Source organism: Arthrobacter sp. S41 (assembly GCF_004320535.1).
Taxonomy (GTDB): Bacteria; Actinomycetota; Actinomycetes; order Actinomycetales; family Micrococcaceae; genus Glutamicibacter.
In genome coordinates this window covers 1-230,686 of record NZ_SIHY01000002.1, presented here as the reverse complement: position 1 = coordinate 230,686, position 230,686 = coordinate 1, and the positions used below count along the sequence as shown (strand labels likewise).

At 56.1% G+C, this 230,686-nt stretch carries 213 protein-coding genes and 3 tRNA genes (1 of these 216 cut by a window edge); 151 read left to right on the top strand and 65 right to left on the bottom strand.

The genetic code is table 11. From position 1 onward, the window contains the following. Positions 1–72, top strand: the end of a protein-coding gene (locus tag EYR88_RS12395) for an alpha/beta fold hydrolase (RefSeq protein ID WP_131090070.1). It extends 576 nt beyond the left edge of the window; the window shows 72 of its 648 coding nt (coding positions 577–648); the start codon falls outside the window, past its left edge; its stop codon occupies positions 70–72. Positions 73–75: 3 nt separating this feature from the next. Here the strand turns inward: EYR88_RS12395 and EYR88_RS12390 are convergent, their stop codons facing one another. After that, entirely contained in the window at positions 76–309 is a 234-nt protein-coding gene (locus tag EYR88_RS12390) for an RNA-binding S4 domain-containing protein (RefSeq protein WP_131090069.1), read from the bottom strand. Positions 310–489: 180 nt separating this feature from the next. Here EYR88_RS12390 and EYR88_RS12385 point away from each other — a divergent pair, with 180 nt between their 5' ends. The 8 genes from EYR88_RS12385 to EYR88_RS12350 all read left to right on the top strand — a co-directional run bounded on the left by EYR88_RS12385 (position 490) and on the right by EYR88_RS12350 (position 9,515). Then, positions 490–1,875, top strand: a complete 1,386-nt coding sequence (locus EYR88_RS12385) for a glycine--tRNA ligase (protein WP_131090068.1) — start codon at positions 490–492, stop codon at positions 1,873–1,875. 6 nt (positions 1,876–1,881) lie between these two features. Next, the gene (locus tag EYR88_RS12380; RefSeq protein ID WP_131090067.1) at positions 1,882–2,805 is read left to right on the top strand and encodes a GNAT family N-acetyltransferase; all 924 of its coding nucleotides are present in this window, start codon (positions 1,882–1,884) and stop codon (positions 2,803–2,805) included. An 87-nt stretch (positions 2,806–2,892) separates the two neighbouring features. Next, positions 2,893–4,092: a chromate efflux transporter gene (chrA, locus tag EYR88_RS12375; RefSeq protein ID WP_131090066.1), complete on the top strand. Its 1,200-nt coding sequence runs from the start codon at positions 2,893–2,895 to the stop codon at positions 4,090–4,092. 46 nt (positions 4,093–4,138) lie between these two features. Next, complete coding sequence (gene dusB, locus EYR88_RS12370; RefSeq protein WP_131090065.1) at positions 4,139–5,323, top strand: tRNA dihydrouridine synthase DusB; 1,185 nt, start codon at positions 4,139–4,141, stop codon at positions 5,321–5,323. A gap of 55 nt (positions 5,324–5,378) precedes the next feature. Then, complete coding sequence (locus tag EYR88_RS12365) at positions 5,379–6,662, top strand: deoxyguanosinetriphosphate triphosphohydrolase (protein WP_131090064.1); 1,284 nt, start codon at positions 5,379–5,381, stop codon at positions 6,660–6,662. A gap of 9 nt (positions 6,663–6,671) precedes the next feature. Continuing rightward, a complete protein-coding gene (gene dnaG, locus EYR88_RS12360; RefSeq protein ID WP_131090063.1) occupies positions 6,672–8,549 on the top strand; it encodes a DNA primase in 1,878 nt (625 codons plus the stop codon). 54 nt (positions 8,550–8,603) lie between these two features. Continuing rightward, positions 8,604–8,676, top strand: a tRNA-Asn gene (locus EYR88_RS12355). Between the two features lie 557 nt (positions 8,677–9,233). After that, entirely contained in the window at positions 9,234–9,515 is a 282-nt protein-coding gene (locus EYR88_RS12350) for a hypothetical protein (RefSeq protein ID WP_131090062.1), read from the top strand. On the opposite strand, the gene EYR88_RS12345 is transcribed toward EYR88_RS12350, so the two are convergent. Next, positions 9,478–10,404, bottom strand: a complete 927-nt coding sequence (locus tag EYR88_RS12345; protein WP_131090061.1) for an AraC family transcriptional regulator — start codon at positions 10,402–10,404, stop codon at positions 9,478–9,480. The genes EYR88_RS12350 and EYR88_RS12345 overlap by 38 nt on opposite strands. A gap of 262 nt (positions 10,405–10,666) precedes the next feature. Here EYR88_RS12345 and EYR88_RS12340 point away from each other — a divergent pair, with 262 nt between their 5' ends. The 5 genes from EYR88_RS12340 (at position 10,667) to EYR88_RS12320 (ending at position 16,193) form a co-directional block, all read left to right on the top strand. Further along, the gene (locus EYR88_RS12340; protein ID WP_131090060.1) at positions 10,667–12,019 is read left to right on the top strand and encodes a sugar ABC transporter substrate-binding protein; all 1,353 of its coding nucleotides are present in this window, start codon (positions 10,667–10,669) and stop codon (positions 12,017–12,019) included. A 70-nt stretch (positions 12,020–12,089) separates the two neighbouring features. Next, entirely contained in the window at positions 12,090–13,055 is a 966-nt protein-coding gene (locus tag EYR88_RS12335) for a sugar ABC transporter permease (protein ID WP_131090059.1), read from the top strand. Further along, entirely contained in the window at positions 13,052–13,927 is an 876-nt protein-coding gene (locus tag EYR88_RS12330) for a carbohydrate ABC transporter permease (RefSeq protein WP_131090058.1), read from the top strand. The genes EYR88_RS12335 and EYR88_RS12330 overlap by 4 nt, the downstream gene beginning before the upstream one ends. Before the next feature lie 38 nt (positions 13,928–13,965). Next, a complete protein-coding gene (locus EYR88_RS12325; protein WP_131090057.1) occupies positions 13,966–15,027 on the top strand; it encodes an NAD(P)-dependent alcohol dehydrogenase in 1,062 nt (353 codons plus the stop codon). A 167-nt stretch (positions 15,028–15,194) separates the two neighbouring features. After that, positions 15,195–16,193, top strand: coding sequence for a carbohydrate kinase (locus EYR88_RS12320; RefSeq protein WP_131090056.1), 999 nt, complete (start codon positions 15,195–15,197; stop codon positions 16,191–16,193). 71 nt (positions 16,194–16,264) lie between these two features. Here EYR88_RS12320 and EYR88_RS12315 read toward each other — a convergent pair whose 3' ends face one another. Continuing rightward, the gene (locus EYR88_RS12315) at positions 16,265–17,092 is read right to left on the bottom strand and encodes a hypothetical protein (RefSeq protein ID WP_131090055.1); all 828 of its coding nucleotides are present in this window, start codon (positions 17,090–17,092) and stop codon (positions 16,265–16,267) included. A gap of 276 nt (positions 17,093–17,368) precedes the next feature. Between EYR88_RS12315 and EYR88_RS12310 the strand changes: the two genes are divergently transcribed. The 5 genes from EYR88_RS12310 (at position 17,369) to EYR88_RS12290 (ending at position 22,927) form a co-directional block, all read left to right on the top strand. Next, complete coding sequence (locus EYR88_RS12310) at positions 17,369–18,178, top strand: DUF4190 domain-containing protein (RefSeq protein WP_165477357.1); 810 nt, start codon at positions 17,369–17,371, stop codon at positions 18,176–18,178. 213 nt (positions 18,179–18,391) lie between these two features. Continuing rightward, positions 18,392–18,583 (top strand): hypothetical protein, encoded by a 192-nt coding sequence (locus EYR88_RS12305; RefSeq protein ID WP_131090053.1) that lies wholly within the window; start codon positions 18,392–18,394, stop codon positions 18,581–18,583. After that, positions 18,573–20,096, top strand: coding sequence for an ATP-binding protein (locus tag EYR88_RS12300; RefSeq protein ID WP_131090052.1), 1,524 nt, complete (start codon positions 18,573–18,575; stop codon positions 20,094–20,096). The genes EYR88_RS12305 and EYR88_RS12300 overlap by 11 nt, the downstream gene beginning before the upstream one ends. Next, complete coding sequence (locus tag EYR88_RS12295) at positions 20,093–21,652, top strand: SLC13 family permease (protein ID WP_131090051.1); 1,560 nt, start codon at positions 20,093–20,095, stop codon at positions 21,650–21,652. Before EYR88_RS12300 ends, EYR88_RS12295 begins: the two co-directional genes overlap by 4 nt. A gap of 48 nt (positions 21,653–21,700) precedes the next feature. Then, positions 21,701–22,927, top strand: coding sequence for a glycerate kinase (locus EYR88_RS12290; protein ID WP_131090050.1), 1,227 nt, complete (start codon positions 21,701–21,703; stop codon positions 22,925–22,927). A gap of 9 nt (positions 22,928–22,936) precedes the next feature. Here EYR88_RS12290 and EYR88_RS12285 read toward each other — a convergent pair whose 3' ends face one another. The 6 genes from EYR88_RS12285 to EYR88_RS12260 all read right to left on the bottom strand — a co-directional run bounded on the left by EYR88_RS12285 (position 22,937) and on the right by EYR88_RS12260 (position 26,502). Then, entirely contained in the window at positions 22,937–23,389 is a 453-nt protein-coding gene (locus tag EYR88_RS12285) for a PH domain-containing protein (protein ID WP_242632574.1), read from the bottom strand. Between the two features lie 30 nt (positions 23,390–23,419). Then, a complete protein-coding gene (locus EYR88_RS12280) occupies positions 23,420–23,857 on the bottom strand; it encodes a 6,7-dimethyl-8-ribityllumazine synthase (protein WP_131090049.1) in 438 nt (145 codons plus the stop codon). A 107-nt stretch (positions 23,858–23,964) separates the two neighbouring features. Continuing rightward, on the bottom strand, positions 23,965–24,987 hold the full coding sequence (locus EYR88_RS12275) for an LLM class flavin-dependent oxidoreductase (protein ID WP_131090048.1): 1,023 nt from the start codon (positions 24,985–24,987) through the stop codon (positions 23,965–23,967). A 55-nt stretch (positions 24,988–25,042) separates the two neighbouring features. Then, positions 25,043–25,756 (bottom strand): NAD(P)-binding domain-containing protein, encoded by a 714-nt coding sequence (locus tag EYR88_RS12270; protein WP_242632573.1) that lies wholly within the window; start codon positions 25,754–25,756, stop codon positions 25,043–25,045. After that, positions 25,746–26,057 (bottom strand): helix-turn-helix domain-containing protein, encoded by a 312-nt coding sequence (locus EYR88_RS12265; protein ID WP_207306522.1) that lies wholly within the window; start codon positions 26,055–26,057, stop codon positions 25,746–25,748. Before EYR88_RS12265 ends, EYR88_RS12270 begins: the two co-directional genes overlap by 11 nt. Before the next feature lie 151 nt (positions 26,058–26,208). Beyond that, positions 26,209–26,502, bottom strand: a complete 294-nt coding sequence (locus tag EYR88_RS12260; protein WP_131090046.1) for a helix-turn-helix transcriptional regulator — start codon at positions 26,500–26,502, stop codon at positions 26,209–26,211. A gap of 46 nt (positions 26,503–26,548) precedes the next feature. On the opposite strand from EYR88_RS12260, the gene map reads away from it, so the two are divergent. After that, on the top strand, positions 26,549–27,322 hold the full coding sequence (gene map / locus EYR88_RS12255; RefSeq protein WP_131090045.1) for a type I methionyl aminopeptidase: 774 nt from the start codon (positions 26,549–26,551) through the stop codon (positions 27,320–27,322). Between the two features lie 5 nt (positions 27,323–27,327). Here map and bioB read toward each other — a convergent pair whose 3' ends face one another. Further along, entirely contained in the window at positions 27,328–28,485 is a 1,158-nt protein-coding gene (bioB, locus tag EYR88_RS12250; RefSeq protein ID WP_131090044.1) for a biotin synthase BioB, read from the bottom strand. A gap of 213 nt (positions 28,486–28,698) precedes the next feature. On the opposite strand from bioB, the gene EYR88_RS12245 reads away from it, so the two are divergent. Beyond that, positions 28,699–29,304, top strand: a complete 606-nt coding sequence (locus EYR88_RS12245) for a maleylpyruvate isomerase family mycothiol-dependent enzyme (RefSeq protein WP_165477356.1) — start codon at positions 28,699–28,701, stop codon at positions 29,302–29,304. A 67-nt stretch (positions 29,305–29,371) separates the two neighbouring features. Here EYR88_RS12245 and EYR88_RS12240 read toward each other — a convergent pair whose 3' ends face one another. From EYR88_RS12240 to EYR88_RS12230, 3 genes are read right to left on the bottom strand one after another with little or no spacing between them, the layout of a single operon-like run. Beyond that, positions 29,372–31,720 carry a GNAT family N-acetyltransferase gene (locus EYR88_RS12240; protein ID WP_131090042.1) on the bottom strand — a complete coding sequence of 783 codons (2,349 nt, stop codon included), beginning with the start codon at positions 31,718–31,720 and terminating at the stop codon, positions 29,372–29,374. A 12-nt stretch (positions 31,721–31,732) separates the two neighbouring features. Continuing rightward, positions 31,733–33,079: a SidA/IucD/PvdA family monooxygenase gene (locus EYR88_RS12235; protein WP_131090041.1), complete on the bottom strand. Its 1,347-nt coding sequence runs from the start codon at positions 33,077–33,079 to the stop codon at positions 31,733–31,735. Continuing rightward, positions 33,076–34,596 (bottom strand): aspartate aminotransferase family protein, encoded by a 1,521-nt coding sequence (locus tag EYR88_RS12230; RefSeq protein WP_131090040.1) that lies wholly within the window; start codon positions 34,594–34,596, stop codon positions 33,076–33,078. The genes EYR88_RS12235 and EYR88_RS12230 overlap by 4 nt, the downstream gene beginning before the upstream one ends. A gap of 323 nt (positions 34,597–34,919) precedes the next feature. Here EYR88_RS12230 and EYR88_RS12225 point away from each other — a divergent pair, with 323 nt between their 5' ends. The 7 genes from EYR88_RS12225 (at position 34,920) to EYR88_RS12195 (ending at position 41,033) form a co-directional block, all read left to right on the top strand. After that, positions 34,920–36,173 (top strand): MFS transporter, encoded by a 1,254-nt coding sequence (locus tag EYR88_RS12225; protein ID WP_131090039.1) that lies wholly within the window; start codon positions 34,920–34,922, stop codon positions 36,171–36,173. Between the two features lie 44 nt (positions 36,174–36,217). Further along, complete coding sequence (locus EYR88_RS12220) at positions 36,218–37,294, top strand: glycosyltransferase family 1 protein (protein WP_131090038.1); 1,077 nt, start codon at positions 36,218–36,220, stop codon at positions 37,292–37,294. A gap of 136 nt (positions 37,295–37,430) precedes the next feature. Further along, positions 37,431–37,506: transfer RNA gene (locus EYR88_RS12215), tRNA-Asn, on the top strand. Between the two features lie 272 nt (positions 37,507–37,778). Next, positions 37,779–38,618 (top strand): phage holin family protein, encoded by an 840-nt coding sequence (locus EYR88_RS12210; RefSeq protein WP_131090037.1) that lies wholly within the window; start codon positions 37,779–37,781, stop codon positions 38,616–38,618. A gap of 89 nt (positions 38,619–38,707) precedes the next feature. Continuing rightward, on the top strand, positions 38,708–39,619 hold the full coding sequence (locus EYR88_RS12205; RefSeq protein ID WP_131090036.1) for a DMT family transporter: 912 nt from the start codon (positions 38,708–38,710) through the stop codon (positions 39,617–39,619). Between the two features lie 51 nt (positions 39,620–39,670). Beyond that, entirely contained in the window at positions 39,671–40,858 is a 1,188-nt protein-coding gene (locus EYR88_RS12200; RefSeq protein ID WP_131090035.1) for a glycosyltransferase, read from the top strand. Positions 40,859–40,956: 98 nt separating this feature from the next. Next, a tRNA-Ile gene (locus EYR88_RS12195) sits at positions 40,957–41,033 on the top strand. A gap of 68 nt (positions 41,034–41,101) precedes the next feature. Here the strand turns inward: EYR88_RS12195 and EYR88_RS12190 are convergent. Next, positions 41,102–41,635, bottom strand: coding sequence for a M23 family metallopeptidase (locus tag EYR88_RS12190; protein ID WP_131090034.1), 534 nt, complete (start codon positions 41,633–41,635; stop codon positions 41,102–41,104). 393 nt (positions 41,636–42,028) lie between these two features. Between EYR88_RS12190 and rpsB the strand changes: the two genes are divergently transcribed. The 6 genes from rpsB (at position 42,029) to EYR88_RS12160 (ending at position 47,283) form a co-directional block, all read left to right on the top strand. Further along, complete coding sequence (gene rpsB, locus EYR88_RS12185; protein ID WP_131090033.1) at positions 42,029–42,883, top strand: 30S ribosomal protein S2; 855 nt, start codon at positions 42,029–42,031, stop codon at positions 42,881–42,883. Between the two features lie 145 nt (positions 42,884–43,028). Further along, positions 43,029–43,865 carry a translation elongation factor Ts gene (gene tsf, locus EYR88_RS12180; RefSeq protein WP_131090032.1) on the top strand — a complete coding sequence of 279 codons (837 nt, stop codon included), beginning with the start codon at positions 43,029–43,031 and terminating at the stop codon, positions 43,863–43,865. 203 nt (positions 43,866–44,068) lie between these two features. Beyond that, complete coding sequence (gene pyrH / locus EYR88_RS12175) at positions 44,069–44,791, top strand: UMP kinase (RefSeq protein ID WP_131090031.1); 723 nt, start codon at positions 44,069–44,071, stop codon at positions 44,789–44,791. 78 nt (positions 44,792–44,869) lie between these two features. Continuing rightward, positions 44,870–45,427 carry a ribosome recycling factor gene (gene frr, locus EYR88_RS12170; protein ID WP_131090030.1) on the top strand — a complete coding sequence of 186 codons (558 nt, stop codon included), beginning with the start codon at positions 44,870–44,872 and terminating at the stop codon, positions 45,425–45,427. Continuing rightward, positions 45,427–46,554: a phosphatidate cytidylyltransferase gene (locus tag EYR88_RS12165; RefSeq protein ID WP_242632572.1), complete on the top strand. Its 1,128-nt coding sequence runs from the start codon at positions 45,427–45,429 to the stop codon at positions 46,552–46,554. The genes frr and EYR88_RS12165 overlap by 1 nt, the downstream gene beginning before the upstream one ends. Before the next feature lie 156 nt (positions 46,555–46,710). Beyond that, complete coding sequence (locus EYR88_RS12160) at positions 46,711–47,283, top strand: DivIVA domain-containing protein (RefSeq protein ID WP_131090029.1); 573 nt, start codon at positions 46,711–46,713, stop codon at positions 47,281–47,283. A 100-nt stretch (positions 47,284–47,383) separates the two neighbouring features. Here the strand turns inward: EYR88_RS12160 and EYR88_RS12155 are convergent, their stop codons facing one another. Then, complete coding sequence (locus tag EYR88_RS12155) at positions 47,384–47,887, bottom strand: MarR family transcriptional regulator (protein ID WP_131090028.1); 504 nt, start codon at positions 47,885–47,887, stop codon at positions 47,384–47,386. 40 nt (positions 47,888–47,927) lie between these two features. Between EYR88_RS12155 and EYR88_RS12150 the strand changes: the two genes are divergently transcribed. Continuing rightward, on the top strand, positions 47,928–48,911 hold the full coding sequence (locus EYR88_RS12150; RefSeq protein WP_131090027.1) for an EamA family transporter: 984 nt from the start codon (positions 47,928–47,930) through the stop codon (positions 48,909–48,911). Here the strand turns inward: EYR88_RS12150 and EYR88_RS12145 are convergent. From EYR88_RS12145 to EYR88_RS12130, 4 genes are read right to left on the bottom strand one after another with little or no spacing between them, the layout of a single operon-like run. Continuing rightward, positions 48,811–50,313 carry a cation acetate symporter gene (locus EYR88_RS12145; RefSeq protein WP_131090026.1) on the bottom strand — a complete coding sequence of 501 codons (1,503 nt, stop codon included), beginning with the start codon at positions 50,311–50,313 and terminating at the stop codon, positions 48,811–48,813. The two genes, EYR88_RS12150 and EYR88_RS12145, sit on opposite strands and share 101 nt — an antisense overlap. Continuing rightward, on the bottom strand, positions 50,279–50,701 hold the full coding sequence (locus EYR88_RS12140) for a hypothetical protein (protein ID WP_242632571.1): 423 nt from the start codon (positions 50,699–50,701) through the stop codon (positions 50,279–50,281). Before EYR88_RS12140 ends, EYR88_RS12145 begins: the two co-directional genes overlap by 35 nt. A 17-nt stretch (positions 50,702–50,718) precedes the next feature. Then, the gene (locus EYR88_RS12135) at positions 50,719–51,435 is read right to left on the bottom strand and encodes a LytTR family DNA-binding domain-containing protein (RefSeq protein ID WP_131090025.1); all 717 of its coding nucleotides are present in this window, start codon (positions 51,433–51,435) and stop codon (positions 50,719–50,721) included. 46 nt (positions 51,436–51,481) lie between these two features. Continuing rightward, a complete protein-coding gene (locus EYR88_RS12130; RefSeq protein WP_131090024.1) occupies positions 51,482–52,663 on the bottom strand; it encodes a sensor histidine kinase in 1,182 nt (393 codons plus the stop codon). A gap of 195 nt (positions 52,664–52,858) precedes the next feature. Between EYR88_RS12130 and EYR88_RS12125 the strand changes: the two genes are divergently transcribed. Then, on the top strand, positions 52,859–53,203 hold the full coding sequence (locus EYR88_RS12125) for a DUF485 domain-containing protein (protein WP_131090023.1): 345 nt from the start codon (positions 52,859–52,861) through the stop codon (positions 53,201–53,203). Beyond that, positions 53,204–54,829, top strand: coding sequence for a sodium/solute symporter (locus EYR88_RS12120; RefSeq protein ID WP_131090022.1), 1,626 nt, complete (start codon positions 53,204–53,206; stop codon positions 54,827–54,829). 76 nt (positions 54,830–54,905) lie between these two features. Here EYR88_RS12120 and EYR88_RS12115 read toward each other — a convergent pair whose 3' ends face one another. Continuing rightward, positions 54,906–55,262, bottom strand: a complete 357-nt coding sequence (locus EYR88_RS12115; protein WP_315973714.1) for an Lrp/AsnC ligand binding domain-containing protein — start codon at positions 55,260–55,262, stop codon at positions 54,906–54,908. A gap of 268 nt (positions 55,263–55,530) precedes the next feature. On the opposite strand from EYR88_RS12115, the gene pdhA reads away from it, so the two are divergent. From pdhA to EYR88_RS12060, 11 genes are all read left to right on the top strand, one after another. Continuing rightward, on the top strand, positions 55,531–56,646 hold the full coding sequence (gene pdhA / locus EYR88_RS12110; protein WP_131090021.1) for a pyruvate dehydrogenase (acetyl-transferring) E1 component subunit alpha: 1,116 nt from the start codon (positions 55,531–55,533) through the stop codon (positions 56,644–56,646). Positions 56,647–56,648: 2 nt separating this feature from the next. Beyond that, entirely contained in the window at positions 56,649–57,650 is a 1,002-nt protein-coding gene (locus EYR88_RS12105) for an alpha-ketoacid dehydrogenase subunit beta (protein WP_131090020.1), read from the top strand. Further along, positions 57,650–58,948, top strand: a complete 1,299-nt coding sequence (locus tag EYR88_RS12100) for a dihydrolipoamide acetyltransferase family protein (RefSeq protein ID WP_131090019.1) — start codon at positions 57,650–57,652, stop codon at positions 58,946–58,948. Before EYR88_RS12105 ends, EYR88_RS12100 begins: the two co-directional genes overlap by 1 nt. A gap of 196 nt (positions 58,949–59,144) precedes the next feature. Next, entirely contained in the window at positions 59,145–60,776 is a 1,632-nt protein-coding gene (locus EYR88_RS12095) for an ABC transporter substrate-binding protein (RefSeq protein WP_131090018.1), read from the top strand. A gap of 189 nt (positions 60,777–60,965) precedes the next feature. Next, the gene (locus EYR88_RS12090) at positions 60,966–61,892 is read left to right on the top strand and encodes an ABC transporter permease (RefSeq protein WP_131090017.1); all 927 of its coding nucleotides are present in this window, start codon (positions 60,966–60,968) and stop codon (positions 61,890–61,892) included. Beyond that, positions 61,885–62,907, top strand: a complete 1,023-nt coding sequence (locus EYR88_RS12085) for an ABC transporter permease (protein ID WP_131090016.1) — start codon at positions 61,885–61,887, stop codon at positions 62,905–62,907. The genes EYR88_RS12090 and EYR88_RS12085 overlap by 8 nt, the downstream gene beginning before the upstream one ends. A gap of 3 nt (positions 62,908–62,910) precedes the next feature. Further along, positions 62,911–64,554, top strand: a complete 1,644-nt coding sequence (locus tag EYR88_RS12080) for an ABC transporter ATP-binding protein (RefSeq protein ID WP_131090015.1) — start codon at positions 62,911–62,913, stop codon at positions 64,552–64,554. A 438-nt stretch (positions 64,555–64,992) separates the two neighbouring features. Beyond that, on the top strand, positions 64,993–66,792 hold the full coding sequence (locus EYR88_RS12075; RefSeq protein WP_131090014.1) for an ABC transporter family substrate-binding protein: 1,800 nt from the start codon (positions 64,993–64,995) through the stop codon (positions 66,790–66,792). 139 nt (positions 66,793–66,931) lie between these two features. After that, entirely contained in the window at positions 66,932–68,449 is a 1,518-nt protein-coding gene (locus EYR88_RS12070; protein ID WP_131090013.1) for an ABC transporter permease, read from the top strand. A 17-nt stretch (positions 68,450–68,466) separates the two neighbouring features. Further along, a complete protein-coding gene (locus tag EYR88_RS12065; protein WP_131090012.1) occupies positions 68,467–69,525 on the top strand; it encodes an ABC transporter permease in 1,059 nt (352 codons plus the stop codon). Further along, a complete protein-coding gene (locus EYR88_RS12060) occupies positions 69,522–71,219 on the top strand; it encodes an ABC transporter ATP-binding protein (RefSeq protein ID WP_131090011.1) in 1,698 nt (565 codons plus the stop codon). The genes EYR88_RS12065 and EYR88_RS12060 overlap by 4 nt, the downstream gene beginning before the upstream one ends. A gap of 321 nt (positions 71,220–71,540) precedes the next feature. Here EYR88_RS12060 and EYR88_RS12055 read toward each other — a convergent pair whose 3' ends face one another. Together EYR88_RS12055 and EYR88_RS12050 are read right to left on the bottom strand one after the other, a co-directional pair. Further along, positions 71,541–72,002 carry a GNAT family N-acetyltransferase gene (locus tag EYR88_RS12055; RefSeq protein WP_131090010.1) on the bottom strand — a complete coding sequence of 154 codons (462 nt, stop codon included), beginning with the start codon at positions 72,000–72,002 and terminating at the stop codon, positions 71,541–71,543. 69 nt (positions 72,003–72,071) lie between these two features. Next, the gene (locus EYR88_RS12050; protein ID WP_242632570.1) at positions 72,072–72,689 is read right to left on the bottom strand and encodes a TetR/AcrR family transcriptional regulator; all 618 of its coding nucleotides are present in this window, start codon (positions 72,687–72,689) and stop codon (positions 72,072–72,074) included. Between the two features lie 242 nt (positions 72,690–72,931). Between EYR88_RS12050 and EYR88_RS12045 the strand changes: the two genes are divergently transcribed. The 13 genes from EYR88_RS12045 (at position 72,932) to EYR88_RS11985 (ending at position 85,754) form a co-directional block, all read left to right on the top strand. After that, positions 72,932–74,086, top strand: a complete 1,155-nt coding sequence (locus EYR88_RS12045) for an acyl-CoA dehydrogenase family protein (protein ID WP_131090008.1) — start codon at positions 72,932–72,934, stop codon at positions 74,084–74,086. Positions 74,087–74,171: 85 nt separating this feature from the next. Next, complete coding sequence (gene dxr / locus EYR88_RS12040) at positions 74,172–75,386, top strand: 1-deoxy-D-xylulose-5-phosphate reductoisomerase (protein ID WP_131090007.1); 1,215 nt, start codon at positions 74,172–74,174, stop codon at positions 75,384–75,386. After that, positions 75,383–76,732, top strand: coding sequence for a site-2 protease family protein (locus EYR88_RS12035; RefSeq protein ID WP_131090006.1), 1,350 nt, complete (start codon positions 75,383–75,385; stop codon positions 76,730–76,732). The genes dxr and EYR88_RS12035 overlap by 4 nt, the downstream gene beginning before the upstream one ends. A 23-nt stretch (positions 76,733–76,755) precedes the next feature. Next, entirely contained in the window at positions 76,756–77,055 is a 300-nt protein-coding gene (locus EYR88_RS12030; RefSeq protein ID WP_131090005.1) for a YciI family protein, read from the top strand. Positions 77,056–77,163: 108 nt separating this feature from the next. Continuing rightward, complete coding sequence (arfB, locus tag EYR88_RS12025) at positions 77,164–77,586, top strand: alternative ribosome rescue aminoacyl-tRNA hydrolase ArfB (protein WP_131090004.1); 423 nt, start codon at positions 77,164–77,166, stop codon at positions 77,584–77,586. Positions 77,587–77,708: 122 nt separating this feature from the next. After that, on the top strand, positions 77,709–78,263 hold the full coding sequence (locus tag EYR88_RS12020; protein ID WP_131090003.1) for an NAD(P)H-dependent oxidoreductase: 555 nt from the start codon (positions 77,709–77,711) through the stop codon (positions 78,261–78,263). A gap of 142 nt (positions 78,264–78,405) precedes the next feature. After that, entirely contained in the window at positions 78,406–79,572 is a 1,167-nt protein-coding gene (gene ispG, locus EYR88_RS12015) for a flavodoxin-dependent (E)-4-hydroxy-3-methylbut-2-enyl-diphosphate synthase (RefSeq protein ID WP_131090002.1), read from the top strand. 121 nt (positions 79,573–79,693) lie between these two features. After that, the gene (locus tag EYR88_RS12010) at positions 79,694–80,422 is read left to right on the top strand and encodes a DUF4081 domain-containing GNAT family N-acetyltransferase (RefSeq protein ID WP_242632569.1); all 729 of its coding nucleotides are present in this window, start codon (positions 79,694–79,696) and stop codon (positions 80,420–80,422) included. Positions 80,423–80,444: 22 nt separating this feature from the next. Then, positions 80,445–81,143, top strand: a complete 699-nt coding sequence (locus EYR88_RS12005) for a hypothetical protein (RefSeq protein ID WP_131090001.1) — start codon at positions 80,445–80,447, stop codon at positions 81,141–81,143. Positions 81,144–81,194: 51 nt separating this feature from the next. Next, entirely contained in the window at positions 81,195–81,941 is a 747-nt protein-coding gene (locus EYR88_RS12000) for a hypothetical protein (protein WP_131090000.1), read from the top strand. A gap of 78 nt (positions 81,942–82,019) precedes the next feature. Continuing rightward, a complete protein-coding gene (locus tag EYR88_RS11995; RefSeq protein WP_131089999.1) occupies positions 82,020–82,763 on the top strand; it encodes a hypothetical protein in 744 nt (247 codons plus the stop codon). A 356-nt stretch (positions 82,764–83,119) separates the two neighbouring features. After that, positions 83,120–84,907: a proline--tRNA ligase gene (locus EYR88_RS11990; protein ID WP_131089998.1), complete on the top strand. Its 1,788-nt coding sequence runs from the start codon at positions 83,120–83,122 to the stop codon at positions 84,905–84,907. Positions 84,908–84,944: 37 nt separating this feature from the next. Next, complete coding sequence (locus EYR88_RS11985) at positions 84,945–85,754, top strand: TSUP family transporter (RefSeq protein ID WP_131089997.1); 810 nt, start codon at positions 84,945–84,947, stop codon at positions 85,752–85,754. A gap of 21 nt (positions 85,755–85,775) precedes the next feature. On the opposite strand, the gene EYR88_RS11980 is transcribed toward EYR88_RS11985, so the two are convergent. Together EYR88_RS11980 and EYR88_RS11975 are read right to left on the bottom strand one after the other, a co-directional pair. Next, on the bottom strand, positions 85,776–86,222 hold the full coding sequence (locus tag EYR88_RS11980) for a hypothetical protein (protein WP_131089996.1): 447 nt from the start codon (positions 86,220–86,222) through the stop codon (positions 85,776–85,778). 455 nt (positions 86,223–86,677) lie between these two features. After that, on the bottom strand, positions 86,678–87,745 hold the full coding sequence (locus EYR88_RS11975; RefSeq protein WP_131089995.1) for a hypothetical protein: 1,068 nt from the start codon (positions 87,743–87,745) through the stop codon (positions 86,678–86,680). Between the two features lie 174 nt (positions 87,746–87,919). Between EYR88_RS11975 and rimP the strand changes: the two genes are divergently transcribed. From rimP to EYR88_RS11945, 6 genes are all read left to right on the top strand, one after another. Further along, complete coding sequence (rimP, locus tag EYR88_RS11970; protein WP_131089994.1) at positions 87,920–88,486, top strand: ribosome maturation factor RimP; 567 nt, start codon at positions 87,920–87,922, stop codon at positions 88,484–88,486. Between the two features lie 2 nt (positions 88,487–88,488). Continuing rightward, positions 88,489–89,472 (top strand): transcription termination factor NusA, encoded by a 984-nt coding sequence (nusA, locus tag EYR88_RS11965; protein ID WP_131089993.1) that lies wholly within the window; start codon positions 88,489–88,491, stop codon positions 89,470–89,472. 100 nt (positions 89,473–89,572) lie between these two features. Further along, the gene (locus EYR88_RS11960) at positions 89,573–89,932 is read left to right on the top strand and encodes a YlxR family protein (RefSeq protein ID WP_131089992.1); all 360 of its coding nucleotides are present in this window, start codon (positions 89,573–89,575) and stop codon (positions 89,930–89,932) included. A 176-nt stretch (positions 89,933–90,108) separates the two neighbouring features. Further along, positions 90,109–93,081 carry a translation initiation factor IF-2 gene (infB, locus tag EYR88_RS11955; RefSeq protein WP_131089991.1) on the top strand — a complete coding sequence of 991 codons (2,973 nt, stop codon included), beginning with the start codon at positions 90,109–90,111 and terminating at the stop codon, positions 93,079–93,081. A gap of 101 nt (positions 93,082–93,182) precedes the next feature. After that, positions 93,183–93,617, top strand: coding sequence for a 30S ribosome-binding factor RbfA (rbfA, locus tag EYR88_RS11950; RefSeq protein WP_131089990.1), 435 nt, complete (start codon positions 93,183–93,185; stop codon positions 93,615–93,617). A 160-nt stretch (positions 93,618–93,777) separates the two neighbouring features. Continuing rightward, complete coding sequence (locus EYR88_RS11945; RefSeq protein WP_131089989.1) at positions 93,778–94,224, top strand: YdeI/OmpD-associated family protein; 447 nt, start codon at positions 93,778–93,780, stop codon at positions 94,222–94,224. Between the two features lie 14 nt (positions 94,225–94,238). Here the strand turns inward: EYR88_RS11945 and EYR88_RS11940 are convergent, their stop codons facing one another. The 4 genes from EYR88_RS11940 to EYR88_RS11925 all read right to left on the bottom strand — a co-directional run bounded on the left by EYR88_RS11940 (position 94,239) and on the right by EYR88_RS11925 (position 98,158). Further along, entirely contained in the window at positions 94,239–95,723 is a 1,485-nt protein-coding gene (locus EYR88_RS11940; protein WP_131090365.1) for a molybdopterin-dependent oxidoreductase, read from the bottom strand. A gap of 198 nt (positions 95,724–95,921) precedes the next feature. Beyond that, positions 95,922–96,746, bottom strand: a complete 825-nt coding sequence (locus EYR88_RS11935; RefSeq protein ID WP_131089988.1) for an anti-sigma factor — start codon at positions 96,744–96,746, stop codon at positions 95,922–95,924. After that, the gene (sigK, locus tag EYR88_RS11930) at positions 96,746–97,303 is read right to left on the bottom strand and encodes an ECF RNA polymerase sigma factor SigK (protein ID WP_022875941.1); all 558 of its coding nucleotides are present in this window, start codon (positions 97,301–97,303) and stop codon (positions 96,746–96,748) included. Before sigK ends, EYR88_RS11935 begins: the two co-directional genes overlap by 1 nt. Positions 97,304–97,495: 192 nt before the next feature. Then, a complete protein-coding gene (locus EYR88_RS11925; protein WP_131089987.1) occupies positions 97,496–98,158 on the bottom strand; it encodes a fasciclin domain-containing protein in 663 nt (220 codons plus the stop codon). A 259-nt stretch (positions 98,159–98,417) separates the two neighbouring features. Here EYR88_RS11925 and truB point away from each other — a divergent pair, with 259 nt between their 5' ends. The 10 genes from truB (at position 98,418) to EYR88_RS11875 (ending at position 106,918) form a co-directional block, all read left to right on the top strand. Further along, a complete protein-coding gene (gene truB, locus EYR88_RS11920; protein WP_131089986.1) occupies positions 98,418–99,341 on the top strand; it encodes a tRNA pseudouridine(55) synthase TruB in 924 nt (307 codons plus the stop codon). A gap of 11 nt (positions 99,342–99,352) precedes the next feature. Next, a complete protein-coding gene (locus tag EYR88_RS11915) occupies positions 99,353–99,715 on the top strand; it encodes a hypothetical protein (RefSeq protein WP_131089985.1) in 363 nt (120 codons plus the stop codon). A gap of 11 nt (positions 99,716–99,726) precedes the next feature. Further along, entirely contained in the window at positions 99,727–100,194 is a 468-nt protein-coding gene (locus EYR88_RS11910; RefSeq protein WP_242632568.1) for a hypothetical protein, read from the top strand. Between the two features lie 62 nt (positions 100,195–100,256). After that, entirely contained in the window at positions 100,257–101,210 is a 954-nt protein-coding gene (locus EYR88_RS11905; RefSeq protein ID WP_131089984.1) for a bifunctional riboflavin kinase/FAD synthetase, read from the top strand. Positions 101,211–101,215: 5 nt separating this feature from the next. Then, the gene (locus EYR88_RS11900) at positions 101,216–102,001 is read left to right on the top strand and encodes a class I SAM-dependent methyltransferase (RefSeq protein ID WP_131089983.1); all 786 of its coding nucleotides are present in this window, start codon (positions 101,216–101,218) and stop codon (positions 101,999–102,001) included. 107 nt (positions 102,002–102,108) lie between these two features. Continuing rightward, the gene (gene rpsO / locus EYR88_RS11895; protein ID WP_131089982.1) at positions 102,109–102,378 is read left to right on the top strand and encodes a 30S ribosomal protein S15; all 270 of its coding nucleotides are present in this window, start codon (positions 102,109–102,111) and stop codon (positions 102,376–102,378) included. Between the two features lie 451 nt (positions 102,379–102,829). Next, positions 102,830–103,864, top strand: a complete 1,035-nt coding sequence (locus tag EYR88_RS11890) for an ABC transporter substrate-binding protein (protein WP_131089981.1) — start codon at positions 102,830–102,832, stop codon at positions 103,862–103,864. 6 nt (positions 103,865–103,870) lie between these two features. After that, the gene (locus EYR88_RS11885; RefSeq protein WP_207306528.1) at positions 103,871–104,719 is read left to right on the top strand and encodes an ABC transporter ATP-binding protein; all 849 of its coding nucleotides are present in this window, start codon (positions 103,871–103,873) and stop codon (positions 104,717–104,719) included. Further along, positions 104,716–105,558 carry an ABC transporter permease gene (locus EYR88_RS11880; protein WP_131089979.1) on the top strand — a complete coding sequence of 281 codons (843 nt, stop codon included), beginning with the start codon at positions 104,716–104,718 and terminating at the stop codon, positions 105,556–105,558. Before EYR88_RS11885 ends, EYR88_RS11880 begins: the two co-directional genes overlap by 4 nt. A 31-nt stretch (positions 105,559–105,589) precedes the next feature. Further along, complete coding sequence (locus EYR88_RS11875) at positions 105,590–106,918, top strand: LLM class flavin-dependent oxidoreductase (RefSeq protein ID WP_131089978.1); 1,329 nt, start codon at positions 105,590–105,592, stop codon at positions 106,916–106,918. Between the two features lie 200 nt (positions 106,919–107,118). Here EYR88_RS11875 and EYR88_RS11870 read toward each other — a convergent pair whose 3' ends face one another. After that, positions 107,119–107,847: a type 1 glutamine amidotransferase domain-containing protein gene (locus tag EYR88_RS11870; RefSeq protein ID WP_131089977.1), complete on the bottom strand. Its 729-nt coding sequence runs from the start codon at positions 107,845–107,847 to the stop codon at positions 107,119–107,121. Positions 107,848–108,233: 386 nt separating this feature from the next. On the opposite strand from EYR88_RS11870, the gene EYR88_RS11865 reads away from it, so the two are divergent. After that, positions 108,234–109,331, top strand: coding sequence for an alanine--glyoxylate aminotransferase family protein (locus EYR88_RS11865; protein WP_131089976.1), 1,098 nt, complete (start codon positions 108,234–108,236; stop codon positions 109,329–109,331). Between the two features lie 128 nt (positions 109,332–109,459). Beyond that, a complete protein-coding gene (locus EYR88_RS11860) occupies positions 109,460–109,903 on the top strand; it encodes a DUF4282 domain-containing protein (RefSeq protein WP_131089975.1) in 444 nt (147 codons plus the stop codon). A 73-nt stretch (positions 109,904–109,976) separates the two neighbouring features. Here EYR88_RS11860 and EYR88_RS11855 read toward each other — a convergent pair whose 3' ends face one another. From EYR88_RS11855 to EYR88_RS11840, 4 genes are read right to left on the bottom strand one after another with little or no spacing between them, the layout of a single operon-like run. Then, entirely contained in the window at positions 109,977–110,378 is a 402-nt protein-coding gene (locus EYR88_RS11855; protein WP_131089974.1) for a universal stress protein, read from the bottom strand. Beyond that, on the bottom strand, positions 110,375–111,970 hold the full coding sequence (locus EYR88_RS11850; protein WP_242632567.1) for a tripartite tricarboxylate transporter permease: 1,596 nt from the start codon (positions 111,968–111,970) through the stop codon (positions 110,375–110,377). Before EYR88_RS11850 ends, EYR88_RS11855 begins: the two co-directional genes overlap by 4 nt. Further along, the gene (locus tag EYR88_RS11845) at positions 111,971–112,474 is read right to left on the bottom strand and encodes a tripartite tricarboxylate transporter TctB family protein (RefSeq protein WP_131089973.1); all 504 of its coding nucleotides are present in this window, start codon (positions 112,472–112,474) and stop codon (positions 111,971–111,973) included. After that, a complete protein-coding gene (locus EYR88_RS11840; protein ID WP_131089972.1) occupies positions 112,471–113,484 on the bottom strand; it encodes a tripartite tricarboxylate transporter substrate binding protein in 1,014 nt (337 codons plus the stop codon). The genes EYR88_RS11845 and EYR88_RS11840 overlap by 4 nt, the downstream gene beginning before the upstream one ends. 203 nt (positions 113,485–113,687) lie before the next feature. On the opposite strand from EYR88_RS11840, the gene EYR88_RS11835 reads away from it, so the two are divergent. Both EYR88_RS11835 and EYR88_RS11830 read left to right on the top strand, forming a co-directional pair. Continuing rightward, positions 113,688–115,295 carry an ATP-binding protein gene (locus EYR88_RS11835; protein WP_242632566.1) on the top strand — a complete coding sequence of 536 codons (1,608 nt, stop codon included), beginning with the start codon at positions 113,688–113,690 and terminating at the stop codon, positions 115,293–115,295. Positions 115,296–115,305: 10 nt separating this feature from the next. Next, positions 115,306–115,980: a response regulator gene (locus EYR88_RS11830; RefSeq protein ID WP_131089971.1), complete on the top strand. Its 675-nt coding sequence runs from the start codon at positions 115,306–115,308 to the stop codon at positions 115,978–115,980. Between the two features lie 74 nt (positions 115,981–116,054). Here the strand turns inward: EYR88_RS11830 and EYR88_RS11825 are convergent, their stop codons facing one another. Together EYR88_RS11825 and EYR88_RS11820 are read right to left on the bottom strand one after the other, a co-directional pair. Continuing rightward, positions 116,055–117,350: an Nramp family divalent metal transporter gene (locus EYR88_RS11825; RefSeq protein WP_131089970.1), complete on the bottom strand. Its 1,296-nt coding sequence runs from the start codon at positions 117,348–117,350 to the stop codon at positions 116,055–116,057. A gap of 114 nt (positions 117,351–117,464) precedes the next feature. Continuing rightward, a complete protein-coding gene (locus tag EYR88_RS11820; RefSeq protein ID WP_207306521.1) occupies positions 117,465–118,400 on the bottom strand; it encodes a dihydrodipicolinate synthase family protein in 936 nt (311 codons plus the stop codon). Between the two features lie 158 nt (positions 118,401–118,558). On the opposite strand from EYR88_RS11820, the gene EYR88_RS11815 reads away from it, so the two are divergent. Further along, positions 118,559–119,575 (top strand): LacI family DNA-binding transcriptional regulator, encoded by a 1,017-nt coding sequence (locus EYR88_RS11815; RefSeq protein ID WP_131089968.1) that lies wholly within the window; start codon positions 118,559–118,561, stop codon positions 119,573–119,575. A gap of 35 nt (positions 119,576–119,610) precedes the next feature. On the opposite strand, the gene EYR88_RS11810 is transcribed toward EYR88_RS11815, so the two are convergent. The 4 genes from EYR88_RS11810 to EYR88_RS11795 form a co-directional block, all read right to left on the bottom strand. Further along, positions 119,611–120,471, bottom strand: coding sequence for a prephenate dehydratase (locus tag EYR88_RS11810; protein WP_131090362.1), 861 nt, complete (start codon positions 120,469–120,471; stop codon positions 119,611–119,613). Positions 120,472–120,633: 162 nt separating this feature from the next. After that, positions 120,634–121,644, bottom strand: coding sequence for an NAD-dependent epimerase/dehydratase family protein (locus EYR88_RS11805; RefSeq protein ID WP_131089967.1), 1,011 nt, complete (start codon positions 121,642–121,644; stop codon positions 120,634–120,636). After that, positions 121,641–124,229: an alpha/beta fold hydrolase gene (locus tag EYR88_RS11800; RefSeq protein ID WP_131089966.1), complete on the bottom strand. Its 2,589-nt coding sequence runs from the start codon at positions 124,227–124,229 to the stop codon at positions 121,641–121,643. Before EYR88_RS11800 ends, EYR88_RS11805 begins: the two co-directional genes overlap by 4 nt. Further along, positions 124,226–125,251 carry a 3-oxoacyl-ACP synthase III gene (locus tag EYR88_RS11795; RefSeq protein WP_131089965.1) on the bottom strand — a complete coding sequence of 342 codons (1,026 nt, stop codon included), beginning with the start codon at positions 125,249–125,251 and terminating at the stop codon, positions 124,226–124,228. Before EYR88_RS11795 ends, EYR88_RS11800 begins: the two co-directional genes overlap by 4 nt. Positions 125,252–125,724: 473 nt before the next feature. On the opposite strand from EYR88_RS11795, the gene EYR88_RS11790 reads away from it, so the two are divergent. Together EYR88_RS11790 and EYR88_RS11785 are read left to right on the top strand one after the other, a co-directional pair. Next, positions 125,725–126,567 carry a PhzF family phenazine biosynthesis protein gene (locus tag EYR88_RS11790; protein ID WP_131089964.1) on the top strand — a complete coding sequence of 281 codons (843 nt, stop codon included), beginning with the start codon at positions 125,725–125,727 and terminating at the stop codon, positions 126,565–126,567. Between the two features lie 106 nt (positions 126,568–126,673). Continuing rightward, positions 126,674–127,708, top strand: coding sequence for a LacI family DNA-binding transcriptional regulator (locus tag EYR88_RS11785; protein ID WP_131089963.1), 1,035 nt, complete (start codon positions 126,674–126,676; stop codon positions 127,706–127,708). 114 nt (positions 127,709–127,822) lie between these two features. Here EYR88_RS11785 and EYR88_RS11780 read toward each other — a convergent pair whose 3' ends face one another. Beyond that, complete coding sequence (locus EYR88_RS11780; RefSeq protein WP_131089962.1) at positions 127,823–129,454, bottom strand: glycoside hydrolase family 32 protein; 1,632 nt, start codon at positions 129,452–129,454, stop codon at positions 127,823–127,825. A 307-nt stretch (positions 129,455–129,761) separates the two neighbouring features. Between EYR88_RS11780 and EYR88_RS11775 the strand changes: the two genes are divergently transcribed. Continuing rightward, positions 129,762–131,339, top strand: coding sequence for a glycoside hydrolase family 68 protein (locus EYR88_RS11775; protein ID WP_242632565.1), 1,578 nt, complete (start codon positions 129,762–129,764; stop codon positions 131,337–131,339). A 124-nt stretch (positions 131,340–131,463) separates the two neighbouring features. Here EYR88_RS11775 and EYR88_RS11770 read toward each other — a convergent pair whose 3' ends face one another. The 3 genes from EYR88_RS11770 to EYR88_RS11760 all read right to left on the bottom strand — a co-directional run bounded on the left by EYR88_RS11770 (position 131,464) and on the right by EYR88_RS11760 (position 134,405). Continuing rightward, on the bottom strand, positions 131,464–131,766 hold the full coding sequence (locus EYR88_RS11770; RefSeq protein ID WP_131089961.1) for a DUF1883 domain-containing protein: 303 nt from the start codon (positions 131,764–131,766) through the stop codon (positions 131,464–131,466). Between the two features lie 97 nt (positions 131,767–131,863). Next, the gene (locus EYR88_RS11765) at positions 131,864–132,910 is read right to left on the bottom strand and encodes an NAD(P)-dependent alcohol dehydrogenase (protein WP_131089960.1); all 1,047 of its coding nucleotides are present in this window, start codon (positions 132,908–132,910) and stop codon (positions 131,864–131,866) included. 244 nt (positions 132,911–133,154) lie between these two features. Next, positions 133,155–134,405, bottom strand: coding sequence for an MFS transporter (locus EYR88_RS11760; RefSeq protein WP_131089959.1), 1,251 nt, complete (start codon positions 134,403–134,405; stop codon positions 133,155–133,157). 133 nt (positions 134,406–134,538) lie between these two features. Between EYR88_RS11760 and EYR88_RS11755 the strand changes: the two genes are divergently transcribed. Both EYR88_RS11755 and EYR88_RS11750 read left to right on the top strand, forming a co-directional pair. After that, complete coding sequence (locus EYR88_RS11755) at positions 134,539–135,438, top strand: helix-turn-helix transcriptional regulator (protein WP_131089958.1); 900 nt, start codon at positions 134,539–134,541, stop codon at positions 135,436–135,438. Positions 135,439–135,733: 295 nt separating this feature from the next. After that, the gene (locus EYR88_RS11750) at positions 135,734–137,959 is read left to right on the top strand and encodes a polyribonucleotide nucleotidyltransferase (RefSeq protein ID WP_131089957.1); all 2,226 of its coding nucleotides are present in this window, start codon (positions 135,734–135,736) and stop codon (positions 137,957–137,959) included. A 177-nt stretch (positions 137,960–138,136) separates the two neighbouring features. Here the strand turns inward: EYR88_RS11750 and EYR88_RS11745 are convergent, their stop codons facing one another. Next, complete coding sequence (locus EYR88_RS11745) at positions 138,137–138,697, bottom strand: purine-nucleoside phosphorylase (RefSeq protein ID WP_131089956.1); 561 nt, start codon at positions 138,695–138,697, stop codon at positions 138,137–138,139. Between the two features lie 125 nt (positions 138,698–138,822). On the opposite strand from EYR88_RS11745, the gene EYR88_RS11740 reads away from it, so the two are divergent. The 5 genes from EYR88_RS11740 (at position 138,823) to EYR88_RS11720 (ending at position 144,992) form a co-directional block, all read left to right on the top strand. Continuing rightward, positions 138,823–139,314 carry an S-ribosylhomocysteine lyase gene (locus EYR88_RS11740; RefSeq protein ID WP_131089955.1) on the top strand — a complete coding sequence of 164 codons (492 nt, stop codon included), beginning with the start codon at positions 138,823–138,825 and terminating at the stop codon, positions 139,312–139,314. Positions 139,315–139,453: 139 nt separating this feature from the next. Next, the gene (locus EYR88_RS11735; protein WP_131089954.1) at positions 139,454–139,837 is read left to right on the top strand and encodes a hypothetical protein; all 384 of its coding nucleotides are present in this window, start codon (positions 139,454–139,456) and stop codon (positions 139,835–139,837) included. 460 nt (positions 139,838–140,297) lie between these two features. Continuing rightward, positions 140,298–141,806: an oligopeptide:H+ symporter gene (locus EYR88_RS11730; RefSeq protein ID WP_131089953.1), complete on the top strand. Its 1,509-nt coding sequence runs from the start codon at positions 140,298–140,300 to the stop codon at positions 141,804–141,806. A gap of 215 nt (positions 141,807–142,021) precedes the next feature. Further along, on the top strand, positions 142,022–143,482 hold the full coding sequence (locus EYR88_RS11725) for a PucR family transcriptional regulator (RefSeq protein ID WP_131089952.1): 1,461 nt from the start codon (positions 142,022–142,024) through the stop codon (positions 143,480–143,482). Between the two features lie 145 nt (positions 143,483–143,627). Further along, positions 143,628–144,992, top strand: a complete 1,365-nt coding sequence (locus EYR88_RS11720; protein WP_131090360.1) for a pitrilysin family protein — start codon at positions 143,628–143,630, stop codon at positions 144,990–144,992. Between the two features lie 75 nt (positions 144,993–145,067). On the opposite strand, the gene EYR88_RS11715 is transcribed toward EYR88_RS11720, so the two are convergent. After that, positions 145,068–145,802 carry an alpha/beta hydrolase gene (locus tag EYR88_RS11715; RefSeq protein ID WP_165477354.1) on the bottom strand — a complete coding sequence of 245 codons (735 nt, stop codon included), beginning with the start codon at positions 145,800–145,802 and terminating at the stop codon, positions 145,068–145,070. Positions 145,803–145,895: 93 nt separating this feature from the next. Then, positions 145,896–146,294, bottom strand: a complete 399-nt coding sequence (locus EYR88_RS11710) for a hypothetical protein (RefSeq protein ID WP_131089950.1) — start codon at positions 146,292–146,294, stop codon at positions 145,896–145,898. A gap of 207 nt (positions 146,295–146,501) precedes the next feature. Here EYR88_RS11710 and dapB point away from each other — a divergent pair, with 207 nt between their 5' ends. Both dapB and EYR88_RS11700 read left to right on the top strand, forming a co-directional pair. Beyond that, entirely contained in the window at positions 146,502–147,260 is a 759-nt protein-coding gene (dapB, locus tag EYR88_RS11705) for a 4-hydroxy-tetrahydrodipicolinate reductase (protein WP_131089949.1), read from the top strand. Next, positions 147,257–147,709, top strand: a complete 453-nt coding sequence (locus tag EYR88_RS11700) for a tetratricopeptide repeat protein (RefSeq protein WP_131089948.1) — start codon at positions 147,257–147,259, stop codon at positions 147,707–147,709. The genes dapB and EYR88_RS11700 overlap by 4 nt, the downstream gene beginning before the upstream one ends. 58 nt (positions 147,710–147,767) lie before the next feature. Here the strand turns inward: EYR88_RS11700 and EYR88_RS11695 are convergent, their stop codons facing one another. The 4 genes from EYR88_RS11695 to EYR88_RS11680 all read right to left on the bottom strand — a co-directional run bounded on the left by EYR88_RS11695 (position 147,768) and on the right by EYR88_RS11680 (position 153,158). Then, the gene (locus EYR88_RS11695) at positions 147,768–148,700 is read right to left on the bottom strand and encodes a sugar phosphate isomerase/epimerase (RefSeq protein ID WP_131089947.1); all 933 of its coding nucleotides are present in this window, start codon (positions 148,698–148,700) and stop codon (positions 147,768–147,770) included. Between the two features lie 139 nt (positions 148,701–148,839). Further along, positions 148,840–150,039: an ROK family transcriptional regulator gene (locus EYR88_RS11690; protein ID WP_131089946.1), complete on the bottom strand. Its 1,200-nt coding sequence runs from the start codon at positions 150,037–150,039 to the stop codon at positions 148,840–148,842. Between the two features lie 513 nt (positions 150,040–150,552). After that, positions 150,553–151,530: an ABC transporter permease gene (locus EYR88_RS11685; protein WP_131090359.1), complete on the bottom strand. Its 978-nt coding sequence runs from the start codon at positions 151,528–151,530 to the stop codon at positions 150,553–150,555. 107 nt (positions 151,531–151,637) lie between these two features. Next, a complete protein-coding gene (locus EYR88_RS11680; protein WP_131089945.1) occupies positions 151,638–153,158 on the bottom strand; it encodes a sugar ABC transporter ATP-binding protein in 1,521 nt (506 codons plus the stop codon). A 152-nt stretch (positions 153,159–153,310) separates the two neighbouring features. On the opposite strand from EYR88_RS11680, the gene EYR88_RS11675 reads away from it, so the two are divergent. From EYR88_RS11675 to EYR88_RS11665, 3 genes are all read left to right on the top strand, one after another. Next, on the top strand, positions 153,311–154,354 hold the full coding sequence (locus EYR88_RS11675; RefSeq protein WP_131089944.1) for a substrate-binding domain-containing protein: 1,044 nt from the start codon (positions 153,311–153,313) through the stop codon (positions 154,352–154,354). A gap of 90 nt (positions 154,355–154,444) precedes the next feature. After that, the gene (locus EYR88_RS11670; protein ID WP_207306520.1) at positions 154,445–155,593 is read left to right on the top strand and encodes a Gfo/Idh/MocA family oxidoreductase; all 1,149 of its coding nucleotides are present in this window, start codon (positions 154,445–154,447) and stop codon (positions 155,591–155,593) included. A 48-nt stretch (positions 155,594–155,641) separates the two neighbouring features. Continuing rightward, positions 155,642–156,643, top strand: coding sequence for a sugar phosphate isomerase/epimerase family protein (locus tag EYR88_RS11665; protein WP_131089943.1), 1,002 nt, complete (start codon positions 155,642–155,644; stop codon positions 156,641–156,643). A gap of 74 nt (positions 156,644–156,717) precedes the next feature. Here EYR88_RS11665 and EYR88_RS11660 read toward each other — a convergent pair whose 3' ends face one another. Next, the gene (locus tag EYR88_RS11660; protein ID WP_165477353.1) at positions 156,718–157,902 is read right to left on the bottom strand and encodes a heparan-alpha-glucosaminide N-acetyltransferase domain-containing protein; all 1,185 of its coding nucleotides are present in this window, start codon (positions 157,900–157,902) and stop codon (positions 156,718–156,720) included. 67 nt (positions 157,903–157,969) lie between these two features. On the opposite strand from EYR88_RS11660, the gene dapA reads away from it, so the two are divergent. Next, positions 157,970–158,881 (top strand): 4-hydroxy-tetrahydrodipicolinate synthase, encoded by a 912-nt coding sequence (dapA, locus tag EYR88_RS11655; protein WP_131089941.1) that lies wholly within the window; start codon positions 157,970–157,972, stop codon positions 158,879–158,881. Positions 158,882–158,900: 19 nt separating this feature from the next. Beyond that, positions 158,901–160,607: a ribonuclease J gene (locus EYR88_RS11650; protein WP_131089940.1), complete on the top strand. Its 1,707-nt coding sequence runs from the start codon at positions 158,901–158,903 to the stop codon at positions 160,605–160,607. Positions 160,608–160,684: 77 nt separating this feature from the next. Here the strand turns inward: EYR88_RS11650 and EYR88_RS11645 are convergent, their stop codons facing one another. Then, a complete protein-coding gene (locus EYR88_RS11645) occupies positions 160,685–161,056 on the bottom strand; it encodes a hypothetical protein (RefSeq protein ID WP_131089939.1) in 372 nt (123 codons plus the stop codon). A gap of 172 nt (positions 161,057–161,228) precedes the next feature. Between EYR88_RS11645 and EYR88_RS11640 the strand changes: the two genes are divergently transcribed. From EYR88_RS11640 to EYR88_RS11580, 13 genes are all read left to right on the top strand, one after another. After that, positions 161,229–162,053 carry an ATP-binding cassette domain-containing protein gene (locus tag EYR88_RS11640; RefSeq protein ID WP_131089938.1) on the top strand — a complete coding sequence of 275 codons (825 nt, stop codon included), beginning with the start codon at positions 161,229–161,231 and terminating at the stop codon, positions 162,051–162,053. After that, a complete protein-coding gene (locus tag EYR88_RS11635) occupies positions 162,053–162,739 on the top strand; it encodes an ABC transporter permease (protein WP_131089937.1) in 687 nt (228 codons plus the stop codon). Before EYR88_RS11640 ends, EYR88_RS11635 begins: the two co-directional genes overlap by 1 nt. Next, positions 162,736–163,467: an ABC transporter permease gene (locus EYR88_RS11630; protein WP_131089936.1), complete on the top strand. Its 732-nt coding sequence runs from the start codon at positions 162,736–162,738 to the stop codon at positions 163,465–163,467. The genes EYR88_RS11635 and EYR88_RS11630 overlap by 4 nt, the downstream gene beginning before the upstream one ends. Next, a complete protein-coding gene (locus tag EYR88_RS11625) occupies positions 163,464–164,366 on the top strand; it encodes an ABC transporter substrate-binding protein (RefSeq protein ID WP_131089935.1) in 903 nt (300 codons plus the stop codon). Before EYR88_RS11630 ends, EYR88_RS11625 begins: the two co-directional genes overlap by 4 nt. A 203-nt stretch (positions 164,367–164,569) precedes the next feature. Beyond that, positions 164,570–165,970, top strand: a complete 1,401-nt coding sequence (gene mtr, locus EYR88_RS11620; RefSeq protein ID WP_131089934.1) for a mycothione reductase — start codon at positions 164,570–164,572, stop codon at positions 165,968–165,970. Positions 165,971–166,060: 90 nt separating this feature from the next. After that, the gene (locus EYR88_RS11615) at positions 166,061–166,549 is read left to right on the top strand and encodes a hypothetical protein (protein WP_131089933.1); all 489 of its coding nucleotides are present in this window, start codon (positions 166,061–166,063) and stop codon (positions 166,547–166,549) included. Between the two features lie 107 nt (positions 166,550–166,656). Then, complete coding sequence (locus tag EYR88_RS11610; RefSeq protein WP_131089932.1) at positions 166,657–169,665, top strand: DNA translocase FtsK; 3,009 nt, start codon at positions 166,657–166,659, stop codon at positions 169,663–169,665. Between the two features lie 5 nt (positions 169,666–169,670). After that, the gene (pgsA, locus tag EYR88_RS11605) at positions 169,671–170,273 is read left to right on the top strand and encodes a CDP-diacylglycerol--glycerol-3-phosphate 3-phosphatidyltransferase (protein WP_131089931.1); all 603 of its coding nucleotides are present in this window, start codon (positions 169,671–169,673) and stop codon (positions 170,271–170,273) included. A gap of 11 nt (positions 170,274–170,284) precedes the next feature. Further along, positions 170,285–170,770, top strand: coding sequence for a CinA family protein (locus EYR88_RS11600; RefSeq protein WP_131089930.1), 486 nt, complete (start codon positions 170,285–170,287; stop codon positions 170,768–170,770). 193 nt (positions 170,771–170,963) lie between these two features. Beyond that, positions 170,964–171,377 carry a helix-turn-helix transcriptional regulator gene (locus tag EYR88_RS11595; protein WP_131089929.1) on the top strand — a complete coding sequence of 138 codons (414 nt, stop codon included), beginning with the start codon at positions 170,964–170,966 and terminating at the stop codon, positions 171,375–171,377. 111 nt (positions 171,378–171,488) lie between these two features. Further along, complete coding sequence (locus EYR88_RS11590) at positions 171,489–171,713, top strand: DUF3046 domain-containing protein (protein WP_131089928.1); 225 nt, start codon at positions 171,489–171,491, stop codon at positions 171,711–171,713. Positions 171,714–171,953: 240 nt separating this feature from the next. After that, on the top strand, positions 171,954–173,006 hold the full coding sequence (gene recA / locus EYR88_RS11585) for a recombinase RecA (RefSeq protein ID WP_131089927.1): 1,053 nt from the start codon (positions 171,954–171,956) through the stop codon (positions 173,004–173,006). Beyond that, entirely contained in the window at positions 173,006–173,875 is an 870-nt protein-coding gene (locus EYR88_RS11580) for a regulatory protein RecX (RefSeq protein WP_131089926.1), read from the top strand. The genes recA and EYR88_RS11580 overlap by 1 nt, the downstream gene beginning before the upstream one ends. Positions 173,876–173,878: 3 nt before the next feature. Here the strand turns inward: EYR88_RS11580 and EYR88_RS11575 are convergent, their stop codons facing one another. Beyond that, complete coding sequence (locus EYR88_RS11575) at positions 173,879–174,085, bottom strand: hypothetical protein (protein WP_131089925.1); 207 nt, start codon at positions 174,083–174,085, stop codon at positions 173,879–173,881. A gap of 257 nt (positions 174,086–174,342) precedes the next feature. Between EYR88_RS11575 and miaB the strand changes: the two genes are divergently transcribed. Genes miaB through dapF form a run of 3 tightly spaced genes read left to right on the top strand, consistent with a single transcriptional unit; the run spans position 174,343 to position 177,747 of the window. Further along, positions 174,343–175,872, top strand: coding sequence for a tRNA (N6-isopentenyl adenosine(37)-C2)-methylthiotransferase MiaB (gene miaB / locus EYR88_RS11570; RefSeq protein WP_131089924.1), 1,530 nt, complete (start codon positions 174,343–174,345; stop codon positions 175,870–175,872). A 4-nt stretch (positions 175,873–175,876) separates the two neighbouring features. Next, a complete protein-coding gene (gene miaA, locus EYR88_RS11565; protein ID WP_131089923.1) occupies positions 175,877–176,803 on the top strand; it encodes a tRNA (adenosine(37)-N6)-dimethylallyltransferase MiaA in 927 nt (308 codons plus the stop codon). A gap of 8 nt (positions 176,804–176,811) precedes the next feature. Further along, the gene (gene dapF / locus EYR88_RS11560) at positions 176,812–177,747 is read left to right on the top strand and encodes a diaminopimelate epimerase (RefSeq protein WP_131089922.1); all 936 of its coding nucleotides are present in this window, start codon (positions 176,812–176,814) and stop codon (positions 177,745–177,747) included. 69 nt (positions 177,748–177,816) lie between these two features. On the opposite strand, the gene EYR88_RS11555 is transcribed toward dapF, so the two are convergent. Continuing rightward, positions 177,817–178,422 (bottom strand): methyltransferase, encoded by a 606-nt coding sequence (locus tag EYR88_RS11555; protein ID WP_131089921.1) that lies wholly within the window; start codon positions 178,420–178,422, stop codon positions 177,817–177,819. A gap of 421 nt (positions 178,423–178,843) precedes the next feature. Between EYR88_RS11555 and hflX the strand changes: the two genes are divergently transcribed. The 3 genes from hflX to EYR88_RS11540 all read left to right on the top strand — a co-directional run bounded on the left by hflX (position 178,844) and on the right by EYR88_RS11540 (position 183,553). Continuing rightward, positions 178,844–180,412, top strand: coding sequence for a GTPase HflX (gene hflX, locus EYR88_RS11550; RefSeq protein ID WP_131089920.1), 1,569 nt, complete (start codon positions 178,844–178,846; stop codon positions 180,410–180,412). Beyond that, entirely contained in the window at positions 180,405–182,405 is a 2,001-nt protein-coding gene (locus EYR88_RS11545) for an ATP-dependent DNA helicase (RefSeq protein WP_131089919.1), read from the top strand. The genes hflX and EYR88_RS11545 overlap by 8 nt, the downstream gene beginning before the upstream one ends. Before the next feature lie 92 nt (positions 182,406–182,497). Beyond that, a complete protein-coding gene (locus tag EYR88_RS11540; protein ID WP_131089918.1) occupies positions 182,498–183,553 on the top strand; it encodes a glycoside hydrolase family 76 protein in 1,056 nt (351 codons plus the stop codon). Positions 183,554–183,615: 62 nt separating this feature from the next. Here EYR88_RS11540 and lexA read toward each other — a convergent pair whose 3' ends face one another. Continuing rightward, complete coding sequence (gene lexA / locus EYR88_RS11535; protein WP_131089917.1) at positions 183,616–184,335, bottom strand: transcriptional repressor LexA; 720 nt, start codon at positions 184,333–184,335, stop codon at positions 183,616–183,618. Between the two features lie 257 nt (positions 184,336–184,592). On the opposite strand from lexA, the gene EYR88_RS11530 reads away from it, so the two are divergent. The 8 genes from EYR88_RS11530 (at position 184,593) to EYR88_RS11500 (ending at position 190,811) form a co-directional block, all read left to right on the top strand. After that, entirely contained in the window at positions 184,593–184,946 is a 354-nt protein-coding gene (locus EYR88_RS11530) for a LysM peptidoglycan-binding domain-containing protein (RefSeq protein ID WP_131089916.1), read from the top strand. 81 nt (positions 184,947–185,027) lie between these two features. Further along, positions 185,028–186,134 (top strand): histidinol-phosphate transaminase, encoded by a 1,107-nt coding sequence (locus tag EYR88_RS11525; RefSeq protein WP_131089915.1) that lies wholly within the window; start codon positions 185,028–185,030, stop codon positions 186,132–186,134. Between the two features lie 22 nt (positions 186,135–186,156). After that, positions 186,157–186,777 carry an imidazoleglycerol-phosphate dehydratase HisB gene (gene hisB / locus EYR88_RS11520; RefSeq protein ID WP_131089914.1) on the top strand — a complete coding sequence of 207 codons (621 nt, stop codon included), beginning with the start codon at positions 186,157–186,159 and terminating at the stop codon, positions 186,775–186,777. Further along, complete coding sequence (hisH, locus tag EYR88_RS11515; protein WP_131089913.1) at positions 186,778–187,413, top strand: imidazole glycerol phosphate synthase subunit HisH; 636 nt, start codon at positions 186,778–186,780, stop codon at positions 187,411–187,413. A gap of 2 nt (positions 187,414–187,415) precedes the next feature. After that, positions 187,416–187,565 carry a hypothetical protein gene (locus EYR88_RS16070; RefSeq protein ID WP_165477352.1) on the top strand — a complete coding sequence of 50 codons (150 nt, stop codon included), beginning with the start codon at positions 187,416–187,418 and terminating at the stop codon, positions 187,563–187,565. A 27-nt stretch (positions 187,566–187,592) separates the two neighbouring features. Further along, positions 187,593–188,330, top strand: a complete 738-nt coding sequence (priA, locus tag EYR88_RS11510; RefSeq protein ID WP_131089912.1) for a bifunctional 1-(5-phosphoribosyl)-5-((5-phosphoribosylamino)methylideneamino)imidazole-4-carboxamide isomerase/phosphoribosylanthranilate isomerase PriA — start codon at positions 187,593–187,595, stop codon at positions 188,328–188,330. A 221-nt stretch (positions 188,331–188,551) separates the two neighbouring features. After that, positions 188,552–189,433 carry an SseB family protein gene (locus EYR88_RS11505; RefSeq protein WP_131089911.1) on the top strand — a complete coding sequence of 294 codons (882 nt, stop codon included), beginning with the start codon at positions 188,552–188,554 and terminating at the stop codon, positions 189,431–189,433. A gap of 40 nt (positions 189,434–189,473) precedes the next feature. Beyond that, positions 189,474–190,811: an MFS transporter gene (locus EYR88_RS11500; protein ID WP_131089910.1), complete on the top strand. Its 1,338-nt coding sequence runs from the start codon at positions 189,474–189,476 to the stop codon at positions 190,809–190,811. 22 nt (positions 190,812–190,833) lie between these two features. Here EYR88_RS11500 and EYR88_RS11495 read toward each other — a convergent pair whose 3' ends face one another. Both EYR88_RS11495 and EYR88_RS11490 read right to left on the bottom strand, forming a co-directional pair. Continuing rightward, positions 190,834–191,370 (bottom strand): GNAT family protein, encoded by a 537-nt coding sequence (locus tag EYR88_RS11495; RefSeq protein WP_131089909.1) that lies wholly within the window; start codon positions 191,368–191,370, stop codon positions 190,834–190,836. Between the two features lie 125 nt (positions 191,371–191,495). Then, positions 191,496–191,861 (bottom strand): DUF1844 domain-containing protein, encoded by a 366-nt coding sequence (locus tag EYR88_RS11490; protein ID WP_131089908.1) that lies wholly within the window; start codon positions 191,859–191,861, stop codon positions 191,496–191,498. A 295-nt stretch (positions 191,862–192,156) separates the two neighbouring features. On the opposite strand from EYR88_RS11490, the gene infC reads away from it, so the two are divergent. The 9 genes from infC (at position 192,157) to EYR88_RS16065 (ending at position 200,279) form a co-directional block, all read left to right on the top strand. After that, positions 192,157–192,846 carry a translation initiation factor IF-3 gene (gene infC / locus EYR88_RS11485; protein ID WP_131089907.1) on the top strand — a complete coding sequence of 230 codons (690 nt, stop codon included), beginning with the start codon at positions 192,157–192,159 and terminating at the stop codon, positions 192,844–192,846. Between the two features lie 166 nt (positions 192,847–193,012). After that, a complete protein-coding gene (gene rpmI / locus EYR88_RS11480; RefSeq protein ID WP_013348480.1) occupies positions 193,013–193,207 on the top strand; it encodes a 50S ribosomal protein L35 in 195 nt (64 codons plus the stop codon). 103 nt (positions 193,208–193,310) lie between these two features. Further along, positions 193,311–193,976, top strand: a complete 666-nt coding sequence (gene rplT, locus EYR88_RS11475) for a 50S ribosomal protein L20 (RefSeq protein ID WP_131089906.1) — start codon at positions 193,311–193,313, stop codon at positions 193,974–193,976. A 110-nt stretch (positions 193,977–194,086) separates the two neighbouring features. Continuing rightward, complete coding sequence (locus tag EYR88_RS11470) at positions 194,087–194,980, top strand: RNA methyltransferase (protein ID WP_131089905.1); 894 nt, start codon at positions 194,087–194,089, stop codon at positions 194,978–194,980. A 2-nt stretch (positions 194,981–194,982) separates the two neighbouring features. Further along, the gene (locus EYR88_RS11465; RefSeq protein WP_131089904.1) at positions 194,983–195,429 is read left to right on the top strand and encodes an NUDIX domain-containing protein; all 447 of its coding nucleotides are present in this window, start codon (positions 194,983–194,985) and stop codon (positions 195,427–195,429) included. Between the two features lie 75 nt (positions 195,430–195,504). After that, on the top strand, positions 195,505–196,146 hold the full coding sequence (locus EYR88_RS11460; protein WP_131089903.1) for a DUF3153 domain-containing protein: 642 nt from the start codon (positions 195,505–195,507) through the stop codon (positions 196,144–196,146). Between the two features lie 141 nt (positions 196,147–196,287). Beyond that, complete coding sequence (locus tag EYR88_RS11455; protein WP_131089902.1) at positions 196,288–197,367, top strand: phenylalanine--tRNA ligase subunit alpha; 1,080 nt, start codon at positions 196,288–196,290, stop codon at positions 197,365–197,367. Between the two features lie 3 nt (positions 197,368–197,370). Beyond that, the gene (gene pheT / locus EYR88_RS11450) at positions 197,371–199,911 is read left to right on the top strand and encodes a phenylalanine--tRNA ligase subunit beta (RefSeq protein ID WP_131089901.1); all 2,541 of its coding nucleotides are present in this window, start codon (positions 197,371–197,373) and stop codon (positions 199,909–199,911) included. A 206-nt stretch (positions 199,912–200,117) separates the two neighbouring features. Further along, positions 200,118–200,279, top strand: a complete 162-nt coding sequence (locus EYR88_RS16065; RefSeq protein WP_165477351.1) for a hypothetical protein — start codon at positions 200,118–200,120, stop codon at positions 200,277–200,279. Positions 200,280–200,296: 17 nt separating this feature from the next. On the opposite strand, the gene EYR88_RS11445 is transcribed toward EYR88_RS16065, so the two are convergent. Then, the gene (locus EYR88_RS11445) at positions 200,297–200,752 is read right to left on the bottom strand and encodes a GNAT family N-acetyltransferase (protein ID WP_131089900.1); all 456 of its coding nucleotides are present in this window, start codon (positions 200,750–200,752) and stop codon (positions 200,297–200,299) included. A 115-nt stretch (positions 200,753–200,867) separates the two neighbouring features. Beyond that, a complete protein-coding gene (locus tag EYR88_RS11440; protein ID WP_131089899.1) occupies positions 200,868–201,389 on the bottom strand; it encodes a phosphoribosyltransferase in 522 nt (173 codons plus the stop codon). Positions 201,390–201,683: 294 nt separating this feature from the next. Here EYR88_RS11440 and EYR88_RS11435 point away from each other — a divergent pair, with 294 nt between their 5' ends. Beyond that, positions 201,684–203,198 (top strand): DUF5129 domain-containing protein, encoded by a 1,515-nt coding sequence (locus EYR88_RS11435; protein WP_131089898.1) that lies wholly within the window; start codon positions 201,684–201,686, stop codon positions 203,196–203,198. Beyond that, positions 203,198–203,893, top strand: coding sequence for a 4'-phosphopantetheinyl transferase superfamily protein (locus EYR88_RS11430; protein WP_131089897.1), 696 nt, complete (start codon positions 203,198–203,200; stop codon positions 203,891–203,893). The genes EYR88_RS11435 and EYR88_RS11430 overlap by 1 nt, the downstream gene beginning before the upstream one ends. Before the next feature lie 8 nt (positions 203,894–203,901). Here EYR88_RS11430 and ppk2 read toward each other — a convergent pair whose 3' ends face one another. The 4 genes from ppk2 to EYR88_RS11410 form a co-directional block, all read right to left on the bottom strand. Further along, the gene (gene ppk2, locus EYR88_RS11425) at positions 203,902–204,798 is read right to left on the bottom strand and encodes a polyphosphate kinase 2 (RefSeq protein WP_131089896.1); all 897 of its coding nucleotides are present in this window, start codon (positions 204,796–204,798) and stop codon (positions 203,902–203,904) included. A gap of 66 nt (positions 204,799–204,864) precedes the next feature. Beyond that, entirely contained in the window at positions 204,865–206,166 is a 1,302-nt protein-coding gene (locus EYR88_RS11420; RefSeq protein ID WP_131089895.1) for a M1 family metallopeptidase, read from the bottom strand. Positions 206,167–206,180: 14 nt separating this feature from the next. Next, positions 206,181–210,116 (bottom strand): Pls/PosA family non-ribosomal peptide synthetase, encoded by a 3,936-nt coding sequence (locus EYR88_RS11415; RefSeq protein ID WP_131089894.1) that lies wholly within the window; start codon positions 210,114–210,116, stop codon positions 206,181–206,183. 251 nt (positions 210,117–210,367) lie between these two features. Next, positions 210,368–211,336 (bottom strand): quinone oxidoreductase, encoded by a 969-nt coding sequence (locus tag EYR88_RS11410; RefSeq protein WP_131089893.1) that lies wholly within the window; start codon positions 211,334–211,336, stop codon positions 210,368–210,370. Between the two features lie 176 nt (positions 211,337–211,512). Between EYR88_RS11410 and argC the strand changes: the two genes are divergently transcribed. The 7 genes from argC to EYR88_RS11375 all read left to right on the top strand — a co-directional run bounded on the left by argC (position 211,513) and on the right by EYR88_RS11375 (position 219,450). Then, positions 211,513–212,544: an N-acetyl-gamma-glutamyl-phosphate reductase gene (argC, locus tag EYR88_RS11405; RefSeq protein WP_131089892.1), complete on the top strand. Its 1,032-nt coding sequence runs from the start codon at positions 211,513–211,515 to the stop codon at positions 212,542–212,544. Beyond that, entirely contained in the window at positions 212,541–213,755 is a 1,215-nt protein-coding gene (gene argJ, locus EYR88_RS11400) for a bifunctional glutamate N-acetyltransferase/amino-acid acetyltransferase ArgJ (protein WP_131089891.1), read from the top strand. Before argC ends, argJ begins: the two co-directional genes overlap by 4 nt. An 11-nt stretch (positions 213,756–213,766) precedes the next feature. Further along, positions 213,767–214,705: an acetylglutamate kinase gene (argB, locus tag EYR88_RS11395; RefSeq protein WP_131089890.1), complete on the top strand. Its 939-nt coding sequence runs from the start codon at positions 213,767–213,769 to the stop codon at positions 214,703–214,705. 35 nt (positions 214,706–214,740) lie between these two features. Beyond that, the gene (locus tag EYR88_RS11390; RefSeq protein WP_131090357.1) at positions 214,741–215,958 is read left to right on the top strand and encodes an acetylornithine transaminase; all 1,218 of its coding nucleotides are present in this window, start codon (positions 214,741–214,743) and stop codon (positions 215,956–215,958) included. A 30-nt stretch (positions 215,959–215,988) separates the two neighbouring features. After that, the gene (gene argF, locus EYR88_RS11385) at positions 215,989–216,948 is read left to right on the top strand and encodes an ornithine carbamoyltransferase (protein ID WP_207306519.1); all 960 of its coding nucleotides are present in this window, start codon (positions 215,989–215,991) and stop codon (positions 216,946–216,948) included. A gap of 4 nt (positions 216,949–216,952) precedes the next feature. Next, positions 216,953–217,456 (top strand): arginine repressor, encoded by a 504-nt coding sequence (locus EYR88_RS11380; RefSeq protein WP_131089888.1) that lies wholly within the window; start codon positions 216,953–216,955, stop codon positions 217,454–217,456. 128 nt (positions 217,457–217,584) lie between these two features. After that, entirely contained in the window at positions 217,585–219,450 is a 1,866-nt protein-coding gene (locus EYR88_RS11375; protein ID WP_131089887.1) for an HNH endonuclease signature motif containing protein, read from the top strand. Between the two features lie 109 nt (positions 219,451–219,559). On the opposite strand, the gene EYR88_RS11370 is transcribed toward EYR88_RS11375, so the two are convergent. Beyond that, positions 219,560–220,111, bottom strand: coding sequence for a macro domain-containing protein (locus EYR88_RS11370; RefSeq protein WP_131089886.1), 552 nt, complete (start codon positions 220,109–220,111; stop codon positions 219,560–219,562). A gap of 217 nt (positions 220,112–220,328) precedes the next feature. Here EYR88_RS11370 and argH point away from each other — a divergent pair, with 217 nt between their 5' ends. Both argH and EYR88_RS11360 read left to right on the top strand, forming a co-directional pair. Continuing rightward, positions 220,329–221,747 (top strand): argininosuccinate lyase, encoded by a 1,419-nt coding sequence (gene argH, locus EYR88_RS11365; RefSeq protein ID WP_131089885.1) that lies wholly within the window; start codon positions 220,329–220,331, stop codon positions 221,745–221,747. A gap of 147 nt (positions 221,748–221,894) precedes the next feature. Then, positions 221,895–222,635: a maleylpyruvate isomerase family mycothiol-dependent enzyme gene (locus EYR88_RS11360; RefSeq protein WP_131089884.1), complete on the top strand. Its 741-nt coding sequence runs from the start codon at positions 221,895–221,897 to the stop codon at positions 222,633–222,635. 67 nt (positions 222,636–222,702) lie between these two features. Here the strand turns inward: EYR88_RS11360 and EYR88_RS11355 are convergent, their stop codons facing one another. Then, the gene (locus tag EYR88_RS11355) at positions 222,703–223,611 is read right to left on the bottom strand and encodes a helix-turn-helix transcriptional regulator (RefSeq protein ID WP_131089883.1); all 909 of its coding nucleotides are present in this window, start codon (positions 223,609–223,611) and stop codon (positions 222,703–222,705) included. Between the two features lie 146 nt (positions 223,612–223,757). Between EYR88_RS11355 and EYR88_RS11350 the strand changes: the two genes are divergently transcribed. The 5 genes from EYR88_RS11350 (at position 223,758) to tyrS (ending at position 230,227) form a co-directional block, all read left to right on the top strand. Then, positions 223,758–224,594: an SDR family oxidoreductase gene (locus tag EYR88_RS11350; protein WP_131089882.1), complete on the top strand. Its 837-nt coding sequence runs from the start codon at positions 223,758–223,760 to the stop codon at positions 224,592–224,594. Between the two features lie 80 nt (positions 224,595–224,674). Beyond that, positions 224,675–225,652, top strand: a complete 978-nt coding sequence (locus tag EYR88_RS11345; protein ID WP_131089881.1) for an aldo/keto reductase — start codon at positions 224,675–224,677, stop codon at positions 225,650–225,652. Between the two features lie 71 nt (positions 225,653–225,723). Next, positions 225,724–226,266: an adenine phosphoribosyltransferase gene (locus tag EYR88_RS11340; RefSeq protein WP_131090356.1), complete on the top strand. Its 543-nt coding sequence runs from the start codon at positions 225,724–225,726 to the stop codon at positions 226,264–226,266. 202 nt (positions 226,267–226,468) lie between these two features. Beyond that, entirely contained in the window at positions 226,469–228,718 is a 2,250-nt protein-coding gene (locus EYR88_RS11335; RefSeq protein WP_131089880.1) for a UvrD-helicase domain-containing protein, read from the top strand. Positions 228,719–228,907: 189 nt separating this feature from the next. Next, positions 228,908–230,227 (top strand): tyrosine--tRNA ligase, encoded by a 1,320-nt coding sequence (gene tyrS, locus EYR88_RS11330; RefSeq protein WP_131089879.1) that lies wholly within the window; start codon positions 228,908–228,910, stop codon positions 230,225–230,227. Positions 230,228–230,686: the final 459 nt, after the last annotated feature.

Below are 230,686 nucleotides of genomic sequence, written 5' to 3'. Positions count from 1 at the left end.
GGTCACTCGGTTAGCAAAGAGGAACTTGAGGACGTAGACGCGTTTCTCAAGAAGGTTGTACTCGGGCAGTAAAGATTACTGCTGTTGCGAGGTGACCTTTACACATTCGCCATTCACGCAGACAACGTCGCCTGGGCGGATCTGCGCACCGCGGCGGGTATCAACAGCTCCGTTGACGGTAACAACGCCCTCGGAAATAAGCTCTTTGGCGTGGATGCCGTCTTCGGCGAGGGATGCCAGTTTAAGCAGCTGGCCCAAGCGGATGGTTTCGTCGCGGATTTCTAGGTCAAAAGCTTCGTTGGCACTCATGGCTTCTATTCTTCCCTATATCTGACGCTTCGGCCGTCCAACAAAGCCAAGAGCGGGGAAGTTCACTTTTGCGTTACCCACATTCGCTTAGTCTCAGAGCCGTGGAAACGATACCCTTGAACGGTATGTATTTTTCTACGGACCGCAACCAGCGGCCTCGTAATTTCCATTGGAGTTGATATGGCGCCACAGTCCAAGCTAGACCAGGTAATTTCCCTCGCAAAGCGTCGAGGATTCGTTTTCCAGGCTGGTGAAATTTACGGTGGTTCCCGTTCCGCATGGGATTACGGACCCCTGGGTACTGAACTCAAAGAAAACATCAAGCGCGAGTGGTGGCAGAACTTTGTCCGCGGACGCGAAGACATGGTGGGCCTGGACTCGTCGATCATCTTGCCAAAGGCTGTCTGGGAAGCATCGGGACACGTCGCTACCTTCACCGATCCACTGGTCGAGTGCATCCAGTGCCACAAGCGTCACCGTCAGGATCATCTGATTGAGGCCTTTGAAGCCAAGAAGGGACGTCCAGCTAAGGACGGCATGAGCGAGATTGCTTGCCCTGATTGTGGCACCAAGGGTCAGTTCACCGAACCACAGAATTTCTCCGGCCTAATGAAGACCTTCTTGGGCCCAGTAGATACCGAAGCTGGCCTGGCCTTCATGCGTCCAGAGACTGCTCAGGGCATCTTCGTAAACTTCGCCAACGTGCTTACCGCCTCACGCAAGAAGCCACCATTTGGCATCGGCCAGGTCGGTAAGGCCTTCCGTAACGAAATCACCCCAGGTAACTTCATCTTCCGTACTCGCGAGTTTGAGCAAATGGAAATCGAGTTCTTCACCGCTCCAGAGGACGCACCGAAGTTCTTCGACCAGTGGGTAACTGACTGCTGGGCATGGTTCCTGGATCTGGGCATCAAGGAAGAAAACCTGCGCCAGTTCGACGTGCCAGAAGACGAGCGCGCACACTACTCAGCCGGCACCATCGACTTTGAATACCGCTTCGGTTTCCAGGGTTCAGAGTGGGGCGAGCTGATGGGTGTTGCTAACCGCACCGACTACGACCTGTCCAGCCACGCTAAAGCTTCGGGCGCTGAACTCTCGTACTTCAACCAGTCCACCGGCGAACGCTACACCCCTTACGTGATCGAGCCTTCCTTCGGTTTGACCCGTTCGATGATGGCGTTCTTGGTTGATGCGTACACCGAGGATGAAGCACCAAACACCAAGGGTGGCGTGGACAAGCGCACCGTGCTGAAGCTGGACCCACGTCTGGCTCCGGTCAAGGCTGCCGTCTTGCCACTAAGCCGCAACGAGAACCTTTCGCCAAAGGCCAAGGCACTGGCTGCCGAGCTGCGCAAGCGCTGGAACATCGACTTCGATGATGCCGGTGCGATCGGTCGCCGTTACCGCCGTCAGGATGAGATCGGTACCCCGTTCTGCATCACCGTGGACTTCGATACCCTCGATGATCAGGCTGTGACCATTCGCGAGCGCGACACCATGGCTCAGGAACGTGTTTCCTTGGACCAGGTCACCGCCTACCTTTCCGAGCGTCTGAACGGAGCCTAGAGCCCGATGAACGAACTGGAATTCCGTGACTGGCGCATAGGCGATGACCTGGAACTGCTACAGGTTTTTGGTGATCCGCGCTCGCCGCAGGCCCATCAGGACCGCACCATGCTGCGCGAGAACAGCGACGCGCCGTTCTCTCGCACGCTGGTAGCCACCGTTGATGGCGTGGCCATCGGCGCTGGTGTGGTGTTTGCCTCCTCGTTGCACCCACAGCGTTTGTGGCTTTACGTCGAAGTTGCCTCCGAGCAGCGTCGAAGCGGTGTAGCCACCGCGTTGGTTCAGCAGCTGCGCAAGCAGATTCCGGCCGATCAAGCCCAGCAGCTCAAGGCTCGCTACACGGTGACCCCGGGCGATCCGGCCGAGGCGGCAGCGGCTTTCTGCAAGGCGCTGGGGCTGAACGAAATTCAGGTGTCCCGCGACGTGATCTTGGAGCCAGGTGCCTTGGCGGAACCGGTGTTCGACACCAACGATCGGGTGATCGAGGATCTGTCTACCGGTAGCGTTGAGCTGACCAAGCTGGTCATGGACTTCTATAACGAGGTCCATGAGCAGTGGGATCCGTCCAAGATGACCGTGGGTTCGGCCCAGCGCATGCTGTTGGACGAGCACACCGGCGCCCAGGGGGCATTGGTGTTGCGCGATAAGCCTAGGAGTGAAGGCGGAGTGCCGCTGGCCTTTGCAGTCAGCTACGTTCCGGCTCGCGAGGATGCTCCTTCGGATGTTCTGGTTGGGCACAACCCGGCGTTGTCCGATGATGAAGTGGCTGAGGCGGTTCGCGATATGGTCGCGATGCTGATCCACCAGTATCCGGTGAAGTTGGAAGTGGATTCGTCCATGTTCATTCTTGCCTCGCTGATTGATGCGTTGGCCGGCGTTGAGCAGGCGACGGTCATTTCGACCACGCATATTTTGGCCAGCGACGGCTAGAGCCAAGTATTACCGATGGGATCCAGTTTTTGAACTGGGTCCCATTGGTTTACCTGCTGTTTGCTTGGTGGCCCTATGCTCAAATCCATGCATGCAGCGCAGAAAAGTCCCGGCACAGCCACAGAAGTTTTCCGCGTCTTCTTAAAACTTGGGCTGACTTCCTTTGGTGGACCGGTGGCGCATTTGGGTTACTTCCGCGACGAGTTGGTGCTCAAACGACGTTGGGTTGATGAGTCAGCGTACGCGCAACTGGTGGCGCTGAGCCAGTTTTTGCCCGGCCCGGCCTCCAGCCAGGTGGGCTTTGGATTGGGACTGCACCGTGCCGGCTGGCGCGGGGCGATGGCCGCTTTTATTGCCTTCACTTTGCCCTCGGCGGTGCTGATGGCCACGATTGCCTATGGGGCGACGGCGTTTAACACCGCTGTGGGCGCCTCGGTCATAACGGGACTAAAGATCGTTGCGGTGGCTATTGTGGCGCAAGCGGTGATGGGCATGGCCAAATCCTTGGCCCCGGATAAGACCCGAGCGCTGATTGCGGTACTGGCTGCCGGTGGCGCATTACTTCTTGGTGGGGGTCTTGGTCAGATCCTAGCGATCCTCGCTGGCGCAGTGGCCGGATACTTTTTCTGCCGCGATGGTGCCGGTTCCTTACGTGGAACGCTGGTTTTTGCGCATAAGCGGTCCACTGGGATTCTCGCTTTGGCTCTCTTTGCACTGTTGTTGCTGGGTCTACCGTTGGCTGCCGCAGCCACCGGCGCACCACTGTTAGGTTTTATCGACGCGTTCTACCGCAGTGGCTCCTTGGTTTTTGGCGGCGGACATGTGGTGCTGCCACTGCTGCACAGCGCGCTGGTTGACCCCGGGCTGATCGGGGACGAAGCGTTCCTCACCGGGTACGGGGCGGCCCAAGCCATGCCCGGCCCGCTGTTCACCTTTGCTGCCTATTTGGGTGTGTTCACCAGTGGGGGAGTTGGACCGGTCGCCGGGGCGGTCATCGCGCTAGTGGCGATTTTCCTGCCCGGTTTTTTGCTGCTGATTGGGGTCCTGCCGTTCTACTCTCAACTAGGTGCAAAGCCCAAAGCGCAGGCGATGATGCGCGGGGTGAACGCCGGGGTTCTGGGCATTCTCACCGCCGCGCTGTACGACCCGGTGTTCACCAGCTCGATCCACACTTCGCTGGCTTTTGTGCTGGCCCTGCTGGGTTTTGTATTGCTCACAGTTTGCAAGCTGACCCCGTGGCTTGTGGTGCTCATAAGTGTGATTTTGGCGGTGCTGCTGGGGGCTTGACGAAGATCTCAGTTACGTCGGGGCGGAAATCGGCAATAATGGATAGGTGACGATTCTGACTGATGCGCCGAATGACACCCCAACTTTGAAGCTGCCACCTTTGCAGCTGGGCAAGCTCACCATTAATACCCCGGTGGTTCTTGCGCCCATGGCTGGGGTGACCAACCGCGCCTTCCGCCGGCTGTGCCGCGAATACGGCGGCGGGCTATTTGTCACCGAAATGGTGACCGCCCGCGCGTTGGTGGAACGCAACCCAGAGTCGTTGCGCATCATTTCGCACGATCCGGACGAAGAGATTCGCTCCATCCAGATCTACGGTGTGGACCCAGGAACCGTGCGTGCGGCAGTGCGCATGGTGGTGGATGAGAACCTCGCCGATCACGTGGATCTGAACTTCGGCTGCCCGGTGCCCAAGGTGACCCGCAAGGGTGGCGGCTCGGCCCTTCCATGGAAGACCGACTTGTTCACCTCGATTATTGAGGCTGCTACCTCCGAGGCTGCCAAGGGCGATATACCGCTGACCGTAAAGGTACGCACCGGTATCGACAAGGACCACCTGACCTATCTGGAGTCCGCCAAGATCGCCCGCGATCATGGCGCCGCAGCAGTAACCCTGCACGCGCGCACCGCGGGCCAGTACTACGCCGGCCACTCGGACTGGGACGCAATCACCACGCTGCGCGAAGCCATGGATGACATGCCAGTGCTAGGCAACGGCGATATTTTCAGCGCCGAAGATGCGATCAATATGGTCGAACAGACCGGTGCTGCCGGCGTGATGGTGGGACGCGGCTGCCAGGGCCGACCATGGATTTTTGGTGACCTGCAGGCCGCTTTTGAGGGCCGCGCGGATCGCTTCCGTCCCGGCGTGCGCAAGGTAGCTGACACCGTGTACCGTCACGGCCAGCTACTGAGCGAGTTCTTCGAGGATGAGGGCAAGGGCATGCGCGATATCCGCAAGCACATCGCCTGGTACTTTAAGGGCTACCCAGTGGGCGGAGAAATCCGTTCGCAGCTGGCCCAGGTGCCATCCTTGGCAGTGCTTCGTGAGCTGTTGGACCAGCTGGATCTTGACTTGCCATACCCCGGGGATGCCGCCGAAGGTACCCGTGGGCGTGCCGGTCACCCCAAGAAGACTCACGTGCCCGACGGCTGGTTGGATAACCGCGAGATGAGCGATGCGCATCGCGAAATGATCAAGGCCGCAGAGCTCGACGTTTCCGGCGGTTAATCGCCACTGGTGGATAACGCAGTGTGCAGGCCAAAATGTCACTAGACTAGGTAACATGACTCAGATCCCCGGATATACCGAAGCTGATTCGCAACGGTGGGTGCCCGAGCCAGCTAAAAAGTCCTACCGTACCGCTTTTGAGCGCGACCGTGCCCGCGTGCTGCACTCTTCGGCGCTGCGCCGGTTGAGCGCCAAAACCCAGGTGGTCGCGCCAAATCAGAATGACTTTGTGCGCAACCGGCTAACCCACTCGCTGGAAGTTGCCCAGGTGGGACGAGAGCTCGGGGCGGCCTTGGGCTGCGACCCGGATGTGGTGGATACCGCCTGCCTCGCCCATGATCTAGGCCATCCTCCCTTTGGCCACAACGGGGAAGTAGCGCTGGATCAATTGGCTGCCGGGATCGGCGGATTTGAAGGCAACGCCCAAACTCTGCGCCTGCTCACCCGGCTGGAAACAAAAACCTTCAGGCACAACGGGCATTCGGCCGGACTGAATCTTTCGCGGGCCTCCCTTGATGCGGCCTGCAAATACCCATGGCTGAAGGCCGATGCGCCGGAAGCTAACGGCAAAAAGACCAAGAAGTTCGGCGTATATGAAGATGATGCCCCGATCTTCAACTGGCTGCGCAATGTGCCCGAAGCTGCGTCCGGCGTGGTCTGCATGGAAGGCCAGGTCATGGACCTCGCCGATGACATTTCCTACTCGGTGCACGACGTGGAAGACGCCATCGTTGGTGGCCAGCTACAGCTTCGTTGGCTCAAGCAGGATCTGCCACGCGAACGCGCCCTGCAGGTCACCAGGGACTGGTACCTGCCGGTGACCGATGAGGCCGACATTGAGGCGGCGTTGCGCCGGTTAGAGTCCAGCGACGAATGGGTTTCACACTTTGATGGGTCCCGGCGATCCATGGCTGGCCTGAAGGATATGACCAGCCAGTTTATTGGTCGCTTCGCAGCCGCCGCCATGGATGCCACGCGCGCCCGCTACGGCACCGGAAACCTCACCCGTTACAACGCAAGCTTGATTGTGCCCGAAGAAACCCAGCATGAAATTGCGGTGATGAAGGGTATCGCCGCCAGCTACGTGATGACCTCCGAGGTACGCCAGCCGCTGTATCTGGACCAGCGCACCTTGCTGACCCAGCTGGTAGAACTGCTTGTTGAAACGGGTAGGGATAATCTGGAGCCAATTTTTGCTGCGGACTGGGAAGATGCGGCCGATGAGGCAGCCCAGCTGCGCGTTGTGATCGACCAGGTCGCTTCGCTCACCGACATTTCAGCCACCGAGTGGCACTCATATCTGGTCAAGGGCGAAGCCCCTGAAGCACAACTGTTTTAGAAGGGAATCATGGCAGGGCTGATCAAGCGTGAAGATATCGACGAGGTGCGCAACCGCAGTGACTTGCGCGAGGTCGTTGAATCTTATGTCACGCTCAAATCCGCGGGCATCGGCTCGTATAAAGGCCTGTGCCCTTTCCACGACGAGCGTAGCCCGTCCTTCCATATTCGCCCGCAACTAGGCACCTTCCACTGCTTCGGTTGTGGTGAGTCGGGCGACGTCATCGCCTTCATTCAAAAGATGGACCACTCCTCGTTCACCGAGACCGTGGAGCTGCTCGCTGCCCGGATCAACTATGAACTGCACTATGAAGATGGCGGTCCAGGCCCGCGCCGTGAAGACTACGGCAAACGCCAGCGCCTGGTGGACGCACACAAGATCGCCGAAGAATTTTTCCGCGCCCAGCTAGCCACCGAAGAAGGGGCCAAGGGCCGCGAATTTTTGACCGGTCGTGGATTTGACGCTGAAGTCACCACACAATTTTCGGTAGGCTACGCGCCCAAGGGCTGGGACGCATTGCTTAAGCACCTGCGTTCCAAGGGTTTTGCCGATGAGGAACTGAAGCTGACCGGAATGTTCTCGGAAGGCAACCGAGGGATTTACGACCGGTTCCGCGGCCGTGTCATGTGGCCAATCCGCGACCTGTCCGGAGCGACCATCGGCTTTGGCGCGCGCAAACTGTACGACGATGACCAGGGCCCGAAATATCTGAACACTCCGGAGACCTCCCTATATAAGAAGTCTCAGGTGCTCTATGGCCTGGACCTTGCCAAAAAGCAGATCTCCAAAAATAGGCAGATCGTGGTTGTGGAAGGGTACACCGACGTGATGGCCTGCCATTTGGCTGGCATCACCACCGCGGTGGCCACCTGTGGCACCGCTTTTGGCACCGACCACATTAAAATTGCCCGTCGTTTGCTGCAAGATGATGGTACCGGCGGTGAAGTGATTTTCACGTTTGATGGTGACGCTGCTGGGCAGAAGGCCGCGCTACGTGCCTTTGAGGAAGACCAGCGTTTTATCGCCCAAACCTATGTCTGTGTTGAACCCAGCGGAGCTGATCCCTGCGATCTGCGGTTGCACCGCGGCGATGAGGCAGTGCGTGAGCTCATTGAGCTTAAGCGTCCGCTGTTTGAATTTGCGATCCGTGCCGAGCTGAAAAAGTTCAACCTCAATACGGTGGAGGGGCGCGTGCAGGCTTTGCGGCAGACCGCCCCGATCGTTGCTGCGATCAAGGACTCGGCGATCCGTCCTGCGTACGCGCGAGAACTGGCCGGCTGGCTAGGGATGAACAACGAGGACGTGAACCGTTCCGTGGGCGCATCCATTAAGCGCGCCCGACTACCTAAAAATGCTGACCAGCAAGTTCCGGTTCCGGCGGCGGGTAACGAGCAGCAGGTGTCAGCCCCTGCCTTTGAACGCCCGGATCATCGTGATCCCGTGATGCGTTTGGAGCGCCAGGCCCTGGAAGTTGTCATCCAGCAGCCACAGCGTTTGGTCGATGAGCAGTGGCAGGCCTTCTTCGAGGCACGTTTTATGGCTCCTGCCCATTCGGCAGTGCATGATGGCATCGTGGCGGCCTCCAGCGCCGGCGCTTCTGCAACCTCATGGGTCGAGGTGATCCGCGATGAGGTGCCAGAGCAGCTGCGTAGCTTCGTGTCGGAGTTGGCGGTGACCAGCATTCCGGCCCAGGACGAGCACAGCCTGAACCGCTATTGCGCAGACATCATCAACGGTTTGATTGAGCTTCAAATCACACACCGTAAGGCTGAGCTGATCGGGCGTTTGCAGCGCGCCGAGATGGAGCCAGAAGGTGAAGAATATGCCCAGATCAATAGGGAATTGATGGAGCTGGAGATGCGCCGAAGGATCCTGCGGGGGACCTAAGCGAGAGGATTTTGCATTAGCGAAAATCTTCGGTAAAGTTATATCTCGTTGCATTCCTCCATAGCTCAATTGGCAGAGCATTCGACTGTTAATCGAAGGGTTACTGGTTCAAGTCCAGTTGGAGGAGCTCATAGAAAAATCCCGGCTCGCGAAAGCGAGTCGGGATTTTTGCTTATTCGTGCAACGGCGGGTCTGGATCGGGCCTGGCTGCTGGTTTTTCTTCCCCACGGTGCCCGGTTCCTTGAATCGGCCAGGCCGGGAACCATCAATCTCTCAGCCCGGCTAGTCCGTCCGTTTGTATCACAGAGTGCCAATGACGCAGCGGTCTGTTTCGAGCAGGAGCAGTCTTTGCCAGCACCTCCACCGTGCCGGTTCCAAGGTGGAGCGCAGTGGTACCGCAACACATGCGCCATTCTTCCTAAGGATTCGATGGTTCGTTGGAGTTCATCCGGTTGGTACTGGCGGTTTCATCGGCACCGTCGTCGATGGCGGCGTTGACGGCGTTCTTCGTGAACTTCCGGCGTGTCTTCTACGTGCTGTCATTTCATTTTCGCCAAGGATACGGTGTGGCCGCAAAGCTCTACGGCACGTTTTCGTTGAGGAGTTCCTCGAGGTTGGTGCAGTTATCCCGGAACGCGCACACGAGGAGACGCCGTCGAATTCTGACGGCCCAAGCGGTTACTCATGCCATCGGTTGCGTTGGTTTGCGCAGCGGTTGGCAGGGAACTAACTGGAGACGACATACTGGTGGCAGTGATGCTGCTTTTCGGCGAGCCACGCAGCGGTCGTTGTGGTAAATCACGAAGATCTTTCTATACGGGCGAGGTTCAGCATGTGCTCGTAGCCTTCCCGGAAATTCTTGCGGCGCTGCCTGGAACCGAGCCAGATCAGTTGCCGGTGATCACGGGCTGCAATGCGGATTTTCTTTCTAAGACGAAGATCGGCAACGCTGCCGAAACTGTCTAGGCGTTTCATTGAAGTCATTCATGAAATGCCTGTTGAAGTTAGACAAATTCGAGAATCCCACGTCAAAGCATATTTCTGAGATGCTACTGTCTGTCCTTTCAAGCAAGCGCTTGGCATGTGCCAGACGCAGCTTTCGCACCAGGTCGCTGAAGTTCTGCCCAATCGCACGCTTGAAGTGCTTCGAAAACATCGGCGGAGTCATGCCCGCTACAGCGGCCGCCTCGGACATCGAGATTTCTCCTGAATGGTTGTTGAAAATGTACTCGAGCACTTGTTCCACGGCCCTTGCCGAGTGATCGTCGAGTTGCGGCCGAAACCAGCTATCGGCCAGGCTGCGACGATCTTCGGGTGGGGAATTAACCAGGATTGCGAAGAGCCGAAAGAGGTGCATCAGCCTTTGGGCGCCCGTCGACGTTCCGATGGCCTCGATCTCTGCGGTAGCTGCGCTCGACGTAACACCTGAAAATTGGATACCTCTCGCGGCATCGTCCAGCAGCGTCTTGATCTCCGAGATTTCCGGCATGATGGCCGCTGCTCCTTCGATCAAGGAAGGATCGAATTGGATGACGACATCCCGGCCCTCCACGATCTCTCCGGGTGCCAGATCGCTGACCCAGTCGTGCGGCAATCCCGAACCGATCAGTGCCACGTGTCCAGCTTCGAAGGTCCCGATGTAGTTTCCGACAATGAACTTTCCTGTGCCTTTGCGGATCAGGTGGATTTCATACTCGGGATGGTAATTCCAGCGTGCGAGCGGGCTGGGATAGTCGTGCACATGCCAGCGTACGCAGGATCTTGGATCCGGCGGGATGACTTCCCTGTTGGCCTGCATGCCAACCAGTTCTTCGGCAAGCCTGGCCTGCGCCTCATTCTTGGGTGTGATGCGCATTACGCGACTCCAGATGTATGCATGAACTTTCACCAAAATCGAAAGCGTATTCCCAAGGATACTGTGTGCGGTTCAATTTCATATAGGCAAAAAAGTATCAGAAATTCGCAATGAACGATCTAGTTGAGTCGTAGGTCATAACTCTAAGCTTGAGAAGCCACATTCCGGGAGCAACCGGTTTGGAGGTTCGCGCATGAGCCACTCGACAGACTTTCTGGCGAGAGCTGGCAGTGCATCAACACAAGAATTTTAGGAGTCCGCCATGCAGCCAAAAACACGCTTCACCGCGGTGGCCGCGAGTGTAATAACGCTGTCTGTTTCCCTCACCGGGTGCGCAGGTGCGGGCGGTGGCCCGGCCCAAGGTGGCAAGGACAGCATTAACGTCCTCATGGTGAACAACCCGCAAATGCTGGATCTGCAAAAGCTCACTGCTGAGCATTTCACCAAAGAAACTGGCATAACCGTGAATTTCACGGTTATGCCGGAAAACGATGTCCGGGCCAAGATCACCCAGGAATTTTCGTGGCAGTCCGGGCAGTATGACGTCGCTTCGCTGTCGAACTACGAAATTCCGTTCTTTGCCGAAAACGGCTGGCTGGCCCCTCTCGACGAGTCGGTAGCTGGAAGAGCCGATTTTGACCAAGACGACATTCTTCCTGCCTATACCGAATCCCTGACAGGAACCGATGGCCATCTGTATGGGGAGCCCTTCTACGGAGAATCGTCACTGACGATCTACCGCAAGGATCTCTTCGAGAAACACGGTTTGAAGATGCCGGACAATCCCACCTGGGATGAAGTCGCGGAATTGGCCGAGAAAATCGATGAAGGCGAACCCGACATGAAGGGCATCTGCCTACGCGGCCAACCAGGCTGGGGCCAAGTATTCTCGCCGTTGACCTCGGTGGTAAATACCTTTGGCGGCACCTGGTTCGACAAGGATTGGAATGCCCAGGTTAATTCCCCGGAGTTCACCCAGGCAGTTACCTTCTACACGGATCTCTTGAGAGAACATGGCGAAGCGGGTGCAGCCCAGGCTGGATTCGCAGAGTGCCTGAATAACATGGTCCAGTCGAACACCGCCATGTGGTACGACGCATCATCGGCCGGTTCGATTCTGGAAGCTGATGATTCTCCGGTGAAAGGCAAGCTCGGCTACGCACAGGCACCGGTCAAAGAAACTGAACATGCCGGTTGGCTTTGGACCTGGTCATGGGGAGTCCAAGCGGCATCCGAAAAACAAGATGCAGCCTCCGAATTTGTTGCCTGGGCAAGTTCGAAAGAATATGAAAATTTGGTAGCTGACGAGTTGGGATGGGCATCGGTTCCGGCCGGCAAGCGCAGTTCGACCTATGAACAGCCTGAATACCAGAAGGCGGCGCCGTTCTTCGACGCTGAACGCGAAGCGATTCTCAACGCCGACCCGAAAAATCCAGGGGTTCAAGAACGTCCATATGTGGGTATCCAGTTTGCTGGCATTCCCGAATTCGCGGACTTGGGAACCTTCGTTTCCGAAGACGTATCCGCGGTGATCGCCGGCAAGACCAGTGTCGAGAAGGCTCTCGATAAAGGCCAGAAACGCGCCGAGCGCATAGCCGCAACGTACCGCGATTGATACCAAATCCTATCGAGCTGACCGCAAGGCGCGGCTAATCAGCTGGATCCTCACTAGGAGCACAAATACGATGTCGTATGTCAGCACGGCCATGAAACCCAAGCCGACTTTGGGTGGCCCCGGAACAGATCAGCGCAAGAAATCGCGTGCAGCCGCATGGGCACGACGGGCACCATTGCTGCCCGCCCTGATCTTCGTAATCATCACCACCCAGTTGCCCTTTGCCGTCACTCTGGTGATTTCCTTCTTCAACTGGAACAGCCTGAGGCCCAACGATCGAGGTTTTGCCGGGCTCTCCAATTACATTCAGGTATTTGCGGACCCTGGGCTTCGCCACGCGGTTTGGGTGACCATATTGCTGACGGCGTCCGTGGTTCTTATCAGCCTGGTTACCGGGTTGCTGATTGCCCTGCTGTTGAATCAGAAGTTCTTCGGGCGAGGGCTGGTGCGCACCTTGCTGATCGCCCCATTCCTAGTGGTTCCGGTCGCTGCCGCGCTGATCTGGAAGCACGCCATCCTGAACCCCGTCTACGGCTTGATCAACGGCATCCTGACCGGGATCTGGGAGCTCTTTGGGAGCCAAAATCCGCCGCAGATGGATCTGCTCACCGATCAGCCTTTGGCCGCGATCATTGCGTCGCTGGTTTGGCAGTGGACGCCGTTCATGATGCTGATCTTGCTGGCCGGTTTGCAGTCGAGGCCGGCTGACGCGATCGAAGCGGCGCAAATGGATGGTGCCAACGCTTGGCACGTATTCCGCTACATCACCCTTCCGCACCTGCGCCAGTACCTGGAACTCGGCGGCTTGCTTGGAGCGATTTATATCGTCCAGAACTTCGATGCAGTGTTCACGCTGACTTCGGGCGGCTTGGGCACGAGCAACCTTCCGTACGCCGTGTACAAGACGTTCTATATCGCTAATGAATACGGCGTGGCCTCGGCTGCCGGTGTTGTAACCGTGGCCGGCAGCTTGATCGTAGCGACTTTTGCCCTGCGCACCGTATTTTCCATCTTCAAGAAGGAGGCCGCGCGATGAGCGTTGCGACCAAACAACTTCGACTGTCTCCAAAGCGCAGGCTCAAGAATTCCGGGCGCCGGAATCCCCTCGTTGGCCTCATCGCGTGGATTACAGCCCTGCTCTTTGTTTCCCCGGTCCTATGGATGATGATCACCAGTTTCCATTCCGAGGCCGATGCGGCAACAAACCCGCCGTCGTTTTTCGCGCCACTGACGCTGGACGCCTACGCCCAGTTCTTTGGAGCGGCCTCCGGTGCCAACCCCTGGCCGCCACTGATCAATTCAGCGATGGCCTCGGTCTTCTCTACGATTCTTGTGTTGCTTTTGGCGATGCCAGCGGCCTACGCGCTGTCAATCAAGCCGATCAAGAAGTGGACCGACGTGCTGTTCTTCTTGCTGTCGACCAAGATGCTGCCCATTGTGGCCGCCGCGTTGCCACTGTACATATTTGCCAATTTCTCAGGGATGCTCGACAACATTTGGTTCCTGATCATCATGTACACCTCGATGAACCTGCCGATCGCAGTATGGATGATGCGTTCCTTCCTGGCTGAAGTTCCTGTGGAAATGCTCGAGGCGGCTCAGCTGGATGGTGCCGGGCTGATTCGCACCTTGAGCCAGGTAGTAGCCCCCGTGGCGACTCCCGGAATCGCAGCTACCGGATTGATCTGCTTCATTTTCTCGTGGAATGAGCTGCTGCTGGCCCGAGTGCTTACTGGAGTTGTTTCTGGAACAGCGCCAGTATTCCTGACAGGTTTCGTTTCAAGCCAAGGGCTCTTCCTGGCGCAATTGTGTGCCGCCTCGGTAGTTGTTTCATTGCCGGTGCTGATCGCTGGATTTGCCGCCCAGGACAAGCTGGTCCAAGGACTTTCCTTGGGCGCAGTGAAGTAGCCAAAGATCTTATCTTGCATATCGAAAGGAAATTCCCCATGGCAAGTCAAACTGCAGTCTCATCTGAACGTGGCAATCAAGCATTGCCGGCCACCATGCGCGCGGCGGTTCTCCAAAGCCAGCATGAAATGACCATGGAAACCCTGCCCCTGCCCGCACTGGAACCCAATCAGGTTCTTGTGCAGGTTTCCGCAGTCGGCGTTTGCGGAAGCGATGTCCATTATTATGAACACGGTCGTATTGGCGACTACGTGGTGGATCACCCGCTGATCCTTGGCCACGAGCTCGCCGGAAAAATCGCGGCGGTCGGCAGTTCTGTTGACAGTTCCCGGATTGGCCAACGGGTGGCCGTTGAACCGCAGCGCCCATGCCGAACCTGCGCCCAGTGCAAGGCGGGGCGGTACAACCTTTGCCCCGACATCGAGTTTTACGCGACGCCGCCTGTCAACGGCGCATTTTGCGAATTCGTCACGATTGAATCGGATTTTGCCTTCCCGATTCCTGACAGCATCAGCGACGAAGCTGCTGCCCTCATCGAGCCGCTATCGGTGGGGCTCTGGGCTTGCGAGCGTGCTGGCATCCGGCCAGGGAGCAGAGTGCTCATTGCAGGTGCCGGACCGATCGGCGTTATCGTCGCACAAGCGGCGAGGGCTTTCGGAGCGAGCGAAATCTACATTAGCGATATTGCAGAAGAACGACTTGAATTTGCGCTTGAACATGGCGCGACCAAGGCCCTGAACGCTGCCACCGATCCTGTCGAGGGGCTGGATGTGGATGCGTTTATCGATGCCTCTGGCGCACCATCCGCAGTCCGGTCAGGTATCAAGTCGGTTGCTCCTGCCGGGCATGTCATTCTCGTTGGCTTGGGTGCCGACGATATCGAACTTCCCGTGTCCTATATCCAGAATCGAGAAATCTGGCTCTCCGGCGTCTTCCGCTACACCAATACATGGCCGTTGGCTATCGAGCTGCTGGAAGCTGGCAAAGTGGATCTGGACATCTTGGTTACCGGCCGATATTCATTGAGCGAATCCGAGCAAGCACTGAAATCCGGAAAGCAACCAGGACAGCTCAAAGCAGTCGTATATCCGGGGCGCTAGAAGCTGGCTACGGGTTAAAGACGTGGTGGATGCGTGGACGACAAGCTGCGCTCACGAGAAGTCTGCAATTGGATCCCCACGACCATGGGAAAACCCGCCTCGCGGGCAATCGCGAACGGCACCTGAAACGATGCACGTTGCCGCGGCCTCATGGCTGAATGAAAAGAATGTATGGAAAGGACGGGGCAGTGTTGCCAGCGGAGGAAAAAACTTCAATCTTGGTTCAAGGCACCCTCATCTCTATCGTCGGTGAGTCTCTTGTAGATGTTATTGCCACGGCTTCAGATGGGGATGTTGGGGCCACGTACCCTGGCGGCAGCCCGTTAAACGTCGCGGTGGGCACGGCTCGTTTGGGACTGCCTACGAAGTTGGTGACTCAATTCGCCCCCGACGAGCACGGGCAATTGATCCAGGACCACTTGGAATCCAGCAACGTGGAAGTGAGCAATTTCGGATTGGAAAGAACTTCGGTGGCCGAGGCCTCGATCGGCTCCGGTGGATCGGCCGACTATGACTTTTCAATCGAGTGGAACCTGGGCACCGGAAAGCGGCAATTAGGCACCGAGGTTCGTGGCAGCATGCATATCCACACCGGTTCGATCGCGAGTGCAATGATGCCAGGAGCAACCAGCGTTTTGACTGCCATCGCTGAATGCCGCGGAGGCAGCACCATCAGCTACGACCCGAATTGCCGTCCAGCCTTATGCCCTGATGCCAGCCAGGCCAGGAGGCAGGCAGAACTTTTCGTGCAGGAAAGTGACCTGGTGAAAGCCAGCGACGAAGACTTGGCGTGGCTCTACCCGGATCGCTCACCGGAGGAAACCATGGCCGCTTGGCTGGAGCTCGGGCCGGCTTTTATCGCCGTGACTCGTGGCGATGCCGGTACGGTGTTCCTCTCCCGGCAAGGGCGGGTGGAAGTTGGCGGTGAGAAAATTGCTCTCGTGGACACTGTCGGGGCAGGAGATTCCTTCATGTCGGGACTCCTTGCTGGGCTCGCACAGCTTGGTGCGCTGGGGGCCGAGGCAAGGCCTGTCTTGAATGCCTTGACTTTGGATCAAGCTCGCGAGGTTGTTTCATATGCCAACCGGGCTGCGGGCATTACCTGCTCGCGCGCTGGCGCCAATCCACCGAATGCGGATGAGCTTGGCATGCTGCTGGGCAGCTAGCCGATCGCGCCTAGCGAGGTGCCTGTTCATAGCGGCCCGGTTCGACATTCGAACCGGGCCGCTTGGTTCTTTTAGGCAACCGGGTCCCAGAGCCGCCGGGATTCCAAATACCAGAAGTAGGCGAATAGCCCGATCTGGAACCACTCGACGATGAACAGGGCTTCGTCAACGCCGGCGACAAGCAGAATTGGCCAGGCGATCAAGCCCAGCGCCATCAGTCCCAGGATGATCCGATAGCGGTTCGGGGAACCGCCGCTGGTGTCCTCGTGGCACATTGGCGCGTGGCCCAGATGGCTGGCAATGGCGATGCCCATGGAGAAGATCAACAAGAACGCCGCGCTGGCATGAACCCAGGCGAAGGTTTTTCCTTCGAAGGCACGCCAGATCAATAACAGGATGAAGACCGCGAGCAGGCCGGTGCTGATCCATCCCAAGGCCCGGGTCAACGTGCTGTGCATCAGCGCTTTGTGCGGCCAGCTGCTGGTCCTGATGCCCAGCCAGACGAATGCGGCGCTAACGATCAATACGGCAACGATGGCTACGCGGACCGAAAGGATCAGCTTGCCCTGTTCGGCCGGTGCAAGCGTGGCCAGGGTTTCGCCCAGCCTGGTGGGAACCAGCGCGACAAACATGGCGTAGAACCCGGCCAAATTCAGCGCATAGTCCTCCAGAGCTTCGCCGCTGTACACCACCAGCAATGCTCCGGTAGTCACCAGCATGGCAACAAACAGGTCACGGGCTGGGCCCAAGTAGTAGGAGCTGAGCGAGTCTTCGATCCGCTGGTTGACGATTCCGTAAATGACGATGGCCACCACCAAAAGCAGGGGAACGACGAGCAGCATGAGGCGCACGTAGCGCAGGGTATCGCGACCTTGGAAGCGTTCAGCAGGTGGGAGCATATCAGCATTCTGTAATGCGGGCACCGGTTTTGGGAAAAAGGCTTGCCCAGCCAGGAAAGATCTTCAGCGAATTCGATGGTTGAGGACTTGGCCATTATCAGCTGGCCTGGCTTGTGGAGGAGGGAGTTCCATCTGCAGCAAGCCAAACTGTCGGTGTCGATTGACATGATCATTGAAGAGTCAATAAAGGTTCCGGTTGCACCTGGGACTGTCATCCGTTCAGGTCAATCTCCATCGCAGAGCGTTGTGTTCTGCCGTCACTCGAAGGAAGCACTCATGAGTATTCATACACCGATGGATCCCGGAACGCCGATTCCGGCTCCATCCCCGAAGTCCACCGCGGGACGAGGCCTGGGCATCGCGGCCCTGGTGATAGCTATTGTTGCGCTCGTCCTGTGCTGGGTTCCGATCGTGAACAACGTGGCAGCGATTCTGGGCGTGATTGCCCTCGTGCTGGGTATCGTCTCCCTTGTCATCGCGCTCAAGCGCAACGGCAGCAAGGGACTGGGCATCGCATCAAGCGTGATCGCAATCGTGGCCATCGTCTTGGTTTTCGTGACCCAGTCGTTCTACGTCAAGGCCATCGATGAAGTCGCCAGCGGCATCGAGGACGCAGCGGACGGTCAAGTAGCCGCTCCGGCAGAGGTCGTAGACCAGGCCGAGGACGAGACCCAGGTGCTGGCGCTGGGCAAGGCCGCCAACGTCGGCGAGTACTCCGTCAACGTCAGCGCCGTGAACCTGGACGCCGGCAAGGCCATTGCCAAGGCCAACGAGTTCAACGAAAAAGCCAAGGGGCAGTACGTGCTGGTTGATATTTCCGTGGTCTACAACGGAGATGAAGAAGGCGACGCCTGGATCGATTTGAACCCGGAACTTGTTGGCTCGGATGCGAGTATTTATGACACCAGCACCGCCATGGTCGTTCCTGCCAAGCCGGCGACGGACGCACCAACCCTGTCTAAGGGCGGCAAAGCCAGCTACCAGGTGGTCTTTGATGTTCCGGCAGAAGCCGTGGCGGACGCCAAGATCCGAATGACCGAAACCATGTCATTCAACGATGAATCGGTGCTCTGGGCAACCAAGTAATCTGGCCTCAATCGCATAGCGCAACCCAGGCTCCATGACCCGCTCAAGGGTGATGGGGCCTGGGTTTTTAACATTTTTTGCCCGGTGTACCGCAAGTGAAAACCGCAAGAATCCGTGGTTAAAAGCGCGTCTCATATAGTTCTCATCGACGCATCATGGAACTCTCATGGCCAGCTAATGGCCGGCTCACGTGGGTCTTTTAATGTTCAAAACATGATTCGCCGCATACTTCTCATTCTTCTGGTGCTCGCTGTTCCAGCGGGCCTCGCCAGCGCAAGCCAAGCCCTGGCCGATAACGCCGACCCGGCCATGGACCATCAGCCACCGGTTATGGTCAAGCTCAGCCCTGCCCCGCAACCCGCAACCACAACGCGGGAGAAGGGGGAGCAGGAAGATGCAGACTGACACCGAAGCGCAGCAAGGATCATCAGTCTCCGCCCGACTGAGGATCGTTGGATGGATCGTGTTGACCACTGCCGTGGCACTGCTCGCAGTGACGGCGACCATGCGATCGATCATGACGGCCCAGATCGCCGAGGCAGCCAACGTCGGCATCGCCCAGGAGATTGACGAGTTCAGGACTTTTGCGGCCGAGGCGCTCGACCCGACAACGGCCCAGCCCTTCACCTCGATGCATTCGCTGATGGAACGCTACCTTGCCCGGCAGCAACCCATGGCTGGCGAAGCGATCGTGGCCAAGGCAGAAGGCAAGGTAGCTACCACAGGCAATACGGCCGACCACGAAGGCCGGCTGCTGGCACAGGACCCGGTCCTCTTGGGCCGGATTCTGGCGAGCGAAAAAACCTCGGGCGTTTCGAACAGCGACCACGGAACCGTGCGCTGGGCCAAGGCCGTGGCACAGGAAGCCGGAGGCCAGAACGGCCCGAAGCAGCAGGGGCAGCTGGTCGTCGCGCACTATATCGCCGGCGCGCAGGAGCGGGTTGACCAGCAGGCGGTGCTGCTCTTCGGCATTGCCGGCGGGGGACTGGCCCTCACCGCGGGCATCGCATGGCTCGTATCGCGGCAGATCATGCGCCCGATCCATTCCATGAGCGAAACCGCCGCCTCGATTACCGCCAATGATCTTTCGGCCCGCGTGCCGGTGGTGGGACGCGACGATCTGGCGCAGCTGGCACAGACCGTCAACTCCATGCTCGATCGCGTGGAAACCGCACATCTGGCCCAGCGACACTTCATCGCCGAGGCACGCGAGCATCTGCACAATCCCCAGCGGGAACTGGCCGCCGCCCTGTCCGAGCTCAATAGCGACGCCGTGGGCGCGCAGCGCAGGCAAGAAGTGATTGCCACAGCGCAGAATCTGATTGACCAGATGGGACAGACGCTGATCGATCTGGAAGTGCTGGCGCAGAGCAGCAATCCGGACTTCGTGCAGCCCAGCCTGGTCTCGGTCGGCGAAGTCACCGCGGATGTGGCCGCGGCGGCAGCACGGCCGGGAGCCTACCCGCACCGGCAATTCAGGATCCAGGAATCGGCGCGGGCCCAGGCATGGCTCGATCCCATCCGGGTATCCGAGGCCATGCACCAGCTGATCCACAATGCCGTCGCGCATACCGCTGCTGGCGAGTGCATCCGGATCGGCTCAACGATTGACGGGGACCAGGTGAGCTTCTGGGTCGCCAACGAGGGACCGGCCCTGGACCCTGAACGGGCGAAAGCGCTCTTTGAAACCTATCGAAGCGCCCCGAGCAATGAAGATCGAGCCGCAGGCATGGGGCTTGGCTTGGCGGTGGTCAAGGCCGTCGCGCAGGCGCATGGCGGTACCGCGTGGGTCGAATCAGGCGAGGGGATCGGAGCACGATTCGGTTTCTCGCTTCCGATGGACAACCACGATGCGCCGGGCGCGCAGGACGGCCAGCTGCCGCACCAACTGGCCAGCATGCTGGGGAGCGAATCATGAGTTTGACGCCCATCAATGAAAAGTCCGGGTTCCGGTATTCCACCGAATCACCGGCGGCCTTCAACAGCGATCGGCAGCTGGAGACCAAGCCTCGAAGCAGGTGGAAGCCGAAACACACCTCTGCGGTCATTGCGGCCGTAGTGCTGGCGGGGTTGATCGCGGGCTGCGGTTATGCGGCCTTCGGGCCATCGGCGGGGACACCGAACTCCCTGTCCGCCCAGGGTGCGCTGACCCTCGCGGTGTTCGCAGTGGCCATCTGGCTGTGGATCGTCTCTCCGGTCTCCGACACCTACGTCGCCTTGGGCGCTTGCCTGGTGCTCGTGCTCATGGGAGTGTTCCCCGAAACTCAGCTGTTCTCTTCCCTGGGTGAGGACACGATCTGGCTGCTCTTGGCCGCGTTTGTCATCGCCGCCGGTATTACCGCGACCGGGCTGGCTACCCGGGCCGCGGCCTGGATCGTCATCGGGGCGCACGCCCCCAGGCAGCTGATGCACCTGAGCACCGGGGTTCTGGTGGCTACGGCCTTTGCCGTTCCCTCAACCTCCGGGCGGGCAGCCCTGGCGATCCCGGTGTTCGTCGCCCTGGCCAAGGCGCTCAGTGCGCACCGCCGGGTAGTGCTCGCCCTGTCGCTGCTCTTCCCATCGGTCATCCTGCTCTCCGCGGTCGCCTCCTATCTGGGGGCCGGCGCCCACCTGATTACCAGCCAGATTCTGGTGGCCTCCGAGTATGAAGGCTTCTCGTTTGCCACCTGGCTGCTATACGGTTTGCCGCTGGCTTTGGTCTCTTCGCACCTGTGTGCAGAGCTGGTGCTTCTGCTTTTCACCAGCAGGGAGGATCGCGGGCAGGTTTTGAGCGTCGGGATCAAGAAGATGCAGGAGCATTCGCCGGTTCCGCTCTCCGGCCCGTTGTCGGTAGCCCAAAGCCGGGCCGCGCTGCTGGTCGGCGTGGTGGTGGTGCTGTGGTGCACCGAACCATTGCACCAGCTGCACCCGGCGGTGGTGGCTCTGCTGGGCTCGCTGTTGGTGGCAAGCCCTGGCTTCGGGTCGGTGTCGCTGGCCAAGGCGTTGAAATCGGTGCCGTGGTCGATGCTGATATTCATGGCCGCCACGCTGGCCCTGGGCACCTCGCTGATCGAGTCGGGGGCAGCGCAATGGCTGGCCCATGGTGCGCTCGGCCCGGTGACGCAGCTCGGTCCTTCAGCCCCGTGGATCTTCACGGTTCTTGTTGTGGTGATCTCCGCTGGAGCCCACCTTGTCATCCAGTCGCGCTCGGCCCGTTCCGCGGTACTGATTCCGCTGGTGGTTTCCCTGGCCCCCGGGGTGGGGGTGAATGCGGTAGCCATTGCCCTGGCATCGACTGCCGCGGCCGGTTTCTGCCACACCCTGACCAGCAGCGCGAAGCCGGTGAATCTTTTCTCCGATATTGAAGGGGTCACCACTTATCAGCCTGCAGACCTCCTGAAATTGAGCGCTGCGCTGGGGCCGCTGATGATCCTGCTGGTGCTGGTTTTCGCCTTCTGGATCTGGCCTCTTATGGGTCTTGAACTCTTCGTCTAATAACCCCTTCGGGTTCCGCATTTTTTACTCAGTAAAGGACACATCATCATGGCACACGCACTTCCACAACGAATTCTGGTCGCACCTTCCGGATTCAAGGAATCATTGGATGCTGCCGCAGTCGCCGCGGCCATCGGGGCCGGAGTCCGCCGGGCGCTGCCCGGGGCCACCGTCAAAGCAGTGCCCATCGCCGACGGCGGGGAAGGAACGGCAGAAACCCTGGCCAGCGCCACCGGCGGCCATCTGGTACCGATTCGCGTCACCGGTCCGGTAGGGAAGCAGGTGGATTCCCACTATGCGATGCTCGGCGGGGAAGCGAGCGGAACCGCGGTGGTGGAAATGGCGGCGGCTGCCGGTTTGCGCCTGGTCCCGCGAGACCAGCGAGACCCGGGCACCACTACCAGCTATGGGGTCGGTGAGCTGATCAGCGCCGCAATCGACAGCGGGGCGACAAAAATCCTGGTGGGCTGCGGGGACTCCGGCACCTCTGACGGAGGCATGGGAGCGCTGCAGGCACTTGGCGCCAGAATCCTGGATGCCCAAGGGCGCGAAGTCCCCGCCGGCGGCAATCACCTGGGCCGTATCGACCGGCTGGATCTCGAAGGACTGCACCCGGCTGTGGCTGAAGGGAAAATCCAGATCACCATGGCGCTGAACCAGCACAATGTGCTCACCGGAGCCCGCGGCGTTGCCCGGGTCTTCGGGCCGCAGAAGGGTGCGACGCCTGCGCAGGTGGAAGAGATGTCGGCAGGGTTTGAACGTTGGGCTTCGGTGCTCAGGAGGGACGCCTTGGAGGTGGCCCGATCCACCGACTTCGCCACTGGGCCTGGCACCGGTGCCTCGGGCGGACTGGGTGCTGGATTGGCAGCGATCGGGGCGATCCTGATGCCGCGCTTCGAAGCGATCCTGGACTCAGGTCTGGCGGGAATCGACCTGGACTCGATGTTGCGCGGAGCCGACCTGGTGATCACCGCCGAAGGCGCCATCGATTTCCAGACGCCCAAGGGCAAGGTTCCGGCCGAGGTCGCCCGCAGGGCATCGCTGCATGGGGTACCTGTGGTGGCGCTCGCCGGAACCTTGGGCCGTGGTTGCCGCGATGTGCACGACATCGGCATTGACGCCATTGCGTCGATCATGCCGATTCCGATGACTTTGCAGGAAGCCGTGGATGACGGGGAGCGGCTGCTCATCGAAGCAGCCGAACGCTTCATGCGCACCATTATCCTCGGGGCCTCGATGGCGGTGGCTCGGCTGAGACCGCGTGCTGCGTGGTAGCTGTCTCTGTTACAGAACGTAGCTGGCGATCAGCTGCGAGAGAGCCCGGACATCAACTTTGCCTTTGAACTCCAAGCGAACCTTGCCCGAAGAACTGAACCAAAGGTCCAGTTCTGCGTCGAGGTCAAAGGTTCCCGCCGTCTCGACAGAGAAAGACTGGACTTTTGAATAGGGCAACGAAGTGTAATCGCGCTTCTTGCCGGTCATTCCTTGGACGTTGACGGCAATGAGCCGCTTGTTGGTGAAGACCACGTAGTCGCGAGCACCCTTAAAAGCAGCAAGCAGTTCTTCGCCGGTTACGAGCATAGGCATGATTTCTGGTGCTACTTGTGCAAGATCCCAGGGGCCCAATTTGAACACTGAAGAATTATTAAAATCGATCATGTCCTGATCGTACTGAAGCAGAAGGACAGGATAGATGCGGCTCAGGCGTGCTGCCTGCTCCCACGAGATGTGGAGCAAGCAACACGCCTGATGACTGTCTGCTGGAGACTAGAGTTCGATGGCTGCCACGGTTCGAACTGCGCGAGCTGCCTCTGCACCCTTCTTGAGGAAGTGCTCGAAGTAGAAGTTCTGGTGCTCGTCGCTGGAATGGAAGTGGTGCGGGGTCAGGCTCACCGAGAAGGTCGGCACATCGGTATCCAGCTGGACGCGCATCAGCCCGTCGACCACGGCCTGGGCGACGAAGTCGTGGCGGTAGATGCCGCCGTCGACCACCAACGCGGCGGCAACGATCGCATCGTACTTTCCGCTCTTTGCAAGGCGCTGTGCCTGTAATGGCATTTCGTAGGCACCAGGGACGGTGACGGTGTCGATGGTGTATTCGGTACCGGAAGCGTCCATATCGGCGGTGAATCCGGCCAGTGCCTGATCGACGATATCTGCGTGCCAGCTGGCCTTGATGAACGCAACCTTCAATGGGGAACTCATAAAAATCTCTGCTTTCTGTCCGATAATGATCTGACTCTTAGACTCCAGCCTAATCACTGGTTGCCCAAGGGCTTAATGACCAAGAGAAACGGCGTAACTATGTGAAGTTAGCGCCATCCAAGCTGCGGAGCAACGTGTTTGAGTACCGACTCGATGACATGCGCGTTGTAATCCACGCCCAACTGGTTGGGGACGGTGAGCAACAAGGTGTCGGCAGCAGCGATCGCTTCATCTTCAGCCAGTTTTTTGGCCAGTTCATCAGGCTCGCCGGCATAGGATTTGCCGAAGACCGCACGGGTCTTCTCATCGATGTTGCCAATCTGGTCCGAGCTGTAGCGGTCGCGACCGAAGTACTGCCAGTCGCGCTCATCGGTGAGCGCAAAGATGCTTCGGCTCACCGAGACCCGAGGCTCGCGCTGATGGCCGGCTTCTTTCCACGCGTCGCGGTAGAGCTGGATTTGCTCGGCCTGCTGGACGTGGAACGGTTTACCCGATTCGTCGTCCTTCAGGGTGGAGCTTTGCAGGTTCATGCCCAGCTTGGCCGCCCAGACGGCAGTGGCGTTAGAGCCTGAACCCCACCAGATGCGTTCGCGCAAACCAGGGGAGTGCGGCTCAATGCGCAGGAGTCCTGGAGGATTGGTGAACATCGGGTTGGGGCTTGGCTCGGCGAAGCCAACGCCAGTAAGAACTTCGAGTAGGCGTTCGGTGTGCCGGCGTCCCATATCGGCGTCGGACTCACCGTTTTCTGGTTCAAAACCAAAGTGGCGCCAGCCATCGACAACCTGCTCGGGTGAACCACGGCTGATGCCTAGCTGCAGCCGGCGATTGGAAATCAAGTCAGCGGAGCCTGCGTCTTCGGCCATGTATAGCGGATTCTCGTAGCGCATATCAATGACACCGGTGCCAATTTCGATGCGGTTGGTCTTGGCGCCGATGGCTGCGAGCAACGGGAAAGGGGACGAGTATTGCTGGGCAAAGTGGTGCACGCGGAAGTACGCACCATCCGCACCGAGCTCTTCAGCGGCCACTGCAAGATCAATGGCTTGCAGTAGAGCATCCGAGGCGCTGCGGGTGCCAGATTGCGGATGGTCGGTCCAATGACCGAAGGACAAGAATCCGATGTTCTTCATACTTGAACCAACAAGTAGCTCTGGTCGGTTATTCCTAGGACGATCTTGCTATCTGTCAGAACTGCCGGGCAGCGACGTCGGCTCGTTGTGAACCTAGGAGCACCGCTTCTAGCTGCGCGAAGGTCACCGGTTGACCGCGATCGGCGAGGTAGTCGGCAGCAAAACCAGCACGATCGGCAGCGTAGGTGAGCGTATAGCCCCCTGATTCGGGCTCGGTGCGCCAAGAATCAGCTAGGTTGCCAGCATCAACTGTGTCGAATCCCAGAGTTCGGATAAGTTCCAGCACTTCAGCCTTGGTGGCCTGATCATCCCCGAAAACGGGCAGTGCGGTCTTCGGTGTGGAGTGGGCAAGCAGTGGGATGTGGTGCGCCACGATGTTGTTAAAGGCTTTAACGATACTGGCGTCAGGAAGCAGAGCTGTTTCTAGCTCGGCCGTGGTGGATTTCAGAGAATCGAGAATCTCGATACGACCATCGCGGGCAGGGTAGTAGTTGCCGGTGGACAGTACCGTTTTGCCTGCTAGTGCCTGGGTGGGTAGTTGTGCGTAGGCCGAGAGAGGAATGGCCAAGACAATAATGTCACCAAACTCGGCTGCCTCAGTGGCGGTTGCAGCGTGCGCGTTGGAACCAAGGTTTTTAATGAGATCGGACAGGGATTCAGGTCCGCGTGAATTGGAAATGGCGACGGACAGTCCAGCTGCAAGAGCTAAACGTGCGATTTCTTGGCCAATCGCTCCACTGCCGATAATGCCGATGTTGTTAATGCTCATTTGTTTCTCCGTCTAAATCAACGTTGCTCTTGCGAGCGATTTCTTGTTGAACTGTGCTCATCAGTCCGGGGAATCGGTCGTCCAGTTCATCAGAACGCAACCAATTGCGGTGGCGAGTTCCGTCGACTTCTTGTCGGATTAGGCCTGACTCACGAAGAATGCGCCAATGACGAGTGAGTGCTGATTTTGAGACGCCAAAGTCAGAACTGCTGCACGCCCCGCCAGGCGTGGCAGCTATGTGGGCGATGATGGCGCGCCTGACTGGATCGGCCAATGCTGCCATGATTTGAAACAGATCCATCTCTTCCTTGGAAGGAAGGGAGAGGGGGCGTGTGAGGCGGCTTGCCACGATAAGTTCCTTCGCTCCACAGAGTGTATGTACGCATAAAAGCGTACATAAAAGTCATGTACGCGTCAAAGCGTACATTGGCGTCAGGATGAAATGCTGCTGTTTAGCGGTGCGCTAGTTGCTTGGCGTGAGGTGGTGCTGCATCTATAGTTGCTTGCAGATTGATGGATGACCAGATCTCATCGAGCGATAGATTCAGTACGGCGGCTACGGCTGCAATGGTGGAGAAAGCGGGGGTGGCTACCCGTCCGGTTTCGATTTTCCGTAACGTCTCGGGGGATAAACCGGCTTCCAGCGCGACGTCGAGAATGGTGCGTTTGCCTCGTGCGCGTCGCAGGATTGACCCGAGAGTCTTTCCCTGTTCGAGTTCTTTGGCAGTGAGCGGCAATCTAACCATAAGAAAATTATAGTACCGGTACTATATGACCGGTATAGTTATTGGCATGATTGAAATTCTTACACCCGTTGAGGTGGATAAGGCTCGCGCATCCGGAGAACTAGTAGGCACCATTCTTGCCACGCTCAAAGAGCGGGTGCAAGTAGGCACAAATCTGCTAGAAATCGATGCCTGGACCAAAGAGATGATTCTGGCCGCAGGCGCCGAATCTTGCTACGTCGACTACGCGCCATCCTTCGGTAATGGTCCATTTGCTCACTACATCTGCACCGGCGTTAATGACGCTGTGCTGCATGGGCTGCCACGTGATTACAAGCTGGTCGAGGGTGACCTGCTCTCGCTGGATTTGGCAGTTAAACTGCACGGCATCGCCGCGGACGCTGCCATTAGCTTCGTAGTTGGTTCCGCGGGTTCTGCTGAAGATCAGAAGCTGATTAAAACCACGCAGCTCGCGTTGGCCGCCGGAATTGCCGCAGCGAAGCCCGATGCCAAGGTCGGTGACCTTTCCTATGCAATGGGGTCGGTCATCAAGGCCGCCGGGTACAAGGTCAATATGGAATTTGGTGGACACGGCATTGGCAGCACCATGCACCAAGATCCGCACGTATCCAACGACGGCCGCCCGAACCGTGGCTATAAACTGCGCCCCGGTCTGCTGCTGGCGCTGGAGCCATGGATCATGACCAATACGGATCGATTGATCATGGACAAGGACGGCTGGACCTTGCGTAGTGCTACCGGCTGCCGAACTGCTCACACCGAGCACACTATTGCCATCACCGAAACCGGCGCGGAAATCCTGACCCTGCCACGCAGTTAATGCCACTAGGCGTTGGGCAGTTGTTGCGTTCCGGCCCCTCGCCGACGTAATGCCGGTTCGATATTTGTCGGCGAGGTGGTGCAGCAACCACCACCGCACGAGCCATGGTCGGAGCACGGTTTGAGCGTGTTGCCGGTCTGTGTGGAGACATCGGAATGGCTTTGTCCTAGAACGACAAATCCGGCGTCGGTGATCATCTGTAGATCAGCCCGCGAATCCTGGCCCTCACTGGTTAGGTAGTCTCCGAGGAATAGTGAATTGGCGACCTCCAGCGCGGTGGCCTGCAATGAGCGCAAATGCATTTCTCGACCGCCGGCAATCCTCACCTCCTTATCTGGGCAGGCCATGCGAACCAGGGCAAGAATTCGTAGGCAAGCTAGCGGGGTGAGGTTCCATGTTCCCTCAAGCGGAGTGCCGTCAAAGGGCATGAGGAAGTTGATCGGAATGGAGTCTGCGTTCAGTTCCCGCAGCGCAAATACTGCCTCAACAAGCTGTTCATGAGATTCGCCCATCCCCACGATGAGCCCTGAACAAGGGGACAGGCCGCTGGCTTGGGCCTGCTGAACTGTGGCCACCCGCTCATCAAAGTCATGTGTGCTGCAGATTTCCGGGTACATGGACTCTGCGGTATTCAGGTTGTGATTGTAGGCGTCGGCACCCGCTGTTTTTAGGCGGTCTGCCTGACCATCCTTGAGAATTCCGAGGCAGGCGCATACTTCAACGCCAGGGTGCTCGTCCTTGAGTGAGTTAATTAGGCCCGCCACGCGATCGACATCGCGATCCGAAGGGGATTTTCCGGACGCAACAAGACAAACGCGCGAGGCACCACCTGCAATGCCCAGCCCGGCTTGGTGCACCGCCTCTTCGGTTTTTAGCCACGTGTATTTCAAGATTTGTGCTTTGGAACCAAGGCGCTGGGAGCAGTACGTGCAATCTTCGGGGCACAGGCCTGATTTGAGATTCACCAGATAGTTCACCTTGACCGTGTTGCCAAAATATCTACGTCGTAGTCGCCCAGCTTCATTGACCAATCTGAAGGTATCGGCGTCGCTGGTAGAAAGTAGGCCAAGGGCTTCACTGGTTGCCAGTCGGTGGCCCTGCTTGATGCGTGTAGCTAGTTCAGCGAAAGTTGTGGTGTTTTTTGGTTGGGTTTCGGCTGACATGGATCCCTTAGATGTTGTTGGTAGCGGCGTCCTACAGATTCTTGAACACTGTTCAATTGTGATAACTAAACTAGCACGGAACAAATCAGGAATGGCGATTTCTGGATTATTACACTCTCGTTCGCCATGTCGGGACCCACGCTAGGGTGGGGACTACAGCTGAAATACGCTGCCTTGGAAAGGAGCGCCGTGAGAGCGAATCACGATTGGGAATTGGTTGGAATCGAACGAGCAAAGCTTGCAGAGATTCTAGGAAATCTGAGCACGCAGCAGTGGCAGGAATCCACGCTGTGTGACCAGTGGCAGGTTCGTGACGTCGTGGCGCATCTGGCCGCGGCAGGCGCAACAGGCACCGGCGCGTGGCTCGTCAACATGCTCAGCAGTGGCTTTAACACTGATCGGCATAATGACCGCCTGCTTGGTAGATACTTGGGGTCCGACCCCGAAGCAACGCGGGAAAATTTTGAGCAGACAGTACACAAAACGGTGGCGCCACTGAACTCAGTGCACGGCTTACTGACGGAAATAATCGTTCACGGCCAAGACATTGCCGTGCCGCTGGGCATCAAACTGGAGCCATCGCGTCAAAGCCTCAGGCTCGTCGCAAGTTTTATGGCAACGAAGAACTTTGCCGTCAACAGCCATACGTTGGTCAAAGACCTGAGATTCAGTGCCACCGATTATCCATTTGCCCATGGTGAGGGACCGGCGGTCACTGGAAAACTATTGGATTTGGTGATGGTCATGGCCGGGCGCAAAAACTTCGTGGCCAAGCTGGACGGTGAAGGTGCCGCTCAGATTGGACGGCGGCTTTCTTAAAAACCAGAAGAAAAACGCATCGCGCCACACGATGACTGTGTGACGCGATGCGTTCGAAAGCTACGGTCTAGCTTGCCGGAATCACCGCGGTAGCCAGCGGATTTTCCAGGTCGCCGGCATAAAGCAGACCTGAGGACTGATCGGTGAGATCAAGCATTTGCTGATGATTGCGCAACTGCAATCGGTTCAGGCACGAGAGCGGGAAGGAAGACTCAAAGAGTCCCAACTCGTCAAAGCGCCCAGCAAACTGCGGATGCTCTGAACGGTATTCCAGCAAGCGTTGCGCAACAACGCTCCAGAACTCTTCTTCTGCCAGTACACCTTCGTTGTCCAACAGCGGAGCAAGGAAGCGGAAGAACGAATCAAAGACGTCGGTGAAGACCGAGAGCACCGGATCACCACCGGTACGTACCCGACGAATTTCTTCAGGTAGCTCTACACTGTCAGAAAGCACCGCTACCTCTTCGCCCAGATCCTTATGCAGAACCTTGCGAACCGCACCGTTTTCCAGAACCATGATCACGTTTTCCCCGTGTGGCATGAAGACCAGATCGTAGGCGGCCAAACAGTGGACCAACGGCACCAAGTAAGCATCAAGATACTGCGCCAGCCAAGTCGACGGTGCCAAACCGCTGCGACGAATCAGCGCGGCGGCGAAAGAACGACCTTGGGCATCCACGTGTAGCAGGCTGGCCATGGTGGCCAACTTTTGGTCTTCTTCCAGGAGGTTGATCGGCGACTCGCGCCACAAGGCGGCCAGCATCTTGCGCTGTGGATCTGATTTCACGGTGGCCGCTTCAAACTGAGGATTGCGATAGCCCACCGCGGCCACTTCGCGCAGCAGCGAAACTGGTTGAGCGCTGAGTACTGGGTCGTTCTCGAACAGTTCTCCCAACCATTGATTGATAGCCGGGGTGACTTTCATGTACTCGGCGCTGAGTCCACGCATGAAGCCCATATTCAGGATCGACATCGCGGTTTTCACGTAGTGGCGAGTTGGCTTCGAGAGGTTGAAGAAGGTGCGGATCGACTGCTGGGCTTGGTACTCATCGTGACTAGAGCCAAGCCAGATGAGCTGTTTGCGGGCAATATCGTTGGCGAAGGTGATGGACAAACGGTTTTCCCACTGCCACGGGTGCACCGGCATGAAGATGTAATCCTCAGGCGAGTATCCGGTGCCAAACAATGCCGATGCTAACGCGTCATCGAGCTGTTTGCGTTCCTCCGGGCTCAGCTCTTCGGCCAGCAGCGTTTCATAATCCAGGGTGCTGATGGAATCGAACTGGGCACGCGATGTGTGGGCGGCAGCCCAGCCGAGGTTCAGCGCGGAACCGGTCTCGGGGGCAAAACGTAGATAGTCGCTACGTCCCACACCCATGCGTCCGTTGTTGGCGACAAAGCACGGGTGGCCTTCGGTCATTGACGACTCAATGAGCTGGAAGGATTGTGCTTCGGTGCCTGGGAATTGTGCCAAAGCCGCCGAATCATGGGTGGTGTGCACCTGCTTGTAGCAGTGGCTGGACAGCGTGGAGGAGAGCTCTTCCAAATAGGTCGGCAACTGCGCAGGGTTCAGCGTGAGTTCAGTGGCGAACAGCGTGACGAAGTTGATGACATCCACGTCTGCAGGTTGCCAGGATCCGTCGATGAATTCTAGATGTTCGATGCTGGCCGGCTGAACTAACCAGTGGTTGAGCTGGAAACGACGTGCCGTGAAGAGATAACGATGTCCCTGTTTCTGCACACAGTAGGTGTCATCACCTTGTTCGGCCGGTTCCAAAAGTCGTTCGTGTGAGAACTCGCCCAGGGCTTTGGCCAGCACATGCCTGTTGGCTTGCTCCCACTGTTCGGGGCTAAGGAAGGAAGAACTTAGGTTGTTGCCGGTGGCGCTCTCAAAGTCGTTGCGGGTACAAATCGAGAGAAGTGCCTGCTTGGTGGAACCGTCGTGCTCGGCCAGTTTGATGGGGCGAATCGGTCGGAAACCAATACGCGCATTCAGTGCGTGGATGGCCTTGTTGCGAACATCCGGTTCAACAACAAGGCGCTGAACGCCGGGCTTGGCGAAAGCATACTGCGCTGCGGCAGTCAGGGCTTCTAGGGTGAATCCCGGCGCAGGGCTCTGGGTTGCTGGAGACAAGAAGTGGAGGCCGCGATCACCTCGGACGTAGTTATACGCATCGGCTAGTGGCGAGGTGGCCGGGTTGTAGAGCTCGATGAGGAACCGAGCCGTGCCATCGTGATCCAGACCTAGGAGCACCGCGTAGTCTTCGGTGTCCAACAAGTTGGAGTATTCCTCGAAGATTTCGTTAGACGTAGCGTTGGGCATGCCCCAGAAAGCGGCGTGTTCGGTGGCGATCCAGGAATGCAGCAAGTCGGTGTCTTGCGGCAGGGCAACGGAGCGGAAAGTGTAGTTAGGCATGAATATTTGTCCTTAGGCGTGCAGGTTGGCGGGGGAGGCGGTCGGTAGTCCAGTCAGCTGAGCTGCCCCAAATTCTTGGAAGGCGATTCGCTCTTCGACCGGGTACACCTCGCGGCCGGCGATGCGGTTGATGATGACCGAATTACGGTAGGCCCCCATGCCAAGATCTGGCGCGGTGAAGCCATGGGTGTGCAGTTCAGCGTTTTGCACAAAGATGTCCTGCTCACTACCGATTGAATACTCGCGGTCAACGTTGAACCGGCCATCGGCCAGGTATTCGATGCGTTGGGAAATCCCGCTGAGGAAGTCCGGGACACCTGCACGGTAGCCGGTAGCCATCACCAGATTGTCGACGACAAAATCTAGGTCCTCATCGGTGCGCTCATGATGCAAGCTGATGGCGATGCCTTCGGCAACCACGTCGATATTCTTCGCGGCGCAACCGGTGCGAAGGTGCACATTGGCTGCACCATCAATGCTGCGTTCATAAAGCTCTTCGTGGATCTCATTGATCAGATCCGCGTTGATGCCTTTATATAGACCCTTCTGCTCCGCATTAAGCTGATCGCGTTTGGCCATAGGCAGGCCGTGGAAGTGGTCGATATATTCCGGCGAAGTCATTTCCAAAGTGAGTTTGGTGTATTCCAGCGGGAAGTAGCGTTCAGAACGAGTAGCCCAGATGAGGTGATCATCTTCTGGCACGCTCCGCAGTAGATCAAGGAAGATTTCTGCTGCGCTCTGACCGCTGCCTACAACGCAGTGCACTTGCGGGCGTGAGGTATCACCGGCAGGCGCTAGTAAGGCATCACGCTCGAAGAGGTATTGGCTGGAGTGGATAATTTTGCCGGTCTTGGCAGCGGCGTCGGTAATCACCGGTGGCAAGAATGGTTGGGTGCCGGTTCCGAGTACTAGTTTGTTGGCGGTGAAGTGGCTCAGACCAGCTTCGGTCAATACCGACAGGTGGTAGCGGCCATCGCGGTATTCGGTTTCCAATACGCGGTGGCCAAAACGCACACTGTGAATATTTTCAGCGGCCCACGCCAAATAGTTGGAGTACTCCTGACGTAGCGCGTAAAAGTCTTCGCGGATATAAAACGGGTAGATCCGCTGTTTGCTCTTGAGATAGTTCAGGAATGAGTATTTGTTGGTGGGGTCGGCAAGGGTCACCAGATCGGCCATAAATGGAACCTGCAAGTGGGTCCCGGGCAGCATCATGCCTGGATGCCAGATGAACTGGTCGCCGGCTTCGAGGACAGCAACGTTGAAGTCCTCAATTCCATCGGTCAGTGCAGCAAAACCAAGGTTGAAGGGGCCCGCTCCGATGGCAATAACATCAAAGTGTTCGTTTGGCTGATTCATGCGTTTTCTCCAGTGGTGCGCTCGGTGAGGATCTGCGTGCCGGTGCGGCAAATAGCGTCGAGGATTTCGCTGATATCGCTCAGCGTGGTGTTGGGGTTGAGCAATGTGAGCTTGAGCAGGCGTTTGCCAGCCACAGTGGTGGCAGCGATCATTGCTTCACCGCTGGAATACAGGCGTTGACGGATCTGGTTGGCCAGCTGGTTGTGCTCTTCAATTTCCAATGGATGGCTGGGGTCTTCGAAGGAGAAGACCAAAGTGCTTAGCTGGACATCGGCAACCAGGTGAAGTTGGGCGCGCATGGCGACTTCTTGTTGCGCGTCTTCGGCCAGGGCGATGACTTGATCAAACATTGATCCCAGACGTTGGACGCCGAGCGTGCGTAGGGTTACCCACAATTTCAGAGCGTCAAAGCGGCGCGTAGTCTGCAAAGACTTTGACACCTGATTAGGAGTAGCGGCTGCCTCGGAGACCGGATTGAGGTATTCGGCGTAGTGCGCGATCGATTCAAAACTTGATGCCGCTTTTACGATCAAAGCACTGGAACCGATGGGCTGGAAGAAGGACTTGTGATAATCCACGGTCACCGAGTCAGCCTGTTCGATACCATCCAGACGATGCCGGTGTCGTTCTGAAAGTAGTAGCCCGCATCCATAGGCGGCATCAACATGCAGCCAGGCGCCGAACTCGGTAGCCAGCTGACGTAGTTCCGGTAACGGATCGATGGCGCCGAAGTCGGTGGTCCCGCTGGTGGCTGAAATCGCCATGGGTACCAGCCCGGATTTACAATCCTGAATTAGTTGGGCTCGTAGGGCCTGAGCATCCATGCGGTGCTGGGCATCGGTAGAGATGGCAACAGCTGCTTCGTAGCCCAGTCCTAGAAGCATCGCTGCGTTGCGGATCGAGAAGTGCGCGTCTTCGGAGCAGTAAATTCTCAAGTTGGCCAGTCGCTGAGGCAATGGGCCTTTCAGTTTGGCTGTGGCGGTGTTGCGAGCGATGAGCATCGCCTGCAGGTTGGACTGAGTGCCACCGGAGGTGAAGATCCCATCAGCCTGTACTGAGTCGTAGCCGATGAGGCTAGCGGTGAAGTCAACCAATTTTCGCTCAATGTGTGTGGCCGCCGCGCTTTGGTCGAAGGTATCCATTGAGGTGTTGATGCTGGTAACGAAGTTTTCTGCCACGACTGCCGGCAACGCTACAGGGCAGTTCAGGTGTGCGGCGTACTTCGTGTCGTGGAAGTACACCGCGTCCTTGAGGTACAGGTCGTTGAGTTCCGCGAATGACTCCTCGGTGGTACCGAGGGGAAGATGCAGATCAACGTGGTTGATCTTGGTTGCCATCTCTTGTGGGGTCGGTCCGGTCGTGGGGGCGTGAACGGTTTTGAACTTGTTGGCGACAATGGTTGCTGCCCTGTGAGAGGTTTCTTCGTAGATTTCCGCCGTACTCGCGCACAAGAGCGCGTTGTCGTAGAGCGGCACTGGAACATCAGGGAATTGCAGGGTAGGTAGTGAGGCACCCAAGAGCATGCTCCTCAGATAGGATCGAAATATATTTGGTCAGGCTCACCTAACAAGAATCTATTAACAACACAAAGTAATTAGTTAATGCAAACCGACTAACCCATGTCGAGTCGCGGCGAGATTTTTTCGACATTTTGCTTGCTGGGTGCGCCTGTTGTGATAAATTGACCGTTGACCTGATGTTTGAAGCTTCATCTATTTACCCTGAGAGTGCGAATGCCGCATGAAGTCCTCGGGTTCTAGCCTTTTTAGGTTTCACTAATTGTTTGATTGCAATTTGCGGGTAATCCAAATATGCTCAAGCGGTTATCAAGGAGACTCAGGTGACCATCGATGAGGCCAGGGGAAGTCAACGTAGCCAGCGCTACTTGATTACTTCCAACGCGTCCGACGCCGCCGCTCGAGGCTTGGGTGACATCACGATTGACTTGCTCTTTGTCTCAGCACTGGGAGCGAGCGCATTCCAGATGGGCTTGCTCAACACACTGGGCTCGCTGGCTTTTGTTTTCGCCAGCGTCCCGGCTGGTCATCTGGTCGACAAATACTCGGCACTGCGTTTCCTGCGTATTGGACTGAGCGGAAAAATCGCCGTGATGATGTGCCTGGCGATCTTGGCGTTTGCCGGCGTGCTAAGCATCGCCATGGGCATGCTGCTGTGCACCTTGTTAGGTGTCTGCAACGTATTTTCGGAAACTGCGCAGACCTCGGCCGTTCCGCGACTTATCGGAATGGGTCCTGAACGCAGGTCTTCGAGCATCAGCAAGCTCATAGCCCGACTCAGCGCGGCAGACCAATCGATGACGGTCATCGTGCCAGCGCTCGCCGGTACCGGATTTGCCTTGCTCGGCGCACCAGCTCTGCTGGGTATATCTGCAGCGTTGGCCGTATTGGCACTCATGCTCGCATTGCGGATTCGCGATCATCGCCATGTGCCCAAGGCAGATCTAGCTCAGGGGCCAACGCCGGAAGAAGGTGCTGTCCTCGCCGGTGTCAAGTACCTGTTTGCACACCGAGAACTTAGAACCGTGACGATGGTTGTGGCACTTTCCAATCTGGGATTAGCCATCGGCTCCTCCGTTGAAGCCATCTTCATCATCAATGACCTAGGCTTCGGCGAAGTCGGGTTCGGTCTTTATGCCTCGGTTTGCGCGGTTGGCGGACTGATTGGAGCCATGGCTGCCAGCAAAGTAGTAGGACACTACTCGGCGGCGAAGTTACTGATGTTAACCGGAGTAGTCCAGACAATCTTGGCCGGATTTGTATTGTTAGCCGCCTTTGTCGGCGATTTTTGGAGCATCGTATTGCTAGCCATCCACGCACTGGGATGGGGGAGTGCGACGTTGATCTTTAATATCGCGGCCTCCTCATGGCTGGTGGAACTTGTTCCGGAAGCGTTATTAGGCCGAGTGCTTAGTGCTCGCCGACTCTTTACCTTTGGCGCCATACCGCTGGGAAGCCTGCTCGGTGGTGTTCTGGGTAGCGCCTTCGGAATCGTCGCTGCGCTCATTGGGTGGGTAGGCGCCGCTCTGATCGCAGTCGTGTGGTTCTGGATCATGCGCCACCCGGCGAAGCGCTAGGCTGGAATACATAAGCTTCCGAAGAACCGAAGGCAACTGCGCCCGTGAAATTAGTTATCGACGCCCGATACACCCGCATCACCCATCATGACGGAATCAGTCGCTACACCGCTGGTCTCATCGCGGCAACAAGCAAACTCGCCGACGTCACCATGCTGATCAACGACACCCGGCAATTGGCGATGCTCCCTGACGTTCCCTATCTGTTAGTTACGGCACCAACTAGCGTGCTGGAACCATTAGTTGCGCTGCAGATTAATAAGCTCAAGCCCGATGTGGTCTTCTCTCCAATGCAAACCATGGGCACGATCGGAAGAAAATTCCCGGTCATTCTTACCTTGCATGATCTGATTTACTACGCGCACCCGCACGCACCGAAGTTCCTGCCAGCACCGATTCGGGCCGGATGGTTCCTCTTCCATCAGGTCTATTGGCCACAACGCTTGTTGCTGAATCGAGCCGATGCGGTGGCCACCGTCTCGAACACGACGGCTGATCTGATGCGCAAGCACCGACTGACCAAGAAGCATATTGGTTTGGTATCCAACGCGCCGACCGGAAATTTTGTTCGCCGGGACCCCTCGCTGACACCCAAAAAGACGTTGCTCTACATGGGCTCCTTCATGGAGTACAAAAACGTTGAAACTTTGCTTCGCGCGATGCAATACCTGCCGGAATTCGAGCTGCACTTGCTTAGCGGAATCAATGAACAACGTTCTGCGGAACTGCGTGCGCTGATTCCCGATGGTGCCAGCGTAGTGTTCCACAACGGAGTCAGCGACGAAGAATACGAGCAACTGCTCAGGGAATGTACCGCTTTGGTGACGCTCTCGCGTGAAGAAGGCTACGGGCTTCCGCTGGTTGAAGCGATGAGTATGGGTACTCCTGTAGTCGTGACCGATATGCCGATCTTCAGGGAGGTCGCCGAAGACGCCGCGTTGTACGCCTCGCCGGATGACGCACAAGAGTTTGCGCAACAAGTACGTAAGTTGGATGAGCCTACAGTCTGGGAAGAGTATTCGCAGCGTGCAGTTCACCGTGCAGAACACTATTCGTGGCAGCGCTCCGCACAGCAACTATTGGAGTTAGTCAAGTATGCCTCAGATCACAAGAAGCGATGAAGCGGATCTAGCTCTGAGGCCTAGCGAGGTAGTGGTTCAAATCGCCGAATTTTGGGGATAAATCACCGGTGGCGCCACCGAAGCTCGCCGATTTGAAAACCTGAGTTGGCCAGTGCTAAAGTATTACTCGTTGCATTCCTCCATAGCTCAATTGGCAGAGCATTCGACTGTTAATCGAAGGGTTACTGGTTCAAGTCCAGTTGGAGGAGCCAAGAAAAAACTTCCCAGTTACTTAGGTAGCTGGGAAGTTTTTTTATTTCCCCGACCCTAAAGTCAACTGGGTATTTCGACTGAAATAAGTCTGATGGGCGGATCTCCTATAACCTCAGGTGATAAGACGATAGACTTTCGAATCGTTAACAGTTACACCCTAAGCATGAGATTGAGCTATGGGTTTTACGCCTGAAGACTGAGTCGTTGAAGGTAGCCGGAATGTTAGCGTGAGTTATACCGGTTGCCGCGCGATCGAGAATATGGAGAAACCATGACTGAAGCTGAATCGATGCAAGCTGACGAAAGCCTGAAGTCGAGCGTCAAAAGTGCAAAGTCGCAGGTTGATGGACTTAAGGAGCTTGTTCCCCAACAGCTCTCCGACGAAGTCAAGCTCGCCACCACGGTACTCAAGGGCAAAGGAATCAGGCTCGGCACCGCCGCAGCGCTCGCGGGTGCCGCGTTGCTCTTGGTATTGCTTTTTGTGATCGCTGTAGTCGTGACCTTGGTAAATGTTCTGGCTATCTGGTTGCCCGGTTGGGCCGCCGCTTTGATCATTGCAGGATTCTTCCTCCTGGTCGCCGCTATTTTGGGATTGGTCGGATACGCCAAGATCAAGAAGGCTCTACCTTTGAAGCCGGAAGCAGCAATCCGTGGCCTGCGTCATGACTTCGGTGTGCTCAAGGACGGTAGTGGATTTGACGTTTCTACCCTCGATGAGCCGCTAAAGAAGAAGTCTGAAGAAGACGATGACAAGGACAAGAAGAAGGAACCAAAGCCGCCAGCACCAAGTGCTGACGAACTGATCCTTCGTACCCGTCGCCGTCGTCGCCAGATCCAGGCTTTGCGCGACAACCTAGGCGAGAGCGTTCAGGCGCCTCTGGCCAAGATCGATAAAGTACGTACCTTTACGCAGAATGCTGGAGATCGAGTTTCCGGTGCTGCTGCTAAGGCTCGTGGATTTGTCCGCCCTTCGTCTTCGGCTTCCGAAGATCAATCGGAGGCTGACAGAGTCAGCGGTAAACGCGCAGAGCAAGCACGCCCCTATGTAGTGATGGCTGGTTCAACGTTGGCACTCGGGGCTGTAATCCGCGCTTTATTCAAGCGCTCCTAAGTTTTCTGCTGACGGGGCGGTGCGACAGCGCCAGGGCGAAGAGGACCGCCCCGTCATGTACAAAAAATTTGGGCTAGAAAGGCACTGACATGGTTTGGATCGCTATTGCAGCGGCACTATGCAGTGCCTTTTGTCTTGCCTTTGGGGCTCACTTCCAGTCCAAAGCGGTACGTGAATCCGTGGATGGTCTGGAACTGACCCTAAGGAATGCAGGAAACCTCGCCAGCAACAAAGGCTGGATGGGTGGACTGCTCTTGATGATTCTGGGCATGGCTCTGAATGTTTTTGCCTTGGCCAGCGCCCCACTTACCGTGGTGCAGCCAATTGGTGCTATCGCTCTTGTGGTCACAGCGGTGGTTAATGCCAAAGAAACTGACATCTCCATGAACCGGCCAACGGTGCTGGCGATCATCAGCTGCATGATCGGTTCCGTCGGCTTTGTGCTGCTGGCAGTTACCGCAACCAACAGCAATCACGCAGTGACCGAAGAACAGTCACATTTGATTGAAATGATCCTGGCCGGCGTAGTTGCCATCGTGGGATTGGCCACGATCTTGTTCCACCGCAAGCTGGTAGCGATCTTCTTTATCGTTGGTGCAGGCGTGCTGTTTGGGTTTGTTGCGGTACTGGTTCGAACCATTGCCATCGCCGTGCTGGGTATCGGAAACAGTAGCTTCCTGCAGCTTCCTTGGATCGCTGGAATCGCAGTGGTGGTCGCCGGGCTCCTCGGATCATTTTTTGTGCAGAAGGCCTACTCAAAGGGGCCTCCGGAGCTTGTGATCGCGGGGCTGACCGTCATTGACCCGATTATTGGTATCGCCATCGGAGCGAGCATCTTGGGTGAATTGCGTCCCGATGTTCCACTTCTAGTCACCGTGTTGATGGTCGTGGCAGCTGGCTTTGCAATAGTCGGAGTTGTGGCTCTCTCGCGCTATCACCCAGACGTGATCGAGCGCCGAAATCAATCCGAGGCGGACAAAGAACTGCACGAGCCCAAATAGACTGAACCTACAGACTTTTCATCAACCCAAATTTCTTGTGAACGACTAAGGATGCCCGTGGCCGAGGAAAAACCACTGACCATTGTCATTGCAGCTGACACCTACCTGCCGAACGTAAACGGCGCAGCGATGTTTTGCTATCGGTTAGCCACCGAGATGCATGCCCGAGGACATCGGGTGCACGTGCTAGCTGTACGTGGTGACGATGGTAAGACTTTCACCGAAATCCGTGACGAAGCAATTGTGCATCGTCTGAAATCGCACTCGGTTCCGACCCACGAGTATTTCCGAATCGTCGCCCCCTGGGAAGTCAACAGGCAGATTGATAAGTTATTGGCCGACATCAAACCTGATGTCATTCACGCGCAGAGCCACTATATGATTGGCCAGCGTTCCGTTGGGTGGGCCAAGAAAAACAAGGTTCGCTCAGTGGCCACGAACCACTTCATGCCTGAAAATCTTGACCCTTTCCTCCCATTCCCTCAGTGGTTCAAACGCATCGTGGCGCATAACTCCTGGAAGGACATGGGCAAGATTTTTGGTCGCGCTGACGCCGTGACCACTCCAACACCTTTGGCTGCTAAAGCCATGCGCGAGCGTGCCAAGCTGATGAACGTTTTGCCTTTGTCTAATGGCATTGAGGTTGGCAACTACGAGTTGGCTCCTGGGGAACAGATCATCAAGAACGACTTCCCAACCATCCTCTTCGCTGGTCGTTTGGCTGTTGAAAAGAACATCCACGAACTAATCGAGGCGCTGCCTTTGATGACTCAGGTACCCGATGCCATCATCGAAATCGTTGGTGGTGGCGAGCAACGAGTCCACCTGGAAAAGATTGCCGATGATCTGGGAATTCGGGACCGCGTACGCTTCCTCGGACTGGTCAGCGACGAAGAACTTCGACAGGCCTACTTGCGGTGCGATGTGTTCTGTCAGCCAGGAACCGCGGAGCTTCAATCGTTGGTCACCCTCGAAGCACTCTCCGCGTCAAGGCCGGTAGTGCTGGCTAATGCCATGGCGCTGCCTCATCTAGTTGATGAAGGGGTCAACGGCTACATGTTCAAACCTGGTGATCGCCAAGATTTGGCCGACAAGCTCGACCGCATTCTGGCCCTGAGTGAAGATGAGCGGGCCAAACTTGGCCAGGCCGGACACCGTAAGGTGATGAACCACGCGCAGAGAAAGACGATGGACTCCTTCGAAGCGTTGTACCGCGGTGAAAAGGTCTCCACACACTAAGTCTTGTGTCACGACGGGGTGCGCCAAATCGGTGTTTTGGCTAGTGATGCCCTAGAATATTTCGAGTGTGCTTGCACCAATAGGTGTTGAACACATGTGGGGAGTTAGCTCAGTTGGTTAGAGCAGGGGACTCATAATCCCTTGGTCATGGGTTCAAGTCCCATACTCCCTACCAACACTGATCGCTCGGCAACTAGTTACATCTAGTTGTCGGGCGATTTTTCTTTGACCACAGTTTTGAAGCTATTCGTGAAGCGGTAAGAGGATCGACGGGCGCATATCGCGCACCAGTAATGTGGGGTCAATATATTCGCCCTCTAGCCGCACACCCCAGTGGATGCAGCGCCCAGAGCAATGGGCTCCAGTGGCTACGGTTCCCACCTGATCCCCGGCATTCACCATTGCACCGACTTTCACCGTAGCGGTCACCGGTTCGATGCTGGTCTTAAAACCGCCACCGTGGTCAATAACCACCACAGGTCGGTCAACAACGGTAGAAGCGAAAGTAACTTTCCCGCGCTGTGGTGAAGAGACCTTAGTTCCCTCGGATGCACCGAGGTCCACTCCGCGATGTCCAGGCAACCAATTTTGGGCCGGCTTATCAAAGGGCTCAAGGATCTTGGGTTCACCGGCCAGCGGCCATCGCCAACCTGCCGCGGTACTTAGCGCTGCGCGTTTGGCCAGTGATTGACTTGGCCCGGTGGACGCTGAGGCCGCGGATGAGCCGAAGGTAAGTGCAAGTACAAGCAAGAAGTAGAGACAGCGTTTAATATTCATTTATTCAGCCTGCGTGGTGCATGTCAGCAGCTGGAGGCAGTGGGGGCGAAATGTGGGTAAGTTGATGGGCTCTAGATCACTTTCCTGCGTGTGGGTGGTTGTCATCTCTGTAGTACACTTGAAACAGCAGTTTCCTGTCATAGGTGTGTCCAAAATTGGATGCAGCGGATAGGGGATTGACTTCGCGTATGAGTTTCCATGACCACTTTGGTTGTGGCCTGAGGTTCCAGTGGTCCGAGAGAATCGGTGGATCGAAGGCGAGATGCTAAGCATCTTCGGCGCTCGTACTAGGGCGGATAACCACAATGGCTATCTGCATCAACCCGAACAAACAAGAGCAGTTACCGCGGGCGCATCTGTGCCCGGTCCGCCACTGCTGAAAGGAGTTGCGACATGCCAGTCGTAACCATGCGAGAGCTGCTTGACAGCGGCGTCCACTTCGGCCACCAGACCCGTCGCTGGAACCCAAAGATGAAGCGCTTCATTTTCACCGAGCGCAACGGCATCTACATCATTGACCTGCAGCAGTCGCTGTCGTTCATCGACCGCGCTTACGAGTTCGTCAAGCAGACTGTTGCCCACGGCGGCAGCGTTCTGTTCGTCGGTACCAAGAAGCAGGCTCAGGAATCGATCGCCGAGCAGGCTAACCGCGTTGGCCAGCCATACGTGAACCAGCGTTGGCTCGGCGGTATGCTGACCAACTTCCAGACCGTCTCCAAGCGCGTTCAGCGCATGAAGGAACTGGAAGAGATCAACTTCGAGGACGTTGCTGGCTCCGGTCACACCAAGAAGGAACTTCTGCTGCTCAAGCGCGAGCTGACCAAGCTGCAGAACAACCTCGGCGGTATCCGTAACCTGACCCGCACCCCTTCGGCTATCTGGATCGTTGACACCAAGAAGGAACACTTGGCTATCGACGAAGCTCAGAAGCTGGGCATCCCAGTTGTGGCCATCTTGGACACCAACTGCGATCCAGACGAAGTTACCTACCCAATCCCAGGCAACGACGACGCTATTCGCTCCGTCAACCTGCTGACCCGCGTTGTTGCTGACGCTGTGGCCGAAGGCCTCATCGCCAAGAACAACAAGGCTGCCGGTAAGTCTGAGGGTGCTGCTGAGCCTTTGGCTGAGTGGGAGCGCGAACTGCTTGAGGGCGAAAAGGCTAAGGAAGAAACTCCTGCCGCTGAAGCTCCAGCTGAAGAAGCTCCTGTTGCAGAAGCTGCAACCGAGGCAGACGAAGCTAAGTAGTCACCTGCGTGACTCTAAGAATTTGCCTTGACACACTAGCGTGTTGATCGAGGCAAATTCGACTAAGTCTTGTGGGACGGGCCGGAAAACCGACCCGTCCCACAAGCAAATCAAACTTGAAACTCCTAGCTGAATGGGATTGCACGTGGCAAACTACACCGCTGCTGATATCAAGGCACTGCGCGAGCGCACTGGCGCCGGCATGATGGACGTTAAGAAGGCTCTGGACGAGGCTAACGGCGACGCCGAGAAGGCCATCGAGATCATTCGCGTAAAGGGCCTGAAGGGCGCTACCAAGCGCGAAGGCCGTTCGACTGCTGAAGGCTTGGTTGCTGCCAAGGTTGAAGGCACCGTCGGCGTTATGATCGAGATCAACTGCGAGACCGACTTCGTCGCAAAGAACGAGAAGTTCATCGCACTGTCCAACAAGGTTCTGGATGCCGCTGTGGCTTCCGGCGCAGCAGATGCAGAAGCACTGCTGGCTTACGAGCTGGACGGCAAGACCATCGGCGACACCGTCATCGAAGAGGGCGCAATCCTCGGCGAGAAGATCGTTGTTCGTCGTGTAGCACGCATCGAGGGTGCCAAGGTTGCAGCCTACCTGCACAAGACCAGCAAGGACCTGCCAGCTCAGGTTGGCGTTCTGCTGGCTGTGGATGCTGACAGCGAAGCTGCCGGCACCGTTGCACACGATGTTGCTGTTCACACCGCTGCATTGGCTCCAACTTTCCTTACTCGCGATGAGGTTCCAGCAGATAAGGTTGCCGATGAGCGCCGTATCGCTGACGAAACCGCTCGCGCAGAAGGCAAGCCAGAAGCTGCTTTGACCAAGATCGTTGAAGGCCGTCTGACCGGATTCTTCAAGGAAATCGTTCTGGTTGACCAGGCTTTCGCCAAGGATGCCAAGAAGTCCGTAGGCAAGGTCTTTGAAGAAGCTGGCACCAAGCCAGTTGCTTTCGCTCGCTTCCGCGTAGGCGCCTAAGCTTTAGCGCATTAGGCACTAGCCGCACGTTTTAAGCGAACGGCGGGCAGGGTAACCTGACCGCATCAGAGAAAAGGGAGGTGAGCACCGAGAGAAAACTCGGTGACTCGCCTCCCTTTTCTCGAGCCCGGATTTCAAGATACCTTGGGAACTGGGAAGTACTACCCCCAGCTTGATTCCGACCTCCAGGAGTAAGACAACTTATGACAACCACCCCAGAAACCAAACGTCGTCGCGTCCTGCTCAAGCTCTCCGGTGAGGTGTTTGGCGGCGGCAAGGTCGGTGTTGACCCGGACACCGTGCGTGGCGTTGCACGGCAGATCGCTGCGACCGTTGGAGAAGTTGAGGTGGCCATCGTTGTTGGCGGCGGCAACTTCTTCCGCGGCGCAGAACTTTCCGCTGCGGGCATGGACCGTTCACGTGCCGACTACATGGGCATGCTGGGCACCGTCATGAACTGCCTGGCCCTTCAGGACTTCTTGGAACAGTGCGGTGTTGAAACCCGCGTTCAGTCCGCCATCGCTATGGCTCAGGTCGCAGAGAACTACATTCCACGTCGCGCCATCCGCCACATGGAAAAGAACCGCGTGGTCATCTTCGGTGCCGGCGCTGGTCTTCCTTACTTCTCTACCGATACCGTGGCCGCTCAGCGTGCCTTGGAAGTCGACGCAGACGAGGTACTGATGGCCAAGTCGGGCGTTGACGGCGTGTACACCGCTGATCCGAAGAAGGACCCAAGCGCCAAGAAGCTGGACACGCTGACCTACAGCGAAGCCCTGCTGAACAACATCCGCGTTATGGATCAGACCGCTATGACCATGTGCCAGGACAACAAGCTAGACATGCTGGTCTTCGGCATGGAAGGCGAAGGAAATGTCGCTGCAGCCATCCGCGGTGAGCGGATCGGAACCACCGTCACCGTTTAATCGGTGAACGTGGCCTAGGATTGAAGTAGATTTATTTTCCCGTAGCGGAAACACAGATGAAGAACTTGAGGAGTACCGGTGATTGAGGAAACGCTGGCGGAGACCGCCGATAAGATGGAACGCACCATTGATGCCGCCAAGGAGGACTTCGCGACGATCCGTACCGGTCGCGCCCACCCAGGTATGTTCTCAAAGGTCATGGTTGACTACTATGGTTCGCCAACCCCACTGCAGCAGCTGGCATCCTTCGCGGTTCCAGAAGCACGCACCATCACCATCACCCCATTCGATGTGACCGCACTGCGCGAAATCGAAAAGGCTTTGGGTGACCCAGAAGTAGGCGCTAACCCTTCTTCGGACGGCAAGATGATCCGCGTGACCCTTCCGGTACTGACCGAAGAGCGTCGCAAGGAATACGTCAAGCTGGCCAAGGCCAAGGGTGAAGACGCTCGTGTTGCACTGCGTAACCACCGTCGCAAGGCTAAGGACACCATCGACAAGTTGGTCAAGGATGGCGAAATTGGCGAAGACGAGGGTACCCGTGCAGAAAAGGACCTTGACGCGCTGACCAAGAAGCACGTTGATTCAGTCGATGAGATCCTGAAGAAAAAAGAAGCCGAGCTGCTGGAAGTCTAATGCCAGGCTCGACAGAGAACACTGAGGGCAACGCTTCGGCGGTGCCCTCAGTGGCATCCGGTAATTCTCAGCCGATGTCCCGGCGAGAGGCTCGCGCACTGCGTGAGGCTCAAAGCAAGGGGCAGCAAAATGCGACCGAGGCAAACAAAGGTGCAGACCAAAAGTCGTTGGGCGTAAGCAAGTCGGAACTTCGTGTGCCGGCCCCGCCGGAAACCGACTCAGAGGATCTTGCCGAAACTGGTGAACCCGATGCTAAGGAAGCGGCAATCCCGCCCGAACTGCTCATCGGCAACCCCGAACCCAAGGTCTCACGCGCCGGCCGAAACCTGCCGGCCGCTATCGGCGTCGGGGTAGTACTGCTGGGCGTTGTGCTCGTAGGACTATTCTGGGTGGAACCGTTGCTGGTCTTTGCCGTCACCGTACTAAGCGGCATCGGCTGCTGGGAAGTGGCACGAGCAACAACTCATGCCAAAACTGCGGTGCCTCAAATACCGCTGTATCTGGCATCGATCCTGCTCCCGGTCAGCGCCATACTTGGGGGAGTAGAAGCCCTCGGGTTTAGCTTTGTTGCCTGCGTTTTGGTTGCACTGCTCTTTAGGCTGATGGAAGGTCTGAAGGGTGCGGTCGCCTCGGTGATGAGCAGTGTGTTCATCATTAGCTGGATTCCGCTGTTGCTTTCCTTCGCGCTGTTGATGCTTGACGGAGAAGACGGACAGCTGCTGATTGCTACGATCCTGCTTTTGGCCGTTGCCAATGACACCTTCGGCTACATTGTTGGTGTGCTCATTGGTAAACATCCAATGGCGCCGAAGATCTCTCCGAAGAAATCTTGGGAGGGCTTTGGCGGATCGCTAATTGGCTCAATGGCTATTGGTGCTTGCGCGATGTACTTCTGGCTGGATATGCCGTGGTGGACTGGCGTGATCTTGGCCTTCTTCACCACTATCGCAGCAACCACCGGCGACTTCGCGGAGTCGATGGTCAAGCGTGAACTGGGCATTAAGGACATGAGCAACCTGCTTCCTGGGCACGGCGGAATTATGGACCGACTTGATTCGGTGCTCTTTGTTATCCCGCTGGGATACTTAATTTCGCACTTGCTTGCGTGGAGCGTAGCGGTCTTCTGATCCGAGGTTTTCGCAGCGGGAATGGTGTAATCCTTGATTGGAGAACACCTGCTGGTGTGGCCATCGGGCCAAGTATTGGTTTGAACAAATAGAATATGAGGGTATCGCCTGAGGGTGATACGCCACTGACATCTCTCTAGAGAAAAAGGAACTGTCGTGTCGCAGCAGCAAGATGCTCCGTTTTCCCGCGTACCGGATGCGGAGTTTGGCTACAACGCAAAGCAAGTTGATGCGTTCCTTAGCCGTGCCCGTGCCACCTTCAACGGCGGGGGAAACGACGACAGCGTGGTGACCAGCCACCTGATTCGCCGAACCACTTTTGCTCCTCAAAAGGGCGGCTACCAGGCGCGCGAGGTTGATGGTGCGCTGGATAGGTTAGAGGACGTGTTTGCCAAGCGGGAACGCGACGATCTGATCAGCCACCAGGGCGAAGAAGTTTGGCTACAGCAAGTTGGACGACTAGCTGCCATTCTGCGTGGACGCCTGCACCGTGCCAAGGGTGAGCGCTTCCGCCGCCCATCGCGTACCAACGCCTCAAGCTACAACGTTGAAGATGTTGACCGTCTATGCGACCAGCTCATCGATTACTTCGAAAACGATGTTCCGATGGCCGTGGACGCCGTACGCCGTGTTGAATTCCGTTCTGCTCAGGGAACTGATGGTTATGAGGAGTCGCAGGTTGATGCGTTCCTCGACCGCGTAGTTGAGCTGATGGCATCCATCGACTAGTTCGCTGCGAACTACGCTGAACTTTAACCGCGAGGACGGACAGGAGATTTCTCCTGTCCGTCCTCGCTTTTTCTTATTGTGGGTGCCTCAGGCATGCGGGTCAGCCTTGCGGTGACTCATAGTGTTTAAGCCAGCTCTTTAGGGCGCCTTCAAGCGCAGATTGCTGCGTAAGAGAGAGCTGGGCGATCAGTCGAGCCTCATTATCGAGGTGGTAGGTCATGACTTCATCGATCTTTGTCTTACCTGCGGCGGTCAAGGAGATGCGGCGTCGACGTTGATCACCGTCCGCGCTCTGACGCTCGACATAGCCGGCCGATACTAGCCGGTCTAATCGCTTAGTTGTGGCTCCCGAAGTGACCATAGTCTGGGCAGCCAGTTCGCTTGGCGCTAGACAGTAGGGTTCTCCGCTGCGGCGCAGGGTGGCCAGAACATCAAACTCGGCTTCGGTCAGCCCATGGTCTGCATACACGGTGCAGATATCTTCGCGCAGGAAAATTGCGAGTCGATGGAGTCTGCCAATGATCCCTTGGGGTGTTGGGTCCAGATCGGGGCGCTCGGCAGCCCACTGCTGTTGGATACGTGCAACGTGGTCTAAATGCTCCATACTCTTCATTATACTTTCCACGGAAGCTATTATAGTTTCCATGGAAACTAATTTAGGAACGAGGCAAGCCCGCGGCTTCCAGCTAGGCAGGCTGGCCCTCACCGCCATCGCGCCCATCGCGTGGGGATCCACGTACTACGTCACCCGGGAGTATCTGCCCAGCGATGCAGCACTTTGGGGAGGTGTCTTCCGTGCATTGCCTGCGGGGCTGATTCTGCTGTTGGTTTGCCGAAGGCTTCCGCGAGGCAGTTGGTGGTGGAAATCCTTGGTCCTGGGCACCTTGAACATCGGAGCGTTTTTCGCATTGGTGTATGCGGTGGCTCAGATACTTCCTTCAAGCATTGCGGCAACAACGATGGCTGTTTCTGCTGGGGTGCTGATGCTCATGGCGTGGCTACTGATGGGGGAGCGGCCGACTCGCTGGCCACTGATCGGGGCCGGGCTGGGGTTCCTCGGCGTGGCGATCATGGTCTTTGACGGGCAGAGCCAAATCAATATGCTCGGTATTCTCTTGTCGCTCACCGCCATGGGTATTTCAGGCCTTGGATTCATCCTCGCCAAAAAATGGTCAAGCGGGCAACCGATCCTAGACACCACCGCTTGGCAGTTGGTCGCAGGAGGGTTGTTGCTCCTGCCGGTCGCAGGACTCGTTCAAGGGCCGCCGTCGGCCCTCGATGGGCAAGCGATATTGGGATTCGGTTACCTCAGCATTGTTGCTACGGCGGCAGCATTTCTCGCGTGGTTCAGTGGACTGCGCTATTTGCCATCTGCCACGGTGGGACTGCTCGGCCTGCTGAACCCGGTCACCGGTGTAATACTGGGAACCCTGCTGGCCTCCGAAACCCTTGGTGTCCAAAGTCTGAGCGGTATGGCCATGGTGCTTGCCGGGGTGTTTTTGGGGTTCTTAGCTAATCGAGTGCAGGTTAAAACTTCGGATCGTGATCAGGCACATGCAACAGTGTCATCACTCGATCAGCATTCTCTGGAACAGCGTGTTGCGTGCCCCGAGAGACCACAATCATGACCACAAAGGCTAGTGGAACGCTCCAGGCGGCAGGTTGGCGCAACAGGTGAATCCACCACTGATCGGTAGCGGGCAGGAAGATGCCGATGATTAACGATGTGCCGCAGGTGATGGCTCCGACCAGCAGTCCGGCGATTGCTCCCTTGGCGGTCAGTGAACGCCACCAAATCCCTAGAAGCAACAATGGGCAGATCGTGGAAGCGGTAAAGGCGAAGACGTTGCCGATGGCTCCAGCCAGAGCCAGCGAGCTGGTGAGCACAGCAATAAGTACTGGCAGGGCCGTGGCCAGAACGGTGGAAATGCGGAAGCCTCGAACCGTTCCTTTGAAGAACTCTTGGGAGATTGCCCCGGAGAGCGAGACTACTAAACCAGAAGTAGTCGACAAGAACGCGGCGAAGGCGCCACCGACCACGACGGCCGTGAGGGCATCGGCGAGGAAGCCATCAAAGAGTCGGGATGGCAACAAAAGAATCGTGGCGTCGGTTTCATTAGTAGCCCCCAGCTCAGGGGTGTAAAGAATGCCAAGGACGCCCAAGGTGGTGGGTAAAAGGTAAAACGCGGAGAGAAGGCAGAGAACAATCACCGTGGTGGTGCGGGCGCTCTGACCGGTGGGATTGGTATAAAAGCGAACCAACACATGAGGAAGGCCCAAGGTGCCAAAGAGCAGGGCCAAGATGATTGAGATCGTCTCGTACATGTTCATCGTGTTGACCGATTCCAACTGCACGTAGAGGCTCTGCGCTCGTTCACTGGCCGCGTGTTCTGGGACGGCACGGGAGAGCAGGAAGATGGTCGGGATAACCAAGGCGGCCAATTTGAACCAGTATTGGAAGGCCTGCACAAAGGTTACTGATCGCATGCCGCCGGAGAGCACGGTTACGCAGACGACCACGGCCACTACGACCGGTCCCACCCAACTGGGCAGGCCTGTGGCGATTGAGAGGGTCAGTGCCGCGCCGTGCATTTGCGGAACGATGTATAGCCAGCAGATCACCACCACTAGGTAGGTGGTCAGCTTGCGCAACATCGGCGAATTATCGAAGCGGATCTGTGCAAAGTCAGGAATCGTGTAGGCCCGAGATCTGCGCAACGGGGCAGCCACAAACAAGAGCAGCATCAGGTAACCGGCGGTATAGCCGATGGGGAACCACAAACCTGATTGACCGGAAAGCACAATGAGCCCGGCGACGCCGAGGAATGATGCGGCGGAAAGATATTCGCCACCGATGGCCGAGGCATTCCACCACGGAGGCACGGTACGCGAAGCAACATAAAAATCTGAGGTGGTGCGCGAAATTCGCAGGCCATAAAAAGCGATCAGCATGGTGGTCAGACAGACCACGATGAGGGCGGAAACCGAAAGTAAACTAGCCACGGCTGATGCTCCGATACCTGCGCTCATTGCGTGCTGCCGCCCGATTATAGAGTATTCCGGCCACAATGATCAGTGGGTACATCCCTACCCCGAGGACCCACCAGGGCAAGGGGATATGGAACAGATGAATATTCGAGACCACTGGCCAAAACACCAGTAGTGAACAGATGCCCACCAACAGTGCCAATAATCCTGCAGCCACCGAGCAGCCTAATCGCAGTTGGGAACGGATCAGCTGACGGACATAAAATTCTTCGGCTGTGTGCTCTGGTGGCTGACGAGTCACGGTCAGCGAGGCATCTTGCGGTGCCTGGACAAGCACTCGTTGTGGGCGCTGTTGTGCAAATCGTCCTGGCAAAGCTTCGTCAGGCGAGTTTGTGTTCTGGCGTTTGTCGCCAGCTGCTGGATTCTGCACGCGGGCCCCGGGCAATCCTAGAGTGGACGGACGCGGTTGGCCGCTAGACGCTCGCGGAGGTAGGGCAGGGCACGTCGAGAAATTGGAAGTTCAGCTCCGTGAACAACCACTGCCGCCTTGCCAGTCTGTAGCCGCACGGTCTCGATCTTATCCATGCAGACCAGATAGGAGCGGTGGATACGTACAAAGCCGGACTCACCCCACTGCTGCTCAAGATCATTGAGTGGAACACGAATCAGGTAGCTAGATTCTTTGGTGTGTAGCCGGGCGTAATCACCTTGAGCCTGAACGTAGGCGATGTCGCCGCGCGGGATGAGTTTGGTGATGCCACCCTGATCTACGGTGATCATTTCTGGCTTGGCAGGCGTTTCCTCCACCAGTTCACAAATGCGGCGCACGGACTCGGCCAAACGCTGTGGGCGGATGGGCTTGAGTACGTAGTCGATAGCGGCCAGTTCAAAAGCCTGGAGCGCTTGGTCTTCATCGGCGGTGACAAAAACGACCAGTGGGGGATGAGCAAAGCGCGTGATGACTCGGGCGATGTCTAAACCGGAGAGGGCTGGCATGTGGATGTCCAAAAACAAGGCATCAACTTCGTTTTCTTCTAAGGCTTTTAACGCCGCAGCGCCAGAAGTAGCGCGGTGGATTTTGCCAATTCGCGAATCTTGGCTCAGCAGGAAACAGATCTCTTCCACTGCTGGGAGTTCATCATCGGCAACCACCACATTAATCATGCAAAAATTCTACCGTTTTCTTACTGTTTCTAAACATTTGGGATTCCTAAACCTCAGCACCGGTGGTGTCTGGCGCACGGAATTTAGGAACGCGCAGGGTGATCAAGGTTCCAGCTCCCGGGGCGGTCTCGATGATCAGCCCATTGGAGTTGCCGTAAAGCTGACGCAGTCGCAGGTCAACATTTCGAAGTCCCACATGCATGGTTGTGGTGGTGCCAGCGAGCACGCTGGCCAATTGCTCCGGGTCCATGCCCATCCCGTCATCTTCAACCGAGATCACCGCATGCATGCCGTCCTCGGTGGCGGTTATTGAAATGACACCACCATCGGGGCGAGCCTCCAGTCCGTGGCGGACGGCGTTTTCCACCAATGGTTGCAAGGCGAGGAATGGAATTTGAGTGGGGAGAACTTCGGGAGCAATCTGCAAGCTGACCTTGATTCGATCGCCGAAGCGGGCTTTTTCAAGTAAAAGGTAGCGGTCGATCGCTTCGAGCTCTTCGGCCAACGTAGTAAATTCTCCGCGGCGCCTAAAGGAGTAACGAGTGAAGTCGGCAAACTCAATCACCAATTCTCTGGCACGGGCTGGGTCGGTATTAATAAACGAGGCAATGGCGTTTAGCGAGTTGTAAATGAAGTGTGGGGAGATTTGCGCGCGTAATGCGCGCATCTGAGCTTCAAGCAACATTGCTTTGGACTCATCTAGTTGCGCAGTGGATACCTGTGCGGAGACAAAAACCGCGACTTCTGACACTGCACGAACAAAGCTCGCACCGGCGCGCTGCGAGAGAGCAATCACCGCGCCGACAACTTGATCGCCCACCATGATGGGAGCGGCAACAATGTCCATTGACGTTGAATGCTTCACCTGAGTTTTGCCGGTAGCCAGTGTAGAAGCCGAAGCCTCGGCGGCATCCTCTTCTAATTGTGCGGTGAACTCGATTCCGGAGTCGGTGGCGAGGATCCGGGTGCTGTCGCTGATCAAAAGCACCTGGCAATTGAGTAGCCGGCGCAGTGCCTTGGCGCTTTTTACGGCGCCTTCTTTAGTCAGCCCGCGTTCCAAATGGGGTACGGCAACTGACATATGGTGCAGGGTTTTGTAGGTAGCTTCTTCGGCATCGGTGCCCATCTCTCTGGTTGAGCGAGAAATCCTAAAACCGAAGTAGCCAACGATAGTAATGCCAAGCACCACGATGACCACGATCAGGGTGACTTGCAATGCTGGAGACATGTTCTCATCCTAAAGGCCTTCAAGACCCTGTGCGTTGAGCGCGATGGTGCGTGCCGTTGAGCGCATAAAACAGCCCGTTGAGCCACGCTCCCTCGAATTTCCCTAGTAGCGCGAGGAATCATCACTAATAGTGAATTGAGTCACACTTTCGATGTGAGCTCGCCCGCATCTCTAACTCGCTCAAGGAGGGCCTCAATGAGTGCCAACCCGGAACCCGACGTCACTGGCGACGTCGATTTCGTCAAGGAGAGTCAATCTGAGGAATTTCAGGAACTACGCAAAACTCACCGTAGCTTCGTATTCCCCATGGCGATCTTCTTCCTCGTCTGGTATTTCGCCTACGTACTGCTAGCTGACTATTTCCACGACTTCATGTCAATCAAGGTTTGGGGCAACGTCAACCTCGGCATTCTCCTTGGGCTCTTGCAGTTTGTTTCGACCTTCATCATCACGGCAGCCTATGTCAGCTACGCCAATAAGAAGATCGACCCGCAGGCCACGCGCATTCGCGAACGCCTAGAAGATAAAGGAGTGAAATAAATGCAGTCACTAACACTCCTTGCTCAAGGTGCGGCCGCATCAACCAAGGTGGGTAACCCACTGGTTAATATCGGCATCTTCATTGCCTTTGTTGGCATTACCTTGGTGATCGTTCTGCGAGCATCCAAAAACAACAAGACCGCCGCGGACTACTATGCCGGTGGCCGTTCCTTTACAGGAACGCAGAACGGTACAGCTATTGCCGGTGACTACCTCTCGGCGGCGTCCTTCTTGGGCATTGTCGGAGCCATCGCCATCAACGGCTACGACGGCTTCCTGTACTCCATTGGCTTCTTGGTCGCCTGGCTTGTCGCGCTGCTGCTCGTTGCCGAGCTGTTGCGAAACACCGGTAAGTTCACCATGGCGGACGTACTTTCCTTCCGCCTCAAGCAGCGTCCGGTTCGCATTGCTGCCGCAATCTCCACCCTGGCAGTTTGTGTGTTCTACCTGCTGGCACAGATGGCTGGCGCAGGCGCGCTGGTTTCGTTGCTGTTGGGTATTGATCAGAAGCTTGGTCAGTCACTGGTGATTGTCATCGTTGGTGCGCTGATGATTCTCTACGTACTGGTCGGTGGCATGAAGGGCACCACCTGGGTGCAGATCATCAAGGCCTGCCTGCTGATCGCTGGCGCGTTGATCATGACCGTCTGGACCCTGGCTAATTTCGGTTTCAACTTCTCGGAACTGCTGGGCAAGGCCGCCGAAGTGGCTGGCAACCCAGAGATCCTGAACCCGGGTATGCAGTATGGCAAGAGTGAAACTTCCAAGTTGGACTTCATCTCCTTGGCGTTGGCCCTGGTGCTTGGTACCGCTGGCCTTCCACACGTGCTGATGCGTTTCTACACCGTGCCAACCGCGAAGGAAGCACGTAAGTCGGTTGTCTGGGCCATCTGGTTGATTGGTGCTTTCTACCTGTTCACCCTGGTTCTTGGCTTTGGTGCCGGCGCACTGATTGGTCCAGACCGGATCAAGGCCGCCCCAGGTGGCGTGAACTCGGCAGCGCCGCTGCTGGCTTACGAACTGGGCGGAACGGTTCTGCTGGGTCTGATCTCGGCCGTCGCCTTCGCAACTATTCTGGCTGTGGTGGCAGGTTTGACCATTACTGCAGCTGCTTCCTTTGCTCACGACGTTTACGCTTCGGTGATCGCTAAGGGCAGGACTACCCCAGAGAAGGAAATGAAAGTAGCTCGACGAACCGTGCTAGTTATCGGCGTCTTTGCTATCGCTGGCGGTATCGGTGCTCAGGGGCAGAACGTGGCCTTCTTGGTAGCTTTGGCCTTCGCGGTCGCTGCCTCGGCTAACCTGCCAACCATCCTGTACTCGCTGTTCTGGAAGGGATTCAAAACCCGCGGCGCAGTTTGGTCTATGTACGGTGGTCTGGGTTCGGCCCTGTTGCTGATCATTTTCTCCCCGGTCTTCTCCGGGGCAGAAACCTCGATGATCCCAAGCATCGACATGTCCATCTTCCCGCTGGCTAACCCGGGCATCGTTTCCATTCCGTTGGCCTTCTTGCTGGGCTGGTTGGGATCGGTTACCGATAAGAGGATCGAGGATCCAACTAAGGCAGCTGAAATGGAAGTTCGTTCGCTGACCGGTGTGGGCGCTGAAAAGGCCGTCGATCACTAAACAAATAACACGTAGGTAAAACACAGTTCTGGGGATTAACCACCAATGGTTGATCCCCAGAACTTTTTGTGTGGTATCACTGGCTGCTGGTTTGCAGCGAATGTCGTAGCAGTGCGGTGGTTCGGTACGGGACCAGCTGCGCCATGGACAATGCTGAGTCAGCGCGATTGACCCCATCAATATGTAGTAGCTGGCCGTGGACCCTAAAAAGTTGTTCTGCATCCTTGGCTGCCACTCGTACCAAGATGTCGGCATTACCGGTGAGTCCGTGTGCTTCTAGCACTTCAGGGATGGTGGCTAACTTAGCGGTGATTTCCTCAAGATATCTCTGGTCCACATGTAATTCAATGAAGGAGAGTAGTCCGTAGCCCAATGCGGCCGGAGGGATGCGACGGTCCGGATTATCCAGGACTTCATTTTCAAGTCTGGTCATTCGAGTCTGCACCGTATTACGTCCGAGGTTCAAAGCCGTAGCGATGGCCGAACAGGTTCGTTTTTGGCAGTGGCTAGCGCCAGTAGGATTCGTCGATCTGTCACGTCCAAGAGGTGCATAATGAGCACGTTAGCACCGTAAAGGAAGGATAAATAGGGCGTTTTGCGCTAATTTTCCGCTGAACATTGTGCGTCTTGCGTTACGTGAGTAGCATCACATTTAGCGGGGTTCGACCAGGAATCTCGCCAACGACTACGTGAAAGTAAGGATGCCGATCGTGTCCACACAGCACATGGACGTAGCCGCCGGATGCCTACCAACGCATCAGCTGCTGAACGTCGACGGGAAACGAATTCCGGACGAAGAACTAGACCACCACCTCAAGGACCTCAAAGAAGCGGACCTTGCCGATTTCTTGCGCGACATGGTGGTGCTGCGACGGATGGACAATGAGGCCACCGCCCTGCAACGCCAAGGTCAACTGGGCCTGTGGGCTCCGTTGCTCGGCCAAGAAGCCGCACAAATTGGTTCGGTGCGCGCCACCGAAGACGACGACTTTATCTTTCCCTCGTACCGCGAACACGGAGTCGCGTGGGCTAGGGGAGTGAAAGCAGAAGACCTACTAAGCGTTTGGCGCGGAGCCCAAGCCAGTGGCTGGGATCCGAACGAAGTAAATATTGCTTGCCAACAGATTGTCATAGGTTCCCAGGCGCTACACGCTGCTGGGTACGGGATGGGCATCAAGTTTGATGGCGGCAAGCAAGTTTCCGTGGCTTACTTTGGCGATGGCGCCACCAGTCAGGGTGACGTTAATGAGGCGATGATTTTTGCGGCCAGCTACCAGGCGCCGGTCCTCTTCTTCTGCCAGAACAACCAATGGGCCATCTCAGAGCCCGTCGCCTTACAAAGCCGTACCCAGATTGCTGACCGTGCCCATGGCTTCGGGCTAAAAACCTGGCGGGTGGACGGCAATGACATTCTGGCCGTGTATGCGGCAACAAAGGCGGCTCTGGCCCACGCCCGACATGGACTTGGTCCAACGTTCATTGAGGCTGTTACCTACCGAATGGGTTCTCACACCACCGCTGATGATCCAACTCGATACCGTAAAACCGAGCAGCTTGAAGAGTGGAAAGCCAAGGATCCTATCGATCGCTTGGTGAAGTACCTGCATGAAATGGGTGCAGATGTTCAGTCTTATGAGCAGCGTGCGCAGAACGCCGCCGATGACATGGCAGCTCAGTTACGTGCCGCAATCACCACCATGGAAGATCCAAAGGTCCAAGAGCTGTTCTCCAATGTTTATGCAGAGAAGCATGAACCGACGCAGCGGGCAGCTAAAGAATATTTGGATTATCTTGGTGACTTTTCAGGTGGTGAATAATCATGGCAACAACTATGCTCAAAGCGCTAAATAAGTCGCTACACGATGCGCTCAGCGAAGATGAAAAAGTTATCTTGCTCGGTGAAGACATCGGAACCTTGGGGGGCGTTTTTCGTGTCACCGATGGGCTAAAGTCCGAATTTGGTGAGCACCGAGTGGTCGACACTCCGCTGGCCGAATCAGGAATTGTCGGAACTGCCATTGGTCTGGCCTACCGTGGCTACCGCCCGGTGGTGGAGATCCAATTTGATGGCTTCACTTACCCGGCTTTTGACCAGTTGGTTTCGCAGCTGGCTAAGCTGCATTACCGTTCACGCGGACGGGTGAAAATGCCGGTCACTGTCCGTATTCCTTACGGTGGTGGCATCGGATCTCCGGAGCACCACTCGGAATCACCGGAAGCGTACTTTGCTCACACCGCGGGACTGCGAGTATTTGCACCTTCCAGTGTGGAGGATGCCTACACAATGCTACGCCAGGCCATCACTTGCGATGACCCGGTGATCTTCTTTGAACCTAAACGCCGCTATCACGAAAAGTCTGACGCTGAACTCATTGAGCCAGAGCCGGATTCTTCACCTAAGGCAAGAGTGGTTCGAGAAGGAAATGACGTGACGATGGTCGGCTATGGGCCAACCACCTATACCTTGATCGATGCTGCCCTAGCGGCCGAGGACGAAGGTACCAGCCTAGAAGTCATTGATCTGCGCAGTTTAGATCCGTTGGATTTCGACACCATCGCTCAGTCGGTCCAGCGCACCGGAAAGCTGGTTGTGGTTCACGAGGCCAGTCGGACCGCGGGGTTGGGTGCCGAGATTTGTGCCGAGATCACCGAGCGTTGTTTTGATTACTTGGAGCACGCGCCCTTGCGTGTGACCGGATTTGACGTTCCCTATCCACCCTCGCGACTAGAGAGCCATCATTTGCCGGATCTAGACCGAGTGCTACACGCGGTAGATGCGGTCATGGCCCACCACGAAGCCACCGAAGGAGCTGCCCAGTGATGAGCAATCAAACTTTTAAACTGCCAGATCTGGGAGAGGGTCTGACTGAATCCGAGGTCTTGAACTGGAAGATCAAGGTCGGCGAGCAAGTGAGCCTAAATCAGGTCATTGCCGAGGTGGAAACCGCTAAAGCAGTGGTGGAGTTGCCTTCACCGTTTGCCGGAGTGGTCCAACAGATTCATGCGTCCCAAGGAGAAGTTGTTCAAGTCGGTGGCCCGCTAGTGACTTTTGGCGACGAAGCACCAGCTAAGGATTCACCGCAACAACAATCACCACAAGATGCTTCCGGAGCCGAACGCACCCCGACTCTTGTGGGTTATGGTGCCCCCGCTGCTACCGGTGCTCGACCGCAACGCAAAACCCGTAACTCTCGGCAGGCAACTTCTGTTGTGGTGGATCATGGGAGTAATCAGCGCACCGTTACTCGTTGTACACCCCCGGTGCGAAAGCTTGCCCGTGATCACGGGGTCGATATTTCGGTGCTTGCTGGAAGCGGCGAAGATGGGCTGGTGCTTCGGCGTGATGTTCAACAGGCCATTGATGCTTCTGGCTCGGTCAGTGATTCTTCGGTTGCTCAACCGAAGGTGGACGCGCACGCGGGGGATAGGCACGTAAAAATCACCGCAGTGCGTAGAGCTACCGCTAAGGCCATGGTGAGTTCTGCCTTCACTGCTCCGCATGCCACGGAGTTCCTGACCATTGATGTCACCGAATCGTTGGCTTTGGTTGAACATATGCGGGCCCACCGGTTGACGAAAGACGTCAAACTCAACATCACTACGCTCACTGCCTTGGTTGTCACTCGCTTGCTAGGGACCTATCGGGCATTGAACTCAACGTGGGACGAACAAGCTGATGAAATCGTTGAATTCGGATCGGTAAATCTTGGCATGGCTGTCGCCAGTGACCGCGGCCTGTTGGTGCCGGTAATCAAGGAGGCTCAGGCGATGCCGCTGGTTCAATTGGCTACCGGGCTGAGTGAGCTCATCGATCAAGGTCGGTCCGGAACATTGTCTCCGGCTCAACTTTCTGGTGGCACCTTCTCCATTACCAACGTTGGAGTGTTCGGCGTTGACGCTGGAACACCAATTCTTCCCCCAGGGCAGGCTGGAATTTTGGCATTAGGCCAAGTGAAGCGTCGGCCTTGGGAATACCAAGACGAAGTAGCGCTTCGCCATACCATGACTTTGGCTTTGTCCTTTGATCACAGGGTGGTTGACGGCAAGGAAGCAAGCGAGTTCCTCGCAGGTGTCGGATCAGTTTTACATGACCCCGGAATGATGAACATTTTTATTTGACATTCAAGTTATGTTGACCCGGACAGAATATCTTTGACGGAATGACTAAACCGATTTCAAGCATTGCTTTCATGAATATTCATTGGTTGTTTCGCAATTTTTGATGTAATCTCATTCACTACGTGCTACAGCTCACGCTTGCGCGCACGGCTCTGCGAAATGCAGAAGCAGCAACCTTATGTTGAGGAGAAATAGGATGCGATACTCGCACGCATCTAAGGCTGTCGTTCTTTCAGCAGCCTTGGCACTGACCCTGTCGGCTTGTGGAGGCGGTTCAAGTGACACCGCCAGCGGTGATGGGGACGGTTCATACGTCGTCACCGCTAACACCACAGAGCCGCAGAACGGTCTTCTACCTGCCAATACCAACGAAGTTGGTGGCGGTCGTGTCATGGACCTGCTCTTCACGGGCTTGGTCAGCTATGACGCAAAGGGTGCCCCTGTCAATGAACTCGCTGAGTCCATTGAGTCCAAGGACTCCCAGAACTACACCATCAAGATCAAGTCTGGCCAGACCTTCTCTGACGGCTCTCCAGTAACTGCTGCTTCGTTCGTGGATGCTTGGAACTTCGGTGCCGCAGCCAAGAACGCTCAGCTGAACTCCTACTTCTTCGAGTCCATCAAGGGCTACGACAAGGTAAGTGCTGAGAAGTCCAAGGAAGACAAGATGGAAGGTCTGAAAGTAGTTGATGACACTACCTTCACCGTCAAGCTTTCCCAGCCTGAATCTGACTTCCCACTGCGTCTGGGCTACACCGCCTTCATGCCGTTGCCAGAAGCAGCATTCAAGGATCCAAAGGCCTTCGGCGAAAAGCCAGTCGGCAACGGTCCATACAAGCTGACCGAATGGAACCACGACGTCAACCTGAAGATGGACATCAACGAGAAGTATGACGGTCCTCGCAAGGCTGCAAACGGTGGCATTGATTTCAAGGTCTACCAGTCCACTGACTCGGCCTACTCGGATCTGCAGTCCAACAACTTGGACGTACTGGATCAGATTCCTCCAGGACAGCTCGCTTCCTACCAGGATGACTTGGGTGAAAACTCAGTCAACTCGCCATACGCAGGTAACGCAACCATCACCATCCCAAGCTACCTTGATCACTTCAAGGAAGATGAAGAAGGTAAGCTGCGTCGTGCCGCGATCTCCAAGGCAATTGACCGTCAGCTGATCATCGACAAGGTCTACCAGGGTGGCAAGTCCATCGCTAAGGACTTCACCGCGCCTGTGCTTGAAGGCTACAGCGATGATCTGCCAGGCAGCGACGTGCTGGAATTCAACGGTGACGAAGCCAAGAAGCTTTGGGCTGAAGCCGACAAGATCAGCAAGTGGGATGCAGACAAGGAATTCAGCGTTGGCTACAACGTTGACGGTGCCGGTAACAAGGAATTTGTTGAAGCTGTAGTCAACCAGCTCAAGAACAACCTTGGTATCAAGGCAACCGCCCAGTCCTTCAGCTCCTTCAAGGAACTGCGCGCCAAGGTAACGACCTACGACATGTCCGGTAGCTTCCGCACCGGCTGGCAGGCCGACTACCCATCGCTCTACAACTTCCTCGGCCCACTATTTGGTACCGATGCAGGCTCGAACGATGGCAAGTACTCCAGCAAGGAATTCGACGAGAAGCTCTCTGAGGGCTTGGCGGCGACTGACCCAGCTGAGGGTGCAAAGATCTTCAACGAGTCCCAGGAAATCCTGTTCAAGGATATGCCTGTCATCCCACTGTGGTACCAAGCAGTTCAGGGTGGATGGAGCACTAATGTTTCCAACGTTGAGTTCGGTTGGAACGGTGTTCCAATCTACAACGAAATCACTGGTAAGTAAGTAATTTCAGCTTTCGGACTGGTCAAGTCTGAAATTCGCTGAAATGCATGTCAAGGGAGACCCGGATATTCATGGGTCTCCCTTTGGCGTGTTGATCTGCCTCCCAAAAATAAACGTCGCGCTAATTAGCGACGGAAAGAGGGAAATAATGGCCAAGTGCCCTCCGGCATCTCGAGGTGAGATGCACGCATGTTAAGTTTCATGCTGAAAAGAATCGCGCAGCTGATTCCGGTCTTCATCGGAGCAACCTTGCTCGTGTACTTCTTGGTATTTGCCACACCTGGCAACCCGATTGATGCACTATCCGGTGGCAAGCCGATGTCTGATGCGACTCGCGCTGCGCTGGAAGCCCAGTACAACTTGGACAAGCCTTTCTGGGTTCAGTACGGGTTGTACTTGAAGAATTTGGTGACCTTCGACCTCGGAACCTCGTTCTCAGGCCAGGAAGTTTCCGCCCTCTTGGGCCGTGCTTTCCCTGTGACCGCACGCCTGGCAATTCTTGCCCTGCTGATTGAAAGCGTCTTCGGCATCATTTTCGGTGTTATCGCAGGTATGCGTAAAGGCAAGTGGTTCGACTCGACCATCTTGGTTGCCTCACTGATCGTGATCGCTGTGCCAACCTTCGTTTTGGGTTTCGTGCTTCAGTTTGTTGTCGGCGTGAAACTTGATTTGGTAAAACCAACGGTTTCCGGTGCCGCGACATGGGGAGAGCTATTCCTCCCAGCACTAGTGCTCGGCCTGGTATCGCTGGCCTACGTAGTTCGATTGACTCGTACCTCGGTAATCGAGAACAAGAGCGCCGACTTCGTACGTACCGCAACCGCCAAGGGCTTGAGCCGTCGACGCGTTATTACAGTACACATCCTGCGTAACTCGTTGATCCCAGTGGTTACCTTCTTGGGAGCCGACTTGGGTTCACTGATGGGTGGCGCGATTGTCACCGAGGGCATCTTTAATGTCCCCGGTGTTGGACACTTGCTCTACCAAGCAATCCAAAAGGGTGAAACGCCGACCGTCGTTGCGGTCGTCGGTGTTTTGGTGATCGTCTTTGTCGTCGCCAACCTAGTTGTGGATATGCTTTACGCACTGCTTGACCCAAGGATCCGTTATGCCTGAGAACCAAAACTTTAATCCGGAAGACGGCCTGCAAATTAGCACGCCTCGCGCCGGCAAGGTTTCTAAGTACAAGATCGAGCACTTTGTTGCTCCGCTAGAGGAAACTCCGTTACAGGCAGTTGACTCGGTAAAGGAAACCGGCAAGCCGCTGTCCATGTGGGCCGAAGCTTGGCGTTCATTGCGCAAGCAACCGCTGTTTATCATTTCAGCGATCCTGATCCTTGCAGTCATTGTGGTCGCGGCATTCCCGCACTTGTTCACCTCGATTGACCCCAACGGTCAAAACGCTTGTCAGCTTGAAAACTCCAATGAGCCTGGGCGTCCGGGCCACTTCATGGGCTTCAACCTGCAGGGTTGTGACGTTTACGCGCGAGTTATTTACGGAACGCGTGCTTCGCTGCTTGTTGGTGTCTTCACCACACTCATCGTTGTCATCGTCGGCGGTGCACTCGGTGCCCTTGCCGGATTCTACGGTGGATGGATCGACGCCATCTTGGCTCGTCTGGGCGATATCTTCTTCGCTCTGCCACTGATCCTTGGTGCAATCATCGTTATGCAGCTTCCTGCATTCCGCGAACATCGCAGTGTGTGGACGGTTATCGTTACGCTAGCAATCTTCGGTTGGCCACAGCTGGCTCGAATCACTCGTGGTGCAGTTATCGAAGCGCGAGATGCTGACTATGTGAAAGCTTCACGCGCACTTGGCCTGTCGAGGTTTAAGTCGTTGGTCAAGCACGTGCTGCCGAACTCGCTGGCTCCAATTATTGTTGTCGCCACCGTGAACTTGGGTGTGTACATCGTGGCTGAAGCGACGCTGTCCTTCTTGGGTGTCGGTTTGCCGGGCGAAGTAATGAGCTGGGGTAACGACATTTCCCTGGCACAGCAGCAACTTCGTAGCAACCCAATGATGTTGATGTGGCCAGCACTGTTCCTTTCCGTGACAGTTTTGAGCTTCATCATGCTCGGTGACGCAGTGCGTGACGCACTGGATCCCAAGGCCCGGAAGGGAGCCTAGAATATGACTGAAACTGCAACACCTAAGCCGTTGCTGGAAATCAAGGACTTGGCGATTACCTTCTCCACCCCTGATGGACCAGTACACGCGGTACGCGATGCAAACTTCACGGTGATGCCAGGCGAGACCGTGGCCATCGTGGGCGAATCCGGTTCCGGTAAATCCACTTCAGCACTTGCTGCCATCGGTCTATTGGCCGGCAATGGTTCTGTCTCCTCGGGTCAGATTCTCTTTGACGGCGAAGACATTTCGCATGCCAGTGAAAAGCGATTTGTTGAACTGCGCGGAAATCACATTGGCATGGTTCCACAGGATCCAATGTCCAACCTGAACCCTGTGTGGAAAATTGGTTTCCAGGTCAAGGAAACGCTGAAGGCCAACGGTCTGGCGGGGGATAACCCCAAGCAGCGTGTAACCCAGATTCTGGCTGATGCTGGCTTGCCTAACCCAGAGGCTCGTGCAGGACAGTACCCTCACGAATTCTCCGGTGGTATGCGCCAGCGTGCGCTGATTGCTATCGGTCTGGCTTGCCGTCCGCGTTTGCTGATCGCTGATGAGCCAACCAGTGCGCTGGACGTTACCGTTCAGCAGCAGATCTTGGATCACCTAGACACGATGACCAGTGAACTGGGCACCGCGGTTCTGCTGATCACTCACGATCTTGGTTTGGCCGCAGAGCGTGCTGAAAAAGTTGTCGTGATGTACAAGGGCCAGGTCGTTGAGTACGGCCCTGCTCTGGACATCCTGCGCAACCCACAGCACCCTTACACCAAGCGTCTTATCAGCTCAGCTCCTTCCTTGTCCGCACAGCGTGGCGACAAGCACGAAGCTATCGTTGACGAGATTGTGCCGGGTAAGGCTGAACCGCTGCTGAAGATCAGCAACCTGACCAAGGTCTTCGACATCCGCAAGGGCTTCGGGCGCAAGGAAAAGTTCACCGCGGTGGACAACGTTTCCTTCGAAATCCCCAAGGGCACCACAACTGCCGTGGTGGGCGAGTCCGGTTCGGGCAAGTCCACGATTGCGCAAATGGTGCTCAACTTGCTCGATAAGACCAGCGGTGAGATCACCTTTGATGGTGAGCAGATTGGTAACTTGAGCGAGAAGAAATTGTTCAAGTACCGCCGCCGTGTACAGCCGATCTTCCAGGATCCTTACGGATCTTTGGACCCGATGTACTCGATCTTCCGAACCATCGAAGAGCCATTGCGAATCCACGGAATCGGCAATGCGGCTTCTCGACAGAAGAAGGTTGAAGAACTGCTTGATCAGGTCTCGATGCCGGCTTCGACCATGCACCGATTCCCGAATGAACTCTCCGGCGGTCAGCGACAGCGTATTGCTATCGCCCGCGCACTGGCTTTGCAGCCAGAGATGATCGTTTGTGATGAGGCAGTGTCTGCGTTGGACGTTCTGGTTCAGGCGCAGGTTCTGGACCTTCTTGATGAGCTGCAGCGAGAAATGGGATTGACCTACTTGTTCATTACCCACGACTTGGCTGTCGTCCGTCAGATTGCCGACAACGTTTGCGTTATGGAACGAGGAAAGATCGTTGAGCAGGGAACTGCCGACCAGATCTTCGCCGCTCCTAAAAGCCAGTACACCCGCAACCTGTTGGGTGCTATTCCAGGTGCATCGCTGATCTAATTGGCGTCACCTACAGCCAGAAGGGCCGTTGAAACCGAAAGGTTTCAACGGCCCTTCTGGCTTAACCAAAGGACCACACTTCGTCATATTCAACGAATATTTCAGATTTTTTCAACCTGAAGCAAACGTTGCAAAACTGTTATAAAACCATCCGTGAAACATACTGGTAACACGGTTGTTCTGATTGGTTTTTCTCAATGTGAAAGAAACCCTTGAAATCTCGCGGATGTGGCGTAGGTCGCTTGTACTGATGCGTAACAAGCGCGTTGCGAATCGGTCGCAGGAACGTGGCGTCGGGGGAGATGTGAAGCGAATCTTTCTCTATCCAAGCCAGAAAATTCAGGTTAGTGTATTGCTCAATGGATTGATCATGTGATTTGGTCCACAACGAATCGCACCGATTCACAACTCGTATCATCACGAATTCAAGGAGGCGAAATGCGGATTCAACGCGTTTCGAAAGCAGTAGCAGTAGGCGCTGCTCTAGCCCTAGCACTGTCGGCTTGTGCACCAGGCGGCGGCGACGCTACTAGCGATGCCAGCAAGAGTCCTGGCTCGAATGGTGGAGTCGAGGCCGAGAACTCGGGCCTCGCGGACTTGGGTGACGTCACCACCAAAGATGATGAAATCAAGACCACTATTGGCGCTCCTGAATTCATTAGCTACAACGGCTACACCCCGCAGACTTACTCCACCTACAACTCGGGCATCACTGACCGTTTGTTCGCTGGTTTCTACTACATGGGTACTGACGGCAAGGTCTACCCAAACACCGACCTCGGCTCCTACGAGAAGGTCAGCGATGATCCACTGACCATCAAGTACACCATCAATGACAACGCGAAGTGGTCCGATGGCACTCCGATCACCACTGCTGACGCAGTGATGGCTTGGGCGATGCAGAACCTGAACCTCAACACCGGTTCAAAGGACAAGCCACTCTTCTCCTCGGTTTCGACCGACCTCGGTGACACTGTTCCTAAGGGTCCTGAAGGGGCCGCGGACAGCAAGGAATTCACCGTAACCTTCAAGAACCCAGATCCGGACTGGCAGATTCAGACCTGGATGATGCATCCAGCTCACGTCGTTGCCAAGAAGGGTGGCCTGAGCACCGAAGAATTCGTGAAGGCTGTGCGTGACGGCGATTCCAAGAAACTTGAGAAAGCAGCCAAGTTCTGGAACGAAGGCTGGATGACCAAGCCAGGCACATTGCCTGATGAGGCAGATATGCCAGTATCCGGTCCATACAAGTTGGGCTCTTGGAAGGCCGGCGAGTCGGTCACCTTGACTGCCAATGAGAACTACTACGGTACCCCGGCAGCCACCAAGAACCTGACCTTCCGCTTCTTAGCAGACACCGGCATGGTCCAGGCTCTGCAGAACAAAGATGTTGACGTCATCGCTCCTCAGCCAACGGTAGATACCTTGGCGCAGTTGGAGGGACTGGGCAGTGCAGTCAACATCCAAAAGGGTGACACTCTAACTTGGGAGCACTTGGACTTCAACTTTGCCAAGGGCAATGAAATGACCAACTTGGAACTGCGTAAGGCATTCGCAATGTGCGTTCCTCGTCAGGAAATCGTTGACAACTTGATCAAGCCGCTGAACCCAGAGGCTCAGGTCATGAATGCACGCGAAGTCTTCCCATTCCAGGAAAACTACCAAGAGACTGTGGACGCTGCTTACGATGGCCGTTATGACCAGGTAGACATTGAAGGCGCCAAGAAGATCTTGGAATCTGAGGACGCTGTAGGAACCAAGATTCGCATCGGTTACTCGGCCCCTAACGAACGCCGCACCAACGAGGTCGCAGCGATCAAGTCTTCCTGTGACAAGGCTGGATTCAAGGTCGAAGATGCAGGCGATGCTAAATTCTTCGCACCAGGCGGAACCCAGGAACGCGGTGACTACGAAGTAGCACTGTTCGCTTGGGCTGGTTCGGGCCAGATTACTTCCGGTCAGAACATCTACGCAACGGGCAAGCCACAGAACTACGGCAAGTACTCAAACCCAGAGGTGGATAAAGCTTGGACCACGCTTGCAACCTCCTTGGACCCTGCAGTTCACGCTGAACAGACCAAGAAGATTGAAAAGCTGTTGTGGGATGACCTCTACGGAATCCCAGTATTCGCCCACCCTGGCCTGAGCGCTTCGGGTTCAGATGTCCAGAACGTCCGACACACAGCCACGCAGGGTGGCATTGTTTGGAACGCTGAACAGTGGTCCCGCGCTGAGTAAGCCGCAACGGCATACCAACAGCAAACACCAACTGTGAGCGCCCGCGGGGTCCGATCGATATCGGGCCCCGCGGTGCGTCAACCATCAGCACCGGATGGCGTCAACGCAAATAGGTGAATAGAAAGAGGACATTAGAACCGTGTTGAAGTTCATTCTCAAGAGATTAGGTTCCGCCGTAGGCGTGCTGTTCGGAGCTTCCCTGTTGCTCTACGTGCTGGTAATCAACGCCGGCGATCCGTTGGCCGACCTGCGTGAGAGCAACGCAGAAAATCGCGAATACCTGATGCAACAGCGCTCCGATTATTTGAACCTTGATCAGCCTTGGTACCTGAGGTACATTTCCTGGCTAGGAGGGGTCGGCAAATGCGTTGTCGGCTCGTGCGATCTAGGCAGAAATATCAACGGCGTTGAAGTCAGCGGGCTTTTGGCCAATGCAGCATCTTCGACTTTGCGCTTGGTACTTTTGGCGACATTCATCGCTGCGATTCTTGGTATCGCGATCGGCGTGATTACGGCCGTTCGTCAGTACTCTGGACTTGACTACATCATCACGTTCTTGACCTTCCTATTCTTCTCTTTGCCAGTATTCTGGGCTGCCGTTCTGCTCAAGGAGTACATGGCAATTGGCTACAACAACTGGTTGGAAAACCCTGAAATATCTTTGGGTAGAAGTATCCTCATTGGTGTCGTTGTTGGCTTGATCTTGCAGATGCTCTTGGCCGGTTCGCTCAAACGGCGCGGAGTGACTTTTCTAATCACCGCCATCTTCGTTCCATTGCTCCTGCAATACAGTGTTTGGTTGAACTTCTACCGCTATCCGCAAATGGGTCCAGCGATCATTGTGATCCTCACCCTGCTTCTTGCGCTCTCTGCAACCGCAATGACCGGTGGTCTAAAAGAGAAGAAAATTCTTTACCCGGCTTTGGTCACCGTTGCTCTCGTAGCAGCTCTGTACTACGCAACCTTCTGGCTACTCAAAGATGCGAATACCTGGATCTTGATTATGGGCGCGATTCTGGCCGTGGCTGTCCCGGGAGTAATCGGCAAGTTCATGGGTGGACGCCTTTCCAAAACTGCTGCCGGCGTATCCATGCTGGTTGGTTTTGTCGGCGCTACCCTTACCGTCGTGGATCATATTTTCCGCGCATGGCCTGGATTCCTTGAGCTGAAAGGACGTCCGATCGGAACTATCGGATCTTCCACGGCCAACCTTGGTGGCGGGTACTGGGATTCCTTCCTAGACAATGCAACTCAGCTTTTGTTGCCAACGATCGTGCTAGCGATCATTTCATTGGCGAGTTATTCCAGGTACACCCGTTCGTCGATGCTTGAAGTACAGCAGCAGGATTACATCCGTACCGCGCGTTCCAAGGGATTGAGCGAACGAACCGTAATTTTCCGCCACGCATTCCGCAACGCACTGATCCCGATTGCCACTATCGCGGCCTTCGACTTTGCAGGCCTCATTGGTGGTGCGGTAGTTACCGAGACGGTCTTTGGCTGGAAGGGAATGGGCGATATGTTCAGCACCGGCCTACACGCCGTCGACCCTGCACCAGTGATGGCATTCTTCCTAGTTACGGGTACCGCTGCGGTCCTCTTCAATCTGCTCGCCGACATAGTTTACGCGCTGCTTGATCCGCGGATCCGGGTCTAAGGAAATAAGGACTACCGATGAGTAATATAAACGACAAGACTCCAGAGAACCTCACCTCAATTGCTGAGGTGGAGGACGCGAAGCTTGCTGCTTCGACCGAACAATCGAAGAGCCAATCGCGGATCATTTTTGAGCGATTCCTCAAACATAAGCCAGCCATGATCTCCGCAGTGACGCTGGTGCTAATCACCGTAATCGCCTTTACCTCCATTGGTATCGGCCCGATTCCCGGCTGGTGGAAACAGAGCTACCTAGATGCTGGTTCCGTGATCAATGGCGGTAAGCCATCATTGTCGCTATTGCCAACATGGCTGGGCGGTTCGGGAATTCGGATTGGCGATCATCCTTTCGGCCAGGACTCGGTCGGCAAAGACTATTTTGCTTTGGTCATGAACGGCACCCAGAAATCAATCATTATCGGCCTTGTGGTCGGGCTCGTTGCCACTTTCCTTGGCGCAGTTATCGGAGCTGTGGCCGGATACTTCCGCGGGTGGGTTGATGAAGTGCTTATGCGCATCACCGACCTCTTCATCGTGATTCCACTGTTGGTTCTGGCCGCTGTTTTGGGCCAAATGGCAGGCCACGGCTCAGGGTCGATCATCACCCTAGCGCTCGTACTGGGCTTGGTCACTTGGACCGGACTCGCTCGACTTGTTCGTGGTGAGATCCTCAGCCTTCGCGAACGCGAATACGTCGCGGCGGCACAAGCCATGGGCTCAAAAACCAGCCGTGTGATCGCAAAACACTTGCTACCAAACACCGTCGGTGTGATCGTTGTGAACGCGACCTTCGCCATCGCTGGCGCCATTTTGCTCGAATCGTCGCTGTCCTTCCTTGGGTTTGGCGTACAGCCACCGGAGTCGTCACTTGGACTGCTCATTAGCCAGTACCAAAATGCCTTCGTGACCCGTCCATGGCTGTTCTGGTGGCCTGGCATGATCATCGTGGTGATCGCACTAGCCGTCAACTTCCTCGGGGACGGAATGCGAGATGCTTTTGACCCACGCCAAACCGGTAAGAAACGCCGTCGCCGTGCCGGACTATTTGCTATGCCAACCCGCAAGGACAAGCCATGAGCCATGCAGCGCCAATAAACGAACAGGACTCAAGCGGATACGCACTGAGTTTTAAAGACCTCAACGTCACCTTTGAGACCTCCGGATCAGACGTTCATGCAGTTAAGGGATTGTCGCTGACGGTTCGTCCAGGACGGGTCGTCGCATTAGTCGGTGAATCTGGTTCTGGTAAGTCGGTTACCTCAACGGCTGCGATGGGTTTGCTACCTAGTAACGCAATCGTTGAAGGTTCGGCCAAGGTCGGTACCGTCAATGTGGTCGGCTTAGAAGAAAGCAAGCTCCGCAAGATGCGGGCCACCGACATCGCCATGGTATTCCAGGAACCAATGACGGCGCTGAACCCGGTGCTCACCATTGAACGCCAGCTCACCGAAGCACTGGAACTGCACGACATTGCCTATGGCAAGGAAGCAACCGACAGAGCCATTGAGCTGCTGCGTTTGGTCGGCATTCCTGAACCTGAAAAGCGCGTCAAGCAATACCCACACCAGTTCTCCGGTGGACAGCGCCAGCGCATCGTGATCGCCATGGCCATCTCTTGTGATCCGAAGGTGATCATCGCGGATGAGCCAACCACCGCACTGGACGTAACCGTGCAGGCCGAAATCTTGGATCTGCTACGCGAACTCAAGGACCGTCTGAATACCGGTATCTTGCTCATTACCCACAACATGGGTGTGGTGGCAGATATGGCTGATGAAGTCGCCGTGATGTTCCAAGGAAACTTGGTTGAGACCGGTTCAGTTGATCAAGTTTTGCTACATCCGCAGCATGAGTATACGCAGCGTTTGCTGGCGGCAGTGCCGCGACTGTCGGCTCCGATTGATATCGCTGAGCATGCTCCACACAGTACCGCTACGGCTCCTCCGGGTCGTGAACTGGTATTGGAAGCCAAAGATCTTGTTCTCGAATATGACATGCGTGGAACTATTTTCCGTGCCGTGGAAAACGTGAGCTTTGATATTGCCAAGGGCGAAGTCTTGGGCATTGTGGGGGAGTCCGGATCAGGTAAGTCGACCATCGCTAAGGCAGTGCTCGGTTTGCTACCAGTGGCCGAAGGAACCCTGTCGGTCAAGGGGCACAACCTTCCGAAGCTTTCACCAAAGGAAGCTCGTGCGGTTCGCAAATCGATCGGTGTGATCTTCCAGGATCCGGCTGCCTCGCTGAACCCTCGTTTCCCAATTGGCGATTGCATCACCGAGCCGATGGTAGTTCACAAGGTAGGCACCAAAGCTTCTCGTATTAAGCGAGCGCAGGAACTACTCGATGCGGTAAAGCTTCCACGCAACGTGATCAACCGTTACCCTCATGAGCTCTCCGGTGGACAGCGTCAGCGTATATGTATTGCTCGCGCGCTGACTCTGAATCCTGAACTGCTGATCGCTGATGAGCCAACCAGTGCACTGGACGTTTCCGTTCAGGCCCTGGTACTCGAAATGCTTCAGGACTTGCAGCGCGACTTCAACTTCGCTTGCCTCTTTGTCAGCCACGACTTGGCCGTGGTGGACATGCTTGCCGACGCGGTAGTTGTTATGCAGTCCGGTAAGGCCGTGGAACAAGGCATGGTCAACACCGTGCTGCACTCGCCAACTCACGACTACACCAAGCGCCTCTTGGCTGCCGCGCCTGTGCCTGATCCGCATGCTCAGGCAGAACGTCGCGAAGCGTGGCGTTTGCTGAACAACGCACGATAGGTAGTACCAGAAAAACCACTCAAGGAGCCGGAGAACATCTGGCTCCTTGAGTGGTATTCGAGTACCGAAGGTCCGACGCAACGCTAACGGCGCTGTGCGTGTCCATTTATCATCGGCGCCTTCAGAGGCTTGGATAAAAGGGCGGATGCCTTAGAAGACCGTGACCCGCCCACATCAAGAGCGTTGTGCAAGGCACGCAAAGATATAGACCGAGGCAAAGGGGACTACGATCCTCGGTTCTGATTGATGGTGAATAGATGAGGAGCTGGCCCTAGTGGGCCAGCTCCTCATCTATTAAACGGCTATTTTTGGACTGTAGTTTTAGTCCAGCTGCATAACGTTTTCGGTGACAACCTCGGCACGAGCGTTCGAGAAGATCTGCTCAGTGCCAACGGTCTTAAAGCCGCGGCGCTCAAGTACCTTGATGGATCCCAGATTGTCCTGAACCACGTGTGCGGTCAGTGGACGCTTGGTGTACTCAGCGAGGAAGGCATCCACCGCGCTGGTGGTGATTCCCTTGCCCCAGTACTTAGTGGAAGTCCAGAAATTGATTTCTGGAGTTTCGCCGTCAAATACCAAGATTGACCCGACGACGTCACCGTCGTCTTCAATGGTGCGTACTAGAACACTTGGATCATTCAAGATCGAGTTCCAGTGGTGGTCGAATACCGCGCGGTCGGCTGGATTACGCGCCTGATAAGCGGCCATGAGGTTCGCCTCGGGTTCTTGCTGGTGAGCAAAGAATGCGTCCAAGTCGGAAGGGCGGACTTCACGTAGCTGCACGATAAAGGCCTTTCAATCGGGTAGGTCAGCATGCCGTTTTCGGAACGCTGCGGAACATTGGCTTGGGAACTACACTACCGGGGATGTGAGCGCAGCGAGAGCCATATTAGACAAAAGTGGCTTAAGACCAGACTTTTTAGTTCTCGGAGAGTGAGCTGAGTGGGCTGTCGAGTTTAACAGTCCAAATACGGCATGGGCCCGGAAGCGGTGAGATTGCTTGGAACCAGTCGGATGCAGCTTGGCAAGTTCATTGGTCCATAACGCGATATACGAGTTTTGGAGCTTGCGCACCAAGGCTAATTCCGCCGCGGGCAAGGATTTCAGATCGCGGTCTTGAACCTGAAGAATGTCCGGGCGAGACAGCGAAAAATCGGTGTGGAAATCAACTAGGCGGGAGAGCACTTCCAAGGCTGTGCCGCCAGCTTCGCAGGCCTTTTGTCCGCCGTCGTAGATGTCCTTTGACATGTCTACCAAGAGCGCAATTAATACGGCTTGTTTTCCCGCGAAATGACGGTAAACCGCCGGGCCTGAGATCCCGCAGGCAGCACCGAGATCTTCTAGAGAGACTCCTGCGTAACCGTGCTGGGCAAACAGTCTGGTGGCTTCGCGCAGTAGGGCTTCTCGTCGCTCGGCCTTGGCGCGTTCGCGGTCAGTTGGTTCATTGAGGGCTTGATATCTGCTCGCCATCACCATCATCTCCTTACGACTGCTACGCCGAACTCTGGACAAGTGTGACGCGTGCCACTACTGTCAAAAATGAAGCTGCTTACCGACCAGTAGGCGGCAATCAGTTAACAAGTATTAACCATACGCGTCGCGCAGTGTGCTTCCAAGACATATGCTCGCTGATCGCAACAAACGATCATCACTGGGCTCGTCAAACATTCTGCGTATCGCGTGCGTTAGTTCCTCAACGAAGAGAGAGTCTGATGATCAACCTCGAACTCGATGACCAGTACCAAGACCTGGTAGACATGGTCCGCGAATTTGCCCAAGAAGTCGTTGCTCCACAGAGCGCTGAAAACGACGCCAATCATGCTTTCCCTTATGACGTTGTTAAACAAATGGGACAAATGGGGCTTTTTGGATTACCGATTTCTGAAGAGTTCGGTGGCTCTGGTGGAGATTACTTCCATCTGGCTTTGGCACTCGAAGAACTGGGCAAGGTTGACCAATCGGTGGCCATTACTTTAGAGGCTGGAGTCTCTTTAGGGGCTATGCCCATATATCGGTTCGGCAACAAAGAGCAGAAGCAACGTTGGCTTGAACCACTTGCCACCGGACAGCGTCTTGCAGGGTTCGGACTCACTGAACCGGGCGCAGGCTCTGACGCCTCGGCGGCGCTAACCAAAGCATCACTGGAAAATGGTCAATGGGTTATCAACGGGGCCAAAGAATTTATTACCAACTCCGGAACTGAGATCACCTCTCACGTCACGGCCACGGCAGTAACCGGGGTGGATGAGGCAACAGGTAGAAAAGAAATTTCTGCAATTATCGTGCCCACCGGAACCGAAGGATTTACTGTAGAGAAGGCCTACGACAAAGTTGGTTGGCGCGCCAGCGACACCCACCCACTGAGTTTCAATGACGCACGTGTCCCAGAAGAAAACCTCTTGGGCGGACGAGGACGCGGCTATGCCTACTTCTTGGAAATCCTGGATGAGGGGCGCATCGCTATTGCCGCCCTTGCTACTGGGGCGGCGCAAGGATGTTTGGACGAGGCAGTGAAATACGCCAAGACCCGAACAACCTTTGGTACCGCTATCGGCAAGAATCAAGGCATTTCGTTCATGATTGCTCGGATGGCATCCCGAGCACACACCGCGCGACTGGCCTACTACGCGGCCGCAGCCAAGATGCTGGCCGGAAAAGACTTCAAGATCGAAGCTGCTCACGCCAAACTTATTGCTAGCGAGGCTGCCATGGATAACGCGCGCGATGCGACCCAGATCTTTGGAGGATACGGGTTCATGAATGAATCCCTCGTCGCACGGCACTACCGCGATTCCAAGATTTTGGAGATCGGCGAAGGCACCACGCAAGTACAGCAAATGCTCATTGCTCGCAGTCTGGGCCTGTAGTCCCTAGACCGGCAGAGCGCTGCACGTTAAACACAACGTGTGGCGCTCTTTGGGCGCTCACAGTTAAACGAACCATAATGGTTGAGTGAGCTCCCAAAAAACTTTCGTACCAACCGGGCATCCTCGCCGGGTCAGCTTGATCGGTTCTACCGGTTCCATCGGCACTCAAGGTCTAGACGTCATTAGTAAGGCGCCAGAAAACTTCTCTGTGGCAGCCTTGTCCGGTGGCTACAATTTGGATCTGCTAGCCCAGCAAGCGGTGAAGTTCCGCCCGGCAATTGTCGGCTGTGCGTCGGAATCAACCGATGATCTTGCCTCCGCGATCAAGCGGGCTGCTGCTGATGCTTCGGTTACCGGCTATGAACCAGAACTGGTGGCCGGAGAAGGTGCGGCGACCACCATTGCTGGGTTCAACGAAGCCGACGTGGTGCTCAACGGCATCACTGGAGCTATCGGCTTAGCGCCAACGATTGCGGCTTTGGAAGCTGGCCACTTACTGGCCCTGGCGAATAAAGAGTCGCTGATTATCGGTGGCCAAGTAGTCAAGCAAATTGCTGCCCCGGGCCAGATATCGCCAGTTGATTCTGAGCACTCGGCGCTGGCGCAAGCTTTGCGTTCGGGTACTCCTGACGAAGTTGCAAAGTTATTGGTCACCGCATCTGGTGGACCATTCTTTGGCTACACCTATGACCAATTGCGTGACGTGACTCCGGCCCAGGCGTTGGCTCACCCCACCTGGGACATGGGTCGCATGGTGACCACTAACTCGGCGACCATGGTCAATAAGGCGCTGGAAGTCATCGAAGCTCACCTGCTCTTTGATGTTCCACTGGAGAAAATCGAGCCAGTGGTACACCGCCAGTCAATCATTCACTCCATGGTGGAGTTCATTGACGGATCGGTGATTGCGCAAGCCTCGCCACCAGACATGCGCCTGCCTATTGCTCTGGGCATCAACTGGCCACACCGCGTTACCGGGGCCGCCACACCATGCGATTTCTCCAAGGCGGCTAGCTGGACCTTTGAGCCCCTGGACGAAGACGTATTCTTCGCGGTGAAACTTGCTAAGCAAGCCGCCGCGGCCTCGGGAACTCACATGGCCGTTTACAACGCAGCAAACGAAGTTGCCGTTGATGCATTCCATGAAGGACAAATTCAGTTCACCGACATCGTTGAGACCATTGAGTGCGTCCTAGATAACTACACGCCAATCAACGCTGAGCTCAGCGTTGAAACCGTTCTTGAAACCGACCGTTGGGCCCGTGCCCATGCAACGAAGATCGTGGGATCCAAAGCATGAGCGTCATCCTGTTCATAGGAGGCATCCTCTTTATGGTCGTGGCCGTTGGCCTGTCCATTGCGCTACACGAAATCGGTCACCTTGTTCCTGCGAAACTTTTCAAACTGCGTGTACCGCAGTACATGATTGGCTTCGGCAAAACTCTGATCTCGTTCAAACGTGGCGAGACTCAGTATGGGATCAAGGCCCTGCCTTTGGGTGGCTATATTTCCATGGTGGGCATGTACCCACCACGAGCCAAAACAGTTGAGGGGCAGCCGGAGAAAAAACCGAACCTGTTCCAAAAGGTTTTCGGCCAGATGGTTGACGACGCTCGCTCACAAGCGAATGAAAATGTGTTGCCCAGCGACGAAGGTCGCCTGTTCTACCAGTTGCCGGTCTACAAGCGGGTAATCATCATGCTTGGTGGGCCACTGATGAACCTGATCATTGGTTTTGTGGTCATTGCCATCGTGCTCACCAGCTTCGGCCAAGCAACTCCCAGCACCACCGTTTCCGAGGTTTACCAGTGCATTTCCACCGCGCAGGATGCGGATCAAAAGCAGTGCACCGATAAGGATGAGCAGGCGCCGGCCTATGCCGCGGGGCTCCGACCTGGTGACACCATTACCGCCGTCAACGGCAATGCCGTCAAAGAAGGCGAATGGTACGAGCTCACCGACGTCATTAGAGACAACCCGGGAAAGTCGATTACGTTGGACTACCAGCGTGATGGCAGTAGCCACTCCACCACGATGACGCCGTATCTGACTGACCGTCCTGCCACCGATGAAAACGGCTATGCGCTCACAGATGATCAGGGCCAGACCATCATGACCAAGGTTGGATTTGTCGGAATGAGTTCCTTACAAAAGGACATGACAAAGCCATTGAGCTCGGTGCCAGGAGTGATTGGTAATCAGCTTCTGACCATCGGAGACGTAATCCTGCATTTGCCTCAGCGCATGGTTGATGTGGCTCAGGCTGCCTTTGGTAGTAGCGAGCGAGATCCGAATGGGCCGGTCTCTATTGTTGGCGTCGGTCGGATCGCCGGAGAAATCAGTGCAGAAGACTCCATTTCCGTGGGGGACAAGTTCGCGACCCTGCTGTCCTTGGTCGGGGGACTGAACCTTGCATTATTCGCATTCAACCTCATTCCACTCTTGCCCTTGGACGGTGGTCACGTAGTTGGCGCGCTTTACGATGGCATCAAACGGCTCTTTGCTCGGATCTTCAAACTGAAAAACGTGAAGCCGGTGGACACAGTCAAGCTCCTGCCACTGACCTACGTTGTCGTAGTAGCCATGCTGGTTATGGGCGGCCTCTTAATATATGCAGATATTTTTAAGCCAATACAACTGTTCTAGGCGACAAGAATTAAGGTGTAGTTATGACTGTTTATGCTGTTGAATACGTGTACGCCCAAGACTCCGATGAACTACGAAACGAACACCGCCCGGCACACCGTGAGTACCTGTGCGATTTTCTTGTTGAAGGACCGGTTCGAGTTCTCGTTTCGGGTCCGACTCCGGTCAATGATGGTGCGTTGTTGATCTTTGCTGCCGAGTCCGAAGAGGGCTTGAATGAGTTCCTTGCCAATGACCCCTTTGCCAAGGTCGGCGCGATTGCAAAGACGACCGTCACCGAGTGGAATCCAGTTATCGGGCTATTGCAGGAATTCGCTTCCTAAATTATTGGTAGGCTAAGCCCTCGCGCTCCAGAAACTGGAGGGCGAGGGCATCAGCATTTAAGTAGCTATTGAGAAGTCATCTGGGACCGACCGGGAGAGGAGTCAACGATGGATCTGCATGTCAACGATTCGCTAGTCATACCGGACTCCGAGCTTTCGTGGAATTTCAGCCGTTCTTCGGGTCCCGGTGGCCAGCACGTTAATACTTCCGACTCTCGGGCTGAGCTTTCGTGGGTGATCGGCGCCTCGCGAGTACTTTCGCCCTGGCAACGTGAGCGGCTCCTGCAGAAATTGGCATCGCGGCTCGTTTCTGGCGCCGTGGTAGTTCGTGCCTCCGAGGAACGTTCCCAATGGCGTAATCGACAGATTGCTATGGACAAGCTTGCTCTGCTTGTTTCGAAAGCCTTGGCGCCGGATGCTCCAACCCGCAAGGCGACCAAGCCAACCCGCGGTTCGCAGCGACGCAGACTGAATGCAAAATCCAACCGCTCGGTCACTAAGCAACTACGGCAAAAGCCAGGGCGAGATTGATGTGTCTAAGGGTGAAGTGATCCCGGTCACCTTGTTTCGTGGAATGGATGGACATCATTCATAGTTGGAAATAGATGAAGCGTCAGCTTCTTTTTCTATTTCCGTCTTTTAGGAGCACACCCATGGCCACAAAGGTCCTCACCCTCGTTGGATCCCTCCGCAACGGCTCGACCAACGTTCAGTTGGCAGAAGCTGCCGCTCACCACGCTCCAGAGGGCGTCGAAGTTTCGGTATTCAGCGGCCTAGAAAACATTCCTTTCTACAATGAGGATCTTGACGTCGAAGGTACCGTTCCAGTAACGGCACAGGTTCTGCGCGATGCAGCCGGCGAAGCTGACGCGTTGATCTTGGTGACCCCTGAGTACAACGGCACCATGCCAGCAGTTCTGAAGAACGCCATTGACTGGCTTTCACGCCCATTCGGTGCAGGCGCAGTTTCGGGCATGCCAACCGTTGTTGTTGGCACCGCATTCGGCCAGTATGGCGGCGTGTGGGCTCAGGATGAAGCTCGCAAGGCACTGAACATCGCTGGCGCCAACGTCCTGGAAGACGTCAAGCTGGCAATTCCAAACTCGGTTGTTCGCTTCGCTGAGCTGCACCCGAAGGATGACACTGAGGTTGTTGAGCAGGTTGCAGCCGTGCTCAACAGCATCAAAGAAATTGCTGAAGCCAACTAGGACCTAGTCAGCAAAATCAGCCTATTACTGCGAGAAAGGCCACGGTGACCCCGTGGCCTTTCTCGCATGAGTACCCGCTCACCTCGATACGGTGACATACTTGGACTAAGAGATTTATCCACAATTTACTCGGAGGCGTCCATTGACTTCGGTCAGCCTAGGCATGCCGGCAGGCCCACCGCCGGTTCTCACACCACGTCGTCAGACTCGCCAGTTCCAGGTCGGCTCGGTTGGTGTAGGTTCCGATTCGCCGATTTCGGTCCAGTCGATGACCACCACAAAAACTCACGACATCAACGCGACCTTGCAGCAAATTGCAGAGCTGACTGCCGCCGGTTGTGACATCGTGCGTGTCGCCTGTCCTACGGACAAAGACGCTGACGCGTTGAAGATCATTGCGATGAAGTCGCAGATCCCGGTCATTGCAGATATTCATTTCCAGCCGAAGTACGTCTTTGCTGCCATTGAAGCTGGCTGCGGTGCGGTTCGAGTGAACCCAGGAAACATTCGCCAGTTCGATGACCAGGTCAAGGAAATCGCTCAGGCCGCCAAGGATCACGGCACCTCAATCCGTATCGGCGTCAACGCCGGTTCGCTGGATCGCCGCCTGTTGCAGAAGTACGGCAAGGCGACTCCAGAAGCATTGGTCGAATCCGCTGTCTGGGAAGCTTCGCTTTTCGAAGAGCATGGATTCCACGACTTCAAGATTTCGGTAAAGCACAATGACCCAGTCATCATGGTTCGTGCTTATGAACTTCTAGCCGAACGTGGTGACTGGCCACTGCACTTGGGCGTGACTGAAGCTGGTCCCGCATTCCAGGGCACCATCAAGTCCGCTACGGCATTCGGCGCACTGCTTTCAAAGGGCATCGGCGACACCATCCGTGTATCGCTCTCGGCTCCTCCAGTTGAGGAAGTCAAGGTTGGCAACCAGATTCTGGAATCGCTGAACCTGCGTCCTCGCAAGCTTGATATTGTTTCCTGCCCTTCGTGTGGACGTGCCCAGGTGGACGTTTACACCTTGGCTGAACAGGTCACCGCGGGACTTGAAGGAATGAAGGCTCCATTGCGTGTGGCCGTTATGGGCTGTGTTGTCAACGGACCAGGCGAGGCGCGCGACGCTGACCTTGGTGTGGCATCGGGCAACGGCAAGGGCCAGATCTTCGTCAGGGGCGAAGTCATCAAGACCGTTCCAGAGGACCAGATTGTTGAGACTCTGATCGAAGAAGCTAACCGTATGGCTGATGAAATGGGACTGAACGATGACGAGAATCCTACCTCGGGTTCTCCCGTGGTCTCCGTCAGCTAAAGAAAGCCGACGAGACGACACAAGGGTGCCGCGGACTCTGGGCCGTCGTGATACGACGGCCCTCATCGAGCTACTCGACCGCGACCCCGTCGCCAATATTTTCACCCGTTCTCAGGTGAGTATGCACCGTTCAGCCGTCCCCGATGGCTTTGCCCATATTGTTGGGGTCGACGGTGACGATGGTTTGGCAGCTGCATGTTGGGTGGGTGCCAACGTGGCGCCCACCGCCATGAGCGAAGATCAGGCGCAAAAGTTTGCAGTCCACGCCTTGGATTCTCGACAGCGCTTTGCCTCGGTTTTCGGGCCCGCCACGTCGGTTCTTCCGATGCACGAAGTGCTGCGCGAAGGACCGCAGCCTATCTTTGATGTGCGGGAAAATCAGCCGTTGATGACGATTTCGCAACTTCCTGATGGCATTGAGCAGAATCCCTTGCGAGCCGCAAAGATTCACGAATTTGATCTGGTACTTCCCGCCAGCGCTGCCATGTTTGAAGAAGAGCTTGGGTATTCGCCGCTAGAAAATGGCGGAAGCTTCTACCGCAGCCGAGTACGCCAACTCATTCGAGACGGCCACACAGTCATTGACTGCGATGAACATGGTGACGTGATTTTCAAAGCTGATTTGGGAACGGTCACTGATGAAGCGGTCCAGATCCAGGGAGTCTGGGTCAATCCACGCTACCGTGGACTTGGCCTAGCAGCTGCTTACATGAGCTCCACCGTCCAGTACGCGCTGCAATTTGCGCCCATTGCCAGCCTTTATGTAAATGACTTTAATGTGCCCGCGATGAAGACTTATCAGCGCATCGGTTTTGAGCAGGTCGACACGTTCGCGACCATCTTGTTCTAACTGATCTGAGATAGGAAAATTTGTGGCTCCTTCTAACGGTTCTCGATTGTTGCTGGCCATGGCGCTGTGCATTGGTGCCGTTGCCCTGAGTAGTTGTAGCCAGGCTGAGCCAATCCCTGAACCAACTCCTGAGCCAAGTTCCCAAAAGCTAGTTAGCCTTGATAGCGACCAGTTGCAACGTAAATTAGCGGACTTCACATCTTCGGATAAAAACGCTGTTGTACTCTCTGACCAGCAGTTGCGCTCAACTATTCCAAAGGCGCAGGAATGGCTCGAATCAATCAAGGTCAATCCAAGTAAGTGCGGAGTCACCTTCGCCCAGCCGGTGGCCGACCAGCTGAAGAATGCCACTATGGCCGCGGTTGAATTCGAAGGCCGTCACCTCACGGTTGCCATCTACAAAGATGAGCAGCTTTTGAGAAAGCATTGGGAAACCAAAAATGCTGCCAATGAGCAATGCTCGCGCTATTCGGTGACCGCCAATGGAGAACGACGGGCCTACCACCTAGCTGAACAAGCGTTGGACTCGGACGCGGATCACGATGAGGCCTCCGTGTCCACAAGCAGTAACGGTAAATCTACTCAGCAACAGCTTGTGGTCAGTTCCAGCAATTCAAATGTGCTGATCGGCTTGCAGCAATCCACAACCCCAAGCCAAACGAAACAACAAATTCAAGCGGCACAATCGACGATCAACGAGTTGCTCAAGACGCTGAAATAGGCGATCCAGATCGCCAGGCGGCCCAATTTCAACACTCGTTAAGGACAACTTATGACCAAGCGTTTCGTATTTTCCATGGTTGCACTGACCGCATCTTTGGCCTTGGCCGGTTGTTCTGGCGGTGTGCAGAGTGAAGAAAACGGGACGCCGGGTCAGCCTTCTGAATCTGCAAAGAGCCAGAGCCAGGGCGCAGGAGACGGTAAGAGTCTGGACGCAAAGCAAGTAGAAACCGTCGCATCCACATTGTTAAAGTCCGACCAGTCAGTACAGGTTATAAGCAACGAGCAGATGCAACCCCAGCTTGAAGCTGCCAAAGACGCAGAAATGCCAGCCGGAATTAAGCCTGAAAAATGTGCAGAGCTCAACGCCAAGTATTCGGTTACAGACCTAACCAGTTCGGTGGCGGCGACCTCGACTAGCAGTTCGGAAGAAGTGGGCAAGGTGGTCCAGATATTTTCCATCACCGATGAAGCCACCAGGGCGAATGTATTAAATGCACTGGCCTTTGACGACCTAGAAGACTGCAGCACGGTGACTATCGAACAGAGCGGCAAAGAACTCAAAGCAAAACGTCAGATCTTGCCTATGGACGTGAATGCCGAACACGCGCTGACCATGTCCACGGTTATGGATGCAGGTGGTGGGCAAACGTTGAATTCAGTCGCAGTTCAAGCGCTAGATGGCAATAATTTTGTTCTAATTACGCTGCAGACCGGATCCGTGCAACCGGCCGAACTTGCCACCGAAGCAGTCAAGTTAACGGATCAAGCTTTTGATGAAATCAAATCGGTGCAATAGTTCTGGTAAATACTTTTATTTCGAACGTGTTGTGTAATACTGTAGTTGGAATTTCATCACCGACGTGAGGATTACATCATGAAGAAGCATGCTTTCTGGGTGCTGCCGATCGCGGCAGCATTCGCTTTGACCGGTTGTGGCGGCTCCAGCGACAACGCTGCAAGCAGTTCCGGTGCCACTGAAGCCGCTGAAGCACAGGCTCCCGAAGCCAAGGCACTGACCGCGGATCAGACCACCGCCGTCGTCAAGTCCATGGTGGGTGATGACTCCAAGGCTCAGGTCATGGACAGTGACACCATCAAGGCAGCACTGCCTGACTCCAAGAAGCTCATCGAGCAGATGAACATCAAGCCCGAGAAGTGCGCCGAACTGGTCACTCAGCAGGGAACAGAGAACCTCGACGGTACTAACATGGCAGTCGCCATGGTGACCGGTGAAGGCACTGCGTCCACCACCTATTCAGTCATTGGATATGAGGACACTTCCAAGCTGGACAAGGCAAAGCAAATGGCGGAAAAGAAGGATATGCAGGGCTGTGACAAGTTCACGATGTCCATGTCCGGCCAGGAGATCGCCGCATCGGCAAAGATCCTGGATGCGACTTCTGACGCTGACACCACCATTGCCACCCAAACCACCATGACGGTCAATGGCCAGGAGTTCCCGGGCGGTTCGTACCAGGTACAGGGGCTCGTGGGAAGTAATGCTGTAGTCGTCGCCTACTCCGGTGGCGACGGTTCAGAATCTGCGGAAGACGTACTGAAGAAGCTCACCACTGAGCTGAACAAGGGCGTTGCTGAAATCAAGGAAACCGCTAAGTAGTCAGTAGCAAATTCGGAAGGCTCTCCTACAGTTCACATCGAACTGTAGGGGAGCTTTTCTAATTCGTCGTGCCGGTGCGCTGAGCAATGCTCGGCAATGAATCTCCAAGTGGCAGGAAGCTCTGCCCATGTCTTGCTCGGGCGTAACCAAAGACGCCGGTGAATAGACAGCAGATGTACGGTAAGGAAAATCCGCAACACGAGCTAGCCGATTCCCCTTGAATTTATTGGGAAGTGATGCGAAGCGGTAGCATTAGAACTGGTCGACTTTGCGGCCAAAAACCCTTTTGATTTTGCATAGCTAGTCGGCACCGAAATACCCTTTCGGCGTCGACGGACGGAATAGGACGCCCCTCAGTGGTCTTGAAGCTTTCCACTACCTTCTTGCGCACCTTGCGTGAAGATCCGGTTGACGCCGAAGTCGCCAGCCACAAGCTGTTGGTCCGCGCTGGTTATATCCGCCGCGCAGCCCCGGGTATCTACACCTGGCTGCCGCTGGGCTTGAGGGTCCTTGCGCGTGTTGAAGCTATTGTGCGCGAAGAAATGAACGCCATCGGTGGCCAGGAAGTACATTTCCCAGCACTGCTGCCTCGCGAACCATACGAGCAGACCGGTCGTTGGACCGAATATGGGGATGGACTGTTCCGCCTCAAGGACCGCAAGGATGCCGACTACCTTTTGGCCCCAACCCACGAGGAAATGTTCACCTTGCTGGTCAAGGACCTGTACAACTCGTACAAGGACCTGCCGGTTTACCTGTACCAAATCCAGAACAAGTACCGCGACGAAGCACGTCCACGCGCGGGCCTGCTACGTGGACGCGAATTCATCATGAAGGATTCGTACTCCTTCAACATCGATGATGCCGGTCTGGACGAGGCCTACATGGCTCACCGTGGTGCGTACCTGAAGATCTTTGAGCGCTTGGGTCTGGAAGTTGTTCCGGTCTTCGCGCAGGCTGGCGCCATGGGTGGCTCCAAATCCGAAGAATTCCTGCACCCAACACCGATCGGTGAGGACACTTTTGTCCGCTCGGCTGGCGGTTATGCTGCAAACGTTGAAGCCGTCACCACCGTGGTGCCTGAGGACATTGATTTCACCAATGCACCGGCATACGAAGTCATCGAAACGCCCGATACCCCAACCATCGCCACGCTGGTAGCTGCAGCCAACGAGCTGCGTCCACGTGAAGATCGCGCTTGGGAAGCCAAAGACACCCTGAAAAACGTGGTGCTGGCTGTTATTGATCCTGAAGGAAACCGCCACCTAGTTGTTCTGGGCATTCCGGGTGACCGTCAGGTCGACGAGAAGCGTTTGGAAGCAACCGTTGGTATCGCACTGGGTATCAACGGCGAAGTCGGTGTTGAGCAGGCTACTGCGCAGGATTTGAAGAGCCACCCTGAGATTGTTACTGGCTACCTCGGCCCAGCCTTGGGTCTGGATAACCAGTTGCTGGGCAAAGATACCGAAAATGCCATCCCGTACTTGGTTGATCCTCGCGTGGTTTCAGGTACTACCTGGATCACCGGCGCCAACGAGCAGGGCAAGCACGTCTTCGGTCTTGTTGCAGGCCGCGACTTCACCTTTGACGGCACCATTGAAGGCGTCAACGTACTCGAAGGCGATCCTGCTCCGGACGGCTCCGGTCCACTAAGGACCGAGCGTGGCATCGAGATGGGCCACATCTTCCAGCTGGGACGTAAGTACGCACAGGCATTGGACCTGAAGGTTCTTGACCAGAACGGCAAGCTCACGGTTGTCACCATGGGCTCCTACGGCGTCGGTGTAACCCGCGCAGTAGCCGCACTGGCCGAAACTTACCATGATGAAAACGGTCTTGCTTGGCCTAAGCAGATTGCTCCAGCCCAGGTTCACATCGTGGTCACTGGCAAGGGCGCCGAAATGCTTGAGGCTGCGGAGAAGCTGGCTAATGAGCTTGAAGCTGCCGGCCAGGAAGTCATTTTGGATGACCGTCCAAAGCTATCTGCTGGTGTGAAGTTCTCTGATGCAGAGCTCATCGGTGTGCCGACCATCGTTGTGGTTGGCCGCGGTTTGGCTGACGGAGTGGTTGAGGTCAAGGACCGCGCCACTGGTGAACGTCGCGACGTCAAGGTCGAAGATGTTGTTGCTGAGCTGACAGCCTAAAAGGCCGTACGTAAAAACTAAATAGGGGAGTAGCGCGGTGCAAGAAGTATTGGAATTCCTGTCCGTCAACGGTGAACCCGTATCCCTCTGGCCCTTGGCATTGCTGTTATTAGCTGCCTTGGGTGCTGGATGGATCGACGCGGTGGTTGGCGGTGGCGGACTGATTCAATTGCCCGCGCTACTACTTTTTCCGGGCATTACTCCGGTACAGGCGCTCGCGACTAACAAGCTTGGGTCAATTTTTGGTACCGCGACCAGTGCGGTCACGTACTATCGGCGCACCAGTCCGGATCTGAAGACCGCACTCCCTATGGCGGCTACAGCGCTGGTTGGTGCATTCGGTGGAGCGGGATTGGCAACAATTCTGCCTGCACAAGCGATCAAACCGATTATCATCGCCGCTCTAATTGCGGTGTTACTCTTTACCATCTTCAAACCGAAAGCCGGCGAACTTTCACGGCTGCGCTACACCGGACGCAAGCACTACCTGCGCGCCCTGGCGATTGGCCTCATTATCGGCGGTTATGACGGCATGGTTGGGCCCGGAACGGGCTCGTTCTTGATCATCTCCATGGTCACCGTGCTCGGTTACAACTTCCTGCAGTCTTCGGCGAAAGCAAAAATCGTCAACCTGTGCACCAATGCTGGCGCGCTACTTTTGTTCGTCCCCACCGGACACGTACTTGTTGGGCTGGGACTGGCCATGGGTGTTATGAACATGATCGGCGGATACCTCGGTGCGCGCATGGCGATTTCCAAAGGCAGCGGGTTCATCCGCATCGTATTTGTTGTTGTCGTCAGTGCGCTCATCATGAAGCTTGGATCGGACATGATCTTCGCCGGCTAGTGATGCGCCTAAAGCGCAGGGTTAGAGACTGTGTGAAGTGGAAGCTTCCACCGTTGTGTAGCCGCCCTCATGCTTAACGTGCTGTGGGGCGATTGCATGGACCACCGAGCTGGCCGGCATTTGAGCAATGCGGAAAGTTAAGAAACTTGTTGGGATTGCCGAGCGGTACAGCTGCTCGATGGTGGTCTTTTGAGGAAGGGGCTCAACAACCTGCAAAGCAGTGCAACCGATGGAGACGTACATAAACCACAGATCACCATTTGTTGGGTCAGTGGTGGCGACCAGTACTGGAGGTTGGTGGGCCGCTACCAGTGACATCACGTCGCTGAGGCTCTCTTCCGGTTGCGCAATGACAATCGGCATTCCTTGAACCCAGCCGTGAGCGCTGAGCTGAGCACGGCCCTGTCGCGAATTAATGATTTCGCTGACAAGTTCCGCAATCTTGGATCGTACAAATCGACCTGGCATTATCCATCCTCCTGTGTACGTTTTTGTAACGAGTGTCTGGATTCCCATGTAAGGCCCTCAGGTTTCGTGAATTCTCCGGAGCTTGTGCCGGTGAATACTTGAACCGTTGAACCTTGATTTCACCATAGCCGTTTTATTCAGGAATTGCGAGAGAACGATCTTGCGAAGGACAATTCGATAATCGCGAATACGATTCCGTATAGCAGTAGGGCGGATATATCTGGTGAAACTGAAAACGATCTAAGACTCTAAAGACCGGTTGTCTTGGGAGTTTGCACTAAGGATCCAGAGAGCTGGCCAAGGTGACCAACAATAATGTGCTGATAGCTCTCCGCATATCTGCGTAAATTATCGTCACGGAATCATGCCACGGGTGAGCAAATATCAACGTTGTGATTATTTTGTAATAGCTATCTTCGAGGTGAACTCCACGAAAATCTAGGATGGATTCAGCTCTAATTGACGCTGGCGCCGGACACTAGGATGCGGTGCTCAGGATTGGCTTTAGCTTCGTTGTCCAGCACTTCAAAAGCAACAGCGGCGATGCGTTGGCCAGTGCCTTCATCCGAGCTGCCAGCGGCAAGAACTAACGCTTGATCAAAATCCTCGGTCGCATCTGAAACGACGTTCCCCAGATCCTTCAGGCCATCTTTGGGCAACGCGTAAGCAGGCTGGCGCAAATCTTCACACTTTGCATCTACCGCCGAACGCAAGCTTGCTAACTGCTTGCTCAGTGCAGTTCGTTTCTTCTCAATCGCGGCTGATTGCGAGGAGACACCACGGGCGGCCTGTAGCTGCAACGCATAGTCCAAGGCATAACCGCGGTCCAATGCACGAGCTACGGTGACGGACTCAAAGTTCTTTGAGTCTTTAACCTCGGCGTCAGCGTTAAGCAAATTTGGATCGGGAAGGCACGCCACTGGCTGGTTCTGATCCTGGTCGGCGACGGCACCGAGTGGCTTGGCAAGCTCCGGTGGGTTCTTTTCACCCAAGGAGTCCATCGCTTTGTTGGCATCGAGGTTGGTCTGGAACGCGATCTGAGAAAGAAGCTTTGTGCTCTGTAGCGACGGCTTCTTCAGCGCAGGCAGCGAAGCTGAAGACTTGGCCACATCTTGAGCCAATTCTTGTACGAGTTCGGGGGAGTAGGACTGCGGTAATGCAGTTGGTGTCTGCTCTTCGAACTGCAATTCGCCGAGTAAGGCAGCGCCCTGCGCCAGCGAAGCGCCTAGGTTTGCCAAAGCTTCAGCGCTGGAACCATCGGTTAGCTCGGCGAGCTTGTTGGCTCGGGCCGCGAGGTCTGCGAGCTCGCCTCCTCGAACCCACAAGGCACGTTTATCGTCCGAGGCGGACTGGACCTGTTCTGGTAGACCCTGATCAACTAAGGCCCCATGAAATATCGTGCTACCAATTCCCCAGGTGAGTGCTGCAGCAACAACACCGCCTAACACTGGTGCGATCCAGCTCGGCGCACGAGAAGCGATTTTCTTCTTGCGAGCATCGGCGTGAGGGAATTTTTCAGTCATAGCGATTCGATCATTTCACGTTCGAGCTCGAATTTAGGTCAATTCTCGTGTTGCGCACCACCACGAGAAGAAAAACTTCGTGAGTTCTTTCACCTGAGCGCGGTTGATAGTTCTCAACAAGCGAAACGCAATATACGCTTAACGGACAACATCGAATAGCGTGGGAGGATATCCATGACCGGAATACCGGCCGATACCGAACAGGAAGCGCAGCGTCTGACTGCTTTGCTTTCCAAGGAAGTAGAATCCCACGGGCTTCTCCTAGAAGAAGTTACTTTGCGCCCCTCTGGCAAGCAGATGATCGTTCAGATCATCGTTGACAAGCCAGACGGCAACGATTCGGTGATTCTTGATGAACTCGGTGAAGTAACCACCACCATCTCCAACGCTCTGGACAAAGACGCAGCTTATGCGTCGGCTGACCCTTATGAACTGGAAGTCAGCTCGCCAGGTCTTTCCCGCCCGCTGACTGCCAAGCGTCACTGGGTTCGCGCCCTAAACCGCATGGTTAAGATTTCCTTGGCCGACGGAACCAAACTGCGCGGCCGGCTGTTGGAAGTTAACGACGCTGATGTGTTGGTTGCTGAGCACCGTGAGCCAGCCAAGAAGGGTATGAAGACTAAGGTCCTAGAACCTGCCCTCCACACTTTTGAAAATATCCGTAAAGCTGTCGTCGACCCAGAACTGAACTTCGATGACGCACCACTAGACACCGTTGATTCTGAAGATTTGGAGGGCTAAGCGTGGATATTGATCTCAACGCTCTGCGTATTCTGGAAAAAGACCGCGACATCCCCATGGATGTACTGATTCCAACCATCGAGTCGGCTTTGCTGCTGGCTTACAACAAGACCGAAGGCGCAATGCCAGGGGCGCGTGCTTTTATTGAGCGCGCTACCGGTCACGTTGCCATCTTGGTGGAGGACCGCGATAACGCCGGTGTTCTGCTCGGCGAATTTGACGACACCCCACACGGCTTTGGACGCATCGCTGCTTCCACCGCTCGTCAGGTCATCATGCAGCGTTTGCGTGAAGCTGAAGATGCACAGGTTGTCGGTGAATACACCACCCGCGTAGGCACCTTGATCTCCGGCGTGATCCAGCAGGGCTACTCGGCTCACATGGTTCAGGTAAAGATTGGCGACCTGGAGGCATTGCTGCCACCAGTAGAGCAATCTCCAGGCGAGAAGTACCAGCACGGCAACCGCCTGCGCGCTTACGTCGTCTCGGCTGAACGCGGCAACAAGGGTCCAGCTGTGACCCTGTCACGTTCGCACCCAGGCATGGTTCGCTTGCTCTTCGAAATGGAAGTGCCTGAAATTGCTGACGGCACCGTTGTTGTTGAGGCACTGGCTCGTGAAGCTGGTCACCGCACCAAGATCGCTGTTCGTGCAACCAAGCCTGGCGTGAACGCCAAGGGCGCTTGCATCGGTGAAATGGGTACCCGCGTTCGTGCAGTAATGAATGAACTGAACGACGAGAAGATCGACATCGTTGACTACAACGAAGATCCAGCGAAGTTCATCGCCGCAGCACTGTCCCCATCCAAGGTCGTCTCGGTAGAGATCCTTGATGAGGCAGAGCGTCGTGCTCGCGTCGTCGTTCCAGACTCCCAGCTGTCGTTGGCTATCGGCAAGGAGGGGCAGAACGCCCGCCTGGCCGCCAAACTGACCGGCTGGCGCATTGACATCTTGGCTGCATCCGGCGGCAAGGAGCCACAGCTCTAAAGCTGGATTGCTAAGAATTGCTAGTTAGTCGCGTGCAAGCCTAGCGTGTGTGAGCCACAACTCATGCGCGCTATGGCGTGCAAACGCGCTAGACTAGTAGATGGCTCGTACAACTAGGGAAGGTGGCGACGGCGCTCGCATGAAGCTGCATCAGCAACGCACGTGCATTGGCTGTCGAACCATTACCAGTAAAAACGAGTTACTCAGATGGGTCCTCAATGAAGGTACTCCGCTTCGTGCGGTGAGCTTGGATTTGCAGGGTTCCGCCTTCGGGCGAGGAACCTGGACCCACGGTACACAAAAGTGTGTGCGGCAAGCAGTACAGCGAAAAGCATTCGCGCGGGCCTTCCGGTCCGCCGTCGACGATTCGCAGGTAGTGCAGGAATTTACCGCATACGAAGATCAGCTGGCGGCACGTCAGCAATCTGGCAAACATGATGAAAGCGGGTCAGAAATCTGATGGCAACCCGATGAGTCGACAATGTTGAGCGCACAACGATGAACTATCAGTTCTGCGTGATCCACCGTGCGACGGAAGAATTTCACGAATTACACAGCTGATTTGCCAGACCTCCTGCATAGAAGATTTTTCTTTGAAATTGGGGTTTGAGCAGATCACATCGATACAGGAGAGATGTGGCTAAACCCCGCGTTCACGAGCTCGCTAAAGAGCTCGGAATCACTTCAAAAGAAGCACTAACCAAATTGCAGGATATGGGCGAATTTGTTCGCTCCGCATCCTCGACCGTTGAGCCTCCAGTAGCGCGCAAGTTGCGCGATGCTTTCCCAGGTTCCAACGCTGCTGCAGCCAAGCCGGCTGCAGCTAAGCCAGCAACCTCGGGCGCACCAAAGCCGGGTTCGAAGCCAGCGGCAGCTCCGGCTGCTTCTTCAGCAGCTAAGCCAGGCACCAAGCCTGCCGCTAAGCCTGCAGCAGCGACCCCAGCACCGGCAGCTCCAGCGGCGCCGGCAGCCCCAGCAGCACCGACTGCTAAGGCAACCCCGGGCGCACCACTTCCAGGTGCAGCACCAAAGCCAGCGGCCAAGTCGGGCCCAAAGCCAGGTGCTCCACGCCCAGGCAACAACCCATTCTCATCCCAGCAGGGCATGCGTTCGGGTGACTCGGGCGAACGTCGCGGCCAAAACCGCGAAGGTAGCCGCGAAGGCGGCCGTGCACCACGTCCGGGCGCTCCTCGTCCAGGCGGTCCACGCCCAGGCAACAGCCCGTTCTCTTCCCAGCAGGGTATGCGCGGCGAAGGTGGCCAGGGTGGCGCACGTCCAGCACGTGACGGCCAGCGCGGTCCACGTCCAGCCGGTCAGGGGCAGGGTGGCGGTCCACGCCCACCACGCGAAGGTCAGGGCGGTCCACGTCCGGCACGCGAGGGTCAGGGTGGACCACGTCCAGCACGTGACGGCCAGCGTAGCCCACGTCCAGCAGGTGCAGGCGCAGGTGGACCACGTCCAGCCGGTGCCGGTGCAGGTGGACCACGTCCAGCAGGCGCAGGAACCTCCGCAACTCCACGTATGATGCCTAACCGCACTGATCGTCCAGCTCCAGCAGCTGGCGGTCGTCCAGGTGGCGCAGGTCGCGGGCGCCCAGGTGCCGGTGGCGGCGCTGGTGGCGCAGGTGGCGGTACCGGTGGCGGCTTCCGCCCAGGTGCACCACGTGGTCGCGGTGGTGTTGGCGGTGCTTTCGGTAAGGGAGGCGCCGGTCGCGGTAAGCAGCGCAAGTCCAAGCGCGCAAAGCGCCAGGAATTGGAGCAGATGAGTGTTCCAAGCCTGGGCGGTGTCAACGTACCTCGCGGTACCGGTGAGACCGAGATCCGTATGCGTCGTGGTGCCTCGATCACCGACTTCGCAGACAAGATTGGCGCAAACCCAGCAGCACTGGTGACCGTACTATTCCACCTCGGTGAAATGGCTACCTCCACCCAGTCGCTCGACGAGGCAACCTTCGAGGTCCTCGGCGAAGAGCTGGGCTACAAGGTTTCTGTCGTCTCCCCAGAGGACGAAGACAAGGAACTGCTTGAAGGCTTCGGCCTTGATCTGGAAGCCGAACTTGAGGCTGAAGGCGAAGACGAGCTTGAAGAGCGCGCCCCAGTTATCACCATCATGGGTCACGTTGACCACGGTAAGACCCGACTGCTTGATGCTATCCGTAAGTCCAACGTTATTGAGGGCGAGCACGGCGGCATCACCCAGCACATCGGTGCTTACCAGATCAACCACGAACACGAAGGTCGCACTCGTGCAATGACCTTCATCGATACCCCGGGTCACGAGGCGTTCACCGCCATGCGTGCTCGTGGTGCCGAGGTCACCGACGTGGCCGTGCTGGTTGTTGCAGCGGACGACGGCGTTATGCCACAGACCGTTGAAGCACTGAACCACGCACAGGCTGCTGGTGTGCCAATCATCGTTGCAGTGAACAAGATCGATAAGGAAGGTGCTAACCCTGACAAGGTCATGGGTCAGCTCACCGAATACGGTTTGGTTCCTGAAGAATACGGTGGCGACACCATGTTCGTGAAGGTTTCGGCATTGCAGAAGGAAGGCATCGACGAGCTGCTCGACGCTGTCTTGCTGACTTCCGATGTGCTTGAACTTCAGGCCAACCCAGACAAGTCCGCTCGTGGTGTAGCCATTGAAGCGAACTTGGATAAGGGTCGCGGTTCGGTTGTTACCGTGCTGGTTCAGTCCGGTACCTTGTGCGTTGGCGACACCATGGTTGTGGGTACCGCCCACGGCCGCGTGCGTGCAATGTTCAACGAAAACGGCGAGAACCTGGACGTGGCATTGCCATCGCGCCCGGTTCAGGTCTTGGGTATGTCTTCGGTGCCACGCGCCGGCGACGGCTTCTTGATCACCGACGATGAGCGCACCGCTCGTCAGATCGCTGACAAGCGCGAAACCGCAGAGCGTAACGCAATGCTGGCTAAGCGTCGTAAGCGCATCACCTTGGAAGACTTCGATAAGGCCGTCGCTGATGGCAAGATCGATACCTTGAACCTGATCCTTAAGGGTGACGCTTCGGGTGCTGTTGAAGCACTGGAAGATTCGCTGATGAAGATCGAGGTTGGCGACGACGTTCAGCTGCGCGTAATCCACCGCGGCGTGGGTGCTATCACCCAGAACGACGTCAACCTGGCTACCGTGGACAACGCCATCATCATTGGCTTCAACGTCCGCCCAGCCGAGCGCGTGTCTGAACTGGCTGACAAAGAAGGCGTGGATATGCGCTTCTACTCGGTCATCTACTCCGCTATCGACGACATCGAAGCAGCGCTCAAGGGCATGCTCAAGCCGGAATACGAAGAAGTTGCCCTCGGTACCGCCGAGATCCGCATGGTCTTCCGTTCCTCGAAGTTCGGCAACATTGCCGGTTCGATCATCCGCTCGGGCACCATCAAGCGTAATTCCAAGGCTCGCTTGGTACGCGATGGCAACGTGGTTGGCGACAACCTGTCGATCGAATCGCTACGTCGCGAAAAGGACGATGTCACCGAGGTCCGTGAAGGCTTCGAATGTGGTATCGGCCTGGGGTCGTTCAACGACATCAAGGACGGCGACATCATCGAGACCTTCGAGATGCGCGAAAAGCCACGCGACTAATTGCTCACCAGCAATTAGCAGTGTGACTCACTGATTCGTGGGCGTTTGACCGATAAGATTTGGTCAAGCGCCCACGAGTTTTGAACCATTAGGAGAAAACCATGGCTGATTCAGCCCGCGCCGCACGCTTGGCTAAGCGCGTGCAGGTCCTCATGGCCCAGTCGCTGCGCACCGTCATCAAAGACGAACGCATCGATAATGTCACCGTGACCGACGCCCGCGTTACCAACGACCTGCAGCACGCTACGGTGTACTACACCGTCTTTGGTGATGACGAGATGAAGAAGGATATCGCCGAAACGCTGGAAAAGCGCGGCGGTGCGCTGCGCAAGGAATTGGGCCGCAACCTGACCATCCGTCTGACCCCAACGCTGGCCTTCGTAGCCGACGAAATCCCTGAAGGTGCCTCGCACCTTGAGGAACTGCTGGCTAAGGCCCGCGAGAAGGACGCTGAAGTTGCAGCCCTTCGCGAAGGCAAAGACTTCGCAGGGGACCAGGACCCATACAAGAAGGACGAAGAGGAAGAAGAAGCTTAAGCTTCCTTGTTCTAGTCCTACTTAGTTTGATGCTCGGATCACTACGCATAATGCGTGGTGGCCCGGGCATCTGACGTTTAAACGCCAGAACCCTAGTGCTCACGTTGCTGATGAGATAGCGTGAGAAACCACTAACGGATTCGAACAAAGGTGCAAGTAGATGCCAGAATTCACCACCACCCTGATTGCCAGCACCGGGAACAATGTAGGGCTGGTCGTGCCCGATGAAATTGTTTACGGATTTGGTCGTGGCAAACGTGTACCGGTGACAGTTCAAATTAATGGCGACTACACCTACCGAACAACTATCGCCTCCATGGGCGGACAGTTTCTTGTTTCTTTTAACTCCGAGACTCGTGCAAATACCGGCAAAGGTGCGGGGGACGAAATTACCGTGAAGCTAGAGCTGGATGAAGAACCACGCACCGTGGAAATCCCTGAACCGCTGGCTGTGCTGCTCTCTGCGGAACCAGAGCTACTTGATGCGTGGAGCCAGCTGTCCTACAGCAAACAACGTGGGCACGTAGACCCGATCGTTCAAGCTAGGGGAGAAGATACCCGCACCCGCAGGGTTGAGAAAGTCATCAAGGTGCTGCGTAGCCAGTAGGCTACAGTCAGCGCCTACTGCACGGTGAATTGCAGGCGTTGCCAGCCGCTGGCGCCATTGGGCACCGGGTTGGCTTTCTCGCTGGTCTGCAACTGGCCCTGTGCGTCGTAGGCGCGTACAGTTGCCGAATGTGCGCCGGGAGTCGCATCCTTCCACACGAAGCGCCACTGCCGCCACGTATCCAAGGAGGCCTCGGCTGCCAAGTCGGCATCTTCCCATGGTCCGTCATCGATCTGCACTTGCACGCGGGAAATGCCGCGGGTCTGGGCCCAGGCGGTACCGCCCAGCACGACGTCCCCTGCGGGTACCTTGGCGAATGGGCGAGGCGTATCGATCCGGGAAGACATCTTGATAGGACCGCGTTCGGACCAACCGCGAGTCGTCCAATAGGCAGCCTTGTCCTGGAACCGGGTGACTTCCAGATCGACCACCCATTTGGTAGCAGACACGTAGCCGTACAGGCCAGGAACCACCATGCGCACCGGGAACCCGTGCTCGAATGGCAGCGGCTCTCCATTCATGCCGATCGCCAGCAAGGCCATCCGGTCATCTCTCAGAACTTCCAGCGGGGTTGAAGCACTGAAGCCGTCATGCGACGTGGAGAGCACCATATCTGCGCCGGCTTGGGGAATCGCGCGTTCCAGCAGGTGGCGCAGTGGATAGCCCAGCCATTGTGCGTTGCCTACCAGGTCGCCGCCGACCGGATTCGATACGCAGGTCAGCGTCAGATAGGTTTCCACGAGCTCTTGGTCCAGCAGCTCGTCGAAGTTCATGGTGAATTCCTTCTCCACCATGCCGTGAACCCGCAAGGACCACTGTCCCGGGTCGATTTGGGGCACCGAAAGTGCGGTGTCGATACGGTAGAAATTCCGGTTCGGGGTAACGAAGCGTGGCATATCCGCTTCCTCGACCTGAACCCCTGCCGGCAGGGGTTTTGCCTTGGTACGGGGCGCAGGCAAGCGCAAGGCCTTGCGGGCAGCCTCAGCCATGTTCCGCGCAGCGGAGATCGAGCTCGAAGCGCCGGTAGCTATGGCCGAGGCGGCCAGGGCCAGGACCGAACCGAGCAGGAAGGTTCTGCGGCTTGGACCCGGGGTGCTGGCGTCCTCGCCCGGAGGCGCGGCCGTGGCTGAAGCCAGCCGGTTGAGCCACTGCAAAACCCCGATGCCGGCAATCGCGCCGAGTACCGTTGGGACAATATCAAGCAGGCTGGTGGACGCACGGGTGACCACTGCGCTGGACATCACCACGGCCAAGGCAACGATGGCGGTGCAGGCAAGGGCGAAGCTTCGCTTAGCCAGCAGGCCGACTACCGCGGACAGGACCGTTGCGACGACGCCAATGGATATGAACAGCGCCAGCTTGTCATTGGTGCCGAAGGTCGCGATGGCAAAGTCCTTGAGCCATGGCGGAGTCAGGTCGATGATGGCCGAGCCCAAGGCGAAAAACGGTGACGAGGCGCTATTAAAAAATGCCGAAGCGAACTGGGCCACGGCGAACATGGCTGCTGCCGAACAGATTCCAGCCACCGCGTGGAATACGAGAACTCTGTCGTTGCGTTTCGTTGAAATGCCCACTGCCACTCACCTCATGCGTTGCGATCCATGTTCCTCTGCCGATCGCAGGGGAACAACCACTCACCATGTATTCGGAACATCCTGCGATGCGGATTGGAATCGGCTACGAGATTTTTTGCGGCTTCACAGCGACTGGACCATGATGGGATCTGTTGTCGGGGCAGGGGATCCAGCAGCTGGCTCCACAGTGATCCCGAAATGCGTGATGTCCTTCATCGGATCTGAAACCATGATCATGCCATCGGCATCGGGGCCGGCGAGCATGCCCGCAGAAACTGCCCCATCGGCCGAAATCAGCCATAGCTCATAGCCCTTGTCGCTGGACAGAGCCGGCATGCCGGAGGTGGAAACAGCCATCAAGCCCTCATCGGCCGAATAGGAAAGCGTGACACGGGCTCCGTCCTCCAAGGTCTGCGTTTTTGACTTCGCATCAGGGGCGCCCAGAATCCGCGCGAGCTCTTCTTCATGCGAGGCCATGGCGGCCATCTTGTTCTCCAACTCGCGCTGCTCGGAAGTCTGGTTGATCGCCAATCCTCCCAAGGCGACTGCTGCCAGCAGCAGCACACCGGCGGCCAGGGCAAAGAAGCGCTGCGTGCCGCGTCCTGTTCCTGTCTGCTGGACCGGAGGTTCTGCAGCGGAACCAGGTTCCCCCGGAGCCTCGGTGGCTGGGACGGCTGCGGGGGAGCTGCCCAGGGTGGGTGCCTGGTCCGCAACGGGAGGGAGCTGCTCGGTGGTGCGGATGGCGGACATGATGTTGGCCTTCAACCGTGGCGGAGGCGCGACCGGCTGTGCCGCCAAGCCAAGCAGTCCGGCAGTTTCCTGCAGTGCGTCGAGTTCCTGGCGAGCCTGGGCGGAATTCGGAGACTGGTTGAGCAGCTCCTCGCGCTCTTTGTCTCCCAGGGCGTCCCGGGCGAAGCTGTCGGTTCGCTCGTTCTCATGCTTGTCCATTACGCCACTCCCATCAGGTCTCGAAGTTTGCTCATTCCATCGCGTATTCGCGTTTTGGCGGTTCCCACCGGTATTTTCAGCATCTCGGCGACTTCCAGGTGGGTGTATCCGCCAAAGTAGGCCAGGTGTATGGCCTCTCGCTGTGGCGCGCTGAGCCGTTGCAGTGCCTGGGAAACGCGCACGGTTTCATCGTGCAAGATGGCGTTCTCTTCCACATCATCGTAGCTGTCTTGGAAGTCCTTGATTCCAACGCGCAAATCCCGCGCTTGGCTTGCTTGGCTCGAACGCACACGGTCCACGGCTCGGCGATGGGCAATGGTCAGCAGCCAGGAAGCTGCGGTGCCGCGTGCCGGATCAAAGCGCCGGGCCTGCTGCCAGGCTTCGACGAAAACTTCTTGGGTGACTTCTTCACTCTGCGCCCTGTCGCGAAGCACCCGCAGCACGAGTCCGAAGACTCGGGAAGCCATGGCATCGTAGAGCGATTCGAAGGCAGCTTCTTGTCCCAGCGCGACCTGTTGCATCAGGGCGTCCGGCGTTTGAACGGAATCGTCTTCCATGGAGTCGAGTCTATTTGAACTCATGAATCCTAGAGTCTCACGCATCTGTGTCTGTTTCGCTGTCTGCTGTTCCGTGGCGCTTTGCGAAAGTTGCCGATGGGGGAGCACGGCCCGTTGAACCAGCGAAGGTGATGCCTGGATTTGGACTCCATGCATCACCTTCAGGCCATCGGCCTTGCAATTGCGCCGTTGCTACTTTTTGGCTGGTGGCATCAGGACGGTGTCCACCAGGTACACGGTCGCGTTGGCGGTCTGCACGCCACCGCAGATGACCGAAGCGCCATTGACCTCGAGGTCGTCGCCGCTGCCGGTGACTTCTACATCCTCGCCCTGGACGGTTGCATGGGTTCCGGGCAGATCATCTGGTGCGATCTGGCCGGGGATCACATGGTAGGTCAGGATGCTGCTCAGGGTGTCCGCGTCCTTGGCCACAGCGGCCAGGTCATCCTTCGGGATTGCGGCGAATGCGTCATCAACCGGAGCGAAGACGGTGAATTCGTCGCCATTGAGGGTGTCGACCAGGTCAACGTCCGGGTTCAGCTTTCCGGAAACTGCGGAAGTCAGCGTGGTGAGCAGCGGGTTGTTGGAAGCTGCAACGGCCACTGGATCCTTGGCCATGCCTGCTACCGAACCGTCACCGGTTGGCACTGCTTCGGCATAGGCTGCGCAGCCGCTGCCCACCAGATTGCTTGCCGGATCCATTGCAGATTCGCTGGCCATGGACGAGCTGCTCTCCGTGGCGGAGGCGGTGGGTGATTCCATGGTTTCCGAACCGGTCGAGCAGGCGCTCAGTCCCATGGCGGCGACTGCGATGAGCCCGAATGCTCCAGCGACTTTGCTGTATGTGCGCTTCATGATTTTCTCCTTGCTTCGCCGCGACTGATGTCGTCGGTCCTTTTCCTGTCCGTGCGGATCAGGTGGTCAATGAGCATTCGGGGCAGGATGCCCAACGGATTGGAATCTCTTGAAAAAATTTATTTTGCGGCCAATTCGCAGAGCCTGGAAGGACTTATCTGCAATCCGTGGCAGGAACAATCTGGGATGCGACGTGGCATCGGCCACGGTTGAACGGCAAGACGGGTGAATTTTCTGCCTAAGCCATATACTGGAAGGCGTGAGTAAAGCCGGGCAGAACACGCAAGAGCAGGCCTCGGGCCTGGTACTAGTCGACAAAGATCAAGGATTGACCTCCCACGACGTGGTTGGTCGTATCCGTAGACTCGCAGGCACCCGCAAGGTGGGCCATGCTGGCACCTTAGACCCGATGGCCACAGGTGTGCTTGTTGTCGGTGTTAACAAGGCGACCCGCTTACTCACCTACATCGTTGGTCACGATAAGACCTACACCGCCACCATCCGTCTGGGACAAAACACTGTCACCGACGATGCTGAAGGCGAAATTATCTCTCAGCGTATTGCTGCTGCGGTCACCGATGAAGATATCGAACGTGAAGTAGCAAAGCTCCGCGGTGATATTGAGCAGATACCAAGCCAAGTTTCAGCCATCAAGGTTGATGGTAAGCGCTCCTATGCACGTGTGCGAGCCGGCGAGCAGGTAGAACTCAAGGCGCGTCCGGTGACTATTTCACGCTTCGAGATTCACGAAATCCGTCGAGAAAACGGCGGCAAGATCCTTGACGTGGACGTCACCGTTTCTTGCACCTCCGGAACCTACATCCGTGCACTGGCACGCGATCTGGGCGAAGCACTCGATGTTGGTGGACACCTGACGGAGTTGCGCCGTACCGAGGTTGGCCCGTACAAGATTGATCTGACTAGCACTCTGGAACAGCTGGCTAATGAATTCACCATGCTGCCCCTTGAGAAGGCTGCCGCTGCGTTGTTCCCTAACCGTACGGTGAGCGTGGATGAAGCGATGGAGCTGTCCTTCGGGCGCACCATTGCCGCATCCCACCTGAGCATGGACATTGAGCCTGGCCAGACCGTCGCAGCCTTTGCACCCAATGGGGTGCTGGTGGCATTGCTGGAGGACAAGGGCGAAAAAGCTCGTACGGCCCTAGTCTTCACCGCTAAGTAAAGGTTGAACCGTTGTTTGCCTTGAACGGATTTTTCATCGCCGGAGTCATCGTTTGTGCACTGGCATTGCTTGTTGCTGTGGTGGCGACCATCATTCGCAAGCACCCGGATGACTGGGCTCTTATCGGCGCAGCTGCAACTGAAGTCTTCTTGATTGTTTACGGCGTTGCTGCCGCGATCAGGCAGGCCGGCGGAAACGCTGTACAGGGCGACCCGCTGGAATTCTGGGGATATCTGATCACCGCGCTGATCATGCCACCGTTGGCATTCTTCTGGGCTGTCAGTGAAAAGAGTCGCTGGTCAAATGCGGTGTTGGGTGCCTCGGCAGCCGTCACCTTCATCATGCTGTTCCGTATGGAACAAATCTGGCACTAGGAGTAAACAACATGAGTCAGAATCCTCGTAACTCACGGATCATGCAGGCTGCACAATCTCGCAATGCCGCTAAAGGTCCAAAGCCAAGCCGCTCCACTGGCCTAGGCCGAGTGATTATTGCGGTCTATGGCATCTTGTCTCTGGCGGCAACCGTTCGTGGTGCGTACCAAATCGTGAGCAAGTTTGATGAAGCGCCGGTGGCCTACACGCTGTCATTGCTTTCCGGCCTGATCTACATTGTCGCCACGTTCTCACTGTCATCTTCTAAGTCGCGCGCATGGCTTGTCTCGCTGTGGGCAGTGAGCGTTGAACTTGTTGGTGTGATCGTTGTGGGCATTTTGTCATTGACTCATCCTGAAATTTTCGCCCACCCATCGGTGTGGAGTGGTTTCGGTGAAGGCTACGGTTACATTCCGCTGGTACTGCCAATTGTTGGCTTGTGGTGGCTTTACCGTAACCGCAGTGAGCGTCTGGCCTAAAGACGTGTAAGAATTGCCTCGGTGGGTTCTCTACTCACCACAAGAATTTCTAAAGGAGCAAAGTGCACTATTGGAAGGGCTTGGACGCCGTCCCCACGGATGTGGCTCCCACTGTCGTGACCATTGGCAACTTTGATGGTGTTCATTTGGGGCACTGCGAAGTGCTCGACGCAGCAGTCACTCAAGCCAAGGCGCGCTCTGCTCAATCGGTGGCCATCACCTTTGACCCGCACCCAGCACTGGTGCATCGCCCCGAGGCTGCTCCACAGCTGATCATGGGAATCGCTGATCGGATCGATACCTTGGCCAGCGTTGGCTTGGATGCCACGCTGATGATCCATTACACCCTTGAATTTGCTGACCAAAGCGCTGAAGATTTTGTCCGCTCACTGATCGTTGAAAAGCTTCACGCTGTCGCGGTCGTGGTTGGTCATGATGTCCGCTTTGGCCGTAACAACTCCGGCGATTTCAGCTACATGCAAGAGCTGGGCAAGAAGTACAACTTCGATGTCATCGGCGTGCAAGACGTAGGGGATAAGCGTCGTTTGTCTTCGACCTGGGTTCGCGAAGAACTAGCTGCAGGCAACGTTGAAGCAGCAGCCCAGATCCTCGGCCGGCCCCACCGGATGCGCGGTGAAGTGGTCCACGGGCATGCCCGCGGACGCGAGTTGGGTTTTCCAACGGCAAACCTTGATCCTGAAGCCACCGGCATCATTCCTGCCGATGGTGTGTACGCCGGTTGGGTTATCGACGAGGCCGAGGTCCGTTGGCCAGCCGCCATTTCGGTGGGTTCTAACCCAACATTTGATGGTGTCTCCCGGGTGGTAGAAGCCCACGTGATCGACCGCCCAGATGAAGGTGTTGAAGACTTTGACCTTTATGGTCAGCAGATTGTTGTTGAGTTTATCTCACACCTGCGCCCTATGGTCGCCTACCGCGGTATCGAAGCTTTGATTGAGCAGATGACCCAGGACGTGGATCAAGCTCGCGCAGTGCTGGCCGTTGAACCGCGCTAAGTCTCATGTCTGAAATTCCATCTCTGCCACAACGTGCTTTTGTGGTCAGTGCCAAGCGTCGTGACGAATTAGCGTCAGCATTCCAGTCCGGTGCCGAGAGTTACGACAAGATCCGTCCGTCCTATCCACAGCTGGCCTTGGACTTCACCCTGCAGGACCAGCCAAAAGTGGCAGTTGATATTGGTTGTGGATCGGGGATCTTTACCGAACAACTGGTAGCACAGGGGTTGGACGTCACCGCTGTTGATCCGTCCCAAGACATGCTCTCGGTCTTGGCGAAGCGACTTCCACAGGTGGCCACGGTGTGCGCTTCGGGCGAAGCTACCAGCTTGGACGAGGACAGCGTTGATCTGGTGACCTACGCGCAAGCATGGCACTGGGTGGATCATCCCAAAGCCAGTGCTGAGGCTGCCCGTCTGCTGCATGATCACGGTTGGCTCACTTTATTGTGGAATCAACTCGACGTCTCTGTTCCGTGGGTGCACCGGCTAGCCCGCATTATGCATGCTGGAGATGTACACCGTCCCGAGCTTGAACCGCCTTTGGGTCGTGAATTCAGCAAACCTGAACACGGTATTTGGCACTGGTCGATGTCGCTGGATTTTGAAGAGATCGTTGAGCTGACTAAGTCGCGCAGCTACTACCGCAAATCTTCGCCGACAACCCAAGCCAAGGTTGAATCAAACCTACGGTGGTATTGGAACGAGCATCTGGGTCATGAACTGGGCGACAAGGTACAGGTGCCGTATCTCACCCATGCCTGGAGGTCCCGCCGGCGTGCCCGTCGGTGATATGATTGACGATGGTTCTCGCTGCAGTCCGCGGTTGCGAGTTTCCACCGTAGACGCTTCGGCGTTTGCACTGACTTATGAACGCGGTCCAACTCTAGGAGTTTGTTATGGCATTGGATGCCACTATCAAGAACGAAATCATCAAGGCTTACGCTACCCACGAGGGTGACACCGGTTCGCCTGAGGTTCAGATTGCCGTCATGTCCCGCCGTATCTTGGACCTGACCGAGCACCTGAAGATGCACAAGCATGATCACCACACCCGCCGTGGCCTTATGGCTCTGGTTGGTCGTCGTCGTCGTATGCTCGGCTACCTGAAGAACACCAACATCGAGCGTTACCGTACGCTGATCGAGCGCTTGGGCCTACGTAAGTAGTCTTTCGCACTGGTGCGAAGATCCCCGCCTTCCTTTTTGGAAGGCGGGGATTTTTTATGCCCGGATAACACCTGTGCGACATGTTCACTGCACGAGTGAACTGGAGATCATCATAAAAATCGACAAGCTGATTTTCTACTGCCGCACACATACTGAACATGTCTTTCTATGACTGATACGTAGAGTCGCCCGCGCCGATACCCGCTAAAAACACGGGACTCTGTGCGACTTGTTAAACCAAATTAACGCCGTGCTGAAGGCACTATGACCCGATGTTTCCTCTGGCTACAACAGGTGCAGACATCAAGGACTTTTCCGGACATCTGATAGCGACTTTGACTTCGCGTTTCACTGAATTTCACCAGGTTTCAGAGCCCCTTTCTGACCCTTTCCAAAGGTGCTTGTATGGCTAGCAACAGCCCGCACCGGCAAAGGAAATGGAATACCAAAGATGTTCAAGACCCCGCTTACTCGACGGCAGCGCCAAGGCGCGGCAACGCTATTGCTGGCACCAGCACTTTTGCTGGCGTCATGCACAGCCTCCGCACACGGCACTGATCTGAAGAATGCAGACGGCACCGTCAATGTCCGCTACGAAGGCGCAGCCAACACCGTAACGCTCATTGAGCTGGCTGCCGGCCTCGGATATCTTGACGGCATTAAGCTGGAATGGGTCGGCAATAACTCCAGCGGTCCGCTGTCCATTCAAAACACGGCGACCGGCGAGACCGACATCGGTGGCGCATTTGCCGGCGCAGTTGTAAAGCTACAAGAAGCTGGCTCCCCGGTGACCGCGGTCGCCTCATACTACGGCTCCAATGACGATTACTTTGTTGGTTTTTATGCCGCGAAAGACGGCGGCATTAAAGAAGCCCGGGATCTGATTGGAAAGACTGTCGCGGTCAACACCCTCGGAGCTCACTCCGAAGCCGTGATCCACACCTATCTGAAAGCACAAGGATTAAGCCCGGACGAGATTGACCAAGTTCAGCTAGTCGTTCTGCCGCCGACAGATACCGAGCAAGCGGTTCGCACCCATCAGGTAGACGTCGGGGCACTCTCTGGTGCAGCCCAGGTCCATGCCGTGAAACAAGGGGATCTGCGGGAAGTCTTCCGGGACACTGAAGTTTTTGACAACTTCAATGGTGGTGAATACGTATTGCGTGACGATTTCATCGCTGAATATCCCGAAGCGGCACATGCTCTGGCAACGGGTACCGCCAAAGCGGCGAACTGGGCGTCATCGCATTCACGTGAAGAAGTGCTCAGAAAATTGACGGACATCATCGAGTCCAGAGATCGTGGCGAAGATGTTGAAGCTCTGCAGTATTTCAACGGTTATGGCGTAGGCAAGAATGCGCCGATCTCAGATGAAGACTTCAGCCGATGGTCCGAATGGTTGAAGAGCACCGGAATCGTTGACGGTGAAATAACACCCAGCGAGTACTACACCAACGAATTTAACGATCTCGCGAGCGAAGGGTAATGACCGATCATGTCGAGAATTGAAATCAAAAATCTGAGCAAGAAGTTCCAACGTACTGGCGCTAGCGACCAAAGCGCAGTCACGGCCATCGATTCACTTGATCTGTGGATTGAGGACGGCGAATTCTTCACCTTGGTGGGACCGAGCGGATGCGGTAAGTCCACCTTGTTGGACATCCTTGCTGGGTTGAGCACACCGAGCCAAGGCGAAGTTCTCGTTGACGGGCAGCCTATTTCTGGGCCTAGCCTGGAACGCTCAGTTGTCTTTCAACAATATGCGCTGTTCCCGTGGCTCACCGCAGCAGCCAATGTTCAGGTCGGCTTGGAAAGCCAAGCGCGACATGGTCAGGGCCTGAACAAGGCCGAACGCCGGATACGAGCGCACGAATACCTACGCTTGGTTGGCCTAGAAGGCGTGGAAGATAAGTACCCGCACGAACTTTCCGGAGGAATGAGACAGCGTGTAGCGATTGCCCGAGCTCTTGCCCACGAACCAAAGGTCTTGCTCATGGACGAGCCATTCGCAGCGCTGGATGCGCAAACTCGCGAACAGCTTCAAGACCTGTTGCTGGACATCTGGAAACGCACCAAGACCACCATCGTTTTTATTACCCACGGTATTGAAGAAGCGGTCTACCTAGGGCAGAAAGTGGCGGTCATGTCCGCCAGACCAGGGAAGATCAAGGAAATTGTGAACATTGATCTTCAAGATCGCCAGTCGGTAGATGACATCCGCTCAACCCAGCAGTTCGGTGAGTACCGTCATCACATCTGGTCACTGTTACATAGCCACAGTCGCCAAGACGTAGCCGCGTCGGTCGAAAAAACCTTGATTTCTTCAGGAGCCACAGCATGAGCACACTAGCATTGCCAGATCAGCAGATCAGAGTTGAAACTTCGTCCGCGCAACGAACAGCACCAACGGGACGAGCTGGGGCAACGATAAGGAAAACGCTCTACCGTTCCGGAGCAATCATCGGGTTCTTACTGGTGTGGGAACTGATTCCACAATTTCTCCTTGAACCGGCCTCCAAGGTCTTCCTTCCACCATTGCACGAGGTACTTCAGCAATTATGGAAAATGATCGTGAGCGGAGATCTGCTGACACATATTTCCGCCAGCTTAGGACGCTCAGCCATCGGTTTCCTTCTTGCCCTGGTGATCGGTGTACCGGTGGGGCTAGTGGTGGCATGGTTCTCGCGAATCGGAGATTTTCTGAATCCGCTTCTGGAAGTATTCCGAAACACTGCGGCCCTGGCACTGTTACCGGTATTCACTCTCACTCTTGGCATTGGCGAACTCTCCAAGGTCACCATCGTGCTCTACGCAGCGTTCTTCCCGGTTCTGCTCAACACCATTCTGGGCGCACGCAGCGTAGATCCACTGCTGATTCGTGCAGGCAAAACGCTGGGACTAAACAACTTTGAGATTTTTTCAAAGGTCGTCCTACCGGCCTCTGTGCCGATTATCTTTACCGGCATTCGCATGGCAGGAACTTCTGCAGTGCTGGTTCTAATTGCTGCTGAAATGATCGGTGCAAAAGCTGGTCTTGGATATCTGATCACCAACTCGCAGGCCAGCTTCCTCATTCCAAAAATGTATGCAGCGATCTTGACCGTCGCCATTCTCGGCTTTGTTGTTAATGCAGCCCTTGTGGCATTGGAGCGACACTTTTCGCGCTGGGCTCGCGCCTAACTCTCAACTCTCACGGATAAGGACCAGAATTATGGCACGCACTTTAACCCTCAACGCATTCTTGCTAACTACCGGGCACCACGAGTCCTCGTGGCGATTGCCCGAGAGCGACCCCCATGCAGGAACAGAAGTTGACCACTACATTCGCTTGGCGCAGCTTGCGGAAAAGGCCAAACTCGACGCAATCTTCTTTGCTGACGGACCGGTGCTTCAAGGGCCGGTGGCACAACGACCAGCCGGAATCCTGGACCCAGTGACACTGCTTTCCGCTATTGCGCCGGTGACTAAAAATATTGGACTGATCGCTACGGCTTCCACTAGCTACAACAATCCTTATAACCTTGCTCGCCGGTTCGCAACGCTGGATCTGATCAGCAATGGACGAGCAGGCTGGAATGTTGTGACCACTGCCGGTGACGCAGCTGCGCAGAATTTTTCCCAACAGTCACAGCTTGATAGTTCACAGCGCTACGCCAGGGCGCACGAGTTCCTGAGCGTGGTGAAAAAATTGTGGAATTCGTGGGAGCCAGATGCGGTCATCGCTGACAAGGCAAGTGGCACGTGGGCGGATCCGGCCAAGATTCATCCAGCCGCTCATGTGGGGGAGCACTTCCAGGTAGCGGGAGCGCTGAACGTTCCGCGTTCGCCTCAAGGACACCCGGTGATTATTCAAGCCGGAGCCTCACAGGCGGGCAAGGAATTTGCCGGTCAATGGGCTGAAGCTATATTCACGGCTCATCAGTCCTTCGAATCAGCAAGGGACTTCTATCAAGAGATCAAGACCAAGGCCGTGGGCTACGGACGCTCCGAGCAGTCCGTCAAAGTTTTGCCGGGTATCGTTCCCATCCTCGGATCAACGGAAGCTGAAGCTCTTGAGCTGGCTGATGCCTTGGATGACTTGATTCTTCCGGAGTATGCAAAGAAGACCTTGGCGCAGCAACTGCACGTAGCCCCGGATGTTTTGGAGCTTGACGAGGTGCTCCCCGAGGGGCTGGAGACAGCGACTTCCAAGGAAAAATCCACCTCACGTCGCGACCTGATTTTGGATCTGGGATACCGCAAAAATCTGACGGTTCGTCAGATTATTCGTGAACTCGGCTCAGGACGTGGTCACCAGACATTTGCTGGAACCCCTGAGCAGCTGGCGGACCGAATCGAATACTGGTTCAAGGCAGGTGCCGCTGATGGCTTCAACATCATGGCTCCGGTATTGCCCTCGGGCCTTGAAACCTTCGCCGAACACGTTGTTCCGTTGTTGCAGCAACGCAAGCTCTTCCGAACTGACTACGATCAGAGCACTCTGCGTGGTCACTACGGGCTTGAAGTGCCCACCGTCGATCATGCGGGCCTTGTTCACTAGTTACACTCAAACGCGCTGATGGCTCAAAGATCTAGTAGCTCACGCCAACAAAAATCGCGGATGCCATGGGAGCGGGTCCCATCGGTCCTTGCACCAATTCACCCTTGGAACTACTGGGCACAAAACGACGCTTGGACTCGTGATTTCACACGAGTCCAAGCGTCGTTACTGCGTAACTTCAGAGGTTGTTGCGTATCAGCCTAGTCGGCTTCGGCTTCGGCTTCTGCGGCTTCTTCCTCAGCCTTTTCCTGATGGATGGCTTCAGCTAGAAGCTTCTCCATCTCCTTGGCAACACCCGCGGCTGATGCAGGGTTCTGTCCGGTCACCAATCGTTCGGAAACCTGAACATTTTCTTCGAAGTTATCGACGGCAATGTGGTTCGCGCCCTGCTCGGTGAGCTTGTCTGCAAGGAAGAACGGAATGACCTTGTCCTTGCCCGCTGCAACTTCTTCATCATTCGTGAAGGCTGCGACATCCTTGCCACTAAGGAGCTTCAAACCGTGATGCAACTCGACATCAAGGAGTCCCGCTGGACCGTGGCAAACAGCGCCGACAACGCCACCCTTGTTGTAAATGCCACCAACAAGTTTCTGAAGGCCTTCGTTATTAGGGAAGTCCCACATGGTGCCGTGTCCACCTACGAGGTACACGGCGTCGTACTGTTCTGGATCAACAACTTCTACCCTGGCAGTGTTGTAAAGCCCAGCACGGGTGGTCTCATCTTCAGTAAATTGAACTTGGATTGGGTCGTCGGTATCGACCGTGTCCCGTGGCGGCTGACCGCCCTTAATTGAAGCAAAGTCGACAAAGTGTCCTGAATCTCGGAAGACCTTCCAAGGGTGGGCTGCCTCTGCCACGTTGTAGCCGGTGGGCTCTCCTCCTGCACCGAGTTCGGAAACGCTGGTTACGACCATGAGGATTTTCTTCACGGAGTACTCCTTTCGCATTTGTTCTTTCAGACTTATACAAACGGCGTTCAAGTTCAACCTGACTGATGGGGTTTTCAGACTTCTATATGATTCTTCCCTGACTTGGTGATGGTTTATTTGAGCAAAGCATCAGCCTTGCCAGCAACCTGTTGGCCAAACCGATCGAAGCTAGCGAACACTGCTCGGCGCTGAGCCCGCGATCTCGCAACGAAGTAACGGAGCATGTGAGTGCCAAAGCGGCTCATCATCATGTGTCATCTCGAAAATGGCGCTCTGGCTACAATTCATAAATTTCTACAATGTGGAACTAACCTTTCGTTTTTCAGCCTCTTGCGGATACGCTGAATCTCGATTGGAACAATTCATATAAGTGAAAGTGAGCAGTCATGAGTCAGACCGTTCTTCAGCGTCATCTTTTCGGCCCAGGTCCATGTAACCCGTACCCGGAAGCAACGGCAGCTCTTGGCCTGCCACTGCTGGGACACCTGGATCCTGCGTTCATTGCCCGGATGGATCATGTAGCCGAGGGACTGCGAACACTGTGGGGCACGCAAAACCTGCGCACCCTTCCGCTGAGCGCTACCGGATCAGCTGGAATGGAAGCTGCGTTTGTTAACACCATCAATCCCGGTGATGTCGCTGTGATTGCTATTAACGGTCTGTTCGGCGAGCGCATGTGCGAAGTTGCCTCACGTGTTGGTGCCGAAGTGGTCCGCGTGGATCACGAATACGGCACTCCGATTGATGCGCAGCGTGTGGCTGACGCTCACCCGAATCCTTCGGTGATTGCTGGTGTGCATGCAGAAACAAGCACCGGTGTGCTTTCGGACATTGCTGCCTTGGGCGCTATCAAGGGTGACGCGCTGCTAATCACTGATGCGGTAACTTCCATTGGCGGTATGCTGGTACTGGCTGATGAGTGGGGGATCGATGTGGGATACGCCGGCACCCAGAAGTGCATTGGTGTGGCCCCAGGGTTGGCTCCGTTCACCATCTCTGACCGTGCCTTTGAACGTCGAGTACAGAAGCCACAATCGTGGTACTTAGACCTCGGACTGCTCGGAGGTTACGCCACCGGTTCTGCAGGTGGCGGTCGTACCTATCACCACACTGCACCGGTGGCCATGGTTGCCTCGCTGGAGGCGGGAATTGATCGAATTCTGTCCGAAGGATTGGATGCGGTGACCGCTCGGCATCAAGAAGCTGGCTCGTTGTTGCAAGATGGTTTGCAAGAGATGGGCCTGACGCTCTTCGCCCAAGAAGGACACCGACTCCCACAGTTGACCACCGTGAACGTCCCAGAAGGTGTGCACTCGGCGAAGGTGCGCGGCTATCTGCTGGATCGCTTTAACATCGAGATTGGTGGTGGTGTTGGTCAGTATGCCAGCACCGTATGGCGTATTGGCCTGATGGGGCCAAACGCCAACCCGGGTTCGGTAGCGCTGTTGTTGACGGCGCTGAAAGAAGCCATCTCCAAGGCGTAAAGAAGACCAAGGGAAATCAAAAAACACTACGACGGCCAGTACTTATTTTCTAGATCAGCTTTCCTCATGGCTCATAGTCCGATACTGTCGGCTATATCATTCGTTTCGACATGAGAGAAGGCAGAAGGATGAAAGCCCTTTTTGATTTCAGTTTCAAAAAGTTCGTAACTCCGTCCATCGTCAAGTTTGTCTACATCTTGATCATGGTCCTGTTGGTTATTGCCTACCTCGGCATGGTGATCAGCGCTTTTACGGAAAGCACCATGCTCGGACTGTTGGTTTTGATCATCATCGGACCACTATTCGTTTTGATCTACCTTGTTTTGATCCGCGCTGGACTTGAGTCGCTGATTGCTTCGATCCGTACCGCGGAGAACACTTCGGAACTTGTCCGACTTGCTGGTGGCACACCACCAGCTGAAGCAGGACATGGATCGTTGCCAAATAACCCACCAGCACCACAGGGTTATAACCCAACAACGCAATACCCATCGCAGGGTGGCGCACAGGTTCGCCCGGCTGATCCGGACAACGGTGGTACCACTCCACCACCAAATCCGTACCAGAAGTAAAGTCAGCAAAGAGAAATGATCCGCACCAATTGGTGCGGATCATTTCGCTTAAATTGAGGGTTCCACGTTTTGCTTACCAGTCGTTAGTTGCTTTGAGCGAAAGCACCGGACAACCAGCTTGAAGCAGCACTCTTTGAGCGACACTACCCATGATGAACTTTCCCATTGGGGTGCGCTTGCGCAGTCCAATCACAATGAGCTCGGCTCGTTGAGCTTCTGCCACTTGCAAAATCTGGTCTGCGGCATCGATGCCCTGGGTTTGACGCTGAATCCAGAAATCTACTCCGGATTCAGTCAATCGTGCTTCCAGATCGTGATGCTGTTTAGCATCGATGAGCCGATCATCAACTAGTTGGTCTCCTTTGGAGGAGTTCACCACAATCAACCTTGCTTGTCTTGCTGTTGATTCTTTGATGGCCCGCTCCAAAGCAGCTTCACCCTCAGGGGAGGGGATGTAGCCTACAACGATGCTCATGAGTTCTCCCTTTCGTCGTCGTCTGCGGTCGTGCCCGAAACTCCGGCCTTGTGCTTTGGATGGTCGGCCACTTCGCCAAGGACAGCTTCAGCAACAACATCATGGCGACCACGGGAACGGCGGATGTAAGTAATCACGGCTGGCAGTACTAGCAGTACCGCGATCAACACGTAGATCCCGACCGCTAATGGTTCACTCCAGATTCCTGACACACTGCCCGAGGAGAGCTGGAAGGTTTTGCGCAGTTGTTCCTCGGCCATCGGGCCGATGATGACACCAAGGATCAGTGGCAGCACTGGCAATCCGAAGCGACGCAGTGCAAAGCCCAACAGACCAATGAGCAGCAAAATCCACAAGTCTGCTACCTGCATGTTCACCGAGAACGCGCCCAGGGTAGCGAAGAACAAGATGCCCGCGTACAGGTAGGGGCGAGGAATCTTCAAAAGCTTGGCCCACAGTGGCGCCAACGGCAAGTTGATCAGCAGCAACAACGTGTTGCCGATAAACAGGCTGGCAATCAGTGCCCATACCAAATCGGGTTCATTCTCGAAGAGGAACGGGCCAGGCTGGATGCCCTTCATGGTCAAGAACGCCAACATCACCGCAGCGGTCGCGTTGGTTGGCAGGCCCAAGGCCAGCATTGGCGTCAGTGTTCCGGCAGCTGAAGCGTTGTTAGCAGCTTCTGGACCAGCAACACCTTCGATGGCACCGTGGCCAAATTCCTCAGGGTGCTTGGAGAGCTTCTTCTCTGTTACGTAAGACAAGAAGGTTGGAACCTCGGCGCCGCCGGCAGGCAATGCACCAAAAGGGAATCCGAAGGCAGTGCCGCGAAGCCATGGCTTCCAGGAACGCTTCCAATCTTCCTTACCCATCCAAGGAGTGCCGACAGGAATGGTGTGCGCCGGAGTACGGCGCAGGTGAGCGGCGATCCACAGCGCCTCGCCAATGGCGAAAATTGCCACGGCGACAACCACGATATCGATACCGTCAATCAACGGAGCAAAGCCGAAGGTCAGTCTCTTTTGGCCGGACACTGGATCCATGCCCACAAGACCAATAGCCAGCCCCAAACCGAGGGCAGCAAAACCGCGGATCTTTGACGAGCCCAAGACGGCAGTAACCGTGATCAGTGAAAGCACCATGATGGCAAAGTAACTTGGTGCGCCAAGGCTCACCGCAAACTTCACCACGATTGGTGTGACAGTCACCAGCAGCGCTGTACCGATGGTTCCGGCAACAAATGAGCCGATCGCAGCGGTGGCTAGTGCCTGAGATGCCCGTCCAGCCTTGGCCATCTTGTGGCCTTCAATGGCTGTGATGACGGTGGCCGACTCGCCTGGAGTATTAAGCAGGATGGAGGTGGTGGAACCACCGTACATACCGCCGTAGTAGATACCCGCAAACATGATCAAGGCACTAGATGTTTCCATGCCGAAGGTTAGTGGCAAAAGCAGTGCCACGGCCATCGCTGGACCAATGCCAGGAAGAACGCCAACTGCAGTACCCAAGACCACGCCAGCGAAAGCGAACAGCAGGTTGATCGGGGTCAGAGCGGATTCAAATCCGCCCATCAATAAATTGAATGTATCCATTTACAGCACCCCCGAGAGAATTCCGGCGGGCAGTTTGATGCCCAACCCCAAGTAGAAGCCGTAGAAAGATCCAAACGCCAGTACCAGCGAGATCACCGCGGTGAGGGCCCAACGGCGAGCGCCCAAGCTAGTTGCAACGCCGAAGAACAGGATCGTTCCGGAAATAACCCAACCGGCCCAGTTGATCAGCAACAGGTTCAAGACGAAGAAGCCAAGTAGCGGCACAAGTACCTTCCAGTCCGAAGGCTGGCTCAGATCAACGTCTTCACCCTCATCTCCTTCAGCGAGGTTGCCTCGGGCCACGGCGATGCTCAGGGCAATAGAGGAGAGCACTAGGATTCCTGACACCAGGTAGGGCACTGCCTTAGGCCCGATAGCGTCAGCCTGGGAGTACGTCGCATGTAATTGCGACGCGTCAACAAACACAATGATTCCGACGAGAAGAAGAAACGCGGCGAACAACAGTTCGACGCGTTTCTTCTTTGCGGTATTTACTGCGCTCACGCCAGACCCAGGGTCTTCAGGACGCTTGCTACACGCTCATCCTGTTCGGTGAGGAAAGCAGAGAAATCATCACCGGTCATGAACGCGTCGGTCCAACCGTTAGTTTTCAGTGCTTCTTTCCACTGCTCGGAGTCGTGCATTTCGGTCATCAGCTCAACCCACTTGGTCTTGTCCTCATCAGAGATACCTGGAGGGGCAACCAGCCCACGCCAGTTTGAGAACACCAAGTCGATATCAGATTCCTTCAACGTTGGAGCGTCAACACCTTCAAGGCTCTTTTCGCCACTGGTTGCCAGAACTCGAACCGAGCCCTTTTCGATCTGCTGCATGTACTCGCCAGCACCCGAGGCTGCAAAGCCGACCTTGTTGCCCAAGATGGCTGGCAGTAGATCGCCACCGCCGTCGAAGGAAACGAAGTTCACGTCCTTAGGGTCAATACCAACAGCTTCTGCCAACTGCATTGGAAGCAGGTGGTCAGGACCGCCAGGGGAGGAGCCGCCACCGACGGAGATCTTTCCTGGATCCTTCTTCCACGCTGCGACCAAATCGTCGATGGTCTTGTATGGCGAATCCTTGGAGACCATGATGGCTCCTGGCTCTTCGATCAGCTTGGCGATTGGGGTGGTATCGGTCAGCTTTCCATCGGTGTCATTGGTGTAGCTGGCACCAACTACGCCCAGACCCATGAGCATGGCCAGATCGCCATTGCCCTTTTCGTTGATCATGCGGGCCAGACCTACGGTGCCACCAGCGCCGGCTAGGTTAAACACTTCTGGATTGGTGGCCAGCTTGGCTTCGTCCATGACCTTGGCGCCCACGCGTGCGGTGGTGTCGTATCCGCCACCTGGAGTATTAGGGACCATGATGCGCAGGTTGGCGATTGGTGCGTCTGACGTTCCGGCGTCGGATCCCGACTTCTCAGAGGTAACGCCACAGCCGGTGGCCCCCAAGGCCAGGGCTGCAGTGGCGGCGAAGACCGTCAGGGCACGGAAGGATTTGAAACTTTTCATTGATTGCAGCCTCATTGCTTGAATCGTAGTTGCGAGTAGTTCCACAGTAAGCATGGATGTGAACTAGGTCACTCTTACGTACGCAAAGAAAATACTGTTCATTGTGTAACCGCGAATTGTGATTTGAGTCATCAAAAAGTTCGGTAAAGTTGCTGGGTGCCCCAAAGGCGGGGAAGAAATGAATCTTGGATAAGGATGTGTCTGTGAGTTTAAAAGCTTCAAAATTCACCGACATCTTTGCTCGCAGGATTTCCTTGGCCGGACAGTACCTCATCTTGCAGTTACTGATTATCGCGGTAGTGCTGGCGGGAGTAGTTGCTGTCTCGCTAACTCAGTCCACCAACAACTTTGAAAAGGTGGAAGGCCGGCGCAGCCTTTCAGCGGCAGAGTCTTTAGCTGCTAACCCGCTGATGCGCGCACTCATGCCTAAAGCAGCACCGGAAATGGGATCAGCGCTTCCCGCGATGGCTGAAACCACGCGAAGTACCTCGGGGCTGCAATTTGTCACCCTCGCAGATGAGCATGGCACCGTGGTCACCTCCACCTTCCCTGATGAAGTTGGAACCTCAATCCTGCAGCCAGAATCCTCTGTGGCCCAAGGTAGGGGGTGGGCCGGCGAAATAGACCGCAACGGCAGTCACGTGCTCATTGCGCAGGTGCCGGTACTCGACGATGACGGAAAGCTTGTAGGCATCGTCAGTGCCGGGCAAAGCTACCCCAGCACTCAAGAACTCATCCAAGAGATTGCACCCAGCGCGCTGATTACACTGTTCATCTCAGTGATCCTCGGAACTGTCGGTTCAGTTTTACTTTCGCGCAGGGTCAAGCATCAAACCCGCGGCATGGAACCGCAGGAGATCGCCGAACTCTTTGAACACCGTGAAGCGCTGTTGCATGGGGTGAAGGAAGGAATCATTTCGGTCTCACCGGATAGCCGAATCATGCTGGCCAACGATACCGCCATCGAACTATTGCAACTGCCGTTACATTGCGTGGGTAAAAAGCTCACAGAACTGGAAATAGCACCACAGGTCAGTAGGGCCTTGATGACAAAGCAACAACACCCCGACCGGCAGTTCCTCATTGGAGAACGCGTTGTTGTCTTCAACCGAATGCCCGTGAAGACTGCCCGCAAAGATCTTGGATCTGTGACGACCTTCCGTGACCGGACCGAGCTGACTTTACTTGAGCAAGAGCTTGGCGACAGCAAGGCCACCGCAGACATGCTGCGAGCCCAGACGCACGAATTTGCCAATCATCTACATGCCATCTCCGGGCTCATCCAGCTAGAGGAATACAACGAGGTGGTTCGCTTCATCGATGGCGTCAGCTTCAGCCGCAGCAAAGTCTTTGAAAACCTCGCGGCGCAAATGGCCGAGCCCACGATCTCTGCCTTGCTCATAGCCAAAGCCAGCGTGGCTGCAGAACGAGGAATCCGACTTGAAGTTTCGCAAGACTCAAGTCTGGGACGAGGGGACGACCAGAGTGCAAGGGACCTAACCACGGTGCTAGGCAATCTCATTGATAACGCCATTGATGCTGTCGCCGAGATTGATCAGCCAACGATCAATCTCTCCATCAATGACCTCGATGGACTGATAACCGTCATTGTCGGTGACAATGGATCTGGGATTGCTGATGAAGCGATGAATGAAATTTTCACTCAAGGATTCTCCACAAAGGACACCACCGTCTCAGGCGGCAGGGGCTTTGGCCTGGCACTGAGCCGACTGGTTTGTCGGCGCCGTGGAGGAGATATTGAAGCGATCAATGACAATGGCGCACGATTTACCGCAACACTCAGAAAGTAGGACCTATCCAGTGATCAAAGTTCTGGTGATCGACGATGACTTTATGGTGGCAAGAGTGCACGCCGGATTTGTCAGCAAGGAGCCAGGGTTCACCGTTGCAGGGATAGCGCATACCGCCAAGGACGCCATCACGGCCACCCAAGAGCTGAACCCTGACTTGGCCTTACTGGACATCCACCTGCCAGATATGAATGGTCTGGACCTATTACAACGGTTACGCAAAGTTCAACCGAACCTAGATATTTTGGTGATTAGCGCCGCCCGGGAAATGGATACGGTTCGCCGCGCACTACGAGGCGGTATCGTGCATTACCTGATGAAGCCCTTCTCGTGGGATGACCTACGCGAAAGACTGGGGCACTACGCCAAGACCTACCAGCCATTAGATGAGGCCACCGACCAAGAAATGGAACAAGCCGACGTGAATCGTCTCTTCGGCCTTGGCGGACAGACTCGTCGCCCACTGCCCAAAGGCTGCAGCGCGGAAACCATGGTGCTGGTGGAAAACATCGTCAAGGACGCAACCGAACCCATCTCGGCCACAGAGACAGCAGAAAAACTTGGCACCTCACGAGTGAGCGCTCGCCGGTATTTGGAGTACTTAACTGAGGAAAGCATGGTCCAAGTGAACTTACGATATGGGGGAGTCGGGCGTCCAGAACGCCGGTATTCCTGGAACAAGTAGCACGCTATCTGACGAGCAAGGCCGCTTCTTTCATCCGTTGAGGATGCAAGAAACGGCCTTTAGTCATCGGTGGGTTAGCTGAGCAATACGGAGATCAGCCGTACCGAGGATGCAATGATGGCAACCAAGCCGAGAAGGCCGAACAGGTTGTGCCACCACCGGTTACGAAGTTCTCCCATAACGTGGACGTTGTTGGCCATGAGAACCAGAAGCACTCCCAACAGTGGTGCGATAAGGACGGTCAACGATTGCGCGATGACGATTAGTCCTACGGGCGAGGATTGGAAAGCAAGGGTTACTAACAGCCCAAAAGCCAAGATGAGTCCGGTAACGATTCGCGCGGTGGGCGATCCACTCTTAGACCCCTTTCCCAGTGCATCTGACATCATCGTTCCGCCAGCAGTGGCATTGGCAATCATTGATGAGAACGCTGCGCCAGATAGGCCGAGGGCAAAGATCACGGTTCCCACCGGTCCAGCCAGTGGCTCAAAGATGGCGGCTAGTCCATTGATGGTTCCTGCTTGCGAACCCGTTGATCCGAGGACGGCTGCAGAAACCATGATCACCAAGGCGGTCATGATCCCCGGAGCCACAATGCCAGGAATGGTGTCGACAAGCGTGATATCTCGGTAATCTGCACGCGATCTCGCATTTTCTTTGATGCCATACGAGTTGTAGAACGCTGCGTTGATGGAGAAGTTGGTACCCACCAGAGCCACAACAAGAATTTCGCTTCCGGCAGGCAGCTGCGGCACTAATCCGGCAGCAGACTGGTACCAATCTGGTTTGGCAATCACTGCGCTGGCAATAAAGGCGACGGCCATCAGGGCAACGATCACCAACAAGGCTTTTTCAACTATGCCGTAGACATTGCGGAAGGCGAGAATCAGACCCACTCCGGCGGTACAGATGACCGTCCATAAGATCGGTGATCCGCCAAACACCATCGATAGCCCAAGACCGGAGCCAACTGCGTTGCCTACGGAGAACATCAAGGTAATACCAAAAACACCAAAGCCTGCGGCGATGCCCGTGGCTTTACCTAGATGATCTTTGATTGCGGTAATGAGCGAACTTGGCGAAGACAGGCCAAAGCGCACACTCATGTCGGTGAAGAAAATCATGAGAATCGTTGAGATGGCGATGACCCATAACAAGCTGTATCCATAGCGGCTACCTGCTTGAACCGCAGTGGTCAGGTTTCCAGGTCCAAATTGCCATGCGCCCACTACAAAAGCTGGACCCATGAGTGCAAGATAGCCCAGAAAAGTACGACGCTTTCGGGTTCCAGCACCATTGTTGTTTCTTACCGGGCGCTGCTGACTGCCGTAATTGGACGAGGCTACGACGACATTGTTCGGCTCGCTCATTACGAGTCCTCCTTTTGGTACGAACTCATTGTTGCTAAAGATTCAGGGAAAAGAAAACGGTAGGTACTGCATTGGGGTGGCACTTCTTCGTGCCACCCCACAGCAACTCAACGATTAGACGGAAACGGTCACTTTGCCAAGGTTCGCTGACTGTAGCGCCGCTGCAATTTCCTTGTCCGCGCCAGCAGCCAATGGAAGTAGTGGTGGACGGACGGTAGCGTGGTCCAGAATTCCACGGGCAACCAGCCCCTCCTTCAGCGCCACGGTGCCTTCCATGTGGGATCCGCGGTGGTAGACATTCTTCGTCACTGGCAGGATCCGATCGTGGATTGCCCGAGCAGCTGCATAATCCTTGGCCTTGCCTGCGGCGATCAGCTCCACCAATGGTTCAGGAGCAAGTCCACCGTAACCAACCAATGCGCCATCAACATCAAACATCGTGTGCAGCAGGTATTCGTCATGGCAGGTGAGGATCTGAAGATCCGGGTAAGTCTTGCGAAGAACAGGAATCTCGGTATCCCAGCGCTTCATATTGCGCACACCGTTCTTCGTGGCGAAGACGCCTTCTTGGCCTGCAATTTCCAGCTGAGTATCCAGGTCATAGGTGGCCTTGGTGGCATCTGGGTATTGGAACAGGATCAATGGCAAGCCGCTGGTCTCGTAGATTTCTTTGTACCGAGTCTGTGGCGCTCCCTGCTGGTAGCCGAAGCGCAACCATCCATGAGATGGGTAGACCAATCCGGCTGAAGCGCCGGCTTCAACGGCCCGCTGAGCTTCAAGAGCTGCGACGGTATTTCCTTCACCGGTGATTCCGGCAATGATGGGGATTTCGCCATTGACGGAGTTCTTGAATTCGCGGATGACCAAAGCCTGCTCATCTTGCGTGAGGAACGTGCCTTCGCCTGCGTGGCCAAGAACCACAAGGCCCTTGACGCCCTCGACACTGCCTAGCCAGGAGCCGAGTCGGTGAATGGCGTCGACGTCTACGCTGCCGTCGCAGTTGAAAGGGGTCACTGGTGCGGGAACCAGCCCGCGGAGATCGATGGTCATTAGAGCTACCTCCATGTAGTTCGGAAAACCCGCTAAGATGAAAACGATTGCGGGAACGTTTTCATTCTGACTTGTGGCACGTGTCACTGTCAAGAGGTATTTTTTGTCAGATCCGAAATAGAGTGTCTACTAGGAATGAAGTGAACAGGAGAATTTAAATGGAACCGGTGATCCCGAGTGCAGCGGTAACGCTGAAAGATGTAGCAGTCGCTAGCGGAGTGAGTCTTTCAACAGCCAGCCGCGCCCTCGACGACCGCGGGAATGCTCCGCGTTCTGCCACAGCAGATCGGGTGCGCAAAGTGGCCGAGGAACTGGGCTATCGCCGTAATTCCTTTGCTTCGAATCTTCGCCGCGGACATACCCAGACGTTGGGAGTCTTGGTCCCTCGGCTCAGTGACACCGTCATGGCTTTGATGTTTGAGGAGATTGAGCGTGCTGCTGCGGCTCGCGGTTACTTTGCGATTGTCGCTACCTGCGGTGATGATCCGGAAGATGAAAGAAAATCAGCTCAGACGCTGTTGGACCGAAGCGTTGACGGCCTGATTCTTGCCACAGCGCGAGTCGAAGATGAATTACCAAAATATCTCAGGGATACCGGAATCGCTCATGCGCTGGTTCTGCGTACCGACGGTTTGAGCCCTTCGGCACTGGGTGATGATGAAGTGGGTGGGTATCTTGCCACACGACATCTACTGGATCTAGGGCACGAAAAAATTACCGTCATTACAGGCCCCGCGTTTACTTCAACGGGTACGGCTCGACTTGCTGGGGCGCATAGAGCATTGGCTGAAGCAGGAATTTCTACACCTGAACCATGGATGGTTTCGGCCGGCTACGGCATCAAGAGTGGATACAGCGCAGGGGAAAAGCTGCTCAACAAAAAGCCAAATAACAGGCCCACCGCAATTTTTGCAGCCAACGACAATTTGGCCATGGGCGTGATGGCTGTGGCTAAGGAGCAAAATCTCGTCGTGGGCGAAGATATTTCTCTGGTTGGTTACAACGATATTCCTCAGTCGGAGCTTCTGCCCACGCCGCTGACTTCTGTGCGGATTCCATTGGAGCAAATCGCTAGCAAAGCGATTGACCTGATTGTTAGTCCAGTCAAAGGCCCAGAAATCCGAAAATTCATGCCAACTTTGATCCCTCGTGCTTCAAGCGGGAAGGCAAAGTAGAGGCCTGAAGAAACACGCAGGCCGCCTTGGATGCTCTAAACGAAGGCAACAGAAACGTTGTTGCGATGCTCGCTGGCGGCGTAGGTTCCAAGGATCTTGATTTCCCAGGTGAAGAACTCTAGTTCTTCCAAAGCCAAGCGCACTGGCAGATCCTCTGGGTGGCCTTCAACATCAATCATGAAGGTTGTGGCAGCGAAGGAAGAGCCAACCATGTAGCTTTCCAAACGCGTGATGTTCACGCCGTTGGTAGCGAAGCCACCCAACGCCTTGTACAGCGCGCTAGGAACGTTTCGAACCTTGAAGACCAAAGTGGTCACCGTTGATTCGGGAAGCTCAGAGCGCACGGGTAAAGGCTGTTCGCGCGCCAAAACCACGAAGCGTGTGGTGTTTGTGGGGTCATCCTCAACACCTGATGCCAGCACCTCAAGCCCATAGAGTTCGGCGGCCATTGGGGGAGCCAAGGACAGTTTTGTTGGGTCGTTCCATTCGCTCACCTCGCGTGCAGATCCTGCGGTATCTCCGGCAATGACCGGCGTTAGCTGGTTCTCGCGAATGATCTTTCGGCACTGTCCCAACGCGTGGATGTGACTATGTACTTCGGTGGCGTCTTTGAGCGTTGCCCCAGGCAGACCGAGTAGGTCAAAACGGATCCGCAGATAGTGTTCACCGACAATTTGTAGGTCGGACTCTGGCAAGAGAACATGGATATCAGCAACACGACCAGCCAGCGAATTCTCGATGGGAATCATCGCAAGATCAGCGTCCCCATTTTCCACCATGGCGAAGGCATCCTCGAAACTAGCGCAGGGCACTGCCTGCATATCGGGGAATTGTTCAGTGCAGGCCATATTGGAATTGGAGCCAGCTTCACCTTGGTAAGAAATCTTGTTGCCCATCATTTCAAGGTACCGCTCTTTGCCCGTTGCACTGATGTCCATGCCAAATCATGACGTGATAGTTCCGTGAAGTAGCAACAAGCAGTTGTAAGCCCAGAATGTACTGAAGCCTCGAAACATTTTTATGTTTCGAGGCTTCAATAGTTTTCTCAGATGCGTAGTTTAGGACTGCGCGTAGTGTGCGGTCAGCTTGGCTAGACCTTCATCAATGCTGACGGCTGGTTTCCAATCAAGGACTTCATGAGTCTCACGCTGATCAAACCAATGAGCTGTTGAAAGTTGCTTGGCCAGGAAACGAGTCATCGGAGGCTCATCATGAACCAAATTGCGTGAACCGGCCGCTAGCCAGAGCTTCTCAATGATTGTACCGGCCCCGCGAGCCAACCAGCCTGGCACGTTGAGCTTGGGCGCTGGAGCGCCACCGGCCAGGCAGATGCCTGCAATGAGCTCACCGACTGGTCGCGGTTCACCATTGGTTACCACCAACGCTCGGCCATGGGCGTGGTCCATACGCTCTAAGCCACGAACGATGGCAGCAGCAGCGTTATCGATGTAGGTGGTGTCGATGAGCGCAGCCCCGTGATCTAACAACGGCAGGCGTCCACCCTTGGCGCGTTCAATGACGCGTTCTACCAGCTGGGTATCACCGGGTCCCCAGACCACATGTGGACGGATGGCTGCCACGCGGAAATCAACCGAGTCCAGCGCTAACGCGTTGAGCTCAGCAGCAGCCTTGGACCGCGCATAGTTGCCGTGCGCAAGATCAGGGTTGGCAGTACCAGCTGTTGCGCCGGCTAATGAATCGCCAAAGTGGGCCACAGAAGGTGAAGAGACAAAAACGAAGTCTTTGATTCCGGCTTTTTGTGATGCCTGAAGCAGATTGTTGGTACCGGTGATGTTGGTGTCAACAAATTCTTGCCAGTGTCCGGTGAAGGAGACCTTGGCGGCCAAGTGAATCACTGCGTCCATTGATTCAACCGCTTGGGCTACCGCGGCGGGGTCGGTTAAGGAACCGCGGACTTCGTCCCCGGCATGACTCGAAGCGCTGCGCTGGAAGGTGCGCACATGGTGGCCTTTTTCGCTTAGCAGCTGAGCTACGGCGCCACCGAGCAGACCGCTGGCACCGGTCACCAGAACCCGAAGCGGGCTCAACTGGTCAGTGGTTTCGCTCATGGTGTGCGGATCCTTCCGCCAGCTAGCGTCGTGCTGGCCCATTGGGCCAACGCAGCGCGGTCAATTTTGGAATTATGGCGAATGTCGGTAGGCAAGGTTGGCAGCACTAGTACGGCGGCCACCTCGATACCGGTCTGCGCAACCGCGGCGCGAACCTTGCGGGCCAGTGCGTTGTCGGCTGGCCCAGGTTTGCGAGCTGCCGGCACGGTTTCCATGACTACCACTGCGGCTTGGGTTCCTGCTGGTCCAACACCTACCAGGGCGGCGCGTCCGGCGCCGACGACCGATTGCACTGCATGCTCGGCGGCGACCGGGGTGATAGCACCATTGGCGGTGCTCAACACATGACCCAGACGTCCTTCAACCCAGAGCAAACCGGCATCATCAAGATGCCCCACGTCTCCGGTACGGTGCCAGCCATCGATGGAGCTGCTGGCCGCTTCCGTGATCCACAAACGGTCGTAGCGATCTTTGACGTGCGGTGCACGGACCAGAATTTCGCCGGTGACGTTGGGGGTGTACTGCGGTTCATCGCCCGCAATGCCGAGCGCGTCAATAGGCGCGATTGCTACCGTGGCGCCGGCAACCGCGGTGCCAACACATACGCCGTTTCCGTCCCCAGCGGCACGAATGCCGGCAAGGTCGATATCGGTGACCGGTAGCGCTTCGGTCATGCCATACGGGGTATGAACCTTCGCGTTGGGCACCAACTCTTGAACCTTTGCCAACAGCGGCTCAGGAATAGGAGCACCAGCAGAGAGCATTAGGCCAACGCCTGCCAGTGTCTTGCGCTGTGCGGTGTTTAGCTCGGATTTGGTCTCTAGTACGTTGGCCAGGGCTGCCGGGGAGGCAAATACCGTGGTGGCGTTCACTGCGACGGCGGCATCAGCCAGAGCAGAAGCGGTCAGCGTTCTAGGCGCAGTCACATCCATATCGGGGGTGACTGAGGTGGCGCCGAGGGCAGGACCGAGCAACGCGAATGGTGCAAAGCCAGCTACCAGTGCTGAACCAGCCTTCAAATCGTAGGTTTCACGCAGGGTGTCTCGCATGGCTGCAAGTTGGCGGTGCGTGTACACAACGCCCTTGGCGGGGCCGGTGGATCCGGAGGTGAAGAGCACTGCAGCATCAGCATCAGGATCAGCAGCGGTGAAGTTCGCTTGACTGGCCGATAGCTTGCTACCGGTTTCTAGTAGTTCATCTAGGGTGTGCGCGACACCCAAGAGCTTACGTTTGGTAGCAGGCAAGGAGCCGACGGCGATCTTGGTGCCAGGCCAGTTAAGCACTCGGGCACCGGTTAGCGCGCGGTCAATTCCTACCAAGAAGCTTGGGCCAGCGCCCTTGATGGCACGGCCAAGTCCCTTAGTTCCAAGTCCGGCATCGGCCACAACAATGACCGCGCCCAAACGCAGGCAGGCATAAATCAACGAGGTCAGCTCAATGCCTGGCGGAACCAGAAGATTGACGCGGTCTCCTGATTTCACACCGACCTGCTGCAATCCAGCAGCTAGCGCGTTAACACGTTCGCCCAGTTGGGACCACGACAAGGATTGTGGCGGGTGAATGTCCACCACTGCGGTGCTGTGGTCATCGGAACGCGAATCCAGCTCTGCAAGCATTGGCTGATAGGGCGTGGAGCTTTGTGCTCGTGCTGACTCGGCGACGTGCTGGTTTCCAGCAAGCCAAGAAAAAATCGGGGAAGCGATATCTCGGTCTTCGCCCACCAGGTGGCTTGCACCTTCAAAGCGGTGCACCTGAGCGTGGGGGAGTCGTCCTAAGAGATCACGAAGGTAGCGGTCAGAGAAGACCGGGTCTTTCGGGCCCCACAGCATCAGTGCTGGAACCGATAGTGAGCGCACAGCCTCAGAAATTTCATCCAGCGCCGGACGGCTTGGATGCGAGGGATCAAATGGAATGTCCGCCACAAAGTTTGCCACACCATCGCGCACATCTGCGCTGGTGTAAGGGGCCATAAAAGTCTTACGAACCTCAGGCGCCAAAGCTGGCTGTGCCAAGGAGTGGGTGACCTGAAGGAAAGCACGCGTGGTTTTGGTTCCCCAGCCATGTACGGCAGGGTGGGTCGCCAGCTTCAGTGCTGACGGCAGTTCAAAACCAGCAGGGTGAATGGCGGTATTCGTCAAAACGACATTGGCCAGACGGTCCTGATGGGACACAGCCCAACCCAGAGAAATAATGCCGCCCCAGTCGTGGCCCACGGTGGTGACATTGTCACCTAAATCCATTGCCTCGGCCAGATCGCCCAGGTCATTAACGCGGTCTGCCAGTCGACGGAACTTGCCGGTGCGCTGCGAGAAGCCCATGTCTAGCTGGTCCACGGCAACTACACGCCAGGCCAACTGATTCTCAGAAACATGGTTGAGCAGGCTGCGCCATAGGTAAGACCACGTGGGATTGCCATGGACACATAAAAGCGTGCCTACTGGCGTGATGCCACGTTGAGCTAGTTCTTCCTGGTTGTCCAAGACATGCCACCGGTAGGTGGAGCCAGCGCCGTCCACCGGTGAGGTGGATGGAACATCGAGATATTTTGAGTAGATTTCCTTGACGCCGGGGAAAATCTCGGTCACCAGACAATCTCCATCATCGCGGTATTCAGTCCTGAACCAACACCCATGCACAGCACTCGATCGCCTGGCTTGAGCGTTTCAGCTTCCTGGGACAGAGTCATAGGCAAAGAAGCCGGTCCAACGTTGCCCCACTTGGAGAAGGTGATCGGCACACGATCCTTGACCAGGCCGACGGCCTTGATGATCGCGTTGGTGTAAGACTTTGAAACCTGGTGGGTGACGTAGCGGTCCATGGACTTCCACTCCCAGCCGGTGCGGTGAGCTTCATCCCACGCATCAACAACGAGCTCTAGGCCGTTATCGAGCAAGCCCTTGGTGTCGGTGTACATACCGTTGGGACCGCCAACACACAGCTCGTGGTGCTCGGTACCTGCACGGGACACGCCACCAAGAATGCGGTGTGCATCTGGGTGGGCGTCGGCTGGGCCGATGACCGCTGCAGCGGCTCCTGAACCTAAGGTTAGGGTCGCGAATTCACGCATGTAGTCTTCGCGGGTGGATCCTTCAGCGTTCAGACGCTCGAAGGTGGTTTCCTGAGTTGCCTTGGCATCTTCGCCGGCAACGATCAGCGCGTACTTGATCTGACCGGAATCGATCATGTTCGCCGCAAGGCTCATGCCGTTAACAAAGCCGAGGCAAGCGTTGGCCACGTCGAAGTTCATTGCAGAGGATGGCAGGCCCAGTCCGTTGTGAATCTTGGAAGCAACCGATGGCTCCAGATTGCGACGGGTTACCGAAGTATTGATGAGCAGTCCGATTTCATCGGGCTCAATACCAGCTTCAGCCAAGGCTTTTTTGCCGGCGATAATTGCGGCGTCATCAAATTCGACGCCCTTGGACCACCAGCGTCGTTCTTTAACGCCAGAAACGCGTTCGAGCAGTTTCTTGGATAACCGCAAACGTTTCAAACTTGGAGCCAGCCGCTCATCAAATTCGGATGAGGTCACCACCTCGGGTGCGAGGACGCTGTTCACTGATAAGAGCGCAACGTTGTGGTGTTTAAAGGTGGCATTGCCGTTCAAAGTGTTGCCTTCGTTTCTGCTGGACTATCTGTGTGGTGCATGCTGCGATGAAACGCGATTACCAACGGGCAGGTGATGCCGAAGATAAGTTTGTTCTCCTAGATTATTCCCTGCCAAGCCATTCGAAGAACTTGGAAGGCCAATTTCAGCCGAGGGCTGGAAACGGGAATAACGCAGACTCTCTTGATCCTACAGAGTTGTCCTATGAGAATCATGGAAAGATCGAAAGCTCACATTTAGATTTGGCCTGCGGGAGCGCCCCTTCGTTGGCGCAGTCCGTCCGCTTAGGCGCTATTTGGCTGTTCTTAATGGATAAGCCAGCGATGATTTTTAGCCATTTGGCGTCTCTTTCAGGGCTGGGAATCTTTGGGCTCAGGCCAAAAGAGGTGAGGTCAGCTTCGTAAGAGGTCTTGTTTTGTAGCAGTACAGAGCCAAGGGTCCTTTTCTAGTTATCTCCCCGTAGGATTTCAGTCATGACTTACCGTTTTAGCCAGGTGGACGTTTTCTCCCCTGATCCATGTTTAGGTAACCCAGTCGCAGTCATTTTGAATGCCGAGGGACTCGATGATGAACAGCTACGTCGCTTCTCTGTATGGACGAACCTTTCAGAATGCACTTTTGTACTTCCTGCAACGAGCCCTGAGGCCGATTACCGAGTCCGCATATTCAGCATGAACACCGAATTGCCGTTTGCTGGACACCCTACCCTTGGCACTGCGCGTGCGTGGCTGGAGGCCGGAGGCGTTCCAGCGACCGACGGAATGATCGTCCAAGAATGTGCAGCTGGATTAATTCCTATTCGAGTTGAAGACGAGATCTTGTCATTCGCAGCGCCATCGCTGCAACGTGGCGGCCCAGTGGAACCTGAATTAGTGGAACAACTTTGCGCGATTCTCGGTGTAGAGAAAGAAGAGGTCGTTGACACCCAGTGGATTGATAACGGCCCGGGCTGGGTCGGTGTGCTGCTCGATAGCGCGCAGTCGGTTCTTGCCTTGCGTCCCGATGCCTCGAAATTCCCCGGCCGGTGGGACATTGGTGTTATCGGTGCTCATCCTGAAAGATCCGAAAAGGCGTTTGAAGTGCGCGGTTTCTTTACCGAGGGGGAGGACCCGCTGCGTGAGGATCCAGTGACCGGAAGCCTCAATGCGTCAGCCGCCCAGTGGCTTATTAAAACTGGTCGTGCCACTGCTCCCTATGTTGCAGCGCAGGGAGGCGCGATGGGAAGAAATGGTGAAATCTTTATCACCAGTGTCGACGATCAGGTTTGGGTTGGCGGACGTGCCGAAGTAGTGCTCAGCGGCGTGGCAAAAATCTAGCTTAGGTAGTGCATGCCTTTTGGATCATTGACAATTAATTCCTCCTTGAACCAGACATCTTTGAGTTTGGTTTAAAGGGAAAAGAAATTGTGAATAGAATAAAGGCATGAATAATAAGCTCGGTTCCTCTGCCCGAGTAGGCATCAGGGACGTCGCCGCCGCTGCGGGAGTGTCGCTGACGACTGTTTCACACGCTTTAAGCGGTGCAAGGGCAATCAAGCCCGAGACGCGCGAACGTGTATTGGAGATTGCTGAACGGCTAGGGTACTCACCTGATTTACGTGCGCGCGGAATGCGAAGTTCGCGGACTTTCACCATAGGTCTGCTCAGCGACACCATCGCCGTGACCCCGTATGCGGGCCGACTAATCAGCGGTGCACAAGACGCTGCCGCCGAACATCAAAGCGTAGTGCTGGCCATCGATTCAACCGGGGACGCGCAACGTGAACTCATGGGAATCCGAACTCTGATGGATCACCGCGTGGATGGTCTGGTCTACGCCAAGATGTGGCACCAGCAGATTCAAGTTCCGCAAGAACTTGCTGGGGCGCGGGTGGTAGTTGCCAACGCGACTGATGCCGATTCGAATTATTCATCCGTTGTACCTGATGAGCGTCAAATAGGGATCGACGCAACCAACCATCTGATTAGCTTTGGTCATCAACAGATCGGTTTTATCACCGTCTCGCTGAGCGTACCGGCAGCGATTGGGCGCGAGCAGGGGTATCGCAACGCGTTGAAAGATGCGGGTATTGCTGTTAATGAGTCGTGGATCTGTGCCGCCAGTAATGGAGCCAAAGGCGGACGTGAAGCTGGACGTGACTTACTGGATCGCGAAGACCGACCGACAGCTATCTTCTGCTTTAACGACGAGATGGCCATGGGCGTTTATCAGGCTGCAGCAGGTCTTGGTATCAGAATTCCCGAGGACCTATCGGTTATCGGAGTTGACGACCTTCAGCTTATTACCAAGGCACTGGTGCCAACTCTAAGTACTGTCGCCTTGCCGCACTACCAAATGGGGCATTGGGCAGTCTCTCAACTGTTTGCTGAGACAAAAGACAACCCAGAATCCAAAACCTCAAAGCAGTTACGTTGTGAGCTAGTGAGCAGGGAATCGGTAGCTGCGCCGGGGCGGTAATTATTTTCCGCCATCTTTGGCTTTGACGGTGTTGAAGATTCAGTGCAAATAACGGTGTGGTCTCCGCTTAGGAGGCCACACCGTTATTGGCTGAAGTGTACCCAGTTGCTTGGATTACTGTTCTGCGGTCTCGACAACTGCCATCGGCGCCAAACTGGCACCGCGCAAATCGGTGGTGCCACCCAAAGACTTCAAATTGAGTTCATGATTTCCAGGGGACAGGAACGCGGTTGAACTCAACGAGGCCTGTCCATCTTGGGCAAATACTTCAACCGAAGTTGTATCGACCAGTACATCTAAGCTGACCGCTCCGTTGTCGCTGGGAAGATGCTCGCTACGAATCTCGCGGTAAGCCTCGGGCATGGTGGAGGCTACCTTGTCTTTGTCGCGGTTGAGGAAGAGAGTTTGGTCTTTGAAGTTGTAGCCGACAGTCACGGTCGCACCATTGGCGTCCTTGATCTCAACTTGAGCCTCATCGCTTGGCGAAGTCTCATCTTGGGCAAGATCAACGTGGAGTCGGTAAGAATCCGTTTCAGCTTTGCCCACCGAAGCGCTGTGCCCCGTGGGCACATCTTGCGCTGTGGTTTGGGCTGGATCGCCGGCGAGCTTATCAACCGCTGCAATAGGCTCCGAGAATAAGGTCGGTTTTCCTGAAACCTCACGCAACGAAAGCTGACGAACCGTGGACATAGATCCGCCGGACCAATCGCCCAATGGAAGATCTGAGGCGTAAGCCCAATTGTTCATCCAGCCCAGTGCGTAACGGTGGGCCAAAGGACCTTCTGCTTGAGGATCCTCCCACGACACTGCCGCGTAAAAGTCGGATCCGGCATCAAGCCATTGAGGTTCTTGTTCGGCAGGGGTAAAGGTCTTGCCATCAAAGTCACCGGACCAGTAGGTGTAGCCGGTGGTACGTCCAAAACTTTCCCCGTTGGCGCTGATGCCTAAGACCCACGTAGTGCGTTCGGGGTCACCGTCTACGGACATTTGGAAGAAATCTGGGCATTCGACTGTGCCAAGGTCTGGCGCTTCGAAACCAGACTGGTAGTTCCAGGACTTGAGATCTTTGGAGGTGTAGAAGCCGACTTTGCTTCCTTCGGCCAACAGCATGAGCCATTGATTGCGTTCTTTGTCCCAGACAATTTTCGGATCTCGCCATGCGTCGACGCCGGGATTGTCCATGACTGGGTTGCCCTCGTACGAGGTGAAAGAGTATCCGCCGTCGGTTGAGTAGAACAACGACTGACGTTGAACACCGTCTACTTGCTGGGTAACCAACGAGATGACTGCGTTTTTGCCGAAACCTGCGGTGTTTTCTGTATCAACGACCGCACTGCCGGTCCAGATATCACCTAGACCGTTTTTGTATTTCTCAATGGCAACGCCTTCATCTTTCCAATGAACAAGGTCAGTGGAGGTGACGTGATACCACTCGGTACCGTTGCCGTCCGGGTAGTCAGCGTTATAGAGATAGTAGAAGTGCCACAGTCCGTCTAGGAAGAACGGGCGTTGCGGATCGTTCATCCAGTTTTGGCTCGGCGTTAGGTGATTGGCTGGGCGGAACTGCGACCAAGATTCTGGCCGTTGAAACTGTTCGGCTTCTTGAGCGTTGTTGTCGCTCTCAGTTTTTGGTGATTGTGGTGCAGGGCGTAGGAATTGCCAAGCCAGCAAAGCCACGAGGACCAGTGCACAGGCGGCTGCGGCAGCAATAAGAATCTTGGAGTTCTTGGTCTGTGGCTGAGTCATCGGTCTTTCCAGTAGGTCAGTTCAAACGCCGGTAAAGGGCAGCAACGATGGGTGTCGTCGCAAAAGATTTGGGGAGAGATCGTGCGTCGCTACGAGTGACAGTTACCCACGCTAACGAACAACCAAAACGTTTTGCAAAGAATGTGATGAAGATTTCGTTAAGAATCCTAAAAAATGTGATCCTGCTTCCAAAACGTTTTGAATCGATTGACAGGAGCTATGTGAATCCTTAGATTCGACTGTGGAGAGAGCGTGTGTCGCAGCCCGAGCGATTGTCCGATTCCGTATCGAACGAAGGCAAACAATCGTGAATAAGCAACGCACCAAACGCGGCATTCTTGCTGCTGTACTGAGCATTGGAGCGCTCGGTGCAACTTTGGTTTCGGCCCCAGCAGTGGCCGCAACCGAGCCGGTACCAGGTTTCCCTGCGCCAACTGAGCACACCCAAAAGGCTTACAGCCCAACCGATGATTTCACGTCGCGTTGGACCCGTGCAGATGCTAAGCAGCTGAAGGCAATGTCTGATCCAGACGCTGCTTCCCGCGAAAACTCGATGCCAACCGAGTACACCATGCCAACCGTTCCTCAGGATTTCCCTGACATGAGCAACGAAGAAGTATGGGTCTGGGATACCTGGCCACTGACTGACGCAGACGCTAACCAGTACAGCGTTGGCGGCCAGGAGATCATCTTCTCGCTAGTTGCTGACCGCGACTTGGGCTTCGATGAGCGTCACCAGTACGCGCGCATCGGCTACTTCTACCGTCCAGCTGGCGTCCCAGCTGACGAGCGTCCAAAAGACGGCGGCTGGACCTACGGCGGCGAGGTCTTTGACGAAGGCGTCACCGGCAAGATCTTCGAGGATAAGTCCTACAGCCACCAGACCCAGTGGTCTGGCTCGGCTCGTGTAGACAAGAACGGCGAAATCAAGCTGTTCTTCACCGACGTTGCCTTCTACCGCGATAAGGATGGCAAGGACATCAAGCCTTACGATCCACGTATCGCATTGAGCGTCGGCCACGTTCACGCAAACAAAAAGGGTGTAAAGTTCACCGGTTTCGACAAGGTCACCGAACTGCTCCAGGCAGACGGTAAGTACTACCAGACCGCTGAGCAGAACTCCTTCTTCAACTTCCGTGACCCGTTCACCTTTGAAGATCCAGCACACCCAGGCGAGACCTTCATGGTCTTCGAGGGCAACACCGCGCAGAAGCGTGATGCAGCAAAGTGCGATGCTGATGACCTTGGCTACAACAAGGGCGAAACCAACGGTGAAACCGTTGCAGAGGTCAACAAGTCAGGTGCAACCTACCAGATCGGTAACGTTGGTTTGGCTCGTGCAAAGAACAAGGAACTCACCGAGTGGGAATTCCTGCCACCAATCTTGTCGGCTAACTGTGTTACCGACCAGACTGAGCGTCCACAGATTTACATGCAGGACGGCAAGTACTACCTGTTCACGATTAGCCACCGCTCCACCTTTGCTGCTGGCATCGATGGACCAGAAGGCGTTTACGGCTTCGTAGGTAACGGTATTCGTAGCGATTACCAGCCACTGAACCGCGGTTCAGGCTTGGCTTTGGGTAGCCCTTCAAACCTGAACTTTGCAGCAGGCAGCCCATTCGCTCCTGACTACAACCAGCACCCAGGCCAGTTCCAGGCATACTCGCACTACGTCATGCCTGGCGGACTGGTTCAGTCCTTCATCGACACCATTGGCACCAAGGACAACTTCGTCCGAGGTGGCACCTTGGGCCCAACTGTTAAGTTGGACATCAAGGGTGCGTCGGCAACAGTTGACTACAACTATGGCGACAATGGACTTGGCGGCTGGGCAGATATTCCTGCCAACCGCGAGCTGAAGAGCGGCAAGTTCGGCAAGTAATTCATCAACAACAACGGCCGGTTCAGCACCTAGGGTGCTGGGCCGGCTGTTGTCGTGTCTGATGCCTATATCCCACAACGGCTTCAGGCTGATCTTCACGGAATATGCATCCGAGATCTGTGCTTTAGGCTTTGCGCTCTTCGAGTTTCTGCGGCGGCTGAACAGTGACATCATGGCGTACCCCGCGCCCGGGTAAACCGTTGAGGTCAATGGCCAAATACCACGGACCCGAATGTGGAACCTTAATTCGAAAGGGTGCCCGGCGGGCAAGACCGCCATGAAAGTCGTACTTTTCGCCGTCTTGATAGGCCGCAAAATTCTCAGGGTCCATCAGTCGCACATTTGCTGGCCCGCTCAGTGTAATAACCAGAACACTGCGGCGTTCAAGGTAGTCCCACGAGTGTTCTGCAAAATTTGGTTCAGTCACGATGAAACTTTCCGAAGAAGAATTACTGGTTAAACAAACGGCGCCCGAGCCACCAACTTATCAGTTGATGTTTCGGGCGCCGCGTGCGTTTGTGGCTTTAGGCCATGGTCGCGGTGTCAATCACGAAGCGGTAGCGAACATCCGACTTGAGGACGCGCTCGTAAGCTTCGTTGATCTGATCGGCCGAGATAACTTCGATCTCTGCACCAATGCCGTGCTCACCACAGAAGTCCAGCATTTCCTGGGTCTCCTTGATGCCGCCAATTGCGGAGCCGGCGAACGAACGACGTCCACCGATCAAAGCGAAAGCGTTCACTGGAAGTGGCTCAGCAGGTGCACCAACGTTGACCATGGTTCCGTCAACACGCAGCAACTGAAGGTAGGAGCTGATGTCGATCGAAGCGCTGACCGTGTTGATGATCAAATCGAAGGTCTTCTCAAGCTCAGTGAAGGTGCTCTTGTCACTGGTGGCGCGGTAGTCGCTAGCGCCCAACTTGAGTCCATCTTCCTTCTTCTTCAAGGACTGGGACAGTACGGTCACGTCGGCACCCATGGCGCTGGCGATCTTTACTGCCATGTGGCCCAAGCCGCCCAAACCGACAACTGCAACCTTCTTGCCTGGGCCTGCGCCCCAGTGGTGAAGTGGCGAGAAGGTAGTGATACCGGCGCAAAGCAGGGGAGCGGCAACATCAAGCTCGATGGAATCTGGGATGCTCAGTACGAAGTCTTCGGTGACAACCACGTTGGTGGTGTAACCACCCTGGGTGATGGTGCCATCGCGGTCGGTAGCACCGTAGGTGCCAACCGAGCCCTCGGTGCAGAACTGCTCTTCGCCAGCAACACAGTATTCGCACTTGCCACAGGAGTTGACCATGCAGCCAACGCCAACGCGGTCGCCGACCTTGTGCTTGGTGACCTCGGAGCCGACCTCGGCTACGATGCCAGCGATTTCGTGGCCTGGAGCCAGTGGGTAGGACTGTGGTCCCCAATCACCCTTGACGGTGTGGATGTCCGAGTGGCAGATACCTGCAAACTTGATGTCGATCAGAACATCCTTTGGACCCACGGCCCGACGCTCAATCTGAAGTGGAACAAGTGCCTCAGTGGCCGATGGTGCAGCGTATGCGTTTGCCATAGTTGTCATAGGAGATTTTTCCTTTGTCTATCTGTTTACTTCTCATCGTGCACCGGTTCGGCGCACGGTGGTATTCAGTTACTGGCGGGTCCAGATTTTCACGCATGAGGGCAATCGAATCTTGAAAGATTCCCGTGCTCTGCTCACAGGCGCACAAGGTGCACCCAGAAGCATCAACGATGCCGGATACGTAAATAATCCCATCTCGCCGAGATTAGTGTTCTATTTTTAGCCAATGCACAGGAACGGTGCACTAGTTGTGAGCGGGAACGAGCTTTTGATTATTAGCGTTGCGTCGGGCAATGACGGCCAGACTGATAACGGGGATGAGCGTCAGCATGGCGATGCTCGCTCCAACAACTACCGGACCGGTGGTTCCAAGCTCAGTTTCCAAGGCTTTGCCACCGAGCCACGAAGCGATTGTAGTTCCCACATTAAAGCCCGCGACGGTGAGCGAAGAGGCCAACGTTGGTGAACGATCCCCATACTTGATGGCCAAGGAGGCAAGGATCGGGTTGGCGCCCAAACCAAAAAATCCGAGCAGGGTGATCAACACAATCATGGGCAGTTGCAGGCCGGAGAACAGGCACACTGAAACAAGAATCAGTGTGGACACGGCCGGTGCAATGACTGTCATCACGTGTGGATGCGCGTCCCCTAAGCGGCCACCAATCAACGAACCGATCAGCGATCCCACACCAAAACCGATCAGCACCAAAGGTATGACCGATTCGCTGAAGCCGGTGCCGGTGATGAGCAACGGCGAAATATAGGAATAGGCCGAGAGCACGCCACCGGTGGTTGTGGCGCAGGCGGCCAAGGTCAGCCACAACCGCAGTGAACGCAGACCCGCCAGTTCACGAGGAATTGAGACCTGGGAATGTTTGGAAATATTGTGCGGAACAAAACGCGCTATCAGCGCCGCCGAGATGACCGCCAGGACAGCCAAGCCCCAGAATGATCCGCGCCAACCGAAGTACTGGGAAGCAAAGGCGCCCAAGGGAACACCGAGCACGGTAGCGAGCATGCCTCCGGCATTGATAATTCCCAGCGCCCTAGAGGCCATGCCCGGGCCAGCACTTTTAGCTGCAACGACTCCAGCGATGGACCAGAAAGCTCCGGTGGCCAGAGCGGTAACAAAACGAGCCACCATCAGCAGCGTGAAATCTGATCCCAACGCGACAACCACATGTCCAGCAGCAAAGACTGCCAAGGACAAAATCAAGGTTAAACGCTGTGGCAATCGCAGGGTCAGCAGTGCCATCAGTGGTGCACCAATGACCATGCCCGCTGCAAAGACGGTGATCAGTAGACCCGCTCGTCCCACGCTGACGTCAAGCTCGGCCGCCAACTGGGTCAAGATGCCGGCCACGATGAACTCGGTGGTGAGCATCGTAAAGGTACCTACCGCCAAGACATATACGACCAGCGGGATTGACCGGTTGGCCTTGCCCCTCGTCGTAGCATCAGATCGCACCGCTACGCGGCGATCGTCTACGTTCATCAACGTCCTGTTCTATAAGAAGGAATCTTTCCATATCCATTACACCGTGACTGGAGCTATGCGAGAAAGGTTGCGTTTATAGGGGCACTGGTTGTACCCCCGAAAAACTTCAATCCTGACTTACCTTTAAAACATGACCGACCCGAAAAACCAGCGCAGCAACATCAAAGACTTCCTCACTAGCCGTCGCGCCCGTATCCGTCCCGAAGAAGTTGGGTTCGCTGTGGGGACTCGGCGTCGGGTCCCTGGGCTACGCCGGGAAGAAGTTGCAGTGCTCGCCGGGGTCAGTCCCGAATGGTACGCCCGACTAGAAAAGGGCAACATTTCAGGCGTCTCAGAAGAAGTGTTGCTCGCCGTGGCCACCGCACTGCGGCTAAATGAAGAAGAGCGCATTTATTTGCTGGAGCTGGCTCAGACCGCCCGGGGGAGCGCAAGTAAACCCGCGAGGCGTAAAAAGGTTGATCCGATCTCGCCCTCGGTGCAGTGGTTTATGGACTCAGCCACACTCTCGGCGACCTTCGTCCGAAACGGGCGATTAGATGTTGTGGCGTCAAACAGCTTGGGCCGGGCCTTGCACGCGCCCATGCTTAACAGTGACACCACCAAAGCCAACGCACACGCTAACTTTGCAAGGTTCCATTTCTTGGACCCAGCAGCCAAGGAGTTCTTCCTTGATTGGGAAGCTGGCGCAGCTGCGACCGCGGCACTTCTTCGCGCCGAGGCCGGACGCGAGCCCAACGATAAGGCGTTGCAAGATCTCATTGGCGAGCTATCCACACTCAGCGACGACTTTAGAACACTGTGGGCCACACACAACATCCGCTTCACCCATGAGGGCATCAAGCGGCTGCAACATCCTGCGGTTGGTCGTTTGGATCTGGCCTACCGTTCCTTCGGCATCGCCCAGCTACCGCGTGCTGCCCACGAAATGAGCATTTATGTTGCTGAGCCAGGATCTGTGAGCGAAGAGAGTCTAAAGATGCTTTCCAGTTGGACTTGCGCGCCAGAAGAGAAGTCTGCGCGCAGTAGCTAAGCGGATCATGATGATGTTCTCAGTTTGGGCTGGCCAGTCGAGATCTGCAGCTTTGGCCAATTCCCGGTAGGCTAGTACTTGGGTCAGCATGTTCTATGCAGACCCCGAATGAAAATAACTCCCAGGGCTGACCAACCGTTGGTCCCGACCGCCAGCTTCGCGGTCCTCGGTAGTGGCTTTCGCTCAAGTGCTTATCGCACGCTAGCGCGAGTCTCGATCGAAGACCAGATCTGGGTAGGGCCACACGGTTCGCTTATCCACCTAGCTGGGAGCGAACGAAAGGAGAACCCCCTTAATGGAGGGTCCAGAAATCCAATTCGCCGAAGCACAGATCGACAACGGTCGCTACGGCACCCGCACCATTCGCTTCGAGACCGGCCGCCTTGCTAAGCAAGCTGCAGGTTCGGCAATGGTTTACATCGATGATGAAACCGCATTGCTTTCGGCAACCACCGCCGGCAAGCACCCACGCGAAGGCTTCGACTTCTTCCCACTGACCGTGGACGTTGAAGAGCGTATGTACGCTGCCGGTCGTATCCCAGGTAGCTTCTTCCGCCGCGAAGGCCGCCCATCGACCGAAGCCATCTTGGCTTGCCGTCTGATGGACCGCCCACTGCGCCCAGCTTTCGTCAAGGGTCTGCGCAACGAGGTTCAGGTTGTTGTTACCGTCCTGTCCATCGATCCAGATGAGCTGTACGACGTTGTAGCAATCAACGCTTCCTCGATGTCCACTCAGCTTTCGGGTCTGCCATTCTCCGGCCCAATCGGTGGCGTTCGCGTTGCACTGGTTGACGACGGAAACGGCGCACAGTGGGTTGCTTTCCCACGCCACTCCGAGCTGAAGAACGCTGTCTTCAACATGGTCGTTGCCGGCCGTGTTGCAGGCGACGACGTTGCCATCATGATGGTGGAAGCTGAAGCTACCGACAACTCTTGGGAACTGATCAAGGAACGCGGCGCTCAGGCTCCAACCGAAGAGGTTGTTGCAGAAGGTCTTGAGGCTGCAAAGCCATTCATCAAGGTTCTGTGCGACGCTCAGGCTGATCTGGCTGCTCGCGCTGCCAAGGAAACCGTTGAGTTCCCAGTCTTCCGCGATTACGAAGAAGATGCTTTCGCTGCTGTTGAAGCTGCTGCTTCGACCCGCTTGGCTGAAATCTACACCATCGCTGACAAGCAGGAGCGCGACAACGCTGCTAGCGCTTACAAGGACGAAGTTCTTGCATCTCTGACCGGTGAAGGCAACACCTTCGCTGGCCGTGAGGGCGAGATCTCCAAGGCCTTCGGCGCAGTCACCAAGCACATCGTGCGCCAGCGCATCTTGACCGATCAGATCCGTATCGACGGACGTGGATTGGCTGACATCCGTCAGCTCTCCGCCGAGGTTGAGGTTCTGCCTCGCGTTCACGGTTCGGCAATCTTCGAGCGTGGCGAAACCCAGATCATGGGCGTAACCACCTTGAACATGCTGAAGATGGAACAGCAGATTGACTCGCTGTCCCCAGTGAAGTCCAAGCGTTACATGCACAACTACAACTTCCCTCCATACTCGACCGGTGAAACCGGCCGTGTTGGTTCACCAAAGCGCCGCGAAATCGGCCACGGTGCACTGGCAGAGCGCGCACTGGTTCCAGTGTTGCCAAGCCGTGAGGAATTCCCATACGCAATCCGTCAGGTCTCTGAGGCACTGGGCTCCAACGGCTCGACCTCCATGGGCTCGGTTTGCGCTTCGACCCTGTCGCTGCTGAACGCTGGTGTGCCACTGAAGGCACCAGTCGCCGGTATCGCTATGGGTCTGGTTTCGGACACCGTCAACGGCGAAACCCGTTACGCTGCCCTGACCGATATCCTCGGTGCCGAAGATGCCATGGGTGACATGGACTTCAAGGTTGCCGGTACTTCTGAGTTTGTTACCGCAATCCAGTTGGACACCAAGTTGGATGGTATTCCAGCTTCGGTTCTGGCCGCTGCGCTGACCCAGGCTCGTGAAGCTCGCCTGCACATCCTGAACGTGCTGAACCAGGCCATCGATACTCCAGATGAGCTGAACGTCAACGCTCCACGAATCATCTCCGTGAAGATTCCAGTGGATAAGATCGGTGAAGTCATCGGCCCTAAGGGCAAGATGATCAACCAGATCCAGGAAGACACCGGCGCTGACATCTCGATTGAAGATGATGGCACCGTGCTGATCGGCGCAACCGGTGGCGAAGCCGCTGAAGCTGCCCGCTCGGCCATTAATGCTATTGCTAACCCTCAGGTTCCTGAGGTTGGCGAGCGTTACCTGGGTACCGTCGTGAAGCTGACCACCTTCGGTGCGTTCGTTTCATTGACTCCTGGCAAGGACGGTCTGCTGCACATCTCTGAGCTGCGCAAGATCAACGATGGCAAGCGTGTTGAGGACGTCGAAGACGTTGTCGGCGTTGGCCAGAAGCTACAGGTTGAGATCACCAAGATTGATGACCGTGGCAAGTTGTCGCTGGCTCCAGTTGTTGAAGAGGACGAAGAAGCTGCTGCAGAGTAGTTTCTAGACTCCATCAAAAAACCTCGGTTCTCCACTTGGTGGGGGACCGAGGTTTTTTATACCCACTGCAGCGCCGCTGGGATTTCTTGGCTTGTGGTATTCAGCAAAAACACAAAACGCACCGGAGCTAAAAACCATGTGGTTCAAAGATCCGGTGCGTTTCAGAGAACTTAGTGCTTAGACCAAGTTCTTGTCGTAGAACTCGCGTAGTGCAACGCTCTTCTGCTTAGCGATCTCGTCCCACTCATCAATGGATGCCGAGTCGTCAGCGTAGTCAGATGGAATCTTGAAGATCTGCAGCGGAATATCAAAGCGCTGGCAGATGCTGGCGTAGGCGTAGCCTTCCATGTCCACCAAGGAAGCACCGAGCTCCTTGATGTGAACGCGCTGCTCATCATTTGATACAAACACGTCACCAGTAGCCATCACGGCTTGGAAGTCGGGCAGAACGATCTCGCCGGTGGGATCTACGTCCGCCGAAGGCAATGGGAAATCATGCTGGATGAGTTTCGTGACCTGGTAGATGGTCTCAAGGCTTGGACGGTCTTCGCCTGCATGTCCCACAACACCAGCGGTACCCAGAACGATGACATTCTTGATATTTCCGTCAGCAAGGGCGCCTGCCAGAGCAACCGATGCATTGATCTTGCCGACGCCTGAAATCAGGTGTTCTACATCTGCAAAGGCTACTGCTTCGTCTTGATGCGCAAAGACGAGCAAGGACTTCTGATCCGACATGAATTTCCCCTCTAAATGAAGTCAGCTCGGGTAGATTACTGCACCCGAACGTCCTAAGAAGTCTACCGGTTACGACTCATTAACAGGCATCGATTCTCGGTAGGCACAACGGATACACTTTATTCATGAGTGATATTGAACTTGCTGAAGTTGAAAGCTTTGCCTTGGATCACACCAAGGTCAAAGCGCCCTACGTGCGAAAAATTGGAGTTGAGCGTGGGCCTAAGGGCGATGCAATCACCAATTACGACATCCGCTTTGTGCAGCCAAACCACGGTGAAATCCCTACCGCTGGTCTGCACACGATTGAGCACACCATGGCCGGACTACTGCGCACCCGCATCGATGGCCTGATTGATTTCTCCCCATTCGGCTGCCGTACCGGCTTCCACATGATCTTGTGGGGCGAGCCCGAGCCAGCAGAGGTCGCTGCAGCGGTCAAAAGCTCGTTGGAAGACATTGCAGAGAAGATCACCTGGGACGATGTTCCAGGCACCGAAGCAAAGAGCTGCGGTAACTACCGCGACCACTCGCTGCACTCGGCACGCGAATGGGCCAAGGTAATTCTGGAACAAGGAATTAGCCTTGATGCCTTCAAGCGTTCCAAGCTTGCATAAATAGCTCGCTAATTTTCTCGGGATCTCGTGCTTCTTCTACGGAGAAGCACGAGATCTTTTGCGTTTTGCAGGCCACGAATAAATCAATGGGGCGCACCGTCTCAGCCAAACCCTAGGTGCTTTGGGTAGCATGGTTGATATGCGCAAAGTTCTTTCCTCAGCTGCCGTAGTAGCCTTCATTATTTGCTCAACCAGCGGATGCGCGGATCTAGATTCGGCCAGAACGGCCACCATCTCTCAGGGATGCCAAGATGCCATCTCGGCACAGAACAAGACTTGGTCAGATAAAGATGCCTCCGAAACCAAGATCAAAGAGGCTGAAGCCAAGGGCTTAGACGCATGCAAGGACTTGGACGAATGGAGCACCGCAGTTTCGTACAATCCGGGCTCCGTGGGTTACGAAGAGTTGAGTGTTGAAGAAGCGGCGAACTCTGCCTACCTAGCTTGTTCTTCGATTGACCCGGAACACAAGACGCCAGTATGTGATGACGCTGCAAAGCGTGGATACCTCGACGAGTCCTAAACAAACTAGTTTTGCGCCAAGCCGCGCGCGGGTTGAACCTGTAGAGAACAGGGGCGGCCCGGCATGGCCTGTTCCTGTTTTGAGCAAATCTGAAGTTATCTCGGGGATCTTGGCCCTTCTGGCCAAAATTTAATGTGAACCGTGGCACTTAGTGACTCGGTTTTCGCTCGCCCTCGCATCTCTGAGCGAACCCTGAAAAAGACCGAATTTTCGGCACTCACCAAAATGCTTGTGACGCACCTCTTGTTTCATTGGATAGTTGTTGCCCAAGCTTTTGTTGATCTGTATGAGGGTTGGGGCACCTTCAAGACTCTAGAGTGAGTCGGGTAACAAATGAGCTTTGAGAAACACGGAAAGTCGCAATGTCGCGTTCGTAGAGCAGTACGCTTCTGCGAGCTTTTCGCGGTGCCTATGGGCCAAGGCTGATCTTCACATTTTTGGAAAGCGGAGACCGACCACAATGCCAAACACTGAACTCGACGAGCAAGATCCGAGATTAGAACAAGCCGAGGCCGCCTCGGCGACGGCAGATAGTAGCGATAAGCCACGCGTACCACGCGGCGTAGGCACGCTAGCCTTTACCGAATTCTGGGAACGTTTTTCGTTCTACGGTCTCAACGGCATCCTGACCTTCTACCTTCTGTACACCGCCTCCGAAGGCGGCCTAGGAATTGACGCGGCGTCCGCATCGGGCATCGTTGGCGCCTACGGTGGTTCGGTCTACTTGGCTCAGCTGCTCGGTTCGTGGATGGGCGAACGAGTCATCAGCCCAAAGTGGATGGTATTCATCGGTGGCATCATCATCGCCGCCGGTCACGTCGCATTGGCCTTCATCTCAGGAATGACCGGCTTGGCTATTGGCCTGGGCTTGATCATCTTGGGTACCGGCGCACTGAAAACCAACATCACTAACATCGTTGGACTCGCCGTTGAAGGCCAAGATGAAGGTCGTCGAGACGTAGGATTTGCCTACTTCTACCTGGCCATCAACATGGGTGCCGTCACCGGACCACTGGCTTCGGGCTTCGCCCAGAACGAGTGGGGATTCCACGTAGGCTTCGGCTTGGCAGCAATCGGTATGTTGGTTTCGTTGGGCGTATATATGGCGTCCATGGCCAAGCTTCCAGCGAAGTCTGGTGTTGTTGAACGCCCCATCGAAAAGTCCAAGCTGGTGCGTCTGAGCATCATTGCCGTGGTGGTCTTGTTGGCCATTATCGTCATCTTGTCTTCGGGATTGCTCCCTGCCTCATCGCTGTCTGCCATCACCACTGTGCTGATTCTGGCTAGCGCCGCGTGGTACTTCATCATGATGCTTGGCAGCAAGGAAGTCACCAAGGACGAGAAGCGTCGTGTGAGCGCCTACCTTCCGTTGTTCCTGGCTGGTGGCCTCTTCTTTGGCCTGCTGTTCCAGCAATCAACCACCATTGCAATCCTGATTTCCGAACGCGTTGACCTCGTCATTGCCGGGTGGAGCGTTCCGGTTGCTTGGATCACCATGCTTGCGCAGTTCGCTGCAGTGCTGATTACCCCATTTGTCACCTACTTCTGGGACAAATCGGGAAACAGCGGTCCGGGTGCACCGTCCAAGTTTGCGGTTGGCATGTTCCACATGGGTTGCGCGTACATCATCATGCTCCTTGTGCTCAAGATGTATGAAGGCGCATTGATCCCGCTGTTGCTCATCGTGCTTGTCATGATGGCTGCCGGTGCTTCGGAAGTCTTCGTTGGACCGATAAGCCTTTCACTGGCTACCCGTATCGGTCCTGAGCGCTTCCGTTCACAAATGGTCGGATTGAACTTCTTGACCCTGTCCCTAGGCTCGGCTTTCTCCGGACTCTTCGGCCAGCTCTACACCGTCATCAGCGATTACTCGTACTTCATCTGCATCATTGGTGCCGGCGTGATTGTCGGTATCGTACTGTGGATCTTCCGCCGGAAGCTACAGGAAAACCTGTACGCCGGGCTCTAAGCATCTCAGTCTAAAACCTCCACAGGCTAGAACCACCACAAAGCCCGTTGGATTAATTGATCCGACGGGCTTTGTTGTATCCGCAGATAGTTCGGGTGAAGAACTGCACAGGAATTTTGTCTACTTTTGCTGAGGGGCAAAGGTACGGTTGAAGGCATGGCTTCAGTTGAGAAAGATTGCGCAGCTCTGCGCCCCGGCAGAGGCGGCAGGCTCAGATGATCATTTCTGACCTACTCGCTATGGAAGCCACCGGATGCCGGCTGATCGCAGGATCCGAGGGGATCAATCGAGAAATCCTCTGGGCCCATAGCTGCGAATTGCCAGACCCCTACCGTTGGCTGGGACAGAACGAACTGTTGATGACCATCGGTCACTGTGTACCCAATGATGCGCAGGAACAAGTTGAGTTCATCCGCCGTCTGGAACGCGCTGGCCTTTGCGGAGTGGTGGTCGAGGATAACGACCTAGCACCACAGCTGCATCCCGAAGCACTAGAGACGGCGAACCATCTCGGGCTTCCGGTGATGTTGATGAAACGTGCAGTTCCGTTTGCCAGCATCGTGCGCATGGTCGCGGCAGCCAACAAGAGTAACCAAGCGCAGCAGCTGATGACGCTGAACCATTTGTATCGGGCAGCCCTGGGCGAGTACGAACACCCTTCTGGCTTTGCGCAACAACTGGAGAGTGTCTTCAAGGTTGCCATGACGGCAGTGGATGTAGCTACCGGTGTTGATGTACTTCCTGGATCGCTCACCGTAGATAGTTCAGAGATCAAGAAGTTGGCATCTGAGGTCTTGCCTTATGGGCAAGGGATGATCAACCGCATGGGTTCATTGCGCGGGGGAGAACTTTCGGTGTGGAGCCTTCCGACGCAACGCTCCACGGTGTTACTTGTGGAAGAAAGCCCTGGCTCTATGCTGGATTCTTTCACCATGACCCATCTAAGTCAGGTCATCGCCGGGGAAGTTAATCGCCGGACTCATACCGCCCTTGGATTGGCGCATCAGCGCCGACACTTGCTCCCTGACTCGCTGGAGAGCAGTACTCCGCAAGACCGTTTGGTACGCGATGCCACCCAACTTGGACAACCAGTTCAAGACCTCATGGTGGCCATTACCTCCACGAACAATGAAGAGCTGGTCTTTTCATCCTTGAGCTTGGCCGGTATCGCCCACGCCAGTCATATACAAAATGGTTACTACGCGTCACTCGTACGCTCTGCGGACTTGCCGGTGCTTCAAAGTTTGAGCGAATACCATGGCATTGGAATTGGCATCTCGCCGACCATCACCAACCTTGGTGGGGTCAAAGATGGGCTACTTCGAGCACAGGTAGCCTACGAATCGTCGGACGGCCCGAAAACCGGAATTGTGCGTTATGACGAAGTCAGTTTTTCCTTAGCTCCGAAGTCCGAAAGCCAAGCCAAAGAAATTGTGGAACGCGTCTTGGGGCCGCTACGTCAGGCCGGTTCCTCTGAACAGAGCCTGATCGATACGCTCTGCGCTTACCTCGATGAAAACCGAAACTGGATTGAAACCTCAGCGAAGTTGGGGATCCACCGCCAGACCTTGAGCTACCGAATCGGGCGAATCGAACAGCTGACCGGCAGAAACCTGAAATCGAGTAAAGATCTGGCCGAGTTATGGATCGCAAGAATCGCGCTGAAGCGTAGCTGAAATTCGTGCCGATAGCTGACGTTTCACCGGCAAGTGCACTGCTTGGCGGTTGCTTGCGCCCCACCGTTCTGTGGGAGAATGAGAGCAAAGTTCCAAGCCCTGAACAGGCTTATTTCTGAAGATTTAAGGACGTATATTCGTGGCCATGATTCCATTGCCGTTGCATTCGGTGGAGACAAATCAGTTCTCTCCGACAGACCCGGCGGACCCTACCTTGGTCCACCGCGGAGAGGGCGGCTCTGAAGTCCGGCGCAGTATCTTGCCTGGCGGCGTTCGCGTACTTACTGAAGCCATGCCCGGACAACGCTCAACTACCGTAGGCTTCTGGGTTCCAGTGGGCTCACGCGATGAAGAGGCTGGCCACTACGGGTCAACCCACTTCCTAGAGCACCTGTTGTTCAAGGGAACAAAAAAGCGTTCCGCTTTGGAGATCGCGCAGTCATTTGATGCTGTGGGCGGCGAATCAAATGCCGCAACCGCCAAGGAATCGACCTGCTACTACGCACGGGTACTCGATACCGATCTGCCGATGGCACTAGATGTCATCGCAGACATGGTCACCTCGGCAGTCATTGACCCACAAGAGCTGGAGCAGGAACGCGGCGTCATCATCGAGGAATTGGCGATGGACGCTGATGATGCGACAGACGTAGCCCACGAACGTTTTGTTGCCCGAGTCTTGGGGGAGCACCCACTGGGTCGCCCGATTGGTGGCACCCCAGAAGAAATCAACAACATCAGCCGTGAAGCAGTGATGGAGCACTACCGCGCCCATTATCGTTCGAGCGAACTGATCATTACCGCCGCTGGCTCGCTAGAGCATGACACGTTGTGCACCATGGTGCTTGAAGCCCTGGGTGAAGCTGGCTGGGATCTAGATCCGCTGGCCGTGCCTGAACCGCGACGTGCGGCGCAACCGGCGCAGATCACCTCAAGGGCTGGCATTGAAGTCGTCAACCGTCCAGTGGAACAGGCCAATATCATCATGGGCTGCGCTGGCATCACCGGGCATGACGAGCGCCGTCAGGTTTTGGCCGTCCTCAACGCCGTGCTGGGCGGGGGAATGAGCTCACGTTTGTTCCAGGAAATCCGCGAAAAGCGTGGACTGGTGTACTCAACCTATTCCTTCTCGGCCGCTTACACAGATGCAGGTTACTTCGGCATGTATGCCGGATGCGCACCGGCTAAGGCTGGCGAAGTCATCACGTTGCTCGGTGCTGAATTGGATCGGTTGGCCAGCGAGGGAATCACTGAAGCCGAGCTAACCCAAGCTAAGGGTCAGCTTGCTGGCGGCACTGTACTGGCTCTGGAGGATCCGGGAAGCCGTATGTCGCGTCTTGCACGCGCAGAGATGGTTACCGGCGAATTCCAAGACATCGATGAAGCCTTGGACAAGGTGAACGCGGTGTCCGCCAAGCAAGTTCAAGAGCTCGCTCAGGAACTGGCCGCCAAGGACCGAGTCATCACCGTTGTCGGTCCGTTCGAAGACGAGGCCGCTCTGGGTCTATAGGTCCTATGAAAAACCGCGGTATCCCAGCTAAGAGCAGGGATACCGCGGTTTTTCTTGCTTCAGGCCGTTAGCTAGCTAATTGGCAGCGTCAATAATCCTGGCTATCTCGGGCGCATGAGAAAAATTGAAACCGTGGGCGCCTTGTTTCATGATGGTCAGCTTGGCGCGTTCAATTCCGGCGATCAGACGTACACCAAATTCTGGCGGAGATAATGGATCTCGAGTACCGCAGAGAACATCGATCGGACAGGTGACGGTCTTGAGCAGATTAATGGTGGAGTAACCCAACATCTGCTCGCAACTCTTGGCCCACCACGGAATGCCACAGCGAAGATAGTCAACTAGCAAGATGGCTTTGACCGAGTTCAGCTCGTGAGGAAAGTCTTGGATCAGTCGGCGTGCTTGCCGGAACAGCGTGGCTTCCCGGTCGTAAACCGAGGGGGCTGCGACAAGCAGGTGCTTGACCAATGTAGGCCAGGTTCGCGCAAGTTCGATGGAGACTTGGGCGCCCATTGAATGGCCGAGAACGATTGCCTTTTCAACTTTCAGCTCACGAAGGGCCAGGGCAACTTCGTGGGCAAACCGGGCTACAGTTACCGGACGGCCGTCATCTAAATTCTTGCCGTGACCCGGTAGCTCCGGAACGATGACCCGATATTTCCTCGCAAGGATATTTGCTAGGGGAGTGAAGTATCTGCTGGAAGCTCCCAACCCATGAATGAGAACTACGTCCGGTCCGGTTCCGGCAACCCGAACGGACAGACGGGTATTGAGGGTAGAGGGCAACTGCCCAAAATATTCGTGACGCACGTGGCCTTTCATGGCGCTAGATGTGCGCTCACAAACCTTTAAACAACAGCAGGATTGCTCACCCACCGTTTACTTCATCAACTGCCGCAAAACCTATCCGGTGGCCCCCGTGGCGTGCTGGGTGATGGCCGAACGTAGATCTTCAGGGAAAAGCTTCTCTACGTCCTTCGCATAGTTACCGCCTTCATCGGGGCGACGTAGCTTGTCACCATCGATGCGGAATGGGAAGGCATCTGCCTGGGCGACTGCTTGAGGATCGCTCTCTTCGGCCGGTGCACAGGTGGCCCAGCCATAAGTGGTGGAAGCTTCAATGCGGAAAATTTCGACCTGACAGGATGCGCCATCAATGACGGTTCCCTGCTCTTGAACTACGTTGACTACGTCGGCGAGTTCTTGATCGGACAGCGAAATCGGTTCGGTATCTGACCCGCACGATGTCACAGCGAAGGTGGCAACCAGTATGACACTGATGCCTAGACTTAAACGTCCCATTTTCTGACCCATAGCCCTGCTCACTGTTCGGAGGTTCCTGAAGCTTATTTTTCCCCGAGTTGCGGGGCAAAACAAGCTGGACTGGCCGTAGAGCAGCCACCGATTCAAATTATTTGGATGTTCAATGATCACCGGCATTACGGAATGGTGAGGCGGGCACGTCATTGTTGGCTAGAGGGAGCCGACGAAAACGATAGGCTTAAGCTCATGAGTGCACAGATCAAGGTAGCCGTGCTCGGTGCGGCCGGACGAATGGGAGCCGAAGCGGTCAAGGCCGTTAACGAAGCTGCCGACATGGAATTAGTAGCCAGTTTAGGTCGAGGCGATGACCTCGCTCAGATTCTTGAGGCGGGAGCAACCCACGTGGTTGATCTGTCGGTTCCGGATGCTACCGAAGCCAACGTTCGCTTCGCGGTGGCGAATCACCTGCACGCAGTGGTCGGAACCACCGGGTGGGATGACGAACGCCGGGCTGAGCTTGAAGCGCTACTGGACAAGAGTCCGCAGACCGGTGTGTTGATCGCACCAAACTTCGCTCTGGGATCGGTGCTGGCCAGCGCCTTCGCTGCCACCGCAGCAAAGTACTTTGAATCTGTAGAAATTATTGAATTGCATCACCCGAACAAGGTTGATGCTCCCAGCGGAACAGCAGTGCGTACTGCCGAACTCGTGGCGAAGTCACGTGAAGCTGCCGGAGTTCCAGCCAGCCCCGATGCCACCGAAACTCAGCTTGATGGCGCTCGCGGCTCGGTAGTGGACGGCATCCATGTACATTCGGTTCGACTGCGTGGGCTGGTGGCACATCAGGAAGTACTTCTTGGCGGCCAAGGAGAACAGCTGACTTTGCGTCACGATTCCTTTGACCGTGCTTCGTTCATGCCAGGGGTCTTGTTGGGACTGCGAACCGTAGAGTCGCGCCCAGGACTGACCTATGGCCTAGACGGATATTTGGAGCTCGGACAGTGAAAACCAAGCTTTGGGTCGGCGGGATACTCCTGCTCTTTGCCTTGTACATCGGCATGACCTTCACTCAGGCCTTCCGCTTTATGGGCTCAGGCGTATTGATTGCTCAGCTCATGGGTGTGGCGATCTTAGTCATTCCTGCGCTCTGCGTTTGGATCCTGATTCGTGAAATCCTCTTTGGGCTACGTACCGAGAAGATGGGTAAATCCTTGGCCGCCTCGGGCGAACTGCCTAAGGACCTGCCCCGAAAGCCGTCGGGCCGTATTATTCGTTCCGCTGCAGACGAAGATTTCCCCAATCATCAGCGTGACGTTGAAGAGAACCCAGAGTCCTGGAAATCTTGGTACCGTTTGGCCCTGGCCTACGAAGCCTGTGGCGATAAAGGTCGGGCTCGAACCTCCATGCGCACCGCGATTGGACTATGGCGCGAAGCCGAGAAAGTTAGCAAGTAGCTTTTAGTTTGAAAAGAATTTGGCCAGGCACATAAGTGCCTGGCCAAACGTTTAGCTTCTAGAAACGCAGCTTGCGCAGATAATTGAAACCAACCTCCGCAGTCTGCAGCGGAGTGACATCAGGGCTGTCGTTCTCCACAACAAATTCCTTCGGCCGGTGTGCGGAGAAGATACGCGAGAAGTCGATGGCTCCCGTGCCTAGGTCCGCAAAGTCACCGGAGAGATCGCGGTCTTTGACGTGGTACTGCAACGTCTCTTGCGGAGCCTGCGCAATCGTGTCGATGGCAAACTGGATAGGATCCTTCGCTCCCACTCCGACACCACCGGTCACTGCCCAGTACAGATCAACTTCCAGGTGCACCAGACTTGGATCCAGACGGCTAGTGAAGACATCCCATGGGGTCAGCCCGCCACCAAGGTCGGTGGTGAATTCGTGGGCGTGGTTGTGATATCCGTATTTCAGACCGACAGCTGCAGCGGCAGCTGCTTCCTCATTCATTTGGTCGGCCCAGCGGCGCCAGTCATCTCCATTGCTGGAAACCAGATATGGAACGTTGATGTAGCTCTGTCCCAACGTGAGTGCATCGGCGAGCTTCGTTTCCAGTGCGGCTGGCGAAGCGCTCATGCCGCTGTGGCTGGAGGAGGGCGTGATGCCTAGCGAGTCGAGGGTGCCGCGCAATTGCTCGGCGGTACGTCCATAGAACCCAGCTAGCTCAATTTTGGTGTATCCGTAGTCGGCTAGTGCTGCCAGCGTCTGGTCAACGCCTTCACCATTCATGATTGAACGAAGGGTGTACATCTGGATGCTGATCAGTCCCGGTGGTACTGGGCGGCGCCCGGTCGGTGCCGCAATTGCTGGGGCTACCCCCATTCCGGCCAGACCGATGGTGGCGCCTAGAGCAGCGGCTCCAGTGAGGAATCCGCGGCGGCCCACCTCCTTTTGCTCCAGTGAGCGTTTGAGGGCGGCGGGAGCATTAAATCCGAAGCACATAGTGACGCCTTTCTAGCGTTCCGTAAACGCTAGATGCGACAAGCACCAGCGCATAAATCATGTGACGGAGCTAACACTATTTTTGATCTCTGTCGCCTGTCAAGCAAAAGTTGTCGAAATTCGACGAAAGGTTGTTGATCTAGTCGGACTTAAGTCCGTTGACGAGCGCATCAATATGTTTTGGCGACATGGCATGGTGAATGGCGAGCATGCAGGCACCGAGCACTCCGGCATCGAGCCCGGGTCCTGACTGCACAATACGCAAATGCTGGGTGGCCACCGGGATTGCGCGTGAATAGACCACTTCTCGGATGCCAGCAATAAAGTGTTCTCCGGTAAGGGTCATCGAGCCACCGATGACAATAACTGACGGGTTGATCAGGCTCACGCAAGCGGAGAGAACCTCACCAACGTCGCGTCCAGCTTGTCGTACGGCGTGTACGGCCTCGGCGTTGCCAGAGCTGACCAGTGCAATGACATCGTCGCTGGTGTTGGCGTCATGACCGAGTGCACGCAACTTCTTTGCCACAGCAGGGCCGGAGGCAACGGCTTCGAGGCAGTCTAGATTTCCGCAATGACAAGGGATGCCGGTGCCGTTGTGTACGCGAATATGTCCGATATCGCCAGCAACACCGTCTGCACCACGTTGGAGTCTGCCGCTGGATATTATTCCGGAGCCAATACCGGTGGCGATCTTGACGAAGAGCATGTTATCTACATCTGGCCACGAGGCATTGCGTTCGCCCAGTGCCATGATGTTCACGTCATTGTCTACGAGAACTGGGACGTGGAAGTGATCTTTAAGTAAGCCGGGTACGTCAAAACCGTTCCAACCAGGCATGATCGGTGGGTTGAATGGCCGTCCGGTGCGATATTCAACTGGACCTGGGACGCCCACGCCGACGGACAGCAGATCGTCGGGGGAGTGCTTGGTGTCTTTGAGGAGTTTCTTACCCATCTTTACCGCGGTTTCAAGCACAATTTCCGGGCCCTTAGAAACCTCAATGCTTTGACCATCTTCTTTGAGCCTGTGCCCGAGTAGATCAGTTAATGCCACCCGGACGTGGGAAGCGCCGATATCAATCCCCAGAACAACCTTGCTTCCGGCCTTCAGTGCAATGCGCGTAGAGGGGCGTCCGCCCGTGGAAATGGCATCATCCACGTAACCCACGAGTCCGAGCTCCATGAGGGCTTCGATGCGCAGGGTGACTGTTGAACGAGCCAGCCCCATAATGTCTGCGAGTTCAGTACGAGTGCGTGGGCGCCCGTCGCGAAGGATCTGAAAAAGTTCACTTGCGCCTGAACCGCTGAGGCCACTGAAATTACTTATGTCATTCATCGACTCATTAGACCACGAAAATCGACGAAACACCTCGAAGTCATCCAAAAGTGTCGCCGTAAGTGTTTGCTGAACTACAACCCACGAGTGATCCACCGGCTGCAGGCGCGTCCAAGACAATTGCATGGCTAGCGCGGCTTGCCGCAAACCGAGCCGTGGCACCAGGACGTTAGGTCCGCTAATTGGGCAGGGATGTGTCCATGTATGGGTCTATGACAACGACGGTTTCAGGACTTCAGCGGTAGACGGAGAACTGGCCGAGTGAAGCTGCGCTTAATCCACAACGGGCCAACTAGGGCACGCACTTCCGTGCACGGCGCACCCAGGAACGATTTTTGGACTCGACATTAAAAGGCGCACCACCCACCGACGCATACGCTGGCTGATTCAAGACGTCGCGCATTTGTCGGTGGGTGTATTTGCAGTCCTCCAAGATCCTCGGCCGTTGATCAAGGGCCAGCCCCGATGGCGTGATCGGATATTCCGCGTGGATTGTTGGAAGCCAGGTTGGAACTATACCTTGAGCGGTAGCTTCTTGGCTTTACGGACCTTGCCGGAAGCGAAACGCTGCTGCAGTAGAACTGCCAAGACGATGATCGCTCCCTTGGCCAAGGCCTGAACCGAGGTGTCCATGTTGTTCTGGGTGAACACGTTTGTCAGCGTACTGAAGATCAGGACACCAAATACGGTACCCATGATGGTGCCTCGACCACCCACCAGAAGGGTTCCACCAACAACTACGGCGGCAATGGCGTCCAGCTCGTAGAGGTAACCGTGGGTTGAGGTACCCGAGGTAGTGCGGCCCATCATCATCAGCCCGGCGATACCTGCAGCAACACCAACTAAGACATAGAGCGAAACGATGTGGCGCTTGACCTTGATACCGGCAAGACGCGATGCTTCGAGGTTGCCACCGATGGCTACGGTGCGTCGTCCAAAGGTGGTTCGGTTGAGCAAGAACCACCCTGCGGCAGCCACCAAGGCGAAGATCCACACGAGTACGGGAACTCCGAGGAAGTCCGCGCGCATGAATTTGGTGAAGTCCGTATTGGTCACCAGCAAGGTGCGGCGTTCGGAAATGATTTCTGCCAGACCACGAGCAGCAACCAAGGTCGCCAACGTGGCGATAAAGGCCACCACATTGCCGTAGGCAATGATGACACCGTTGATTAGTCCCGCAATAGCGCCAACAAGTAACGACACCACAACCATGATGAGCCAGGTGGAATCCGAAGCTGCAGCCTGCACCGCGGTGAGGCTACCAACCACGGAGGTCAGGCCCAGTACCGAACCAACCGAAAGGTCAATGCCTCCCGCGGTAATGACAAACGTGACACCAATGCTCAGCACACCAATGATTGATGCGTGCCGCAAGATCACCAACATGTTTTCTGATGAAGTGAAACGATCACCGCTGGTAATCAGGCCGATGAGGACCAGCACTACCAAGGCAACCACCAAGCCTAAGCTCCTGCCAGCCGGTCCGTGCATCAAGTTCTGCACTAGGCCACCTGAACGGTGTGAAGTGCCGGAGTTCTCTGCTTGCTTCTGAGTAGACGCAGCGATGGGTTGCTCAGCAACCTCGATCTTCTGCTTGCTCACGCGGCACTTCCCTTCATGACGAGGTCGAGCACACCGTGCTCGTCGATTTCAGTTGCTGTTTTTTGTGCGAGAACCTGTCCGTTGTCTATAACCAAGACATTGTCGGAGAGGCCGAGGACTTCTTCAATCTCGCTGGAAATGATGATGATGGCTGTTCCTGCATCGGCCAAGCGTCGGATGAGAGTGTAGATTTCTGCACGTGCACCGACGTCCACACCACGAGTTGGCTCATCGAGCAGTAGCACTTTTGTGCCATGAACTAACCAACGGGCCAATAAGATTTTTTGCTGGTTGCCACCGGAAAGTGTGCGCGCCGGTCGCTGCGGGTCTGCAGGGCGTAGCTCTAGCGCCTCGATTTGTTCGCTGGCCGCACGACGTTCTGCAGCCTCGTCTAACAATCCAGTGCGTGAAAAACGTTCAAACGTGGATAGGGTGACGTTCTTGTAAATGGGTTCATCGAGGATCAAACCTTGGCTTTTGCGTTCCTCGGGGGATAAACCGATTCCCGCTGTCACCGCGGAAGTGACCGAACCAGCTGTCAGCCGCTTTCCATTAACGGTGACCTGTCCGGCGCTGGCCTTTCGGGCTCCGTAGATCGTCTCGATGATTTCGGAGCGTTGGGAGCCGACGAGTCCGGCAAAACCGAGGATTTCTCCGGCGCGTACGCTGAAGCTGAGTTTGTCGAAGTGCCCTGCGAGTTCCAGGTCAGTGACTTCTAGAACCACGGGGGCCGTGACGGAGATTGGAGTGCGTTCCGGGAAGACGTTGGATACGTCGCGACCGGTCATCCGACGGATGAGTTCGGCTTTGGGAGTGTCTGCAACGTCCATGTTGTTGGCGGTGCTCTGACCATCTTTGATCACCGAGATCCGATCACCGATCTCTCTAATCTCTTCAAGACGGTGGGAGATGTACACAACCGCAATGCCTTGAGCGGTTAGTTCGCGGACCACTCGGAAGAGATTCTGGACTTCGCCGGCATCAAGGATGGCGCTGGGCTCATCCATGATGATCAGCTTGGTGTCGCGGGACAGTGCCCGGGCCATGCTGACGATTTGTTTGTTAGCTGCTGAAAGTGTGCCGACTTCGCGCGAAGGAGAGAGGCTGCCGTGGCCCAGTCTTTTTAGGAGTGTGCGGGCAATGGCATTGGCCTTCTTCACATGAAGGACCCCGCCGGTTGCTCGTTCATGTCCTAGAAAGATGTTCTCCGTGATGCTCAGGCCGTCAACGACGTCGAGTTCCTGATACATGGTGGCGATGCCAAGGCTTAGTGCCGCGGTGGGAGTGGAGAGGTCAACCTTTTCGCCGTCCCAGAAGATTTCACCGCTATCGGGCTGGTGTACACCAGACAGTGTTTTGATCAGCGTGGATTTACCTGCGCCGTTCTGTCCCATCACGCAGTGGACTTCACCGGGTAGCACGGACAAGTCGACGCCTTTGAGCGCTTGAACGGCGCCGAATCGCTTTGTAAGCCCGCGAACATCAAGGAGCGGACGTGGATTTTCATCTTTCAGCATGTGATGAAACTAACACATTATGTCGGCAATCGGTAGAAGTTCGTCGATTTTCCCCGAACTTCTGTTATTGTGACACTAGTCACGTTGACGGGCGCCCGAACAGTTCGGTCTGCATGCGGCGTCGACGCACCTAACTCACTGAGGAGATAGACATGTTTGCAGTTCCATCCGGACGGAAAATGCTCGTCACAACCGGTGCCCTTCTGGCGATCGGCGCACTGATCACCGGCTGCTCGTCGGGTTCAGATGGCGAAAGTGCACAGCCATCAAATGCCTCCAGCGAAGGCAACGCCGCAACTGGCGACAAGGTAGTCATCGGTTTTTCGGGTCCGGCTGCGGATCACGGGTGGCTCGGTGCCATCAACTCGGCCGCCATCGCGCAGGGCGATTCCTTGGAAGATGTTGACCTGCGAGTTGCTGAGGGCACCAACGACGCCAACCTGCAGATCAGCCAGGTTGAACAGTTCATCAACGACAAGGTCAACGCGATCGTTCTGCTGCCAACTGACGGCGCAGCACTAACTGCTGTGGCAACCAAGGCCATGGAAGCGGGCATTCCGGTCATCAACGTGGACCGTGAATTCTCCAGCCCAGCTGCCGCTCGCACCACCATCCTGGGGGACAACTACGGAATGGGACGCAGTGCCGGTGAATACATCTGTGAACGATTGGGTGATAAGCCTGATGCCGTTGTCGCAGAAATTCCCGGTGTTGATTCTTTGCCACTGACCCAGGAACGCAGTAAGGGATTTGAGGAAGCACTCAAGGTCTGCGGACTCGACGTTGATAACCGCGTGCCAGCAGACTTCACCGTTGCAGGCGGCGAAGCAGCCGCTTCCCAGCTACTATCAGCCGCACCAAAGATCGACGCTATCTGGAATCACGATGACGACCAGGGCCACGGTGTCCTAGCTGCCATCGACAGCGCCGGACGCGACGAATTCTTCATGGTTGGCGGTGCAGGTTCAAAGAACGCTATGGACCTGATTAAGGGTGGTGAATCGGTGCTTGAAGCCACCGTTCTGTACCCATCCACCCAGGCCGCCGATGGAGTGCGCCTTGCGCGACTGATCGCCCAGAACAAGGCCATGAGCGATTTGGTCGAGGTCGAAGCTCCGAAGCGCATCGTTTTGAACGCTCCGGTAGTTACCAAGGACAACGTCGACCAGTATCTGCCGACCGCATTCACCTCCTAAACGGAGCCCGCAGTGATTCGGGGTGGCTAGCCACAGCAGGCAGGCCATCCCGAACATGACCCCCACAAGATCCATCGCAGGAGGAAGTACATGCCCAACCAAAAAGCAGTCTTAAAAGTAGCCCTGATTGGGCATGGATTTATGGGGGCCGCGCATTCACAAGGGTGGCGCGTTGCGCCTAGATTCTTTGATCTTCCACTACAACCAGAGATGACCCTGCTCGTTGGTCGCAATGCTACGAACGTTCAGGCGGCTGCCGCAAAATGGGGTTGGGCCGAAACCTCTACCGATTGGCGTTCGGCCATTGAACGCGATGACATCGACGTGGTCGACATCGTCACTCCCGGCAATTCTCACGCTGAGATCGCCATCGCTGCACTAGCCGCAGGAAAGCATGTGCTCTGCGAAAAACCGCTGGCCAACACCCTTGAAGAAGCCAAAGCCATGGCCGAGGCTGCGCAAAGCGCCGGCAATGACATTCAGGCGATGGTCGGCTTCACCTATCGCCGGGTACCTGCGGCCACTTTTGCTCGCGAGCTGGTGACCAGCGGCGTCATTGGGCAGGTGCGTCAGGTGCGTGCAGCCTATCTACAGGACTGGCTAGCTGACGCTAACTCTCCATTAACCTGGCGGTTGCAGAAAGAACATGCGGGAACCGGTGCGCTGGGTGATATTGGTGCCCATGCTGTGGATCTATCCCAATTCATCACCGGACAGAAGATCGTCGGGGTGAGTGGTGTGATGGAAACTTTCGTTCACGAACGCCCCCTGCAGGATTCACCGTCACAACTCGGGCAGGTCAGCGTGGATGACGCGGCAGCGTTTACGGCCCAATTTGATGGGGGAGCGCTAGGCACTTTCGAAGCCACCCGCATGGCCACGGGGCGCAAAAACTCGCTACGCATTGAAGTCTCCGGTTCAAAGGGTGCAATTTCTTTCGACCTGGAGAACTACAACTCACTGGGTTACTACGATGCCACCGCGCCTGACACCAGACAGGGCTTCGCCCAGATCATGGTCACCGAGCCAGCGCACCCCTACATGTCAGCATGGTGGCCCACCGGCCACACGCTGGGCTACGAACATGGATTTGTCCATCAGGCCAAGGACTTTATTGATGCCATTGGTGCAGGCCAGCAACCTGAGCCTTCCTTCGCTGATGGCCATCAGGTACAGCGTGTTTTGGACGCGGTCCAGAAAAGCGCGGCCAACAACAGTACGTGGGCAACCACCATCTAGGAATCACTGCAGTACAGTACGACGGAAGCAATCACAAGGAGTCAACGGATGGCACGCGATTTCACTCTATTCACTGGCCAATGGGCAGACTTGCCCTTGGAGGAAGTGGCCCGACTAGCTGCTGGTTGGGGATACGACGGGCTGGAGATCGCGGTCTCCGGTGAACATCTTGACGCTTGGCGTTGGGACGATGATGACTACATTGCCGAGCGCCTTGGCATTTTAGAAAAATATGGGCTGAAGGTCTGGGCGATCTCCAACCATCTGAAAGGGCAGGCGGTGTGCGATAACCCGATCGACTTCCGCCACCAAGCAATTGTGGGTGAAAAGGTTTGGGGCGACGGTGACCCGGAAGGGGTGCGTCAGCGAGCCGCCGAGGAATTGAAGAACACTGCGCGACTGGCCAAACGTCTAGGGGTCAAGACTGTTGTGGGGTTCACCGGATCCTCAATCTGGCAGTACGTAGCGATGTTCCCGCCGGTACCGGCAGAGGTCATCGACGCTGGATATCAAGATTTTGCTGATCGATGGAATCCAATTCTGGACGTCTTTGACGAATGCGGTGTGCGCTTTGCTCACGAAGTCCATCCGTCAGAGATTGCTTATGACTACTGGTCCACCGTCAAGACCCTCGAAGCCATTGGGCATCGTGAGGCCTTCGGGCTGAACTGGGACCCGAGCCACATGGTGTGGCAGGGTATCGATACGGTCGCGTTCATTTCAGACTTCGAGGAGAAGATCTATCACGTGGATTGCAAGGACACCCGCATGCGTATGGGCAACGGTCGCAACGGTGGGTTAGGCTCCCACCTTCCGTGGGGAGACCCGCGACGCGGCTGGGACTTTGTCTCCGCTGGCCGTGGGGACGTGCCGTGGGAAGACGCGTTCCGCGCCCTAACTGCCATTGGTTACGACGGCCCGATTTCAATTGAATGGGAAGATGCCGGCATGGATCGCCTGTTTGGAGCGCCGGAGTCACTTGCAGCGTTGAAGAAGCTGGATTTCCCCGCCTCCTCAACCTCTTTTGATGCAGCCTTTAAGCAAGACTGATACGAAGCAAAAGACCAACCCGCTGTAGCGCCCGACTCACAATCAGAGAGAGTCGGGCGCTACAGCGCTGTTTGTCATTTGTTATTCGGGGTGGACTTCTGTGTCCCGGAAGTGGCATCGGCACCACTCAGTATCCGTATGCAGAATTCCAAAGGGCCCGAAGCTTTGGTCAAGCCCAACCAGAGGCCAAAACCTGCGGTGACGGTAATCAAGATCCACCAAATCACGACCGGTTCAAGGAAATACTGCAGGGCTGGCAGCAACACAATATGTCCCGCATAGAGGGTTAGCGGTGCCCGGCCGGCCCCGGCGAGGATCCTTCCAAGCACGCCAAGGTGAGGGATGACAAGCAAGAGCAGACCAATGACTGCCACGGCGCAGCCGGCCGCATGCAGTGTGGCCAAGAGCGAGTTGCTGTGGCCGGTGGGCAGCCACAGGTAGTCGATGTTTGTCAGGTAGGGATCAAAATTGATCCCCGGTAGCCGGCCTGCCGCGATGAGCGTAGACACGGTCGAGGACGGTGTCCCTACGGCCTGGGAAATTTGCTCTGTATGCCCCAAACTCACTGCACGGCCAACAAGGTAGGTGCCAAGAGCTACGAGGGTGCCAATGATGCTTAGGCTGGCCGCGATCTTTTGGCTACGCAAATTGCAACGAGCTAGACAGATCCCCAGCAACCCGTAACCGAACCAAATCATCAGTGGGTAGTATCCGGTAACTAACAAATCTTGGAGCAGTGGTGCTGGAAGTAGGAGGTCAAAGTAGGTTGGATTATGGCCCAGAGATTGCCCCAGCCAGGCTGCTGCGAGTGGACGCCATAAAACCGGCATAACTATCACCCAAGACGCCGAGACTACCCAAATGGTTATTCTCGGGAGCCTGAGGGCTAGTGGAAGCAAAAGAAACAGTAGCCCATAGTGGACAAGAATGACTGCGATACGTTCATTTGCCGACCCAATTAGCATTCCGAGGCCTGCAATTATTAATGCTCTCCGTGCAAGGACTGAGTAAATCTTAGGGTACGAAAAGCCTTTACGAGCTAGCGATTCATGCATAAGACTCAGTGATAAACCCGCCAGCACCATGAACAAAACTGAAGCCCGCCCAGAAGCCACAGATCCGGTAAATGTAGGGGAAAATCCGCTGTCGCCGTTGGCCTGATAGAGCGCAAAAATGTGTGCCGCAAACATGCCAAGAATGGCAAGTAGACGTGCTGCATCAACGCCTAACAGACGCTGTTGCTTCCCCGAAATTTGCATAAAGTTATCGCACCACGGATTTGTCTGTGGATGCCATCTCAACATGCGCGCGTGTAGATTTAAAACCATGGCTACAAGTGCAATTGATAATCAGGCATACCCATTCGGTACTGTGCTTACCGCAATGATCACTCCCTTCGATGACGCGGGAGAGGTCGACTACGCGTTGGCAACAAAAGTGGCACAGAAGCTTGTCGATGATGGCTGCGACGGTTTGGTGGTCACTGGTACCACCGGTGAGACCTCAACCCTGAGCGATGAAGAGAACATCAAGATGTTCCGCACCGTTGTTGAAGCAGTTGGAGACCGTGCAGCAGTGCTGGCCGGTTCCACCACCAACGACACCCGCCACTCGATCAAACTGTCGCTGGCCGCCAAGGCAGCTGGCGTAGACGGTGTGCTGTTGACCACCCCGTACTACAACAAGCCAAGCCAAGCAGGCGTCATTGCCCACGTAAAGGCCATCGCTGAAGCGGTAGAGCTGCCAATCATGCTCTACGACATCCCAGGACGAACCGGAATCGCACTGGCTCCTGAGACCATTATTGAACTTTCCAAGATTCCTCAGGTCATTGCCCTCAAGGACGCAAAGTCGGACTACCAGTCAACCACCACCGTGCTGGCCAACACCGACCTTCATGTCTACTCGGGTGACGACGGACTGACCTTGCCATTGATGGCAGCAGGTGCTGTCGGCGTGGTTTCGGTTACGGCTCACGTTGCAGCTGCTAAGTACCGTACGCTTGTTAATGCAATGCATGCAGGGGATTTGGCTACTGCACGCACCACACACTTTGAGCTGGACGCGATTCAGCGCGGCATCATGGGCCACATACAGGGCGCCGTGGCCGCAAAATATGGACTTCACTGGCAGGGTGTCCTGCCGAACACCGTCGTCCGACTGCCGCTTATGGCACCGTCGGACGCAGAGCTCGATGCTATCCGCGCGGACCTACGTGAAGGCGGATGGGATCTGTAACGAAAGGGACTAACTACACATGACTGAGAGTTCAGTAGGTAAGGCTGATTCTGCACGTTTGCAGACTCCAGCCAGGCTGAAGAAGGGAACAATGCGAATTGTTCCCCTCGGCGGTTTGGGCGAAGTCGGCCGAAACATGACTGTATTCGAGCTCAACGGGAAACTGTTGATCATCGACTGCGGTGTGCTGTTCCCAGAAGAACACCAACCTGGCGTGGATTTGATCCTGCCGGACTTCTCGTACATCAAGAACCGCTTGGCTGACGTGGTGGGCGTAGTGCTCACCCACGGCCACGAGGATCACATTGGTGCTGTTCCATACCTGTTGCGTCTGCGCGAAGATATTCCAGTATATGGGTCGAAGCTGACCTTGGCCTTCGTTGAAGCAAAACTGGCTGAACACCGGATCAAGGCCAACACCAACATTGTGGTGGAAGGCGAGGTCGCGCAGATCGGCAACTTCGAATGTGAATTTGTCGCTGTGAACCACTCGATTCCAGATGCGCTGGCAGTGTTCCTGCGTACCGAAGCCGGTACCGTGCTGCACACTGGTGACTTCAAGATGGATCAGCTGCCACTAGATGGTCGCATCACTGACCTTCGCCACTTCGCCCGTTTGGGTGAGGAAGGCGTGGACTTGTTCCTGCCTGACTCCACCAACGCTGAAGTTCCAGGCTTCACCGTGGCAGAGCGCGAAATTGGCCCAGTGCTTGAAGCCAAGTTCGCACGGGCACGTCGCCGCATCATTGTTGCTTCCTTCTCCTCGCACGTTCACCGCGTGCAGCAGGTATTGGATGCGGCAGCAATGCACGGTCGCAAGGTGGCCTTCATCGGCCGCTCGATGGTTCGCAACATGGGCATCGCCGAACGTCTTGGCTACCTAGATATCCCGCAGGGTGTGCTGGTTGATCTTAAACAGATCGATTCGCTGCCAGACCACAAGGTCGTGCTGATGTCTACCGGTTCGCAGGGCGAGCCAATGGCTGCGCTGTCGCGTATGGCCAACGGTGAGCACAAGGTTCAGATCAACCCAGGCGATACTGTGATCCTGGCTTCCAGCCTGATCCCAGGTAACGAGAACTCGGTCTTCCGTGTGATCAATGGTCTGATGCGTCTTGGCGCCGAGGTCATCCACAAGGGCATGGCTAAGGTTCACGTTTCCGGTCACGCTTCGGCGGGCGAGTTGCTGTACTGCTACAACATCCTGCGTCCAAAGAACGTGCTTCCGGTCCACGGCGAAACTCGCCACCTGATTGCCAATGGCCGTTTGGCTGCGCAGTCCGGCGTTCCAGAAGAGAACGTCTTGCTGGCTGAAGATGGCTCGGTCATCGACATGAAGGACGGCGTCGCTCAGCTGGTTGGACAGGTTGAATGTGGCTACGTCTATGTTGACGGTTCAAAGGTTGGCACCATCACCGATGATGACCTCAAGGATCGCGTCACCCTGGGTGAAGAAGGTTTCATCTCGGTGATCACCGTGATCAACCGCCAGAATGGCACCATCATTTCCGGCCCAGACATTCACGCTCGCGGTGTGGCTGAAGAAGACTCAGTCTTCAACGAAATCAAGCCAAAGATTGCAGCTGCCATTGTGGAAGCGGTGTCGAATAACCCGAACCACTCCACACACCAGCTACAGCAGATCACCCGTCGTGTCATCGGCTCGTGGGTCTCGCGCAAGCTACGCCGACGCCCAATGATCGTTCCGGTAGTGCTCGAAGCCTAAGCTTTGTGACTAGAAAACTAATACCCCAAAACCACCGTTGCGTGGTTTTGGGGCATTAGTCGTTTTTGAGCAATTGTTTAGTTCCAGCCCAACAGCCTGTTCGGGGTTGAGGTAAATGACGGCGAGAGGGACTCGGGTGTTGCAATCATTGCGGGCGACGATTCAACAACTTTGCCAGCGCGGAATTTTGAACCGGTAGCCTCGGGCCAGTTAGTGCAATCCACCTGATCCAGCACCTTGCCTGTGTGCACTTCCATCATGATCACCGATGTGGTCTCGGGCGCTTCCAACCGCTGGAGTACTTTTCCGGTACCAACTTCCATGACCACCACCGAACCCCACTGCGGTGAGCTGTCAGCTGGCGTCTGGCTAGCCGAAGCTGGGGAAGCCAGCGCTACCGCTGTGACTAGTAGTGGAGCGCTGAGCCAGGCAAAGGTTCGAAGCTTCATGAGGATCCTTATAATCGGTGAAGAATCCGTCTAAATCCTACTGGTGACTAGAGCATTATTTGGCATTGATCGAGAGAATCAGCAGTAACGCAGAAAGATCCGTGCCGTACCAGTGTTCTTCGAGGTCCTTTGAGGCAGAATTATCTTCAAAGCCATCTATAGGAGTCGGCACATGATTGAATTCGAGAACATATCCAAGCACTACCCGGATGGTACGACGGCAGTCAAGGATTTCAACCTGCAGATTCCTGCACACAGTTCCACAGTTTTTGTTGGTTCTTCCGGTTGTGGCAAGACTACTTTGCTACGAATGATCAACCGGATGGTGGACCCAAGCTCCGGAACGGTGCGAATCGATGGGGAAGACATTTCCACTAAAAATGCAGTGGAGCTTCGCCGCAGTATTGGCTACGTTATGCAGAACTCAGGATTACTTCCGCATTTCACCGTGGCCGATAATATCGCCACCGTTCCACGTCTAATGGGGCAATCGCGTAGGGACTCACGCCGCAGAGCGTTGGAATTGATGGAGACCGTGGGCTTGCCTACTTCAATGGCAGATCGGTACCCGCACCAGCTCTCCGGTGGCCAGCAACAACGTGTCGGTGTAGCCCGAGGCTTGGCTTCGGACCCAAATATTTTGCTGATGGATGAGCCCTTTGGCGCAGTAGATCCCATCGTGCGCTCCGAACTGCAAAGCGAACTATTGCGGCTACAAAAGGAACTCGACAAAACCATCGTTTTTGTCACCCACGATATCGACGAAGCGTTTTTGCTGGGGGACCAAGTGGTCATCCTTGCTGCGGGTGCCCAAAAGCTTCAGGTAGGTAGCCCGAGCGAAATCATCGAAAATCCAGCCAATGATTTTGTCTCTTCCTTCATTGGGACAGACCGTGGCGCTCGCGCCATGAGCGTCAAACAAACACCACAAGGCCCGGTACTGGTGGATTCGCAGGGCCGAACTCAGGGCCGACTCGTTGAAGACGGGCCGCGGTAATGAGTTGGATTTCTGAGAATTTTCAACTGATAAGTTCACTGTCGATAGAGCACTTGCGACAGTCCTTGATCGCCATTGTCATCGGATTTGTGCTCTCCCTTCCCTTGGGTTGGGTGGCGTGGCGATACAAACTCGTTGGCGGACCGTTGGTGACCCTGACTGGCCTGCTTTACACGATTCGTTCGCTCGCGTTGTTGATGATTCTTCCGGTGATTACCGGAATGAGCGCGATTAGCGAAGCCAACCTGATCGTAGCTTTGAGCCTTTATGCTGTGGCCATCATGGTTCGTGGTGTTGTTGACGGTCTAAACTCTGTTGACCCCGCAGCTCGTTCGGCAGCTACCGCAATGGGGTACGGAACAACCCGCCGATTCTTCGCTGTTGACCTGCCACTAGCTGGTCCAGTGATTCTGGCGGGACTTCGGGTCACTGCAGTGAGCACGATTTCGCTGGCCACGGTGGGCATCCTGGTAGGCGTGACAAACCTGGGCTACTTGTTCACCAATGGTTTGCAGCGACGCATCATCGTTGAGGTATTTGCCGGCCTATTGGCGGTGGCGCTGATTGCTTTGGTTGTTGATCTACTGTTGATGCTGATCGGCCGTTGGCTCATGCCATGGAGCAGAACAGATAACCGGCGAAGCCGTTCGGTACAAGCTCAGGCTACTGCAGCGGTGGCCTCATGAACCTACTATCTGACGCATTCAAGTGGCTGGTCGCCCCAGAACAATGGGAAGGCAAAGATGGGCTGGCCGTACTACTGGGACAGCATCTGCTGTTCACCTTCATCTCGGTCGTGATTGCCGGGGCTATCGCGATTCCTGTCGGCTGGGCCATCGGGCATACCGGTAAGGGACGAGAGATCGCGGTGGGGGCAGCTGGTATTGCCCGTGCGGTACCGTCTTTTGGATTGTTGATATTGCTGGTGTTGCTTTTGGGCGTCACCCACAAACCAGAAGCGGCTGTCCTAGCATTTGTCGTATTGGCTATTCCGTCATTACTGGCCGGAGCCTATACAGGTTTCGAAGCGATTGACCGGAAAACCATCGACGCGGCCCGAGCTATGGGAATGACTGAATGGCAAATTTTGTTCAAAGTTGAGATACCTCTTGGGCTCTCACTATTAGTTGGCGGTATTCGAGCAGCAGTGTTGCAGGTAGTCGCTACGGTAACCATCGCAGCGTATGTAAACCTTGGCGGTCTCGGCTTGCCGATTATTACCGGGCTGAATCTGCGTCGCTTCGACATGGTTCTCGGTGGCGCTCTGCTTGTAGCCGTGGTGGCCTTGCTGCTCGACATGCTCCTTGCCATGGGACAGAAAGCGGCAGTGCCTCGCGCACTAGGATCAAAGCAGAGAAAAGTTAGAACTCAAGATTCGAAATCTTCACTCGCACAAGAGAAAGAACTGACATGAGAATAAAGCAGGCATCACGCGTTGCTGCAGTAATCACAGCTGGAGCACTAACCTTGGCTGGTTGCTCTAGCTCGGATCCATTGGCCACGCAGAGTGGCTCGGAAAACAGTGGCTCCGAGAAAATCGTTGTAGGTTCACAGGCTTACTATTCCAATGAAATCGTCGCGGAGATCTACGCGCAGGCTCTGGAGAATTCTGGGCTTGAAGTTGAACGAAAGTTCAACATTGGCCAGCGCGACGCATACATGCCGCAGCTCGAAAACGGCAGCATCAACGTGTTCCCTGAGTACACCGGTAACCTGCTGCAGTTCTTCAAGGAAGATACTAAGTCTCGCTCATCTGCGGATGTGTACAAGGAACTAGAAGGCCAGCTGCCTGACTCGTTGGCTGTTTTGGATGAAGCGGAAGCCTCGGACCAGGACTCCTACACCGTCACCCGCAAATTTGCCGACGACAATAATCTGAAAAGCATCGAGGACTTGGCAAAGGTCAAAGATGAATTGACTCTTGGTGGTCCACCAGAGCTTGCCGAACGTCCTTACGGCCCGAAGGGATTGGAAAGCACTTACGGAGTGAAGACTGATTTCTCTGCCACTGGTGATACGACGGTTGAAGATCTTGTGGCTGGCACCGTGAACGTGGCTAACGTATTTACCGCGGATCCTCGCATCAAGACCGAAGACCTAGTGGTACTTGAAGATCCTAAGTCCCTCTTCCTTGCCTCGAACGTTGTTCCTGTCGTTACGGCGGATCAGTCTGAAGAGCTTGGGAAGGTCTTGGATCCAGTGAGCAAGAAGCTCACCGCTGAAGAGCTTATTGACCTGAACGTGCAGAGCACCGTTGATAAGAAGTCAGCTGCGGACATTGCAAAATCTTGGTTGTCTGACCAAGGTCTTTAGGTCCTAAAGCGCTAACTTATTTACTGTTCACTTCAACGGTCATCTTTACGGGAGTAAATCCTCAAGGATGACCGTTGACGTGTTTTAACGCACAATCCAGATACCCAGAGGTCTTCAGCAAAGTGATAGCCTCCCGATAGGTAGTGAACGCCACCCTGTTCAGTTACCTGTTCAATCAGTCGCCGCGAAAGGGACCAAGCAAGATGACATCCGAAGCAGTAAAGGTAGACAAGCACTACGACCTGATCATCCTTGGCACCGGCTCGGGTAATTCAATTCCTGGACCCGAATTTGATGACAAATCAATTGCCGTCATCGAAAAGGGTGCGTTCGGAGGTACCTGCCTCAACGTTGGTTGCATTCCCACCAAGATGTACGTCTACGCAGCTGATACTGCTTTGGAAACAAGGGAGTCATCGCGTTTAGGGGTTGACTCCCAAGTGAATTCCGTCGACTGGTCAAGCATTGTTGACCGGGTATTTGATCAGCGGATTGATCTCATCGCCAAGGGTGGGGAAGAGTATCGACGCGGAGATAAGACTCCAAATATCGACGTCTATGATCAGCATGCACGTTTTGTATCCGAGCGTACTTTGCGAACAGGGCAAGGATCAGAAACCAAAACGATCAGCGCGGACCAGATAGTCTTGGCCGCTGGATCACGTCCGGTGATTCCCGAAGTGATTGCCGAATCAGGCGTGCATTTCCACACCAATGAAGACATCATGCGCCTAGCGCAGCAACCAAAATCCATCGTGATCGTTGGTGGCGGATACATTGCCATGGAGTTCGCTCACGTCTTTGAAGCGCTAGGCACCAAGGTCAGCATCATCGCGCGCTCGCAGTTACTGCGCCACCTCGATACCGAGCTTCGCGAATCCTTTAATGAATTGGCTGCGAAACGCTATGACGTGCGTATGGGGCGAAACATCACCGGCGTGAGCCAAGGGGACTCAGAAGTAACGGTGGAAATGGATGATGGATCCACAGTGAGCGGGGAAGTACTACTTGTGGCAACAGGTCGCACTCCTAACGGTGACCAGCTGGATCTGGAATCAGCCGGCATTGACGCTAAAGATGGGCGCATCAGCGTAGACGAATATGGTCGCTCCACTTCGGCCGAAGGCATCTGGGCGCTGGGGGATATCTCCTCGCCATACATGCTCAAGCATGTTGCCAATGCTGAAATGCGCGCGGTACGTCATAACTTGCTCAACCCTGACGCGCTGAAGAAAATGCCACACGAGCACGTCCCGGCGGCGGTCTTTACGCACCCGCAAATTGCCTATGTTGGCATGACCGAAGAAGAAGCCCGCGAGGCAGGGCACGAGGTGACCGTCAAGGTGCAGAAGTATGGTGATGTCGCGTACGGCTGGGCCATGGAAGACAAAACCGGCATCGCCAAGCTCATTGCTGACAAGCACACCGGAAAGCTGTTGGGTGCTCACTACATGGGGCCGCAAGCCTCATCGTTAATCCAGCAGATGATCACGGTCATGGCTTTTGACCTAGACGTACGTGAAGTAGCAAGCAATCAATATTGGATCCATCCAGCATTGCCGGAAGTCACCGAAAACGCATTGCTCGGGTTGGACTTTTCCTAGCTCAGCAAGCGCGGCAACGGTGTCAAAATCGTTACGAACAAATCAATAAAACTACTAGTGAACGCCACCTGAGCAACCTAGACTGAAGCCATGAACCAGATGACCGCTGCGCCAGTGTCCGACATGACCAAAACAATGTTCATGATCTCTGGCGCGGTGGGCATGGTCCTTGGCATAGTAGCTTTTTCTGCGATGTTCGGATCATTTGCAGTGGACGAGATTTCCAGCAGTGGCCTTTGGGCTTGGATCAGTGGCGGCATCTGGCTATGGGTTCTAATTGCAGCGTTGAGCGGAATAGTCATGGGAGTACTGTGCTGTTCCGCGATGTATGTGGCCATCGAGATCCACGCCGTGAAGTGCGCGTCAGATACCTCGGCTACACAATCAGTGGCTGCGGGCTTCGGCGCCGTAGTCGCAGGGGTTCTGCCAGCAGTATTGATTATTGGTCTAGGAATCAACGCGCAGGATCCGTGGCCGTCTACGTTGACTGCACTGGGATTCTTGCTTGTCTGTTTTGCTGTTGGTTTTGTGATCGTCGCCGGATTGAACCTGAACCACTCGCGTAGCCAGAGGGCTTAGAGCGCTCGGGCGAAGACTAGGTACGTGATCCTTCTCTAGCCCCTGCCAAACCCCGAGCAGACGTGTAAATTCGGGGTGCATACAGCCATTGGCGATACTCTAGAACTATGGCCCCACGTACTCAGTCTCAGGGGACGAAGAAGCCGACGACGCGCAAACCCAAAGCGTCCGGTACTTCGCCCTCCAAGAAAACACCCGAGAATCCGGAACAGGAACTCGCCCTACCCTTACGCGCCCTGCGCAGCGTCTGGATGGGGATCGCTCGGATCTTTGGTGGCGCATTCCGCCGTATCGGTGGAACGGTGAACCCTGACTACGAACTTCGCCGTGACGGAACCGGGCTCTTCCTTGCCCTCATCGCGGTCACCGTAGCGATCATCGAATGGTGGGGCCTGCGAGAATCAGGATGGTTCGGTCAAGGTGTGCATGCCGTTGCCGGTGGCACCCTGGGCTTCATGGCAGTCTTATTGCCAGTGATTTTGTTCGTCGGTGCCTTCCGACTGTTCCGCTACCCAGAAGCAGTGACCGCCAACAACCGTATTGGTATTGGCCTGCTGATCATGACCCTTTCCGGTTCATCCATTGCATCGTTGGCTAAGGGCTCTCCTTCAGTCTCGGATGACTTTGAACTTTTGTGGAACGCCGGCGGTATGGTTGGCTCCATTTTGGGTACGCCACTGGGCATGCTGATCACCGTGCCAGGGGCCATGGCAGTGTTCATCTTCTTGGCGTTTATGTCCATTCTGATTGTCACCGCAACACCCTTCACCCAGATCCCTGAACGGATCCGCGGTGGTTACAACCGTTTGCTGGGCCAAGACCCGAACGCTACTCGTCCGGCACGTCAGGCGGCTGTCCCTGAGCTTGACTCAACGCGCGAGGACCACGACCAGTCCTACCTCTACCCAGATGAAGAGGCCCAGACGCCAGCTCCAAAAAAGAAGAAGCCTGGCTTCTTTGAACGCCGTGCTGCTGCGGCCCGCCAGGTGACCGAGGTTTACGACGTAGATGGTCACGGTAGCGAGAGTACGGACCGTCCAGGTGATGTCGCCTACGACAAGGCAGTGATCGATCCTGCTGATGTCTCGGAAGCATCAACCACCTCATTGCCTGTAGCTCAGCGCAACTCGGGCAAGATCTTTGATGCCGATGAAGCGGCCACTCAGGCTATCGCTCGTCCAACCTTTGACGATGAAGCAGAAGACGCTTCTGAAGCTGCGACTCAGGCCATTGCCGAAACGTCGATTCCCAAGCCAGCTGGCCCACCACCTGGGGTGAAGCGCCCGACCAAGGCCGAAAGCGAAATGGCCGAGATCATGGCCAATATCGGCTTAAACGCTGAGCCGGAAGCTACCACTTCCGCCATGGATCAGGTGTCCTCGCGCGCCGCTGGCCTTTCCGCCGGCCCGCAGTCACCGATCCCTGCACGCAGCGAACAACTGCAGCTCTCCGGGGATGTCACATACACCTTGCCAGAGGACCACTACCTGCCTGCCGGCCCGCCGGCCAAGGAAGCGTCCGAAGCCAACCAGGTAGTAGTTGATGCACTGACTAATACCTTGCAGCAGTTCAAGGTTGATGCTCAGGTCACCGGCTTCTCCCGCGGACCTACGGTCACCCGCTACGAGATCGAACTTTCCCCGGGCACCAAGGTGGAAAAGGTCACCGCGCTGGCCAAGAACATCTCCTACGCCGTTGCTTCCTCTGACGTTCGTATCCTTTCTCCGATCCCGGGCAAATCCGCTATCGGTATCGAGATCCCGAATACCGACAAGGAAGTTGTCGCCCTCGGTGATGTGCTGCGCAGCAACAATGCGCGCAAGACCGAACACCCAATGGTGATGGGCGTGGGCAAGGACGTTGAAGGCGGCTTTGTTGTAGCGAATCTCGCCAAGATGCCTCACCTTTTGGTGGCAGGTGCTACCGGTGCAGGTAAGTCTTCGTTTGTGAATTCGATGATCACCTCCATCCTGATGCGCGCCACCCCTGATGAGGTGCGCATGGTGATGGTTGACCCTAAGCGCGTGGAACTTACCGCCTATGAGGGTGTGCCTCACCTGATCACCCCGATCATCACCAACCCGAAAAAGGCTGCCGAAGCCTTGGGCTGGGTGGTGCGTGAAATGGACACCCGCTACGACGACTTGGCCAACTTCGGCTTTAAGCACATCGACGACTTCAATAAGGCAGTTAAGGCTGGCAAGGTTCACCCGCCCGAAGGTTCCAAGCGAGTGCTTAAGCCCTACCCTTACCTTTTGGTGATTGTTGACGAGCTCGCAGACTTGATGATGGTCGCTCCACGCGATGTGGAAGAGTCCATCGTGCGTATCACCCAGCTGGCACGTGCTGCTGGTATCCACCTGGTGCTCGCTACCCAGCGTCCATCGGTGGATGTGGTGACTGGTCTGATCAAGGCCAACGTACCTTCGCGCATGGCCTTTGCAACCTCCTCGGTCACCGACTCCCGCGTGGTCTTGGACCAGCCAGGTGCCGAAAAGTTGCTTGGTCAAGGTGACGCCCTGTTCCTGCCTATGGGATCTTCCAAGCCGATGCGTGTGCAGGGTGCTTGGGTGACCGAATCTGAAATTCAGCGCGTGGTTGAACACGTCAAGACCCAGCTTTCACCTGAATACCGTGAAGACGTGATTCCGGTCGCCGAGAAGAAGAAGCAGATCGATGAGGACATCGGAGACGATCTGGATCTATTGCTGCAAGCCACCGAGCTTGTAGTGACCAGCCAGTTTGGTTCCACCTCGATGTTGCAGCGTAAGTTGCGTGTTGGTTTTGCCAAGGCCGGACGGCTCATGGACTTGATGGAATCGCGCGGCGTGGTTGGTCCTTCTGAAGGCTCCAAGGCCCGCGATGTACTCATCCAGCCCGATGACTTGCCGATGGTCCTTGCCGCTATGCGCGGCGATGATCCAGCCAACACGACCATGTCGGCCAGCGAGGCTGCCTTGGTCCAGGAGGCCAACGTAAACCACGCTGATCCGGTGGCGGAATACGCCGAGGATCTGGTGGCCAAGGACCTTGATGATCGAGAGCAAGCCGTGGACTACTTTGACGGCTCCGACGAACCTGGCGAAGACGCCTGGGACCTGACAGGAAGAAACTAATACCCATGAGCGAGCAAGCTGGCCCAGGCGCCCAGCCACCGGTACCGACGCTGAACATCGCCAACGTGCTCACCACCATCCGCATTATCATGGTGCCCTTCTTTGTGTGGGCACTGCTGGCCGATGACTCCGAGCAAGGCCTGTGGCGCTGGGTTGCTCTGGTGCTGTTTGTGCTGGCTATGTACACCGACAAGCTCGACGGGGATCTGGCCCGTAGTCGTGGGTTGATAACCAACTTCGGCAAGATCGCTGATCCGATCGCGGACAAGCTACTGACCGGTGCAGCGTTGGTTAGCTTCTCGATCTTGGCGGAGCTGCCTTGGTGGGTCACCATCGTGATCCTGGTTCGTGAGTGGGGCATCACCCTACTGCGCGTTGTGGTGATCCGTTACGGGGTGATCGCGGCCAATATGGGCGGCAAGATCAAGACCGTATTGCAGTCCGTGGTTATCGGACTGTACCTGTTGCCGTGGACTCAAGAGATTGCCTGGTTGCACACCGTGGCTTGGTACCTGATGCTACTGACCCTGGCGGTCACCGTGGTGACTGGCGTCGAGTACATCATCAAGGCCGGGCAGCTTGTTGCTGCCGCTAAGAAGCAGAAGTAAGGCGCCGGATCATGCTCAAGGCACAGGCACCCGCGGTGATTGCTGCCGCGATCGAACAAGGCGTACAGCTGGCCACTGCGGAGTCGTTGACCGCGGGGATGATCGCGGCGCGCTTGGCCGAAGTGCCCGGAGCTTCCGCAGTCTTGCGTGGGGGAGTTGTTAGCTATTCCTCGGACGTCAAGCGCGAGCTACTGAACGTGGATGCATCCTTGCTGCAGAGCAACGGCTCAGTGGATCCTGAAGTTGCACGCCAAATGGCCGTGGGTGCGTTGCGCGCATGCGGTGCGCAGCTGGCTATCTCGGCCACGGGCGTCGCCGGGCCAGAGGCTCACGATGGGAAGCCGGTAGGCACGGTCTTTATCGGATGGGCATGGGGTGCTGAGTCCGGGACTAAGGAGCACCACTTTGTGGGGGATCGCTCGCAGATTCGAGAGCAAAGCACTCAAGCGGCCATCCACCAGATGGCTGCCATGTTAGATAAAGCTTCTTCACAGTAAGACACGCAATACTATTTCTCCCGAGATATTTAGCAAAAATCGCCTTTTATGTGGCACGCGTCGCATTTTTCCGATTAGGCTGAGTTTAGGGAACAAAATCGTATGACCCACCGTTGTACGAATTACAGGGTCGCAAGGTTGGCCCCGTATTGAACAGATCTTCGAGATGGACCTAGGAGCAAAGGCTAAATTTATGGTCAAGCAACCCTTTACTGTCAATGGTGTTGTCCGTTGGCGCGATATGGGAGAAGCCCATACGGTCCAGCCCGAGAAGGAGGAGCACAAAATGGTAGTACTCCGTCATGAAATCGGCGATGTTCTGCGTGACGTCCGTCAACGCCAGGGTCGTACGCTTCGCGAGGTTTCGCATAGCGCCCGCGTATCCCTCGGATATCTTTCCGAAGTTGAGCGCGGTCAGAAGGAAGCCTCTTCTGAGCTGCTTTCCTCGATCTGCGTGGCACTAGAAATTCCACTGTCCCTGATGTTGCGCGAAGTTTCTGAACGCGTAGCCCTAGCCGAGGGTATTGCTATCCCAGATACCGTGCCAATGGACATGGCGAACGAATTCGCCGACAAGAGCACCGGCAAGCCATTGGCTTCGGTCTAAATTCAACAAGTCTTTTGGTTGCCGCAGCTCAGTAATCGGGTTACCGGAGCCACGCAAGGAGTCCACGTGTATTGCGTGGGCTCCTTGCCTATGTCATGGGAGAATAACTAGGTGAAAATCAGCGATTTCTGGCGCAATATGGAAGCCGAGTTCGGCCAGCGGTACTCGCATGTATTGGCCGACTCCATGGCACTGACCGAGTTGGACAGCCTGACGGCGTCTGAGGCAATAGACAAAGGGATCAAGCCTAAGCAGGTCTGGGAAGCATTGTGTCTGGCCCAGGACGTTCCGGCGGAACGCTGGCTTGGTATCGACATCGAACCCAAGGAGTCCTAGGAGGAAAATTCGAAAATTCTATTTTCGATCCTTCGAAAACCCTGTGTTGAATTTCGAACATCTGTTCGGATATGCTTATCCTAGAAGCAACGCAGGAAACTGCAACAAAAACTTACGCACTGAGATTGTCCACACTTGAGGGCTATCCGAGTCCAAAGTGTCGGTGGACGAGCATACTGTCTACAGCAGGACATAAATCATGAGCAGGTCGCTAGAGGCTTGCACGAGCAAAGGTGAACCATGGCAGCAAATAATGATCGAGAAAAGGCTCTAGAAGCTGTCCTCGGACAAATCGACAAGGCCTATGGCAAGGGCTCGGTCATGCGTTTGGGCGATGAAACCCGTGCACCAATTGAAGTAATTCCTACCGGTTCGGTCGCATTGGACGTCGCTCTGGGAATTGGCGGCCTGCCACGCGGTCGCGTGGTGGAGATCTATGGTCCAGAATCCTCGGGTAAGACCACCGTTGCCTTGCATGCTGTAGCCAGTGCGCAGCGGGCCGGCGGCGTTGCAGCATTCATCGATGCTGAGCACGCTTTGGATCCTGAATACGCCAAGAAGCTCGGTGTGGACACCGACGCCCTGCTTGTTTCTCAGCCAGATACCGGTGAGCAAGCATTGGAAATCATGGATATGCTCGTGGGCTCAGGCGCACTAGACATCATCGTCATTGACTCCGTTGCCGCCTTGGTTCCCCGTGCAGAAATTGAAGGCGAAATGGGCGACAGCCACGTTGGCCTTCAGGCTCGTCTGATGTCGCAGGCACTGCGTAAGATCACCGGCCGCCTCTCGCACTCGAAGACCACTGCAGTCTTCATCAACCAGTTGCGTGAAAAGATCGGTGTCTTCTTCGGCAGCCCAGAAACCACCACCGGCGGTAAGGCACTGAAGTTCTACGCTTCGGTTCGTATTGATATCCGTCGAATTGAAACCTTGAAAGAGGGCACCAACCCAGTTGGTAACCGCACTCGTTGCAAGGTTGTCAAAAACAAGATGGCTCCTCCTTTCAAGCAAGCAGAATTCGATATCCTTTACGGTCACGGAATCTCGCGTGAAGGCTCCCTCATCGACATGGGTGTAGAGCACAACCTGGTCAAGAAGTCCGGTGCTTGGTTCACCTATGACGGAGACCAGCTGGGACAGGGTAAGGAAAACGCTCGTCGCTTCCTGCGCGATAACCCAGATCTGTCTGATGAACTAGAACGTCAGATCTTGCAGAAGCTTGGCGTCATACCTAAGGACGAAGCTGAAGAAGACGAGACAGAACTGCGAGTTGTCGAGGGCGACAAGTAGTGAGCTCAAGCTTCCAACGACGTAGCGTCCGACCCGGATACAAATCCGGGTCGGACGCTACGTCCGTTTCCAAAGAGTTTCAGGGTGACTTTGAGGACATGCCAGACTGGGCCAAGCCTGATCCGGAAGAAATCCAATCGAAGCTTGCTGCCAAAGCCAATGAGCCGCGAGCTAGCACAGAGCAAAAGCCTGTCATTATTGCGCCTTTGCCTCAGGAGGATGACAAAAAACCTGAGAGCATCGACGAAATTCGCGAAGCCATGCAACGCATCGTTGCGGCACCGGTAACACCTGCGCCAGCAATACCTTCAAAAAAAGAACGACGCGAGACGCGTGCAGCGCGTAAGGCAGCTCGTGAATCGGGAGAACCCGAAGAGCTTAGCGATGATCAGTGGCGAGAAAAAGCTCGCGGTATCTTGCTTCGCCAACTAACGGCTGGTGACAAGACTGCCAAGCAGCTCAAAGATAAACTGCTGGACAAGGAATGCCCAGAAGAGATCGCTGATGAAGTCATCGAGCGCTATGCAGAGATCAATTTGGTTGATGACCAACGATTCGCCAAGTCCTGGGTAGTCACTCGTGCCCGTTCACGCGGACTTGCCCGCGGAGCCATCAAACACGAGCTACGTTCTAAAGGCGTGGACGATGAACTTGCGGCCGAGGCGCTCGAACAAATTGACGACGAGGCTGAGGAACAGCGAGCTCGTGAACTTGTCCGTGCCAAACTACGCCCAGAATCGATGGGGGTAGATCGAGATAGGTCGCTGCGCCGGTTGGTAGGAATGCTCGGGCGTAAAGGTTACAACGGCGGTATGGCCTTTAAAGTTGCTCGCGAAGAATGGGAAGAGCGCTTCGGATCTGAGATCTAGCGGTCACTCTCGCCGTTTGGAATGCCTGCTCAACCGGAAGATCCAATCATCCACGCTCTGGAAGACCCAGATGCTTATGACGCACACGCCAACAAGCACCGAGATCAGCCCAATATTAAAGAGCAATTTATCTGTTTTGTAATCGATCGGCGGGATGACACCGATCGTAATCGGTACGACCAGCACGAGTAGAGCCGTTAGCGAAGCCATCCACCAATGAAATTTTTTCATGCCCCGCGAGAGATTTGGCCGCGGTGGAGTGGAACTTGTTGACCGCTTTCGGGAGCTACGCATGCCCAAGTTTCCTCGTCTTAGATGATCTTGTACCCGACTACTCTGATTTATCTTATCTGGAAGATCAACGCAGGCGACGGCCCGACAAGATCACCGCCGTAGGTGGGGGAGCCGGGGTTCACCCTAGGGTTACCTATATTTCTGTACCACCGAAGTTTCGGTAATCTTAACGGGTGACTGAGCAACAAACCAATAGCAACTCGACCGCTGAAGAAGCGACGCGAACCTATGAAGTGCGTACCTTTGGCTGCCAAATGAATGTCCATGACTCTGAGCGTCTTTCAGGTCTGTTAGAAAACGCGGGACTGAACCGCAAACCAGAAGAGCGCGAAGATGAAGTCGCCGATGTCGTCGTCTTTAACACCTGCGCAGTTCGCGAGAATGCGGACAATAAGCTTTACGGAAACCTCGGTATTCTCAAAAACATCAAAGCAGAACGTCCAACCATGCAGATCGCTGTGGGCGGCTGCCTTGCCCAGAAGGATCGAGACTCGATCCTCAAAAAGGCACCTTGGGTAGATGTCGTTTTTGGCACCCACAATATTGGTTCTCTACCCACGTTGCTGGCTCGTTCAGAGCACAACAAAAAGGCGGAGCTGGAGATCCTTGAATCGTTGGATGTCTTTCCATCCACTTTGCCTACGCGACGTGAGTCGGTTTACGCCGGGTGGGTCTCCATTTCGGTGGGCTGCAATAACACCTGCACATTCTGCATTGTTCCTTCCCTGCGCGGTAAGGAACGAGACCGGCGACCAGGAGAAATTCTGGCGGAGATTCAAGCACTCGTTGATGATGGTGCCATTGAGGTCACTCTTTTAGGTCAGAACGTAAACTCGTACGGAGTCGAATTTGGTGACCGTCTAGCTTTCGGCAAATTATTGCGTGCCTGCGGAGAGATCCAGGGACTGGAACGCGTCCGGTTCACCAGTCCACACCCTGCTGCGTTCACTGATGACGTCATCGAGGCGATGTCCCAGACTCCCAATGTCATGCCACAGTTGCACATGCCACTGCAGTCCGGTTCAGACAAGGTGCTCAAGGATATGCGCCGTTCCTATCGCTCCAAAAAATTCTTGGGCATCTTGGACAAAGTCCGCGAACAAATTCCGAATGCAGCGATAACTACCGACATCATTGTTGGATTCCCCGGAGAAACCGAAGAAGATTTCCAAGCGACCATGGATGTTGTGGAAGCGTCGCGATTCGCCTCCGCCTTCACCTTCCAATATTCCAAGCGGCCCGGGACACCGGCAGCAACTTTGGAAGATCAGCTGCCCAAAGCAGTGGTCCAAGAACGCTACGAACGTCTCACCGCTTTGCAAGATCGGATCTCCAAAGAGGAGAACGCCAAGCAACTTGGCCGTACTGTTGAGGTTATGGTTACCGAACAATCCGGACGAAAGTCTGAAGAAACGCACCGCATGGCCGGTCGGGGACAGGACCAGCGTCTTGTTCACTTCTCAGTGCCGGCCGGTGCACCAACCCCTCGACCCGGAGATTTAGTGACCTTACCAATTACCGAAGTAGCTGCCTTCCACTTAGTCTCAGATCCGAGCCTGGAACAGTTTGAACTACGTCGTTCGCGCGCCGGAGATGCGTGGGATCGGGCGCAGGCAGAAAGCTGCGGTGTACCGAGTATAGGAACTAGCTCTACTGCTGGCCGTGCAAATTTGGGTATGCCAACTTTGAAGGTGCGCAGCTAGCCGAATGAGAAATTCTCAATTACCAGTCATCGCAGTAGTCGGTCCCACCGGCACCGGAAAATCCGATCTAGCCATCGCCCTCGCCCAGGAACTGGACGGGGAAATTGTCAACTCCGATGCGCTTCAGTTTTACCGCGGCATGGATATTGGAACAGCAAAACTTCCTGTGTCCGAACGTGGCGGAGTTGCGCACCACTTGATGGATACCTTGTCCATTACTCAGGAAGCTTCCGTGGCTACCTTCCAAGCCCAAGCACGAGAGCATTTTGCGAATATCCGGGCACGCGGAAAAGTCCCGGTTATGGTGGGCGGTTCGGGCCTCTACGTGCGTGCTGCCTTGGACGTGATCGATTTTCCGCCCACCGATCCTGATGTTCGTCAGCGCTTGGACGCAGAAGTTCAAGCTATGGGCGACGGAGACTTGCGCCGTAGACTAGCTGATGTTGATCCCATTTCAGCTGCGCGAAATCTTGATGTGCGTCGAGCTGTCAGGGCATTAGAAGTTTTTGAAATCTCGGGCCGACCCTTCAGCTCATACATGCCACAGCGCGAGTATTTTGCTCCCGCCATTCAGATCGGACTAAATTACGATCGCTCGGCGTTGCATGAAGCATTGGAATCACGCGTACACAAAATGGATGCGATGGGACTAGCCGAAGAAGTTGCAGGACTGCTCGAACACGGGCTACGTGAGGGAAAAACTGCTTCACGCGCCATCGGTTATCAGCAGTACACCGATTATCTCGATGGAGAAATCAGTAGGGCTGAGGCAATCAACCAGACTGTTATCGCCACCCGTAAATTTGCCCGTCGTCAGATCACCTGGTTCAACGCTGACCCGCGGGTGAGCTGGCTGAATCCCACTGAACCGGACCTGATTGGTAAAGCACTTTCCCTCGTTGGCTCGGCCAGCGAAGCACCAACACGCTAGGAGTATCGATGTACACCACCGAACTAGAACAATTAGCTGGGCAACCTTTCGCTAAAGGTCACGCCACGGGAAACGACTTTGTTTTGATCTCGGACCCAGAAGGCCAGCTAGACCTGAGCGAACAGCAAGTAGCAGCGCTGTGCCATCGGCGCTTTGGCATTGGTGGTGACGGATTGATCCGTGCAGTTCCCACCGCTCAGGTCTCTGGATACCAGACACAGGCCGTGGAGAATCCAGACGCTTATTGGTTCATGGACTACCGCAATGGCGATGGCTCGATTGCTGAAATGTGCGGCAACGGTGTACGCGCTTTTGCTCACTTTCTTATTGCAGAGGGATTAGTCGATCTGCAGGTAGGTCAGAGCATCCAGATCGGTAGTCGCGCAGGGATCAAAACCATTACCCGGATTGTCGATGGTTATGCAGTGAATCTTGGACCATGGGGATTGATCCATGAAGAGAAAGCTACGGCAGAGTCCGTCGATTCCATGGTTAAGCCTCGCGGCTGGGAGCAGGCCCTTCCAGCTTTGAGCATCACTATGGGTAACCCGCACACCGTGGTGGCATTACCTGACCTCGACATGCTTGAAAGCCTTGATCTATTCCAGGCCCCAGATGTGGCTCCAACACCACCTAACGGCACCAACGTTGAATTTGTGGTGCCTAGTGATCCGTTGATCGAAGAAGACGGTGTAGCTCAAGTGCGCATGCGAGTACATGAACGTGGAGTCGGAGAGACGCTGTCATGTGGCACTGGCGCGTGTGCGGCAGCAGCTGCCGTCCGCTACTGGGCTCGCGGCACAGCATTGATCAACCAATGGGCGGTGGCAGTTCCCGGAGGCGTAGTCGGCGTAGAGTTCCGTGAAAATGCGGCCGGGGGAGAAGACACGATTCTTTCTGGCCCGGCTGAGCTTGTGGGCCGCGGGGTAATCGGCGCTGCCTAAAGGTCTTTGAGCAAAGCAAAAAACTGCAGGACCTAGTTTCAACTAGGTCCTGCAGTTTTTCTGTTCAGCTTAGGCCGGACGTGAAACCTTCAGTACACGGAACGCTTTGGACGTCGCTTCGCGAGTCACCGACCATTGTGCTGGCAATTGCTCAACAAGCCACTTTTGCAAGGAATCACTGCCCAGGTTCTTTTGGACTACCAGCCAGGCATCTCCGCCCGGTGCCAAGCGCGGAAGCCACAGCAGCAACAGCTCGTGTAGTGCTTCCTTGCCGATGCGAATTGGGGGATTGGACCAGATCGTATCGAACTGAAGCTGAGGGTCAACGGAATCGGGGGTACCGACAATGACATTTTTCAGCCCCAAACTCTGCGCATTCAGTCGCGTCAGTTCGATGGAACGTTCATTAACATCTAAGCCATAAACTTCGGATTCGGGAGACTGCTCCGCCGCAGTCAAGGTAATCGGTCCCCAACCGCAGCCAATGTCCAATACGCGTCCGCGCGGGGTCGGGACGTATTGCAAGAGAACAGCAGTGCCCTTGTCTAGCCCGGTGGGTGAGAAGATCCCAGAAGCCGTCTGAACCTTGCGAGTCGAGCCATTAAGCTCAACCTCAATGGTGCGACGTTCGTCTGCCGAAGCCGGGCTGGCGGTGAAGTAATGATCCGAGGTCATGACCAAAGTTTATCGTTGTGCGTCGTCGGGCCAAAGACCAGCGCATTCAACGTGATCAAAGCGATATAGGCAAGCAGAATTTTCACTGATAGAGTTTTCCGTATGACTTTCGTATTCGTCTAAGACGTAACCGCTGTGGTTACCTCGTGATTTCCCTGAAGCAGGCGTGCCGATTTGGCGTGCCCGAACAGCGAATCAGTAGACGGCGAAGTCTTTTTTGTTTTCCGTAAGTTGTGCATCACACTCCTTGCCAATCGACTTTGCGCCTCGGTAACCCAGCATTCACCTGACTAACTGCAGATTTGATTGCCTTTGCAAAGGATTACGAATGAGTGATGAAACGACTGACTCCCAACGCGCCACGTCGCGAAGTGGGGGTCCTCGGCACTATTCTGGAAAGCGAAGTACTTCTAAGGAGACCATGACTAACTCCGAGTCACACGAGCACGATTCGGCATCAATGGATGATGCCCAGATCCAGGCCGCTATCGACCGGATCCTCGAAGCTGATGAAGCCCAGAGTCCACAAATCCAGCACTTCGGCGAGGAAGATTCTTCAATCTTCTCCGGCCAAGCTACAGCGCTGAACCGTTTCTCTTCTGGCCTGTCCCAGTTCGACGGAGACCAAGACGATCTAGCTGAGCGACGCGCTCTGCGTCGTGTTGCCGGCCTGTCTACCGAGCTGGAAGACGTTACCGAGGTTGAGTATCGCCAGCTGCGCCTAGAACGCGTAGTCCTTGCCGGCATTTGGAACGAAGGCACAGTTACTGATGCCGAAAACTCCCTGCGTGAACTAGCTGCACTGGCTGAGACCGCTGGCTCTGAGGTTCTTGACGGCGTCGTTCAGCGACGCAGCAAGCCAGACCCTTCGACCTTCCTTGGATCAGGCAAGGCTGAAGAACTGCGCGGAATCGTTGCCTCAACCGGCGCCGATACCGTTGTTGTTGACGCCGAACTGGCACCTTCCCAGCGCCGTGCGCTGGAGGATATCGTCAAGGTCAAGGTTATTGACCGCACCAGCTTGATTCTCGATATCTTTGCACAGCATGCGGCATCCCGTGAGGGTAAAGCTCAGGTCGAGCTTGCTCAGCTTGAATATCTTCTGCCACGCCTTCGCGGTTGGGGTGAGTCGATGTCTCGTCAGGCTGGTGGCCGTGTTGGTGCTGCCGGTGGCGGTATCGGTTCGCGTGGACCTGGTGAAACCAAGATTGAAATGGATCGCCGCCGTATTCGCGACCGCATGGCCAAGCTTCGCCGTGAAATCAAGGCGATGAAGCCGGCTCGTGAGGCCAAGCGCGCCAACCGAAAACGCAACGAAGTTCCGGCTGTAGCTATCGCTGGATACACCAACGCCGGGAAGTCCTCGTTGCTTAATCGCCTGACTAACGCTGGGGTTTTGGTGGAGAACGCACTGTTCGCCACCTTGGATCCAACCGTGCGTCAGTCCTCCACGGAAGACGGTCTGACCTACACCCTGGCCGACACGGTCGGTTTTGTGTCGAACCTTCCAACACAGCTGGTGGAAGCCTTCCGCTCAACCTTGGAAGAAATCGCGGATTCGGATCTGATCTTGCACGTGGTTGACGCTGCGCATCCGGATCCCGAAGGACAGATTCAAGCGGTACGCACGGTGCTCGGCGAAGTTGACGCACTGAACATCCCTGAAGTTATTGTGCTGAACAAAGCCGATGTTGCTGACCCATTTGTCATTGAACGTATCCGTAACCGTGAATCGAACACGTCGGTGGTTTCGGCGCACACGGGTGAAGGAATTGAAGAGCTGCTTGAAAAGATCAGCGCCTTGATTCCACGACCCGGAATTCAGCTTGAAGTTCTTATTCCTTACAACCGTGGGGATTTGATCGCGAAGCTACACCAGAGTGAATCTGAAATTCTGGAAAGTGAATATTTAGATGATGGCACTCGGATGATCGTCAAGGTACGTGATTCCTTGGCTGCAGAGTTGGAGAACTTCAACATTCATGGATAAGCAAGAGCAGGCCCTGGAACTTCTCGAGGCCGCGGTCACTTCCATGGGTGGTGCCATGCGCACGGGCCAACAGGAAATGGTCAAGCATGTGGTGACCGCCTTGGAAGATGAAGAACACTTGCTGGTGCAGGCCGGCACCGGAACGGGTAAGTCCATGGGCTACCTGATTCCGGCGCTGGCTCACGCGCAAACTAGCGCTAAGCCAGTGATTGTCTCCACCGCTACGCTGGCACTGCAGGCGCAGATTGTCGGTCGTGACGTGCCACGGTTACTCGAATCTCTCAAGGGCAAGCTCTCGCGTCCCATGGATGTCGCCCTGCTCAAGGGGCGCTCAAATTATCTGTGCCAATATAAACTCGGCGGCGGATACCCAGATGATGAAGGCACGCTGTTCACTATGGATGAGCCGGCCGTCCCTGCGGGCACGACCTACTCACCGCTAGCCAGCGAAGTCTTAAAGCTTCGTGAATGGGCTGATCGTACCGATACCGGTGACCGTGACGAACTGGTTCCTGGCGTCAGCGACAAGGCATGGAAACAGGTTTCAGTTTCAGCAATGGAATGCCTGGGATCTCAAAAGTGCCCCATGGCAGACGAATGCTTCTCCGAGATGGCTCGCGCGCGGGCATCTGAAGCAGACGTCGTGATTACCAACCACGCCTTGCTAGCCGTCTCAGCTTTCGAAGGCCTGTCGGTACTTCCAGACTTTGAAGTAGCAATCATTGACGAGGCCCACGAGCTTCAAGACCGAGTGACAAGCTCGGTCTCTGGAGCATTGTCGGCGCGTACCGTAATGACAGCCGCAGGCGGTGCTAAACGCCATTGCGGAGTCAACGTAGATGAGATGGTCAAGGCTTCCAACCGGCTTGAAAAGTCTTTGACCGGAATTCCTACCGGCCTGCTAGAACAGGGTCTGCGTGAGGATATGGGCATTGCCCTCAACGACATTGTGGAGCAGGCCCGGCTCATTCTTGCATTGTCCAAACCGGAAGCCAATGCACCAGCAGATGGCGGACGGCAGACCGCTCGATCCCAGATGCAGGCAGTGATGGATGATGCCATCCGTATGCTTGAATCCGAAGAACGCCGAGAAGTCCTCTACACAACTCGACCACGCGAATTTGTGGAAGGCCGCGGATATGTTGAAGCTGACGATTCGCAACCGGCAACACTCAACGTGGCACCATTGTCGGTGGCGGGAAAGCTCCGAGAGGGGCTATTCGACGGCCGCACTGTAGTGCTGACCAGCGCAACACTGGCTATCGGTTCGCAGTTTGATGCGGTAGCGGGTTCCTTGGGATTGATGGGTGCAGGAGCTCCGACCTGGACCGGCGTTGACGTAGGTAGTCCATTTGACTACCCAAAGCAGGGCATTCTCTACGTTGCCAAGCACCTACCCAAGCCGGGCCGGCAGCTAGCCGCGGAGACCTTGGACGAAATCGAGGACCTGATCAAGGCCTCGGGCGGTGGCGCACTGGCGCTATTCACTTCCAAACGCTCAGCAGAGGAAGCTGCCAGCATCCTTCGGGAACGATTGGACGTGGAGATTCTGTGCCAGGGCGAAGCAAGCATGAAATCCTTGGTTGAACAGTTTGCAGCTGAACGCGACACCTGTCTCTTTGGCACGATGACCCTGTGGCAAGGTGTCGACGTACCCGGAGATTCCTGCCGACTCGTGATCATCGACAAGATTCCCTTCCCGCGTCCGGATGACCCGATTTCTAAAGCCCGCACCGAGGATGTTGCTAAACACGGCGGCAATGGCTTTATGCAGGTCTCAGCGACTCATGCTGCCATCCGGTTGGCGCAGGGTGCAGGACGACTCATTCGCTCTATCAATGACCGCGGAGTTGTGGCGGTTTTGGATTCACGCATGGCCACTGCACGCTATGGCAGCTTCTTGAAGGCCACGCTGCCACCGATGTGGCCCACCGTGGATAAGAAGGTTATTACCGGTGTCCTAGAGCGGCTCAAACCCGAAGAAGAGAAGTAGGCGTAAGCACCTACGGTGCGCCATCTAGATTCATTTACGCCAGATGCTAATGTCTGTGCCAAGTAGAGGAATCTTTATCTCCGGAAGGCACTATGGAGTCTTGGAAGACACTTGCCCGCACCGCCGCGCAAGACACCCACTCACGTTTTGGGCAACGTCTTCTTGGACTGCCCGGAACGTGGATTGGGCTGCCGTACAGCAATGCGCACCAGCTTCGTGACGGCAGCATGCTCAGTGACCTCAACGGGATTTCGCATCCGCTACGCGAGTGGAATTACTGGTGGCAGGCTCATTACCTAGATGCCATCATCGACGACGGCTATGCCTACCTGGCTGACAATGACTTAGATGCAGCGCACCGGGAACTTCAGCGAGCCGTCGAGCTATTGCGGGGGATCCGGCTGCGGAACTTCGGTGTCTTCCCAAACTACTTTTTTGATGACATGGCTTGGCTAGCTTTGGCGAGCCAAAGATTACTTTCATTCTCACGTCGCCTTGATGGTCACAGCTCAGCTAATGCCAAACAGGCTGTCACCACTTTGAGAAAACAGCTCAACGGAGCCATTGACGATGTCCTAGATGGTGGAATGTATTGGTCCCGGAAGAAGGACTTCAAAAACGCGCCGGCTAACGCACCAGCCGCTCTATTTTTTGCCCGGAATGGTGAACGCGACCAATCACGGAAGCTACTTAGCTGGCTACGGGCAAGACTGTTTAGCATTGACAGCGGGCTGTACTTGGACGGGCTGCGGTTGGTGCCGGACGGGCACAGGATCGAGGACGCGCTCTATACCTATAACCAAGGGCCGGTTCTAGGCGCTTTGCTGGAGTTGGGATCAGATGCTGATTTAGAGCACTCAACAATGCTGATCCACGCCAGTGCACAATACTTGACCGACAGCACCGGTGCGCTTTCGCTGAACGGCGGTGGCGACGGCAACTTGTTTGCTGGAATCTTGGTCAGGTATCTGGCCCTGGCCGCTAATGATGTGCGCCTTGATGGCAGGACGCGGTCGACAGCACGCACGATGGTCGTGGCGACCGCCAACAGTTTGGTAGATCAGGAACCACGCAGGCTCTCGGCTGCAGTCCAGCGCTGGATGATATTCAGTGCAGCTGCTGCTTGTGAGTCCGACAGTCGAAATTGATTTAGCTAGACGATGTGGGGCAGATGCCAATGGCATCTGCCCCACATTGATCAGATCTCTATTTAGAGCGAACGCATTACCGAAACAACACGGCCCATGATCGTGGCCGCATCACCAAGAATAGGCTCGTAGCGGGAGTTCTGCGGCAACAGCCAAGTGTGACCGTCGCGCTGACGGAAAGTCTTTACAGTCGCTTCTTCGTCCAGTAAAGCGGCAACAATGTCGCCATTATCTGCAGTCTGCTGACGACGAACAACTACCCAGTCACCGTCGCAAATCGCAGCGTCGACCATTGAGTCGCCTGAAACCTTGAGCATGAACAGTTCTCCATGACCCACTAGCTGGCGTGGCAACGAGAAAACATCTTCCACGGACTGATCGGCAAGGATCGGACCACCTGCGGCAATTCGACCAACTAAAGGAACCATGGTGGTGTCGGCTGAAGTACTGAGCTCGATCACCATGGCATCGTCGGCAGCGGCAGTAGCGGGTACTTCCGTTGTCTGTGACTCGTCCTTATCGTCAGCCAACTGCAGCGGAAGAAGGATTTCCATTGCGCGGGGACGTCGAGGGTCGCGCCGAATGTATCCGAGCTTTTCGAGTTGGCTCAACTGATGAGTGACGCTAGACAAGCTCTTGAGGCCAACGGAGTCACCAATCTCACGCATCGATGGTGGATAGCCGTTCTTTCCGATAGACCGTTGGATCGTTTCCAGGATCTTCTTTTGGCGAATCGTCAGCGAACGGGCATTCGATCGCGGAGTGCGTTGTGAAGCTGACATGAGAGTTTGCCTTCCCTAGCAAGCAGTCGAAAGTTCGTGAGTCCAAACTGTCGGAGCTAGATGGTGTGATGTTTTCATTGCTCGTCTACTTCGAAATCTTAGTAGATAAGTTCCGTTCTTTCAAAGATTTGTTCGAAAACTTCTGGACAAGTTCGACAAAGCTCTGTTAGAACAGATGTACTAGATTCGAACAAGTCTTCGAATCTAAATCATCGAACACAACTTCGCATCACAACTATTTCTGAGGAGACATAGTCATGGCAACTGTCGCACTTGACTCAAACGAAACCCGTTCACCAATGAAGATCCGCATCAACCGCCGGGGCTGGGCCGTCCTTATCGGGATTCCAGTGTTCGCCTTAACTGTCGCCGCGGCCTTCTTCTTCTCGATGTTCGCGTCGGATGCTCACGCATCATCGGAAGTACCTGAGGGAGTTGAAACGGTAGACGTAACCGTCATCCCTGGCGATACGCTCTGGAGTCTGGCCAGCGAATACGCTGAAGGTTACGACGTCACCTCAGCCGTTAGTCACATCTCGGAAATGAACTCGCTTGATGGCACTCAGATTCATGTCGGCGACTCGCTGTCGATTCCAGTGCTTGCTGGCTAAAGGTAAAACGTGGTCAAGCGATTGTTACCTTGGTTCGTAGCGGATTCACTGCCCAAGCCCGTCCACACGTAGACTTGTTGCGTGAATGACCGCAGTGAACTTTTGAGTCAGCTGCCCTTGCGTGAGAATCTCCGCGGGCTATCCCCATATGGCGCACCACAAATCGACGTGCCCATCCAGCTGAATGTCAACGAGAACACCCATCCATTGCCAACTACGGTCGTGGAAGCCATCGCACAAGAAGTCGCCAAAGCTGCGACAACTCTTAATCGATACCCTGATCGCGAATTCACCGAACTTCGTGAATTGCTGGCCGACTATCTTGGCCACGGACTAACTGCAGAGAACATGTGGGCCGCCAACGGTTCCAACGAGATTCTGCAACAAATTTTGCAAGCATTCGGTGGTCCGAACCGAAGCCTAATGAGCTTTGGCCCAACCTATTCCATGTACCCGTTGCTGGCCAGCGGTACTGACACCGCGTACATCGCAGGAGAACGGGCAGAAGACTTCACGCTCTCTGCGCAGTCCGCCGCCGAACAGGTTCGCAAAAACAAACCGAACATCGTTTTCCTTTGTTCCCCCAATAACCCAACCGGCACCGCTCTCGGGCTTGATGTCATCACCGAAGTGTACGACGCAATGAGCGAACACAATGGTGTAGTCATCGTCGATGAAGCGTACGCCGAGTTCTCCCTGGCAAGTACTAAATCAGCACTCACCTTGCTTGAAGGCCGACAGCGTCTGATCGTTTCGCGGACCATGTCCAAGGCCTTCGGTCTGGCTGGAGCCCGCGTGGGTTACCTAGCGGCAGCGCCAGAAGTAACCGATGCGATTCGTTTGGTTCGATTGCCTTATCACCTCTCGGCAGTCACCCAAGCAACGGCCATCGCGGCCCTGAAAAACATTGAATTGTTGCTTGCTCAGGTTGAGGACATCAAAACCCAGCGTGACCGAATTGTTGATCGTCTCAAGGAATTGGGTCTCAAACCCTCAGTCTCAGACTCCAACTTTGTCTTTTTTGGCGGGCTCGCTGATCCCCACTCCATCTGGGAGGGGTTGCTGGAAGCTGGCATCATTGTCCGCGACAATGGGATCCCGGGTACGCTGCGCGTAACTGCCGGAACCGAATCAGAAACTACAGCATTCTTGGATCGTCTCGCCGAACTGCTCGGCGCGGACAACTAATCAGGATCAAGCGAAGGAAGACATGTCTGCCGAATTGATTGGCGCACGTCGCGCCCGCATGGAACGCGTCACCAGCGAATCGTCGATTTTTGTTGAGCTAGATCTCGACGGAACTGGCGTTTCTGAGATCAGCACCTCTGTGCCGTTTTACGACCACATGCTTACGGCGTTGTCTAAGCATTCGCTGATCGATCTCACCGTGCGAGCCACGGGTGACACTCACATCGATGCGCACCACACCGTTGAAGACACCGCGATCACCATCGGTGAGGTTCTGCGTGTAGCCCTTGGTAATAAGGCGGGAATTCGTCGGTTCGGCACCTCGTACGCGCCACTAGATGAGGCGTTGTCTCGTTCAGTGGTCGACGTTTCCGGTCGTCCGTACCTGGTGCACTCCGGTGAACCAGCTGGTCAGGAATACCACCTTATTGGTGGTCACTTCACCGGATCGATGACTCGCCACGTATTTGAAGCCATCACATTCCACGCTCAGATTTGTGCACACATCGAGGTCCTCTCTGGCCGCGACCCGCACCACATCGTTGAAGCTCAGTTCAAGTCATTTGCTCGTGCACTGCGCGAAGCAGTCGAACTTGATGAGCGCATGGGCGACAAGATTCCATCCACGAAGGGTGCCCTTTAAGTGGCAAAGAAAAATGTAGTAGTTCTCGACTACGGTTCGGGCAACGTCCGATCTGCCGTTCGTGCGCTGGAAGCTGCTGGCGCGTCGGTTGAACTCACGGCGGATCCAAAGAAAATTGTTGCTGCTGACGGTCTAGTCGTTCCAGGCGTAGGTGCCTACGCATCGGTCATGGAACAACTCACCGCTACCGGATCGCTTCGCTGGATTGGTCGCCGCATTGCCGGAGGACAGCCAGTCTTGGGTATCTGCGTTGGCCACCAAGTGTTCTTTGAACAAGGCGTGGAGCACGGGGTGAAAACCGAGGGCATCGGCGAGTGGCCGGGAACTGTGGAGCGTCTGAAGTCCGATGTTATCCCGCACATGGGATGGAACACCGTACAGCCTCCAGAGGGAAGCAAGCTTTTTGCTGGCGTTGAAAACGAACGATTCTACTTTGTTCACTCATACGCAGTGCAGAAGTGGGAATTTGACGTTACTCAGCCTGCCATGACACCACCGCAGGTCACGTGGAGTACGCACGGAACTCCGTTCGTCGCTGCAGTCGAAAACGGTCCGCTGTCGGCCGTTCAGTTCCATCCCGAAAAGTCTGGCGACGCTGGAGCCCGACTGTTGCGCAACTGGTTGGACACCCTCTAAACATGTGGACTATCGTGCTTGGGTTCGTCGGTGCTTTCCTCGCAGGTGGCGCCATCTCCCTCAAAAGCCAAAAGGCCCATATCTCTTGGGTTATCGCACTCTGGGTACTCGCAGGCATGAGCATCATCGCCGCGTGGATACTGACCCTTTAGAACATTCGCTACTTCACTAAGGACATTATGAGCGAGCAACCAATCCTCGAACTTTTGCCTGCCGTAGACATCGCCGGAGGACAGGCCGTGCGCCTAGTTCAGGGCGAAGCGGGCTCCGAGACTGGCTATGGCGACCCGTTAGAAGCCGCACTTTCATGGCAGAACGCTGGAGCTGAGTGGCTCCACCTCGTTGATTTGGACGCGGCATTTGATCGTGGCAGCAACGTCGAGATTGTCCAGCGCATCGCACAGGAACTGAACATCAAGGTTGAGCTCTCCGGCGGTATCCGCGACGATGCGTCCTTGGACCGTGCGTTGGAGTTCGGTGCCACTCGCGTGAACCTTGGCACCGCGGCACTTGAAAACCCTGAATGGACCAAAAAGGCGATTGCTCGCCATGGCGACAAAATTGCTGTGGGCATGGACGTGCGAGGCACTACGCTTTCAGGCCACGGATGGACCAAAGACGGTGGCGATCTATGGGAAGTTCTGGCACGTTTGGAAGACGCAGGATGCGCCCGCTACGTCGTAACTGACGTAACCAAGGACGGCACCTTGCGCGGACCAAATGTTGAATTGCTTCGCGAGATTGCTACTAAGACCAATAAGCCTGTTGTAGCTTCCGGCGGAATCTCTTCGCTAGAGGATCTGCGGGTATTGCGCGAACTTGTTCCTGAGGGTATCGAAGGCGCAATTATGGGCAAGGCTTTGTACTCTGGTCAGTTCACGCTTCAAGAAGCGCTGGACGTTGCCGGTCGTCGCTAACGCGAGCTGATCTTCACTATTGACGGTTTGAAAGCCTAGGCTTTCAAACCGTCAATTTTTTGTTCTGAAATTGAACTCACTGCAGCTGACCCAAATGACGGTAACTAGCTAGCGAATTGGGCAATTATTGACTGACGTCATCGACAAGTGGTGTTCAAGCTCATGAATGAAGAATCAAAACTACCCTGCACCAACATCGATTCCCCAGATAGCATGGACTTATGAGCACGGAGCACAACGAATCAGCGCCTAAACGCCACCTGCCGGGACACATCGTCGCCGCGCTGGCGCAGGCCGGTTCACCCGCCGACTCGGCAGGTCAGAGTTGGGATGGACGCGACCTTAGCGGTGAGGGCAACCCGCTACATAACTTTGATAAAGACGACGGCAGCGCCGACGCAAAAGTCATGGCGGCACTGACTGAGCTACAAGCCGGTCGCGGTTCCGAGCTGGAAGTTCACAAGGCCATGTCCTCAGCCCGAGTGTTTGTTGCCGTTGTAGCTCAGCTAGGCGAAGAAGCTATGGGTGACCACGGCTTCGCCGCTGATAAAGAAGCCGACATGGCACTGGTGAAAATCAAAGCACCGGATGGTCGTATGGCGCTTCCAATTTTCACCACGGTGGAACGACTTCAGGCTTGGCATAAGGAAGCTCGTCCGGTGGCAGTATTTGCTCCCCGCGCAGCACTCTCAGCGGTCAGCGAAGATTGCCAACTACTAGTTCTAGACCCTGGTAGCGAATTTACCTTTGTCCTTCGACGACCCGGGGTCTGGAACCTAGCCAAACAGATCGAATGGATTCCGAGTTATCAGAATCAGCAGATCGCCAACCTAGTCCAAAACGCCACCGAAGGTTTCACGCAGTTGCAGGCAGTGAAGCTGGCGCCGGGCAGGGGAGTAGGCTCAAGAACCAAGGACGGCCAAGTCGTTCTTGGCGGTGGTTCCGGACCAGAACTTAATTTACAGTTTGTTTTCGCACAGGGGACAAGCCCTAGCCAAGCGCAGGAAATTACCAGCGCAATTCAGGGACGACTGTCCCAAAACTCCGAATTCACCGAAGCGGTGGATTCTTTAGAACTTAGTTTGCACAGCGCGCCTAGCTAGACTCGGCGGGCTCCTTACCTAGCAAAGGAACACTTCGGGCATGAAAAGCTATTTGCAGATTTTGCGTCAGCCGCAGATTGCGCTGTTGTTGCTGATCGGCATGATTGCCCGACTTCCTCACTCGGCATTGAGCATGTTGTTGCTCTTGCACCTAGTAAATGACCTAGACCAGTCATGGGTATCAGCTGGCCTTGTCACCGCATTGATGACTGTTGGTATTGCTATCGGTGCGCCATGGCGTGGTGCTCGCGTTGACACCTGGGGCCTGCGCCGAGCCATGCTTCCCTCGGTGATCGTTGAGACCATCGTTTGGTGCACCGTACCGCACGTGCCGCTGGTCTGGGTTTATCCTTTGGCTTTCATCGGTGGCCTTTTCGCTCTGCCGGTATTCTCCGTGGTGCGTACAGCTCTGGGAATCATGACCACCGGAGAGCAACGTCGCACGGCCTTTGCTTTGGATGCCACCGCTACGGAACTCGTATTCATTGTTGGACCTGCCAGCGCAGGGATCGTCGCTACCCAGATCAGCAGCGTTATCGGACTGAGCGTTATTGGTGTTACCGCATCTCTAGCCGGTTTTGCCTTGATGATCCTGAATCCTCCAACACGAAGTGATGACCCGAAGGCCATAGCCTTGCGGTCTAACGCTCATGAAGAACGTCTCGGTGCGGAAGCCAGCTTTATCGCCGCAGCACCGATGGGTGTTCAAGAGGTTGAAGGCGAGCTGATCTTGGCCGGCTGGAAATCGGCGCGATCCCGCATCAAGAAACGTGGGCGGGCATTTAAAAGCCGGTTCAACTGGGTTAGCGCTTCGGTCCTGGCCGTATTCATTGCCTCGGCCGGTGCTGGCATGCTGTTGACCGGAACCGAAGTATCGATCGTCGCGGAGCTTGATGCATCAATGCAAAGCAACCAGTTGGGTCTGGTCTTCTTCTTCTGGTGCGGGGCCTCGCTGATCGGTGGACTCATCTACGGATCCATGAAGCGCGTTGTCTCGCCACTATTGCTCTTGCTGTTCATGGCGATCTTGACCATTCCCATGTACTTCGCGTGGGATACATGGTCCTTGGCTTTGCTCTCCGCTTTGCCAGGCTTCCTTTGCGCCCCGACATTGTCCGCTGCCTCAGAATGGCTCACGGATCTGGTGGCAGAAAAGCGCCGTGGCGAAGCCATGGGTTGGTATGGCTCTGCCATGACCGCCGGTACCGCTTTGGGCTCCCCGGTCACCGGACTATTTGTCGACAACGTCGGTCCTGATTACGCCTTTGTCGCCATTGGTGTCATGGCCGCAGTGGTTGTGCTCGTTGCGTTGGCTGCCCAGCAGATTCGTCGCCGGGTACGCCGTGCTCAGAAACGTCGTTGGGAAACCACCGTCTAATCGGCGGCATGACCGAAAGTTGTCAGCTCAGTCGTGAGTACATGTAGAGGTCCTTGGGTTTGCCGTTGATAATTTCCCAACCGCGAAGTAATCCCTCCCGTTCAAAGCCGCAGGCTTGCGCTGCGTGCCATGAAGCCAGATTCCACGGCTCTACATAAAGTTCGAGGCGATGAATGCCCGGATGCGCCAAACCCCAGATGCTGAGGGTTTCTAGTGCGCGAGTGATGATGCCACGGCCACGATGCTCCTTGGCGATCCAATACCCGATACTGGCCCGACCCCGGTCAGCGTTGCGTAGCCATAATCCAATCTGACCGACAACCAGATCAGATCCTGCATCGGCAATGGCGAAGGAATAGCCGGTTTTGTCGATGACCCGTTGGCGTTGGCGCTGAATAAAGCTCAGAGCTTGTTCACGCGTTGATTCAAAGGCAAGGGTAGTGATGTGTGAAATGTACTGATCTGCTGAAGCTTGCTGAACCGCCACAACGTCGTTGTCCAAAAAGGGACGCAAACGAAACGAGTTGGCATCGAGTGTTGGCTGTTCAAGGATCTTCATAATCCAACACTAGCGCTCACGCATTTGCAGGAAAGGCCGATTCGACGTGGCGGAGACAACAATGGGCCCGCTCCAAAGTGGAGTCGAGCCCATGATGTTAATCTCTTAAAAACTGCGAAAATTTCTTAGTTGACAGCGCCGGTGTACTTCTCGCCTGGACCCTTGCCGGGGGCATCTGGGATCAGTGAAGCTTCGCGGAATGCCAGCTGGAGGCTGCGCAGACCGTCGCGCAGAGGAGCTGCGTGCTGCGAGCCAATCTCCGGTGCGCCAGCGGTGACTAGGCCTGCAAGCGCGGTGATGAGCTTGCGTGCTTCGTCTAGATCTTTTAGTTCTTCGGCGTCTGCGCCTTCAGCAAGGCCGCATTTAACTGCTGCGGCGCTCATCAGGTGAACAGCTGCGGTGGTGATGATTTCTACGGCCGGAACTTCGGCGATGTCGCGCACCTGCTGATCGACGAGGTGCTGATGCGAGTTGGTGTCTTCGGTACTCATACTGCTAAGCTTGTCACAGACCGACTCGATGCCGGTACTTCTCATGACGTTCAGTTAGTTCTGGACAAGAGATTCGTACTAGTATTGAGCCATGCAAGTGGAGGCCATCTCCCACCCGCTGTCGCCGTTTCCAGGCTTCCGGGTACCTCGGCAGGATCGCAGTAATGCAATCTGAAAACGCAGGCGCAAATATTTGCGCCTATCGTTATGTCGTTTCTCTTTTGGCCTTCGCCTGCAATCGCAGACGGGGGCCTTCTTCGTTTGCGGTTATGATTACGAATTTCAGGAGTGACACATCAGCGATCCACGCATTAATGAGCGCATTCGCGTGCCAGAGGTACGTCTCGTCGGCCCCAATGGTGAGCAGGTAGGCATCGTCCGCATCGAGGACGCGCTTCGTTTGGCTCATGAGTCCGATCTGGACTTGGTCGAGGTGGCACCCAACGCCAAGCCTCCAGTGTGCAAACTGATGGACTTTGGCAAGTACAAGTACGAAGCCGCTGTCAAGGCTCGTGAAGCTCGTAAGAACCAGACCAACACGATCTTGAAGGAAGTACGCTTCCGTCTAAAGATCGATACTCACGACTACGAGACCAAGGTTGGGCATGCACTGCGCTTCCTGGGCGCTGGTGACAAGGTGAAAGCCATGATCCAGTTCCGCGGTCGTGAACAGCAGCGTCCAGAGATGGGTATCCGCTTGCTAGAAAAGTTTGCAGCAGACGTCGCTGAGGTCGGATTGATCGAATCCAGCCCACGCATCGATGGCCGAAATATGGTTATGGTTGTTGGTCCGCTGAAGAACAAGGCAGAGGCTCGCCGCGAACAACAGCAGCAGCAGAAGTCCGGTGGCCGTGATTCGGCTAAGCGCAAGATCCGCACCGACGCTCCAGCTGAGACCGAGGGCCAGAACGTTGCCGCTTCAATGGATGACGAAGCCCGCGCCAAGTTGGAGCAGGCGCGTCAGGCAGCTGAAGGCGACGCCTAGCCAAGCCTGTTGGGCTTTCGAGCCCGTCACCGTTTATGGTGAAGGATCTTCCTTTTCGGAAGATCCAACTACAAGAGAACAACAGCGGTCACCTCAACGGGGCCCGCTTCGGATGATCCCCATTCGGTAATTTTGCCGGATGGAGCACGTTAGGAGAACGGCAGCTATGCCGAAGTTCAAGACTCACAGTGGCGCCAAGAAGCGCTTCAAGCTCACCGGTAGCGGTAAGCTCGCTCGCCAGCAGGCCAACCGTCGCCACTACCTGGAGCACAAGTCCTCGCGCGTTACTCGTCGCCTGGCTTCTGACCAGATCGTCGCTAAGGCCGATGTAAAGACCATCAAGCGGATGCTGGGCCTCTAAGCTCTCCCTTTCGCAACACGGGGAAGTTATAACCCCACCACCATAGATTTCTCCCACCTTGCATAGTGCAAGCACTGGGGAACCGACTTGAAGGAGTACACACGTGGCACGTGTGAAGCGGGCAGTAAACGCCCACAAGAAGCGTCGCGTCGTTCTGGAACGCGCAAAGGGTTACCGCGGTCAGCGTTCGCGCCTGTACCGTAAGGCTAAGGAGCAGTTGCTCCACTCGTTCGTTTACAGCTTCAACGACCGTCGTAAGCGTAAGGGTGACTTCCGTCGCCTGTGGATCCAGCGCATCAACGCTGCATCCCGCGCCAACGGCATGACCTACAACCGTCTGATCCAGGGCCTGAAGGCTGCTGAGATCGAGGTTGACCGTCGTATGCTCGCAGAGCTGGCTGTTTCGGACTCGAACGCTTTCGCTACCTTGGTAAAGCTTGCAAAGGAAGCTCTTCCAGCTGACGTCAACGCTCCACGCGGTGCTGCTGAAGTTGCTGCTCCAAAGGCTGCTAAGGCACCTAAGGCTGCAAAGGCTCCAAAGGCTGCTGCAAAGTCCACCGAGGGCGAAGGCGTATTCAAGGCTGTTGAAGGCCAGGATGCTCCAGAAGGCTTCGTAATCAAGGGCAATGCCGACTCGAACAAGTACCACGTTCCAGGTTCGACCTGGTACGAGCAGACTGAAGCAGAGTTCTGGTTCAACTCGATCGAAGCTGCTAAGGCTGCAGGCTTCGAACCAGCTGGTGGAGAATCCCGCCAGCAGATGAAGTAAATCTTTTCTCCCTTTGAGCTAAGGCTCAGGTAGGACAGATCACACCGATGGGTGGGTACCGCGTTTACGCGGAACCCACCCATTAGTGTTTCTACCGGTATTCTCGATATATGAGCAGTTTTTCCGCTGAAGTGATGACCAATCCGCGCGCCGAGAAAGTAAAGGCCGTGGCCCGCCTGGCCAACCGCAAGGGGCGTGAAGCTACCGGGGAGTTCCTCGTCGAAGGACCCCAAGCGGTGCGAGAAGCACTTAAGGCCCACCTTGAGGACGATAATCTCGTCCAGGCTGTCTATGTAGTGGGCGGTTTCCTCGAAAGCCACGAGGAGTTTGATCAGCTTCTTGATCAGGCCCAAGTACCTACCCGGATTGTCACCGGCGAGGTACTGCACGCCATGGCTGGTACCCAGACCCCACAGGGCATATTGGCCGTTGCTGCCATCGCGCAACCACAACTGAGTGAAGTGCTGGCCACCAAACCAAAACTCATCGCAGTTTTGTGCCGCGTGCAGGATCCAGGCAACGCCGGAACCGTACTTCGTGCTGCAGACGCAGCCGGAGCCGACGCGGTAATCCTGACCAAGGGCAGCGTAGATATCTACAACCCCAAAGCCGTACGATCCACCGTTGGTTCACTGTTCCACCTGCCGGTGCTGAACAACATCGAATTTGAGCACCTCGTTGAAGCCGCTAAGACTACCGGAAGCCAAGTGCTAGCAGCCGACGGTTATGGTTCCCTAGACCTGGATGCCTTGCAAGACGCCGCCGTCTTGCGTGCACACGGCACCGGCGCTGCCCCGGCAGCTGGTGAGCCAGCTTTGGAAGCACCAACCCTATGGCTCTTTGGCAATGAAGGTCAGGGCCTAGACGAGGGCGAAAAGCAGGCAGCAGATCACAGCATTGCTGTGCCACTCTACGGAGTCGCTGAATCCTTGAACGTTGGCACCGCAGCCACTGTTTGTTTGTATGCCTCGGCTCGTGCGCAGCATTCAGCCAAGCAGGACTAAGCATGGATAGAGCACAAAACCTGAAGCAAATTGTCGCCGTAGCCATCGTTGATGACCTGCACTCACCAACCAAACTATTAGCTGCTAGGCGCAATCGCCCCGAATCTTTGGCCGGACTATGGGAATTCCCTGGCGGCAAAGTGGAACCGGGGGAGAGCGAAATCGCAGCCGTGCACCGAGAACTGCACGAAGAGCTAGGCGTAAAGATCCAGCTTGGTGCTTTGATTCCCGGACCGCACGCCCAAGGTTGGCAACTGAACGATTCGGCGGCCATGCGCATGTGGTTCGCTCAGATTATCGAAGGTGATGCCCAGACTCTGGACGGTCACGACCAGCTGGCCTGGTTGGACCTAGATCAGAGCATGCAGCAGCTGGTCCCATGGATCCCTGCTGATGCCCCAATCGTCACGGCATGCCTAGCCCAGGCCCGTCGAGGGCCCGTTGGCTAAAGACGCGTAAGCTTGAATGAATGCCCATTGAGACATTGCAACAAACTACCAAAAAATTCTGAGGAGCCCTTTTCAGTGAAGAAAGTGTTCAGCGTTATCGCGCTGGTCTTTACCGCAGTCCTAGCCCTGTCCGGTTGCGTCAACATGAACGCAGAAATCAACGTTGTTGGTCAGGACAAGACCACCGGCGTTGTTGAAGTAACCATAAACAAGGAAAATCTTCAGGGTCAGAGCCTGGACGAAGTGCTCGCTGCCACCGTGGACACCGCTGCCATGGAAAAAGAAATTGAAGGTCAGTGGACCTACAGCAAGGTCGAAGAGGGCGAGAACGTGGGCCTGCGCTTCGAAACCGACGGCACCAAGACTTACACCCAGTTGGCTGATGCCTTTAAAATCTTCGGCTTCCAGTTCGGCCTAGCCGACGACGGTAAAGAAGTTACCTTCTCCATGCCAGGGGACAAAGCCACCGTTGACCAAAACTTCACTGAAGCAAACTTGGAAGTAAATTTCCCCGGCGAAGTGACCTCTAACGGTCCAGGCGTTGTACATGGCAAGGCCGTCACCTTTGACCTGGTCAAGGGCGCCGAGGTCTACCAGGCCACCGGCAAATTTGATCACAGCCTGCTGTACTCGCTGGTCTTTGGTGGCGCATTGCTGGTCTTGAGCCTCATCTTCGTGGTGGTCTTCGCACCAAAGGGTGTCAAAGAGTCGCACTAAGCGAGCAAAAAACGCTTCGAGGTAAGAAGCTTCACGCCAAGGGCCCGTCATCGGTGAAACGATCACGGGCCCTTGGCAATAGAATGGAACCAAAGTGTTCTACGCGTAAGTACAAGATAAGAGTAAGGATCGATCGATCCCATGTCTGATCAGACAACTGGACAAGTTCCCGACGGGGAGTCAAATGTTCCGCATCCAACCGATGAAGCAGGAATTCAGCAGGCCGTTGAGGCTGCTCTAGCTGCCATCGAAGCTGCTGGAGACCTGAACGAACTCAAAGATGCCCGCCTTTCGCACACCGGCGAAAAGTCCGCACTGTCACTGGCCAACCGCCAAATCGGCAAGCTGGACAAGACGGAAAAGGCAATCGCAGGCAAGCTGGTAGGTTCAGCTCGCGGACGAGTCAACAAGGCCCTAGCGGCCCGCACCGTGGTGCTCGAAGAAGCCGAAGCTGAGCGCATCCTCGTTGAAGAGACCGTTGACGTTACCGCCGCACCGCGCCGCCGCTCGGTTGGCGCACGCCACCCACTCTCGGTGCTCCAAGACCGTGTGTCCGACATCTTTGTTGGCATGGGCTGGGAAATCGCCGAAGGCCCCGAGGTTGAATCCGAGTGGTTCAACTTCGACGCGCTGAACTTCAAGCCGGATCACCCGGCCCGCGAAATGCAGGATACCTTCTTCATTGAGCCTGCCGACGCACACCTGGTGTTGCGTACCCACACCTCACCGGTACAGGTTCGCTCCATGCTCCAGCGTGAGGTGCCAGTGTACGTATTGTGCCCTGGACGCACCTTCCGCACCGATGAGCTGGATGCCACCCACACCCCGGTCTTCCACCAGTTTGAAGGTCTGGCCGTGGACAAGGGCCTGACCATGGCCGACTTGCGCGGCACCTTGGAGCACTTCGCTCGCCAGATGTTTGGCGAAGAAGCCCAGATCCGTCTGCGCCCAGCGTACTTCCCATTCACCGAGCCATCGGCCGAGCTGGACATCTGGCACCCAGGTGCCAAGGGTGGGCCACGCTGGATCGAATGGGGCGGTTGCGGCATGATCAACCCGAACGTATTGCGAGCTGCAGGCATTGACCCTGAAGAGTACTCGGGCTTTGCCTTCGGCATGGGCATTGAGCGCACGCTCATGTTCCGTAACGATGTCCCGGACATGCACGACATGATCGAGGGCGACATCCGTTTCAGCCAGCACTTCGGGATGGAGATCTAAGTAATGCGTATTCCACTATCTTGGCTGCGCGAATATGCGCAGGTACCGGCCGACGCATCGGCCGAAGACATCATGGCGGACCTGGTAAAGGTTGGCCTTGAAGAAGAAGACGTGCACCGTCCCAGCGACGAGCTTTCGGGCCCGATCGTGGTTGGCCAGGTGCTCTCCTTGGAAAAGGAAGTTGCCTCCAACGGCAAGACCATCAACTGGTGCCAGGTCCGCGTGGTCCCAGAAGGTACCGAGCAGACCCTGACCGGTAAGGGCATCGACCCAACAGGTGTACAGGGCATCGTTTGCGGTGCGCACAACTTTGTGGAGGGCGACAAGGTAGTTGTCACGCTTCCCGGCGCTGTGCTGCCCGGTGACTTCAAGATTTCGCCACGCAAGACCTACGGCCACACCTCGGCTGGCATGATCGCTTCCTCGCGCGAACTGGGCATCGGTGATGACCACGACGGCATCATCGTGCTTTCCAACTACGGTCTTGACCCAGAAGTTGGCACCGACGCATTCGAGCTCTTCGGACTTGATGACCAGGCTGCTGAAATCAATGTGACCCCGGACCGTGGCTACTGCTTCTCCATTCGTGGCGTAGCCCGCGAATACGCACTGGCCACCGGCACTTCCTTCACCGATCCAACCACCACCGTGGTTGTTTCTGAAGCTAGCGCTGCGGGCCACGAAGTCACTTTGGCTGACGCTGCACCGATCTACAACGTTCCTGGCTGCAGCCGTTTTGTCACCCGCGAAGTCACCGGCATTAACCCGAGCTTGCCAACCCCACGCTGGATGGCTTCACGCCTACAGCTGGCTGGCATGCGTTCGATTTCTCTACCCGTAGACATCTCCAACTACGTCATGCTTGAACTCGGTGCACCACTGCACTTCTACGACGCTGACAAGCTCACCGGTGGTATCACCGTGCGCCGCGCCAACGCTGGCGAGAAGCTAACCACCTTGGACGACAAGGAGCGCGAGCTCTCCACCGAGGACCTGCTGATCACCGACGAGTCCGGAGCACTAGGCATTGCCGGTGTTATGGGGGGAGCGTCCACCGAAGTCTCGGGGACCACCAGCCGCGTGCTGATCGAGGCCGCTCACTTTGATGCGGTATCCATCGGCCGTTCACGTCGCCGTCACAAGCTACCTTCCGAAGCATCCAAGCGTTTTGAACGCGGCGTAGATCCACACATCATGCAGGTTGCAGCACAGCGTGCGGTCAACTTGTTGGTGGAACTAGCTGGCGGTACCGAAACCACCAACATCACCGACGCTGGCGCGCAGCCAGCCGACGTGCAGATTCAGTTGCCTGCTGGTTTTGCCGGCGCACTGATTGGTGTTGACTACACCGACGAGCAGACCGTTGCTGCCCTAGAGGGCATCGGTGCAAGCGTTGAGCAGAACAGTGCTGGCTTCTTGGTCACCGCTCCAAGCTGGCGCCCAGACCTGGCCATCAAGGAAGACCTGGTTGAAGAAGTAGCCCGAGTAGTTGGCTACGACAAGATTCCAGCAACCTTGCCAGTGGCGCCTCCGGGCCGTGGTTTGACTCGTGCACAGTCGCAGCGTCGTCGCCTGCTTCAGGGCTTGGCTGACGCCGGACTGACCGAGATTCTGTCCTACCCGTTTGTCTCCGAGTCGCAGAACAACACCTTCGGTGCTGCGCAGGCTGGGACCGAGGTCAAGGCCATCTCGTTGGCTAACCCGATCTCCAAGGAATTCCGATTCCTTCGCACCAGCTTGCTACCAGGACTGCTGGAAACCGCACGCCGCAACATTGGCCGTGGCTTCCGCGATCTGGCCTTGTACGAGGGCGGTCTGGTGTTCTTGCCAGGAGCGCAGCTCGGTTCCTCGGTACTTCCACCGTTGGGCGTCAAGCCTAGTGATGAAGTACTGGCCGAATTGTTCAATGGTGTACCTAACCAGCCATGGCACTTGGCTGCAGTCTTCACCGGTAACGAGGCTTCGGCTGCGGCCGGCTTCGCGCCACGTGCGTGGGATTGGGCTGACGCACTGGACGCGGCCCACACCGTGGCAGAAATCCTCGGCGTAGAGCTCGAAGTTGCTCAGGGAAATCACCAAGCATTCCACCCGGGCCGTGCCGCAACCTTGAAGGTTGCCGGCGAGGTTGTTGGTTACGCAGGTGAATTGCACCCACAGCTGCTCAAGGATTCGGACCTGCCAGCACGCACCGTGGCTATGGAACTGAACGCCGCAGCACTGATGGAGGCAACTCCTGCTGTGGTAGTTGCGCCGCAGCTTTCCACTCAGCCGCTGGCTACTCAAGACGTCGCCTTGGTCGTTGACCAGGACGTCGTTGCCGGAGACGTACTAGCTGCACTGCGCGAAGGCGCAGGGGAGCTGCTTGAAGATGTTGCACTCTTCGACGTCTACCAGGGCAAGGGTATTGAAGAAGGCAAGAAGTCTTTGGCTTTCGGTCTTCGCTTCCGAGCTACTGATCGCACCCTGACTGCTGATGAAGCTTCAGAGGCGCGGGCCGCCGCCGTCGCAGTGGCAGCAGACAAGTTTGGTGCTACTCAGCGCTAACGCAGGTTTGCCGATGCCCCGGTGTTTGTTTCGATTTTTTTATCTGAGCAAGCACCGGGGCATTCTTGTGCGCAACCGCGCCCGAAAGTGGCGACTACAATTAATCTTGAGAAAGCTCTAAAGGGCTACGAGATGCAAAGGTGGAGTGACCGGCAGTGAAGGGTCTACGTTCTTGTGGTGCGGTACTTCTAATTTTATTTCTTGGAATGCTCGCCATTGCTGCACTAATCGCTGCTGGCTGGGGTGTTGTAGTCTTCATCGAACGCGGCGCCGGGGCACACCTCAAAGATGAACCGACACCTAGTTACCAACCAACGGACGAGCCTGTTGATCCATTGCGTCCAACCAGTGGAACCATGGCGCCTTAACTATTTGATGGCGGCGACTAAACGACGCTTTGTCGCATCGTAATTAGCTCTGCAGTGTCTTCTTGGACCACGAACCCAAGGCGTTGTAGTACCTTGAGCGACGCTTTGTTTTCCGGCATCACGCGCGCCATCAGCTGGCTAAAGCCCACCGCATTTAGCGCTTTGATACCTAGTGCTACGATCGCTTTCGCCAATCCCTGACCCCAAAATTCTGGGGCAATCCAATAACCGATTTCGGTTGCCTGCTCGCGCTGCACGGCAGTAAACAACCCGACCCTAATACCGTCTCTTCGAGCGACAAACCAAGAGATTTCAGGACTGTTTATCGCATCCTCAATACGTTGCCCCGTGTATTGATCGCTCCATGGCTGACCGTCACCGATGTAGGCAGTAATCCTCTTATCGGCAGCCAATTGCGCGATAAAATCTGCGTCGGCTTCGGTCAGAGCGGTCAGCACAATAGATGGATCCATAGGCTCAGCCTAGGACATCTGCATTCGCGGATTCTAATGTTGCTTATTAGATGGTTGCTTATTAAACACTGCAGGGAACGACCATCAGATCGTTCCCTGCAGTGTCAGAAAATATTTACTTTGCTCCACCAGCGGTGACCGGTGGCAGATCCGACCATGGGAAAGTGATCCACTTGTCGGTGCGGCGCCATTCGTAGTCTGGAACCATGATGGTGCGTGGCTTGGTGTAGAGGCAAACGGTCTTGACCTCTGCGCCCCAAGCGGAAACCAACTCGACAACCTTTTCCAGGGTGCGGCCCGAATCCGAGACGTCATCAACGATCAGGATCTTCTTGTCACGCAGGTGGCCGTCATCCAGCATTGGAGGCAGAACTACTGGTTCTGGCAATACGGTGCCGATGCCGGTGTAGAACTCGACGTTGAGGGCGCCGCAGGCCTTGACACCCAGCGCGTAGGAGATCGATCCGGCCAAGAGTAGGCCACCACGCGCAACAGCCAAAACGATGTCTGGCTCAAAGCCACTATCGACAACGGTCTGTGCAAGTTCGCGGGAGGCTGCGCCGAAGGTATCCCAAGTAAGGATCTCGCGTTCCGGCTCTGAAAGGACGGATGCGCCTGAATCATCAATGCTAGTCATTCTGTAATATTAGCGCCGAATTCGGGGCAATGTTGCACGGTTCAAACCAATCGTTCACTTTTTCCTCCCAAGCCCGGAGGATTCTTATCCGCTGATTAGGCGTGAATAGGTATGCAATGGACCTGCTTGAGGAATCCATCACTTTTCGGGAAACCGGGGTTGGAACGAACACGTTGTGACCCTAATGCGCCAAAAGCAGCCTCAAGAATGATCGGTGCCACATTCTGACTCGCTAGGATAGGGGAAAGGCCATCGACCGGAGATAACCCGGAAACCCGATGAAGGAGACGCGACATGGGCCCACGAACTTGGAACATTTCACTAGTCGGTGCCTTAACGGTGCTCTCCTTGGGGCTGATCGGAGTCCTGCCTGCCGCGCAAGCGGCCAACTCAGTGCAAGTCGCAGCCGGGCAGAACCTAGAATCGGTCACCATCGATGACTCCACGGGAAAACTTAATAAGCAGCGGCTGCGCGACGCCTTGGAAGACCTCGATTTTAACGAGCCAACAGACGTTGCAATTTATGCCCGCAACGGCGAATACTCCGATGACATCAACACCAAAACTCTTGATTACGCTAAGTCATCACATCCGGAATGGATATCTGACAAGCCTGAAGACTACGGCGACTACTGGGCCGACGGACTATTGATCATCACCCTGTCCATCGAAGGACCGGGAGATGGACAGATCGGAACGTACTTCGGCGAAGACCGTAAAGTCTCCGAGAGCGCCATAGAGAGCATCCATGAAGCTGGCCACGATGACTTTAATCTTTCCCGTTGGACTGACGGCGTCATCGCTGTCGCCGACCAAGCATCCGTGATCATGAATCGCCCCTGGTACCAGCACCCGGCCTTATGGATCACCAGTGGTGTCGGTGGATTTGTCGCTCTCATCGTGGGTGGCTTTGCACTGCATACCCGGTCCACACGACGAGAAACTTTTGCAGAAGAACTGCAACAAGGATCCGTGCATCTGACCAACGTCACCATGGACTTAGAAGAAACCGAATTGGCGGCCCGTACACTGCCGTCCACTTCAGCGCACGCCTCCGAGCTGGAACAGCGTTTCAGCAAGTTCATGACCAAATACCGTGCCTGCTTCGAAGCCCAGCAGTCGCTAGAAAGTTCAAACAAAAAGGAACGTTCCAGCGCCGAAGGTGTTCGCCTTACTAAGGAGTTCCGGGAGTCAGCGCAGTCCCTGGATCTGACCGATGACGCCATCATCGCTGCGTCTGCGCTCTATACTCGTTCGGCCTCCTGGCAAGACGCATGGCATGCACAGATCAAGCCGCTGGAAGATGACCTGGAGGAGATCAAGGGATTGGTCCATGATCTCGAACCAGAGCTGCAGGGCAGTGCAGCCGCATTGACTTCCTACCGGGAAATAGCAATCACCAAACTCAACGAGCTGTCGGCACAGCTGACGCAAGAATCAATCACCGTGGATCAAGCGCTCGATGGATTATCTGCCTTGCGTGCCGAGCTGAGCGAAAAGTTGGATATCTTCGCTCAAGCGCAAATCGAAGTGTATGCACAAAACGTAGAAGAGAAGGCCGATATGCAATCGGCGCTTAAGAAATCCCGATATGAAACCGGCGCGTTTTCGGGTCGCTCGGGCACCATCTTGGACGTGCTGAATCCCGCTACGATGTATTGGCGCGTGGGTAGTTATAACCACGGATATTCCACGGGCGTCAGTGCAGTGACTGCCTCGCGTGAAGCAGCGAGTTCCTCTGGGGGAGTGTCGGGCGGATACTCTGGTGGCGGAAGCTTCTCCGGTTCGGGTGGGTCTTCCCACTTCTAATGAAAGGCAACGATATCTTCGCATCGCTCTTGCCGTCTTCGGTGTACGTAGTTCAGTCCCGTACCGAGCTGGAGGATACCGAATCCTATGGAGAAGAAGAACGGTATATCGCCAATGCGGTGCCTGAACGACAGCATGAATTTCGTACCGTCCGGGTCTGCGCTCGCCGAGCGTTGGGGCAACTGGGTCATGCGGGTATTGCCTTGGTTCCCGATGAAAAACGGGCACCGGTTTGGCCCGCTGGCGTTGTGGGGAGCATGACCCATTGTGTTGGCTTTCGGGCAGCCGCAGTAGCCTCCACCAACGATATTCGCGGTCTTGGCATCGACGCCGAATTACATGCTTCACTGCCTGCCGAAACCCTCGACATCATTTTGCTTCCCGAAGAACAACGGATGGTTGGCGAGCTAAATTCGCGCTATCCGGAAACGGCCTGGGATCGGCTGATTTTCAGTGCCAAGGAAAGTGTCTTCAAAGCATGGTTCCCGCTGACTAGGCAGTGGCTGGATTTCTTGGAATGCCGGATTATCCTTGATGCGCAGGCCCACAGTTTCCACGCTGAAATTCAGGCCAAAGGATCGGTTGCCGCAGAGCATGATCTCACGGTGATGAATGGGCGCTGGATAGCAGAAGGCCCGAGCGGCCAAGGGCTGCTGGGGACCTGCATTACCGTTCCGCTAGCGGCGGTGTGCTAGGTGCGGAGCTAGAATTCTTCACCGTGTGTGATGACATTGGCAGCGCGTCCCACGATGTGTGGGTCAGGGGAACCAACCAGGTCATGATCTTTTCCCTTGTAGTCAAAGAGATCAAGCACGTGTCGCATCGCTTGGAGTCGGGCTCGCTTTTTGTCATTAGACTTCACCACGGTCCACGGAGCATGATCGGTATCAGTCTTGAGGAACATTTCTTTCTTTGCTTCCGTGTACTTCTCCCATTTATCCAAAGATTCAAGATCCATGGGGGAGAGCTTCCACTGGCGCACTGGGTCAATGCGGCGAATCGTGAAGCGAGTGAGCTGTTCACTAGAAGAGACCGAGAACCAGAACTTCACTAGATCGATGCCTTCGTCGACCACCATCTTTTCAAAGGATGGAGTCTGCTCAAGAAAGTGATCTACCTGTTCCGGAGTGCAGAAACCCATCACGCGCTCTACTCCGGCCCTGTTGTACCAAGATCGGTCAAAGAGAACGATTTCCCCGGCTGAGGGGAAATGTTGCACATAACGCTGGTAGTACCACTGAGTTGATTCACGTTCGCTGGGTTTCTCCAGCGCCACCACACGAGCACCGCGCGGATTCAAATGCTCGGTGAAACGCTTGATCGTGCCGCCCTTACCCGCTGCGTCACGGCCTTCAAAAACAATCATGATGCGACGCCCGTTGGCCTTAACCCATTTTTGAAGCTTCAGCAGCTCAATTTGCAGGGCACGTTTTTCAACTTCGTAAGTATCACGGTCAAGCTTCTCGTTGTAAGGGTAATCTTCACGCCACGTGTCAACGACAGTTCCGTCGGCGCGCAACAACACTGGGTCGTCATCATCGTCGTCAAGCACCGAAAAACCGCGGAACGCTTCGTCAAGCAGGGGGACTTCTACACTCATACTTCTCAGCCTAAAATTTCAGAATGAACGGTTAGTGAACTCGTACTGAACTGGAATGGCGCGAGGCTATGCCGGGAAATCAGGCAACCTTTGTTCGGTTAACCAAGCAGTCAAGATTCCTTCAACGTCGACGTTCGTCGCATGCTTTTTTACGTGTTTGGCAAACTTCTCTGTGTTCACAGAAGCATGCTGATATGTGCTGGTCCAGTCCTGGAGCATGGCGTAAAAAGTCTTGTCACCAAGAGCCGTCAACAGAGCGTAGAGCGTGAGCGCACCGCGCTTGTACACGCGGTCATCAAACATGTCTTCGGGGCCCGGATCACCGACCTGCAGATCTTGGGGGAGGCCATCGAGCATTTCCCAAGCCGTGCGAGCACGCTGTTCGAGGGACATGATCTTTGCCTGATCTGAATAGACCCACTCGCTGAAGCAAGCGAATCCTTCGTTGAGCCAAATGTCTTTCCACCGCTCGGGGGTCAGCGAATTGCCAAACCACTGATGGGCAAATTCGTGAGCGATCAGTCGTTGGTCTTCCCATTCCAACGACAAATGGTTCCGGCCGAAAATGCTCATGCCTTGGGCTTCCAACGGAATCTCAAGGTCATCGTCAACAACAACAATCTTGTAATGTTCAAAGGGATAAGGGCCGAACTTCAGTTCAAAGATTTGTGCCATGTCAGCTTGCTTCGCAAAGGCTCCGCGCACCGCGAGGTCATTGCCCGGTACGGAGTAAGCCAGCAGGTGTCCACCACGGTCAAAGGAAATTTCTGCGTAGCGGCCAATCTGCAAGGTTGCCAAGTAGGTTGCCATTGGTTCACGTGCCTCATAAACCCACGTATTTCGGCTTGCCGAACGGCGATGATCCATCAACTCGCCGTTGGCAACAACCCGGTAGCCGGCGTCGGTAGAAACCTCAAAACGATACGAAGACTTGTGACTCGGGTGGTCATTGCAGGGGAACCAAGTTGAAGCGCCCACTGGTTGTCCGGACACCAAAATACCGTCGGTTAACTCTTCCCAGCCGACCTCGCCCCACTGTCCGTTATCTACGCTGGGGTTACCTCCGTAGCGCAATTGAAGTTCGATCTGATCCCCGGCTTTGACCCGGCTTGGGGTGGCAACAACTACTCTGTGGTGCTTTTTGCTGACAGAAACCTTGCGACCTTGGCATGTGGCTTTGACGATTTTTAGCCCGTTGAGGTTCAGTTCAATTTCGTTCAGGTCTTCGAGCGCTCGTATACGTAGGGTGGCTCGGCCATCAAGGTGATTACTGGCAAGTTTGACCACTAAGTTCACGTCGTAATGCTCTACCGTGTAGCTTCCGGAGCCATAGTGTTTGGTGTACTCATCCAAAATGCGATGGGGCATATCTCTACGTATCCTCAGGCTTCGTGCGCGACTGGTTGCGTTGGTTGTTCAACTGGCTTGATGTTCCAGCGTACTGCGGGGTTGCCCCGCCAATAGGTATTGGCAGGCAGTACCTCTCCGCGCAGAACCAAACTGGCTGGACCGGTGGTTGTACCTTCGGAGATCTTGGCCGCTGGCAAGATGACACTATGCGGGCCCAGGGTAGCTCCCGCACCTAGGGTGACCTTGTCGATGGACATGATGCGGTCGTGGAACAAGTGAGTCTGTAGGACCGAACCACGGTTGACCGTTGAATGGTCTTCCAGAGTGACGAGATCGGCTTCGGGCAGCCAGTAGCTTTCGCACCAGACGCCGTGCCCAATCTTGGCCCCTTGGGCGCGTAGGAACCAGACCAAGGCCGGAGTGCCTGAAGCCAAGCGTGCAAACCATTGTGCGCACACAAGTTCGGTGAAGGAATCGACCATTTCGGTGCGCCAGATAAATGAGCTCCACAGTGTGTGTTCACTTGGGCGGATGGCGCCAACTACAAGCCATTTGGCCGCCACTGCGATCAGTGCTGCCAATGCTCCGGCAGCTACGAGTACTGCGCCACTGAGCAGGATGCTCAGCCACACGTTGGTGGAGGTGATCAATGCAGCTAGCGCCCACAGCACTCCACCGGCGATGGCTACGGTGGTGAAGACCGCCAGCGAACGGGTCAGTTCCCAGAAGGAACGCATGATCTTTAGCTTCAACCCTGGCTGATAGGTCCGCTCGGATTCGGCTTCCACGGTGGTACGGCGCAACTTATGTGGAGGCGAACCGATCCAAGAAGTGCCAGCCTTCATCTTCTTCGGGGTAGCGGACAATACTGCGATCAACGAACGCTTGGGGACTCTGCGACCGGCATGCAAGATGCCTGAGTTGCCCAGGAACGCCTTTTTACCAATGCGGACCGGGGCGATATGCATCCACCCGCCACCTAGTTCGTAGGAGGCCACCATGGTGTCGTCGGCCAAGAACGCGCCGGAGGAAATAGTGGTCATCTTGGGAATGAGCAGAACAGTGGAAATTTCGACGTCACGACCCACCTTGGCGCCGAGCAAACGTAGCCAGATCGGGGTGAATAGTGAGGCATACAGCGGGAAGAGCTGATCACGAGCGGTATCAAGTACGCGTTCGGTGGCCCATGCTTGCCAACCCACGCGGGAAGTGACCGGATGCCATCCTTCGACCAGGCCGATGGATAGCAGGCGCACGATGATGATGGTGAGCACCATGCTGCTCAAGAACCAGACAATGGCCGCCACCACAACGGCAGGGATAAAGCGACAGCCGATTTCAGCTAACGAAGGTGCTGGCCGCAAGACTGGGGTGAGCGCAAGCAGTGCCAGAAGAATCGGGATCCACTGTGTCAGGTTGAGCAAGACTGAAGCGAGCCCGCCGAGTAGTCGCGGCAATTTACGATAGGCAGGTTCCTGCTCGGGCCATTTTGGTTTGGCCTTGGACTCTCTGGTTGCCGGGGAACCGGCATAGCGGGAGTTATCACGGGTCGTTCCATAGACGGCTGATCCCGCATCAACAATGGTGTTCGCCCCGATGACTGAGCCGGGAGTCAGGGTACTGCGTGCACCAATGGAGGCATGGGCGCCCACCTCGATGGTGCCCACATGCAGTTTGTCGCCGTCGATCCAGTAGCCACTGACGTCAACTTCCGGTTCAATGGTGGCGCCGGGGCCTACGGTGAGCATGCCGGTGACCGGTGGCAAGGAATGGATTGTCGCGGTGCGGTCAATTTTTGCGCCGAGCATCCGAGCGTACCAAGGCAGTAATGGTGCGCTGGAAAGGGAAATCGGGTCAACAACATCAGCGACATGCTGGGCCAACCAAAGACGCAGGTGCACGGATCCTGAACGAGGATAAGTTCCGGGTTTCAGTCCGCGTAGCAAGAGTTTATTGGCCAGGATTGACAAGCTCATGCGGCCAAGTGGAGTCACGAACACCAGCCACAGTCCGGCTATCACGTACCAAGGGGTTGGCAAGGGGTCTTCAAAAACGTTCATGGCCACGAGGACTAGGTGTCCGAGCAACAGGAAGGTGACCCAACGCAGTCCGGAGAGAATAAACAGCGGGAAGGCGACCAGGGTTTGCGCCAACTGGGTCAGGCGCTTGGTGCGAAGAACCGTGCGCGGTTCCACCGGTTCACTTGATACCTGTTGACCGCCCAGATACTCAACAAGAGCGCCGAATCGCGGGTAGTCGTAGAGTTCGGCAACCGTCAGGTCTGGGTAGCGAACGCGCAATGCCGAGACCAGCTGGGCAGCAGAGAGCGAACCTCCGCCGGAAGCAAAGAAGTCAGCGTCAATTCCGGATACGGGTGCACCGAGTGCCCCTTGCCATGCCTCGGCAATAAATTCGCCAACTTCATCCAGCGGGGGAAGATCTTGGGACTGTTCGGTGTTTTCAGATCCCGGTAGCGGCCAAGGCAATGCGTTGCGGTCTACCTTGCCACTGGTCTTCATCGGCAGGTTATCCATGACCGCAAGGATCGGAACCATTGGTGCTGGCAGGTCTTCTAACAGGGCGGTGCGTGCAGCGGACAGATCGTAGTCTTGGGATGCTTGCAAATAACCGACAAGGATCTTGTTGCCGGTAGCCGTTTCACGGACCGCGACAGCGGCCGAAGATACTCCGACCAGAGAGTTCAGCACTGCGTCGATCTCACCAAGTTCAATGCGCCGTCCACCGATTTTCACCTGATCGTCAACACGACCAATAAAGATCAAACCCAGCGGATCATTGATGACCATGTCGCCGGAACGATAGGCGCGCTTCCAGCCAAGTGTGGGCATCGGTGCGTATTTCTCTGCGTCTTTTTCAGGATCAAGGTAGCGGGCCAGTCCCACGCCGCCAATGATCAATTCACCAGATTCGCCTTCGGCAACCGGAATACCCGCAGGGTCAACGACTGCCAGATCCCATCCGTCCAGCGGCAAGCCGATGCGTACCGGAAGGCTGCCGTCCATGGTGGCGCCGCAGGCGACAACGGTTGCTTCGGTAGGTCCATAGGTGTTCCACACTTCGCGGCCTTCGGTGGCCAGTCGTGCGGCTAGTTCCGGTGGACAGGCTTCGCCACCAAAAATCAGCAGGCGAACCGAATCCAAGGCTTGGGCCGGCCATAGTGCTGCCAAGGTGGGAACGGTGGACACTGCGGTGATGGAACGAGAAATCAGCCAGGGCCCGAGGTCCATGCCGCTGCGCACGAGGGCGCGCGGGGCGGGGACGAGGCAGGCGCCATTGCGCCAAGCAATCCACATTTCTTCGCAGGATGCATCAAAAGCTACGGATAGCCCAGCAAGCACGCGGTCTGTGGTGTTTAGCGGATCAACCGGTAAAAACATCTTGGCTTCAGCATCAACAAACGCGGCCGCTGATCGATGGGAAACGGCAACACCCTTGGGCTTGCCAGTGGAACCTGAGGTGAAGATGATCCACGCGTCGTCTTGAAGATCTGGCAGACGCGGAACAGGAAATGGCTTTGGCCGGGCGGCATCCACCACGATGGTGTCCGTACCCTTAACGATTCCGGCAACTTGCGCTTCGGTAAATACCGTTTTGGCACGTTCGTCCGGGTCATCGGCGTCTACCGGAACGTAGGCGGCGCCGACCCAGAGAATCGCCAAGATCCACTCATATAGGTGACGAGTTCCGGACTCAACACGTACGCCAACGCGGTCGCCAGCTCCCAAACCTTGCTCGTGGAGGCGCAGCGCCTTGGCCTTGACCTCAAGGAGCAACTCTGCGTAACTCTCGGTGCGCTCGCCGTCGTCAATAGCCGCCGCGTCGGGGTGAGCCTGCGCGGTGTTCTGGAGAATGTCTATGAGGGTACGGGCAGCCGGAGCTAATGCACCGGAAGGAAATTGTGGGGTGTAAATTTCTTGATCCGGTACAGGAGTTTGATCGTTGTTCATTTTGAACGGATCCATCGCTTTCACAAAAATGTGTCAGTTGTGTCGGGTCGCTGGGGGAGTGCGTCCCGGAAACGAAATGGATCCTGGAGGGGTGGGACCTGCTGGTCCCGTATTCATTTAATACGCTTTGAACCTCGCCTTAGCCCAGACTTGCTTGAACTGTCGGCTATCTCTCAAAGGATTCACTGCTGCGACGCGAAAGGCCTTCGAAGCAATGGGTTTTATTGCTTCTCAGGCCTTATCGCTGGTACTTATTGCAACAGGATGACTTTGCCAGTGGTGGATCGAGATTCCAAGGCAGTATGCGCCGCGGCTGCCTCGGTCAGCGGATACTGTGCACCGATGCGCACATCAATCTTTCCGCTGGCTACCCAACCAACCATGTCGCCGAAGCGCCAGTGCATCTCCTGCTGCGAGGTCAAGAAGTCCACAAGCTTTGGACGTGTCACGGTCAACGAACCGCCGGCATTCAATCGCTGTATATCAAAAGGTGGGACCTGACCGCTGGCGCCACCAAAGAGAACTAGCGTGCCACGGCGGCGCAAGGCTGCCAGCGACGTATCAAAGGTGTCTTTGCCGATACCGTCATAGACCGCGTTAACTCCCTTGCCGCCGGTGACTTTGTCAACGGTTTGGGCCACCTGGTCGTAATCGACCACGTAGTCTGCCCCGGCTGCCTTAGCCAGATCCTTCTTTTCCTGGGTGGATGCGGTGGTGATAACGGTGGCACCCTTGAGTTTGAGTAGCTGGGTGAGGATCAGGCCTACTCCACCGGCGCCGGCATAGGTGAGGATAACGTCGCCGTTGTGAACCATGTAGCTGGAGTGGACCAGATAGTGAGCGGTCATGCCCTGCAAGGGAAGGGCCGCAGCGACATGTAAATCCACCGCGTCCGGGACCTTGCCGGTAAGCGCGGCATCCACCAATGCATACTGCGAGTAGCCCGCTTCTCCTGAGGCCGTTGCTACGCGATCGCCGATCTTGAAGTTCTGTACGCCTTCACCAATCTGCTCAACTACGCCAGAGAATTCTGAGCCGGGCACAAATGGGTAGTCCACGGTGTAGATGCCGCTGCGTTGATAGGTCTCGATGAAGTTCACGCCGGTCGCCGCGATCTTGACTAGGAGCTGGCCAGCACCCGGGGACGGAACTGGGATTTGAGTTAGCTTCAGTCCGTTGGCGTCGGTTGGTTCGTTAACTGCAATGGCTTGTTGCTCCATGTTGCATTACTCCTGAAATTCTCAGTGTCCCGGGGGTATTCCGGCGGGGTCTCTACGGCCAGTTTAGGACTTTGCTCTTCACGGTGGGGACAGCTTCGCAGGATGTCGGGTTACGTGACGAAGAATTTTATGAATATTTATTAGCGTGGGTGAATAATTCGCGATAGAATCTAGTCATGACGATTTCAGTAGCTGTCTCCGGCGCCAGCGGTTACGCCGGCGGTGAGGTCCTTCGCATCCTTGCGGCCCATCCAGAAGTAGAGATTGGCGCAATCACCGCGCACTCCCAAGCCGGGCAGCGACTCGGCTCGATCGCACCGCATCTGCATGCGCTCGCCGATCGAGTTCTGGTAGAAACCTCGGTAGAAAACCTCGCCGGGCACGACGTAGTATTCCTGGCCCTGCCACACGGTGCCTCCGGCACCGTGGCCGCAGCGTTACCGGAAAACACCTTGGTCATTGATGCCGGGGCAGATCACCGCCTTGAATCAGCAGCCGCCTGGGAAAAGTTCTACGGCTCCGAACACGCAGGCTTCTGGCCATATGGGCTGCCCGAACTACCTGGCCAGCGTGAAAAACTGGTGGGCACCAAGCGCGTAGCCGTACCAGGCTGTTACCCAACCGGCGGTCAGCTCGCCCTTGCACCGGGCTTCGCGGCCGGGCTGCTCGAGTCAGATGACGTGGTCATCGTCTCCGCTTCCGGAACCTCGGGAGCCGGCAAATCGCTGAAGCCAAACCTCTTGGGTAGCGAAGTGATGGGCTCGATGAGCACCTACGGTGTTGGTGGCATCCACCGCCATATCCCGGAAATGGAACAGGGCTTCTCCAAGCTGGCCGGCGAAGAGGTCATCGTGTCTTTCACCCCAACGCTGGCACCGATGCCACGCGGAATTTTGACCACCGCCACCGCCAAGGTGAAAGCCGGAGTCACTGAAGCGCAATTGCGCACCGCTTGGGAACAGGCGTACGCCAACGAGCAATTTGTGCACCTGCTACCCGAGGGCCAGTGGCCGACTACCGGCGCGGTCCAAGGCTCCAACCACGTTCAGCTACAGCTGGCCTTTGATACGCACGCCAACCGTGTGATTGTCACCGCCGCGCTCGATAACCTCACCAAAGGCACCGCAGGAGCGGCAGTTCAGTCCATGAACATCGCCCTGGGCTTGCCAGAAAATACCGGATTGCTCATGCAAGGAGTTGCACCGTGAGTCTCGCCCACACCAATACCTATCCTTCGGCACCAGCTTTAGGTGTCACCGCACCGGCCGGCTTCAGCGCTGCCGGGGTACCAGCAGGTCTGAAGTCCACCGGCAAGAACGACGTTGTTCTGGTCAAAAACCTTGGTCCAAACTTTAACGCCGCCGGTGTCTTCACCTCCAACCGTGTGGCCGCCGCCCCGGTGCACTGGTCCAAGCAGGTCTTGGCTGATGGTCGAATTGATGCGGTGCTGCTGAACTCCGGCGGAGCCAATGCCTGCACCGGCGCCGAAGGTTTTGGCAATACCCACCAGAGTGCCGAATACGTCGCTGAACTGCTCTCGGTGTCCGCAGGGGATGTCGCTGTGGCCTCCACCGGCCTGATCGGCATGCAGCTTCCTATGGATAAGCTGCTTCCCGGGGTGAAAGCCGCCGCCGATGCGTTGGCCACCGACCAGAATGCCGCCGATCAGGCCGCAGCCGGAATTATGACCACCGATACCGTGCCGAAGTTAGTTTCGCGCACGGTGGGGGATGCTGCAAGTGGCCAAGTGGTCATTGGCGGTATGGCCAAGGGCGCGGGCATGCTCGCCCCGGCGCTTGCCACCATGCTGGTTGTTCTCACCACCGATGCGGTGCTTTCTTCCGATCAGGCCGATCAGGCTCTGCGCGTAGCCACTGCGATGAGCTTTGACCGTGCCGACTCCGATGGCTGCATGTCCACCAACGACACCGTGTTGCTGCTGGCCTCCGGTGCCTCGGGCACCACCCCGGACTTGGGCGAATTCACTGCAGCACTGACCGACGCCTGCTGCGAACTGGCCGCGATGCTGATCGAAGACGCCGAAGGGGCCGATCACACCATCGCGATCCGCACCTACAATGCCGCCAGTGAAGCCGACGCCCTGGAAGTTTCCAAGGCCGTATCCCGCTCCAACCTGGTCAAGACCGCAGTGTTTGGCAAAGACCCTAACTGGGGCCGTGTGCTCTCCGAGGTTGGCACCACCAAGGCCGCCTTTGAACCAGATCAGCTTAACGTCTCGATCAACGGCGTGATGGTCTGCAAAAACGGCGGGGTGGGCGAAGATCGAAATCTGGTCTCTCTTGAAGAGCGCAACGTGTCCATCGAGATCGATCTGAACGCAGGCAGTGAGGAAGCCACCGTGCTGACCAACGACCTGACCCACGACTACGTCCACGAAAACTCCGCCTACTCCAGCTAGGAACGATCCACATGGCTCAAAGCATCCGCACCAACCTGGATTCCGCCCAATCCAAAGCCGAAGCGCTCATTGAAGCACTGCCGTGGATCCAGCGCTTTGCCGGAACCACCATGGTCATCAAATACGGTGGCAATGCGATGGTCAACGATGAGCTGCGACGTGCCTTCGCCGAGGACATCGTCTTCTTGCGGCATGCCGGAATCAATCCGGTGGTGGTGCACGGAGGCGGACCGCAGATCAATAAAATGCTTGATACTTTGGGCATCAAGTCGGAATTCCGCGGGGGACTGCGGGTGACCACGCCCGAGGCCATGGACGTGGTTCGTATGGTGCTCACCGGCCAGGTGCAGCGCGATCTGGTGGGGCTCATCAACTCCCACGGACCCTACTCGGTGGGCATGTCCGGCGAGGACGGCGCCACCTTGCAGGCCGTGCGGACCGGCACCATCGTTGACGGATTGCCGGTGGATTTGGGTTTGGTTGGTGAGGTCACGCGCGTGCGCACCGATCAGGTTGACTCACTGGTGGACGCCGGCATGATCCCGGTGATTTCCACCGTCGCCCCGGAATTTGATGACAATGGCGATCCAACCGGTGCGGTGCTCAACGTTAACGCCGATACCGCCGCGGCCGCCCTAGCCACCGCGCTGGGCGCCACCAAACTGGTGATCCTCACCGATGTGGAAGGGTTGTACGCGGCCTGGCCGGACAAGTCCTCGCTGATCAGTTCCATCACCAACGATGAGCTGCGCGGCATGCTGCCAAGTCTGGAATCGGGCATGATCCCCAAAATGGGTGCCTGCCTGAAAGCCGTCGATGAAGGCGTGGGCCAAGCGCACATCGTGGACGGTCGAGTCCCGCACTCCATGCTGCTAGAAATCTTCACCACCGCCGGGGTGGGCACCCAGGTGCTCCCGGGGGTAATCACCCACGCAAAGGACAACTTGTGAGCGAGCAATCCACGCACACCAACAGCGCTACCGATGTGGCCATCGATGAGGTGGCGCAGCTAACCCAGCTTTCTTCGGCGGCTCTTTCCGAGCGCTACTCCACCTCGCTACTTGGCGTTTTTGGCACCCCGCAGCGTGTACTCGTGCGTGGTGCTGGCTGCCATGTGTGGGATGCTGACGGCAACCAGTACCTGGACCTGCTCGGTGGGATCGCGGTGAATACCCTAGGGCATGCCAACCCGCTGCTGACCTCCGTGATCACCAGCCAGCTGGCTACCTTGGGGCACGTGTCGAACTTCTTCACTTCCCCGAGCCAGATCGCCCTGGCCGAAAAGCTACTGGAAATCTCTGCCGCACCGGCAGGTTCCAAAGTCTTCTTCGCCAACTCCGGAACCGAAGCCAACGAGGCGGCCCTGAAGCTGACCCGGCGCAACGCTGGCACCGACCAGACCCCGCGTACCCGGGTGATCGCCCTAGAACACGCCTTCCACGGCCGCACCCTAGGTGCACTGTCGCTGACCTATAAGGAAAAGTACCGGGCTCCTTTCGCTCCGCTACCCGAAAACGTCACCTGGATTCCAGCCGGCGATATCGAGGCGCTGCGTGAGGCAGTGGACGAAACTGTCTCGGCGGTGTTCATCGAGCCGATTCAGGGTGAGGCCGGAGTGAAAATGCTCTCGGCTCAGTACCTGCAGGCAGCCCGGGACATTACCCGCAAGGCTGGCGCCTTGCTGGTCTTCGACGAGGTGCAAACCGGCATGGGGCGCACCGGCGCATTCTTCGCCTCGGCACCGGTCATTCCCGACGTGATGACCTTGGCCAAGGGTCTGGGCGGCGGCTTCCCGATCGGCGCGATGATCGTCTTTGGTGAAGAAAATACCGGACGCCTAACCCCGGGCGATCACGGCACCACCTTTGGTGGTAACCCGGTAGCCTGCGCGGCGGGCCTGGCGGTCATCCACACCATCGAATCCCAGAACCTGCTTAAACAGGTTCGAGAAAATGGTCAGTGGCTGCGTCAACAGCTAGCCGGGATCACCGGCGTGGGACAGGTGCGCGGGGCAGGGATGCTCACCGCCTTTGAGCTTACCGAGGCCAACGCCCCGGCACTGGTGACCGCGGCGCTAGATGCCGGATTTATCATCAACGCCACCGACGAGTTCACCATCCGTCTGGCCCCGCCACTGGTGATCACCCAAGAGCAGCTGGGCAGCTTCTTGCAGGCGCTGCCACAGCTGATCGCCGCCGCCTAAAACTTCGCACAAATTCTAAGGAACAAACTGATGAGCACAACCCGCCACTTTTTGACCGACCTGGATTTCACCGCCGACGAACAGTCCAAGGTGCTTGATCTGGCCGCTGCGATGAAGGCCGACAAGTACGGCTACCAGCCATACGCTGGCCCGCAGACCGTCGCGGTCTTTTTTGACAAGACCAGCACCCGCACCCGCGTTTCCTTCCACGCCGGCATCGCCGAACTGGGCGGCTCCCCGCTGATCATCAACTCCGGCGAATCCCAGCTGGGCCATAAGGAGTCCATCGCCGACTCCGCCATGGTGCTCGAACGTATGGTCTCCACCATCGTGTGGCGCACCTACGCCCAGTCTGGCCTGGAAGAAATGGCGGCAAACTCATCCGTGCCGGTCATCAACGCGCTGAGCGATGACTACCACCCGTGCCAGTTGATCGCCGATCTGCTCACCGTGCGCGAGCACAAGGGCGCCACCCAAGGGCTGACCATGAGCTACCTGGGCGACTCGGCCAACAATATGGCCAACTCCTACCTGCTTGCTGGTGTCACCGCCGGCATGCATGTGCGCATTGCCGGTCCCGAAGGCTACCTGCCTGCCGAATCGATCGTCGCCGCCGCACAAGAGCGGGCGAAGCTCACCGGGGGATCGGTCACCATCACCACCGACGCTGCCGCCGCGCTGAAGGACGCCGATGTGGTGGTCACCGACACCTGGGTCTCCATGGGTCAGGAAGATGAGAAGGAAGCACGCCTGAAGCTGTTCACCGACTACTCGGTCACCTCCGAGGCGATGAAGCTGGCCAAGGCGGATGCGATCGTACTCCATTGTCTTCCTGCCTACCGCGGCTACGAAATTTCCGCCGAGGTCATTGACGGCCCACAGTCGGTAGTTTTTGACGAAGCCGAAAACCGCGTGCACGCCCAAAAGGCCGTCATGACCTGGCTTATGGTCGCTTCCGGCCTGGCCCAAGATCCCCGAGTGGAGCTGTAAAAAAATGTCCTCGCAGCCAAGCACCAAAACCGCTCGACAGGCCCGCATCCGCGCATTTTTGGGCAACAACTCGGTCAAATCACAGGCCGAGCTACTCGGGCTGCTCAAGGACGACGGGCTGGAAGTCACTCAGGCCACGCTCTCCCGTGACCTGGTGGAAATCGGCGCGGTGCGCATCCGCGACCACTCCGGCCAGCTGATTTACGCGGTGCGCCAAGAAGGTGGGGATCGTTCCCCGCAGACCGCGATTACCCAGGAAGTGCTCGACGCGCGCCTGGCCAAGATTTGCGCCGAACAGCTCGTCACCGCCGAAGCCTCCGGGAACATCGTGGTGCTGCGCACCCCGCCCGGCGCGGCGAATCTGCTGGCTCTGGCCATCGACCACTCGCAGATGCCGCTCATTTTGGGCTGCATCGCGGGAGATGACACCATCATGGTCACCACCCGCGACGTGGATGGGGGAGCCGAGGTGGCTGCCCGCTTCCTCGCACTGGCCGAACCGCGCTAACCCGCAGCCCGCCCGCTTCCACACGCCGCTTCCACGCGCCCGCTTCGGCTAGCCCAGGCCGCCACGCACTTTTCCACAGTGCGCGGCGGCCTGCGTTGTTAACCGCCCGATCGGCGCATCATCAACCCATGGACAAAAACAGTGTTACCAGTGCGCTGACCGAGGTCGCTTCGGCGCTGGCCTCGGGCATCACGCTGGAGCCGGCGCAGCTGCTGCACGCCGAAACACTGTGCCTGGAACTGGTCCAAAACCTGAGCACCCAGGCATCTTCCATCGCCGATCCACGCGTTGCCGTGGCTCACGCACAACTGGCCGAAGCGTTGAGCCGGCAGGCCACACGCGCCAGCATAGCCGCGGCCAGCACCGTGGAAACCACCGCCGCGCATGCCCTGCACGTGAATGAATTCGACGACCTGCGCGCCGGCGTCACAGATTTCAGCGCCGAGCCGGTTTTTGCCCCAGGCCGCACCCTCTACCAGGACGCGGCGGAGACCCTAGCCAGCGTGCTGGACCTGAACTATTTTGAGGCCGCCGGCCGGATCAGCGACGCACATTTGGTCCACGCCCGCGCCGATATCTCCGGCGCCGCCTGCGCCCCACGGTTCACCTTGTTGGCCGAGCATTTCCATCACCACGCAGCCCCTTCGGATCCTGACCTCTCTGCGGATTCTGCCGCATCGTCATCTTCCGGCTCTGCTCAGGGGTGGAGTTTGCCAGATCTGCATCAGCTGGCTGATCCACGCGAAGTGCTCAAAATTGCCCGCGCGCTCGACAAATTTGAACCCGCAGACACCACCTTCGATGGCAGTCCTACCTCGGCTACCGCCACCGCACCGGACGGCGTCCTGCTCGAAGTTCATGCCGCTGAGCACCTGAATATTCAGCAGGTCCGCACCCGCCAGAAGCAGTTGAATTCTTTGGTCAAGGCGTACAAGGACGCACACGGCGAAACAAAAGCTCCCAAGCTGGGGCTCTTTCGCGGCCCGGTGATCAATGGGGTCCACGAATTTATCGTCCGCGTCCGCTCGCTTGATGCAGAGGTCTGGGAATCGTTGATCGCTCAGGCGGACAACAAGCGCACCCAGGCTGGCGCCGCCGCCCGTCAAGCCGTCGATGCTTCCACCTCTTCCGCTAACGCCTCTTCCGCAGGTTCATCAGATTCCACTTCGGCCACTGGCAAAGCGGATCCGGAGGAAAAGACTGACGAGAAAAACACCAGCGAGGAAAAGACGGGCGACGAAAGCACCAACGAGCAACGCCCCGACGATGCGGATGAGGCAATCGACCCACTCTGGCACAGTGATGACCCGATTCCTGACTGGGCCCGCAGCGACGCTGCGCACCCGCCCAACGAAGACCCGCCGGAACCAACCGATCCACCTGATCCGTTGGCTCCACCCGCACCAAACAAAGCCTTGCCGACGATGCCCTCAACGTGCAGCATTCCCGAGCGCAGACTCAACGCGCTGAACGCGGTGCTTCGAAATGTCGACCCCGACAGCGCCGGCAAACGCGTGACCCCGGAAATTGTGGTGCATGCAAACTACGCTGACCTGTGTGATTTGGCGTCCCTGCAGGGGATTACCGCCCATAGGGTCAAACTCAGCGGGCCCGAACTGCGCACCATGCTGTGCGAAGCTAAGGTGCTCAGCCCGATTTACAACGCCGACGGGGTCATCATGGATATCGGTCGCGACGCCCGGCTCTTCCCACGGTGGATGAAGTTGGCCGCCCGGGACCGCGATGGTGGCTGCCTGGTACCAGGCTGCACCACAGAACCTGCGTTGTTGGAGTTCCACCACTACACGCCTTGGGCCAAAGGCGGGCACACGCGGTTACAAGACTGCTGTCCCTTGTGCACAAAGCACCACGTCATGGTTCATAGCGGATACCTGAAGCTGGTCAAGATTAAGGGTCTGCCCTACGTCATCCTGCCCAAACATTTGGATCCCGAGCAGGTCCCACGGCGCAATACCTACTTCGCGCGCACCTAAACCCGAGTAATACCCAAGCCCCACCAACCCGCAAGACCACACAAAAACTGCCACCTTGTTCGATCAGTGAAACACTGTGCGAACAACGTGGCAGTTTTTGTCTCTCGGCTTAGGCTGCCAATTCGGCTACCGCATCCAACGAGAAGGCCCGCTCAAAAGCGACCTGAACTTCATCGGTGTGGGCGACCAACACGATCTTATGGATCGGCGAAATATGTTTGTTGGTGTCGATCCACCGCGAGATTGCTTCAAAGGCAATGTCGGCAACCTGTTGCGGATCCCAGCCGAAGGCCCCGGCCCCGATCGCCGGGAAAGCGATGGAATGCGCGTCGTGGCGTGCGGCCACGTACAACGAGTTCACAAAGCAGTCGTTGAGAATTTTCGGATTTGGTTTGATCAGTGCCAAGTTCGGCGCTGCGGTATGGATGACCCATTTGGCGTGCAGATCACCGGCCTTGGTAGCCACAGCAATTCCCGAGGGAATCCCATCGGGATAGCGCTGGGCGCGAACTTCGCGACATGCGGCGAGCAGGCCGGGCCCGGCGGCGTCATGAATCGCTCCATCAACACCTCCACCGCCCAACAACGATGGGTTGGCCGCGTTCACAATGGCATCAACGTGCAGGGTGGTGATGTCGCCCCGGTACAACTGGATTTCCATTTCGTACCTCCGAAGGTAGTTCCGATTCGGTTATGGTCATCACCATACGCCCGGGCGACGTGGACTGGAAGAGATTAAATTTCGAGTTTCCTGTGTGTCCTGCCCGAAGCGAGGCTGCATGATTCAACGCAACAGTGAATATTTATGAGCAACATTGCATAAAACTTTGCTAGAGTGGGGTGCAGTGCAATTTTTTACCGGCAGAAAGGAACAGGCCATGGCCTCGTCAACTAATGAAGGATCGCTCTGGGGCGGTCGGTTCTCCGGCGGCCCAGCGGATGCAATGGCAGCGCTGAGCAAGTCCACCCATTTCGACTGGCGCCTAGCCAGCTACGACATTGCCGGTTCCCGCGCCCACGCAAAAGTCCTGAACCGCGCCGGCCTGCTCACCGATGCTGAACTCAAAGACATGATCGCAGCTCTAGATCAGCTTGAGGCCGACGTTTTATCCAAGGCCTACGTAGCCGCTGAGTCCGACGAAGACGTCCACGGTTCCTTGGAACGCGGATTGCTCGAACGCGCAGGCACCCAATTGGGTGGAAAGCTACGCGCCGGACGATCCCGCAACGACCAGATCGCCACCCTCGGCCGGATGTTCTTGCGCGATCACGCCCGCATCATCGCCACGGGCGTCATCGACACGCTTGATGCCATGGTTCAGCAGGTTAAAGCGCATCCTTATGCGCCGATGCCTGGCCGCACCCACCTGCAGCACGCCCAGCCGATCCTGCTCTCGCACCTTTTGCTGGCCTACTCGTGGCCACTGCTGCGCGATGTGCAGCGACTGGTCGATTGGGATAAGCGCGCGGCCGTTTCACCGTATGGCTCGGGCGCACTAGCCGGCCAAACCCTAGGTCTTGACCCGAATTTTGTGGCCGCAGAATTGGGCTTTGACTCGGCCGTACATAACTCCATCGATGGCACCGCGGCCCGCGACGTGTTTGCCGAGTTCTCGTGGATCGCTGCGATGATCGGTGTGGACCTTTCGCGCGTCTCCGAAGAGGTCATCCTCTGGGCCACCAAGGAATTTAGCTTCGTGAAGCTGCACGATTCCTTCTCCACCGGTTCATCGATCATGCCGCAGAAGAAAAACCCGGATATCGCCGAGCTGGCTCGCGGTAAGGCTGGACGTTTGATCGGCGATCTGACCGGCCTGCTGGCAACACTCAAGGCCCTGCCATTGGCCTACAACCGCGACCTGCAGGAAGACAAGGAGCCGGTCTTTGACGCGGCGGATACCTTGGAAATTCTGCTGCCGGCTGTGGCGGGAATGATGGGAACGCTGACCTTCAACACCGAGCGTATGGCCGAACTGGCACCCCAAGGCTTCGCTTTGGCTACTGATATTGCCGAATGGCTGGTTCGTCAGGGTGTGCCGTTCCGGGACGCCCACGAGCTTTCCGGCGCCGCGGTTCAGCTGGCAGAATCCCGTGGTGTGGAACTCTGGGACCTCACCGACGAAGAGTACGCCGGCATCTCCGAGCACCTGACCCCGGCGGTACGCGAGGTACTCTCCACCGAGGGTTCGCTGAACGCCCGCAACGGTCAGGGCGGCACCGCACCGAGCGCCGTGGCAGCGCAGCTAGTTGAGTTCGAGCGCCAGCTTGAAGAGATCCGCGCGTGGGTTAACCAGTAACCCGTTAGCGCTCAACGACCACGGTCGACGCATCACCACAAATGTGTGGCCGCGTCGACCGTGGTCTTTTTCTGCCCTCACCGCGCGGGCCTTGCACCGAGGTGAGACGGCTTTTGTTCGACCCGCACCAACGCTAGAGTGTGTGCCATGACATATGAACTTCCTCCGGGTGAACTGATCAAGCAGGTAACCTCCGCCTTAGATGAATTGCAGGCCCAGCTGGCCGCGCTGCCGGACGAAGTTTTTGCCAAGCCAAGCTCGTTGCCCGGATGGAGCACCGCGCAGCTCGTGGCGCACCTGCATTCACTCGCGCAGGCCGCGCACCGTCAGTTTGTCCACGCCGGACAAGCGCAGCTTCCTCAAATGTACGACGGGGGAACAACTGGCCGGACCGAAGCCATCAACATGGTGGCCTTACTGCGTCCGGAAAAGCTACGCGAACTTGTGGCCGCTTCGCTGGATGAATTGCGCGCCGTGCTCCCCGAAGCACGTGAACGCTGGGATGAACCGGTCGGTTACCGTCCCGGGGCCAAGGTCGCCGACATGATGTACGCAACCTGGCGTGAGATGCTCATCCACGCGACCGATCTGGACGCGCAGCTACGCCCGGCGGCCAGCTGGCCACAGGAATTTTCCGAGCACCTGTTGCGTGCCCTCGGTGCGCGTGTTCGGCCAACCGATCGAATCGTGTTGCAACCACTGGGGAAAAAGCCTCTGGTGCTCGGCGACGGACCACATTCGTGGGTGTTGGAAGGAACCGATTTTGACCTGGCCGCATGGTTGGCCGGACGACCGGCGGGCGGTGTGGTGCGGGCTACGGCCGCAGCCGACGGCGCCGAATTCCCGACCTTGCTCCCATGGCCTAGCGATCGGCTATTGCCTCGTTAGATCCGGCACGGCACAGGACCTGAGTATGCTGCCGATCCTGATCCCCACCAACATTAAGGCCTCGCGTTTAACTATCTCGACGTGTCTCGGAGTGATGCGCCAGTTTGTCGACGGGCGACTGAGCGGGTGCAGTTTTGGTCCACTGCGCCAAAATCTGCAGTCCATCATGCGAAGCGGAGCCAGGTTCGGCGGAGAAAATTAGCATCTGGTTCCCACGGTCCACCGACAAGTCCACCCCCACATAGGTCAGATCCAGATCGCCGACCAAGGGATGATGAACGCTCTTGGTTCCGGTGCGGTGCTCGCGCACATCATGAGCGCCCCACAATTTGCCAAAAAAGTTACTACGGGTGGACAGCTCGCCAACCAGATCGCTTAATTGCCGGTCATAGGGCGAACGACCAGCTTCGGCACGCAGAAGTGCCACAATTTGGTGCGCGTTTGCTTCCCAATCCCGGTAAAACTCTTGAGCTTTCGGATCGAGAAAAATAAAGCGCGCAGCATTCACCGGTTGTGATTGGTCCTGGAACATGGGTGAAAATAACGCGCGACCAAGATCGTTGGTGGCGATCGCGTCCAGCCGACCATTTTGCACAAAAACCGGGACCGTCGACATCGCGCTAATCGTCTGGAGCACGTCGGCGCTCAGCTGAGTTTTGCGTGGCGCAGCTCGACGCTGCGAACTGGCTCCCACATTCACTGCCCGAACCAGATCGAGCAAATGGGAGTGCTCAGCCGAATTAAGTTGTAGGGCCCGGCTGATGCCGTTGATCACCGATTCGGAGACACCCTTGGCGTTACCACGCTCCAGGCGCTTGTAATACTCGGCGCTCATGCCCGCCAAAAGGGCCACTTCTTCGCGGCGCAATCCTGGAACGCGTCGGCGTCCACCGTAATCGGGGAGCCCAACTTGTTGCAGGTTCAACTTGGCGCGGCGCGAAATGAGGAACTGGCTGAGGTCATCCTGGTGGTCCATATTTTCGACGATACAGCACCACTCACGCGCTAAAGGTGCCCTGCTGGGGAACCCATAATCAGGGTCTGGCTCAGCACTTCGGCCGACGATTGAATTGATGCATCGACCCTAGAACCTCAAGGTATTGCACAACGAAAGGCACCATTATGAGCAACGTTTGGTTTATCACCGGAGCAGCCCGCGGCATGGGCATCGAACTGGCCAAGGCGGCACTGAACGCCGGACACCGCGTGGTGGGCACCGCCCGCGACGCCAAAAAAGTCACCGCTGCACTGGGCGAGCACAAAAACCTTTTGCCACTCTCACTAGACATCACCAACGCCGAAGCTGCGGTGGCCGCGGCAGAAGCAACCGTAGAACATTTTGGAAGCATCGACGTGTTGGTCAATAACGCTGGTAACTTCTACGCCGGATATTTTGAAGAAATCAGCGACCGGCAGATGCGCCTGCAAATGGAAACCAACTTTTTTGGTCCGCTGAACGTCACCCGCGCCATTCTGCCCACCATGCGCGCCCAGCGCAGCGGTCACATTTTCACTATCACCTCGGCCGCCGGGCTGATCGGACAAGAATTCTGTGCCGCCTACGCAGCCTCGAAGTTTGCGCTGGAAGGCTGGATGGAATCCCTGCACTTTGATCTTGACCCCTACGGTATCGGGACCACCGTTGTTGAGCCAGGTTTCTTCCGCACCGAACTGCTAGTGGAAGGCGCCTCATCGATCTGGCCTGAACTGTCGATTAGCGACTATCAGGAACGAACCAGTTCAACGATCGCCGCGTGGAAGGCCATGAACGGAAAGCAGGGAGGCGATCCTGCCAAGTTGGGTCAAGCCTTGGTGACTTTGGCGGCGCTGCCAACACCTCCGCAGCGATTTGTGGCCGGCGCGGACATCGTCGCCGGCGCAGAGCAGAAGGCACAGCAGCTCCTGGCTCAGGTAGATGCCCATCGTGAACTCTCATCTGCCATGGATCTAGAGGATTAAGACTTCGATCCGCCGGTACATCACGGCGCAGCCAGTAATTTTTAGCACCCCAGAACATCTCAGAACAGGAAGTTGCACTCATGTTAACCGCACAATTGGGGGACCTAGAGGTCTCACAAATTGGCCTTGGTGCCATGACCATGGCCGGCACCTACACCAGTGAGGGCCAGCTGGATCATGCCCAGTCCATCCGCACCATTCACCGTGCCCTAGACCTTGGGGTCACGCACCTAGACACCGCCGAAATTTATGGACCATACTTGAGTGAGAAAATTGTTGGGCAAGCTCTCAAAGGGCGTCGCGACAAGGTAGTTTTGGCCACAAAATTTGGGCTGGTGTCACATGACGGCGGTCCGGGCACGATCGACAGCTCGCCGGCCAACGTGCGTCGTGCGGTAGAGGGATCGCTACAACGACTGGGAACCGACTACATCGATCTTTACTATCAGCACCGGGTAGATCCCAATACGCCGATTGAACAGACCGCTTCAGTCGTCGCCGAGCTCATCGCCGAAGGTAAAGTGCGCCACTTTGGGCTCTCGGAAGCGTCGGTGCAGACAATTCGCCGGGCGCATGCAGTGCAGCCGGTCTCGGCGCTGCAAACCGAATACTCGTTGTGGACCCGTGACGTTGAATCACAACTACTGCCGGTGCTGCGCGAACTTGGTATCGGGCTGGTTCCATATTCTCCGCTCGGCCATGGTTTGCTGACCGGTTCTATTCGCACTGTGGATGATTTTGCCGACGATGATTGGCGCAAAACCAATCCGCGATTCCTCGCGGAGAACTTCCAGAAAAACCTGGCGATCGTTGACGAAGTGCGCAAAATTGGTGCGGAAATTGGTGCGACGCCAGCCCAAACGGCACTGGCCTGGCTACTCTCGCAAGGAAATGACATCGCTCCGATCCCCGGAACCCGACGCGTGAGCCGAGTTGAAGAAAATACGGCCGCCGCAGAGGTGCGCCTGAGCGCCGGGCAGCTTGCACGCCTCAACGCGCTAGAACCGGCGGCCGGAGCCCGCCATGACGATAACAACATGTCCTCGATCGACCAGTGAGCCAGCGCGGAGCCCGCGCGCAGGGGCAAGAAAAATGCTCCGGTTGGGAGTACCACGCTCAAGGAACTAAAATCTTATGCGTGACTAATAACGAGAGCATTACAGACCTGCTGGATCGACTGTGCGCGGTAGTGCCCGATTACCCACAGCCAGGTATCTCCTTTAAGGACCTCACCCCAGTATTTGCCGATCCGATCGGACTACGACGCCTCGTTGATGAACTGATCGCGCCGTTCGCTGGCAGCTACGACATTGTGGCTGGGCTGGAAGCGCGTGGTTTTGTGCTGGCCGCGGCGGCAGCCTACGCATCGGGCAAGGGCATGTTGACCATTCGTAAGGCGGGCAAGTTACCGCGTGAGGTATTCCGCGACGACTACACCCTGGAATATGGGTCCGCCTCGCTGGAAATCCATAAGGATGAGATCGCACCGGGCACCCGAGTATTAGTGCTGGACGACGTGCTGGCCACCGGCGGCACGGTTGGTTCCTCGGCCCGATTGATCGAACGTGCCGGAGGCGTCGTCGCAGGCGTCGGCGTCATCTTGGAACTTGAGGAACTTGCAGGGCGCAAAAAACTGTCCGGTTACGACGTGCGCAGCCTGCAACTGGTCTGAGCTACCAATGCTCTGGGCTACCAATGCTCTGAGCCACCAAATTCCGGGCGTGATCTTGGCGCCGGGAAACCGCGTTGGTGCACACACTAAGTAGATGACGCCTAGGGTCCGCGAGGATTCGTTCCGAGCCACCTTAGGCGCGTATCATTATCTGTCCTGTGTTTTTGCGCAGGAGCAGATTTTAAGCGCGAGGGGAACTAGGTTGACCGAGACGATCGAACGCGACTTGTTAGCTGAATCCGACTATGTGGGCCGGCTGTATGCGCGACTTGATGAGTTGCGCGCCGAGAAGGTTGAGCAGCTTGAACGCACCCGAGCCCAGGGCGCCATCGGCACATTCCAAAATATGTCCGAACGCGACTCCTTTGCCACGTTGTACGAGGACCGGATCGCCCAATTAGACGCCGTGCAGGATCGCCTGGTCTTTGGCCGTCTTGATATGGCCGGCGACGAACAAACACCGCGCTACATCGGGCGTATCGGTCTGTCCGACGAAGAACTGAACCGGATGATGATCGACTGGCGCGCCACCGAGGCCGCCCCGTTTTATCAGGCCACCGCACTGAACCCGCGCGGGGTACGCCGCCGCCGCCACCTGATGCTCAAGGGCCGTGGTGTCGCAGGGATTGAAGACGACGTACTTGATGAAACCTGGCTGGATGAGGGACACACCCATCACGGCGAGGGTGCGCTGATGGCGGCGCTGCGTGAAAAGCGCACCGGTCGCATGGGAGACATCGTCGGTACCATTCAGGCCGAACAGGACGCGATCATTCGCGCCCAGCTGCCCGGCGCGGTGGTAGTTCAGGGCGGACCGGGTACCGGTAAAACCGCGGTCGCCCTGCACCGTGCCGCGTTTTTGCTCTACGAATACCGCGAACGACTCAAAAATGCTGGTGTGCTGATCGTCGGCCCATCAAATTCCTTCATGCGCTACATCGAGCGTGTGCTGCCCTCCCTTGGTGAGACCGGCGTGGTCATGTCCTCAGTGGGCGACCTGTACTACGGCCTGCATGCGATCCCGGAAACCAACCGCACCGTCGCGCGACTTAAAGGCCAGCTGTCCATGGCCAAGGTCATCGCCGCCGCGGTCCGTAACCGTCAGCGCCTCATTGATCAGAACCGCACCGTGGTGGTTGAAGGCACCCGCCTGACGCTGACCCCGAAGATGGTGCGCAACGCTCGGGAACGCGCGCGCCACACACATAAGCCGTACAACGAGGCGCGCGAAACTTTCACCAAGGTCCTTGTTGGGGATCTCGCGGAGCAGCTGCGTCGCAAACTGGAGGAATCGGCCGGTCAGTCCTCGACCACGGATCGTTCCTACCTGCCGCAGGAAGTGCGCGAAGCCTACGACGTGCGCATTGTGCTCAACCTATGCTGGATGCCGATGACTCCTTCGCAGCTGGTGAGCGAACTTTTTGCCAACCCGCACCTGTTAGAAGCCGCCGCACCGCATTTGAAGGAAGCCGAGCGCGACGCACTGTACCGTCGGGCCGGTTCACCTTTCACCGAGGCCGATGTGCCGCTGCTTGATGAAGCCGCGCAGCTGCTCGGCGAATTTGCGGACCCCAATATCGCTGCCCACACCGCCCAATACGAGGCGGATATTGAGAACGCGAAGGCCGCGTTGACCAATATGCATACGATGTTGGAGAACGCCGGGATCGACGGGGTGATTACCGCCGAACAGGTCGCCGGGGTCAACCAGGAAACCGCAGCGAAGCTTTCGGCTGCCGAACGTGCAGTGGCCGATCGCACCTGGGCCTACGGACATATTGTTGTTGATGAGGCGCAGGAACTTTCGCCCATGCAGTGGCGTTTGTTGGTGCGTCGATGCCCGATGAAGTCCTTCACCATTGTGGGCGACATTGCGCAAACTTCAGCTGCTTCCGGTGCGAGCAGTTGGGCCCAAGCGCTGAAGCCGTTCTTCGCAGATCGCTTTAATCTTGAAGAGTTGAGCGTGAACTACCGTACGCCGGCGCAGATCGCGGACGCGGCAGTTCGAGTGGCCCAAGCAGCTGGCCTACACATCACCACCCCGCAAGCCGTGCGTGAGGGGGACTGGCCACCGGTGCTCACACAAAGCACCGAGGAAAATCTGGAATCCACCGTCCTTGAGGCCTTGGCGCAGGAGTTGACGTATTCGGCTGGTGGCTTGCAGGCCGTGATCGTTCCACAACAGCATTTGGCCCGCATGCGCCAGGCGGTCAGCAATAAATATGGCGATCGTGTGGGAACCGGTTCGGGTGGTTTGAGCCAAGACATTGTGGTGATCACCGCGCGCGAGTCCAAGGGCCTTGAGTTTGATGGTGTGTTGATTCTCGAGCCGGCCCAGCTGGTCGCGGAAGTTGATGGTGGCGTGGGCGATCTCTATGTAGCCATGACCCGTACCACCCAACGCTTGCACGTGGTCCACAGCCAAGAGCTACCGCAGGGATTGCGCGCCTAGGAGCGAGTTGTTGAGTATCGAATTGTTGATTATCGACGGGCAAGGCAACTGGCACTTGTGTGTTGCCAAGCGATAATCTGGAAGTTGTGCGCTGGTGGGCAACCCCAACCGCGGCGCGAGAGCAAGTGCGCGTGAATTATCCACGCGTACTAGGGGCAGAACGAAGAGCGAAAATTGGTCACAGAGAGCATGTCTGAAACTAAGCAGAATCCGGTGATTGCCGGACAGAAGAATGATGCATCTTTCCAGAACGTCTGGCAGGAACTGAAGTGGCGCGGCCTAGTGCACGTATCCACCGACGAAACCGAGCTGGAGCGTGCCCTGTCCGAACAGACCGTGACCTACTATTGCGGGTTTGACCCCACCGCTCCGTCCCTGCACTTGGGCAACCTGGTTCAGCTACTGAACATGCGCCGTTTGCAGCTCGCGGGGCACAAGCCGCTGGCTTTGGTGGGCGGTTCCACCGGTTTGATCGGCGATCCGCGTCAAACCGCAGAGCGCACCCTCAACACCAAAGAGACCGTGAACGAATGGGTCGCCAAGCTCCAAGCCCAGGTATCGCGTTTCCTTTCCAACGAGGGGGATAACGCGGTCCAGCTGGTGAACAACTTGGATTGGACCTCCGGACTCTCGGCCCTGGACTTCCTACGCGATGTTGGCAAGTACTTCCGTGTGGGCACGATGATCAAAAAGGAGATCGTGGCCGCACGCCTGAACTCCGATGAGGGCATCAGCTACACCGAATTCTCCTATCAGGTCCTGCAGGGCTACGACTACCTGGAGCTAAACCGTCAGTACGGTTGCACCTTGCAGACCGGCGGCTCAGATCAGTGGGGCAACCTCACCAGCGGCACCGAGCTCATCCGCAAGGTCACTGGCAACTCCGCGTTCGCCTACGGCACTCCGCTGATCACCAACTCGGATGGCACCAAGTTCGGTAAGTCCGAGGGCAATGCCATCTGGCTGGATGCGCAAATGTGCAGCCCGTACACCTTCTACCAGTTCTGGTTGAATACTGCAGACGCCGATGTGGCTAATCGCCTCAAGGTCTTCACCTTCTTAACTCGCGAGCAGATCGAAGCCCTAGAGGTTGAAATCGCCGAGCGTCCGTTCAAGCGGGTTGCCCAGCGCACCCTTGCTTGGGAAGTCACTTCCTTGGTGCACGGCGAACAGGCTACCGAGCAAGTTATTGCTGCTTCGGCTGCGGTCTTTGGCAATGGCGATCTGAGCGCGATCGATTTGCCAACGCTTGAATCCGTCATCGCAGAACTCCCAACTGCCCAGGTGCGTGCCGAGGATCTTGGCATCCTCAACGTGCTGGTTGCTTCGGGACTGAGTAAGTCTCAGTCGGAGGCTCGACGCACTGTCAGCGAAGGCGGCGCCTACGTGAATAACGAAAAGGTTGAAGGTATCGACTCCGTACTTAGCGAGTCGGACTTCCTCCACGGTCGTTACGCAATTGTGCGCCGCGGTAAGAAGAACATGGCTGTTGTTGAACTGAGCAAGTAACCCTCAGCCGGACCCGTATTACACGAAACCACCAGAAAATGTTGTGAAGCAGCACACTTTTTTGGTGGTTTTGTTGTACATGGATACTAAAAGCACTAGTCGGAGTGGGAATAGGCCACTAAATACGACACGGAAGCCGATTTTGCGCCGGGTGGGAATCCGTGTAGAGTCTTATCTCGCGCCGCTGATCCGGACGGGCCGAAAAGGTCTGAAAGAAACAGTGGGGTAAACAAGCTGGAAACATCGAGTTGACTTTGGTTAGCGCGGTGGTAAGCTTGAAAAGTTGCTCCGGAGCGAAGCAGTCACTGAGAAATGGTGGTTGTGGTGTCGAGAGTGTTTGTTGTTTGAGAACTCAATAGTGTGCCAAGTTTGTTGATACCGAATATTTATTTTATTTGGTGAATACATAACATTTGCTTGAGGCATTGCACCCCCGTGTGATGTTCTTGAGTGTTTTTT

Coding starts and splice junctions, on each gene's coding strand:
- EYR88_RS12390 (WP_131090069.1), bottom strand. CDS start 309: ATGAGTGCCAACGAAGCTTTTGACCTAGAAATCCGCGACGAAACCATC.
- EYR88_RS12385 (WP_131090068.1), top strand. CDS start 490: ATGGCGCCACAGTCCAAGCTAGACCAGGTAATTTCCCTCGCAAAGCGT.
- EYR88_RS12380 (WP_131090067.1), top strand. CDS start 1,882: ATGAACGAACTGGAATTCCGTGACTGGCGCATAGGCGATGACCTGGAA.
- chrA (WP_131090066.1), top strand. CDS start 2,893: ATGCATGCAGCGCAGAAAAGTCCCGGCACAGCCACAGAAGTTTTCCGC.
- EYR88_RS12365 (WP_131090064.1), top strand. CDS start 5,379: ATGACTCAGATCCCCGGATATACCGAAGCTGATTCGCAACGGTGGGTG.
- dnaG (WP_131090063.1), top strand. CDS start 6,672: ATGGCAGGGCTGATCAAGCGTGAAGATATCGACGAGGTGCGCAACCGC.
- EYR88_RS12350 (WP_131090062.1), top strand. CDS start 9,234: ATGCCATCGGTTGCGTTGGTTTGCGCAGCGGTTGGCAGGGAACTAACT.
- EYR88_RS12345 (WP_131090061.1), bottom strand. CDS start 10,404: ATGCGCATCACACCCAAGAATGAGGCGCAGGCCAGGCTTGCCGAAGAA.
- EYR88_RS12340 (WP_131090060.1), top strand. CDS start 10,667: ATGCAGCCAAAAACACGCTTCACCGCGGTGGCCGCGAGTGTAATAACG.
- EYR88_RS12335 (WP_131090059.1), top strand. CDS start 12,090: ATGTCGTATGTCAGCACGGCCATGAAACCCAAGCCGACTTTGGGTGGC.
- EYR88_RS12330 (WP_131090058.1), top strand. CDS start 13,052: ATGAGCGTTGCGACCAAACAACTTCGACTGTCTCCAAAGCGCAGGCTC.
- EYR88_RS12325 (WP_131090057.1), top strand. CDS start 13,966: ATGGCAAGTCAAACTGCAGTCTCATCTGAACGTGGCAATCAAGCATTG.
- EYR88_RS12320 (WP_131090056.1), top strand. CDS start 15,195: ATGTATGGAAAGGACGGGGCAGTGTTGCCAGCGGAGGAAAAAACTTCA.
- EYR88_RS12315 (WP_131090055.1), bottom strand. CDS start 17,092: ATGCTCCCACCTGCTGAACGCTTCCAAGGTCGCGATACCCTGCGCTAC.
- EYR88_RS12310 (WP_165477357.1), top strand. CDS start 17,369: ATGAGTATTCATACACCGATGGATCCCGGAACGCCGATTCCGGCTCCA.
- EYR88_RS12305 (WP_131090053.1), top strand. CDS start 18,392: ATGATTCGCCGCATACTTCTCATTCTTCTGGTGCTCGCTGTTCCAGCG.
- EYR88_RS12300 (WP_131090052.1), top strand. CDS start 18,573: ATGCAGACTGACACCGAAGCGCAGCAAGGATCATCAGTCTCCGCCCGA.
- EYR88_RS12295 (WP_131090051.1), top strand. CDS start 20,093: ATGAGTTTGACGCCCATCAATGAAAAGTCCGGGTTCCGGTATTCCACC.
- EYR88_RS12290 (WP_131090050.1), top strand. CDS start 21,701: ATGGCACACGCACTTCCACAACGAATTCTGGTCGCACCTTCCGGATTC.
- EYR88_RS12280 (WP_131090049.1), bottom strand. CDS start 23,857: ATGAGTTCCCCATTGAAGGTTGCGTTCATCAAGGCCAGCTGGCACGCA.
- EYR88_RS12275 (WP_131090048.1), bottom strand. CDS start 24,987: ATGAAGAACATCGGATTCTTGTCCTTCGGTCATTGGACCGACCATCCG.
- EYR88_RS12270 (WP_242632573.1), bottom strand. CDS start 25,756: ATGAGCATTAACAACATCGGCATTATCGGCAGTGGAGCGATTGGCCAA.
- EYR88_RS12265 (WP_207306522.1), bottom strand. CDS start 26,057: ATGGATCTGTTTCAAATCATGGCAGCATTGGCCGATCCAGTCAGGCGC.
- EYR88_RS12260 (WP_131090046.1), bottom strand. CDS start 26,502: ATGGTTAGATTGCCGCTCACTGCCAAAGAACTCGAACAGGGAAAGACT.
- map (WP_131090045.1), top strand. CDS start 26,549: ATGATTGAAATTCTTACACCCGTTGAGGTGGATAAGGCTCGCGCATCC.
- bioB (WP_131090044.1), bottom strand. CDS start 28,485: ATGTCAGCCGAAACCCAACCAAAAAACACCACAACTTTCGCTGAACTA.
- EYR88_RS12240 (WP_131090042.1), bottom strand. CDS start 31,720: ATGCCTAACTACACTTTCCGCTCCGTTGCCCTGCCGCAAGACACCGAC.
- EYR88_RS12235 (WP_131090041.1), bottom strand. CDS start 33,079: ATGAATCAGCCAAACGAACACTTTGATGTTATTGCCATCGGAGCGGGC.
- EYR88_RS12210 (WP_131090037.1), top strand. CDS start 37,779: ATGACTGAAGCTGAATCGATGCAAGCTGACGAAAGCCTGAAGTCGAGC.
- EYR88_RS12205 (WP_131090036.1), top strand. CDS start 38,708: ATGGTTTGGATCGCTATTGCAGCGGCACTATGCAGTGCCTTTTGTCTT.
- EYR88_RS12200 (WP_131090035.1), top strand. CDS start 39,671: ATGCCCGTGGCCGAGGAAAAACCACTGACCATTGTCATTGCAGCTGAC.
- EYR88_RS12190 (WP_131090034.1), bottom strand. CDS start 41,635: ATGAATATTAAACGCTGTCTCTACTTCTTGCTTGTACTTGCACTTACC.
- rpsB (WP_131090033.1), top strand. CDS start 42,029: ATGCCAGTCGTAACCATGCGAGAGCTGCTTGACAGCGGCGTCCACTTC.
- pyrH (WP_131090031.1), top strand. CDS start 44,069: ATGACAACCACCCCAGAAACCAAACGTCGTCGCGTCCTGCTCAAGCTC.
- EYR88_RS12165 (WP_242632572.1), top strand. CDS start 45,427: ATGCCAGGCTCGACAGAGAACACTGAGGGCAACGCTTCGGCGGTGCCC.
- EYR88_RS12155 (WP_131090028.1), bottom strand. CDS start 47,887: ATGGAGCATTTAGACCACGTTGCACGTATCCAACAGCAGTGGGCTGCC.
- EYR88_RS12150 (WP_131090027.1), top strand. CDS start 47,928: ATGGAAACTAATTTAGGAACGAGGCAAGCCCGCGGCTTCCAGCTAGGC.
- EYR88_RS12145 (WP_131090026.1), bottom strand. CDS start 50,313: ATGAGCGCAGGTATCGGAGCATCAGCCGTGGCTAGTTTACTTTCGGTT.
- EYR88_RS12135 (WP_131090025.1), bottom strand. CDS start 51,435: ATGATTAATGTGGTGGTTGCCGATGATGAACTCCCAGCAGTGGAAGAG.
- EYR88_RS12130 (WP_131090024.1), bottom strand. CDS start 52,663: ATGTCTCCAGCATTGCAAGTCACCCTGATCGTGGTCATCGTGGTGCTT.
- EYR88_RS12125 (WP_131090023.1), top strand. CDS start 52,859: ATGAGTGCCAACCCGGAACCCGACGTCACTGGCGACGTCGATTTCGTC.
- EYR88_RS12120 (WP_131090022.1), top strand. CDS start 53,204: ATGCAGTCACTAACACTCCTTGCTCAAGGTGCGGCCGCATCAACCAAG.
- EYR88_RS12115 (WP_315973714.1), bottom strand. CDS start 55,262: ATGACCAGACTTGAAAATGAAGTCCTGGATAATCCGGACCGTCGCATC.
- pdhA (WP_131090021.1), top strand. CDS start 55,531: ATGCCGATCGTGTCCACACAGCACATGGACGTAGCCGCCGGATGCCTA.
- EYR88_RS12105 (WP_131090020.1), top strand. CDS start 56,649: ATGGCAACAACTATGCTCAAAGCGCTAAATAAGTCGCTACACGATGCG.
- EYR88_RS12100 (WP_131090019.1), top strand. CDS start 57,650: ATGAGCAATCAAACTTTTAAACTGCCAGATCTGGGAGAGGGTCTGACT.
- EYR88_RS12095 (WP_131090018.1), top strand. CDS start 59,145: ATGCGATACTCGCACGCATCTAAGGCTGTCGTTCTTTCAGCAGCCTTG.
- EYR88_RS12090 (WP_131090017.1), top strand. CDS start 60,966: ATGTTAAGTTTCATGCTGAAAAGAATCGCGCAGCTGATTCCGGTCTTC.
- EYR88_RS12085 (WP_131090016.1), top strand. CDS start 61,885: ATGCCTGAGAACCAAAACTTTAATCCGGAAGACGGCCTGCAAATTAGC.
- EYR88_RS12080 (WP_131090015.1), top strand. CDS start 62,911: ATGACTGAAACTGCAACACCTAAGCCGTTGCTGGAAATCAAGGACTTG.
- EYR88_RS12075 (WP_131090014.1), top strand. CDS start 64,993: ATGCGGATTCAACGCGTTTCGAAAGCAGTAGCAGTAGGCGCTGCTCTA.
- EYR88_RS12065 (WP_131090012.1), top strand. CDS start 68,467: ATGAGTAATATAAACGACAAGACTCCAGAGAACCTCACCTCAATTGCT.
- EYR88_RS12060 (WP_131090011.1), top strand. CDS start 69,522: ATGAGCCATGCAGCGCCAATAAACGAACAGGACTCAAGCGGATACGCA.
- EYR88_RS12050 (WP_242632570.1), bottom strand. CDS start 72,689: ATGGCGAGCAGATATCAAGCCCTCAATGAACCAACTGACCGCGAACGC.
- EYR88_RS12045 (WP_131090008.1), top strand. CDS start 72,932: ATGATCAACCTCGAACTCGATGACCAGTACCAAGACCTGGTAGACATG.
- EYR88_RS12035 (WP_131090006.1), top strand. CDS start 75,383: ATGAGCGTCATCCTGTTCATAGGAGGCATCCTCTTTATGGTCGTGGCC.
- EYR88_RS12030 (WP_131090005.1), top strand. CDS start 76,756: ATGACTGTTTATGCTGTTGAATACGTGTACGCCCAAGACTCCGATGAA.
- arfB (WP_131090004.1), top strand. CDS start 77,164: ATGGATCTGCATGTCAACGATTCGCTAGTCATACCGGACTCCGAGCTT.
- EYR88_RS12020 (WP_131090003.1), top strand. CDS start 77,709: ATGGCCACAAAGGTCCTCACCCTCGTTGGATCCCTCCGCAACGGCTCG.
- EYR88_RS12010 (WP_242632569.1), top strand. CDS start 79,694: ATGCACCGTTCAGCCGTCCCCGATGGCTTTGCCCATATTGTTGGGGTC.
- EYR88_RS12000 (WP_131090000.1), top strand. CDS start 81,195: ATGACCAAGCGTTTCGTATTTTCCATGGTTGCACTGACCGCATCTTTG.
- EYR88_RS11995 (WP_131089999.1), top strand. CDS start 82,020: ATGAAGAAGCATGCTTTCTGGGTGCTGCCGATCGCGGCAGCATTCGCT.
- EYR88_RS11980 (WP_131089996.1), bottom strand. CDS start 86,222: ATGCCAGGTCGATTTGTACGATCCAAGATTGCGGAACTTGTCAGCGAA.
- EYR88_RS11975 (WP_131089995.1), bottom strand. CDS start 87,745: ATGACTGAAAAATTCCCTCACGCCGATGCTCGCAAGAAGAAAATCGCT.
- rimP (WP_131089994.1), top strand. CDS start 87,920: ATGACCGGAATACCGGCCGATACCGAACAGGAAGCGCAGCGTCTGACT.
- EYR88_RS11960 (WP_131089992.1), top strand. CDS start 89,573: ATGGCTCGTACAACTAGGGAAGGTGGCGACGGCGCTCGCATGAAGCTG.
- rbfA (WP_131089990.1), top strand. CDS start 93,183: ATGGCTGATTCAGCCCGCGCCGCACGCTTGGCTAAGCGCGTGCAGGTC.
- EYR88_RS11945 (WP_131089989.1), top strand. CDS start 93,778: ATGCCAGAATTCACCACCACCCTGATTGCCAGCACCGGGAACAATGTA.
- EYR88_RS11940 (WP_131090365.1), bottom strand. CDS start 95,723: ATGTTCGCCGTGGCCCAGTTCGCTTCGGCATTTTTTAATAGCGCCTCG.
- EYR88_RS11935 (WP_131089988.1), bottom strand. CDS start 96,746: ATGGACAAGCATGAGAACGAGCGAACCGACAGCTTCGCCCGGGACGCC.
- sigK (WP_022875941.1), bottom strand. CDS start 97,303: ATGGAAGACGATTCCGTTCAAACGCCGGACGCCCTGATGCAACAGGTC.
- EYR88_RS11925 (WP_131089987.1), bottom strand. CDS start 98,158: ATGAAGCGCACATACAGCAAAGTCGCTGGAGCATTCGGGCTCATCGCA.
- EYR88_RS11910 (WP_242632568.1), top strand. CDS start 99,727: ATGAGTCAGAATCCTCGTAACTCACGGATCATGCAGGCTGCACAATCT.
- EYR88_RS11900 (WP_131089983.1), top strand. CDS start 101,216: ATGTCTGAAATTCCATCTCTGCCACAACGTGCTTTTGTGGTCAGTGCC.
- rpsO (WP_131089982.1), top strand. CDS start 102,109: ATGGCATTGGATGCCACTATCAAGAACGAAATCATCAAGGCTTACGCT.
- EYR88_RS11890 (WP_131089981.1), top strand. CDS start 102,830: ATGTTCAAGACCCCGCTTACTCGACGGCAGCGCCAAGGCGCGGCAACG.
- EYR88_RS11880 (WP_131089979.1), top strand. CDS start 104,716: ATGAGCACACTAGCATTGCCAGATCAGCAGATCAGAGTTGAAACTTCG.
- EYR88_RS11875 (WP_131089978.1), top strand. CDS start 105,590: ATGGCACGCACTTTAACCCTCAACGCATTCTTGCTAACTACCGGGCAC.
- EYR88_RS11865 (WP_131089976.1), top strand. CDS start 108,234: ATGAGTCAGACCGTTCTTCAGCGTCATCTTTTCGGCCCAGGTCCATGT.
- EYR88_RS11860 (WP_131089975.1), top strand. CDS start 109,460: ATGAAAGCCCTTTTTGATTTCAGTTTCAAAAAGTTCGTAACTCCGTCC.
- EYR88_RS11855 (WP_131089974.1), bottom strand. CDS start 110,378: ATGAGCATCGTTGTAGGCTACATCCCCTCCCCTGAGGGTGAAGCTGCT.
- EYR88_RS11850 (WP_242632567.1), bottom strand. CDS start 111,970: ATGGATACATTCAATTTATTGATGGGCGGATTTGAATCCGCTCTGACC.
- EYR88_RS11840 (WP_131089972.1), bottom strand. CDS start 113,484: ATGAAAAGTTTCAAATCCTTCCGTGCCCTGACGGTCTTCGCCGCCACT.
- EYR88_RS11825 (WP_131089970.1), bottom strand. CDS start 117,350: ATGAGCGAGCCGAACAATGTCGTCGTAGCCTCGTCCAATTACGGCAGT.
- EYR88_RS11820 (WP_207306521.1), bottom strand. CDS start 118,400: ATGACCATCGATCTCCGCGGGCTGGTTCCCGCACCAGTGACCCCTTTC.
- EYR88_RS11815 (WP_131089968.1), top strand. CDS start 118,559: ATGGAACCGGTGATCCCGAGTGCAGCGGTAACGCTGAAAGATGTAGCA.
- EYR88_RS11810 (WP_131090362.1), bottom strand. CDS start 120,471: ATGGGCAACAAGATTTCTTACCAAGGTGAAGCTGGCTCCAATTCCAAT.
- EYR88_RS11805 (WP_131089967.1), bottom strand. CDS start 121,644: ATGAGCGAAACCACTGACCAGTTGAGCCCGCTTCGGGTTCTGGTGACC.
- EYR88_RS11790 (WP_131089964.1), top strand. CDS start 125,725: ATGACTTACCGTTTTAGCCAGGTGGACGTTTTCTCCCCTGATCCATGT.
- EYR88_RS11785 (WP_131089963.1), top strand. CDS start 126,674: ATGAATAATAAGCTCGGTTCCTCTGCCCGAGTAGGCATCAGGGACGTC.
- EYR88_RS11780 (WP_131089962.1), bottom strand. CDS start 129,454: ATGACTCAGCCACAGACCAAGAACTCCAAGATTCTTATTGCTGCCGCA.
- EYR88_RS11765 (WP_131089960.1), bottom strand. CDS start 132,910: ATGACAACTATGGCAAACGCATACGCTGCACCATCGGCCACTGAGGCA.
- EYR88_RS11760 (WP_131089959.1), bottom strand. CDS start 134,405: ATGAACGTAGACGATCGCCGCGTAGCGGTGCGATCTGATGCTACGACG.
- EYR88_RS11755 (WP_131089958.1), top strand. CDS start 134,539: ATGACCGACCCGAAAAACCAGCGCAGCAACATCAAAGACTTCCTCACT.
- EYR88_RS11750 (WP_131089957.1), top strand. CDS start 135,734: ATGGAGGGTCCAGAAATCCAATTCGCCGAAGCACAGATCGACAACGGT.
- EYR88_RS11745 (WP_131089956.1), bottom strand. CDS start 138,697: ATGTCGGATCAGAAGTCCTTGCTCGTCTTTGCGCATCAAGACGAAGCA.
- EYR88_RS11740 (WP_131089955.1), top strand. CDS start 138,823: ATGAGTGATATTGAACTTGCTGAAGTTGAAAGCTTTGCCTTGGATCAC.
- EYR88_RS11735 (WP_131089954.1), top strand. CDS start 139,454: ATGCGCAAAGTTCTTTCCTCAGCTGCCGTAGTAGCCTTCATTATTTGC.
- EYR88_RS11730 (WP_131089953.1), top strand. CDS start 140,298: ATGCCAAACACTGAACTCGACGAGCAAGATCCGAGATTAGAACAAGCC.
- EYR88_RS11725 (WP_131089952.1), top strand. CDS start 142,022: ATGATCATTTCTGACCTACTCGCTATGGAAGCCACCGGATGCCGGCTG.
- EYR88_RS11720 (WP_131090360.1), top strand. CDS start 143,628: ATGATTCCATTGCCGTTGCATTCGGTGGAGACAAATCAGTTCTCTCCG.
- EYR88_RS11710 (WP_131089950.1), bottom strand. CDS start 146,294: ATGGGACGTTTAAGTCTAGGCATCAGTGTCATACTGGTTGCCACCTTC.
- dapB (WP_131089949.1), top strand. CDS start 146,502: ATGAGTGCACAGATCAAGGTAGCCGTGCTCGGTGCGGCCGGACGAATG.
- EYR88_RS11695 (WP_131089947.1), bottom strand. CDS start 148,700: ATGTGCTTCGGATTTAATGCTCCCGCCGCCCTCAAACGCTCACTGGAG.
- EYR88_RS11690 (WP_131089946.1), bottom strand. CDS start 150,039: ATGAATGACATAAGTAATTTCAGTGGCCTCAGCGGTTCAGGCGCAAGT.
- EYR88_RS11685 (WP_131090359.1), bottom strand. CDS start 151,530: ATGCACGGACCGGCTGGCAGGAGCTTAGGCTTGGTGGTTGCCTTGGTA.
- EYR88_RS11680 (WP_131089945.1), bottom strand. CDS start 153,158: ATGCTGAAAGATGAAAATCCACGTCCGCTCCTTGATGTTCGCGGGCTT.
- EYR88_RS11675 (WP_131089944.1), top strand. CDS start 153,311: ATGTTTGCAGTTCCATCCGGACGGAAAATGCTCGTCACAACCGGTGCC.
- EYR88_RS11670 (WP_207306520.1), top strand. CDS start 154,445: ATGCCCAACCAAAAAGCAGTCTTAAAAGTAGCCCTGATTGGGCATGGA.
- EYR88_RS11665 (WP_131089943.1), top strand. CDS start 155,642: ATGGCACGCGATTTCACTCTATTCACTGGCCAATGGGCAGACTTGCCC.
- EYR88_RS11660 (WP_165477353.1), bottom strand. CDS start 157,902: ATGCAAATTTCGGGGAAGCAACAGCGTCTGTTAGGCGTTGATGCAGCA.
- dapA (WP_131089941.1), top strand. CDS start 157,970: ATGGCTACAAGTGCAATTGATAATCAGGCATACCCATTCGGTACTGTG.
- EYR88_RS11650 (WP_131089940.1), top strand. CDS start 158,901: ATGACTGAGAGTTCAGTAGGTAAGGCTGATTCTGCACGTTTGCAGACT.
- EYR88_RS11645 (WP_131089939.1), bottom strand. CDS start 161,056: ATGAAGCTTCGAACCTTTGCCTGGCTCAGCGCTCCACTACTAGTCACA.
- EYR88_RS11640 (WP_131089938.1), top strand. CDS start 161,229: ATGATTGAATTCGAGAACATATCCAAGCACTACCCGGATGGTACGACG.
- EYR88_RS11635 (WP_131089937.1), top strand. CDS start 162,053: ATGAGTTGGATTTCTGAGAATTTTCAACTGATAAGTTCACTGTCGATA.
- EYR88_RS11630 (WP_131089936.1), top strand. CDS start 162,736: ATGAACCTACTATCTGACGCATTCAAGTGGCTGGTCGCCCCAGAACAA.
- EYR88_RS11625 (WP_131089935.1), top strand. CDS start 163,464: ATGAGAATAAAGCAGGCATCACGCGTTGCTGCAGTAATCACAGCTGGA.
- mtr (WP_131089934.1), top strand. CDS start 164,570: ATGACATCCGAAGCAGTAAAGGTAGACAAGCACTACGACCTGATCATC.
- EYR88_RS11615 (WP_131089933.1), top strand. CDS start 166,061: ATGAACCAGATGACCGCTGCGCCAGTGTCCGACATGACCAAAACAATG.
- EYR88_RS11610 (WP_131089932.1), top strand. CDS start 166,657: ATGGCCCCACGTACTCAGTCTCAGGGGACGAAGAAGCCGACGACGCGC.
- pgsA (WP_131089931.1), top strand. CDS start 169,671: ATGAGCGAGCAAGCTGGCCCAGGCGCCCAGCCACCGGTACCGACGCTG.
- EYR88_RS11600 (WP_131089930.1), top strand. CDS start 170,285: ATGCTCAAGGCACAGGCACCCGCGGTGATTGCTGCCGCGATCGAACAA.
- EYR88_RS11595 (WP_131089929.1), top strand. CDS start 170,964: ATGGTCAAGCAACCCTTTACTGTCAATGGTGTTGTCCGTTGGCGCGAT.
- recA (WP_131089927.1), top strand. CDS start 171,954: ATGGCAGCAAATAATGATCGAGAAAAGGCTCTAGAAGCTGTCCTCGGA.
- EYR88_RS11575 (WP_131089925.1), bottom strand. CDS start 174,085: ATGGCTTCGCTAACGGCTCTACTCGTGCTGGTCGTACCGATTACGATC.
- miaA (WP_131089923.1), top strand. CDS start 175,877: ATGAGAAATTCTCAATTACCAGTCATCGCAGTAGTCGGTCCCACCGGC.
- dapF (WP_131089922.1), top strand. CDS start 176,812: ATGTACACCACCGAACTAGAACAATTAGCTGGGCAACCTTTCGCTAAA.
- EYR88_RS11555 (WP_131089921.1), bottom strand. CDS start 178,422: ATGACCTCGGATCATTACTTCACCGCCAGCCCGGCTTCGGCAGACGAA.
- hflX (WP_131089920.1), top strand. CDS start 178,844: ATGACTAACTCCGAGTCACACGAGCACGATTCGGCATCAATGGATGAT.
- EYR88_RS11545 (WP_131089919.1), top strand. CDS start 180,405: ATGGATAAGCAAGAGCAGGCCCTGGAACTTCTCGAGGCCGCGGTCACT.
- EYR88_RS11540 (WP_131089918.1), top strand. CDS start 182,498: ATGGAGTCTTGGAAGACACTTGCCCGCACCGCCGCGCAAGACACCCAC.
- lexA (WP_131089917.1), bottom strand. CDS start 184,335: ATGTCAGCTTCACAACGCACTCCGCGATCGAATGCCCGTTCGCTGACG.
- EYR88_RS11530 (WP_131089916.1), top strand. CDS start 184,593: ATGGCAACTGTCGCACTTGACTCAAACGAAACCCGTTCACCAATGAAG.
- hisB (WP_131089914.1), top strand. CDS start 186,157: ATGTCTGCCGAATTGATTGGCGCACGTCGCGCCCGCATGGAACGCGTC.
- EYR88_RS16070 (WP_165477352.1), top strand. CDS start 187,416: ATGTGGACTATCGTGCTTGGGTTCGTCGGTGCTTTCCTCGCAGGTGGC.
- priA (WP_131089912.1), top strand. CDS start 187,593: ATGAGCGAGCAACCAATCCTCGAACTTTTGCCTGCCGTAGACATCGCC.
- EYR88_RS11505 (WP_131089911.1), top strand. CDS start 188,552: ATGAGCACGGAGCACAACGAATCAGCGCCTAAACGCCACCTGCCGGGA.
- EYR88_RS11500 (WP_131089910.1), top strand. CDS start 189,474: ATGAAAAGCTATTTGCAGATTTTGCGTCAGCCGCAGATTGCGCTGTTG.
- EYR88_RS11495 (WP_131089909.1), bottom strand. CDS start 191,370: ATGAAGATCCTTGAACAGCCAACACTCGATGCCAACTCGTTTCGTTTG.
- EYR88_RS11490 (WP_131089908.1), bottom strand. CDS start 191,861: ATGAGTACCGAAGACACCAACTCGCATCAGCACCTCGTCGATCAGCAG.
- rpmI (WP_013348480.1), top strand. CDS start 193,013: ATGCCGAAGTTCAAGACTCACAGTGGCGCCAAGAAGCGCTTCAAGCTC.
- EYR88_RS11470 (WP_131089905.1), top strand. CDS start 194,087: ATGAGCAGTTTTTCCGCTGAAGTGATGACCAATCCGCGCGCCGAGAAA.
- EYR88_RS11465 (WP_131089904.1), top strand. CDS start 194,983: ATGGATAGAGCACAAAACCTGAAGCAAATTGTCGCCGTAGCCATCGTT.
- EYR88_RS11455 (WP_131089902.1), top strand. CDS start 196,288: ATGTCTGATCAGACAACTGGACAAGTTCCCGACGGGGAGTCAAATGTT.
- pheT (WP_131089901.1), top strand. CDS start 197,371: ATGCGTATTCCACTATCTTGGCTGCGCGAATATGCGCAGGTACCGGCC.
- EYR88_RS16065 (WP_165477351.1), top strand. CDS start 200,118: ATGCTCGCCATTGCTGCACTAATCGCTGCTGGCTGGGGTGTTGTAGTC.
- EYR88_RS11445 (WP_131089900.1), bottom strand. CDS start 200,752: ATGGATCCATCTATTGTGCTGACCGCTCTGACCGAAGCCGACGCAGAT.
- EYR88_RS11440 (WP_131089899.1), bottom strand. CDS start 201,389: ATGACTAGCATTGATGATTCAGGCGCATCCGTCCTTTCAGAGCCGGAA.
- EYR88_RS11435 (WP_131089898.1), top strand. CDS start 201,684: ATGGGCCCACGAACTTGGAACATTTCACTAGTCGGTGCCTTAACGGTG.
- EYR88_RS11430 (WP_131089897.1), top strand. CDS start 203,198: ATGAAAGGCAACGATATCTTCGCATCGCTCTTGCCGTCTTCGGTGTAC.
- ppk2 (WP_131089896.1), bottom strand. CDS start 204,798: ATGAGTGTAGAAGTCCCCCTGCTTGACGAAGCGTTCCGCGGTTTTTCG.
- EYR88_RS11420 (WP_131089895.1), bottom strand. CDS start 206,166: ATGCCCCATCGCATTTTGGATGAGTACACCAAACACTATGGCTCCGGA.
- EYR88_RS11415 (WP_131089894.1), bottom strand. CDS start 210,116: ATGAACAACGATCAAACTCCTGTACCGGATCAAGAAATTTACACCCCA.
- EYR88_RS11410 (WP_131089893.1), bottom strand. CDS start 211,336: ATGGAGCAACAAGCCATTGCAGTTAACGAACCAACCGACGCCAACGGA.
- argC (WP_131089892.1), top strand. CDS start 211,513: ATGACGATTTCAGTAGCTGTCTCCGGCGCCAGCGGTTACGCCGGCGGT.
- argB (WP_131089890.1), top strand. CDS start 213,767: ATGGCTCAAAGCATCCGCACCAACCTGGATTCCGCCCAATCCAAAGCC.
- argF (WP_207306519.1), top strand. CDS start 215,989: ATGAGCACAACCCGCCACTTTTTGACCGACCTGGATTTCACCGCCGAC.
- EYR88_RS11380 (WP_131089888.1), top strand. CDS start 216,953: ATGTCCTCGCAGCCAAGCACCAAAACCGCTCGACAGGCCCGCATCCGC.
- EYR88_RS11375 (WP_131089887.1), top strand. CDS start 217,585: ATGGACAAAAACAGTGTTACCAGTGCGCTGACCGAGGTCGCTTCGGCG.
- EYR88_RS11370 (WP_131089886.1), bottom strand. CDS start 220,111: ATGGAAATCCAGTTGTACCGGGGCGACATCACCACCCTGCACGTTGAT.
- argH (WP_131089885.1), top strand. CDS start 220,329: ATGGCCTCGTCAACTAATGAAGGATCGCTCTGGGGCGGTCGGTTCTCC.
- EYR88_RS11360 (WP_131089884.1), top strand. CDS start 221,895: ATGACATATGAACTTCCTCCGGGTGAACTGATCAAGCAGGTAACCTCC.
- EYR88_RS11355 (WP_131089883.1), bottom strand. CDS start 223,611: ATGGACCACCAGGATGACCTCAGCCAGTTCCTCATTTCGCGCCGCGCC.
- EYR88_RS11350 (WP_131089882.1), top strand. CDS start 223,758: ATGAGCAACGTTTGGTTTATCACCGGAGCAGCCCGCGGCATGGGCATC.
- EYR88_RS11345 (WP_131089881.1), top strand. CDS start 224,675: ATGTTAACCGCACAATTGGGGGACCTAGAGGTCTCACAAATTGGCCTT.
- tyrS (WP_131089879.1), top strand. CDS start 228,908: ATGTCTGAAACTAAGCAGAATCCGGTGATTGCCGGACAGAAGAATGAT.